This window comes from Pseudomonas sp. 1912-s (assembly GCF_029269205.1).
Lineage (GTDB): Bacteria > Pseudomonadota > Gammaproteobacteria > Pseudomonadales > Pseudomonadaceae > Aquipseudomonas.
The window spans coordinates 114,961-297,307 of record NZ_JARIXR010000006.1 but is presented as its reverse complement, the minus strand read 5'-3'; the positions used below and the strand labels follow the sequence as shown (position 1 = coordinate 297,307).

The 182,347-nt window shown below is 59.0% G+C and carries 202 protein-coding genes, 1 tRNA gene, 6 pseudogenes and 1 riboswitch (1 of these 210 cut by a window edge); of the genes and pseudogenes, 99 read left to right on the top strand and 110 right to left on the bottom strand.

Annotated features, from left to right (window positions below):
* On the bottom strand, window positions 1–1,800 hold a 1,800-nt coding region (locus tag P3C29_RS10780), incomplete at its 3' end, for a pertactin-like passenger domain-containing protein (protein WP_275964534.1).
* 299 nt (window positions 1,801–2,099) lie between these two features.
* Between P3C29_RS10780 and P3C29_RS10775 the strand changes: the two are divergent.
* From P3C29_RS10775 to P3C29_RS10695, 16 genes and pseudogenes are all read left to right on the top strand, one after another.
* Window positions 2,100–3,247 (top strand): annotated as a pseudogene (locus P3C29_RS10775) (IS3 family transposase).
* 143 nt (window positions 3,248–3,390) lie between these two features.
* The gene (locus P3C29_RS10770; RefSeq protein WP_275964533.1) at window positions 3,391–3,942 is read left to right on the top strand and encodes a fimbrial protein; all 552 of its coding nucleotides are present in this window, start codon (window positions 3,391–3,393) and stop codon (window positions 3,940–3,942) included.
* A 77-nt stretch (window positions 3,943–4,019) separates the two neighbouring features.
* Entirely contained in the window at window positions 4,020–4,769 is a 750-nt protein-coding gene (locus tag P3C29_RS10765; RefSeq protein WP_275964532.1) for a molecular chaperone, read from the top strand.
* 4 nt (window positions 4,770–4,773) lie between these two features.
* A complete protein-coding gene (locus P3C29_RS10760; protein WP_275964531.1) occupies window positions 4,774–7,215 on the top strand; it encodes a fimbria/pilus outer membrane usher protein in 2,442 nt (813 codons plus the stop codon).
* Between the two features lie 309 nt (window positions 7,216–7,524).
* Window positions 7,525–8,583 (top strand): fimbrial protein, encoded by a 1,059-nt coding sequence (locus P3C29_RS10755; protein ID WP_275964530.1) that lies wholly within the window; start codon window positions 7,525–7,527, stop codon window positions 8,581–8,583.
* Window positions 8,584–8,721: 138 nt separating this feature from the next.
* Window positions 8,722–8,981, top strand: a pseudogene (locus P3C29_RS10750) (IS5/IS1182 family transposase); the annotation flags it as partial.
* Window positions 8,982–9,236: 255 nt separating this feature from the next.
* Window positions 9,237–9,446 (top strand): annotated as a pseudogene (locus P3C29_RS10745) (hypothetical protein).
* A 93-nt stretch (window positions 9,447–9,539) separates the two neighbouring features.
* Window positions 9,540–9,734 (top strand): hypothetical protein, encoded by a 195-nt coding sequence (locus P3C29_RS10740; RefSeq protein ID WP_275964538.1) that lies wholly within the window; start codon window positions 9,540–9,542, stop codon window positions 9,732–9,734.
* Window positions 9,700–10,209: pseudogene (locus P3C29_RS10735) on the top strand (cytosine methyltransferase); the annotation flags it as partial. The gene P3C29_RS10740 and the pseudogene P3C29_RS10735, both read left to right, overlap by 35 nt.
* 119 nt (window positions 10,210–10,328) lie before the next feature.
* Window positions 10,329–10,490 (top strand): hypothetical protein, encoded by a 162-nt coding sequence (locus tag P3C29_RS10730; RefSeq protein ID WP_275964529.1) that lies wholly within the window; start codon window positions 10,329–10,331, stop codon window positions 10,488–10,490.
* A gap of 699 nt (window positions 10,491–11,189) precedes the next feature.
* Window positions 11,190–11,408, top strand: a complete 219-nt coding sequence (locus P3C29_RS10725; protein ID WP_275964528.1) for a hypothetical protein — start codon at window positions 11,190–11,192, stop codon at window positions 11,406–11,408.
* 251 nt (window positions 11,409–11,659) lie between these two features.
* On the top strand, window positions 11,660–12,130 hold the full coding sequence (locus tag P3C29_RS10715) for a hypothetical protein (protein ID WP_345952307.1): 471 nt from the start codon (window positions 11,660–11,662) through the stop codon (window positions 12,128–12,130).
* A 189-nt stretch (window positions 12,131–12,319) separates the two neighbouring features.
* Window positions 12,320–12,742, top strand: a pseudogene (locus tag P3C29_RS10710) (U32 family peptidase C-terminal domain-containing protein); the annotation flags it as partial.
* Window positions 12,743–13,000: 258 nt separating this feature from the next.
* Window positions 13,001–14,242, top strand: coding sequence for an exonuclease SbcCD subunit D C-terminal domain-containing protein (locus tag P3C29_RS10705; protein ID WP_275964526.1), 1,242 nt, complete (start codon window positions 13,001–13,003; stop codon window positions 14,240–14,242).
* Window positions 14,239–17,877 carry an AAA family ATPase gene (locus tag P3C29_RS10700; protein WP_275964525.1) on the top strand — a complete coding sequence of 1,213 codons (3,639 nt, stop codon included), beginning with the start codon at window positions 14,239–14,241 and terminating at the stop codon, window positions 17,875–17,877. The genes P3C29_RS10705 and P3C29_RS10700 overlap by 4 nt, the downstream gene beginning before the upstream one ends.
* On the top strand, window positions 17,874–18,473 hold the full coding sequence (locus P3C29_RS10695; RefSeq protein WP_275964524.1) for a glutathione S-transferase: 600 nt from the start codon (window positions 17,874–17,876) through the stop codon (window positions 18,471–18,473). The genes P3C29_RS10700 and P3C29_RS10695 overlap by 4 nt, the downstream gene beginning before the upstream one ends.
* A gap of 129 nt (window positions 18,474–18,602) precedes the next feature.
* On the opposite strand, the gene P3C29_RS10690 is transcribed toward P3C29_RS10695, so the two are convergent.
* The 5 genes from P3C29_RS10690 to P3C29_RS10670 form a co-directional block, all read right to left on the bottom strand.
* Window positions 18,603–18,782 carry a hypothetical protein gene (locus tag P3C29_RS10690; RefSeq protein WP_275964523.1) on the bottom strand — a complete coding sequence of 60 codons (180 nt, stop codon included), beginning with the start codon at window positions 18,780–18,782 and terminating at the stop codon, window positions 18,603–18,605.
* Window positions 18,783–18,938: 156 nt separating this feature from the next.
* On the bottom strand, window positions 18,939–20,114 hold the full coding sequence (locus P3C29_RS10685) for a lactonase family protein (RefSeq protein WP_010172340.1): 1,176 nt from the start codon (window positions 20,112–20,114) through the stop codon (window positions 18,939–18,941).
* Entirely contained in the window at window positions 20,101–20,397 is a 297-nt protein-coding gene (locus P3C29_RS10680; RefSeq protein ID WP_275964522.1) for a DUF5629 family protein, read from the bottom strand. The genes P3C29_RS10685 and P3C29_RS10680 overlap by 14 nt, the downstream gene beginning before the upstream one ends.
* 118 nt (window positions 20,398–20,515) lie before the next feature.
* Window positions 20,516–22,891 carry an RND family transporter gene (locus P3C29_RS10675; RefSeq protein ID WP_010172344.1) on the bottom strand — a complete coding sequence of 792 codons (2,376 nt, stop codon included), beginning with the start codon at window positions 22,889–22,891 and terminating at the stop codon, window positions 20,516–20,518.
* A gap of 15 nt (window positions 22,892–22,906) precedes the next feature.
* Window positions 22,907–23,947 (bottom strand): YCF48-related protein, encoded by a 1,041-nt coding sequence (locus P3C29_RS10670; protein ID WP_010172346.1) that lies wholly within the window; start codon window positions 23,945–23,947, stop codon window positions 22,907–22,909.
* Between the two features lie 308 nt (window positions 23,948–24,255).
* On the opposite strand from P3C29_RS10670, the gene P3C29_RS10665 reads away from it, so the two are divergent.
* A complete protein-coding gene (locus tag P3C29_RS10665) occupies window positions 24,256–25,371 on the top strand; it encodes a Gfo/Idh/MocA family oxidoreductase (RefSeq protein WP_275964521.1) in 1,116 nt (371 codons plus the stop codon).
* 145 nt (window positions 25,372–25,516) lie between these two features.
* Here P3C29_RS10665 and P3C29_RS10660 read toward each other — a convergent pair whose 3' ends face one another.
* From P3C29_RS10660 to P3C29_RS10640, 5 genes are all read right to left on the bottom strand, one after another.
* Window positions 25,517–28,630 (bottom strand): efflux RND transporter permease subunit, encoded by a 3,114-nt coding sequence (locus P3C29_RS10660; RefSeq protein WP_275964520.1) that lies wholly within the window; start codon window positions 28,628–28,630, stop codon window positions 25,517–25,519.
* Window positions 28,627–29,895: an efflux RND transporter periplasmic adaptor subunit gene (locus P3C29_RS10655; protein ID WP_201124659.1), complete on the bottom strand. Its 1,269-nt coding sequence runs from the start codon at window positions 29,893–29,895 to the stop codon at window positions 28,627–28,629. Before P3C29_RS10655 ends, P3C29_RS10660 begins: the two co-directional genes overlap by 4 nt.
* Window positions 29,888–31,126 carry a TolC family protein gene (locus tag P3C29_RS10650; RefSeq protein WP_275964519.1) on the bottom strand — a complete coding sequence of 413 codons (1,239 nt, stop codon included), beginning with the start codon at window positions 31,124–31,126 and terminating at the stop codon, window positions 29,888–29,890. Before P3C29_RS10650 ends, P3C29_RS10655 begins: the two co-directional genes overlap by 8 nt.
* A gap of 96 nt (window positions 31,127–31,222) precedes the next feature.
* Window positions 31,223–31,570: a hypothetical protein gene (locus P3C29_RS10645; protein ID WP_275964518.1), complete on the bottom strand. Its 348-nt coding sequence runs from the start codon at window positions 31,568–31,570 to the stop codon at window positions 31,223–31,225.
* A 192-nt stretch (window positions 31,571–31,762) separates the two neighbouring features.
* Window positions 31,763–32,683 (bottom strand): hypothetical protein, encoded by a 921-nt coding sequence (locus P3C29_RS10640; protein ID WP_275964517.1) that lies wholly within the window; start codon window positions 32,681–32,683, stop codon window positions 31,763–31,765.
* Window positions 32,684–33,051: 368 nt separating this feature from the next.
* Between P3C29_RS10640 and P3C29_RS10635 the strand changes: the two genes are divergently transcribed.
* Both P3C29_RS10635 and P3C29_RS10630 read left to right on the top strand, forming a co-directional pair.
* Window positions 33,052–33,735, top strand: a complete 684-nt coding sequence (locus P3C29_RS10635) for a response regulator transcription factor (protein WP_003219726.1) — start codon at window positions 33,052–33,054, stop codon at window positions 33,733–33,735.
* Window positions 33,713–35,110 (top strand): HAMP domain-containing sensor histidine kinase, encoded by a 1,398-nt coding sequence (locus tag P3C29_RS10630; protein WP_010172362.1) that lies wholly within the window; start codon window positions 33,713–33,715, stop codon window positions 35,108–35,110. Before P3C29_RS10635 ends, P3C29_RS10630 begins: the two co-directional genes overlap by 23 nt.
* Window positions 35,111–35,342: 232 nt before the next feature.
* On the opposite strand, the gene P3C29_RS10625 is transcribed toward P3C29_RS10630, so the two are convergent.
* The 3 genes from P3C29_RS10625 to P3C29_RS10615 are packed head-to-tail and all read right to left on the bottom strand — an operon-like array spanning window position 35,343 to window position 37,608.
* Complete coding sequence (locus P3C29_RS10625) at window positions 35,343–35,759, bottom strand: SRPBCC family protein (RefSeq protein WP_169388989.1); 417 nt, start codon at window positions 35,757–35,759, stop codon at window positions 35,343–35,345.
* A gap of 29 nt (window positions 35,760–35,788) precedes the next feature.
* A complete protein-coding gene (locus tag P3C29_RS10620) occupies window positions 35,789–36,586 on the bottom strand; it encodes an SDR family oxidoreductase (protein WP_275964516.1) in 798 nt (265 codons plus the stop codon).
* Between the two features lie 17 nt (window positions 36,587–36,603).
* On the bottom strand, window positions 36,604–37,608 hold the full coding sequence (locus tag P3C29_RS10615; RefSeq protein WP_010172369.1) for an aldo/keto reductase: 1,005 nt from the start codon (window positions 37,606–37,608) through the stop codon (window positions 36,604–36,606).
* A gap of 118 nt (window positions 37,609–37,726) precedes the next feature.
* On the opposite strand from P3C29_RS10615, the gene P3C29_RS10610 reads away from it, so the two are divergent.
* Entirely contained in the window at window positions 37,727–38,686 is a 960-nt protein-coding gene (locus P3C29_RS10610; RefSeq protein ID WP_275964514.1) for a LysR substrate-binding domain-containing protein, read from the top strand.
* Here the strand turns inward: P3C29_RS10610 and P3C29_RS10605 are convergent.
* The 5 genes from P3C29_RS10605 to P3C29_RS10585 form a co-directional block, all read right to left on the bottom strand.
* Entirely contained in the window at window positions 38,657–38,866 is a 210-nt protein-coding gene (locus P3C29_RS10605; RefSeq protein ID WP_201124675.1) for a YXWGXW repeat-containing protein, read from the bottom strand. The two genes, P3C29_RS10610 and P3C29_RS10605, sit on opposite strands and share 30 nt — an antisense overlap.
* An 89-nt stretch (window positions 38,867–38,955) precedes the next feature.
* Window positions 38,956–39,432 carry a periplasmic heavy metal sensor gene (locus P3C29_RS10600; RefSeq protein WP_169388991.1) on the bottom strand — a complete coding sequence of 159 codons (477 nt, stop codon included), beginning with the start codon at window positions 39,430–39,432 and terminating at the stop codon, window positions 38,956–38,958.
* Window positions 39,429–39,860, bottom strand: coding sequence for a hypothetical protein (locus P3C29_RS10595; protein WP_201124676.1), 432 nt, complete (start codon window positions 39,858–39,860; stop codon window positions 39,429–39,431). Before P3C29_RS10595 ends, P3C29_RS10600 begins: the two co-directional genes overlap by 4 nt.
* Complete coding sequence (locus P3C29_RS10590; protein ID WP_010172377.1) at window positions 39,857–40,438, bottom strand: RNA polymerase sigma factor; 582 nt, start codon at window positions 40,436–40,438, stop codon at window positions 39,857–39,859. The genes P3C29_RS10595 and P3C29_RS10590 overlap by 4 nt, the downstream gene beginning before the upstream one ends.
* A gap of 47 nt (window positions 40,439–40,485) precedes the next feature.
* Window positions 40,486–40,806: a YXWGXW repeat-containing protein gene (locus tag P3C29_RS10585; protein WP_010172379.1), complete on the bottom strand. Its 321-nt coding sequence runs from the start codon at window positions 40,804–40,806 to the stop codon at window positions 40,486–40,488.
* 269 nt (window positions 40,807–41,075) lie between these two features.
* On the opposite strand from P3C29_RS10585, the gene P3C29_RS10580 reads away from it, so the two are divergent.
* Entirely contained in the window at window positions 41,076–41,219 is a 144-nt protein-coding gene (locus tag P3C29_RS10580) for a hypothetical protein (protein ID WP_166742173.1), read from the top strand.
* Between the two features lie 4 nt (window positions 41,220–41,223).
* Here P3C29_RS10580 and P3C29_RS10575 read toward each other — a convergent pair whose 3' ends face one another.
* Window positions 41,224–41,472, bottom strand: a complete 249-nt coding sequence (locus P3C29_RS10575) for a DUF1652 domain-containing protein (RefSeq protein WP_010172381.1) — start codon at window positions 41,470–41,472, stop codon at window positions 41,224–41,226.
* A 243-nt stretch (window positions 41,473–41,715) separates the two neighbouring features.
* Here P3C29_RS10575 and P3C29_RS10570 point away from each other — a divergent pair, with 243 nt between their 5' ends.
* On the top strand, window positions 41,716–42,660 hold the full coding sequence (locus tag P3C29_RS10570) for a sensor domain-containing diguanylate cyclase (protein ID WP_010172383.1): 945 nt from the start codon (window positions 41,716–41,718) through the stop codon (window positions 42,658–42,660).
* A gap of 287 nt (window positions 42,661–42,947) precedes the next feature.
* Here P3C29_RS10570 and P3C29_RS10565 read toward each other — a convergent pair whose 3' ends face one another.
* From P3C29_RS10565 to P3C29_RS10550, 4 genes are all read right to left on the bottom strand, one after another.
* The gene (locus P3C29_RS10565) at window positions 42,948–43,208 is read right to left on the bottom strand and encodes a hypothetical protein (RefSeq protein ID WP_169388995.1); all 261 of its coding nucleotides are present in this window, start codon (window positions 43,206–43,208) and stop codon (window positions 42,948–42,950) included.
* Window positions 43,209–43,212: 4 nt separating this feature from the next.
* Window positions 43,213–43,659, bottom strand: coding sequence for a GNAT family N-acetyltransferase (locus P3C29_RS10560; RefSeq protein ID WP_201124678.1), 447 nt, complete (start codon window positions 43,657–43,659; stop codon window positions 43,213–43,215).
* 91 nt (window positions 43,660–43,750) lie between these two features.
* Window positions 43,751–44,650 (bottom strand): AraC family transcriptional regulator, encoded by a 900-nt coding sequence (locus P3C29_RS10555; RefSeq protein WP_010172387.1) that lies wholly within the window; start codon window positions 44,648–44,650, stop codon window positions 43,751–43,753.
* A 36-nt stretch (window positions 44,651–44,686) separates the two neighbouring features.
* On the bottom strand, window positions 44,687–45,382 hold the full coding sequence (locus P3C29_RS10550; protein WP_275964513.1) for a fumarylacetoacetate hydrolase family protein: 696 nt from the start codon (window positions 45,380–45,382) through the stop codon (window positions 44,687–44,689).
* A 172-nt stretch (window positions 45,383–45,554) separates the two neighbouring features.
* Here P3C29_RS10550 and P3C29_RS10545 point away from each other — a divergent pair, with 172 nt between their 5' ends.
* Window positions 45,555–46,106: a DUF4262 domain-containing protein gene (locus tag P3C29_RS10545; protein WP_275964512.1), complete on the top strand. Its 552-nt coding sequence runs from the start codon at window positions 45,555–45,557 to the stop codon at window positions 46,104–46,106.
* 3 nt (window positions 46,107–46,109) lie between these two features.
* On the opposite strand, the gene P3C29_RS10540 is transcribed toward P3C29_RS10545, so the two are convergent.
* Complete coding sequence (locus P3C29_RS10540) at window positions 46,110–46,439, bottom strand: hypothetical protein (RefSeq protein ID WP_029615983.1); 330 nt, start codon at window positions 46,437–46,439, stop codon at window positions 46,110–46,112.
* A 213-nt stretch (window positions 46,440–46,652) separates the two neighbouring features.
* On the opposite strand from P3C29_RS10540, the gene P3C29_RS10535 reads away from it, so the two are divergent.
* Entirely contained in the window at window positions 46,653–47,198 is a 546-nt protein-coding gene (locus tag P3C29_RS10535) for a hypothetical protein (protein ID WP_275964511.1), read from the top strand.
* Window positions 47,199–47,263: 65 nt separating this feature from the next.
* On the opposite strand, the gene P3C29_RS10530 is transcribed toward P3C29_RS10535, so the two are convergent.
* The 3 genes from P3C29_RS10530 to P3C29_RS10520 form a co-directional block, all read right to left on the bottom strand.
* Window positions 47,264–47,902, bottom strand: coding sequence for a hypothetical protein (locus P3C29_RS10530; RefSeq protein WP_010172397.1), 639 nt, complete (start codon window positions 47,900–47,902; stop codon window positions 47,264–47,266).
* 114 nt (window positions 47,903–48,016) lie between these two features.
* Window positions 48,017–48,337, bottom strand: coding sequence for a multidrug efflux SMR transporter (locus P3C29_RS10525; protein WP_169388998.1), 321 nt, complete (start codon window positions 48,335–48,337; stop codon window positions 48,017–48,019).
* Between the two features lie 76 nt (window positions 48,338–48,413).
* Window positions 48,414–48,860, bottom strand: coding sequence for a carboxymuconolactone decarboxylase family protein (locus P3C29_RS10520; protein ID WP_029615984.1), 447 nt, complete (start codon window positions 48,858–48,860; stop codon window positions 48,414–48,416).
* A 195-nt stretch (window positions 48,861–49,055) separates the two neighbouring features.
* On the opposite strand from P3C29_RS10520, the gene P3C29_RS10515 reads away from it, so the two are divergent.
* Both P3C29_RS10515 and P3C29_RS10510 read left to right on the top strand, forming a co-directional pair.
* On the top strand, window positions 49,056–49,658 hold the full coding sequence (locus tag P3C29_RS10515; protein ID WP_275964510.1) for an NAD(P)H-dependent oxidoreductase: 603 nt from the start codon (window positions 49,056–49,058) through the stop codon (window positions 49,656–49,658).
* Window positions 49,659–49,675: 17 nt separating this feature from the next.
* A complete protein-coding gene (locus tag P3C29_RS10510; protein WP_275964509.1) occupies window positions 49,676–51,088 on the top strand; it encodes a PLP-dependent aminotransferase family protein in 1,413 nt (470 codons plus the stop codon).
* A gap of 69 nt (window positions 51,089–51,157) precedes the next feature.
* Here the strand turns inward: P3C29_RS10510 and P3C29_RS10505 are convergent, their stop codons facing one another.
* From P3C29_RS10505 to P3C29_RS10490, 4 genes are all read right to left on the bottom strand, one after another.
* Window positions 51,158–53,647 carry a TonB-dependent siderophore receptor gene (locus P3C29_RS10505; RefSeq protein WP_275964508.1) on the bottom strand — a complete coding sequence of 830 codons (2,490 nt, stop codon included), beginning with the start codon at window positions 53,645–53,647 and terminating at the stop codon, window positions 51,158–51,160.
* An 89-nt stretch (window positions 53,648–53,736) separates the two neighbouring features.
* Entirely contained in the window at window positions 53,737–54,681 is a 945-nt protein-coding gene (locus P3C29_RS10500; RefSeq protein ID WP_275964507.1) for a FecR family protein, read from the bottom strand.
* Window positions 54,678–55,223, bottom strand: a complete 546-nt coding sequence (locus P3C29_RS10495) for a sigma-70 family RNA polymerase sigma factor (RefSeq protein ID WP_201124683.1) — start codon at window positions 55,221–55,223, stop codon at window positions 54,678–54,680. The genes P3C29_RS10500 and P3C29_RS10495 overlap by 4 nt, the downstream gene beginning before the upstream one ends.
* 246 nt (window positions 55,224–55,469) lie before the next feature.
* A complete protein-coding gene (locus P3C29_RS10490; protein WP_010172413.1) occupies window positions 55,470–56,315 on the bottom strand; it encodes a DNA/RNA non-specific endonuclease in 846 nt (281 codons plus the stop codon).
* A gap of 375 nt (window positions 56,316–56,690) precedes the next feature.
* Here P3C29_RS10490 and P3C29_RS10485 point away from each other — a divergent pair, with 375 nt between their 5' ends.
* Window positions 56,691–56,990, top strand: a complete 300-nt coding sequence (locus tag P3C29_RS10485; RefSeq protein WP_169389003.1) for a hypothetical protein — start codon at window positions 56,691–56,693, stop codon at window positions 56,988–56,990.
* On the opposite strand, the gene P3C29_RS10480 is transcribed toward P3C29_RS10485, so the two are convergent.
* Window positions 56,987–59,134: a TonB-dependent receptor gene (locus tag P3C29_RS10480; protein WP_275964506.1), complete on the bottom strand. Its 2,148-nt coding sequence runs from the start codon at window positions 59,132–59,134 to the stop codon at window positions 56,987–56,989. The genes P3C29_RS10485 and P3C29_RS10480 overlap by 4 nt on opposite strands.
* Before the next feature lie 216 nt (window positions 59,135–59,350).
* Between P3C29_RS10480 and P3C29_RS10475 the strand changes: the two genes are divergently transcribed.
* Genes P3C29_RS10475 through P3C29_RS10465 form a run of 3 tightly spaced genes read left to right on the top strand, consistent with a single transcriptional unit; the run spans window position 59,351 to window position 60,734 of the window.
* Window positions 59,351–59,509, top strand: coding sequence for a hypothetical protein (locus P3C29_RS10475; protein WP_201124685.1), 159 nt, complete (start codon window positions 59,351–59,353; stop codon window positions 59,507–59,509).
* Between the two features lie 4 nt (window positions 59,510–59,513).
* Entirely contained in the window at window positions 59,514–60,152 is a 639-nt protein-coding gene (locus tag P3C29_RS10470; RefSeq protein WP_010172420.1) for an XRE family transcriptional regulator, read from the top strand.
* 60 nt (window positions 60,153–60,212) lie between these two features.
* Complete coding sequence (locus P3C29_RS10465) at window positions 60,213–60,734, top strand: hypothetical protein (RefSeq protein ID WP_176438686.1); 522 nt, start codon at window positions 60,213–60,215, stop codon at window positions 60,732–60,734.
* A 262-nt stretch (window positions 60,735–60,996) separates the two neighbouring features.
* Here the strand turns inward: P3C29_RS10465 and P3C29_RS10460 are convergent, their stop codons facing one another.
* Both P3C29_RS10460 and P3C29_RS10455 read right to left on the bottom strand, forming a co-directional pair.
* Window positions 60,997–62,325, bottom strand: a complete 1,329-nt coding sequence (locus P3C29_RS10460; RefSeq protein WP_275964505.1) for an LLM class flavin-dependent oxidoreductase — start codon at window positions 62,323–62,325, stop codon at window positions 60,997–60,999.
* A gap of 74 nt (window positions 62,326–62,399) precedes the next feature.
* Entirely contained in the window at window positions 62,400–62,924 is a 525-nt protein-coding gene (locus P3C29_RS10455) for a MarR family winged helix-turn-helix transcriptional regulator (RefSeq protein WP_275964504.1), read from the bottom strand.
* A gap of 120 nt (window positions 62,925–63,044) precedes the next feature.
* On the opposite strand from P3C29_RS10455, the gene P3C29_RS10450 reads away from it, so the two are divergent.
* Entirely contained in the window at window positions 63,045–63,845 is an 801-nt protein-coding gene (locus P3C29_RS10450; protein WP_275964503.1) for an SDR family oxidoreductase, read from the top strand.
* Window positions 63,846–63,859: 14 nt separating this feature from the next.
* On the opposite strand, the gene P3C29_RS10445 is transcribed toward P3C29_RS10450, so the two are convergent.
* Entirely contained in the window at window positions 63,860–64,114 is a 255-nt protein-coding gene (locus P3C29_RS10445; protein WP_010172429.1) for a hypothetical protein, read from the bottom strand.
* Between the two features lie 86 nt (window positions 64,115–64,200).
* Window positions 64,201–64,506: a putative quinol monooxygenase gene (locus tag P3C29_RS10440; protein ID WP_275964502.1), complete on the bottom strand. Its 306-nt coding sequence runs from the start codon at window positions 64,504–64,506 to the stop codon at window positions 64,201–64,203.
* A gap of 151 nt (window positions 64,507–64,657) precedes the next feature.
* On the opposite strand from P3C29_RS10440, the gene P3C29_RS10435 reads away from it, so the two are divergent.
* A complete protein-coding gene (locus tag P3C29_RS10435) occupies window positions 64,658–66,373 on the top strand; it encodes an amidase (RefSeq protein WP_201124690.1) in 1,716 nt (571 codons plus the stop codon).
* Between the two features lie 22 nt (window positions 66,374–66,395).
* On the opposite strand, the gene P3C29_RS10430 is transcribed toward P3C29_RS10435, so the two are convergent.
* From P3C29_RS10430 to P3C29_RS10420, 3 genes are all read right to left on the bottom strand, one after another.
* Window positions 66,396–66,683 carry a hypothetical protein gene (locus tag P3C29_RS10430; RefSeq protein ID WP_275964501.1) on the bottom strand — a complete coding sequence of 96 codons (288 nt, stop codon included), beginning with the start codon at window positions 66,681–66,683 and terminating at the stop codon, window positions 66,396–66,398.
* A gap of 121 nt (window positions 66,684–66,804) precedes the next feature.
* Complete coding sequence (locus P3C29_RS10425; RefSeq protein WP_275964500.1) at window positions 66,805–68,955, bottom strand: phospholipase C, phosphocholine-specific; 2,151 nt, start codon at window positions 68,953–68,955, stop codon at window positions 66,805–66,807.
* Between the two features lie 54 nt (window positions 68,956–69,009).
* Window positions 69,010–70,221 (bottom strand): DNA-binding transcriptional regulator, encoded by a 1,212-nt coding sequence (locus P3C29_RS10420; protein WP_275964499.1) that lies wholly within the window; start codon window positions 70,219–70,221, stop codon window positions 69,010–69,012.
* Between the two features lie 153 nt (window positions 70,222–70,374).
* Between P3C29_RS10420 and xylA the strand changes: the two genes are divergently transcribed.
* From xylA to P3C29_RS10400, 4 genes are all read left to right on the top strand, one after another.
* On the top strand, window positions 70,375–71,691 hold the full coding sequence (xylA, locus tag P3C29_RS10415) for a xylose isomerase (RefSeq protein ID WP_010172440.1): 1,317 nt from the start codon (window positions 70,375–70,377) through the stop codon (window positions 71,689–71,691).
* Between the two features lie 81 nt (window positions 71,692–71,772).
* Window positions 71,773–72,774 carry a D-xylose ABC transporter substrate-binding protein gene (xylF, locus tag P3C29_RS10410; RefSeq protein ID WP_169389012.1) on the top strand — a complete coding sequence of 334 codons (1,002 nt, stop codon included), beginning with the start codon at window positions 71,773–71,775 and terminating at the stop codon, window positions 72,772–72,774.
* Between the two features lie 80 nt (window positions 72,775–72,854).
* Window positions 72,855–74,414, top strand: a complete 1,560-nt coding sequence (gene xylG, locus P3C29_RS10405) for a D-xylose ABC transporter ATP-binding protein (RefSeq protein ID WP_010172444.1) — start codon at window positions 72,855–72,857, stop codon at window positions 74,412–74,414.
* Window positions 74,415–75,551, top strand: a complete 1,137-nt coding sequence (locus P3C29_RS10400; RefSeq protein WP_275964498.1) for a sugar ABC transporter permease — start codon at window positions 74,415–74,417, stop codon at window positions 75,549–75,551.
* A gap of 12 nt (window positions 75,552–75,563) precedes the next feature.
* On the opposite strand, the gene P3C29_RS10395 is transcribed toward P3C29_RS10400, so the two are convergent.
* Window positions 75,564–76,313, bottom strand: coding sequence for a hypothetical protein (locus tag P3C29_RS10395; protein ID WP_275964497.1), 750 nt, complete (start codon window positions 76,311–76,313; stop codon window positions 75,564–75,566).
* Between the two features lie 190 nt (window positions 76,314–76,503).
* Here P3C29_RS10395 and P3C29_RS10390 point away from each other — a divergent pair, with 190 nt between their 5' ends.
* Window positions 76,504–77,064 carry a fasciclin domain-containing protein gene (locus P3C29_RS10390; protein ID WP_275964496.1) on the top strand — a complete coding sequence of 187 codons (561 nt, stop codon included), beginning with the start codon at window positions 76,504–76,506 and terminating at the stop codon, window positions 77,062–77,064.
* A 53-nt stretch (window positions 77,065–77,117) separates the two neighbouring features.
* On the opposite strand, the gene P3C29_RS10385 is transcribed toward P3C29_RS10390, so the two are convergent.
* Both P3C29_RS10385 and P3C29_RS10380 read right to left on the bottom strand, forming a co-directional pair.
* A complete protein-coding gene (locus tag P3C29_RS10385) occupies window positions 77,118–77,315 on the bottom strand; it encodes a hypothetical protein (RefSeq protein ID WP_063031373.1) in 198 nt (65 codons plus the stop codon).
* A 101-nt stretch (window positions 77,316–77,416) separates the two neighbouring features.
* On the bottom strand, window positions 77,417–77,743 hold the full coding sequence (locus tag P3C29_RS10380) for a hypothetical protein (RefSeq protein WP_275964495.1): 327 nt from the start codon (window positions 77,741–77,743) through the stop codon (window positions 77,417–77,419).
* Window positions 77,744–77,917: 174 nt separating this feature from the next.
* Between P3C29_RS10380 and P3C29_RS10375 the strand changes: the two genes are divergently transcribed.
* The 4 genes from P3C29_RS10375 (at window position 77,918) to P3C29_RS10360 (ending at window position 81,026) form a co-directional block, all read left to right on the top strand.
* Complete coding sequence (locus P3C29_RS10375; protein WP_169389015.1) at window positions 77,918–78,220, top strand: metalloregulator ArsR/SmtB family transcription factor; 303 nt, start codon at window positions 77,918–77,920, stop codon at window positions 78,218–78,220.
* 61 nt (window positions 78,221–78,281) lie between these two features.
* A complete protein-coding gene (locus P3C29_RS10370; protein ID WP_275964494.1) occupies window positions 78,282–79,274 on the top strand; it encodes a zinc-dependent alcohol dehydrogenase family protein in 993 nt (330 codons plus the stop codon).
* Window positions 79,275–79,303: 29 nt separating this feature from the next.
* Window positions 79,304–79,549, top strand: coding sequence for a hypothetical protein (locus tag P3C29_RS10365; protein ID WP_275964493.1), 246 nt, complete (start codon window positions 79,304–79,306; stop codon window positions 79,547–79,549).
* Between the two features lie 148 nt (window positions 79,550–79,697).
* A complete protein-coding gene (locus P3C29_RS10360; protein WP_169389018.1) occupies window positions 79,698–81,026 on the top strand; it encodes an OprD family porin in 1,329 nt (442 codons plus the stop codon).
* A gap of 216 nt (window positions 81,027–81,242) precedes the next feature.
* Here the strand turns inward: P3C29_RS10360 and P3C29_RS10355 are convergent, their stop codons facing one another.
* From P3C29_RS10355 to P3C29_RS10345, 3 genes are all read right to left on the bottom strand, one after another.
* A complete protein-coding gene (locus tag P3C29_RS10355) occupies window positions 81,243–81,557 on the bottom strand; it encodes a hypothetical protein (protein ID WP_201124698.1) in 315 nt (104 codons plus the stop codon).
* 97 nt (window positions 81,558–81,654) lie between these two features.
* The gene (locus P3C29_RS10350) at window positions 81,655–81,861 is read right to left on the bottom strand and encodes a hypothetical protein (protein WP_275964492.1); all 207 of its coding nucleotides are present in this window, start codon (window positions 81,859–81,861) and stop codon (window positions 81,655–81,657) included.
* Between the two features lie 615 nt (window positions 81,862–82,476).
* On the bottom strand, window positions 82,477–84,012 hold the full coding sequence (locus P3C29_RS10345; RefSeq protein ID WP_275964491.1) for a diguanylate cyclase: 1,536 nt from the start codon (window positions 84,010–84,012) through the stop codon (window positions 82,477–82,479).
* Window positions 84,013–84,751: 739 nt separating this feature from the next.
* Between P3C29_RS10345 and P3C29_RS10340 the strand changes: the two genes are divergently transcribed.
* The 6 genes from P3C29_RS10340 to P3C29_RS10315 all read left to right on the top strand — a co-directional run bounded on the left by P3C29_RS10340 (window position 84,752) and on the right by P3C29_RS10315 (window position 89,039).
* On the top strand, window positions 84,752–85,468 hold the full coding sequence (locus tag P3C29_RS10340; RefSeq protein ID WP_177078697.1) for an HAD family hydrolase: 717 nt from the start codon (window positions 84,752–84,754) through the stop codon (window positions 85,466–85,468).
* Between the two features lie 753 nt (window positions 85,469–86,221).
* On the top strand, window positions 86,222–86,674 hold the full coding sequence (locus tag P3C29_RS10335; protein ID WP_177078696.1) for a GNAT family N-acetyltransferase: 453 nt from the start codon (window positions 86,222–86,224) through the stop codon (window positions 86,672–86,674).
* A gap of 1 nt (window position 86,675) precedes the next feature.
* Window positions 86,676–87,290, top strand: a complete 615-nt coding sequence (locus P3C29_RS10330; RefSeq protein ID WP_177078695.1) for a GNAT family N-acetyltransferase — start codon at window positions 86,676–86,678, stop codon at window positions 87,288–87,290.
* 366 nt (window positions 87,291–87,656) lie between these two features.
* A complete protein-coding gene (locus P3C29_RS10325) occupies window positions 87,657–87,866 on the top strand; it encodes a hypothetical protein (protein ID WP_046383000.1) in 210 nt (69 codons plus the stop codon).
* A 92-nt stretch (window positions 87,867–87,958) separates the two neighbouring features.
* Window positions 87,959–88,321 carry a hypothetical protein gene (locus P3C29_RS10320; protein ID WP_275964490.1) on the top strand — a complete coding sequence of 121 codons (363 nt, stop codon included), beginning with the start codon at window positions 87,959–87,961 and terminating at the stop codon, window positions 88,319–88,321.
* A 28-nt stretch (window positions 88,322–88,349) separates the two neighbouring features.
* Window positions 88,350–89,039: an SOS response-associated peptidase family protein gene (locus tag P3C29_RS10315; protein WP_275964489.1), complete on the top strand. Its 690-nt coding sequence runs from the start codon at window positions 88,350–88,352 to the stop codon at window positions 89,037–89,039.
* On the opposite strand, the gene P3C29_RS10310 is transcribed toward P3C29_RS10315, so the two are convergent.
* The 10 genes from P3C29_RS10310 to P3C29_RS10265 form a co-directional block, all read right to left on the bottom strand.
* Window positions 89,036–89,494 carry a hypothetical protein gene (locus tag P3C29_RS10310; protein ID WP_275964488.1) on the bottom strand — a complete coding sequence of 153 codons (459 nt, stop codon included), beginning with the start codon at window positions 89,492–89,494 and terminating at the stop codon, window positions 89,036–89,038. The genes P3C29_RS10315 and P3C29_RS10310 overlap by 4 nt on opposite strands.
* A gap of 100 nt (window positions 89,495–89,594) precedes the next feature.
* Window positions 89,595–90,113: a lysis system i-spanin subunit Rz gene (locus P3C29_RS10305; RefSeq protein WP_275964487.1), complete on the bottom strand. Its 519-nt coding sequence runs from the start codon at window positions 90,111–90,113 to the stop codon at window positions 89,595–89,597.
* Window positions 90,110–90,535, bottom strand: a complete 426-nt coding sequence (locus P3C29_RS10300; protein WP_275964486.1) for a structural protein — start codon at window positions 90,533–90,535, stop codon at window positions 90,110–90,112. Before P3C29_RS10300 ends, P3C29_RS10305 begins: the two co-directional genes overlap by 4 nt.
* Window positions 90,536–90,789: 254 nt before the next feature.
* Window positions 90,790–91,122, bottom strand: coding sequence for a hypothetical protein (locus P3C29_RS10295; protein WP_275964485.1), 333 nt, complete (start codon window positions 91,120–91,122; stop codon window positions 90,790–90,792).
* On the bottom strand, window positions 91,119–92,177 hold the full coding sequence (locus P3C29_RS10290; protein WP_275964484.1) for a hypothetical protein: 1,059 nt from the start codon (window positions 92,175–92,177) through the stop codon (window positions 91,119–91,121). Before P3C29_RS10290 ends, P3C29_RS10295 begins: the two co-directional genes overlap by 4 nt.
* A 1,051-nt stretch (window positions 92,178–93,228) precedes the next feature.
* Window positions 93,229–96,801: a phage tail protein gene (locus P3C29_RS10285; protein WP_275964483.1), complete on the bottom strand. Its 3,573-nt coding sequence runs from the start codon at window positions 96,799–96,801 to the stop codon at window positions 93,229–93,231.
* Window positions 96,802–96,860: 59 nt separating this feature from the next.
* Window positions 96,861–97,472, bottom strand: a complete 612-nt coding sequence (locus P3C29_RS10280) for a tail assembly protein (protein WP_275964482.1) — start codon at window positions 97,470–97,472, stop codon at window positions 96,861–96,863.
* A 63-nt stretch (window positions 97,473–97,535) separates the two neighbouring features.
* Window positions 97,536–97,886: a hypothetical protein gene (locus P3C29_RS10275; RefSeq protein WP_275964481.1), complete on the bottom strand. Its 351-nt coding sequence runs from the start codon at window positions 97,884–97,886 to the stop codon at window positions 97,536–97,538.
* A gap of 336 nt (window positions 97,887–98,222) precedes the next feature.
* Window positions 98,223–98,459: a hypothetical protein gene (locus P3C29_RS10270; protein ID WP_275964480.1), complete on the bottom strand. Its 237-nt coding sequence runs from the start codon at window positions 98,457–98,459 to the stop codon at window positions 98,223–98,225.
* 93 nt (window positions 98,460–98,552) lie between these two features.
* Entirely contained in the window at window positions 98,553–99,050 is a 498-nt protein-coding gene (locus P3C29_RS10265) for a hypothetical protein (protein WP_275964479.1), read from the bottom strand.
* A gap of 524 nt (window positions 99,051–99,574) precedes the next feature.
* Between P3C29_RS10265 and P3C29_RS10260 the strand changes: the two genes are divergently transcribed.
* A complete protein-coding gene (locus P3C29_RS10260) occupies window positions 99,575–99,820 on the top strand; it encodes a hypothetical protein (protein ID WP_177054255.1) in 246 nt (81 codons plus the stop codon).
* Between the two features lie 105 nt (window positions 99,821–99,925).
* Here the strand turns inward: P3C29_RS10260 and P3C29_RS10255 are convergent, their stop codons facing one another.
* The 38 genes and pseudogenes from P3C29_RS10255 to P3C29_RS10070 all read right to left on the bottom strand — a co-directional run bounded on the left by P3C29_RS10255 (window position 99,926) and on the right by P3C29_RS10070 (window position 125,496).
* Complete coding sequence (locus P3C29_RS10255) at window positions 99,926–100,690, bottom strand: C40 family peptidase (RefSeq protein ID WP_275964478.1); 765 nt, start codon at window positions 100,688–100,690, stop codon at window positions 99,926–99,928.
* 2 nt (window positions 100,691–100,692) lie between these two features.
* Window positions 100,693–101,445, bottom strand: coding sequence for a phage minor tail protein L (locus tag P3C29_RS10250; RefSeq protein WP_275964477.1), 753 nt, complete (start codon window positions 101,443–101,445; stop codon window positions 100,693–100,695).
* An 11-nt stretch (window positions 101,446–101,456) separates the two neighbouring features.
* Window positions 101,457–101,795, bottom strand: a complete 339-nt coding sequence (locus tag P3C29_RS10245) for a phage tail protein (protein ID WP_102368966.1) — start codon at window positions 101,793–101,795, stop codon at window positions 101,457–101,459.
* 3 nt (window positions 101,796–101,798) lie between these two features.
* Complete coding sequence (locus P3C29_RS10240; RefSeq protein ID WP_275964476.1) at window positions 101,799–105,122, bottom strand: phage tail tape measure protein; 3,324 nt, start codon at window positions 105,120–105,122, stop codon at window positions 101,799–101,801.
* The gene (locus tag P3C29_RS10235) at window positions 105,119–105,388 is read right to left on the bottom strand and encodes a DUF1799 domain-containing protein (protein ID WP_275964475.1); all 270 of its coding nucleotides are present in this window, start codon (window positions 105,386–105,388) and stop codon (window positions 105,119–105,121) included. The genes P3C29_RS10240 and P3C29_RS10235 overlap by 4 nt, the downstream gene beginning before the upstream one ends.
* Window positions 105,389–105,435: 47 nt before the next feature.
* Window positions 105,436–105,816, bottom strand: coding sequence for a phage tail assembly chaperone (locus P3C29_RS10230; RefSeq protein WP_275964474.1), 381 nt, complete (start codon window positions 105,814–105,816; stop codon window positions 105,436–105,438).
* A gap of 3 nt (window positions 105,817–105,819) precedes the next feature.
* On the bottom strand, window positions 105,820–106,476 hold the full coding sequence (locus P3C29_RS10225; protein ID WP_275964473.1) for a phage tail protein: 657 nt from the start codon (window positions 106,474–106,476) through the stop codon (window positions 105,820–105,822).
* Between the two features lie 71 nt (window positions 106,477–106,547).
* Entirely contained in the window at window positions 106,548–106,967 is a 420-nt protein-coding gene (locus P3C29_RS10220) for a phage tail terminator-like protein (RefSeq protein ID WP_275964472.1), read from the bottom strand.
* Complete coding sequence (locus P3C29_RS10215) at window positions 106,964–107,599, bottom strand: hypothetical protein (RefSeq protein WP_275964471.1); 636 nt, start codon at window positions 107,597–107,599, stop codon at window positions 106,964–106,966. Before P3C29_RS10215 ends, P3C29_RS10220 begins: the two co-directional genes overlap by 4 nt.
* Window positions 107,596–107,985, bottom strand: a complete 390-nt coding sequence (locus tag P3C29_RS10210) for a hypothetical protein (protein ID WP_275964470.1) — start codon at window positions 107,983–107,985, stop codon at window positions 107,596–107,598. The genes P3C29_RS10215 and P3C29_RS10210 overlap by 4 nt, the downstream gene beginning before the upstream one ends.
* A complete protein-coding gene (locus P3C29_RS10205; protein ID WP_275964469.1) occupies window positions 107,985–108,479 on the bottom strand; it encodes a DnaT-like ssDNA-binding protein in 495 nt (164 codons plus the stop codon). Before P3C29_RS10205 ends, P3C29_RS10210 begins: the two co-directional genes overlap by 1 nt.
* Before the next feature lies 1 nt (window position 108,480).
* Window positions 108,481–108,816, bottom strand: coding sequence for a hypothetical protein (locus P3C29_RS10200; RefSeq protein WP_200625314.1), 336 nt, complete (start codon window positions 108,814–108,816; stop codon window positions 108,481–108,483).
* 57 nt (window positions 108,817–108,873) lie between these two features.
* Entirely contained in the window at window positions 108,874–110,022 is a 1,149-nt protein-coding gene (locus tag P3C29_RS10195) for a P22 phage major capsid protein family protein (protein WP_275964468.1), read from the bottom strand.
* Between the two features lie 75 nt (window positions 110,023–110,097).
* Entirely contained in the window at window positions 110,098–110,886 is a 789-nt protein-coding gene (locus tag P3C29_RS10190) for a DUF6651 domain-containing protein (protein ID WP_275964467.1), read from the bottom strand.
* 148 nt (window positions 110,887–111,034) lie between these two features.
* Complete coding sequence (locus tag P3C29_RS10185) at window positions 111,035–111,460, bottom strand: SLATT domain-containing protein (RefSeq protein ID WP_275964466.1); 426 nt, start codon at window positions 111,458–111,460, stop codon at window positions 111,035–111,037.
* Between the two features lie 49 nt (window positions 111,461–111,509).
* Window positions 111,510–111,761, bottom strand: coding sequence for a hypothetical protein (locus tag P3C29_RS10180; protein WP_275964465.1), 252 nt, complete (start codon window positions 111,759–111,761; stop codon window positions 111,510–111,512).
* Complete coding sequence (locus P3C29_RS10175) at window positions 111,758–112,870, bottom strand: hypothetical protein (protein WP_275964464.1); 1,113 nt, start codon at window positions 112,868–112,870, stop codon at window positions 111,758–111,760. The genes P3C29_RS10180 and P3C29_RS10175 overlap by 4 nt, the downstream gene beginning before the upstream one ends.
* On the bottom strand, window positions 112,871–114,265 hold the full coding sequence (locus tag P3C29_RS10170) for a DUF4055 domain-containing protein (protein WP_275964463.1): 1,395 nt from the start codon (window positions 114,263–114,265) through the stop codon (window positions 112,871–112,873).
* A 4-nt stretch (window positions 114,266–114,269) separates the two neighbouring features.
* Entirely contained in the window at window positions 114,270–115,568 is a 1,299-nt protein-coding gene (locus P3C29_RS10165) for a terminase family protein (protein ID WP_275964462.1), read from the bottom strand.
* Window positions 115,555–116,016 (bottom strand): DUF2280 domain-containing protein, encoded by a 462-nt coding sequence (locus tag P3C29_RS10160; RefSeq protein ID WP_275964461.1) that lies wholly within the window; start codon window positions 116,014–116,016, stop codon window positions 115,555–115,557. Before P3C29_RS10160 ends, P3C29_RS10165 begins: the two co-directional genes overlap by 14 nt.
* Before the next feature lie 30 nt (window positions 116,017–116,046).
* Entirely contained in the window at window positions 116,047–116,670 is a 624-nt protein-coding gene (locus tag P3C29_RS10155) for a putative metallopeptidase (protein ID WP_275964460.1), read from the bottom strand.
* A gap of 42 nt (window positions 116,671–116,712) precedes the next feature.
* Entirely contained in the window at window positions 116,713–117,090 is a 378-nt protein-coding gene (crcB, locus tag P3C29_RS10150) for a fluoride efflux transporter CrcB (RefSeq protein ID WP_275964459.1), read from the bottom strand.
* Between the two features lie 69 nt (window positions 117,091–117,159).
* Window positions 117,160–117,222: riboswitch (Fluoride riboswitch) on the bottom strand.
* A gap of 67 nt (window positions 117,223–117,289) precedes the next feature.
* Window positions 117,290–117,487 carry a hypothetical protein gene (locus P3C29_RS10145; RefSeq protein WP_275964458.1) on the bottom strand — a complete coding sequence of 66 codons (198 nt, stop codon included), beginning with the start codon at window positions 117,485–117,487 and terminating at the stop codon, window positions 117,290–117,292.
* The gene (locus tag P3C29_RS10140; RefSeq protein WP_275964457.1) at window positions 117,484–117,693 is read right to left on the bottom strand and encodes a hypothetical protein; all 210 of its coding nucleotides are present in this window, start codon (window positions 117,691–117,693) and stop codon (window positions 117,484–117,486) included. Before P3C29_RS10140 ends, P3C29_RS10145 begins: the two co-directional genes overlap by 4 nt.
* Window positions 117,694–117,856: 163 nt before the next feature.
* Window positions 117,857–118,174, bottom strand: coding sequence for a hypothetical protein (locus tag P3C29_RS10135; protein ID WP_275964456.1), 318 nt, complete (start codon window positions 118,172–118,174; stop codon window positions 117,857–117,859).
* Window positions 118,174–118,545, bottom strand: coding sequence for a chemotaxis protein (locus P3C29_RS10130; protein ID WP_025856073.1), 372 nt, complete (start codon window positions 118,543–118,545; stop codon window positions 118,174–118,176). The genes P3C29_RS10135 and P3C29_RS10130 overlap by 1 nt, the downstream gene beginning before the upstream one ends.
* Before the next feature lie 204 nt (window positions 118,546–118,749).
* Complete coding sequence (locus P3C29_RS10125) at window positions 118,750–119,064, bottom strand: hypothetical protein (RefSeq protein ID WP_143495474.1); 315 nt, start codon at window positions 119,062–119,064, stop codon at window positions 118,750–118,752.
* 9 nt (window positions 119,065–119,073) lie between these two features.
* Entirely contained in the window at window positions 119,074–119,259 is a 186-nt protein-coding gene (locus tag P3C29_RS10120; RefSeq protein ID WP_177141827.1) for a Com family DNA-binding transcriptional regulator, read from the bottom strand.
* 472 nt (window positions 119,260–119,731) lie between these two features.
* Window positions 119,732–120,277, bottom strand: coding sequence for a hypothetical protein (locus P3C29_RS10115; protein ID WP_177020048.1), 546 nt, complete (start codon window positions 120,275–120,277; stop codon window positions 119,732–119,734).
* The gene (locus P3C29_RS10110; protein WP_275964455.1) at window positions 120,274–120,864 is read right to left on the bottom strand and encodes a recombination protein NinG; all 591 of its coding nucleotides are present in this window, start codon (window positions 120,862–120,864) and stop codon (window positions 120,274–120,276) included. Before P3C29_RS10110 ends, P3C29_RS10115 begins: the two co-directional genes overlap by 4 nt.
* A complete protein-coding gene (locus P3C29_RS10105; RefSeq protein WP_275964454.1) occupies window positions 120,861–121,331 on the bottom strand; it encodes a hypothetical protein in 471 nt (156 codons plus the stop codon). Before P3C29_RS10105 ends, P3C29_RS10110 begins: the two co-directional genes overlap by 4 nt.
* Window positions 121,328–122,125, bottom strand: coding sequence for a hypothetical protein (locus tag P3C29_RS10100; RefSeq protein WP_275964453.1), 798 nt, complete (start codon window positions 122,123–122,125; stop codon window positions 121,328–121,330). The genes P3C29_RS10105 and P3C29_RS10100 overlap by 4 nt, the downstream gene beginning before the upstream one ends.
* Complete coding sequence (locus P3C29_RS10095; RefSeq protein WP_275964452.1) at window positions 122,112–123,044, bottom strand: helix-turn-helix domain-containing protein; 933 nt, start codon at window positions 123,042–123,044, stop codon at window positions 122,112–122,114. Before P3C29_RS10095 ends, P3C29_RS10100 begins: the two co-directional genes overlap by 14 nt.
* The gene (locus P3C29_RS10090) at window positions 123,041–123,328 is read right to left on the bottom strand and encodes an HNH endonuclease (protein ID WP_275964537.1); all 288 of its coding nucleotides are present in this window, start codon (window positions 123,326–123,328) and stop codon (window positions 123,041–123,043) included. Before P3C29_RS10090 ends, P3C29_RS10095 begins: the two co-directional genes overlap by 4 nt.
* A gap of 9 nt (window positions 123,329–123,337) precedes the next feature.
* A pseudogene (locus P3C29_RS10085) lies at window positions 123,338–123,628 on the bottom strand (phage replication protein); the annotation flags it as partial.
* Between the two features lies 1 nt (window position 123,629).
* Window positions 123,630–124,478, bottom strand: coding sequence for a BRO family protein (locus P3C29_RS10080; RefSeq protein ID WP_275964451.1), 849 nt, complete (start codon window positions 124,476–124,478; stop codon window positions 123,630–123,632).
* A 130-nt stretch (window positions 124,479–124,608) separates the two neighbouring features.
* The gene (locus P3C29_RS10075; protein WP_063030609.1) at window positions 124,609–125,226 is read right to left on the bottom strand and encodes a hypothetical protein; all 618 of its coding nucleotides are present in this window, start codon (window positions 125,224–125,226) and stop codon (window positions 124,609–124,611) included.
* A gap of 54 nt (window positions 125,227–125,280) precedes the next feature.
* Window positions 125,281–125,496: a YdaS family helix-turn-helix protein gene (locus tag P3C29_RS10070; protein ID WP_003218319.1), complete on the bottom strand. Its 216-nt coding sequence runs from the start codon at window positions 125,494–125,496 to the stop codon at window positions 125,281–125,283.
* 87 nt (window positions 125,497–125,583) lie between these two features.
* Between P3C29_RS10070 and P3C29_RS10065 the strand changes: the two genes are divergently transcribed.
* From P3C29_RS10065 to P3C29_RS10030, 8 genes are all read left to right on the top strand, one after another.
* On the top strand, window positions 125,584–126,252 hold the full coding sequence (locus P3C29_RS10065) for an XRE family transcriptional regulator (protein WP_275964450.1): 669 nt from the start codon (window positions 125,584–125,586) through the stop codon (window positions 126,250–126,252).
* A 54-nt stretch (window positions 126,253–126,306) separates the two neighbouring features.
* Entirely contained in the window at window positions 126,307–126,819 is a 513-nt protein-coding gene (locus P3C29_RS10060) for a DUF4823 domain-containing protein (RefSeq protein WP_275964449.1), read from the top strand.
* A 39-nt stretch (window positions 126,820–126,858) separates the two neighbouring features.
* Complete coding sequence (locus P3C29_RS10055) at window positions 126,859–127,098, top strand: hypothetical protein (RefSeq protein WP_275964448.1); 240 nt, start codon at window positions 126,859–126,861, stop codon at window positions 127,096–127,098.
* A 77-nt stretch (window positions 127,099–127,175) separates the two neighbouring features.
* Window positions 127,176–127,484 carry a hypothetical protein gene (locus tag P3C29_RS10050; RefSeq protein WP_275964447.1) on the top strand — a complete coding sequence of 103 codons (309 nt, stop codon included), beginning with the start codon at window positions 127,176–127,178 and terminating at the stop codon, window positions 127,482–127,484.
* A 22-nt stretch (window positions 127,485–127,506) separates the two neighbouring features.
* Complete coding sequence (locus P3C29_RS10045) at window positions 127,507–127,728, top strand: hypothetical protein (protein WP_242487082.1); 222 nt, start codon at window positions 127,507–127,509, stop codon at window positions 127,726–127,728.
* 165 nt (window positions 127,729–127,893) lie between these two features.
* Window positions 127,894–129,027 (top strand): ImmA/IrrE family metallo-endopeptidase, encoded by a 1,134-nt coding sequence (locus P3C29_RS10040; RefSeq protein ID WP_275964446.1) that lies wholly within the window; start codon window positions 127,894–127,896, stop codon window positions 129,025–129,027.
* The gene (locus P3C29_RS10035; protein WP_275964445.1) at window positions 129,024–129,521 is read left to right on the top strand and encodes a DUF4411 family protein; all 498 of its coding nucleotides are present in this window, start codon (window positions 129,024–129,026) and stop codon (window positions 129,519–129,521) included. The genes P3C29_RS10040 and P3C29_RS10035 overlap by 4 nt, the downstream gene beginning before the upstream one ends.
* Window positions 129,522–129,619: 98 nt before the next feature.
* On the top strand, window positions 129,620–129,856 hold the full coding sequence (locus P3C29_RS10030) for a hypothetical protein (RefSeq protein ID WP_275964444.1): 237 nt from the start codon (window positions 129,620–129,622) through the stop codon (window positions 129,854–129,856).
* Window positions 129,857–130,033: 177 nt separating this feature from the next.
* Here P3C29_RS10030 and P3C29_RS10025 read toward each other — a convergent pair whose 3' ends face one another.
* Window positions 130,034–130,222, bottom strand: coding sequence for a hypothetical protein (locus tag P3C29_RS10025; protein WP_275964443.1), 189 nt, complete (start codon window positions 130,220–130,222; stop codon window positions 130,034–130,036).
* A 448-nt stretch (window positions 130,223–130,670) separates the two neighbouring features.
* Here P3C29_RS10025 and P3C29_RS10020 point away from each other — a divergent pair, with 448 nt between their 5' ends.
* The gene (locus P3C29_RS10020; RefSeq protein WP_275964442.1) at window positions 130,671–130,922 is read left to right on the top strand and encodes a DUF1654 domain-containing protein; all 252 of its coding nucleotides are present in this window, start codon (window positions 130,671–130,673) and stop codon (window positions 130,920–130,922) included.
* A gap of 414 nt (window positions 130,923–131,336) precedes the next feature.
* Here the strand turns inward: P3C29_RS10020 and P3C29_RS10015 are convergent, their stop codons facing one another.
* Window positions 131,337–131,969, bottom strand: coding sequence for a hypothetical protein (locus P3C29_RS10015; protein ID WP_275964441.1), 633 nt, complete (start codon window positions 131,967–131,969; stop codon window positions 131,337–131,339).
* Between the two features lie 276 nt (window positions 131,970–132,245).
* Here P3C29_RS10015 and P3C29_RS10010 point away from each other — a divergent pair, with 276 nt between their 5' ends.
* The 8 genes from P3C29_RS10010 (at window position 132,246) to P3C29_RS09975 (ending at window position 138,844) form a co-directional block, all read left to right on the top strand.
* A complete protein-coding gene (locus P3C29_RS10010) occupies window positions 132,246–132,452 on the top strand; it encodes a hypothetical protein (RefSeq protein ID WP_275964536.1) in 207 nt (68 codons plus the stop codon).
* Window positions 132,453–132,656: 204 nt separating this feature from the next.
* The gene (locus P3C29_RS10005; RefSeq protein WP_275964440.1) at window positions 132,657–132,884 is read left to right on the top strand and encodes a hypothetical protein; all 228 of its coding nucleotides are present in this window, start codon (window positions 132,657–132,659) and stop codon (window positions 132,882–132,884) included.
* 102 nt (window positions 132,885–132,986) lie between these two features.
* On the top strand, window positions 132,987–134,105 hold the full coding sequence (locus P3C29_RS10000) for a hypothetical protein (RefSeq protein ID WP_275964439.1): 1,119 nt from the start codon (window positions 132,987–132,989) through the stop codon (window positions 134,103–134,105).
* A gap of 55 nt (window positions 134,106–134,160) precedes the next feature.
* Window positions 134,161–135,141, top strand: a complete 981-nt coding sequence (locus P3C29_RS09995; RefSeq protein ID WP_275964438.1) for a RecT family recombinase — start codon at window positions 134,161–134,163, stop codon at window positions 135,139–135,141.
* Window positions 135,138–135,806, top strand: coding sequence for a lambda exonuclease family protein (locus P3C29_RS09990; RefSeq protein WP_010568110.1), 669 nt, complete (start codon window positions 135,138–135,140; stop codon window positions 135,804–135,806). The genes P3C29_RS09995 and P3C29_RS09990 overlap by 4 nt, the downstream gene beginning before the upstream one ends.
* Before the next feature lie 2 nt (window positions 135,807–135,808).
* Window positions 135,809–136,378 (top strand): hypothetical protein, encoded by a 570-nt coding sequence (locus P3C29_RS09985; protein ID WP_275964437.1) that lies wholly within the window; start codon window positions 135,809–135,811, stop codon window positions 136,376–136,378.
* On the top strand, window positions 136,350–138,209 hold the full coding sequence (locus tag P3C29_RS09980; protein WP_275964436.1) for a hypothetical protein: 1,860 nt from the start codon (window positions 136,350–136,352) through the stop codon (window positions 138,207–138,209). The genes P3C29_RS09985 and P3C29_RS09980 overlap by 29 nt, the downstream gene beginning before the upstream one ends.
* Window positions 138,210–138,532: 323 nt before the next feature.
* The gene (locus P3C29_RS09975) at window positions 138,533–138,844 is read left to right on the top strand and encodes a hypothetical protein (protein WP_275964435.1); all 312 of its coding nucleotides are present in this window, start codon (window positions 138,533–138,535) and stop codon (window positions 138,842–138,844) included.
* A 71-nt stretch (window positions 138,845–138,915) separates the two neighbouring features.
* On the opposite strand, the gene P3C29_RS09970 is transcribed toward P3C29_RS09975, so the two are convergent.
* Both P3C29_RS09970 and P3C29_RS09965 read right to left on the bottom strand, forming a co-directional pair.
* Entirely contained in the window at window positions 138,916–139,449 is a 534-nt protein-coding gene (locus P3C29_RS09970) for a hypothetical protein (RefSeq protein ID WP_275964434.1), read from the bottom strand.
* 73 nt (window positions 139,450–139,522) lie between these two features.
* On the bottom strand, window positions 139,523–139,708 hold the full coding sequence (locus P3C29_RS09965) for a hypothetical protein (protein ID WP_275964433.1): 186 nt from the start codon (window positions 139,706–139,708) through the stop codon (window positions 139,523–139,525).
* Window positions 139,709–140,128: 420 nt separating this feature from the next.
* Here P3C29_RS09965 and P3C29_RS09960 point away from each other — a divergent pair, with 420 nt between their 5' ends.
* Window positions 140,129–140,521 carry a hypothetical protein gene (locus P3C29_RS09960; RefSeq protein WP_275964432.1) on the top strand — a complete coding sequence of 131 codons (393 nt, stop codon included), beginning with the start codon at window positions 140,129–140,131 and terminating at the stop codon, window positions 140,519–140,521.
* 21 nt (window positions 140,522–140,542) lie between these two features.
* Here the strand turns inward: P3C29_RS09960 and P3C29_RS09955 are convergent, their stop codons facing one another.
* A complete protein-coding gene (locus P3C29_RS09955) occupies window positions 140,543–140,788 on the bottom strand; it encodes a hypothetical protein (protein WP_275964431.1) in 246 nt (81 codons plus the stop codon).
* 94 nt (window positions 140,789–140,882) lie between these two features.
* Here P3C29_RS09955 and P3C29_RS09950 point away from each other — a divergent pair, with 94 nt between their 5' ends.
* Window positions 140,883–141,491, top strand: coding sequence for an HNH endonuclease (locus P3C29_RS09950; RefSeq protein ID WP_275964430.1), 609 nt, complete (start codon window positions 140,883–140,885; stop codon window positions 141,489–141,491).
* On the opposite strand, the gene P3C29_RS09945 is transcribed toward P3C29_RS09950, so the two are convergent.
* Window positions 141,488–141,694, bottom strand: coding sequence for a hypothetical protein (locus P3C29_RS09945; RefSeq protein ID WP_275964429.1), 207 nt, complete (start codon window positions 141,692–141,694; stop codon window positions 141,488–141,490). The genes P3C29_RS09950 and P3C29_RS09945 overlap by 4 nt on opposite strands.
* Before the next feature lie 191 nt (window positions 141,695–141,885).
* Here P3C29_RS09945 and P3C29_RS09940 point away from each other — a divergent pair, with 191 nt between their 5' ends.
* The 6 genes from P3C29_RS09940 (at window position 141,886) to P3C29_RS09915 (ending at window position 145,440) form a co-directional block, all read left to right on the top strand.
* Complete coding sequence (locus P3C29_RS09940; protein WP_275964428.1) at window positions 141,886–142,383, top strand: HNH endonuclease; 498 nt, start codon at window positions 141,886–141,888, stop codon at window positions 142,381–142,383.
* Window positions 142,384–142,429: 46 nt separating this feature from the next.
* Complete coding sequence (locus P3C29_RS09935; RefSeq protein ID WP_275964427.1) at window positions 142,430–142,753, top strand: hypothetical protein; 324 nt, start codon at window positions 142,430–142,432, stop codon at window positions 142,751–142,753.
* Entirely contained in the window at window positions 142,750–142,980 is a 231-nt protein-coding gene (locus P3C29_RS09930) for a hypothetical protein (RefSeq protein ID WP_275964426.1), read from the top strand. Before P3C29_RS09935 ends, P3C29_RS09930 begins: the two co-directional genes overlap by 4 nt.
* A gap of 58 nt (window positions 142,981–143,038) precedes the next feature.
* Window positions 143,039–143,359, top strand: a complete 321-nt coding sequence (locus tag P3C29_RS09925) for a hypothetical protein (RefSeq protein ID WP_275964425.1) — start codon at window positions 143,039–143,041, stop codon at window positions 143,357–143,359.
* 787 nt (window positions 143,360–144,146) lie between these two features.
* Window positions 144,147–144,389: a DUF4224 domain-containing protein gene (locus P3C29_RS09920; RefSeq protein WP_275964424.1), complete on the top strand. Its 243-nt coding sequence runs from the start codon at window positions 144,147–144,149 to the stop codon at window positions 144,387–144,389.
* Window position 144,390: 1 nt separating this feature from the next.
* A complete protein-coding gene (locus P3C29_RS09915; RefSeq protein WP_275964423.1) occupies window positions 144,391–145,440 on the top strand; it encodes a tyrosine-type recombinase/integrase in 1,050 nt (349 codons plus the stop codon).
* 116 nt (window positions 145,441–145,556) lie between these two features.
* Here P3C29_RS09915 and P3C29_RS09910 read toward each other — a convergent pair.
* A tRNA-Ser gene (locus P3C29_RS09910) sits at window positions 145,557–145,647 on the bottom strand.
* 152 nt (window positions 145,648–145,799) lie between these two features.
* Between P3C29_RS09910 and P3C29_RS09905 the strand changes: the two genes are divergently transcribed.
* The 7 genes from P3C29_RS09905 to P3C29_RS09875 all read left to right on the top strand — a co-directional run bounded on the left by P3C29_RS09905 (window position 145,800) and on the right by P3C29_RS09875 (window position 150,012).
* Window positions 145,800–146,471 carry a Bax inhibitor-1/YccA family protein gene (locus P3C29_RS09905; RefSeq protein WP_003219636.1) on the top strand — a complete coding sequence of 224 codons (672 nt, stop codon included), beginning with the start codon at window positions 145,800–145,802 and terminating at the stop codon, window positions 146,469–146,471.
* 89 nt (window positions 146,472–146,560) lie between these two features.
* Window positions 146,561–146,953 (top strand): sulfurtransferase complex subunit TusD, encoded by a 393-nt coding sequence (gene tusD, locus P3C29_RS09900; protein WP_201124699.1) that lies wholly within the window; start codon window positions 146,561–146,563, stop codon window positions 146,951–146,953.
* A 1-nt stretch (window position 146,954) separates the two neighbouring features.
* A complete protein-coding gene (tusC, locus tag P3C29_RS09895) occupies window positions 146,955–147,305 on the top strand; it encodes a sulfurtransferase complex subunit TusC (RefSeq protein WP_275964422.1) in 351 nt (116 codons plus the stop codon).
* Window positions 147,305–147,598, top strand: a complete 294-nt coding sequence (gene tusB, locus P3C29_RS09890) for a sulfurtransferase complex subunit TusB (protein ID WP_010172468.1) — start codon at window positions 147,305–147,307, stop codon at window positions 147,596–147,598. Before tusC ends, tusB begins: the two co-directional genes overlap by 1 nt.
* Complete coding sequence (locus P3C29_RS09885) at window positions 147,595–147,930, top strand: TusE/DsrC/DsvC family sulfur relay protein (protein ID WP_275964421.1); 336 nt, start codon at window positions 147,595–147,597, stop codon at window positions 147,928–147,930. Before tusB ends, P3C29_RS09885 begins: the two co-directional genes overlap by 4 nt.
* Complete coding sequence (locus tag P3C29_RS09880; protein ID WP_010172471.1) at window positions 147,927–148,928, top strand: glycosyl transferase family protein; 1,002 nt, start codon at window positions 147,927–147,929, stop codon at window positions 148,926–148,928. Before P3C29_RS09885 ends, P3C29_RS09880 begins: the two co-directional genes overlap by 4 nt.
* 88 nt (window positions 148,929–149,016) lie before the next feature.
* The gene (locus P3C29_RS09875; RefSeq protein ID WP_275964420.1) at window positions 149,017–150,012 is read left to right on the top strand and encodes a glutathione S-transferase family protein; all 996 of its coding nucleotides are present in this window, start codon (window positions 149,017–149,019) and stop codon (window positions 150,010–150,012) included.
* Between the two features lie 110 nt (window positions 150,013–150,122).
* Here the strand turns inward: P3C29_RS09875 and cysG are convergent, their stop codons facing one another.
* From cysG to P3C29_RS09845, 6 genes are read right to left on the bottom strand one after another with little or no spacing between them, the layout of a single operon-like run.
* On the bottom strand, window positions 150,123–151,517 hold the full coding sequence (gene cysG / locus P3C29_RS09870; RefSeq protein WP_275964419.1) for a siroheme synthase CysG: 1,395 nt from the start codon (window positions 151,515–151,517) through the stop codon (window positions 150,123–150,125).
* Window positions 151,518–152,798, bottom strand: a complete 1,281-nt coding sequence (gene serS / locus P3C29_RS09865) for a serine--tRNA ligase (RefSeq protein WP_010172477.1) — start codon at window positions 152,796–152,798, stop codon at window positions 151,518–151,520.
* A 16-nt stretch (window positions 152,799–152,814) separates the two neighbouring features.
* Window positions 152,815–153,189, bottom strand: coding sequence for a fluoride efflux transporter CrcB (crcB, locus tag P3C29_RS09860; RefSeq protein WP_275964418.1), 375 nt, complete (start codon window positions 153,187–153,189; stop codon window positions 152,815–152,817).
* Window positions 153,189–154,511: a replication-associated recombination protein A gene (locus tag P3C29_RS09855; protein WP_275964417.1), complete on the bottom strand. Its 1,323-nt coding sequence runs from the start codon at window positions 154,509–154,511 to the stop codon at window positions 153,189–153,191. The genes crcB (P3C29_RS09860) and P3C29_RS09855 overlap by 1 nt, the downstream gene beginning before the upstream one ends.
* 27 nt (window positions 154,512–154,538) lie before the next feature.
* The gene (gene lolA, locus P3C29_RS09850; protein WP_275964416.1) at window positions 154,539–155,162 is read right to left on the bottom strand and encodes an outer membrane lipoprotein chaperone LolA; all 624 of its coding nucleotides are present in this window, start codon (window positions 155,160–155,162) and stop codon (window positions 154,539–154,541) included.
* A gap of 57 nt (window positions 155,163–155,219) precedes the next feature.
* The gene (locus P3C29_RS09845) at window positions 155,220–157,628 is read right to left on the bottom strand and encodes a DNA translocase FtsK (RefSeq protein ID WP_169389026.1); all 2,409 of its coding nucleotides are present in this window, start codon (window positions 157,626–157,628) and stop codon (window positions 155,220–155,222) included.
* Window positions 157,629–158,115: 487 nt separating this feature from the next.
* On the opposite strand from P3C29_RS09845, the gene aat reads away from it, so the two are divergent.
* The 3 genes from aat to infA all read left to right on the top strand — a co-directional run bounded on the left by aat (window position 158,116) and on the right by infA (window position 159,878).
* Entirely contained in the window at window positions 158,116–158,796 is a 681-nt protein-coding gene (aat, locus tag P3C29_RS09840) for a leucyl/phenylalanyl-tRNA--protein transferase (RefSeq protein ID WP_275964415.1), read from the top strand.
* A gap of 55 nt (window positions 158,797–158,851) precedes the next feature.
* Window positions 158,852–159,559: an arginyltransferase gene (locus tag P3C29_RS09835; protein WP_275964414.1), complete on the top strand. Its 708-nt coding sequence runs from the start codon at window positions 158,852–158,854 to the stop codon at window positions 159,557–159,559.
* 100 nt (window positions 159,560–159,659) lie between these two features.
* Window positions 159,660–159,878 carry a translation initiation factor IF-1 gene (gene infA, locus P3C29_RS09830; protein WP_002553999.1) on the top strand — a complete coding sequence of 73 codons (219 nt, stop codon included), beginning with the start codon at window positions 159,660–159,662 and terminating at the stop codon, window positions 159,876–159,878.
* 258 nt (window positions 159,879–160,136) lie between these two features.
* On the opposite strand, the gene clpA is transcribed toward infA, so the two are convergent.
* Both clpA and clpS read right to left on the bottom strand, forming a co-directional pair.
* Window positions 160,137–162,407: an ATP-dependent Clp protease ATP-binding subunit ClpA gene (gene clpA / locus P3C29_RS09825; RefSeq protein ID WP_010172706.1), complete on the bottom strand. Its 2,271-nt coding sequence runs from the start codon at window positions 162,405–162,407 to the stop codon at window positions 160,137–160,139.
* A 29-nt stretch (window positions 162,408–162,436) separates the two neighbouring features.
* On the bottom strand, window positions 162,437–162,805 hold the full coding sequence (gene clpS / locus P3C29_RS09820) for an ATP-dependent Clp protease adapter ClpS (protein WP_003219604.1): 369 nt from the start codon (window positions 162,803–162,805) through the stop codon (window positions 162,437–162,439).
* A 218-nt stretch (window positions 162,806–163,023) separates the two neighbouring features.
* Between clpS and cspD the strand changes: the two genes are divergently transcribed.
* Window positions 163,024–163,314, top strand: coding sequence for a cold shock domain-containing protein CspD (gene cspD / locus P3C29_RS09815; protein WP_274610279.1), 291 nt, complete (start codon window positions 163,024–163,026; stop codon window positions 163,312–163,314).
* Window positions 163,315–163,359: 45 nt separating this feature from the next.
* On the opposite strand, the gene icd is transcribed toward cspD, so the two are convergent.
* Window positions 163,360–164,616 carry an NADP-dependent isocitrate dehydrogenase gene (icd, locus tag P3C29_RS09810; protein ID WP_010172708.1) on the bottom strand — a complete coding sequence of 419 codons (1,257 nt, stop codon included), beginning with the start codon at window positions 164,614–164,616 and terminating at the stop codon, window positions 163,360–163,362.
* Between the two features lie 494 nt (window positions 164,617–165,110).
* On the opposite strand from icd, the gene P3C29_RS09805 reads away from it, so the two are divergent.
* The 15 genes from P3C29_RS09805 to nuoF all read left to right on the top strand — a co-directional run.
* On the top strand, window positions 165,111–167,336 hold the full coding sequence (locus tag P3C29_RS09805; RefSeq protein ID WP_201124708.1) for an NADP-dependent isocitrate dehydrogenase: 2,226 nt from the start codon (window positions 165,111–165,113) through the stop codon (window positions 167,334–167,336).
* 172 nt (window positions 167,337–167,508) lie between these two features.
* Window positions 167,509–168,726, top strand: a complete 1,218-nt coding sequence (locus P3C29_RS09800; protein WP_275964413.1) for a serine hydrolase domain-containing protein — start codon at window positions 167,509–167,511, stop codon at window positions 168,724–168,726.
* A gap of 69 nt (window positions 168,727–168,795) precedes the next feature.
* Complete coding sequence (locus P3C29_RS09795; protein ID WP_169389031.1) at window positions 168,796–169,242, top strand: NUDIX hydrolase; 447 nt, start codon at window positions 168,796–168,798, stop codon at window positions 169,240–169,242.
* 59 nt (window positions 169,243–169,301) lie between these two features.
* Complete coding sequence (mnmA, locus tag P3C29_RS09790) at window positions 169,302–170,426, top strand: tRNA 2-thiouridine(34) synthase MnmA (RefSeq protein WP_003219588.1); 1,125 nt, start codon at window positions 169,302–169,304, stop codon at window positions 170,424–170,426.
* Window positions 170,423–171,046: a high frequency lysogenization protein HflD gene (hflD, locus tag P3C29_RS09785; RefSeq protein ID WP_010172715.1), complete on the top strand. Its 624-nt coding sequence runs from the start codon at window positions 170,423–170,425 to the stop codon at window positions 171,044–171,046. The genes mnmA and hflD overlap by 4 nt, the downstream gene beginning before the upstream one ends.
* Window positions 171,047–171,170: 124 nt before the next feature.
* Window positions 171,171–172,541, top strand: a complete 1,371-nt coding sequence (purB, locus tag P3C29_RS09780) for an adenylosuccinate lyase (RefSeq protein ID WP_010172717.1) — start codon at window positions 171,171–171,173, stop codon at window positions 172,539–172,541.
* 84 nt (window positions 172,542–172,625) lie between these two features.
* A complete protein-coding gene (locus tag P3C29_RS09775; RefSeq protein WP_003219582.1) occupies window positions 172,626–173,792 on the top strand; it encodes a cupin domain-containing protein in 1,167 nt (388 codons plus the stop codon).
* Entirely contained in the window at window positions 173,785–174,207 is a 423-nt protein-coding gene (locus P3C29_RS09770) for a GNAT family N-acetyltransferase (protein ID WP_010172719.1), read from the top strand. Before P3C29_RS09775 ends, P3C29_RS09770 begins: the two co-directional genes overlap by 8 nt.
* A 222-nt stretch (window positions 174,208–174,429) precedes the next feature.
* Entirely contained in the window at window positions 174,430–175,167 is a 738-nt protein-coding gene (locus P3C29_RS09765) for a secretin N-terminal domain-containing protein (protein ID WP_201124712.1), read from the top strand.
* Between the two features lie 493 nt (window positions 175,168–175,660).
* Window positions 175,661–176,986 (top strand): isocitrate lyase, encoded by a 1,326-nt coding sequence (aceA, locus tag P3C29_RS09760; protein ID WP_003219577.1) that lies wholly within the window; start codon window positions 175,661–175,663, stop codon window positions 176,984–176,986.
* 1,360 nt (window positions 176,987–178,346) lie between these two features.
* Window positions 178,347–178,760, top strand: coding sequence for an NADH-quinone oxidoreductase subunit A (locus tag P3C29_RS09755; RefSeq protein ID WP_003219575.1), 414 nt, complete (start codon window positions 178,347–178,349; stop codon window positions 178,758–178,760).
* 10 nt (window positions 178,761–178,770) lie between these two features.
* Window positions 178,771–179,445 carry an NADH-quinone oxidoreductase subunit B gene (locus P3C29_RS09750; protein ID WP_003219572.1) on the top strand — a complete coding sequence of 225 codons (675 nt, stop codon included), beginning with the start codon at window positions 178,771–178,773 and terminating at the stop codon, window positions 179,443–179,445.
* Between the two features lie 72 nt (window positions 179,446–179,517).
* A complete protein-coding gene (gene nuoC, locus P3C29_RS09745; protein ID WP_003219570.1) occupies window positions 179,518–181,302 on the top strand; it encodes an NADH-quinone oxidoreductase subunit C/D in 1,785 nt (594 codons plus the stop codon).
* 2 nt (window positions 181,303–181,304) lie between these two features.
* On the top strand, window positions 181,305–181,802 hold the full coding sequence (nuoE, locus tag P3C29_RS09740) for an NADH-quinone oxidoreductase subunit NuoE (RefSeq protein ID WP_003219568.1): 498 nt from the start codon (window positions 181,305–181,307) through the stop codon (window positions 181,800–181,802).
* Window positions 181,799–182,347: the beginning of an NADH-quinone oxidoreductase subunit NuoF gene (nuoF, locus tag P3C29_RS09735; RefSeq protein WP_010172750.1), read on the top strand. It continues 807 nt past the right edge of the window; only the first 549 of its 1,356 coding nucleotides appear in the window; its start codon is at window positions 181,799–181,801; its stop codon lies beyond the right edge, outside the window. The genes nuoE and nuoF overlap by 4 nt, the downstream gene beginning before the upstream one ends.

The window sequence follows — 182,347 nt, the reverse complement described above, 5'->3', positions numbered from 1 at the left end:
AGTGGTGGGCGCAGGCGCGGTTGGCAGATTTTCAACGGCCGATGTGGTTGCCTGCGCAGTGGTGGGCGCAGGCGCGGTTGGCAGATTTTCAACGGCCGATGTGGTTGCCTGCGCAGTGGTGGGCGCAGGCGCGGTTGGCAGATTTTCAACGGCCGATGTGGTTGCCTGCGCAGTGGTGGGCGCAGGCGCGGTTGGCAGATTTTCAACGGCCGGAGTGGCCGCCGCACTGCTCAGGAACCAGTCATTACCCTCAGGATTGAGTGTGTAGCGAAACGCGCCAGCATCGACATAGCCTCCGTGCAAGACGACCGTTCCGTTGCCGCCGTTAGTTCCGACCACACGTAATTTCCCCTCGCTCTTAGGTGACAAGCCCGTATCTTCTATGACTAGCGTATGACTACCAGTAAAACCGTTAACGTTAGTGACCAGCAATAAGTCACCTTTAAGTTTGGATAGATCTGTGTTCATCACGAACTCTCCACTACCGGTCAGCGAACCGGTAGTCAATATCTTAAACATGGCATCGCCGAGCTTAAACTCTACTTTGCTGTCGCCTTGCAGGGAAAGAGACTTAACGGAAGAGTTTCCGGCCATAAACCATTCACTATCATTTAGCGAAAGTTTATTAATTCCGTTACCAGCCCCCACCCAATGCGTCTCCCCTACTAACTCGAAACTGGCATCGTATTTTTGGCCAGCGGCTATATCTATATCCCCTGCCAAATAGGCGTAGTCACCGACTAGAACACTAGTACCAGTACTAGCGCTATCAGACAGGCTAAACAATTTTCCACTATCGGACTTCACATTGGAAGTGTTGACCAAGATATTGCTCAAGCCATTTCCACCGACTACAATTGCACTGCCCGTTTTATTGACAAGCTCGCTGTCACTGATGTTAACATTGGTTCTATATGCTTTATCGCTATATGCCTTCAGCGCAGCACCAGAGGACTTAATATCAGTTGTATAAATTGATACATCGCCGTCGGCGACATCGATACCAACAGCGTTAAGGCCTTCAGTTTTTAAAGTACTGCCGGTAACGGAAAGTATAGACGATTCTTCTGGCCCCTCTACATCAGGCTTACCTGCTCCGACTAAAAGAATAGCTGAGGCATTATCGCCCACTGCTTCAAGATTGGTGTTCACCAAGACCGCTGTTGAGCCGTTGCTGATTTGAACGGCTTGGGAGCCGATACCTTCCGTAGCAATACGGCGTCCGTTTTCAATGTCTAGGTTGTTAATTTTTAGAGTGCTATTTCTTTTGGCTACGGCGGCAGCTCCCCGGCCTGTTTTAAGGATAGAAGTATTTTCCAAAACTATCGATGACGAGCTCGTAGCACGTACGCCATAACTGTCAAGATCGGAGAATTCGCTTTTGCTGGTAATATTTGAATTTGAAAGATTTATGGCACTCTTGTCGCCAGCGTATAAACCATCATGTGGGCTGCCGGAAAATTCAATATCAAGTTCCGATGCTGTTATCTGACCGCCCATTCTCGCTGAAAGCCCCGTTGCATCGTAGCCACCACCAGTAATTTTGCCACCGATGTAAGTGATAAAGCTGTTGTCACCAACAGCAAAAGCGCCAGCAGCCGCCTCTTCGCCTGAGACCATAATATTGTAATCCGTGACCGTCCGAGTACCGTTGACAACTTTAAACATACCGCCGTCCGCATTGTTTTCGACTTTTATTTCCCGGCTGCCAATATCTTCTTTCTGTTTCGCGAAAGCGGCACTACCGACCAGGGAAAGTGTTGACAGCGCGATGCTAATCGCGAGGTAAGATCTGTTCATTACTATTTCCAAAATTAAATATCAGAAGAGCTAATAATTCGTTAATTGTCAGAAATTAATTTACTGAAATTAATACGGCAAAGCCGTAGGCAAGTGCCTACCTGATCGTATGAAAAATCCTACGGAAAGAACTTTCCTGGAAACCGCCTGAGCTTGTCATGGGTGCATCAGTTGTCGTGGCTCTTACTGCGCAATCAGTGAACTGAAAGAGAGATTTTCCGAGCGTGCAATCCTGAGCTGAATCGCCCTAGTTTCGTAGACACCTCTTTGCCTTAAACTGAGGCCAATTAGGAGGTGCGATGAGCAACCGGCGTTCCCCCGAAGAATTCAAAATCCAAGCGGTCAATCACGTGACCGAAAAGAAGCTGCCTGTCGCTGATGTGGCTGCGCGTCTTGGCGTGTCGACGCATAGCCTCTATGCCGGGATAAAGCGCTACAGCAAACCTCAGGCAGAACGGCAACAAGACGATGATCAGTACGCTGAACTGCGGCTTCTGCGAGCTAAACTCAAGCGGGTCACGGAAGAGCGAGACATCTTAAAAAAGGCCGCCGCGTACTTTGCCAAGGAGTGCGGTCAAAGTACGCCTTTATCAAGCAGCAAGCGGGCGACTATTCCATTCGACGGCTTTGCCTGACGCTGAAAGTCCATCCCAGTGGTTATTACGCCTGGTAGTCTAAGCCGCAATCTGCTCGCGCTAAAGACGACCAGCGACTGCTGGGTTTGATCAAACATTATGGCTGGAGAGCGGCGGCGTTTATGGCTATCGCAAAATCCATGACGATCTGCGCGAGGTCAGTGAGGATTGTGGTCGGCATCGTGTGGCGAGGCTGATGCGCCTTGAAGGTCTTCGCTCTCAGACAGGGTATCGACGCCGCCCCGGGAAGTACGGCGGTAAGCCAGCGGTCGCCTCACCCAATTTGCTCAAGCGCCAGTTCGATGTCGTAGAACCCAGCAAGGTCTGGCTCACCGACATCACCTACATTCGCACGTATGAAGGCTGGCTATATTTGGCTGTGGTGGTGGATCTGTTTTCTCGCCAGGTCGTTGGCCGGTCCATGAAGTCGCAGATAACCTGTGATTTAGCCGTTGATGCTTTATTGATGGCGGTTTGGAGGCGTAAACCCAAGCAAGAGGTGGTGGTTCGTTCCGACCAAGGCTGCCAGTACAGCAGCTCCGACTGCCGCAGTTTTTTTTAAGGCGAACAATTTGGTTGGCAGCATGAGTCGCCGAGGCAACTGTCATAACAATGCCGTGGCCGAGAGCTTTTTCCAGCTTGTAAAGCGGGAACGGTGGTTTTAGACAATTAAAACTGCCGCGGAAGGCGCCCGCATTTTGCGGCCTAAAGCCTCTGGAGAGGAATCGCAAAACTGTCGCGCCCATAAACGAAGAGGCTTTCACGCACGTTTACCACAACCAGTACAAGGTAAGGGGCGAAGCAGAGGTTGACTCATGAGCTCTTGACTGCACCTATTCCAGAATACTCCCAAGTCATTTCAAGAAAGCTCTCGTACCGAAATCCCTGTCTTTTTCTTAATCTGCGGCCGCCCTTAAAACCGGGTGAATCTCAATTCGAAAACAGGAATAAAACAATGAACCCATTCAAGTCGACGTTGGCCGCAGGCCTATGCTGCGTGGCCGCTCACTCCATGGCGGCCGATGGTGAAATCAATTTCGTCGGGACTATCAATGCCAGCACTTGTTCGGTCAGCGTCGGAGACATGAACAACAATGCGAACTCTAATGTTTCCTTGGGCAATGTATCGTCACAATCGTTAAAAAAACTTAATGATACTGCCGGGGCCGCAGCCTTCGAAATCCGACTGCAAAGCTCAGGCGCCGGAGACGAAGACTGTAGCCTCTCCGGCAAAACCGCCACGGTGCGGTTTCTCAGCATGAATGGCGCCGCAGGACCGAATGGTGAATGGTTGGCTCTTGACGGTGCAGGAAGCGAAGGAGTCGCTAGCAACGTAGCGATTCAGATTCGCGATGCCAAGGGCAATGACATTCAATTGGGTCGCTCCTCCAGTGAGTACGCGGATCTCAGCGTTCCGCTTCGTTTCACAGCGAACTACATCGCCACCGGCTTAGCCACACCTGGAACAGCCAACGCAAAAGCCTCTTTCAGCGTTGACTACAAGTAGGCCACTCCTCAGTCGGAGACCGCTCGCTCTTTCTTGTGGAGCGGCTCCGGTGTTTTTTTGCGTAGGTTTAAATTTTCATGAAAGCTTATTTCCGATCGTGCGCAGTTAAGACCTGCCTGCACTGGATGTGCTGCGCGGTAATTTTGGCAACCTGGCCAATGACGTCTGCAAATGCCGGTGTCATGCTCAACGGCACGCGGATAATTCTAGGGGCGAACGAGCGCAGTGTATCAACCATAGTCTCCAACACAGGCGTTAGCGATTACGCGGTGCAGGCGTGGATCAACGATGCTGCCGACAGCCGAGATCGACTCAGCCCATTTATAGCTATGCCTGCCTTGTTCAAAGTACGTGCTGGAGAAGAGCAAGTTGTCCGGATAATTAAGACACCTGGCGAGTTACCAAAAGATAGAGAGTCAGTTTTCTATTTCAACGCCCAGGAAATACCTGTGAAAGATGCAAAGCAGGTTAACTCACTCAAAGTGGCAGTACGCACTCGCATCAAATTATTCTACAGACCGAGTGATTTACTAGGAACAGCGCTCGAAGCACCTAAGCAATTATCTTGGAAGCTGATTGAACAACCAACAGGCACGCTACTGCGTATTTCCAACCCCAGTGCTTACCACGTTACGTTTATAGGTATACGAGCGCTCGACGGTAACGTACCAGTCGAGCTAAGTGACATAGATATGCTACCGCCGATGTCCAGTTTAGATTACCCGCTCAAGCGACACATAGGGCCAAAAGGCGCAACCGTTGAGTTCTCCACCATCAACGATCAAGGTGGATATCAGGATCCCATAAAAGCCCAAATAGGATTCTGAGGGCATGAAACTTAGAGGGATAACCGGTGCGTGGCTAGGAATATTTCTGATAGCGCTGCCTAAAGTTGAGGCGGCAACACAGTTTGATACCGATTTCGTAGCAGGCTTCGATGGCGCTAACGGTGAACAGAGTGATCTGCAGACCATGTTACAGGAGCAGGAGTTAGGCTCTGGGCGCTATCTGGTTAACGTCCAACTCAACCAAGAGTTCTTAGGCCAGCGTGAGATAAGCTTCGTTGAAAAGGGCGATAAGCTCAACGCTTGTATGCCTAGCGAAATGCTAGAAGGAATGGGTATTCGATTGCCGACAATTGCTGGCGACGCAAGCTGCCCAAATCTTTCTGAATTACTGGAAGGAGCCGCGGTGCACTTCAATAGCCGTCAGCTCAAACTCGATATCAGCGTCCCTCAGATTTATCTCAAACGCGATGTCTTGGGTTATGTGAAACCGGAGGTTTGGGACGAAGGTGTAAACGCTGGCTTTCTCAATTATCAATTCTCTGGCTCACAAAACCAGCACCAAGACCAACGCACCAACCAATACAATCTTTATCTCAATGGCGGACTCAATCTTGGTACTTGGCGCTTACGCTCTAGCTCCTCCTACCGCAAAGACGGTACTTGGGAACGCGCCGCAAGCTATGTGCAGCGCGATCTTTCCGGAACCGCCGGCCAATTGGTCATAGGAGAAAGCATCACACCGGGCGACACCTTGCAAAGTATTCCATTCCGTGGCGTACAGCTGGCTAGCGACATGGATATGTTGCCCGATTCACTGCAAGGATATGCTCCAGTCATCAGGGGGGTCGCGCGTACTCAAGCCAAAGTCGAAGTTCGCCAGCACGGATATTCGCTCTACAGTACTTTCGTGCCTCCAGGCGCATTCGAGATTCGCGACTTAAACGCTGCATCCGGAAGTGGAGATCTTGAAGTAATCATCACCGAAGCGGACGGTACGGAACAGCGATTCATACAGCCTTATGCGACGCTGGGTAACCTATTGCGCCAGGGAATATGGCGATACAATGTGACTGTTGGCCAGTACCATTCACCCAGCACGCCTGATGAACAGCCAAATTTTTTATTTGGTTCTTACGCCCGCGGCTTAGCCAATGACTACACTATGTCACTCGCCGGACTTGTGGCTGAAGATTACAGCGCCTATCAAGTAGGTGTTGGCAAGGGATTGGGTAACCTAGGGGCGATATCTCTGGACGTAACACAAGCCCAATCCACAGTTTCAGCCGGTTCTATCAAGGGCCAGAGTTATGGTCTACGCTACGGTAAGATGTTCACCACCGGGACAAATCTACGTTTTGCCGGATATCGCTACTCCACGCCGGGATACCGTGACTTCAGCGAGGTAGTAAATGAAAGATCTTGGCAGCGCGGCCTGTCCATAGATGGCAACTACCAACCGGCAAGCCGGCGCAGCAGGCTCGAAGCAAGCCTCTCCCAAAGCCTTTCTGGAGGTACTTCAATGTACCTAAATCTATCTCAGCAAGACTATTGGAATACAAATCGATTGCAACGCCAATTACAGTTCGGATTAAGTGGCCAAGTGGGGCAGTCCAATGTTTCACTCTATGCCAGTAAAAGTCTGAGTGATGATGATCGAGAAGGCTTGCAAGTTGGATTAACCCTTAGTTTTGCAATGGGTAGCCAGAACGCTAGGGTAAGTATGGAACGGAACGCCTATGGGACCCATGATCAACACATTGGGTTAAGTGGGATTGCTGGTCCCTACAGCGACCTCAATTATAATCTCGATTTGCAACGCAGTGAGGTTTCGTCCAATACTGGCTCGGCCTCAGTGAACTATCGCGCGCCGTGGGCCGATCTTAATGCGGGCTTCAGCAGCAGCAGCGACTACAGCTCTGAAAACATCGGCATTTCAGGATCGATCCTAGCTCACGCTGGAGGTGTACAGTTGAGTCAGCACCTAGGAGAGACAATGGCCTTGGTAGAAGTCAAGGACACCCCTAATGTCGGTTTATTAAACGCGCCCGGCGTCCTTACCGACTCCAAGGGTTACAGCCTTGTACCCTATGTTCAGCCCTATCGGCGCAATCGACTAAGCCTAGACACCCGCGAGCTTGATGCCGATACCGATATCGATAATGGGGTTAGTACCGTAGTACCAAGGCGAGGCTCTGTAGTGCTTGCGAAGTTTAAGGCGCACCGAAGTGAAAAGGTTTTGGCTACAGTCTCTTTTTCAGGTGGTGGAGTGGTGCCTTTTGGTGCCGCCGTACTGAATGGCGCAGGACAGCGAGTAAGTGCGGTGGGGCCAATGGGACAGGTTTTATTGTCCGTGAGTGAAGACCGCCATTTTCATTTAGTCTGGGGTCATGCAGCGAATCAACAGTGTAGATTTACTCTGGATCTAGAGCAGACACGGAAACAGGAGGGATTTACGCTAGCCAATGTGTATTGCGTTGCTGGATGATTAATCATGAGGGACGACGATATGACCGGTATGCTCCAAAAAAGCTCTGATGGCATTGGAGAAGATTGGATGATCGTCCACGATCAGTACGCTTTTTCTCATATCACCTTCTTCACTATGCAAGTCCAGGGCAGCTGTAGGGATTTCCACTGTGTTCGATTATAACCCGATTGAGCACATATTTTGACCTAACGCAATATTTTTTATGTTCCAGAAGACTCTTGGTACAAAACGAGATTCCTCTGGGAGGAATGGAGCCTAAGCCCCTTTAAAATCCTCGCGGTGCAGATGTTCGGCTAGAGGTGGTGGATGAGTATGTTGAGTCGGATTTGTATTCTACTTTTCTTTTTTCAGGCCAGTACTTCCGCATATGCGGATTGCTCCACAGGCGATAGAGAGGTGTACCAAACGTTCGATATGGGGATTCAATACGTACCGCGCGACGCTCCTATTGGATCAATAATAGGAACGGCAAACATAAAGTATGTGTACAACACAAATACTTCGTATACATGCGGCTGGAGTGATGAATGGGAAATAAGGGTTAGCAGCAATTTTACCGTAGTACCGAACATTACATTGCCGCAGATGGAGGGAGGCATAAGCAAGGCGACCGTACTAAAAACCAACGTGCCGGGCGTAGGCTTGATTGTAAGCTCTGAGCCACTTCAAAGCTATAGTGCTATCAGCGGCTCCCCCCCCTATGTTCCGTACAAGGTTCGTCTTGCAGCGTTTCCCGGCGTCTACAAAAGCGTACCTGCTAAATTTACGCTAGTAAAAATAAGCAATGACATACCAGTTGGTAGTTCGAGGATTGAAAGTCCCAACTCCACAATTAGCTATTGGTCTACAAATAGACTGCATAGTATTTTTCTTAAAGGAACAGTTATTCGCTCTGAGTGTTCTGTCACCGGCGGGGGGCATGCCTACATTGAGGTGCCAATGGGGGCGGTATCACGCCGCGAGTTCAAAGGCAAGGATAGTTATTCTAAAAGTAATGGATTCGTTATCCCACTGACTAACTGCACCCCTGGAAGTTATCCATCTAATCAATCTTGGAATTATTACAACAACTCGAATGCACACATACGTCTTGACGGATTGCAAGGATCTACTCTTATAGATGCGACCAGAGGCGTAATTGGACTTTCTCAAGAGTCGACGGCAAAAGGCGTAGCTGTTCAGATTCTGCGCAAGGATGGTGTTACCCCACTATCACTTGGAAAGGATGTTTCTATTGATCAGCTGAAAGGGAATAGTATGGACATTGAGCTCAAGGCACGCTATATCCAGACTTCAAATATCACCGAGGGACCAGAGCCTGGATCGGCAAATGCGCGTGCGGCATTCACAATTACTTACAAATGATATCAGTTCGATACTTCACCACTAGGAGTTAGTAAATGTCGACCTTGGGCGTACTACTACTTTGTTCAAATATCTACAGAGTAGAGCGATTCACTAAAATCATTAGCAACCTAACTTTCATTAAGCTAAACGTGGTAAGTGAAGCGCTGGGAACATGAGGCTATAGTCGATGCGATGCAGGTTCGGCTAGAACATGATCCGTCGATGATGTGGGTTCGTCGACAGACTGTTGAACATCCTTTTGGAACGCTCATGTACTGGATGGTAGTACCCACTTTCTGACCAAAATACTGCCGAGGGTGAGCACTGAGATGAGCCTTCATTTGCTCGCCTACAACCTCAAACGAATGTTGAGCATCTTCGGCATCGCAGGGCTGCTTGAGGCGATCAGGACGTGAACCAAGCCGCTTGGCCGTTCGTGAGCGACTGTTTGGGTCGCTGACGCGGTCCAAACGGCAATACGAACGCCTATGCAACTGATCAAGGAAATTCGCGCTTCCGTCCGCTGATTCCACTGGCACCATCGCGACTTTCAGTTTGCGACGTATTTAGTGCGTTTTCACACAGCCTGGGTCGAGAGCGGACATTCATGTCCTCGGGAAGGGCTCCCAATCGCTAACTACTACGCTATTCACTCCACCAGAGAAACGCCGATGCCCAACTCAGACCTGCTCCCCTCTCTGCTCTCCAAGCAGTACGAAAACCAACTGGCCCTTGAGGCATCCATCATGGAGCTATCGAACTGGGTCGAGCAACGCGGCTGCGCTGATGTGGCTTAGAACATACGCGGCGCCCTGCACACCATCGATGAGAACGAAGAGTTCATCAAGCTGACCCTTACCGTCCTCATGGCGCCTGGCTGATCGTCGGGTAAACGTGCAGTTCGTCGGCGAACGACTACCGCATTACCGCATCTCGATTACTACATGCACATACAGTATTTAGAGCCGCTCCCCATGAACATCGATGAAGACACCTGCGGGTGGCTTGGCATTACCACGCCTCTCGAAATGCACAAGCAGCCTGCCCGCCTCCTTGAGAACGAGATCCAGGAACTGAACCTGCAACTGCGTAAGGCCAGAGCGGACATCTTCGGTCTGATCGCGATGCTGACGATTAGGCCAGTACGGCTGCCCGTACTGCGAAGGTGATGAGGGGCCAGCAGTGGATATGTTCGGCAGCATTCCAGCATTCGATGGTCACGGCCTGGGCGTCTCTATAGAACGCCCAGCAACGCTCACCGCCATGGACAGCCATCTGGACATTGAAAGCGAAACCTTCTTTATCACACCGACGCTCGCCAGCGGTGGCCGCAAGTCCGGAGGGTATTCGCTCGACGACATCCCCATCACCGCACCTGCGCTTCGAGCTCAAGCGCAGAGCAGTCATCGTGCCGACTCGGAGGCTTTCATTGTGGCAGGCACACTTCAAGCCAATGCCAAAGCGGCCGGTAGCGCCACTCAGCAAGATGCAGAGTCTGGCCTGCTGGTAGTGCATGGCAAGCAGGACCCTGGTGTCAGCTACAGGCTTGCCTTTGCTTTAGGCCGAAACAACGGAGCGGAAAATGCGGCGCTGGCATTCTCCTGCACGGATCATGGCGCAGATTCCGGCGAGATCGCCCCTACAAGCGCGACCTGTGCGATTCGATTGTCGGCGCCCTGGCCCATGGGCGCCCAGAACACGAACCCGCCACCAGCGGATCACTGGGGCAGCGGTTCTGGGATATCAGCCTAGAGGAACGCGCCATGATCGAAGAGCTCGTTGCTGCCCTGAAGATCACCCGCGAGAACCTGCGCGCCTGCCAGGGAACGATTCATCTCGCCGGCGGCTTTGATCCTGCCTACGTAGAAGACGCCCAGGCTGCGATGAAGCTCGCGGGTGCAGCCATGGCCAAGGTCACCCGATAACCCATTCGTCCAAGTACCTGTTGATCATACGCTTCGACCACAGTAGGGCAATCGTCGATTACCAGCACGCTGGCCAGGGAGTGAAGGATTAAAAAAGGCTTTCCGGGCAGAACAGCCAGAAAAATCCTACATCTTTTATGCTGAATTCATGCAATTAATCCCATGGATATAAGGTGCTAATCAGAAGGGATACTCATTGCTAGTCGTAGCCAGAACGCCAAATAAACGCCTATACATTGGCGACGAAATCCAAATCAAAGTGATCAAGGTCGAAGGCGAAATAGTTTCTCTAGGAGTCAACGCGCCTAAGAACATCCGGATTGCTCGATCAGAGCAAGACAGAAGATCCTTCGATGACGGTTCTATAGCCTTCGTAACGGAGGCTTTGAAGTAAGTCAGTCGGGTGGCCCTTCCAGCTCAAAGCGATAGCTGTGGTGGGACCGAAAACGAAAAAGCCCAGCTCGATGGCTAGGCCTTGAATGAGTGCGCGATCTTAGCCGCGCGGTGTTGCTTGGAAGCCCTACTCTTACGCAGTCGGTGGAAGCCATTACCGAACTGAACCAGGCGATCAAGGATTCGCTGCTCATCACGCCAGACTCGTCGCCTGAGTAATACAACTACGTGGCAGTGGCCCGCGCCGCCCTTGAGCGCCACGGCCAATAACCCACCTTCTGCCGCCCAACTCGACAAGGACACTACATGTTCGCAATCAAACTCACCCTGATCCTGCTGGGCCTAGCCGTGTACCTGTTCTGCACTGCCGTTGGGTTCGCAATCGGTATCCCAGCCCTGCTCAGCTCAGGAGGAACATTAGAAATCATCACTGCCTTTGTCGGCTCCATCACCTGGCTGCTAATCACTTTCGGTTTAGTTATCCACATCATCAAGACGGCCGGCGGTAAGCAGGTAGGCAGGTAGGCAGGTAGGCAGAAATCCTGTTGGACTATGCCCTCCCCTCAATCGTTTCCTTGATGGCCCGGTAAGCGCTACGGCGCTGCTCATCACTGCCGCCAGCAGTCATGTCATCAGCCACCCTGGCGAGTGTGTCGTCATGCTTGACTACACCCGTACATGACTCAATCGCGCTCTGGGTTGGGCGGGAGAAATAAAGCGTCCTTTTACATCGGAACTGCGAAGACTGGCTGTGCGGCTACATAAATGAGCCGGCGATGTACCCCAGCGGTCGCCATTCTGTTTACCGGGCACTGGCAAACTCTCATCTTCGTAGTGGCGATGCTGGTGGGTATGTATGTGTTTTCCAGTCTGGAAGGCCGGCGCATGTCTTGATGGGGTTTGACCCCGATTTTTACCGCTGTCACCTATCACGCACCTCCAAGGCCACCATGTCCATAAATCTTGATGAGCTACTGAAAACCGTAGACGACGAACAATCATTCATCGGCTTCGTTAAAGCGCTAGGTATGGATTTCGCCGAGGAGCGTTTGCTAGAGGAGACCTCTCCGTCGTCTCCCTATGGACCGGGGGCCTTGGGGCGGGAAAACGGTTCTATTGATACCTTTCTTGATGCCGCCGCAGCGTGGGCGACTGCCAGCTCACGCAGTTCCCCTGTGAGTGCCAGTAGATCAAACGTATGGCAACGCTGTGCTGCCATTTTGCTGGCTGGTAAATTTTATGAGTGAGCCCAGCTATTGCTGTTCGAAGGAACACGACCGAACGAAGACTCCCGGTCGTGAAGGTCCACTATCGACTCATACAGTTTTAAACCGCAGGTCTTGAGCTGCTCGGCGGTGTTTTCACACTGCCTGGACCCAAAGCTGCCGTTGGCCAAAAGCAGCCAATCAGATGCGTCTAGGAAACCGGGGGCGATTCAGGTGTATCGCCAGGCCATCGACGATGCGGTGGCCGGGCGCGACTTCGACCGGGGCTTGATGACCAACCTCGAGTCCCTGGCCCAGCGCGGCTACACCGAAGGTTTCCTGCGCCGGCACGTGCACGATGAATACCAGAACTACCAGAACGGCAGCTCGGTGTCCGAACGCCAACAGTTCGTCGGCGAGCTGACCGGTGAGCGACGCGGCGAGCTGGCCGAGGTCAAGGTGAAGAACCGGTTTGCCGTGGGCAATCACCTGGAACTGATGACCCCGGCCGGGAATTTCCACTTTGACCTGGCCACGCTGCACAACGCCAAGGGCGAGGCCATCGAAGTCGCGCCGGGCGACGGGCATACGGTGTATCTGCCGATCCCGGCGGAAATGGACCTGAGATTCGGGCTTTTGATGCGCGACGTTTAACTTCGCCAGACACCTTAATTGTGGCGAGGGAGCTTGCTCCCGCTGGGCTGCGAAGCAGCCCCAAAACAGCCAAATGCGCTTCTTCCTGGAAAACCGCATCAGCCGGATAAGGGCCGCTTCGCGCCCCAGCGGGAGCAAGCTCCCTCGCCACAAAAAGCAGGGCGTACGCGCAATAGGTTCATTAGCACAGTAGAATTAGCGGTTCTGCGTACCGCCATCCTGTCTTGAGCGGTCACCCTCTTTTTTACGGAGATCGCCTTGCGTCTGTTTCACACCTCCGACTGGCACCTTGGGCAAAACCTGCACGGCCAGGAACGCGACTTCGAACACGCCTGCTTCCTCGACTGGCTGCTGGGCCAGCTGGGCCTGCACCGCCCTGATGTGCTGCTGATCGCCGGCGATATCTTCGACACGGTCAACCCGCCGCTCAAGGCCCAGGAGCGCCTGTATGACTTCATCATCAGCGCCCACGAGCAAAACCCCGCGCTGACCATCGTGATGATCGCCGGCAACCACGACTCCGGCTCGCGTATCGAATTGCCGGCGCCGTTGATGCGTCGCCTGCGCACTCACGCCCTGGGCCGGGTGTTGTGGCTGGATGACGGGCAACTGGATGTCGAGCGGCTGCTGATTCCATTGCCCGGCGCCGACGGTGAAATCGCCGGCTGGTGCCTGGCCCTGCCCTTCCTGCGCCCCGCCGAAGTGACCGGCGCACAACTGGGGGACGATTACCTGCGGGGCATCGGCCAGGTGCATGAATGGCTGATCGCTGCCGCCAACGCCAAGCGCCAGCCGGGCCAGGCGCTGGTTGCCATCAGCCACGCGCACATGGCCGGCGGTTCGGTGTCGGAAGACTCGGAGCGCAGCCTGATCATCGGCAATGCCGAAGCACTGCCCGCCAGCCTGTTCGACGCCAGCGTCAGCTACGTGGCCCTCGGTCATTTGCACAAGCCCCAGCGGGTAAATGGCGAGGAGCGGATTCGCTACTGCGGCTCACCGATTCCGCTGTCATTCTCGGAAATCGGCTACCAGCACCAGGTCCTCGACGTGCAGCTGGACGGCGAGACCCTGGTCAGCGTCGAATCCCGGCTGATCCCCCGTTCGGTCAACCTGCAACGCCTGGAAGCCGCGCCCCTGGCCGACATCCTCAAGCAACTGGCCGACTTGCCCGACATCGACCTGCTGGCCGAAACCCAGCGCCAACCCTGGCTCGAAGTGCGGGTGCGCCTCGACGAGCCGCAACCCGACCTGCGCCAGCAAGTGGAAAATGCCCTGCAAGGCAAGGCCGTGCGCCTGGTGCGCATCGCCGCTGAATATGCAGGCGCGGGCAGCCGCGAAGACAGCCAGGAGGACCGCCTGATCGAACTCGACCAGCTCACCCCCCAGGAATTGTTCAGCCGCGCCTGGCAGGAAAGCTACGGCAGTGAGGTGGACGAACAGACCCTGAAGGACTTCGCCGTGCTGCTCCAGGAAGTGCAACAGGAGGGCGAACAGCCATGAAGATCCTCGCCATTCGCCTGAAAAACCTCGCCTCCCTGGCGGGGCCGTTTGAAATCGACTTTACCGCCGAGCCCCTGGCCAGCGCCGGGCTGTTCGCGATTACCGGGCCCACCGGCGCCGGCAAAAGTACCCTGCTCGATGCGCTGTGCCTGGCGCTGTTTGGCGCCGTGCCGCGCCTGGGCGATACCGGCCAGGCAAAAATGCCGGATGCCGACACCGATATTTCCATCGGTGACCCACGCACCCTGATTCGTCGGGGCACCGGTGGTGGTTACGCCGAAGTGGATTTTGTCGGCGTCAGTGGCCGTCGCTACCGCGCCCGCTGGGAAGCCAACCGCGCCCGGGACAAGGCCAGCGGCAAGCTGCAAGCCAGCCGGCAAAGCCTGATTGACCTGGACAGCGAGCAACTGCTGGCCAGTCAGAAAACCGAATACAAGACCCAGCTGGAACTGGCCCTGGGCCTGAACTTCGAGCAGTTCACCCGCGCCGTGTTGCTCGCGCAAAGTGAGTTCAGCGCGTTCCTCAAGGCCAACGACAACGAGCGCAGCGAACTGCTGGAAAAGCTCACCGATACCGCGCTCTACACCCAACTCGGCCGCCGCGCCTTCGACAAGGCCAAGGACGCCCGGGACGCTCACAAACACCTGCAAGACCAGGCCACCGGCGTGACCCCGCTGGCCCCTGAAGCCCGCGCCGAGCTGGACGAACAACTGGCCGCCGCCCAGCAGCAGCTCAAGACCCGGCAGGCGCAACTCAAGCAACTTGAGCTGCAGCACACCTGGCTCAAGGAACTGCGGGAATGGCAGGAACGCCAGCAAGGCGCCGTCGAGCAACTGCAACAGGCCCAGCAACACTGGGAAAGCCAGGGCCCGCAACGCCTGGACCTCAGCCGCCTGGAACAACTTGCGCCGCAACGTCACCACTTCGCCCGTCAGGCTGAACTGACGACGCAACTGCAGCCGCTCGCCGCACAGATCCAGCAGCACCTTGAGCAACAAGCCGCGCTGCACACTCGCCAGACTCAGTTGCAACAGCAACAGACGGACGTGCACGCCGCCCTCGCTCAGGCGCTGAAGCAACAAACCGACGCAGTGCCCCTGCTGCGCCAGGCTTTCGAGGAGCAAACCACCCTCGCCCACCTGACCCGTGAGCTGGCCCGGCGCAGTGAAGAAAAACAGCTGGGCGAAGCCGCCTGCGTGGAAGGCCAGGCGACGTTGACCGGCCTGCTCGACAAGCAAAAAGTCGTCGCCGAACGCCTGAACCGGCTGGCCGCAGAACTTGAACGCAGCGACGCCCTCGCGCCCTTGAGTGACGCCTGGAGCGCCTACCGCGACCGCTTGCAACAGCTGATGCTGATCGGCAATCGCCTGAATAAAGGCCAGGCTGAACTGCCGCAACTGGAAGAACGCGCCACCCGTCTCGGTGAAAAATGGACCGAGCAACGTGAAGCCCTCGACCTGCTGTACCACGAAGCCGGCGCCGAGCCCCATGCGGTGGCCGAGCAGATCCAGCTATTGGGCAGCCTGCTACAGGATAATCGCAAGCAACATCGGGCGTTTGAAGACCTGGCGCGGCTGTGGGACAACCATCAACAACTGGATAAGCAGCTACAGGCATTGGGCGAGAGGCTAAGTGCTGCCCAACAGCATCGGGAAGCGCTGATACAGTCCGGCTTTCAAACCAAGACAGAGCTAACAACCGCCGAACAGACCCTGACCGTTACCAAGCAGCTGCTGGATCGCCAACGCCACGCACGTAGTGAAAGTATCGAAGAGTTACGTGCAAAGCTACAGGACGACCAGCCTTGCCCCGTTTGTGGCAGCCACGAACATCCATACCATCAACCTGAAGCCCTGCTGCAAAGCATGGATCGGCATGATGAAAATGAAGAGGCCGTCGCTCAGAAGGCAGTCGACGCCCTCAACAGCAAACTCATTGAGTTGCGGGGCGACTTGGGAGGAGTGAACGGCCAGATAAAGGAGTTCCTGAGCCAGCAGGAACAACTTGCCGCTCAACAAAAAATCTCTTCCTCGAATCTTGAAGCCCACCCGCTGTCCGCCTCGCTGTTCAACCAGGACGCGGCCAAGCGCGATGCCTGGCTCGCCCAGCAACTGAGCCAGCTCAGCCAAAGCCTGGCTCAGGATGAGCAACGCCAGGGCGCCCTGCTCAACCTGCAACAAAACGCCGGGCGCATGCAGCAGCAACTGCAAGCCGCCCAGGACGCCAGCCAGCAGGCCCGCCAATTGCTGATCGACCAGCAGCGGGAACTGTCCAACGACCGCGAACGCCTGGACGAAGAACTCCAAGCCTTCGCCAGCCTGTTGCCGGCCGAGACCCTCGATGGCCTGCGCAGCGAGCCGGCGGCGACCTTCATGTTGCTCGACCAACAGGTCAGCCAGCGCCTGGAGCAACTGGATAACCAGAAAGAAGAACTGGCCGAGCAGCTACAGCGCCAGCAGGCCATCGACAAGGAACAGGACCGCCAGCAACATCGCCAACAGCAGTTGGAGGCCTTGCAAAAACAGCTCGCCGAACAAAGCACCCTGCAACAGGCTGCCGAGGAAAAACTCGCCGCCCTGCTGGGGAAAAACTCCAGCGCCGAACACTGGCAGCAGCACCTGGACCAGGCCGTCGAGCAGGCGCGCCAGCATGAGACCGAGGCCAACCAGCAGTTGCAGGACACCCGCAACCAACTGATCCAGCTGGCCGCCGACCTCAAGTCGTTGCAAGAACGCCAACAGTCCCTGGACGCCGAGCATCTGGCCCTCAGCACGCGCCTGAGCGAATGGCGCGCCCTGAACCCGGAACTCGATGACGCCGGCCTGGCACGCCTGGTGGCCTTCGACGAACCGCAGGTGGCCGAGCTGCGCCAGCAACTGCAACACAGCGAAAAAGCCATCGAGCAGGCCAAGGTGTTGCTGCAGGAGCGCGAACAGCGGCTCAAGGATCACCAGGCGCTGCACAACGGCAACCTTGAAGCCGGGCAACTGGACAGCGCATTGGCCGAGCTCAACGCCGCGCTGGCCATTGGTGAAAAACACTGCGCCGAACTGCGCGCCCAACAAGCCGATGACCAGCGTCGCCAGGATGCCAACCAGGCGTTGGCAGCCGAGATCGCCAAGGCTTACGAAGAATGGCAACGCTGGGCGCGCCTGAATGCGCTGATTGGTTCGGCCACCGGCGATACCTTCCGCAAGATCGCCCAGGCCTACAACCTCGACCTGCTGGTGCACCACGCCAACGTGCAACTGCGCCAACTGGTGCGCCGCTACCGCCTGAAACGCGGCGGCAGCATGCTGGGTTTGCTGGTGCTCGACACGGAGATGGGCGACGAACTGCGCTCGGTGCACTCGTTGTCCGGCGGCGAGACGTTCCTGGTGTCGCTGGCCCTGGCCTTGGGCCTGGCGTCGATGGCGTCCAGCACGTTGAAGATCGAATCGCTGTTTATCGACGAAGGCTTTGGCAGCCTCGACCCCGAATCCCTGCAACTGGCGATGGACGCCCTCGACGGCTTGCAGGCCCAGGGCCGCAAGGTAGCGGTGATCTCCCATGTGCAGGAAATGCACGAGCGGATTCCGGTGCAGATTCAGGTCAAGCGCCAGGGCAACGGCTTGAGCACTCTGGAGGTCAAGTGAGCGACGTGGTGTTGTATTCGTTCCGCCGCTGCCCGTATGCCATGCGGGCGCGAATGGCCCTGCGGTACTCGGGGGTGGCGGTACAGATCATCGAGGTCAGCCTCAAGGCCAAGCCGGCTGAGATGCTCGCGTTGTCACCCAAGGGCACGGTGCCGGTGCTGAGTGTGGAGGGCCGGGTGATCGATGAGAGTCTGGCGATTATGCGTTGGGCGCTGGCGCAGCATGATCCTGAGGGGTGGTTGCTTGAGGAGGATGGGGCGACGCAGGCGCTGATTGACGAGAACGATCAGGGCTTCAAGTATCAATTGAATCGATACAAGTATGCCGAGCGTTATCCGGAGCAGCCGATGGAGGTTTATCGGGCCGAGGGTGAGGTGTTTTTGTTGAAGCTGGAGGGGTTGCTGGCCGGGCGGGAGTATTTGCTGGCCGGGCACTTGAGCCTGGCGGATGTGGCACTGGCGCCGTTTGTGCGGCAGTTTGCCCATGTGGATCGGGAGTGGTTTGCCCGGGCGCCGTACCCGCGGTTGCAGGCGTGGTTGCAGCGGTTTCTGGAGTCGTCGTTGTTTGTCGCGGTGATGGCAAAACCCCAGACTTAACACGACTAATGTGGGAGCTGGCTTGCCTGCGATAGCGGTGCATCAGTCGACCAATCTGTTACTGATAAACCGCTATCGCAGGCAAGCCAGCTCCCACATTTGATCTTAAGCGTTTGATGAAACTAACGCTCAGCTCTGGATTTTGTGGTCCAGCGCTGCGTAGAAGTTGGCGCTTTGTTGCAGGTATTTCTGGGTGTAGGCGCTGGTGCTGGTTTTTTTGCTGCTGATCTCGACGCTGGCGCTGGCAGGCAACGCAACAGTGGCGGAAACAGCAGAAGCGGCGATGATCGAGAAGAGATTGAAGTTCATGTCGGTAACCCTTGTGTTCGGTTGGCTGGGTGGCCTGTGCTGGCCTTGGAACCAAACTTACGCCCGAGGGGTTAGCCTTAGAAATTCATTGAACCACTAGCCGCTATTAATACGATTAATACAAGGAGTCAGGCCCCGCATGGCGGGGCCTGTGGCTTAGTGTCGCACCAGGAACTTGAGGTCGCTGGGGGCATCAATCGCCAGTTTCTGCACGGTTTTGCCCAACAGGCCGGTCTTGGGGTCGCGCTCGACGACCACAATCTCGTTGCTCTTCTGGTTGGCAATCAGCAGGAACTTGCCGCTGGGGTCCAGGGCGAATTCCCGGGGATGATCACCTTCCACCGAGCGTCGCTGGATCTCCTTCAACTGCGCGGTGGCGGGGTCGATGGCAAATACCAGCATCTGGTTGGCGGTGCCACGATTGCTCACGTAGAGGAACTTGCCGTCGCTTGAGGTGTGCAACGCGGCGCCGGCCTTGTCGGACACAGGCTGGCCGTCAGCGAAGTTGACCAGTTGCTTCTGGGTCAGCTTGCCCTCGTTGTAGTCGAACACCGCAACCTGCGCGCTCATCTCGGTGGTCAGCCAGGCGTGCTTGCCATCCGCGGTGAACAGCAGGTGCCGCGGACCGCTGCCCGGAGGCAGTTGCACAAACGCAGGGTCGGCCGGGGTCAGCGGTAGTTCATGGTTGGCCTTCGGGTCGTAGTGGTAGGCAAAGATCTTGTCCGCACCCAGGTCCTGGACAAACACGTATTTGCCGTCCGGCGAAGACACCACCGAATGCACATGGTTGGACGCCTGGCGTTCAGGGTTGACCCGGCTGGCCGGGTGCCCGCTCAGTTGCACCGGCGGCGACAGCTTGCCTTCGGCGTCCACCGGCAATACCGCCAGGCTTCCGCCCGGGTCTTCCAGCACCGAATAGTTGGCCACGAACAAGTAGCGCCCGTCACTCGCGAGGCTGGAATGGGTCGGCTCGTTACCGAGGCTCTGCACCTGGTTGATCAGGGTCAGTTGATGGTTTTTCGGGTCGATGCTGTAGCTGCTCACGCGCCCTACCGGGTCTTTTTGCCCCGGGCCGTTTTCATTCACCACAAACAGGTGCTTCTGGTCTTTGGACAGGGTCAGCCACGACGGGTTGGCCGCCTTGGCGGCGAGCACCGGCTGGCCGCTGAACTGCCCGGTGCGGCTGTCGAACTGCAGGCGGTAGATGCCTTCGCTGGTGCCGGCGGTGTAGCTGCCCACCAGCAATTCAAAGGTGTCTACCGGCGCGGCCTGGACCGACATCGCGCCTACGCTGCCGGCCATCAGCAGGGGCCAGAATTTACGCATCATCATCCGCTTCATCCTCGTCATTATTGTTGCCGGTAACGCCGCTCATGCAGACCAGGCGGTGTTCGCCCGAGTCACCGGTAAGGGTCCAGCTTTGCAAGGTTTGATCAAAGGTCGCCGCCTTGACCTGCTCCAGGCTGAAACTCCAGCGCTTCTCGGCACGACCGTCCAGGCAGATGATCAGTAACTTCTGGTCATCCAGGCTGAAATCGAAGGTATGCAGGCCATCGATTTCGACCATCTGGCAGTCTTCAAACGCGTTGAGCAAGGTAGGGGTGTCGGCAGTCATAACCATCAATCATCAAGAGGAAAGACCTCATGATAGGTCAAATCGTTGCATCGGCCTAAGCCCGCGCAATGCAAAACGCCGTGGCACAGGCCACGGCGTTTTGGCAAACAGCGATGGATCAGTGGGCAAACAACGAATTGCCCTTCTGCCCCGCCAGCTTCTCGGGTTTGATCAGGAAGCGTGCCAGCGCCGGCAGCAGCCACAGCGCGCCGAACATGTTCCACAGCAGCATGAAGGTCAGCATCAGGCCCATGTCGGCCTGGAACTTGATGGCCGAGAAGATCCAGGTGCACACGCCGATGGCCAGGCACAGGCCGGTGAACAGCACGGCTTTACCGGTGGACTTGAGGGTCTGGTAATACGCTTCCTGCAACGGCAGGCCGGCCCGCAGGAAACTCTCCAGGCGGCTGTAGATGTAGATGCCGTAGTCCACGCCAATCCCCACGCCCAGCGCCACCACCGGCAAGGTCGCGACCTTGACGCCGATGCCCATGAACGCCATCAGTGCGTTGCCCAGCACCGAGGTCAGCACCAGCGGCAGCACGATGCACAGGGTCGCCGCCCAGGAACGGAAGGTGATCATGCACATGGTGGCCACGCACAGGTACACCAGGATCAGGATGGTCAGCTCGGATTCCTTGATCACCTCGTTGGTGGCCGCCTCGATCCCGGCGTTACCGGCGGCGAGGATGAATTCCAGGCCGTCCTTGTTGTTCTCCCTGGCGAAGTCCTGCACCGCATGCACCGCGCGGTCGAGGGTCTCGGCCTTGTGGTCGTTGAGGAACACCAGCACCGGCGCCAGGGAACAGTTGTTGTTGTACAGGCCATCGGCGCGGGCGATGGAGTTGTTCAGCACGTCAGGGTTGCGCGACAGGGTTTCCCATTTCAGGTTGCCCTCGTTCATGCCCTTGATCATCTGCTTGGACACGGTCACCAACGAGATGGCCGACTGCACGCCCTCGGTGTTCTGCATCTTCCACATCAACTGGTCGATGGGCGCCATGGCTTCATAGCGCGAGCAGCCTTCCGGCGGTGTCTTGACCATCACCACCAGTACGTCGGAGCTGGTGGAGTAGTTGCTGATGATGAAGTTGTTGTCTTTGTTGTAGCGCGAGTCCGGGCGCAGCTCCGGGGCGCCCTGGTCGAGGTCGCCGATTTTCAGGTTCTGGCTGTACCAGAGGCCGCCACCGAAGGCGACCAGTGCCAGGGCGATCGACACCGGGGCAACTTTGGGGCTGGCGAACTTCGACAGCAGGCGCCAGAACGGGTGTTCGCGGTGCGCATCCTTCTTGCTCTTGGCGATGGCGCGCTTGCTGATGCCCACATAGGAGATCGCCACCGGCAGCAGGATCAGGTTGGTGAAGACGATCACCGCCACCCCCACCGAGGCGCCGATGGCCAGTTCGCGGATCACGCCGATGTCGATGATCAGCAGGGTGATAAAGCCTACCGCATCGGCGAGGATCGCGATCATGCCCGGCAGGAACAGCTGGCGGAAGGTACGCCGGGCCGCGGTCAGGGCATTGTCGGCATCGCTGGATTGCAGGGCGATGCCGTTGATCTTCTGCACGCCGTGGGAAATGCCGATGGCGAAGATCAGGAACGGCACCAGCATCGAGTAGGGATCCAGCCCGAACCCCAGGGCATGCATCAACCCAAGCTGCCAGATAACCGCCACCAGCGTGGTGCTCAACACCGCGACGGTACTGCGCAGGCAGTTGGTAAACCACAGCAGCAGCACCAGGGTGATGACGAAGGCAATACCGAAGAACATCACCACCATCACCAGGCCGTCGATCAGGTCGCCCACCTTCTTGGCAAACCCGACGATGTGGATCTTGACGTTGGGGTTCTGCGCTTCGAACTTGTCGCGGATCTTGTCTTCGAGTTCATGGGAGAACTTGCGGTAGTCCAGGGCCAGCAACTTGCCCTGGTCTTGCGGGTCCGGGTAGGACTCCAGCAGCGGAATGTCGACGATGCTCGACTTGAAATCGTTGGCCACCAGGCGCCCGACCTGCCCGGACTTGAGCACGTTGTTGCGCAGCTGATCGAGGCTTTCCGGCGAGCCGTTGTAGCTCTGCGGGATCACTTCACCGCCGGCAAAGCCTTCTTCGGTGACTTCAGTCCAGCGCACGCTGGGACTCCACAGGGACTTGAGCCCGGAGCGGTCGACGCCGGAGATGTAGAACACCTCGTCGTTGATCTGGCGCAGGGTCTCCATGTACTCCTTCGTGAAGATGTCACCGTCCTTGGCTTCCACCGAAATGCGCACCGTGTTGCCCAGGTTCGCCAGGTCGTTGCGGTGTTCCATCATCTTCTCGATGAAGGGGTGCTTCAGCGGGATCATTTTTTCGAAGCTGGTGGACGGGCGAATCAACGTCGCCTGCCAGAACAGGAAAATGCTCACCAACAGGCAGAGCGTGATCACTGCCGGGCGGTTATTGAAAATCAGGCGCTCGAGAAACGTGGCCTTGTCGTTGTGATGACTGCTCATGCTGTCCCCGCCTTCTTATTGTTTTATCAGCTCGGCACCGGTCGGCGTTGCGACGCGAACGCCACCCTGCCCCACCAGAATCAAGTTGCCGTTGCCCGCCGCCGTGACCGCCGACAGCGAAATGCGGTCCGGGCGATTGAATACGCTGAAGGTCAGGCCGTCGTCGTGGCTGACCACCACGCTGCCGCCGTTGCCCACTACCACGATGGAGCCGTCGTCCAGCAGGGTCGCCCCCGACAGGCCGAACTCCAGCGCGCCACGGGTGGCGTTCAACTCCACCGGCTCCCAGGTGCTGCCAAAATCCGTGGAGCGAAACAGGTTGCCGCGCAGGCCGTAGGCCAACAGGGTTTGCGCCTGGGCGGTGCCGATCACGCCGAACAGCGAACCCTCGTAGGGGCCTTCGAGTTTTTCCCAGGTTTGCCCCTCGTCAGGGGAGCGGAACATGCTGCCCTGCTCGCCGACGATAAACAGCCCGGCGTCTTTGACGTGGGCGATGGCGTTGAGGTGGTATTGGTCTTCGTTGTCGAGGCGGTCGCTGACGTCGTCCCAGGTTTTGCCGCCGTCGGTGGTTTCGATCAGCGCACCATAGGCGCCCACGGCAAAGCCGTTGCTGGCGTCCTTGAACCAGACGTCGAGCAGCGGCGCTTCGCGCTTGAGGTCCTGGAATTGCTGGGTCCAGGTCAGGCCGCCATCGGTGCTGGCGAGGATCTGTGCGTCATGGCCCACCGCCCAGCCGTGTTGGTCGTCGGCGAAAAACACCGCCGTCAGCAGTTGCCGGGTGGGCACTTTGGCTTGGGTCCAGGTGGCGCCCTGGTCGTCGGAATAGAGAATGTGCCCGCGATCACCGACCGCCACCAGGCGTTTGCCTGCGTGCACCACGTCGATCATCAGGCTTTTGGCAGCCTTGGGGGAATCAATGGCAAACACCGCGGCGGCGGTGGTTTCGGTGGCGGCGTGGGCGGGTGTCGACAACGCGACAGCCCCCAGCAACGAGAGCGCTGTGGCCAGCAATGCGACCCTGCGCGTGGCCTTCGGGCGGAAAAACACCACACCCATGACAGGCTCACTCATAGACCTTTCTCCCATTTATTATTGTTAGGTCGTCTTGCCGTTCGGAGCCCTGAAACCTGCAATCTAGAGCGCCTTGGGGAAGCTGGGCCATCCTAGCGGGCTTTGGAATCGTCTGACAATCGGCGCTACGTTATGTTTTGTTAACTGGAGGGGATTTGGGGGTGAGGTGAATATAACTGCATCAGCCGGAGTGATTGGCCAAAATAAATGAATTTTTATTCTATCTATTGAATATTGGGAATATTTATTCCATAAATAGGCTTCTGACAACAATAATTCGAAGGAACCTGGCGATGCGCGAACTCGGAATCGGCCTGATTGGCACAGGCTTTATGGGGCGTGCCCACGCCCTGGCGTTCAATAACGCGCGGGCGGTGTTCGAGCTGCCGGTGAAGCTCACCCTGGCCGCCCTGGCCGATGCCGACACCGAACGCGCGACCCGCTGCGCCGCGGACTGGGGGTTTGCCCGGGCCCATGGCGACTGGCAGCAATTGATCGACGACCCCAAGGTGGATGTGGTCGCCATCACCACCCCCAATCATCTGCACTACCCGATGGCCATGGCGGCGCTGGCGGCGGGCAAGGCGGTGTATTGCGAGAAACCGTTGGCGGTCAGCCTGGAGCAGGCGAGCGCCATGCGTGATGCCGCAAGCAAAGCCGGGGTGGTGACGCGGGTGGGTTACAACTATCAGCACAACCCGATGATTGGTTTGGCCCGGCAGTTGATCGACAGCGGCGAGTTGGGGGAGATCATCAGTTTCCAGGGGGAATTCAGCGAGGATTTCATGGCGGATGCAGCGTCGCCCTGGTCGTGGCGCTGTGAGGTCGGGCATGCCGGCGGTGCGTTGGCGGATTTGGGCAGCCACTTGCTGTCCATGGCGCGCTATTTGGTGGGGGATGTGCTGAGTGTGTGTGCCGATACGCAGACGGTGCATGGGCAGCGACCTGCCACCGCCGGGAGCGAGACGCTGCGGGAAATTGTGGTGGATGATCAGGTGCATGCGTTGTTGCGCTTTGCCAATGGCGCGCGGGGGACGGTGAGCAGTAGTTGGCTCAAGCATGGGTATAAGAACCACCTGAGCTTTGAGATCAGTGGCACGCGGGGCACGTTGTTGTTTGATCAGGAACGGTTGAATGAGTTGCAGCTGTTCCGGGTTGGGCAGGAGGGGTTTCAGCGCTTGCTGGCGGGGCCTTCGTTGCCGGGGTACGCGGCGTTCAGTCCGGCGCCGGGGCATCAGCTGGGGTACAACGAGTTGAAGACCCTGGAGGTGCATGAGTTGTTGATGGCCTTGGCTGGCAAGGGCAGCGACGGGACGGATTTTGCGGCGGCGTGGGAGGTGGAGCGGCTGGCGACGGCGATTCGGGTGGCGGCTCGGGAGGAACGCTGGGTCAGGATTGAGGAGGTCTGAATTTGTAGAGGATTAAATGTGGTGAGGGAGCTTGCTCCCGCTGGGGCGCGAAGCGGCCCCAAAAAATGGGCCTGCTGCGCAGTCCAACGGGAGCAAGCTCCCTCGCCACAGGTTATGTGTAAGCCATCAGGTTATGTGTAAGCCATCAGGTTCGGGGGCGGCGCATCAGGCGGTACGCCGCCGGGATGACGAACAGCGATAGCAGCGGCGCGGTGAGCATGCCGCCGATCATGGGCGCGGCAATCCGGCTCATGACTTCGCTGCCGGTGCCGCTGCCCAACAGGATCGGCAGCAAGCCGGCGATGATCACGGCCACGGTCATCGCCTTGGGGCGCACGCGCAGTACGGCGCCTTCGGTGATGGCGTCCAGCAACGCCTGGTCCCCTCCTCCCTGGCGTTCAGCCCAGGCGTTTTTCAGGTACAGCAGCATGATCACGCCGAACTCCGCCGACACCCCCGCCAACGCAATAAATCCGACACCGGTGGCCACCGACAAATTGAAGCCCAGCCAGTACAACAACCACACCCCACCGGTCAGCGCAAACGGCAACGTGGCGAGGATCAGCAACGCCTCATCCACCCGGCGGAACGTCAGGTACAGCAATACGAAGATGATCAGCAAAGTCGCCGGCACCACCAGTTTCAGGCGTTCATTGGCCCGCTCCAGGAACTCGAACTGCCCCGAATAGCTGAGGCTCATGCCCGGTTGCAACTGCACCTGCCGGTTGATCGCCTCACGCAAGTCCTTCACCACAGACGCCAGGTCGCGGTCGCGCACGTCGATGTACACCCAGCCGGAAGGCCGGGCGTTTTCGCTCTTGAGCATGGGCGGGCCTTCGGTGACCTTGATCCTCGCCACGGTGCCCAGGGTGATCTGGCTGCCTGACGGCGTATAGATCGGCAGGTTGCCCAGGGCGCTCACCGAGTCGCGCCACTCCTTCGGGTAACGCAGGTTGATGGGAAACCGCGCCAGCCCTTCGACCGTCTCGCCGATGTTTTCACCGCCAATCGCCCCGGAGACGATGGACTGCACGTCGGTGATGTTCAGGCCATAACGGGCGGCGGCCGGGCGGTCGATATCCACGTCGATGTAGCGCCCGCCCGTCAGGCGTTCAGCCAGGGCCGAGCTGACGCCGGGCACCGTCTTGGCGACCTTTTCCACGGCCTGGGTCACGGCGTCGATCTGCATCAGGCTGGTACCTGCGACCTTCACGCCAATCGGGCTCTTGACCCCGGTGGCGAGCATGTCGATGCGGTTGCGGATCGGCGGAATCCAGATGTTGGTCAGCCCCGGCACCTGCACCACACGGTCAAGTTCCTTCACCAGTTTTTCCGGGGTCATGCCCGGGCGCCATTGGTCTCGCGGCTTGAACTCGATGGTGGTTTCGAACATTTCCAGCGGCGCCGGGTCGGTGGCGGTTTCCGCGCGACCGGCCTTGCCGAACACATGGGCAACTTCCGGCACGCTCTTGATCAGGCGGTCGGTACGTTGCAACAAGGCACCGGCTGTTTGCGTCGACAACCCCGGCAGCGCCGAAGGCATGTACAGCAAGTCGCCTTCATCCAGCGGCGGCAGGAATTCACCGCCCAGGTGCGACACCGGCCACAGCGCACTGACGACCATTAACAACGCCACCAGCAAGGTCATGCGCGGCCAGCGCAGCACAGCGTCGAGGGCCGGCTGATAGAGTTTGATCAGGCCACGATTGAGCGGGTTGCGTTGCTCATCAGGGATGCGCCCGCGAATCCAGTAACCCATCAGCACCGGAATCAGGGTCACCGACAACCCCGCCGCTGCGGCCATGGCGTAGGTCTTGGTGTAGGCCAGCGGCCCGAACAACCGGCCTTCCTGGGCTTGCAGGGTGAACACCGGGATAAACGACAAGGTGATGATCAGCAGGCAGAAAAACAGCGCCGGCCCCACTTCCACCGCTGCATCGGTGATGACTTTCCAGTGTTCTTCACCCTTCAATTCCTGGTTCGGATGCGCGTGGTGCCAGGCCTCGATCTTCTTGTGGGCGTTCTCGATCATCACCACCGCGCCATCGACCATCGCGCCGATGGCAATCGCAATCCCGCCCAGGGACATGATGTTGGCGTTGATCCCCTGGAAACGCATCACGATAAAGGCCATCAACACCCCCACCGGCAACGAGATGATCGCCACCAGGGAGGAGCGCAGGTGCCACAGGAAGATCCCGCACACCAGCGCCACCACCAGGAACTCCTCCAGCAGCTTGTGGCTGAGGTTGTCCACGGCGCGGTCGATGAGTTTGCTGCGATCGTAAGTGGTGACGATTTCCACGCCGGGCGGCAGGCTGGTTTTCAGTTGCTCCAGCTTGCTCTTGACCGCCGCGATGGCCTCGCGAGCGTTCTTGCCACTGCGCAGGATCACCACGCCGCCCACCGCCTCGCCTTCACCGTCCAGCTCGCTGATGCCCCGGCGCATGTCCGGGCCCAGCTGGATCGTCGCCACGTCCCCGAGGGTCACCGGCACGTTGTTGGCGTCGAGCCGCAGGGGAATGGCGCGGAAGTCCTCCAGGGTTTTCAGGTACCCGGAGGCGCGCACCATGTATTCCGACTCGCCCATGTTCAGTACCGAGCCGCCGGTTTCCTGATTCGCCTTGCCGATGGCCTCCACCACTTGCGCCTGGGTGATACCGCGACTGGCCAGGGCCAACGGGTCGATCTGCACCTGGTATTGCTTGACCTGGCCGCCGATGGTTGCCACTTCGGCGACGTTGGGCAGGGTCTTGAGTTCGAACTTGAGGAACCAGTCCTGCAACGAGCGCAACTGCGCCAGGTCATGTTTTCCGGTGCGGTCCACCAGGGCGTACTGGTAGATCCAGCCGACACCGGTGGCATCCGGGCCCAGCGCCGGCTTGGCCGACGCCGGCAAGCGCGCCTGCAACTGGCTCAGGTATTCCAGCACCCGCGAGCGCGCCCAATACAGGTCGGTGCCTTCGTCAAACAGCACGTAGACGTAGCTGTCGCCGAAGAACGAAAAGCCGCGCACGGTCTTCGCCCCCGGCACCGAGAGCATGGTGGTGGTCATCGGGTAGGTGACCTGGTTCTCGACAATCTGCGGCGCCTGGCCCGGGTACGGCGTGCGGATGATCACCTGCACATCCGACAGGTCCGGCAAGGCGTCCACCGGGGTGTTCTGGATCGACCACAGACCCCAGGCCGTGACAAACAGCGTGGCCAGCAACACCAGAAAACGGTTGGCCACCGACCAGCGAATCAACAGGGCGATCATGGCCGGGCTCCCGGTTGCAGGCTCATGCCGTCCATGGAGGCATCGTTTTTAAAACCGTCGGACGCCGGAGCGGTAATTCCCTTCAAACTTGCTTCAGAATCCAGCAGGAATTGACCCGAGGCGACCACCTGCTGGCCTTCCTGCAAGCCGGCGACGATCACGCTCTGGTCCTGGTTTTCCGCGCCCACCTGGACCTCCACCGGGCGATAACGTCCGCCCTCCTCGGCCACCATCACCAGCACGCGTTTGCCGGTGCGAATCAATGCCTCGCTCGGCAGCAACAGCACCGATTGGCCGGTGGATTGAGCGAGGCGCACCTGGGCGGTCATGCCAGGCCGCAACCGGCCGTCAGGGTTGGGCAACTCGACCCGAACCTGCACGGTACGGCTGTCCAGGGCGGTGGCCGGCAGAATCGCCGCGACGGTGCCTTTAACGACTTGCCCCGGCAACCCGACAAAACGGCTCTCGACGGTTTGCCCAACGGCCAGCTCAGCACCCTGGGCTTCAGGCACGGCGACTTGCAGCCACACGGTGCCCAGGCCATTGACCCGCGCCAGGGTTTGGCCGGCCGCGACGGTCATGCCTTCGCGCACGTCCAGGGTTTGCAACGCGCCGCCCAACGGGCTGGTAATGGTCATCACCGATTGCACGCGGCCGCTGCGCTCCATTTGCGCGATCAACCCGGCGGGCATGCCGCTCAGGCGCAGGCGTTGGCGGGCGGCGGCCAACAGGCCGGGATCGCTGTGGCGCAGGGCCAGGAACTCTTCCTGAGCGGCGGCCCACTCCGGTACCAGAATGTCGGCGAGGGGCGCGTGAGCCTTAAGCACATCACCCGGCGCCCGGGCGTAAACCCGCTCGACAAATCCTGCAGCGCGCGCCTGCACCACCGCCACATCGCGGTCGTTGAAGGCAACAATCCCCGACAGCTCAAGGCTCGACGCCAACACGCCACGACTGACACTCGCCAGCCGTACGCCGATGTTCTGGGTCAGGCTCGGATCGATACTGATCGCCGCCGTATCCGCAGCCGCGCCCTGCTCACCGCCATAACGCGGCACCAACTGCATGTCCATAAAGGGCGACTTGCCCGGCTTGTCGAACTTTTGCTGCGGGTACATCGGGTCGTACCAGTACAGCGCCTTTTTCTCGTCCGGCGCCTGCATCGCGCCCGTCATGGCCGGTTTCTGTGCCAGCCAGTAGCCGCCACCCAGCCCCAACAGCAACACACCACCCAGCAGCGCCGCGTTCACGATTCGGTTATTCATTGGCGGGTTCCCCGTAAGCGAAATACAGCTGGGCGCCGGTCAGGGCGCGCTGCTCAATGGCATCAATCTGTTTGAAGCGCGCCTCGACCCACTCGCGGCGGGCGCTGACCACGCTCATCAGGTCGCCCTTGCCCGCGCGGTAACCCGCCAGGCTCAGGGCTACCTTCTCCTCGGCCAGCGGCACCAGGCTGTCCTGGCTGCGCTGCACGGCGCGGTCCAGGCGCTGATAGTTGGCCAGGTCGTCTTCGAGTTCCTGAGTGTGTTCACGGGTCTTGGCTTCGCGCTCGGCGTCCAGTTGGTCGAGTTGAGCCTGCTTGGCGGCAATACCGGGGTTCTGCCGGCGACCGGGGAAGATCGGTAGATCGAAGGTGAATTGCAGGCTGACCATGTCGCCGTATTCGCGGCCACGGTGCTGGTAGTCCACCTCCCAACTCCAGTCCGAAGTCTTCTGCGCCTTGGCCTCGTTCAGCCGGGCTTCGGCCTCGCGGGTACGCGGCACAAAGGCTTGCAGCTCCGGGTGCTGGTGCAGGTTGTGGGTGAAGCCGTGGGTGTCGATTGTCCAGTTCGGTAACTGGCCGCTGGGGGCTTCGCTGGCGGCGGGTCCGATCCAGCGCTTGAGGGCGGCGCGGGCCTGGGCCCGTTGCTGGGTCAGCTCATCTTCGCGCTCGGCAAGGTCAGCGGCTTCCTGCCGGGGGATCACGGCGTCGGACGGCTGGCCACGGCCACCGGCCAATTGCGCCCGCACGGTGTCTTGCAGCAGGCGATTCTGCTGATAGAAGTCCTTGAAAAGCGCTTCCTTGCGCTCCACCGCATAGGCGCGAATCCACGCCTGGGCGGTGGCCTGGCGCACGTTCAGGCGTTCGATCCGGCCTTCGGCGGCCGCCGTGTCCACGCTGGCCGAGGCCAACGCCACCCGCGCCTTGCGCTTGTCGCGGCTGGGCACTTGTTGCTGGATACCGACCATTTGCTCGGTCATGTCATCGCCATACAGCGTGCCGCGATTGGGCCCGCCAATGGGGAAGTTTTGCAGGCCCACCACCAGTTTCGGGTCCGGCAGCTCGCCTGCCGGAATCGCCGCCTGGGTGGCAGCCTGCAATTTTGCGGATTCAGCCGCCAGCGACGGCGCGTTGTTCTGCGCTAGGCGCAGGGCTTCATCCAGGGTCAGCGCAGACGCCAGCGTCGGCCACGCCAGCACGCCCACCACCAGGGCACGCACGCATAGGGAATTCATCTTGAAGGTTCCTGTTCTGTTGCGCTGCGCACCGCTTTACGCGGCCCACAGCAAGGCCATCCCGGGTCAGGGACGAGTCTTCAGGTGCAACAGGATTCAGGTACGGGGCGGGCGCCAGACGCCGGACAGCGTGCGGTCGGGGATGAAATCAGAACCCAGGCTGGCAACCACGGGACTGGACACAGCAACGGGTGACTTGAGCACTGGCATGGACAGCTGCAGCATGCCGCCGGTCTTGCATTCCTGGCCGGGCTTGCAGCTTTTGCCGTGGTCGGCGTGGCCCGCACCGTCCGCGCAACAGTCCGGGGACATATCGCTCATCATCTGCATGTCGGACATCTGCATCGGGCACGGCTCGGTGCTCGAAGGCACGCCCGCCATCCCGGTCAGGGGAAGCGCGAGACTCAACAGCAGGACCAGGAAAAAACGCAGATAGCGGCTCATGGGACGGGAGCTTAGCCAAAAGGCGGTTAAGCAACAATTAACAAACAAAAAAAAGCCGCACCTGCTGGAGCAGGCGCGGCTTGGGTCAAACAGACAGCAGGATCAGTGCATGAAGATCGCGATCAGGATAATGACCGGGATAGGCACACCGAGGAAAAACAGCAGTAATGAGCGCATGACGTTCTCCTTGAATTAACGAACAGGTGGCAGCGAAGAGGAAGTGGTGTAGGCATCGGTTTCCAGATACACCACCGCGTCCCGGCGACGACCACCAAAGGTCGCAGCGAGGCTGGCAAAAAACGCACCGATCAGCAGCGCCACGAAGGTCCACAGCGACGTATAGGCAGCGACTTTCGCAGCAGTGTCAGCGGCTTGCTTGGCTTTCAACTTGGCGTCTTCCAGTGTTTTCTGAGCCTGGCCGTAGACCTGGTCGACACGCGCCTCGGCATCAGCCTGGCTGAGGTTGGTGCGCTGGCTGATCAACTGCGCAAGGTACGCACGGTCTTCCGGTGCCAACTGGCCGTTGTTGCTCACGGTACGGGCAAAGATGCGGGCGACCACACCGTGCACCGCGTCATCACTGACGGCTGCCGGGCGATCATCGCGGAACAGGCTGTCGACGTAATAGCCGAAGTCCTCACCCTTGGTCGCCGCACCCGCCACCTGGCTCATGCCGCTGGCAGCACCCGAGGCCACACTGGCTCCGGCCTTTACACCACCGCTGACCACACTGCTGACCGAACCGACGATCAGCACCGCCGTCACCAGTGTCGCCACGGCCCAGGCCAGGAAGCCATGGGCGGTGTCGCGAAAGTACACCTCATCGCCGTGCATGTTGGCCCATTTCACCCGCAGGCGACCGGCGAGGTAACCGCCCATCCCCGACGCAATGATTTGCGTAACCGCCAGCCAGACAATGGTGGAAATGCCAAGCCCCTTGGCGCTGATGCCACTGTCGGCCCACGGCGACACCGCCGAAAAGCCCAGGCCGAAGCCCAGCAGTACCAATATCAAGGACAGCGCAGCCGCAGCAGCGGCCCCGGCAAATATCGCCCCCCAGGAAACCCCGGAGAGCGCGCTCGACTCTTGCAGCGTGGATGAGGATGTGATCATTGTTGTTTTGCTCCAGGCATGAAAAATAGTGTTACAAGTCTCAAAAGGGACAGTGCAGGCGACGTGCCAGGAGCAATGAAATTAAAACTTCATATATTTCAACAAGTTAAGTAATTTGAACTAATCTGAACCATGCAACTTGCAAGAAACGCCCCGGCGCGGCGGGCGTTATGCATTCCTCGTAGGAAACAACCCGTGCGTCAGCGATGAAGCGCAAAAAATCCTGCGCGCACAGCATTCGTTCAGATTCACCGGGGTAAGGTGAATTGTGTCGTTTATGCCTACATAAATTTTTATTTAGGAAGCGGGCTATCATTTCTTGGCAAAATGCCCGTACTTCAGTGTGAATCGCTCACCAGGTAATCCTTATGACCCGCATTTTGACCATCGAGGACGACGCCGTAACGGCCCGCGAGATCGTTGCCGAGCTGAGTAGCCATGGACTGGACGTAGACTGGGTAGACAATGGCCGCGAAGGCCTGGTCCGTGCCGTCAGCGGTGATTACGACCTGATCACCCTCGACCGCATGCTCCCGGAACTGGATGGCCTGGCCATCGTCACCACCCTGCGCACCATTGGCGTGTCGACACCGATCCTGATGATCAGCGCCCTCTCCGACGTGGATGAACGGGTACGCGGCCTGCGGGCCGGTGGCGATGACTACCTGACCAAACCGTTCGCCTCCGACGAAATGGCCGCCCGCGTCGAAGTGCTGTTGCGCCGCAAAAGCACGGTCAAGGAGTTCGAAACCGCACTGCGTGTGGCCGATCTGGAACTGAACCTGATCAGCCGTGAAGCCAGCCGCGCCGAACAGCCCCTGAGCCTGTTGCCGACGGAATACAAACTGCTGGAATTCCTGATGCGCAACACCGGGCAAATCCTGTCGCGGATGATGATCTTCGAGGAAGTCTGGGGGTATCACTTCGACCCGGGCACTAACCTGATCGATGTGCACATCGGTCGCCTGCGCAAAAAAATCGACCCGCCGGGCCTCACGCCGCTGATCCGCACGGTACGAGGTTCCGGGTATGTCATTGCTGAACCCCTCTAAAGGCTGGCGTTCCTCCAGCAGCCGGCTGCTGGCGCTCTACAGTTCGTTGTTCGTGGCCTGGAGCTGCATCCTCATGGGCGTGCTGTACTACGAGGTGTCCGGTTACCTGGGCGACCTCTCGCGCCACTCGTTGATGCAGCGCCAACACTTGTTCCAGCGTTTTGACGGCGAAGAACTGGTGGAAGCCCTGACCACCAGCATGACCTTCGACATGAAGGGCGTGGACGCCTACGGGCTGTTCGACGATCAGTTCAACCCGATCAGCGGCCCGATCCGCGTGATACCGCCGGACCTGCCGATGGACGGGCACATCCATGCCCTGGCCAACTGCATCAACTCCGACGACCCGAAACTGCCCCGCGACAGCTGCGACGCCGTGGCCACCCACACCGAAGACGGGCGCTGGCTGATCCTGGTGCGGGCCAACGGCTCGCTGTTTGGCGTGACGCGGATCATCCTGCATGCCTTGTTGTGGGGGATCACCCTGACGATCATTCCCGGCGCGGCCGGCTGGCACCTGCTCCGGCGACGCCCGTTACGGCGGATTCGCGGGATCCAGGCCAGCGCCGAAGCCATCGTGGCCGGCGACCTGACTCATCGCCTGCCGCTGTCGGACCGACGCGATGAACTGGACATGCTGGCGGCCATCGTCAACGCGATGCTCGATCGCATCGAGAAGCTGATGAACGAGGTCAAGGGCGTGTGCGACAACATCGCCCACGACCTGCGCACCCCGCTCACCCGCCTGCGGGCCCAGTTGTACCGGATCCAGCAGCAGGCCGATGAAGACGCGCCCCACGCCCTGCAACTGGACGCGGCCATTGCCGAGACCGACACCTTGATGGCGCGCTTTCGCGGTTTGCTGCGGATTTCCGAACTGGAAGACCACCAGCGCCGCTCCGGCTTCCTGGTGCTCGACCCCCTGCCCTTGCTGCAGGAACTCCACGACTTCTACCTGCCGCTGGCAGAAGAAGGCGAGATGGAATTGCTGCTGGAAGTACCGGCCTCGCTACCGTGGATCACCGGCGACCGTGCCTTGCTGTTCGAAGCCCTGGCCAACCTGCTGAGCAACTCAATCAAATTCACCCCACCGGGCGGTGAAGTGATCCTGCGGGGCGTGAACGATGCCGGCAGCACCCGCATAGAAGTGCTTGACTCCGGGCCCGGGATTCCTGCAGCGGAACGTGCCGCAGTGTTCCAGCGTTTCTACCGGGTGGACGAAGGTAATCAACAACAAGGCGGGTTTGGGTTGGGGCTGTCGATTGTGGCCGCGATCATCAACCTGCACGGCTTCAAACTGGAAGTGGGCAGCAGCGAAAGTGGCGGCGCGAAATTGATCCTCGAATGCCGCCAACAACTGATGCCAGAAGCCTGAAGAACACCACAAACCCAATGTAGGAGCTGGCCAGCTGTGGTGAGCGGGCTTGTCCTGTGGTGAGCGGGCTTGCCCCGCGCTGGGCTGCGAAGCAGCCCCATCAATCGGTGGTGAACCCGACGGGGGACAAGCCCCCTCACCACAGGACAAGCCCCCTCACCTCAGGACAAGCCCCCTCACCACAGCAAGCCCGCTCCCACATTTTGATCTTCATTAACCCCAAGCAACTATTTCAGCCCGGGAAATTGCCCCGCAGCGCCTCAAGCCCACCGCTGTAGACCCCGGCAAACAACTCCTCCACCGCCGCGTCCGTCACACCGGCCACCGGGGTAAACACGCCCGACCAGGTCACCTTGGCAGAACGGGCAGTCAGCCCTTCTACCTTCAAGGTCGCCAGGTATTCACTCACTGGAAACGGCGACTCGCTGATCGAGTAGCTGTAGGTGCGTGCGACGTTATCAAAGCTTTGCAACCGCTCCACCACCACACCGCCATCCGCCGTTTGCAGATGACGCACACGCCCGCCTTCGCTCGGCTCGCTCTTGACGATAAAGGGCAGCCAATCCGGCAGCGAATTGAAACCGCCCACCAATTGCCAAACCTGTTCGGCCGAAACCGGAATTTCAATAACAGCAGATGCTTTTGCCACGATTCACACTCCAAACCATTCAAGAAAAATCAGATTGCCATGCTGTCGACAACGCCGCCGTCGACCCGCAACGCGGCACCGGTGGTTGCAGAGGACAACGGTGAAGCAATGTACGCCACCAGATTCGCCACTTCATCCACATTCGCTGCGCGCTGGATGATCGACGTCGGCCGCGCATTGCGCACAAACACATCGGCCTCGTCCCGCGCACTGCGGCCGGACTTGGCCACCGCGTCCTTGAGCATGTGCTCCAGCCCATCGGTAAAGGTCGGGCCCGGCAGGATCGCGTTGACCGTCACCCCGGTGCCCGCCAGCCGTTTGGCCAGCCCGTGGGACACCGCCAGGTTGGCGCTTTTGGTGACGCCGTAGTTGATCATGTCGGCGGGGGTTGCCACGCCGGATTCAGACGATACGAAGATCACCCGGCCCCAGCCCTGCTTGACCATGCCCGGCGTGTAATGCCGCGACAACCGCACGCCGGAGATCACGTTGACCTCGTAGAAACGCGTCCACTCGCTGTCGGGTGCGTCGAAGAAATCGACGTCGTTGAAGATCCCGAGGTTGTTCACCAGGATGTCGGCCCGCGGTTCGGCGGCGAACAGCTTTTCAGCGCCCTCCAGCGTGCCGAGGTCTGCCACCAACCCGTGCAACTCGGCGCCGGGTACGGCCTGGCGAATCGTCGCCAGCGCCTCGTCGACCTTGCCCGATTCACGCCCGATCACCACCACCGTGGCGCCGGATTGGGCCAGGGCCTGGCTGATGCCCAGACCGATCCCGGCGGTGCTGCCACTGACGATTGCGACTTTGCCACTGATATCAATTTTCATCGTTCGCGTTCCTGTGGTTAGAGCGGCAGCGGTGCACGGGCCGAAATCAATCGGGCCTCGCGCAGGGCCTGCCAAAAGGCTGCGGGAATCTTCTCTGACAACGCCGCGACGTCTTCGGCAATTCGACCCGGACGACTGGCACCCGGAATCACTGCCGCCACCGCCGGGTGGGCCAGGGAGAATTGCAGGGCCGCGGCTTTCACGCTGACGCCATGGGCAGCGGCAATCGCCTTGATCTGCTCGACCTTGCTGATGATCGCCGGGCTGGCTTTCTGGTATTCAAAATGCGCACCGCCGGCCAGGATCCCCGAGCTGTACGGGCCGCCGACCACGATCTCGACGTTCTGCGCCAGGGCCGCGTCCATCAGGCGCTGCAAGGCACGTTCGTGGTCGAGCAAGGTGTAGCGACCCGCGAGCAGGAAGCCATCGGGCTGGGCTTCGGTGAGGTCCAGGGTCAATTCGCACGGCTCGACACGGTTGACGCCCAGGCCCCAGGCCTTGATCACGCCTTCTTCACGCAGGCGGGTCAGCACTTTGAAAGCCCCGGTGCGCGCCTGATTGAAGTAGTCCAGCCATTGGTCGCCGTAGAAGTCCTGGGCGATGTCGTGAATCCACACGATGTCGAGGCGATCGGTTTGCAGACGGTTGAGGCTGTCTTCGATGGAACGCAGGGTGGCGTCGGCGCTGTAGTCGTTGACCATCTTGTTCGGCCGGCCATGTTCGAACACGCCGCTTTTCTCGCCGAGGTCGCGGGCGCTTTCTTCCACTTCATCCAGGATCACCCGGCCGACCTTGGTGCTGAGCACATAGTCGTCGCGGTTGTACTTCGACAGGGCCTGGCCCAGGCGAATTTCCGAGAGGCCCGAACCGTAGAACGGCGCGGTGTCGAAGTAACGCACGCCCTGGTTCCAGGCCGCTTCGACAGTGGCTTGCGCCTCGTCTTCAGGAATTGCACGGAACATGTTGCCCAACGGGGCGGTGCCAAAACCCAGCACGCCGGGCAGTTTGTCTTTCAAGCTCATGGGGTAAATCCTCAAGACTGTTCAAGGTCGCTGTGTTGACCGTTGAGCAGATCGTAGATTGCAGAGATCGGACCGTCCAAGACATACTGCGACCAACTTGAGTCCTTACAGGTCTGACATGATCGATTTTCGCCAACTGCGCTACTTCGTTGTAGTCGCTGAAGAAGAACACGTGGGGCGTGCTGCCGAACGGTTGCACATTTCCCAATCGCCCCTGAGCCGGCAAATCGCCCAACTGGAAGAGCGCCTGGGTTTGACCCTGTTCGAGCGCAGCCAACAGCGCATCCGCCTGACCCGCGATGGCCAGACGTTCCTTGCCGAAACCAAGGCGCTGCTGACCCACGCCAACCGCCTGGAATCGTTGGGTCGGCGCCTGGGCAAAGGCGAAGAAGGCGGGTTGTGCATCGGCTACATCGAAAATGCCATGCACGCGGGCGTACTGCCCAACGCCCTGAAGGTACTGCGTGACGCGCGGCCCAACGTGCATATCGCCCTGTACAACCTGCCCTCCATTGAGCAACTGGAAGGCTTGCGCCAGCGCAGCCTCGACATCGCCCTGGTAGGTGAACCGCCGGCAGCAGATGACCCGGACCTGATTGCCTTGCAAGTGCTGGACGATCCGATGTTGCTGGCGCTGCCCGAGCAGCATCCGCTGGCCAGCCTCAGCGAACTGCTGCCCGAACACCTCGCCGAGCAACAATGGATCGGCGTACAACGCAAACCCGGGGCGAACCCGGCGGATGACTTCGTCGCGGCGTGCATTCGGGCAGGTTTCACCCCGCAGATTCCGATGGAAGCCAGCGAGCCGTTTACCGCGTTGGGACTGGTGGCGTCGGGGTTGGGTGTGGCGATGGTGCAAAAGGGTTTGAGCCGCAATGCACCACCGGGCGTGGTGCTGCGGGAACTGCCGTGGCTGACCTATACCACACCGCTGTGGGCGGCGTGGCACCGGATCAATTTGCGGCCGTTGGTGGAGACGTTCAGGAAAGTCCTGACGGAGCCCCTATCACATGTGGGAGCCGGTGTTGTTGCTGACAGTGGTGAAGGATCAATACCGCCAATGCCCCGGCACCCATAACCACTGCCCATTCCCCCAGCGATAGTGCCCCCGCACCCACTGATACCCCGGCGCCGGTGCCACCGGCACCACTTCAACCAAGGGGGGCGGACGACGCGGGTGAACAGGTTCGACAATACAACCGGATAACGCAGCCGCCATCAACGTGGCGGCGAGCGTGGCTTTTAATAGGCGGGACATGGCAGGATTCCCCAATGAGACTGGCCAGCGCCTGAGTGGCGGGCTTACCCGGGTTAAACGCTGCCACCCGGGAAAATCCGTCGCCCGTCTCAGTTCTTTTTGGCGACCTGGCCCTTCGCCTGCCCCTTCAAATACAACGCTTCCACCAACCGCTGGCGCTCATCCCGGGGCAAGGTGCTGGCGAACTGCGCAAGGGTGTTGTCCACCAACGCCCGGAGCGCCATGTCGGCTTCCCGGGCTTTGCCCAGGTCGGTCACCAATGCCTCGCGGTCCAGGGTCGGCGCTTCCAGTTGCTTGATCACATCCAGCCGCGCCTCGCGCCCGGCCAGCACCAGCGGTTGACTGTCCGAGCGATTCTGACGCAGCAGTTGGCGCAATTCCTTGCGCCGTTCCGGCGGCAGCTTGACCATCGCCTGGCGCAAGCCATGCTGGTTCACCACGGCCTCGGCGGGTTTGGTATTCGCCAGCCAGTGGTACAGGCCACCGCCGACCCCGCCGATCAAAAACACGTTGAACAACACCGACACAACCAGCAGCGGCTTCAGGTATTTGGGTGACGGGGTCATTGCTCGCTTTCCTCGGCGTTGACGGTGAAGACGACTTCGGCGTCGCCCTGGTCGAAGACACTCGGCAGGACTTCAGGGCCGAGCATGGGCAGCGGCACGCTCAAGGACGCCACCAGGATTCCGGCGGCGATCCCGGCAATGCCCACGCCGACGAAACCGGCGGGCGACAGCCAGCCGGCGTAGCGCGCCCAGAAGGACGGGCGCCGGGGAAACGACTGGCGGATCTGCCGGGCCAGCGCCGGGTCGACCGGCGCCAGTTGATAGCCATCCAGCTGGCCATCGAGCCAGCGTGCCTGGTGCAACACCTCCAGTGCGCCGTCATCGCCTGCGTCCAGCAGTGCCTGGGCCTCGGCCTGTTCGGCCCGGGGCCAACGGTGCAAGTGGCCGCCGTAAGCCTCGGCCAATTGGGCAAATCGTTCGGGCGTCATGGTTTTCCCCTTCCTGGGCGGGCGGGCCCGGGTGTGTCGTCAAGGTAACTGCGCAAGTTGCGCCGGGCCCGTGACAGCAGGCTCTCCAGTGCCTCGACGCTGATGTTCATCAGCGCCGCGGCGTCGATATTCGACAGCTCTTGATAGTACTGCAGCACGATCGCCTCGCGCTGGCGATCAGGCAGCGACGCCAACGCCCGCGCCATATGCTCGCTGCGGGCAACCGCTTCGAGTTGCTCATCGGGCGCAGGCGCGCTGTCGACCACGTCGTTCATGGCCTCCTCGTCGTTCAACGGGCGCTCCTTGCGCCGACGCAAATGGTCATGGCACAGGTTGAGCACCACACGGTGCAACCAGGTGTCGAAGCGCGCTTCGCCACTGCGCCAGTTCGCAGCCTGGCGCCAGATACGCAGGAAGCTTTCCTGGGCCACATCCCTGGCCTCGTCGGCATCCCCGAGGATCCGACTGGCGAGCGCCAACAAACGTGGAAGTTTGCGCGTCACCATTTCGTTGATGGCCGCCGGTTCGTTGTTACCGATGCGGGCCAACAGCTCAACGTCCGGATCAGTGTCTTTCAATAGGGCAAGTCTCGGTCCGGTGGCTAAGGGTCAGGTTGACGGGCTGGTCAGCGAATCCAGTGCCCTTCGATCCAGAACCAGTTGGGGCCGCGCGACTCCCAGTGGCCAGGTTCCCAACGGGCGTTGCGCATCACTGGCTGCCAATGGCCCGGCACCCACACGTAGCCACGCCCTTCGTAGCGCCAGTGCCCGCGGTCCCACACGTAGCCAGGACGCTCGACGGGAACCGCCTCGACGCGCATCGGCGGCGGCGCATCGCGGATGATCACTTCGGTCTGGGCAAAGGTCGGCGTGCTGACCAGGGCGGCCAGGGCCAGCGGTAGCAACAAGGCATAACGTAATGTGGCCAGCGGTCGTGCAACTCTCATGACAACTCCTTCATCGGCGATCGCCAGTGATCGCAGCTGTAGGGTTGAACGGCGGGTGCCGGGAAAATCCGTCGCGTCAAAAATGATTTTTTTCGCGACGCGCGAGCACGCCAGACAGGGCCAGTATTGCCCAGGGTTTGCGGGGGTTTGATGAAATATGCAAAAAGCCGCGACGGATTTGGCCAGGCGGTCGCGTTCAAGGGTTAACCGTTGGCAATCCGCAGGCCTGCCTGTTGAGCGGCAACGTTCACTACCTTGAGGAAATCACCATGTCTCGTCGAATTTCACTGCTGGTTGCCGCCGTCCTGCTCATGAACCTTGGCGGCTGCGTGTTCCTGCCGGGGCACCGCGAGCATTGCTGCTGGCGCGGTTACGGGGTAGTCACGACCCCGACGGCACAAGCGATCTCCTGATCGACTAACTGACCGCCGCAAACCCCCTGCGCCCGGCCTTGATCTCGGTGCGCAGTTCGCCAATCAGGTTTGAGATGGAACGGATGCTGTCCAGACCCTGGGGCGAGACACGGGTCAACAGCAGGTCGACGCGGCCGGAGACCGGGTCGAAGATATTGATGCGCAGCGAACCGTCGCTGTTCAACGAGCAGTCACAGGCAAGGGGCAGGAAGCCCGACTCCATGATGTGGCGAAACTCGGCTATCGAGACCATGCGGGCACCCTTCGCTGGACCAGACTCGGTGGACGTGATCCGTCTAGGGTAGATGAGCTTTTTCAACCTGCCGGGGAATTAAGTCAAAAGTGATACTCAGTGCTCATTTTGGCTAAAAGCGCTGGCCGGCTGACGCCAGAAAAACCACACCACGACCTCTCATCCGATGCCGCGCGAAGCACTTGATTCCTGCCGATGATGGCCAGATGCTCTGGGTTTTTGCCGCCATCAAGAGCGTCCCTTATGAGCATCGAACCGCCGAGCGAACCCGACAGTGCCGTGTACAAGACCTTGCTGGAATCGACCAAGGCCATTCCCTGGCGCATCGACTGGGCAACCATGACCTTCAGCTACATCGGCCCGCAAATCGAGACATTGCTGGGCTGGACCCCGCAGAGCTGGGCCACCGTCGATGACTGGGTGGAACGCATGCACCCGGACGACCGCGAATACGTGGTCAACTTCTGCGTCTCGCAGTCCCGCGCCGGGGTCGACCACGAAGCCGATTACCGGGCCTTGACCGCCAGCGGCGAGTACGTATGGATTCGCGACGTGGTGCACGTGGAGCGCAAGGACGGCGAGGTGCAAGCGCTGATCGGCTTCATGTTCGATATCAGCGAGCGCAAGAAGACCGAAGAGCACTTGATCCGCCTGCAGAAACAGCTGGAGGAGTATTCCTTCCAGGACGGCCTGACCGGCATCGCCAACCGGCGCATGTTCGACACCGTGCTGGCGCGCGAATGGACCAGTGCCCAGCGCAGCCAATTGCCGCTGTCGTTGATCCTGCTGGATATCGATTATTTCAAGCAGTACAACGACCTCTACGGCCATATCAAGGGCGACGAATGCCTGCGCCAGGTGGCACGCACGCTGTCGCAGGCGGCCAACCGGCCGCGGGACTTCATTGCGCGCATCGGCGGTGAAGAGTTTGTGTGGTTGCTGCCGGAAACCGATGCCGAATCCGCCCGGCGCGTGGCCGAACGCTGCCTGCACCTCATACGCCAGCAACAGATCGGGCATGGGCATTCGGCGGTGTCCGACCTGCTGACGCTGAGTCTTGGGGTAGGCACCTGCACGGTAAAACCGGGCAGCGCGGCGCTGGAGTTTGTCGAAGCGGTAGACAAGCTGCTGTACCAGGCCAAGCGCAATGGCCGGATGCGCGCGGAGTTTGCCGACGTGGCGAATTGATACAAAGGTCAAATCGCGGGCAAAAAAAATCCCAAGTAGCTGATGGAAACTTGGGATTTAAAAATGCATAAACCGTGGGAGGTGAACGCCCGGCTATATTACCCAGCGGGAAAACTTGTAACAAGATGATTTTCAACCTTTCGTCGGATTAAAACAGCGCTAAGTCATTCAATAACCACACATTTTTAATGGATCCGATTATTAAAAATGCCACTTTTTGGTGCAATAACTCCCTAAATTAAACAAACTTGCGCTGTTTAATTCCGCGATAAAAATAAGGTTATTAATTAAAAGTGTGTGGGCTTCTTCAGGTAATGCTCACTCAAGTGTCTGCACGGATCCACCAGCACCAATTCGTCCTGAGGAGAGGCACGCGAAACGGCGGCCGCCTGACGACACAACGCCAGGCGCTCAGCCGCTTCTTCCCGCTGCCGATCAACCTGGGCATTGAGCCGAACGAAATAGGCCCCCAGCATCACCGCCACACACAGAACCCCGACAACAAAATAGCGGAAGGCGTTGGATGGAGGGGGTTCCAGCTCACTCATACACTCATTGCACCTTGTGTTTCTGATAACGAACGTCGTCGCCCTCGGCTGTGTCGACCACTGACCAGCCAAGCCGTTGGTAAAAGCCATTGGCCCGGACCTGATCGCGCCCGTCGGTGATCAGGAATAGCGTGTCGTGGCGTTCGAACAACGCCGCCTCGGCCACTGCCATCAACTGGCGGCCTAACCCGAGGTTCTCGTGGGACGGCAACACAAACAGCGCAAACACCTCGCCTTCGGCAAGATCGACCATCGAGAACGCGACGGGCGTACCCTTCACTTCGGCAAGCCACACACAGGGAGCCTCGCGCATGCTGTCGGCGACGACCTGCGGAGTAATACCCAGCTCGGCCATCTGCTCGCGGCTCAGATGGTTCTGCACCACCGCCGTGCGAATCTCGAAAATGGCCTCGATATCGTCCGGGGTTGCCACCCGTATAACCGTACCCATGTGCACCGCCTCCCAATGAGACGCTCAATTGTATGTAAATTGAAACACATGGGTTGTGTTGGATTTGTAAAACAGTCAGCTGAATGACGCGTTAATCCTGCTCACGCCGCCTGAACTGCCCCGGCGCCAGCCCGTGGGCCTTGCGAAAACACCGGGAAAAATACGCTTCATCGGTAAACCCGCAACGGTCGGCGATCGCGCCGATCCTCTGCGGGCTGTTGAGCAGCAGCGTGCGCGCCAGTTGCATGCGCCGGTCGAGCACCAGTTGGGAAAAGGGCTTGCCGGTTTCCTTGCGCAGCAGGTGGGTCAGGTAGTTGGGCGACAGAAAGGCGGCCGCCGCCGCTTCGGTGAGATTCAGCGACGGTTCGTGCAGATGCTCGCGGATGTAGCCTTGCACCCGCGCCAGGGCATCCTTGCGGCCACGGCGGGTGGCGTTGTTGGCGGCGAAGGCCTGGAGCGGTTCGGCGTACTGTTGGCACACCAGCCCGATCAACTGGAACAGGTAACCCTTGAGCCGCTCCCGGGCGCCGAAGCTGCGGTGGGCGTCGAGGGTGCGCATGTGTTCCAGCCAGGTTTTGACTTCCTCGAATGCCGCGTCTTCAAGGATGAAATCCAGTTGTTCCTGGAAACGGAACGGCGACAGCTCAGGGGCCTGGCCGATGGGAATGTCTTCCAGGTCCAGCGGGTCGCAGGTCAGTTGCGGCAGGAAAAACCCCTGGCTGAAATTGATCAGCATGAAGTCGCCGTCTTCGGGATGGGGGATCACGTGCAGGCGATGAGGCAGGATAAAGGCCAGGGCCTTTTTCGGGAACGGGCGCACCGCACCGCCGATGTGCTGCACGGTGTCGCCGCCGAGGTTGATCTGGATCTGGAAATATTCGTGGCGATGGGGACTGGTCAGCGCCGCCCTGCCCCGCTTGTCGCGGATGTAGAAGTCAGAGCGGTCGCTGCGCTGTTCCATGCCATAGGTGGTGATGCGGGTGCCGGGCATACGTCATTCTCGGGAAGCCTGGGCACCACTGTAGCGTCAACCCTGGCCGAGGGTGAAGCCCAGCTCGGTCAGGCCGTCGATTCCGGCGGTCACGACATCGCCCGGTTGCAAGGTGCCGACGCCCGCCGGAGTGCCGGTGAAGATCAGGTCGCCAGCCTTCAGCGCCACGGATTTGGACGCATGGCTGATCACCTCGGCCACCGACCAGATCTGGTCCGCCAGGTCGCCCACCTGGCGTTGTTCGCCATTGACCTTCAGCCAGATTCGCCCAGTGCCCGGGTGGCCGACGGCGCTCACCGGCTGCAACGCCGTGCAAGGTGCCGACTCATCGAAGGCCTTGGCCCATTCCCAGGGACGCGACTGTTTTTTCGCCTGGGCCTGGAGGTCGCGGCGGGTCAGGTCGATGCCCAGGCCGTAACCCCAGACATGCGCGAGGGCATCTTCCGGGGCAATGTCCACCCCGCCCTCGCCGATGGCTACCACCAACTCGACTTCATGGTGCAGGTCGGCGGTCAGCGGCGGATAGGCGATCACGCCCTCGGCAGGCACCACGGCATCGGCCGGTTTCATGAAAAAGAACGGCGGCTCGCGGTCGGGGTCGTGGCCCATTTCACGGGTATGTTCGCCGTAGTTGCGCCCCACACAGAACACCCGGCGCAGCGGGAAGCGAGCGTCGTCGTCCTGGATGGCGAGGGACGGGATTTCGTTGGGAGTGATGACGTAGCGGGTCATGGCAGGTGCCTCTTCGTTTACCTGGGGCCAGTATGCGCACTGGCGCCAGGGCGAAGTTGGACAGCCTTACGCAGATTTTGCACTGAGCGGTGCATCGATCACTTTGCCGACCGAACCCAACGCTGCTAGCCTCATCGCGCTTTCACCCAACGATCCCGCAGAAAGGACTCTGATGAACATCATTCGCGCCGTCGCCCTCTTCGCCGCCTCATTGTTCTCGATGAACACGTCGGCCAAGGCCCCGCTCCCGGGATTCCAGTTGCCCAAGGCAGATACGGAGTACGACGAACAGGTATTGGCGGATATCAAGAAAATCGGCTGGCATCATGTACATGTGCGTGCCGAAGACGGGGAGCCGTCGTTTGCCTACTCGCTGGGGTTCTACGCAAATTTCGGCCAGCCGGAAATCATCGTATTCGGGCTGCCGCCGCAGATTGCACAGCAGTTGCTGAACATCACCGCGATCCGCTTTGCCGGCGCGAAAGCCGCCTATGAAACCTACACGCCCTATGACGATATTGCCGAAGGCATGCGCATCGCGTTCATTCCTGTCGCCCGCCAGCACTACCGCGAATACCTCGGTTATGCCGGCTGGTTCTACGGTTCGGTCCAGGCGGATTTCCCCGCGCTGCAAATGGTCTGGCCGGACAAGCAAGGGCGCTTTCCGTGGGAGCCGACCTACGACCAGTCGTTCTCACGGTTTCAGGTGCTGCTGGACAAGTAGGGGTTACTTGCGCGCCAGCTTGTAGCGCACACAATCCTGGTAAAAACTCTGGCGAATCACCTCGGGCTTGACCCGCGAACGGCTGTCGTAGGTCTGCTCGGTGATGCCCATGGCCATCATGTGCATCCAGGGTTTCTTGAACTGGTAGGTCTTCAGTTTCTGGCGCGCGGCATACAGCGACACCCCCGACAGCTTCAATTCCTGCGCCCGGGCCGCCGTGCCCGCGCCCCAGCTGCACATGTATTTGTCGTTGTCCCGCAGCTCCCGTGCCTGAACCGATACTGCCCCACCCGCCAGGGAACAGGCGATCAGCATGATTCCAACCTTGCGCATTTGCATCCCGCCTAACCACCTGAAAATAAAAGTGATTTTGGCGAGGATTTTGTTACAAAGGGGCCAGCAAATTGCCTTCTTGATGATTTTTCCGGCAGGACACCGGGTCAAGCGCCTACACAAGTTTTAAGGCCTTTTGCCACTATTTGTTGCCGCCCGGCCATTGCCTGACGATAATCGCGGCGCTCTCCCACACTCACGCAAGGAAACGCCGTGAAAAAGCTTCTACTGTTGACCCCATTGCTCGCGCTGCTGTTGCAAGGTTGCGGCGTCACCATGACGCAATACGAGCCGAACTTCGACAACGTCCAGATCCTCAAGCAAAAAGCCCCGCTGCAACCCGTCAGCAATGCCCAGGTCACTGCTGCGTCGGGCGAAGGTTCGCTGACGGTACGTGCCAATCCAATCCGCTCACCCAGCGGCAGTATCCCGGCGCATATCCAGGCCGCAATCACTCAGGAACTGCAATTGGCAGGCCTGCTGAACCCGCAAGCCGAACGTCATCTGCAAGTGTTGGTGGTGAAGAATTCGCTGACGGCAGGCATGGGCTCCGGCAACGGCACGCTGGCCGCACGGTTTACGCTGCTCAAGGGGACTGACGTGGCGTACGACGCGACCAAGGAAGTGAATCACACCTGGTCCAGTTCGTTCTTCGGGTTCATTGCGATCCCGAATGCTGCCAATGCCTACAACCCGATGGTGCGGGATTTGCTCAAGTCGCTGTACAGCGACCCGCTGTTTATCCAGGCGCTGAAGTAAGGCCTGGGCTGCGAGGGCCGGTCACCCTGCCCTCGCAGCTGTTTCAGCTTATTGCTTGCAACATGTCACGCCCGTGGCACGCCGGCATCCAGTGCCGAGTACTTCAGGTTATTGCCGTCGACCATTTGCTTGAGCAAGGCATTGACCTGGCGGGTAAAGGTGTCGGTCACCGCGTCTTTTGGCGTGTTGGCCATCAGCGGGATAAACCAGATACCCATCCAGGTATTGATCGCGTCATGGTTGGTGCCGGTGCTCAGCGTCTGGCCTTGTGCGTCCACCGATTCCAGCTTCATGGTGTACTGATCAGTCCCCAGCGCCGGGATGATGGTGAAGGTAAAGCCGCTGATAAACGCCAGGGCCAGTTGGCCGCCACCCGGTGGATGGTTGTAGACCTTCAGGCGCAGGTTGTAATCGCCCGGCTGCTTCTGGAATTCATCCAGGGTAACGCGACCAAACAGGCCGGAGTCGGTCAAGACTTTCTGCAACTGAGGCTTGAGCATTTCCCGCGCTTGCGGAACCTCGGCGGCGGCGGCGTTGGTCGGCTCGCCCTGGTAGAACTTGAAGTCTACGTAGACGTTAGGTTTGTTGGCGTAGCTGGCCTTCGACGGCAGCGTGACCGGTGCTACTTCGTCCTTCGTGAAACTGGCGCAGCCGCTCATCGACAACGTGATCAGGGCCAACCCCAGCATTTTTCCAATGTGCATTACGACTTCCTTAGTGAATGGAGCGTCTCCATGGCCGGAGTGCTGGGGCGGATGATAAAGAGTGAGATGCAATGTTAAAAGGCCATCTCTGATAAATACCTGCTCATAGCGGTACTAATTGGCCGAGACTAGCTTGAGGCCGATCACGCCTGCCAGGATCAGCACGATGCACAGCACCCGCAACGGCGCGGTGGAATCGCCCAGCAACGCCATGCCGAGGATCGCGGTGCCGGCGGCGCCGATTCCCGTCCAGACCGCATAGGCGCTGCCCACCGGAAGGGTGCGCAGCGACATCGAAAGCAGGATCACGCTGGAAACGCCGGTCACCACGGTGAGCAGTCCGGGGGTGAATCGGGTGAAGCCATCCGAGGCCTTCATCGCGAACGCGAAGGCGATTTCAAGGATGCCGGCCAAGCCGAGGAGTAGCCATGCCATAGGGTGAACCCTCAGGAAACTCAATGGGTGTGTGGCGAGGGGCCCAGCCGCCTCGCCACCGCGAATCCGCTTCGGCTTAGGCCTTGGCGGCAGCCGCTGGCGTGGTGCGGAAAGTGATGCCCAGCCGGTTAAAGGCATTCATCAAGGCGATGCCGTAGGTAAGATCGGCCAGCTCTTTGTCACTGAACTCGGCGGCCGCCGCCGCGTAGTCCGCGTCGGACACATCACTGGCGGTAACGGCTTCGGCAAAGGCCAGCGCCACGCGCTCACGCTGGGTGAAGACAGCGCCGGCGTCGTGCCACACCGGCACCAGCACCAGCTTGTCCACGGCCAGGCCTTGCTTGAGCAGGTCCCGCGAGTGCATGTCGATGCAAAAGGCGCAGCCGTTGACCTGGGAAACCCGCAGGTAGACCAGGTCGATCAGCTCCTTGGACAGGCCACTGTTCTGCAGGTAGACGTAAACCCCGCCGAACGCTTTGTAACCTTCAGGGGAAGCTTTGGAGTAGTCGAGACGCGTTGTCATGGTGAAATCCTGTAGCAGTGGGATGAAGCCGCCATCTTGCGGCGCCATGGCCTACTCCAAAAGATCCATGATCTGGCTTGAACACCAGGCCATGAATGCGCCGGCATGGCCTACTCTGAATCTTGATTCTTGGCCCTTTGGCATGGGTCATGGGGTTCGTAGACTGAGGGCCATCCATCCAGGAAGCACCGCCCCATGAATATTCTGCATGTCAGTGCCAGCCCTCGCGGGCAAGCGTCGGAGAGCACCGCGCTCTCCCACAGGATCATTGAATGCCTGCGCCAGCGGCACCCGGCTGCCGAGGTGACCCGGCGCCTTATCGCCGGCAATGCCCTGGCGCCGGTGGACGAGGCTTATGCAACGTCCCAGCAGTCGCCGGTGGATGTCTCATCAGAGGGTTCGATGGCCCAGTCCGAGCAGCTTGTTCGCGAAGTGGAACTGGCCGATATCGTGGTGATTGCCACCCCCATGCATAACTACTCGGTGCCCGCAGCCCTCAAGCTATGGCTCGATCACATTGCGCGGGTGCGCCGCACTTTCGATATCTCGGCCCAGGGCAAGGTTGGCTTGTTGCAGGACCGGCCCGTGTTCGTCGCCGTGGCCTCGGGCGGGCGATTTTCCGGGGAGCGTGCGCACCAGCCGGACTTCCTGACGCCGTACCTGAAAACCATCCTGGGCATGATCGGCCTGCATGACGTGACCTTCTTCACCGTCGAAGGCACCGCTTCACGCCCGGAAACCCTGGCCCAGACCCGCCTCCAGACCGACCAGGCGCTGCACGACTACTTCGCCACCTGAACAGGACCCGCCGCCGGATGAGCACTTCGATCAAGGCCTTTTCACCGCTGGACGCCGGCTCTGCCGAGCCGATCTACCGGCAACTTTACTGGCGGTTCCGCAGCGCGATTGCCGACGGTCTGCTCAAGCCGGGGGAACGCATACCAGCGGCCCGGGCCCTGGCCAAGGAGCTGGGTCTGGCCCGGGGCACCATCGACACGGCGTATTCGCTGCTGGCAGCCGAAGGTTATATCCAGGCCCGTGGCCAGGCCGGCACCGTGGTGGCTGAAGGGATCAAGTCCAGCCTGCCGGAGCGCCCCGCCACCGCCAGCGATCACAACGCCGTGAGGCAAAAGGCCGCCGTGCTGCCGTTTCAAATGGGCCTGCCGGCACTCGATGCGTTCCCGCGCAAGATCTGGTCGAAAATCGCCGCCCGCTGCGTGCGTGCCACCCAGGTCGCAGACATGGCCAACCCCTGCGTCTACGGCCTGAACTCCCTGCGCACGGCGATTGCCAGCTACCTGCAGGTCGCCCGGGGTATCCATTGCTCGCCTGCGCAAGTCTTCGTCACCTCGGGCTACCGCAACACCCTGGGCCTGATCGCCCATGCGCTGCTGGAACCGGGCGACCGGGTGCTGGTGGAAGACCCGGGCTACCTGTTCACCCGACCGTTGCTGGATTACTTGAATATCAACGCCATACCGGTACCGGTGGACCAGGACGGCATGCAGGTGTCCCAGGCCGTGCAACCGGGCAAAGGCGCCCGCGCCGTAGTGGTCACGCCGGCCCATCAAAGCCCGCTGTGCGTCTCGCTGGCGTTGCCCCGGCGCCTGGAACTGCTGGATTGGGCCAGCCGCCAGCAGGCCTGGATCATCGAGGACGACTACGACGGCGAATACCGCTACGTGAGCCGCCCGCTGCCGGCCCTCAAGAGCCTGGACCGCGAAGGCCGGGTGCTTTACGCCGGGACATTCAGCAAGGTGTTGTTTCCCGGTATCCGCCTCGCCTACCTGGTGGTGCCGGCGGCGCAGGTGGAACGCTTCGAGCACGTCAGCCAGACCTTCCTCGGCGGTTGCCCGGAATTGACCCAGGCGATCGTCGCGACGTTTATGGCCGAAGGGCATTTTGCGCGGCATATCCAGCGTATGCGCAAACTCTACGGTGAGCGGCGGGAAGCCACCGCCAGGGGCCTGCGCAAGGCCTTGGGCGCGCATATTTCGATTGATGCCCAACCGGGCGGAATGCACCTGATCCTGCGCCTGAACGCGCAACAGTCAGACCGCCTGTGCGTGGCGCGCCTGGCGCAGGCCGGGATTTATGCAGAAGCCTTGAGCGACTGGAATATTCAAGGCCAGACCGGCTCCGGCTTGCTGCTGGGCTTTGCCAATATCGAATCCGAGGCCGTCGCCGAGGCCCTTGGGAAACGCATCCTGGATACGCTCATGGCCTGATCGGCGAACGCTCTGTTTTTTGGCCTTGGCGCTGCTGCTCCCGAATCCTTTCGCCAAGGCCTTTTTTATTTACCACTGATATGTGGCACTCGCCTGCACGGTGCGCTGTGAGCCATACCAGCACCACGAGTAGGAATAGCACGATGCGACGTACTCTTTGTTCGCCAGGTTGGTGGCGTTCACCGCCAGGCGCAGGTTGTCACCCTGGCGGTTGATGTGCGGAATGTCGTAGTGCACCGTCGCATCAAACAAGGTGTAGCCCGGCACTTTCAGGGTGTTGGCGGTATCGCCCCACGACGAACCGACATACCGCGCACCCGCCCCGACACCGAAGCCTTTCAGCGTGCCGTCGTGCAGGGTGTAGTCCGCCCAGGCCGAGGCGGTATGGCGCGGTACGGCGTAGGTGGTGGTGCCTTCGGCCGCGATGGCCGGGCCGACGCCGATGTCGCTGATGGGCGCATAACGCACGGTGTTGTTGGACTTGCTGATGCGGTTATCCAGGTAGGCATAGGCCGCGGTAATGTCCAGGTTGTCGTTCAGGCTGGCCTTGCCTTCCAGTTCGAAGCCACGGGACTGCACCTCACCGTCCTGCACCTGGCAGCGCGAGCCGTTGCACAGGTGGGAAGCGTCCGGGTCCAGTGTCGGCACGTTGGTCTGGCGCAGGTCGAAAATGGCCGCCGTGATGAAGCTGTTGCTGCCCGGCGGCTGGTACTTGATGCCGATTTCCGTCTGTTTGCCTTCGGTAGGCTGGAACGTCGAACCGCCGTAGCCCGTGCCGGATTGCGGCTGGAAGGATTCCGAGTAGCTGACATACGGCGCCAGGCCGTTATCGAACAGGTAAACCAGGCCCAGGCGGCCGGTGAAGGCTTTGCTGTCCTGGGACGACTTGGTCTTTTTCTGGGTGGTCATGGCCAGCGTGCTGTTGTCGGTGGTAGCCCAGTCATAGCGCCCGCCCATCAACAACACCCACTTGTCCCACTTCATCTGTTCCTGCAGGTACACGCCGGTTTGCTCACTGCGCGAGGTGGCGTCGCTGGTGTAGGCCGGCACCGGCACTGCCGCACCGTAGACCGGGTCGAAAATATCCAGCGTAGGCCCGGCGGTGTACACGCCGCTGCCCGACTTGGTGTCGGTGCTGGTGTTCTGGTAATCGGCGCCCATCAGCACGGTGTGCTGCAACGGACCGGTGTCGAATTTGGCCTGCAACTGGTTGTCGAGGGCGTAGGCGTCGATGTTCACGTCGCTCGCAGTGGTCGAGCGCCGAATGGTGCGGTAGTCGCTCTCCAGGTAGTTGCTGTAGAGGCTGCGGTACTGCCCTTCGCTGCGCAGGTAACGGGCGTTCTGGCGCACGGTCCAGACATCGTTGAAATGATGTTCGAAGGCGTAGCCGATGGAGTAATACTCGCGGTCACTCTTCTCGAAGCTTTTCTCGCCGTCGTAGAAATCCACGTCGATCTTGCGTCCGGTCGGGCTGTGCAGCACCGAGCCCCAGGCCGGCATCGAACCGTAGGACGCGCCCTTGGGGTCCTTCTGGAAATGCCCGAGCAAGGTCAGCGAGGTGTTGTCGTCCGGGCGCCAGGTAAAGGCGGTGGACAGGGACTGGCGACGGGTTTCGGTGTGGTCGATCTGCCCGTCGGCATCGTCGAACAAGCCGGCGACGCGGTAGGAATACACGCCTTGATCGTCCAGCGGGCCACTCAAGTCGAAGGTGGTGCGCTTCTTGTTGAAGGTGCCGTACTCCACGCCGACCTCATGGAACGGTGTGTCCAGGGGGCGCTTGCTGACCATGTTGATCACACCGCTGGGCGTGCCCTGCCCGTACAGCACCGACGCCGGCCCGCGCAGCACTTCGACGCGCTCCAGGTCAAAGGCGTCTTTTTGCGGCAAGGCGTCCCGGCTCGACGGCATGCGCAGGCCGTCGAGGTAGGTGGCCGGGGCGAAGCCACGGATGGTCAACTGGTCGAGGCGCGAGGCGGTGGAGCCCCGGGTTTCCGGGATCACGGCGGCGCTGTAGCGCAAAATCTGGTTGAGGCTTTCGGCGTTCTGCGCGCGCATCTGGTCTTTGGTGACCACGGAGATCGACTGCGGGGTTTCGATCAGCGCGGTGTCGGTCTTGGTGCCCGACAGGCTGCGGGTGGCCACGTAGCCGGACACCGGGCCGGTGGGGCTTTCCGACTGATAGGCGCCGCTGATGGTGGTGGCCTGCAATTCCATGGCGCCATCGCTGGGCGGGATGGCTTCGAGGCGGTAGCGGTTGTCGGCAATCTTCAGGGCTTGCAAGCCGCTGCCGGCCAACAGTTGGGCCAGGGCGGCGTCGGTGCTGTACTGCCCGTTCAGGCCATTGCTGTGCTTGCCACGGGTCAGGCTGGAATCAAACGCCAACACCAGGCCTGCCTGTTCGGCGAGGCTGTTGAGGGCCCGGCTCAGGTCGCCGGCGGGAATGGAGAACGCAGCGCTTTGCGCCGCGTAGGACGCTTGAGGGATCAGCAGGGGTACGGTGGCAAATGCCATCGCCACTGAAAGGGCCAGTGGCGGTAAGGGACGAGCAAGGCGCGACATGAGAAGTCCTGGGAAATGGGGGTTCTATTAGTCATGACGGTCATGTCGGAAAATCGGGTATGAATGAGAGCGGTTTTTATTCAGATTTTTTACAGCGGCTTGATCACCACCACCAAATCGGTGAAGTACTCCACCTTGATTGGCAGGTTATCCGCCAGTGACGCCAGCGCTGCGCCGGTGTCGTCGAGCTTGAATACCCCCGACACGCGCAGCCCTTGCAGGGCCTGCGGGTCAAAGCGCATCAGGCCATGGCGGTAACCGGCGAGGGTTTGCAGCACCTCGCTCAGGGGTTGGTCATCGACCTTGAGCAGGCCGCGGGTCCAGGCATCCGGGTCGGCATTGCCGATGGCGTGCGGCTCGCCGGCCTGTCCGTCACGGAGCGTGGACGCCTGCCCCGCCGGCACTTTCACCTCGCCTGCACGGTTGCCTTTGACGGCCACGGTGGAGTCGATCACGGTGACCACGGTCGATCCGTCTTCGGCCTTGCGCACCAGGAATCGCGTGCCCAACGCCGTGGCCGTGCCCTGGTCGGTGTGCACCACGAACGGCCGTTGCGCGTCCTTGGCCACCTCGACCCACATCTCGCCCTGCAACAGGTCGATCACCCGTTGATGCCCATCAAACTTCACGTCCAGCGCCGAGTTGCTGTTGAGTTGCACCTGGCTGCCGTCCGTCAATGCCACCTGGCGCCGCTCCCCCACGCTGGTGCGCTGGTCGGCCATCCACACCGGCATCCGCTCAAAGCCGGCCCAGCCGCACAACAACACACCCAGCAGCGCGACGGCCTGGGTGCCCCGGGCGGCAAACCTGGTTTTCTGCGGCGCAAATGCGCGGTTCAGGGCGATGCGCGCCGGCGCGGCGGGCAGTTCGTCGAGGCTGCCCCACAGGCTGCGCATACGCTCGATGGCGACGGCATGCCGTGGGTCGGCCTGGCGCCAACGCTCGAACGCCGCGCGGTCGGCCTCGGTCACGGGGTCGTCGTGCAACAACGTCAGCCAGCGGGCGGCTTCACTGATGATCTGCTCGGAACTCACGACAGCGGGTCCGCCCCGTGCAGGGTGTGATAGCAGTGCACCAGCGCGCTGGAAATGTAGTTCTTCACGGTGCTGGGTGACACCTGCAGTTGTGCGGCGATTTCGCTGTAGGTCAGCCCGTCGAGACGGCTGAGCAAGAAGGCTTCGCGGGCCTTGGCGGGCAAGCCGGTGAGCATCTCGGCGATGCGCTCCAGGGCCTGGAGCGCCACATGAATCGCCGCCGGATCGGGCATGCCGGCGTCTTCACTCTGAATCGCCAGGGCTTCCATATAGGCCTTCTCGATCCGCCGCCGCCGCGCGCCATCAATCATCAGGCGCCCCGCCGTCGTTGCCAGAAACGCCCGAGGTTCCTTGATGGTGTGCGGTTCGGCCAGCAGCAGAATGCGGATAAAAGCGTCGTGGGCCAGGTCTGCCGCATGTTGCGAACAGCCAAGTTTCTTGCGCAGCCAACCGTGCAACCAGGAATGGTGGTCGCTGTAGAGGGTGGCGATGGTCTGCTGGCGACGGGCTGTATCACCCTGAGCTACAGGAAAGTCATGCATGCGCAAAAATTTCTCAAACAAGAAAGATTACCAATTGCGCGAACGATGACAGTAAAACGAAGGGGGAGCAAGAGGCCCGGCGACCGAAGCCACCGTGCGTGAGGTGCAGCGAGCCGGATGCAGGTAGGTAATGACTGCGGGTTAAAATCTTACTGAGTGATAACGACCCTTAGTTGGCACGCACTCCCGCGCCTGCCAACTTAATGGGTGAATGATAACTAACGACTAACGTTTAGAACATGGCGCTTACTTGCAGCCAATTCTCTGAGGCAGTTGCCCCTGCTTTGACTTAAGTGCAGTTTGCACCGCTTGCGGCAACGCGCTCCAGAATGTCAGCCCGGAACGTTGCTCAATCTGTTCGACCGTTGCGCGATAGTCACAGAAGTTGGCGCCCTTGGGTGTTTCCTGATTCATGATGAACGAGGCATAAAGTCCGTCTTGCGGCGACTTGCCCACAGAAACAATCTTCCAGTAACCACTGGGAATCGTGTGGACCTTATTAGTCCCCGGCAAGCTGCCAATGAATTTCTCATACAGCGGGCCGGTCATCACATACACCTCATCCACTGCGGCGTCCTGGCTCAGGTTGCGCTCCTGATCCTCCAGGCGTGCCCACGGTCCCTGGTTCAGATCGGACTTTTGCGGGGTGATGTTGGACAGGTAATTGAGGGTCTGCCAATCGGCGACGCCGGCCATCGACGCCAGGTTTGCCTGGTGCCCGCGGTCGACCTTCAGTGCCACGTTGGCGCCGTTATAGTCAACCGGGTCAAGGGTTTCGCCCGCAGGAATGTCCGGATCGGTCTGCCAATTGCGCGGTTTTCCGCTGGCTGGTGTGGACTTGGTAATCCGGTAGGCCACCCAGTTGGCGAACTTGGTCGAGGCATTGTTATTGAGGGTGTAGGCCTGGCGATTCAACGTCAGCGGCCCACCGCCGGAAGGGCAGCCCTGGGAGCAGTTATCGACTGCGGCGGCCTGCTCCACAGGCGCCTGGATAGCGCGCTCCGGCACCCGTGAAGGCTGGGTGCTGATACAGCCCGCCATCAGCGGCACCCACAACAACGCGACGTATTTGAACAGTGCTTTCCTTTGCATGGTAATACTCCATTTACAACCGATTAATTAAGTTTAAAGCGATAAAACGGGCGCAATTGATCCCGGCAGTGCGAAAGCCACTTCGTGATGAAATGACAACACTATCAAGTTGATTGCTGACAGTTGGATAACTGTGTTTGCGCGTACGGCGACATTCCATGTGCGTACCCGCTTAAGTACCCACGCCGGTGGCGCAAGGAACTAACTGCTCCTGAAGAAGTATCTTTCAGTGGAGCAGGCTTTATCTTATACAGGTAATTGTTACAAAAAAACCAGCACTAAAAGCAAAAAAACCGGCTCGTGGACGGGGGCCCTGAACTTGAAACACCCTCGCGGGAACGCGACACTGCACGCCCCCGAAAAAGGCTGATTTTCATGACTCCATCCCCCTCGACCGTCTCTGCGCGGGAGGCTTACCAGTTGCTCAAGGACATCGCCCTTGGCACCCGCACCGTGCAGGTTGCAGCGTCCCCGATCGAGATCGAGGGAACACTGTTTCGCGCCGATGGCTGGCAGATCACCCTGCTGGCGCACGATGGCGTACTTCGCGGCTGTCTCTCCTGCGAATCCCCCGACGGCAGGACCGGCAGCCCCGAGAACTGGCAGCGTTTCGGCACCGATCCGGTCAGCTTGCTGAGTGCCTGGGAGCAGGCGCAAATCGAGGCCCTGCTTTAACGCCAGCTCCAGGAAACGCCGGTGTACACGCCCATGCCATCCCCCGGCGTCGACCGCGCCACGTCCATCCCTTTGTCGTCATAACCCGGCGTGACCGTATTCGCGTAGCGCCGGTTGGTCAGGTTGCGCAGGTCGACCCAGGCTTGCCAGTCGTGCTTCGGCGCGTCATACCCGAGCGTCGCACCGAGTAGGGTGTAGGCCGCCGCGTAGTAGGAATTGGCGTAGTCCACGGCCACCCGCGATGAATGCTCGCCGTTGAGGCTGGTGTAGAAACCGCTCGGGTGGCTGTAGCGCAGTTGCGCCTGGTAGTAGTGCTTGGGGATGCCGGGCAAGGTGTTGTCGCCGAAGCGGTCGTCGTTGCGGTAGTGGAAGTCGCTGTAAGTGTAGGCCTGACGCAAGTCAAACCGGCCGGTGCGGCCACCGTCCCACAGCGGGCTGATCAGGCTCAGTTCCACGCCTTGGTGCACGGTAGGGCTGGCGTTGGATTCAGCGGTGATCGCGGACGTGGTGGACGTTGCGGCCTGGGTTTCAACGCTGAGCAGTTCGTGGCGCACCTCGGAACGGTACAGCGCCAGGTCCCACTGGCCGAACCACGCTTCACCGCGCCCGCCGACTTCCAGGGTGGTGGCGGTCTGGTTTTTCAGTTTCACGCCTTCACGTTGCAGGTCGCTCGCCGGGCCGCTGCCCTTGGGGAAATACAGATTGGAACCCCAGATCATCGACCACGCATGGGGCGGCTCAACCGAACGGCTCAGGTTGCCGTACACCTGCAATTGCGGGCTGAAGTCATAACGCAGGCCCACCCGTGGCGCGTAATCCCAATCGTGCTGGCTGACCGGTGTGTGGGTCTCTGGGTAGCTGACTTCGGTTTCGCGACGGGTGTAGATCGCCGCCAGGCCGGTGGTCAGCCAAAGGTCCGGCACCAGCTCAAGGTCATTGCCGATATGCAGCACACTGTCGGAACCCAGGTAGCTGTAGTCGCGGGTCTTGGTGCCGGGCGCGTAGCCAGCCGTATTGCCGGTCGGGATCCGTACGAATTCCGAGCCACCGTTATTCGGCATCGCCTGGGTGGTGCGCAGGCCGAGGGTGGTCTTGCTGTCGCGCCCGAACAGCGTGTCCTGGCGGATGTAATTCACGGTGCCACTGACGTCGGTGTACGCGACCTTGAGGCGGTTGGTGCCCTCGCGCAGGTCCATCGGGTAGTCGTGATACGCCAGCCCGACCTCGACCCGGGCGTTGTCGTCCAGGTGCAAGGTGGTTTTGTTGGCGATCCAGGTCGAGCCCGGTTGCGTGCGTTTCGAGTCCCGCACCACGTTGAGGGCGGCGGCGGCGCGTGGATCGTGGCTGATCTGGTCGCGGGTCAGCTTGCCGGGGGAATCGTTGTCGGTTTCGCGGTAGCGGAAGTAGAAGCGGGTTTCCAGATCGGGGTTGAAGCGGTAGCCAAAATTGGCCGCCATGCCTTTGCCGCTGCCGGCGCTGTGGTTCTGAAAGCCGTCGTAGTGCGAGTCGGTAAGGCTGATGTAGTAGTCGGCGTCCCCCAGCACCTGCCCCGAGCTGATTTCCCGCTGGGCGTAGCCATGGCTGCCGGCTTCGTAGCGCACCTGCAACGTGGGGGCGTCGTAGCCGGTATGGGTCACGTAGTTGACCGCCCCGCCCAGGGCCAGGGCGCCCTGGTCAAACCCGTTGGCGCCGCGCAGCACTTCAACGCGGCTGAGCCACAACGGGTCCTTGAGCTCGTACGGCGTGCCACCCGGGCCGGTCAGCGGCAGGCCGTCGAAGGTCTCGTACAGGCCGGAAGCGTGGGCACCCGGGCCACGGTTGATGCCCGAGCCACGGATCGAAAGCTTCACCCCTTCGTTGTTCGCCGCCTTGGCGTACACGCCAGCCTGGTATTTGAACACGTCCTCGTTGGTGCTCACCCGCCCCTGGTCGACGCTGCCCATGTCGATGTAGTTGGTGGCGCCGGGCACGCTTTTAAGTTGAGCCTGAGCCAGTTCATCGGCGCTGAGTTCGGCGCTGCTGACTTCGACGGGTGCCAGTTGCAGCGTGTCGTCGGCCTGGGAGACCGGGCTGAAGCTCAGGGCAGCGCCAAAGCCGAGCAAGGGCCAGGCTTTTCGGGCGGGGAACAGAAACGCGGGGGGCATGGGGGTAAATCCTTGGAATTCGTTTTTGCGACGGGCTTGGTCCGGCGCAAGGTCTGTGGTGGGAAGCCTGCAAGGCTCCACGGGTCACCTCTTATGGACGGACAGCCGTGATTCGGCGTTAAGTCCAAAATCGAATTACCAAATGCAAACTCAGTATTTATGGAAATAAGTAGTACGGATTACTGTAGGGCCATTGAGTCCCCAGAGATTTTCGTCATGCAAGCATCTGCCACCGTCATCGATTTCACCCTCCACCGCAAACGCCGCCAGGCTCGCGCAGCGGCTGAGTTGATGTGGGCGATGTACGCGGCACGGGCCGGGGTCGCGGTGTTTACCGCACACGTCACCACTTCCAGCGATACCCGCCGGGCGTGAGGCGATGAATTTCCTGCATGCGATTCCCGAAGTGCCCGACCTCCCCTCCAAATCCAAAGACTGCAACAGCGGCGATGACGACGCCATCGGCCAGTGCGTCGCCCATAACCTGCAACGCCTGCGCAGTAAACGCTACCTGTCGCTGGATGCCCTGGCACGCAACTGCGGCGTGAGCCGGGCGATGCTGGCGCAGATTGAATCCGGGCGCAGCGTGCCGTCGATCAAAGTGCTGTGCAAGATTGCCAAGGGTTTGAAAGTGTCGGTGGCGGCCTTCCTGGAAAACCGTGCGTTCGAAGGGGTTGAACTGCTGCCGGCGCAACAGAGCAAACGCCTGGTGAGTGCCGACGGCACCTTCATCAGCCGCGCGCTGTTTCCCTACGATATGGCGCGCCAGTCGGAGTTCTACGAGATACGCCTGAAGGCCCTCGGCGAGGAGATTTCAGAGGGCCATGGGCCGGGCATCCAGGAGAACCTGGTGGTGGCCCAGGGCGTGCTGGAAGTCAGCGTCAACGAAGAACGCTACCTGCTGTCCACCGGTGACTCGATTCTGTTCTACGCCGACCAGCCCCACCGCTACCGAAACCCCGCAGACAGTGAGGCGGTGGCGTTCCTGGTGATCACCTACCCGGAACGCCTGGACTGAAACGCAGAAAGCCCCGGCACTCGCCGGGGCTTTCTGGTTTCACACCAAACGAATCAGCAGGTGCAGCACATCATCGGCATGCCGTTGCAGCTCATCATCATCGGCATGGCGCAGTCGTTCATCATCTTCATCATCAGCATGCAGCAGTTGTTCATCATGTCCATGCTCATGCCTGGCATCGGCATCATCTTGCAGGTCATGCAGTCTGCTTCCATCTTGCATTCCATGACGCACTTCATCATCGGCATAGGCATGCCCATCGGCATCATCATCGGCATGTTCATGGCAGACATGCTGTTCATCATCGCCATGCCGTCTTCAGACATGCACATCATCGACATGTTGGCGCACTGCATCATCATCGGCATGCCGCAGTTCATCATCATCGCCATCATTTCGGCGTTGTTCTTGAACATCGCCATGTCCATGCCCGCGGCCGGCTTCATGGTGCACATCATGGCCTCGTCGGTCATCTTGCAGGTCATGGTGGCCATCATCATCGGCATGCCCATCATCGGCATCATTGGCATCGCGTTGTTCATTGGCATCTGCATGGCGTTCATCATGTTCGAAACTCCGTAATCGACAGGAAATGAGTAAGTTCTGGGGCCGATTCTAGAGATGCCGTACAACGGCGCAAGGCGCTGGCCCAGCAGCAAGAATAGATGCTGGATGGGGATTTATCGGAGCGAGGCAGCCGATAATTCCGTGATAACAGACCCTATGGCGCGATCACGCCGGACAGCTCCGTTATCAGGGCTGAACCGGCGCGATGGATATGCGATTGGGGAATGGCCTCCAATCAGAAGGAAATAAACGATCTAACCACGGTAAAAATACCCGTTCACCCGGCGAAGAATCGGTTCGCCGGTCGTGGCAACCCGAGGTTTTCCCGCAGGGTAGAGCCTTCGTACTCCCGCCGGAAGATCCCGCGCCCTTGCAATTCGGGCACTACCTTGGCGACAAAATCATCGAGGCCGCCCGGCAGCCACGGGAACATGATGTTGAAGCCATCGCTGCCCTCTTCCTCCAGCCACTGCTGCATCTCATCGGCAATGCTGTGGGCCGTGCCGACAAACGACAAGCCGGCATACCCGCCGAGGCGCTGGGCCAGTTGGCGCACCGTCAGTTGCTCCCGATCAGCCAGCGCCAGCACCCGCTCCCGAGAGCTTTGGCTACCGTTGGTTTCGGGAATCGCCGGCAGGTAATGGTCAGGATCAAACTGGGTTGCGTCGGTGCCCAGCGCTATCGACAGCGAGGCGATTGCACTTTCGTAATGCACCAGGCTGTCGAGGTGCGCACGAATTCGGCGGGCCTCTTCCTGTGTATCGCCGACCACCACAAACGCCCCGGGCAGAATCTTCAGGTGGTCGGGATGCCGCCCCACCGCCAGCATCCGGCGTTTGATATCGGCATAGAACCTGCGCCCCTCCTCGAGCGTGCCCGGCGCGACAAAAATCACCTCGGCGGTTTCTGCCGCCAGTTGCCGCCCGGGCTCCGAGGCACCGGCCTGCACGATCACCGGCCAGCCCTGCACCGGCCGGGCAATGTGCAGCGGGCCGCGCACGTTGAGGTAGCGGCCCTGGTGATTGAGGGTGTGCAGCTTGTCGGGGTCGAAGTACACGCCGCTGTCGGCATCGCGGATGAAGGCGTCATCGGCCCAACTGTCCCAGAGGCCGGTCACCACATCGTAGAACTCCCGCGCCCGGGCGTAGCGTTCGTCGTGGGCGTAGGCCTGTTCCAGGCCAAAATTCTGCGCGGCATCCGGGTTGGCGGTGGTGACGATGTTCCAGCCGGCGCGACCGTTGCTCAAATGGTCCAGGGACGCGAAGCGCCGGGCGATGTGGAACGGTTCGTCGTACGTGGTCGAGGCCGTGGCCACCAGGCCGATGTGCTCGGTGGCCTGGCTCAGGGCCGACAACAGGGTGAACGGCTCAAACGAGGTGGCCGTGTGGCTGCGCTTCAACGCCTCGATGGGCATGTTGAGCAGGGCCAGGTGGTCGGCCATGAAGAAGGCATCGAAACGCGCCTTCTCCAGGGTCTGCGCAAACTGCTTGAGGTGCGTGAAGTTGAAGTTGGCGTCGCGGTAAGCGCCGGGATAGCGCCAGGCGCCGGTGTGGATGCTGACCGGGCGCATGAACGCACCCAGTTTCAGTTGGCGTGGAGTGGTCATGGAAAGCCCCTGGTCGAGAGGGGCTCAGCATCGGATGGGCGAATGGCGTCTGTCTAATAACGAAAGGATCTGGCTTATGCCGGGACTGACCGGCTGTGGTAGTCCGCCAGAAACTCTTCGGAGGCAACATGATCCGCCATGCCCCGCAGTTGCGCCGCCGAATCATGTCCCAGGACTTGCTCCACCCGGTTATTGGCTGAGGCCCAGTACACCAGCGCCTCACTGAACAGTGCCTGGCCCTTGGGTGTGAGCACGCAACGTTTGGTGCGCTTGTCCAGGGCGTCCGGGCGCAGCTCGACAATCCCGTCGCGCACCAGCGGCTTCATGGCATGGGTCAGCGCCGACATCAGGATCGCCAGGCGTCCGGCCAGTTCCTGCAACGTCGGCCCACCCTGCTCATCCACCGCCGCCAACCGCGTGATTTCACCCAGCAAGCCGACCTGTGTGGCCTTCAGGCCAATCGGTGCCAGCGCTTCGTCATACAGCTGACCCAAGCGCCTGGCAGCACGGCGCAGCGCGTTGTTGGTGCACGCCACGTCGCCCAGTAAATCCAAAAGGTCGGCGCGTGCTTTATCGGTGTTGATCTTCTCTGTTCGCATTTTCAGCTCCTCCATGGCGCTAGAATGATTGAGTACTAAACCATTGACAAGGACAAATCCCAAGCTTATAACTTGAGCCCTCAACAATATTGGTTGAGTACTCATCTATTGGAGCCGTTCATGTCGACCCCCGCTTCCACAAAAATTGCCCTCATCACGGGCGCGTCCTCCGGTATTGGTGCGGTGTATGCCGACCGATTGGCGGCTCGCGGCTACGATTTGATCCTGGTCGCTCGTCGTGAAGACCGTTTGAAAGCCCTGGCGGCGAAGATCACCCAGGCCCACGGACGTCAGGTGCAGACGATCGGCGCCGACCTGGTCAACCCTGCGGACCTGGCTCGCGTAGAAAGCCTGCTCGCCGGCAACCCGGCGATCCAGGTGCTGGTGAACAACGCCGGCCTGGCCCGCCTGCACCCGCTGGCACAGTCCTCGGTCGAGGACTCCATGACCCAGATCGCCCTGAACATCACCGCCCTCACCCGCCTGACCCACGCAGCGCTGCCCGGCATGCTGGTGCGTAATGAAGGTGTGATCATCAACGTGGCGTCGGTATTGGGCGTGCACTCGCTGCCGGTCAGTTCCGTATACAGCGGCACCAAGAGCTATGTCCTGGCGTTCAGCCGTGGCTTGCAGGCAGAGCTGGCAGAAACCGGGGTGAAGGTGCAGATCGTGTTGCCGGCGTCCACCGCTACCGAGATTTGGGACGAGTCGGGCATTCCGCTTTCCGCACTGCAAAAAGAGTCGGTCATGACCACTGAAAATCTGGTGGACGCGGCATTGGCCGGGCTTGACCAGGGCGAGTCGATCACCTGGCCGTCGGTAGCCGATGGCGGGTTGTGGGATACCTACGATGCCGCGCGCGGCGCGTTGTTCGCGGCCACGCAGACGGGTAAACCGGCACCTCGGTACGGGATTGTCTGAGGCGCCCGCAGGTCTTACTGAATACCGATGGAAATGCGCCGCACGGTCTGCTCCTCACGGGGCAGGCTGATGTCGCCTTCGTAGGTGCACTCGCGGCCGGTGCAGCTGTTTTCCACGGTCACCGGCGCAAGGCTTTTGACCGGGAAACGCGGCTTGGGCTCAGCCTGCGGCGTGAGGGGTACAGCGCTGAGGACGGGTGCCTCGTAGGTCAGGTCCAGGTTGGACGCGTGGGCCTGGGTGGCCAGAACGGCGAGCAGTGCGCTCGCCATGACAGTCCTTGTAAACAACATCGAAATCTTTCCGGGCAGCAAAAAATGAAGGGGCCATGATAAACCCTTGAGCCACCGGATTGAAGTCAGAGCGTCTGGACGGCGGGTTCCAGCACCAGAACGTTGGAGGGGCCGGCACGAAATGTCGGGTTGTGCTTCGCGGCTTCCAGCATGTGGGGCGCTGCGTGGTGATCCTTGAGCGCTGCCTTTGACGCCCACGTCTCGATCAACACAAAACTGTCGCTGTTGCCTTCCACCGGATGCAGGTCGTACTGGATGCAACCCGCTTCGGCCCGCACCAGCGGTGCGAGCCTGGCAAACGCGGTCAACTGGTCCGCGCCTCGCCCAGGCTGGGTATTGATGATGACGACAAGCCGCACTTCATCAGACATAAACAGCACCGTTATCGATAAGGGAATTGAGGGGCCACAGTAAGGGATGCCATGCTCTGGCGCTACGAAAAATCTATCAGTAAGCTACTTTCACTGAATGGATTGAGTCAGCACTCAAGCCCTCCCCTTTTCTGCACCCGGCGATAACCACGTGATCGAAGTAACCGAAGTTTCCATTGCCCAACTGCGCGCCGCGCTCGAGTCCGGCCAGACCACGGCGGTGGAGCTGGTAGAGGCCTATCTCGCCAGGATCGACGCCTACGACGTACCCAACACGCCCACCGCCCTCAACGCAGTAGTGGTGCGCAACCCGCAAGCGCTGGAGGAAGCCCGGGCAGCCGATGCTCGCCGGGCCAGCGGCACAACCCTGGGACCGCTCGACGGCATTCCCTATACAGCCAAGGACAGTTACCTGGTCAAGGGCCTCACCGCCGCTTCCGGCAGCCCGGCGTTCGCGAACCTGACCGCTTGCCGCGATGCGTTCACCATCGAGCGGCTGCGCGCAGCGGGCGCCATTTGCCTGGGCAAGACCAACATGCCGCCCATGGCCAACGGCGGCATGCAGCGCGGCGTGTATGGTCGGGCCGAGAGCCCGTACAACGCCGACTACCTCACCGCACCGTTCGCCTCGGGCTCCTCCAACGGCGCCGGCACTGCCACCGCGGCGAGCTTCGCGGCATTTGGCCTGGCGGAAGAAACCTGGTCCAGCGGACGCGGCCCGGCCTCCAACAATGGCCTGTGTGCCTACACCCCGTCCCGTGGCGTGATCTCGGTGCGCGGCAACTGGCCGCTGACCCCGACCATGGACGTCGTCGTGCCCTACGCCCGGACGATGGCCGACCTGCTTGAAGTGCTCGACATCGTAGTCGCAGAAGACCCCGACACACGCGGCGACCTGTGGCGGATGCAACCCTGGGTGCCGATCCCCGGCGTGGCGTCGGTACGCCCCGAGTCCTATGGCGCCCTGGCCGCGACCGGCGATGCACTTGCTGGCAAACGCTTCGGCGTGCCGCGCATGTACATCAACGCCGACCCCGAAGCAGGCACCAGCGACGACCCGGGAATCGGCGGCCCCACCGGCCAGCAAATCAAAACCCGGGCCTCGGTGATTGACCTCTGGGAAGCCGCGCGCAAAGCCCTCGAAGCGGCAGGCGCTCAAGTGATCGAAGTGGATTTCCCGCTGGTCTCCAATTGCGAAGGCGACCGCCCCGGCGCGCCGAAAGTGTTTACCCGTGGCCTGGTGTCCAAGGAATTCCTCCACGATGAATTGTGGGAACTGTCGGCCTGGGCGTTCGATGATTTCCTGCGCGCCAACAACGACCCCACGCTGAACCGCCTGGCCGATGTCGACGGCCCGAAAATCTTCCCCCACGACCCCGGCACCCTGCCCAACCGCGAAGACGACCTGGCCGCCGGCATGGACGAGTACGTGCGCATGGCCGAGCGCGGCATCACGCCGTGGGACAAGATCAGCACCGTGCCCGACGGCCTGCGCGGCCTGGAACAGACACGACGCATCGACCTTGAAGACTGGATGGACACGCTGGGGCTGGACGCCGTGATCTTCCCGACCGTCGCCGACGTGGGCCCGGCGGATGCGGACGTGAATCCGGCCTCGGCGGATATCGCCTGGAGCAACGGTGTGTGGGTGGCCAACGGCAACCTCGCCATCCGCCACCTCGGTGTGCCGACCGTGACGGTGCCCATGGGCGTTATGGCGGATATCGGCATGCCGGTGGGGCTGACCTTTGCCGGCCGTGCGTATGACGATTCGGCGCTGCTGCAATTGGCGTCGGCGTATGAGTCGACAGGGAGCAAGCGTCTAGTGCCGCCGCGCACGCCGAAGTTGGTGGCGGGCAAGCCGTAAACCAAAAAGGGATTGGAACCGTTCAGGCTCCAATCCCTTTCATAGCAACATCGTCGCCCAGTTTGCGCATCAACTGATCGGCTTCCGACCCAGGCTCAAAGCGAAAGCCGCGCATCTCGTCGAGCAGCAACGTGTCGCTGATTGCCCCCCACAACTGCTCCGGGCTCGGCTTGTTGCGCAGCAGGATGTAAGAAAGCAACAGCCGCTCGATGGGAACGCCTCGATGGCAGGCGGTTTCAATGATTGCCAGCAGGATAAAGCGCAGTCGAACTTCCCGCTCCGTGGGCCAAACCGTTTTTCGCTTACCCACTGCAGGGCCTCAGTTTCAGGAAAAGCGTGAGGCTATGGCCGGGTGGTTTTTGTTTCAAGCGCTGCTGGGGGGGAAAGCCCTGCTCCTACGAGAAACAGAGAAAGGGCTTACGAAATCGCCCTTACCCACGCTTCCCCATCAACGGATCGCTGATGCTGTGCGCGCCGGTTTCAATCCGCCCCGCCACCCGCCGCACCCAACCGTGTTCGTCACGCAACTTGAAGTCGTACCAACCACCGTTCGGCTGGCACGAGAACGTGCGCTGCACGGTGCTGCCGCCGGCAATCTCCAGCAACCAGGGCCCTTGTTTGGTGTAGGGGCAGCGCTCGATGGTCACCGACGCGGTGCGCTTACCAGGATTGACCAGGGTCAGCAGCAACGTATCGCCGTGATAGGCCAGGGATAACTCGGGCTCACGTCGCAGCAGATTTCCCTTGAATGCACGGTGGAAGCCATTCGGCCCCAACAGCCAGAGTTTGTAGGCCCCTGCGACTTGCCAGGTGTCGCTGAGGTGCTTGCCGGCTTCCACGGTGTAGCGGCGGGGTATGTCATCCAGGTGCAGGCGGTCGTAGACGTGGAACACCACGCCTTGTTCGCCATGGTTGAAGAAGTCCAGGCTCACGGAACCGGCGCGACGGTCAACTGAACCCTCGACATTCAACTGGTACGGCAGCGCCCGGGAGGGCCGCGCCATGCGGGCCTGGAACGGTGCCTGTTGCTGGCCCACGGTTGGCACGACGACCTGGGGCAGTTGTTCCTGGCGTTGGCGCAGGGTGTCGGCGGCCTGGCGACTGATGGTGTGCAGCGGCGGCAGGGTTTCGGTGTTGGGGTTGACGAAGTTGAAGGCTGACGTGAGGTCGCCGCATACGGCCCGGCGCCAGGCGCTGATATTGGGTTCGCGCACGTGGAAGCGCTTTTCCAGAAATTGCAGCACAGAGGTGTGGTCGAACGCCTGGGAGTTGACCCAACCGCCCCGGCTCCACGGCGACAGCACCAGCATCGGCACCCGTGGACCTGGCCCGTACACCCCGCCGTCGGGCGCGGGTTGCTCGGTTGAACCGGGTGGCGCCGGATGGGTGAAGATCTCGCTGTCGAACTTCACCGTGGACTTGCCGGCAAAGCTGCCGTCCAGCCGTTTGGACGGGGCCGATGGTGACGGCACGTGGTCGAAGAAACCGTCGTTTTCATCGTAGTTGACCAGCAACACGGTCTTGCTCCAGACCTCCGGGTTGGCGGTCAACGCCTTGAGGATTTCCTGGGTGAACCAGCCACCCTGCACCGGGCTGGAAGGCCCGGGGTGTTCGGAGTAATCGGCCGGGGCCACCAGCCAGCTCACCTGCGGCAGGCGACCGTCGTTCACGTCCTTGCGAAAGCCCTGGATGATCGCTTCCAGGTCGCTGCCGCTGACCGCCGGCAGTGTGTTGCCGTTGCCCTTGTACAGCGGCACGCGGGCATTCAATGGGTCGCTGTAGGGCACGAAGTCCTTGAAGTCCTTCGGTGGCACCGCGGGGTTGCCAGCCGCAACGCTGGCCGCACGAAATTGCCGAAAACCGGCCAGGGGATTGTCGCCAAAGTTATCCGGCAAGTACTGATAAACCTTCCAGCTCACGCCGGCTTCTTCAAGGCGTTCGGGGTAGGTTTTCCAGGTGTAGCCCACGCTCACCGCACCGGGTCCGTCCCACTCGTTGACCACCGCCGCGACGTTCGCACCGGTCGGGCCGTTGGTGCCGGTCCAGTGGAACAGCCGGTTGGGATTAGTGCCGGCGTGCACCGAACAATGGTAGGCATCGCACAGGGTAAAGGTGTTGGCCAAGGCGAACTGGAACGGCACTTCCTGCTCGCGGTAGTAGCCCATCGACGTGGGCGTCTTGAACGTCGGCCAGGCATGCATCCGGCCACTGCCCCAGGCGGCGTGCTCGTCCACCCAGGAATGAGGCGTGCCGCTGACCCGCTGGGCGTTGCCACGGGAACTGTCCAGGTGATAGGGCAAAATCCGCCGCCCCACGCCCTGCTGCTCCCACACCCGGTGCCCGCCCGGCAGTGGAATGGTGAAACGGTCACTGAACCCGCGCACGCCGGGCAAGGTGCCGAAGTAGTGATCGAATGAGCGGTTTTCCTGCATCAGGATCACCACATGCTCGACGTCCATGAGGGTGCCGGTGCGGTTGTTGGCGGGGATCGCCAGGGCCTGGCGAATGGAGTCGGGCAACAGGGTGTAGGCGGATCCGATAGCGGCGGCTTGCAGCAGTGTCCTGCGTGTAAGAGTCGGCATAAGACGATTCAATCCCTTGAAGTTCTGGAGCGAGGCTCAGGACAAAATAGGGACTCAAGGCGACAAAGAAATGACATCGCTCGAATCGCGTTCAACCTGCCCCACTTGATACTCCCTCGGCGTACACCCGAACTCGCGCTTGAACACCGTGTGCAGGTACTGCGCCGATTTGAACCCGCAGTCGTAGGCGATATCCGCGATGCCCGCCCCGGTATTTTCCAGGCTGGCCACCGCCGCCGCGAGTTTGAAGCGCAGGATTTCGTCGTGGACGCTGCGGTTCAGTTCGCTGCGAAAATGCGCTTCCAGGGATGAGCGCGACACGCCGACGTAGTTGGCGACCTGGGCGGTCTTGATGCCCTGGCAGGCGTACTGGCGAATGAAGTGCAACGCCTGCATCACGTAGGGATGACCGAGGGGTTGGTGCAGGCTTGAGGTCTGCACGTTGACGGCTTCCGGCGGCACCAGGATCTGGCTGCCTGCCGAGGGCATGCCGTGCAACATCTGGTGCAACAGCCGCGCGGCAGTACGGCCCATTTTTTCGGTGCCCTGGATCACCGAGCTCAGCGGCACGCGGGTCAGGGTGCGGGTCAGCGGGTCGTTGTCGATGCCGATCAGTGCCACTTGCTCCGGCACCGGGATGCCCGCCGTGAGGCAGGCTTGCAGCAACTGCCGGGCGCGGGCGTCGCTGACCGCGATGATGCCGATGGGCTTGGGCAGGCTGTGCAGCCAGGCGATCTGTTGCTCCACCGCCGAGTCCCACAGCGGCGCGCTGGTACCCAACCCGCGATACACCTCCACGGGCAAACCATCGCGCTCCAGCAGGCGGCCGAAGGCTTTTTCGCGCTCCTGGGCCCAGCGGTTGATATCCGCTTCCGGCAGGCTGAAGCAGGCGAAGCGCGTCAGCCCGGCTTCGATCAGGTGTTCATAGGCCAGCCTGATCAGGGCGAAATTGTCGGTGGCCACGTACGGGATATGCCGGGGGTATGCCCGTTCATCCTCATAAGACCCGCCCACCGCCACCACCGGTAAATGCACGCCCGCCAGCGCCGGGCCCATCGCCGGGTCGTCGAAGTCGGCAATGATGCCGTCGCCGTGCCAACGCTCGATGCCCTTGAGCCGGCACACAAAATCCTCCTCCAGAAACAGATCCCACGACACCCGCGTGCTGCTCAGGTAGTTGCCGATCCCGGTGATGATGCCGCGATCGTAGATCTTGTTGCCATTGAACAGCAGGGCGATCCGGTGCACAGGCGGGACAGTTTTCACAGGGGCGGCTCCTCGCGAGGTATCGCCCAACTATGCGCCCAAAGCCACTCAAAATCGAACCCCGCTCTGGTGATTTTCATAATCGATTGGCCGGGGGCCGTTGCTAGTATCGAGGCAAGGTTAACGTGTACTCATAACAACAAGGATCTGGCGATGCCCTACTTTCCCGCTGTCGAAAAAATCCTCTACGAAGGCCCTGATAGCACCTCTCCCCTGGCCTTCCGGCACTACGATGCGAACAAGCTGATCCTCGGCAAACCGATGCGCGAGCACCTGCGGATGGCCGCGTGTTATTGGCACACGTTCGTCTGGCCCGGCAGTGACATGTTCGGCTCCGGCACCTTCCAGCGGCCCTGGCAGCAACCGGGGGAAGCGCTGCAGGTGGCGCGCGGCAAGGCCGAGGCGGCGTTCGAGTTTTTTTCCAAGCTGGGCATCGATTACTACAGCTTCCACGACACCGACGTTGCCCCCGAAGGCGCGAGCCTGGCGGAATACCGCGACAACTTTGCACGGATGGTCGACCAGCTCGAACACCATCAGGAACAGACCGGCATCCAGCTGCTGTGGGGCACCGCCAACTGCTTCAGCAACCCGCGCTTTGCCGCCGGTGCCGCCAGCAATCCGAACCCGGAAGTGTTCGCCTATGCGGCAGCCCAGGTGTTCAGCGCGATGAACGCCACTCACCGCCTCAAGGGCTCCAGCTATGTACTGTGGGGCGGCCGCGAAGGCTACGAGACGCTGCTCAACACCGACCTCAAGCGCGAGCGCGAGCAACTCGGACGCTTCATGCGCATGGTGGTCGAGCACAAATACAAAATCGGCTTCACCGGCGAGCTGTTTATCGAGCCCAAGCCGCAGGAACCGACCAAACACCAGTACGACTACGACACCGCCACCGTGTTTGGCTTCCTGCACCAGTTCGGCCTGGAGAAAGAGATCAAGGTCAACATCGAGGCCAACCACGCCACCCTCGCCGGCCACAGCTTCCACCATGAAATCGCCACCGCCGCTTCGCTGGGCATTTTCGGCAGCATCGACGCCAACCGTGGCGACCCGCAGAACGGCTGGGACACCGACCAGTTTCCCAACAGCGTCGAGGAACTGACCCTGGTGACCTACGAGGTGCTCAAGGCCGGTGGCTTCAAAGGCGGCGGCTACAACTTCGACTCCAAGGTGCGTCGCCAAAGCCTCGACGAAGTTGACCTGTTCCATGGCCACGTGGCCGCGATGGATGTGCTGGCGCTGTCCCTGGAACGCGCAGCCGCCATGGTGCAGAACGATGCCCTTGAGCAGTTCAAGGCCCAGCGTTATGCCGGCTGGGACAAGTCGTTCGGCCGCGCCGTGCTCGGCGGCGACTTCAGCCTGGAGTCGCTGGCCGAGCATGCCTTCAGCCACCAACTCAACCCGCAAGCGGTCAGCGGCCGCCAGGAGATGCTCGAAGGCGTGGTGAATCGCTTTATCTACCCATGACCGCTACGCTCTAGCGTTTCGTGTGCAACACGCTCCAGGTCCAGAAGTGCGTCTAAACAACAATAAAAGGGACTCACCATCATGAAACACCTGAAAACTGTCTTATTCACCAGCGTTCTGGCACTGCTCTCCCATTCGGTCATGGCCGATCCTGCCCATCCGAAAATCGGCTTTTCCATCGACGACCTGCGCCTTGAGCGCTGGGCCCGCGACCGTGATTACTTCACCGCCGCCGCCGAGCAACTGGGGGCCAAGGTCTATGTGCAGTCGGCGGATGCCAACGAGCAGCGGCAGATCTCGCAGATCGAAAACCTGATCTCCCGGGGCGTCGATGTGATTGTGATCGTGCCGTTCAACGCCACGGTGCTGAACAACGTGGTGGCCGAAGCGAAGAAAGCCGGGGTGAAAGTGCTGTCCTATGACCGGCTGATTTTGAATGCCGATATCGACGCCTACATCTCCTTCGATAACGAAAAAGTCGGCGAGATGCAGGCCCAGGGCGTATTGAACGCGCAGCCTAAAGGCAATTACTTCCTGCTCGGCGGCGCCCCTACCGACAACAACGCGAAGATCCTGCGCCAGGGTCAGATGAAAGTGCTGCAGCCCGCCATCGACAAGGGCGACATCAAGATCGTCGGCCAGCAATGGGTCAAGGAATGGAACCCCACCGAAGCCCTGAGCATTGTCGAAAACGCCCTGACCGCCAACAGCAACAAGATCGACGGCATCGTCGCCTCCAACGACGCCACCGCCGGCGGCGCGATCCAGGCCCTGGCCGCACAAAAACTGGCGGGCAAGGTGCCGGTCTCCGGCCAGGACGCCGACCTCGCCGCGATCAAGCGCGTGATCGCCGGCACCCAGACCATGACCGTCTACAAGCCCCTGAAGCTGCTGGCGTCCGAGGCGGCCAAGCTCTCGGTGCAACTGGTGCGGGACGAGAAACCGGCCTACAACTCGCAGTACGACAACGGCAGCAAACAGGTCTCGAGCATCCTGCTCAAGCCGACCGCGTTGACCAAAGACAACGTCAACGTGCTGGAAGAAGACGGGTTCTACACCAAAGCGCAAATCGCCGGGCAGTAAGCGTACGGCTCACTGCAGGAGCAGCTTGAGGCCGCTCCTGCACGCCACCCTGCCTTTTCGCTGTGGAATGAGTGCCCGCCATGTCCGACTACTTGCTGGAAATGAACAACATCGTCAAAACCTTCGGTGGCGTCAAAGCCCTGAATGGTATCGACATCAAGGTAAAACCCGGGGAATGCGTGGGGTTGTGCGGCGAGAATGGCGCCGGCAAATCGACCCTGATGAAAGTGCTGTCGGCGGTGTATCCCCATGGCACCTGGGACGGCGAAATTCTCTGGGATGGCCAACCGTTGCGCGCGCATTCCATCGCCGAAACGGAAGCCTGCGGCATCGTGATCATCCACCAGGAACTGACCCTGGTGCCCGACCTCTCGGTGGCCGAAAACATCTTCATGGGCCACGAGCTGACACTGCCCGGCGGGCGCATGAACTACCCCGCCATGATGCACCGCGCCGAAGCCTTGATGCGCGAACTGAAAGTGCCGGACATGAACGTCGCCCTGCCCGTCTCGCAATACGGCGGCGGCTATCAGCAACTGGTGGAAATCGCCAAGGCGCTGAACAAGCAGGCGCGCCTGCTGATCCTGGATGAACCCTCCTCGGCCCTCACCCGCTCGGAAATCGAGGTGCTGCTGGACATCATCCGTGGCCTCAAGGCCAAGGGCGTTGCCTGCGTGTACATCTCCCACAAGCTCGATGAAGTCTCGGCCATCTGCGACACCATCGCGGTGATCCGCGACGGCAAACACATCGCGACCACCCCCATGGCCGACATGGACGTGTCGCGCATCATCACCCAGATGGTCGGCCGCGAGATGAGCAACCTCTACCCCACCGAACCTCACACGGTGGGCGAGGTGCTGTTCGAGGCGCGCAACATCACCTGCTATGACGTCGACAACCCGGGCCGCAAGCGCGTGGACGATGTCTCGTTCAGCCTGCGCCGGGGCGAGATCCTCGGTATCGCCGGGCTGGTGGGCGCGGGCCGCACGGAGTTGGTGTCGGCGCTGTTCGGCAGTTATCCCGGGCGCTACGAAGGCGAGGTGTGGCTGGAGGGCAAACCCATCGATACCCGCACGCCGCTGAAGTCGATTCGCGCGGGGTTGTGCATGGTCCCGGAAGACCGCAAGCGCCAGGGCATCGTCCCGGATTTGGGCGTGGGGCAAAACATTACCCTGGCGGTGCTGGACAGCTTCTCGCACCTGACGCGTATCGACGCCGAGGCAGAACTGGGCAGCGTCGAACAGGAAATCAAACGCATGCACCTGAAGACCGCCAACCCGTTCCTGCCGATCACCAGCCTCTCCGGCGGCAACCAGCAGAAAGCCGTATTGGCGAAAATGCTCCTGACCCAACCCCGGGTGCTGATTCTCGACGAACCCACCCGTGGCGTGGACGTGGGCGCCAAATATGAGATCTACAAACTGATGGGCGCGCTGGCGGCCGAAGGCGTGTCGATCATCATGGTGTCCTCGGAACTGGCCGAGGTGCTGGGCGTATCCGACCGGGTGCTGGTGATCGGCGAAGGCCAGTTGCGCGGCGACTTCATCAACCAGGGCCTGACCCAGGAACAGGTGCTCGCCGCTGCCCTCAGCCAACCGAACGGGCATGACAATAATAATGATCGGAAGTCCGCGTAAATGAATCAGGTCAAACAGCTTTTCACCCGCTACAAAATGCTCGCCCTGTTGATCGCCGTGGTGCTGATCTGGGTGTTTTTCAGCTGGCAGACCGAAGGCGGTTTCCTGACCCCACGCAACCTGTCGAACCTGCTGCGGCAGATGTCCATCACCGGCATCCTGGCCTGCGGCATGGTGCTGGTGATCATCAGTGGCGAGATCGACCTGTCGGTGGGCTCGATGCTCGGTTTGCTCGGTGGCGTCGCGGCGATCCTGGATGTGGTCTATCACATTCCGCTGCCGCTCAACCTGGCCATCGTCGCCCTCTGCGGCTTGCTGATTGGCTTGGGTAACGGCTACATGACCGCGTACCTGCGCATCCCCTCGTTCATCGTCGGGCTGGGCGGCATGCTCGCGTTTCGCGGGGTGCTGCTGGGCATTACCGGCGGCACCACGATTGCACCGGTATCGCCCGAGTTGGTGTACATCGGCCAGGGCTATCTGCCGACGGTGGTGGGGGTGATTCTTGGCGTGTTGCTGTTCGGGCTGGCGGTATTCCTGACCTGGCGCCAACGCCACAACCGCGCCCTGCACGGGCTGGCGCTGCCGTCGATGCTGCGCGACAGCGTGCGCGTGGTGCTGATCGGTTTCGTGCTGGCGGGCTTCGTCTACACCCTCAACAGCTACGACGGGATTCCCGTGCCGGTGCTGCTCCTGCTGGTGCTGCTGGGGGTGTTCAGCTACGTCACCAGCCAGACCGTGTTCGGCCGCCGCATCTACTCGGTGGGCAGCAACATGGAAGCCACGCGCCTGTCGGGGATCAACGTGCAGGCGGTCAAGCTGTGGATCTTCGCAATCATGGGCGTGATGTGCGCCCTCGCCGGGCTGGTCAACACTGCACGCCTGGCCGCCGGCTCACCGTCGGCGGGCAACATGGGCGAACTGGACGCCATCGCGGCCTGCTTCATCGGCGGCACGTCGATGCGCGGCGGCTCGGGCACCGTGTACGGCGCCCTGCTCGGTGCACTGGTGATCAGCAGCCTGGACAACGGCATGTCGATGCTCGACGTGGACAGTTATTGGCAGATGATCGTCAAGGGCAGCATCCTGGTGCTGGCGGTGTGGGTGGATGTGAGCACGCGGACCGGGCGTCGCTGAGTACGCGGCGCGTTACTGCACCGGCAGGAAATTCATCAGCAACAGGCTCTGCGCGTAGTTGAGGCCAATGCGTCGATAGCGTTCGTCGAGCATCTGGGTCAACAGGTCGAGACGCGCGACGATCTTGCCGAACTCGACCGCGAAACTGAGGTTGCTGCCCGCCTCCGAGATCTCGTTGGAGAACAGCAACAGCGAGCCATTGGCATCCTGGCGCTGGCTGAGCAGCCAGGTTGCCTTCTCGATGTTACGCGCGGCATTGCTGACGAACTGTGGGTTAATCGAGTCCGTTATATAGAACTCGGTGCGCCCGCCGTGTGCAGTCACGAGCATGCTGCCGATCGCGTAGATAAAGGCACCCACCCGATCGCCGCGAAACTCCGGGCTCAAGGAGTAACTCAGCGCCACCAGGTCACGGCGATCCCCAAGGGCGGGCAGCGGCTGGCGAAGTTCGATGGCCTGACGGATTTGCCGGGCGGCGGTCACTGCATCCAGGTAACCCGATTGACGCCATTGGTTGGGGTTGCGCAGGTAGAGCTTGCTCATCAGCAAATACAGGCTTTGCAGATTGTCGCGCATGCTCAGTGTTGCCATGCGATCGACGCTGGTCTGGAAGAATTCATCGGGCTTGCCGTTGCTGAACTGCTTGGCAATATCACGCCCCTGTTGCTGGCTGCAACCGTTGGCGCACAGCATCAAAACCGCCGCCAGCACCAGCGGCTGGCGCATCCATCGAGTGATAAAAACAAATAACGTGCGATCCATCGGCACCAGGTCTGGGTCTGCTGTCCACGCGGGAATTAGTGTGGTCGGGACAGAGATAGATCGGAAGAATGGGAAAAAGTGCGGTGGGGGCGGCAAACGAATAGTTTTTCGAAAGGTGCATCCACTTTGATCCCTGGTACGTAGATTCAATACCCTCAACCGGAGGGCACAAGAATCCAGGAGATACATCATGCACGCCATCTACAGAAAACTTGCTGCCGTCGCCTGCTTCACCGTCCTCTGCCTCACGACTACCCTCAGCTTTGCCGCCGACACCGTGATGGTGGGCGGTGCGGCAATGTATCCGACGAAAACCATTGTCGAAAACGCCGTCAACTCTAAGGACCACACCACCCTGGTGGCGGCAGTGAAGGCCGCCGGGCTGGTGGATACCCTTAACAGCAAAGGCCCGTTTACCGTATTCGCCCCCACCAACGAGGCCTTTGCCAAGCTGCCGGCAGGCACTGTCGATACGCTGGTAAAACCTGAGCACAAAGCCGACCTGACGAAAATCCTGACCTACCACGTGGTGCCTGGTACCCATACCTCTGCACAACTGATGGCCGACGCCAAGAAGAACGGCGGTACCGTGATGTTGAAAACCGTGCAGGGCGAATCGCTGACGATCAAGCTGCATGACGGCAAGTTGTGGGTAGTGGATGCCAAGGGCGGCAAGGCCAGCATCAGCATTGCGGATGTGCTGCAGTCCAATGGCGTGATTCATGTGGTTGATTCGGTGTTGATGCCGTAATCGTCACCCGACACGGAAAAGCCCGACTCAGTGGTCGGGCTTGTTCAGTCCCATCAGTTGTCGGGGTGTTCACTCGCGACAGAATCGGCGGCGTCTACGTCCGACATGTCCTCTTCCAGAGGCGCGTCGTCGTCCGGTGGTAGAGGCACCTCGGGCTGATCGCGCCGGGGGTCATGGCCGGTTTCATTGTCTGTACCACGCGTTACGCCTTGCTGGGATACGTTCCCAGGGGCCTTCTCGTCAATCTCCATACTGGCTCTCCGTTCTGGCGCGCGGGATGTCCGTGCTTGAACATGAGAAACGGTGCGGGGCTGGGAAGTGCCGGGTGGTGGACGAACGGTGGGGGTCAATTTCATAACGGCCCTAACGATCCCAGAGTCTCCATCAAGCGCAATATCCGTGGTTTTTCGGTAGGCTTTTCGCCGATACAGCACACGCCCGGGTCGGTGAGAGAGCACCAGACCGACACGCGGTCGCCTACCTGCAGGCCGTCGGTGGCTTTACGAAGCGTTGCTGTTGACCAAGCGTCAACCGTCTCATTGAGAGACTTGTGAAAATGCTGACCATTGACGCTATAGCTGAAGCTCATGAACTGCCCTGTGGCCCACGATGCCTCACTCCCGACAAAGGTGACGTAGCCCTGGACCACTTGCCCTTCAGGTATGTCCTTGGCACTCATGGGTTCTCTCCTGAGATACAGCGCTGCATGGACGATCCTCGCGGTGAAATCTTCAGAAAGATTAGCAAGGGTTCGAGAAAACGCTTTTACACCCGCGGGACTGAGAGTGGACACCCATGACAACGGTAAGCAACTGCGCATTGACATATCGGTAAATCTCGATATCCTCGCCTCATGGACTTACTCGAAATATTCAAAGCCCTCTCAAACCAGACACGCCTCGAAATCCTGAAAGGTTTGAAAGACCCCGAAAAGAACTTCCCTCCACAAGATGAAGGTGATGTTCACACGGTGGGCGTGTGCGTCAGCAGTATTCAGGAAGGCATCGGACTGTCGCAGTCGACGGTGTCCGGTTATCTCGCAACCCTGCAACGAGTGGGTCTAGTGGAAGTCAGGCGTATCGGCCAGTGGACCTACTACAAGCGCAATGAAGCAACCATCAGCAAGCTTGCCGAGATCCTCGGGAAAGAGCTGTAATTTTTTATCCCATAATATCGAGATTTCGCGATATCCCTTTTTGTCGAAACGAGGAGATACAATGAAAGCGTTGATACTCAATTCATTTGGCGGCCCCGAATCGTTCGAACTTTGCGACGTTCCCAAGCCGGTGCCACACGCAGCACAAGTGCTGGTGCGCGTCCACGCAACCTCCATCAACCCGCTGGATTATCAGGTCCGACGTGGCGACTACCCTGACCTGGTCCCCCTACCCGCCATTACCGGGCATGACGTATCGGGTGTTGTTGAAGCAGTCGGCCCGGGTGTGACGTCTTTCGCACCAGGAGACGAAGTCTGGTACACCCCGCAGATATTTGAAGGGCCAGGCAGCTACGCCGAGTACCACGTGGCTGCCGAAAGCATAATCGGCAGGAAGCCCCCTTCACTGAGTCACCTTGAGGCGGCCAGCCTGAGCCTGGTCGGCGGAACAGCCTGGGAAGCACTGGTGGTGCGCGCGGCACTCAGAGTGGGAGAAAGCGTTCTGGTGCATGGCGGCGCGGGAGGCGTCGGCCACGTGGCGATCCAGCTGGCAAAAGCCATGGGAGCCAAGGTGATCACAACCGTGCGCAACGTAAACGTTGAGTTCGCACGAAGCCTGGGCGCCGATGTGATCATCGACTACGAAAAAGAGGATTACGTCGACGCCATCCTGCGAGAAACCGGTGGCCGTGGGGTCGATGTCGTGTTCGATACCATCGGCGGCAATACATTGTCCCGTAGCCCGGATGCGCTGGCGCAACTGGGTCGTATTGTCACGATTGTGGACATTGCACAACCACAGAACCTCGTTCAGGCCTGGGGCAAGAACGCGAGTTACCACTTCGTTTTCACCCGGCAGAATCGCGGCAAGCTGGATGAAATGAGTGCACTGATCGCGAACGGTCAACTGCGGCCACACATTGGCGCGGTCTACTCCCTTGCCGACATCCCGCTCGCCCATTCCCGCCTGGAAAGCCCTAACAATGGTATTCAAGGGAAAACCGCGATTGCCGTGTCTTCCGGCTTGCAGGAGGATTGGCCCGACGATGTTTAAGCTGACGGCACTGAAGGGAGCACGGGTAAATGGCAACACTGATAGAAAAGCTCGACGGCCCAAGGACCGCACAGCAGGACCTGTTCTACGACCTCGAGGACGCAATGGCCGTGATCGCCTGGTCGGTGAATGAGCTGGCCACTATCGCCGGGGTCGCCAATTCACCAGATGAAGCGATCACCCTGATGAAGATGGGCGCATTGCTCGCAGCCCAGCAGGAAAAGCTCAGCGGCTATGCGGATGAGGTGAAGGCGGGAAAGATTGTACGAGCGTGAATACCTTTAAGCCCGCTCCCATCGCGGGCTTTTATTTGCCCGGGATTCAGCAAAAGGGATATCAAAACATTCATCCAGTTTCATTTGTTGATGGCCTGGGCTGTCGCCTTAATGCTCCAACACGAACTCGTGCACAGGAGCAAAAATAATGAAAAAACGTCAACCGCTACTTCAGCTCAATACCTTGGCAGTGGCACTGGCATTTGCCTTGCCGGCCATGAGCTATGCAAGCGATCAGTCCGACTCGAAGGGTTTTGTCGCCGACAGCAGTTTGAATATCCTCAACCGCAACCTGTTCTGGAACCAGAACGGCAACGGCAGCCATACCCGTGACTGGAGCCAGGCGCTGATGGCGACCTACAGCTCGGGCTTTACCCAAGGCACCGTCGGCATCGGCATCGATGCGTTTGCCGACCTGGCGCTGCGCATCGACGGGAACACCGACCGTGCCGGCGGCCCGAACATTCCATCCGACGCCAATGGCAACCCGGACCATGGCCTCGCCAAGGCCGGCGGAGACATCAAGTTGCGTATTTCCAACACCACCCTCAAGGTCGGCGACTTGCAGCCCACCTCGCCCGTGTTCGCCACCGCCGATAACTACCTGATGCCACAGACCGCATCGGGCTTCCAGATCGACAGTCATGAAATCACCGGCCTGAACCTGGAAGCCGGCCATTACACCTCGGGCACGGGTACCACCACCACGTCGCGCAGCGGCGACATTCTCGCCAGCTATGCAGGTGTGAGTGCGCCGTCGGCCAGCTTCGCGGGGGGCAAGTACCAGTTCAGCAAGGAATTCACTGCGTCGCTGTACGGGGCGCACCTGGAAGACGTCTGGAATCAGTACTACGTCAACTTGAACCTTGTTCATCCACTGACCGCTGACCAATCCGTCGCGGTGGACTTCAACCTCTATCGCACACTGGACGACGGCAGCGCCAAGGCCGGGACCATCGACACCACCGCAGCCTCGCTGGCGGCGGCCTACACCCTGGGTGCACAGACCTTCACCCTGGCCGGACAGAAGGTGCATGGTGACGAGCCGTTCGACTATGTCGGCTTTGGGGAGACCAATGCCGGTGTCGGCGCGGGCCGCTATGGCAACTCGATCAACCTGGCTGACTCGGTGCAGTACTCCGACTTCAACGGCCCGGGCGAGAAGTCCTGGCAGATGCGCTACGACCTGGACATGAGCACCTTTGGCGCCCCCGGCCTGAGCTTCATGGCCCGTCATATCCGCGGTTCCGGCATCGACGGAACGCATACGCCCGGCAATTCGGCCTACACCGGGTTCTATGGTGCCAACGACCAGGAACACGAAACCGACGCCGAAGTGAAATACGTCGTACAGAGTGGTCCGGCCAAGAAACTGTCCTTCCGCCTGCGGGAAGCCTGGCACGATGGCGATGCATCCACCGGGGGGCATTTGGTACAGACGCGGCTGATTACCGAGTATCCGTTGAATATCTTCTAAAAAGACGGGCTTGCGCAGTCCATTCATTACCCAAACCTAAGAAACGCAAAAGCCCCGCAATAGCGGGGCTTTTGAGTAAGTCTTGGCGGGAATGCAGGGATTCGAACCCTCGGAACGCTATTAACGTTCGCCGGTTTTCAAGAGTTCCTAGCTACCCACCAAGCTACAGGTCTTATTCTGCAAGGGGTGCGGTTTTACGTGAAAATCTTCGAGAGACTAAGCGTCTGAAACTTCTTTCTCGAGGGTAAGCTTTGGATCAGCCACTTCTACCCAGCCCTTCTTCAAATACTCATCTGCCACGATTTTACGGATCAAAAAACAGTAGGTGATGGGCAGCCCAGCAATAGGTATGGCTGCCCAAGGTGGGCCTGCAAGCATCCCCACACCTATAGCAATCGCCCAGATTAACAAATGGCGCCAAAGGCCGGCGAAGCAAAGATAGAGGGGGCCCAGGAACAATATTGCCAGAACCTGGAACGCATCGACCTCTTCAACCTGGTCACTGTCTGGACTTTTGAAGTATCGGGTCATTGCACTCTCCATGTGTGTGTCGGGGGGTAACTCGGCAAATTAGCACTGGAAAATCCAGATCTGGCGAATCAGTGAAGCTGAAAAGCGTGATTCGAGACTACTTATCGGGCTCGAATTTCGCGAACATCATGCCGAAGAAAAAACCTCCGACCATGGCCAGATAGACAGATTTATAGCCGGAGACGTTATAGGCCAGCCAGTAGTGGACTGCGGTGACTACGACGAAAGCCAAGAAAAACTGCCTACGAGAAAATCGACTGAAAAAGCGATTTGCGGCCGCATTTATGGCCTTGAGTTTGTTCATTGCGCCTCATCCTTGAAAAACGCGGAGATCCTAACTCAAACACCTTTCGCCCGCCACGCCGTACGGTGCATGTCGCTGCTTTCAGCCATGATTTCCGGGCTCCAGTTTTGCGCAGTTGCGGAAACTGCCTGAAATGATGCGGAAACGATTAGATGTTTCACTATCACCATTCCTGAACCCCAGAAACGCAAAAGCCCCGCAATAGCGGGGCTCTTGAGTCAATCTTGGCGGGAAACCAGGGATTCGAACCCTGGGAACGCTATTAACGTTCGCCGGTTTTCAAGACCGCTATGCAAACTCAAGTGGGCTGGTACCTTGGAGGCCTTCGGCGTTCCTTTACTCGCAGCTACCAACCAAGCTACAGGCCGCATTCTGCAAGGGGTGCGGTTTTGGTTTGGGAACTGTTTTTGCCCCTCCCCCGGCGTTCTGCCGAATGAAAACAAATTACCAAAAAAGCCAAAGATTTATGAGACACATCATGACTGCTTTCGGCCAAAAGCGGTCGCTCACTATTCAAGAAATCCGGGGCGAGTCAGTAGCACACCGATGATCTGAGGAATTCTGCGCTATTGATTTAAAAGGATCTGCAGGAAGTCAAGCTACACCCGCGACGCTTTATGTTTCGAGGACTTCCCGCGACTGATGCTCAACTCGATTGCGCCCCAGACTTTTTGCGCGATACAGAAGACTGTCGGCCTTTTCCAGTAAATCCGACGCTACAATTACGCCATCTTGGTGGATGGAAGCGACACCTGCGCTGATAGTGACAATGCCTGCTTTACTGCCTCTGTGTTCAATTTTTGCAGCCTCTATTGCCGACCGCACATCCTCCGCAATCTTTACTGCACCTGCCAGTTCCGTCTCTGGAAGCAGGATTACAAATTCTTCCCCACCATACCGGGCAGCGAGGTCGGCTGGACGATTTGTATTTTTGCCTATTAACCGTGCGATTTGCCTTAAACATTCGTCACCGAGAACATGTCCATAATGGTCGTTGTACTGCTTGAACCAATCTATATCGATAAGTATTATCGCTACGCTATTTCCAGTGCGGCATGCTCTCGACCACTCTTGCGCCAGTGTGGCGTCGAAACACCTACGGTTAGGTAACTCCGTAAGGCTATCTGTTTTAGCAATATGCTCTAAATTGCGATGTGCAAGATGCAGCTCTTCTTCTGCCACCAACAAACGTTGAATTTGTCGGTAAAAGAGAAAACCCAGACTCGTGAGCATAAAAATTATAAGCACCACTATAATCGATACCTGATAGACATACGTCCACCATGTTGAGAATACTGAATCTAACGACAATCCTGCTGCTGCGACGATTGGAAGACCCCGTATGCGGCTGTAGGCATAGACTCGTTCTACCCCGTCCACGACCGACGTCATGCTCGCTGTTCCGTCGTCGCTGTTTATTAGGTATCGACTAAACAGCTCTCCCTTTGCGATATTAGTCGTCATTAGCGCGTCAATCATTGGTCGGCGGGCCAGCAAATCCCCGTTATTCAACGCAAGTAGTATTACCCCTTGGTTGTCTAAGTCTAGACGATCAAAAAAACGTTGAAAGTATGCGACGGGCAGCGTCGCCAAAACCACACCGCTGAAGCTGCCATCTGAGTGTTGAGTACGACGGCTGACCGGGATAATCATGTCGCCGGTGGTGCGGCTCAAAATGACCTGTCCTATATGGATGGCCGAATCAGCATGGTACTTATGGTAGATAAAATAAGATCGATCGCTATTGTTCTTTGAGATCGTCTCTGACGAGAAAGAATTCACTACCCAGTCGCCATTCTTGTCGTAAATGAATAACCCTTGAATTCCGTCGGTTGCCTCAACGTTGTCGGCCATTACTTTGGATAAACGAACTTTCTGTTCGGGGCCAAGTTTGTCATTTTCAACTCGCTCTGCAAGGTTGTTGAGAATGTTTTCAGCCTGACGTAAGGTGTCTTGAGCCTGCTGATCGGAAGCCCGAACAATGTTATGAACAGTTATTTTGGCGTTCGTCAATCGTTCGTCCGCCGATTGCTTTAACTGCCAGGCAATTACGGAAACTAGCGTGACACAGACGAGGAAGATGAAAGCTATCAGGGCCACAGAGAGAGCTTTAGGTGTTAATCGGCCAGACACGAGCGTTATGGTTTTCATGGGCCTCGTCAAAGTGTTGGAGTACTGAACCTTCTCGTGAATTTCTATAATTCATCAAAATCTAGGTCTAGCGTACCAACAGCGATCTGAATACAGATTCAATATGGGCTTTATAGGCCCAACATGCACGCTATGAATCTATGCAAGATCAACGTTACGCAGCCGGTGTGATGAGAGCAGCCGGGGCGAGGACACCGGAGCTGGCAAACCATGACGTACCGTAGCTAATCCAGGCCGCGCCGGCGTCCTCGTTCCCCGCTGCGATTGCCAGATATCGATGAATGCTTGAAGAACGCCCTCAAGCGTTGCAGCCGTTCACTAAATTACGTCTGAGCGCTAACGACCTCATATTTCAGGCCTTTGTGTTCAGGTCATCGTGACAACCTACCAATGCTTCGTGGCAGGTGGGACAAAGGTCTGCTTTTGGCTGGGGGCTGTCCATCGCCAACGACTGCTTTTGGCCGTTAGCAGGCCCTCAGGAAGGCAGCTTTGGGTCGCTTTCTGACTCTCGCGACGTGCAGAAAACGGCCAGAAGCGGTCGGTCGCGGTAGTCGGATTATGACGGGTGGCCGCTGGATGGCAGAGGCAACAATATTTGGCATAGCTGTTGATCCGCGAACACTTGGCCATGAACGCAGAGTACCGTTTTCACTGATTCTCTGTGTTTCATGGGTCTTAGCCAAAGCGGCAGTTTTCTTGCTATGGGAGAAGGAATCTATGGCCTTCATGAGGGAAAACCATGTCGCCACAAGCCGTTCTTTTCGACCTTGACAATACCTTGACCCATCGAGCGCTCAGCATTGAACAATATGCCCAGCGTTTTCTTTCGGATTACGCTCATGCATTGACGCGAAGTGTAAGCATTGCTGAAGTCGCGAAACTGATCGTGACTGCGGACAATGGCGGTTACCTACCAGCAGGCTCGCCTTACCCAACAATTCGTGAGGCCGTTGGCCGAACATTGGCGGAGTCGTTGCGCTGGACTGCACCAATGGCTATGAACCTGTTGGTAGACCACTGGACAACTCACTTCGCAGCCTCTGCGGTTGCTATGCCTGACGCTGAGGTGCTGCTGCAAGAGCTTGGGCGCAGAGGGATTGCCTGCGGTGTGATTTCCAATGGCGCCGAACGCTCTCGACGAAGAACCATTGAGGCTCTGCCGTTTAGCAACTTGATTCAAGTGGTCATTAGTTCGGAAGCGTTCGGGTACAGCAAGCCGTCACCTGAAATTTTCAAGGCGGGTGCTGAAGCACTTGGCTACCTACCCGAGCAATGTGTTTTTGTCGGGGATCACCCTCACAACGACTATCAGGGCGCGAGATCGAGTGGGATGCAAGCCGTTTGGCTCAAGGGGTTTCACGATTGGCCCAAAATCTTACTAGAGCCCACTTGCAGCATTTACTCGCTGAGTGAACTACTACCACTGTTGAAGCACATGACGCCTAGCCCAGAGTAGATACTTCTATCCTAGGTGTCCACTTCTGGCCGGTTGATGCCTGTCGTCACCGGCTACAATCGGCAAAAGGCTACGCTACCATCAAGCCCTGGGTACTAGCTTTCGCAAGCGGGTTAAGCTTTGTCTTTTTCGCATAACCCCAAAGCCGAGCACATTACACGCTACTTTTTGCAGTAGTACGACTTTAAATTTCTTCATAGTAGTATTTTTGAGCTACTGGAGCTGATCCGGAAAATCAATAATAGATCCCACGTAAATTTTTCAACTGCAGCGCTTAGAATCGATATATATCCATATACCAACATTTGGTGCAGTGTTGACTTACTGCTTGATTACAAACATTTCTGCTCAAAACCGAACAGCTAGGTAAGCCTCGAAGATCGGTCATTACGACCGATCTCCGTTGCAAACATCTAGGGTGGTTGTCTGCACACCCTAGTTCCGCCTGAGTCTCCAGATCGCTGCAAAGCTCTGCATAATTCAGCAGTTAGGTCGTGTGACCTGATTGCGGCGACCCCGCCAAATTTCATGAGGTACGTCCGGGTCGCTGGAGTGCTGGGCTTTGAACCTGAACTCGGGGGAGCGTTCACAACCTGGCCAAAATCTTGCTTATTCATTCGGCAGCGCTGGATACTCAAAACTCAATTAGACAATCTGTTATCCAAATCAAGAAAAACAGCTTTTGGATGGATTTGCCATCCACATGTAATCAAGGGTGCAATGACCCTATTTCGGTGATAAGGAATGTGAGACATGGACATTTGCAGCGTGCAGCTAAATGATTTACCCAAACTTCTACAACTCTATCTACATCTGACCCCCGGCGATAATACAGCTAACCTGGAAACCGCAGCCCACAATATCGCGACCCTCCAGAAGCTGCCTGGAAGCACAATTCTCGCGGGTTGGTTAGACCGCCAACTGATCGCCACTTGCACGCTGGTGGTAATTCCCAACCTGACCCGCAACGGCATGCCATATGCGCTGATTGAGAACGTGGTGACTCATCCAGACTATCGAAATGAGGGGTGTGGAAAAGCTATTCTGGCCGAAGCGGTGAAGCTTGCCTGGGAAGCTGACTGCTATAAGGTCATGCTGCTGACCGGCTCTGAACGGCCGGCCGTACATAGTTTTTATCTAAGCGCAGGTTTTGAACAGAACAAAACTGGCTTTCAGATCCGGCGCATTCCGATCAATAGGGTTTAAGATGGAACTCAACGGAAAGATAATTAGCTTCAATCCCATACCCGAGGGCATCAGCCATCGGCATGATCTATTCGCGCTTTATAAGCTGACGCTTCACACCCACATCGCCAAGGCCTTCGGCTGGGATGAAAGCTTTCAGCGACAGCTGTTTACAGCATCTTACGCTGACAAGGATTGCTACTTCATCGCCGTGGATGATGTGACTATCGGCTATCTCGTGCTCAAGCATCAGCTTGAGAACACCCACCTTTCGCTGCTACTTATACGGCCTGAGTATCAACGGCAAGGTATTGGCCGGCAAGTGATGAAAGCACTGATGTCTCGAGCCGCCGGTGTCGGCCAGGGTGTCACCCTGTCTTGTTTTCAGGATAATCAAAGCGCGACGGCTTTTTATCAAATGCTAGGGTTTGAAATCGTCAGTAAAGATGATCATTTTGTGACCTTGCGTTACTCGGTAAGTCGCTTGGATACGGTCGTACCATCTGAGGCGCTCAACCTGCATGGCGGGTCCCTTCCGACTGCCGCACGTGCAAGCGACACCAATGCCAAGCTTAACGTGTCGAGCACCGTAGGCGCCTTCAGTGCGCCAGCATCACACATGGGCACCTTGAGATAGATAACAGCCCTCAGCCTGATGCCCAAAAGCCGCTCAATGCGGGCAAACGGTTTTGCCAAGCCTGATGGTTCAGTACCGCTTATGTGGAATGGCCAGTTGCGTAAAGGATGATGCATTACACCAAGGCTGGTTCGCTGTGATGTTCATGGCAAGTCCCTCAGGATAGATGCACAAATATGGCTAGCCAGAAGCAGCCTTCTCGACAGAGGAAAAGGGGACATATTTGTTTATGAGGCTGCCGTCCGCTCCTGGCCGATTGCTGCCTTTCGCGAAGGGCAGCTATGGGTCGAGAGCGAACACTCATGACTTTGGGATGGGCGTCCGATCGCCAGCTGCTACGCTGTTCACTCCACCAGAGGAACGCCGATGCCCAACTCAGACCTGCTCCCTTCCCTGCTCTCAAAGTTGTACGAAAACCAGCTGGCCCTTGAGGCGTCCATCATGGAGATCTCGAACTGGGTCGAGCAGCGTGGCTCCGCTGATGTGGCGGAAAACGTGCGCGGCGCCCTGCACACCATCGACGAGAACGAAGAGTTCATAAAGTTGACCCTGGCGGTCCTCATGGCGCCTGACTGATCGTCGGGTAAACCTGCAGTTCGTCGCCTCAAGTATTCCTCTTCACAGAATCTCGAATACTGTATGCGCATACAGCATTCGGAATACCCACCATGAACATCGACGAAGACACCGACTGGTGGCTTGGCAGCCCCACGCCTCTGGAAATGTGCAGGCAGCACGCGCTCATGCTGGAAAACGAGTACAAGGAGCAGAGCCTGCAACTGCGAAAGGCCAGGCAGGACATTCAGGGGCTGATCCAGATGCAAGCTGATGCTCTACGCGATAAGGCCACGGCTGAGCTCAAGCTCAAGAAAGCACAAGCCGAGATTGCCGAGCTAAAAAGCAAAGCGTCAGAGCTTGATGGCCAAATTCGAAGCCTGATGATCGTCAAAAACCAGCGGGATATCGTTCTCCACCAGAACCAGGAGCTACTGCGGCAGATCCGTATGGGGCAAACCACGATCAGCAACTAACCTGAGTTGAACCTCGGAGGTTATGACCATGTGCGGAAGACTTTCCCAGTACAGCGGCATCCACGACTTCGTTGCAGCGCTGAGCATGCCCAATGCCTTGGCGAACTCCGCGGGTGAATGGCCGCTCGAGCGGTACAACGTTGCCCCGACAACTCAGGTCGCCCTGCTCCACCTGCAGGGCGACCTTCTACACGCCGACCTGGTGCGTTGGGGATGGCGGCCGCACTGGGCAAAGGACCGGGCCGCGCCGATCAATGCCCGCGTCGAGAAGGTGGCCCACGGCCCGTTCTTCCGGGCGATCTGGCCACACCGGGCAATCACGCCCGTAAACAACTGGTTTGAGTGGGTCGATGAAGGCGGGCCGAAGAAGCAGCCGTACCTGATCCGCCGGCGGGATGGCGCGCCGGTGCTGTGCGCCGCCATAGGCCACCTGCCCGATGCCGACGAAGGCCCGGGCGAGCATGACGGATTCGTGATCATCACCGCCGACAGCGCCGGCGGCATGGTGGACATCCACGACCGGCGGCCCGTGGTGCTGACGCCGGACCTGGCCCGGGAATGGTTGGACCCGGCCACGCCGAAGGAGCGCGCCGAGCAGATGGTGCTGCACCAGGGCGAGCCGGCTGAGGCCTTCGAGTGGTTCAAGGTAGACACCGCCGTTGGCAATGTGCGGAACAAAGGGCCTGAAGTGATCGCCCACTTATCTGAAATTGATTAGGGCTCCTGGGAATTCTTGGGTTCGCCGGCCTTTCGCTTGGCCTCTTGGGTGAAAAATATAATCAAATTTGGATCTATTGGGTCTCCATCGAGAAGGAGATTTCTTACGTCCGAAAGAAACTTTCTTGGTGATGGAGCGTTGTCTTCAATACTGAGAATGTCAGAGAGATCTTTGGCAAGGCCAGATGGAAGCCACAAGAAAGCTTCAGCACTTAATCTATTGAGCTCCCTTTGCTCCTCTGGATGGGAAGCCCACTCTGCTATCAGCTCCGCCACTAGCGCTGCCTTTTGGCGCGCCTGTTCCTTCTCTTTGTATTTCTCAAATTTCAAGTTGTATTCATGACCTACAGAGCCTTTAAGGCGAGTATCAATCAACTTTGAAAGAAGCCAGCCCACTACAAATATCAGTGGATATGCAACCCCGTAGGTCACTGCAATCGAACACGCTGCGTCCATACTCTTTTTTCCGCCTATTCAAGGATCCATTTAGATGCTGAAGTTCCATATTGCCCACTCATTCGAGGCTCAGAGCCATTATATAGCCATCACAAAGATTTCAGCGAGTAATTGCTCTTATGTACGCTTGGCACGCCCGCAGCTCGATCACGGCGTTATCTCCGTCGTCGGTGATGGCGATAATTCTTTGAGCATGCGTTGGGTCAAGTTGGGCTCTACGGGCTGCATGAACCACGCTGACGGCGCCGGGGGTGGAAGGCACGTCGCAGCCACCGGCTGAATCCGTGGCGTCGAGAAGGACTGACAGCCGCACATCAGCAGTAGCAAGGCGGTCACGCAGCAGAGCTTGGGCGCGCTGGGCATCGGATAATTCCTTGGTGTGTTGTTGATCGGAGGCGGCCAGTTGCTGCTCGGTGGCCAAGCGCTTGTCCTGCTCGGCGCGGGCCTGGGCGGTAGCGGCGTTGCCGATCGTGTCGAGGTCCGTCTGAAATTGCCCCGCCTGCTTTGCCAGCTTCCCGTCATACCGCCAGTCCTGCACCTGCCAGGCCGCACCGAAGCTCACGGCCATGACCAGCAGGATCAGTACCGCCAGCCCGGCCAGTTTCTGCACCGGCGTCATGCCAGTGCCCGCCGCACGCCTTCGGCCAACACCGCGTCAGGGTAGGCATAGCCAGCGTTCTCGTGATGAATGATCGCTTTAACGAAGCCAGCCATTACCGGCGCTCGGCCCAGATCAATCTCGGCGCCGGGCTGGGTGCCAGTGTTCGCCTCGACGGCGCGCACGTAGGCAGCAGTGTCGTTTTCCACAGAAGGCGCCCAGCGACTGATGATCGCCTTCACCGTCTTCAAGCCGTGCTTTCGCTGATAGGTCAGCAGCAGCTTGCCCAGGGCGCGGATGCCGTTCTCTGGCGTATCGAACCGGGCGAAGCGTTTCTCGATGGCCGGGTCGGGCTTGAGCTGGCCCTGCCATTGGTTGGCCGGGACATAATCGATGTTGCCGGGGTTGCGGTTGCGCACCCCGCGCGTTTCAGTGGTCGGCATACTTTTCTCCTGGCGAAAAAAAACCGCTCAAGGCGGCAGCGGTCTTCAGGTGTTATTGGGGTCAGGCGTCAGCGGCTACCGCGCTGAGGGTGTCTCTGGCGGCGTTGCGGGCCGCTTTGATATCGTCAGGGACAGCCTGCCCCGTCTCTACCTGTCGAAGGACAAGCCAGTCGGTATCCTGCAGATAACGGCGCGCCGCGCCCTTTGCCGCAGCAAGCTCAGGAGATTCCGGGACTTGAATCGGCTTTAGCTGACTAAGGTCCATTTGCGCCTACCTCTTCTGATTGGGTGTCTGGCAAGGTAACGAAGCCTTTTTCCACAATGACAAACATTGGGGTGCCGGGGCTGCGCACGTCCTCAGCTGTCCGCTCGCTAACCGGAAGCTTGATTGTGACCGTCAACTCACCATTGATTCGTGTGATCGGCAGGTTTGGAAACCAGCGGCTACCGACGGCCTCACCGGGAAGTTGCATGCCTTCTGATATGGGGGAGAAATCGAATTCATCCCCGTTTATTTTCAAGATTTCACCGGACACTGACGCGGATAGCGCGGGCATATCAAGTGCAGGCCAAAACACTATTTTCATTTCCACTTACCTGTAATTACGCCTTTAATCTGAAACCTCTGCGCGGTTGCGCCGGTCCTAATCCCCACCTGAACAATTGTGGTTGAAGCGAACTGATTGGTAACCAGCCCATAGTGGTCGTGAACCAGCAGCGCCACGGCGTTAAGATCCGGGTTCGAAAAGGTATAATCCACGCCCACGCCAGCGCTTGCCGGAAGGGTTATGTTGAAGGTTGTCAGGGTGTTTGCGGGCAACACATCCGACTGAGCCAGAAAGATCCCGCTCATCAGCAGAAGGCCATTTGCGAACTTGTAAATGGCAACCGTGCCAACAGTTGTCATTGACAGGACGCCACCATTTGCTGGATCGGTAATCGCCGTAGCTTCGTCAATAATTAGACGCCAGGGGCCCCAGCGCGTAGAACTGGTGCCGTAACCTGTTCTGCGGAAACTTGGGGTAGTAACACCGGGCGCCGCCGATACCGCCGTAAACTTTTGCTGAGCCTGGTCACCCGAAACCAGCAAGGTCTCAAGTACGCCGAAGGTCCACCCGGGCGGCCGAGTACCGACAGTGGCGTTATTGACGTACCCGCTGCCTGCAATCTGAGAGGTCACTGCTACGTCATCGATGTCAATGACGTAAGTAGTTGGCTCGAAAAGCTTCATCCGCTTCCTTTCAGCCTGCCCCGCGGCGATAGTCAGCGCCGAGTTGTCGCGCATTGCAATGAATGGCGCGGACAGAACTGCAACCCCGGTCCCGCCCTTCTCCGGCGGCAGCACATCATAGTTACCCGTGGTTCCTAGCGCTGCGAGTTTCGCCCCGAACTGGTTGTTCAGGTTGTTGAAGGCATCGGACAGCATCTTGTCGTAGCCCTGCACAGGCATGATGGCGTAGGCAGCGCCGCTGGCAGTTGGGCCTTTGTACGCAGGCAGGATCGAAATCACCGTAGCGCTGGCAACGTTCGCCACCTCGTAGTTCACGCCATCCGGGCCTATGAACGAGTCCCCCACGCGCGAGCTTGCAGCGAAGTCGACGTTGGCCCCCACGACAGTTGTGCTGCCCGCTTGAACGGACACTGTTCCGGCTCTTTGCCAAACCATACTTTTCTCCAGGCAATAAAAAACCGCTCAAGGCGGCATAGGTGGTTGGCACTAATTCAAGTTATTGGTTTTGCAAATACAACTGGAACGAAGAAAGACGTGGAGTTGGCTACCCCGACCACCCACATCAATATGCTGTTTGTCCCATAGTCCCAAGTGCAATACAGTTTTGCAGCTCGTGTGCTTGCCCCTGCCACATCCATGCCTATGTTATTGATGAGCATGAAGTCCCCTGTATCCAAAGGGCTAGCTGCCGTCCAATTGCTACGCGTGGTCCCCTGGCCGGTAGAGCTAGAGCCGAGATAGGTCCATGCTGAAATAGTCCGAGTGAACTGGGCGCAGGGGGTGCCGCTGTCAAAAAGCAACTTGGCCGAGCCATCCCATATCCTGATCCCATAAGTTGCGGTAGGGGTTGAACTGTAGGCAGCAACAAAAAAGTTTCCTGCTCCTCCACCAAGAAACGAAAACCCCGTCCAGTTTCCCGGGCTTCCGGCGATCGTGGCGTAGCTGAACGTAGTGGTGGCGTCCGGCCTTACGAATACCAGTGGCGGCTCCGCGCTGGTTATAGGGGCGCTAAATGACGCGCCCCCTTGATACCTGCCTCTTTGCAAAACCACTAACCGCGAGAACTCGGAGTCAAGCGTCACAACATCATTGTTATTAGTGAACTGTACGCCATAGCTCATCTATCGATACCTCATAACCAAAAGTCTCTGAGGTCCAAGCCCAAGTGTTCCGCTCGGTTGCGCGCGGTTTGCGAACCAAACAACGACACCCCCCTCGTAAACCTGGAGCTCATATTGAATGGCATACAAGTTTTGCGCGCTTGGATCTTGAGGGTAAGCACCGATAGGGACGCAAACAGCCGAATGGGTTGAAGGAGAGACTCCAGGTATGGCGATAGTTCTGCTGCGGCCGGGAGCAGGAACTCCAGCCTCAACCACAGCCGAATACACCACCCTCACAGTAAACGAAGTCTCATCCAGCTCAAGGGCACCAGTGGCGCTCCAAATTCTTATCCCGAAACTCATGCGGAAAGATCTCCCCACTGGTAGCGTTTCACACCGTTCTCATCGAAGACTTTGCCACCCCTGTTATTGATCACCTGGCGCGCCTGCCCACCGAATGCACCGTTGACTTCAAAGGTTCCGTCGAAGAACAACTTCCAGCCGCTGATGCCGGCCACGTAGTTATTCGACTGGATGTAGTTGCCGATCTTGGCGTTGGTGATCGTGCCGTCCTGGATGAAAGCTGAACTGATGAACGTCTGCCCACCAGTAACCGAGAACGGCGACACCGGCGTGCCATTAGCAAGGTTGAGCAGCATGAACGTGTCAGCCCTGACCACGAACTGCGACGACACGCCAGACGGATCGACCTGAAGGCCAAGACCGAACGAGGCCGCGTACTTCTGGCCACCGGCGGTGGTTTCCATCTTCACCGACCAGAGCGTCGACAACTTGCCGTTGGTATCAGCAAGGGCCGAAGACGTTTGCTGGATTGCCGACTTGTTGCTGGCTACTTCCGCACTGACCTGAGCGACTTGCTGTGCGGAAGCCTCCTTATTGTTCGCCACGGTGCGCTCTAGGAACGTCACATTCGCGGCGTTCTGGTTGACCTTGGCGTCAATGGTCGTGGTGCGCTGTGCCGAAGCCTCCGTTTCAGTAGCTCGAACCTTGCTCTCCTGAACAATGGCGGCCGTGCTGGCCCACCCTTTCAGCGCGTCAGCCTTCGCCCCGTTGCCGCTGTCATCACGCGCCGCGGCGCGCAGCGCGTTGGTGGAGCTGGCCTGAGCCGTGACCACCCCGTCGAGATTGCTGATGTCAGCGGTATTTGTGGTGACCTGCTGAGCCAGACCGTTCGCAGTCTCGACCGATTGGCCCACATCCAGCCAGTAGGTAACGTTCGGCGGTGGGCTGTTCAGCGGGACGTCCCTGGCAGCCTGATAGATGCGCCCACCCTCTACGACCATCTGGCCTTTCAGGTAGGTCGCATCCTTGTCATAACCCTTCAACCCATCCAGCGCGTCGATCTGATCCTGAAGGCCTGGGATCTTCTCGATGTCACTGAGCAGGTCCTGCCCGAGCTCGGTCTTGCTGATCTTGCCCGCGAGCATGCCAAGGATTGGCCCAGCGTCCGAACTGGCCTGGCCTATCACGCCACCTGCTACTGGATAGAACGGCCCAACATTGCCGGTCCGGTCCACCAGGCGCGCCCAGAAGAATAGGGTTGCACCCGCCAATAACTGCTGCATGCGGTAATCGGCCTGCGGATAAGCCAGGTCGGCCAGCTTTGTAGCCACTGACAAATCATTGGCCGGGCCATACCAGATTTCTGTCCGTTGGGTGTCTTCGGCACCTGGCGGGAAGCCCCACTTGATGCTGATGCCGAACAGTTCGCTGGTGGTGGTCAGGAACGCCACCGCCGGCGGCAGGCCGACCTTCCCTTCCAGGTTCGTCAGGCTGGAGCTTTTCCAGATCGACGAAATTTCGAACGCGCTCACCGAGCGGACCCGGGCCACGTAGGCGCCCGAGTAGATGCCGGTGACGTCGACGCTCGTCGATCCAGTGCGCTGCAGCTTGATCCAGTTGCCGCTGTCCTTGCGCCACTCCACGTCATAGGCGGTCGCGCCATTCACGGCAGGCCACGAGATGTTCATGGTGCTGATTGCGATGCCCTGGTTCACGGCGTAGCTGGATGTCAGCGTGACACTGGCCGGAGCCGGTACCACGGTGATCGGGACAACACTGATCGGCCGCTCCTCCAGCCGAGCGCCGGTATCGATGTGCGCGAACTTGCTCGGGTCGTACTGCACGGCCGAGATTTCAAACACGCCAGGCTCTGGCCGGGAAACGCTGGTCACCCGGTACAGCGGGATGGCCAGGTCGTCAGCGTCGAGCGCCCACACCAGTTCACGCTCAGGCACCACGGAGTACGCCGTGGTGACCGTGAGCTGCCGCCCACTAACCAAATGCACGGTGCGCCCCTCGCACTTGCCGTCGGGCAAGTTGAGGATCAGCCGGTCACCGGGCTTGGCCTGGGTGTCGCGGTCCAGGGTGATGACCTTGCCATTCACCGCAGAGATGCGCCCGCCCACCGGCCGTCCAGCCAACAGCTCGTCAGCGATCGGGACTACGTAGCCAGGCAGCGGGATACGCCCGTCCAGGCCGACACGAAACGTAACCGCCCGGTCCTTGGAGTTGGTGAGCAAGGCCCACTTGCCGCGGCGCTGGGCCTCCGACTCACGCGTGCAGCCGATCGCGCTGATCTCCAGCGGGTTGTCGCCGTAGCGCCGCTGCAGCTTCTGATCGGTCACCGCAGTGACGTCGGTGTCGTAGTTGTTCGCCGGATTGTCGTAGCTGATCAGAGCCCGGCTGTAGCGAGTACGTTCTGATGCGCTCGAATAGGTGAACGGCTGACGCCCCTCAGTGATCACGTTCGCGCCGGTATAGGCGAAGTCGTAGTCGGTAGCACGCGGCATATCCGACAGGGTGAACACCTGGCCCTGGGCCCAGTAGGTCATCCCCCGGTAGATCGCCGATATATCGCGCAGCAACGACCAAGCATCAGCCTTACTCTGCAGGTTCAGGTTGCAGATGAAGCGCGGCTCCTGGCCGCCCTTCCCATCCGGCACCAATTGGTCGCAGTACTGCGAGATCCGGTAGATCTCCCATTTATCGACCATCCACGGCTTGATGCGGCGGCCAAGGCCGAAGCGGTCGACGGTAGTGATTCCGTAAGTCGCCCAGACTGGGTTATTGGTGTATGCCTCTTTGAGAGTTCCGTCCCAGATGCCGCTGTAAGTGCGCGATACCGGATCATAGTTACTCGGTACCTGCCATTTGCGAGCCTTGCAGCCGACAGTTACCGCCGGAATGCTGCGGAACTGCTCGGCCGAAAACTCGATATAGAGCAGCGCGGTGTTCGGGTACCGCAACTTGGCGTCGATCACCTCTGTGAAGCCGGCGATCTGCATTGTGTCGGAGATTTTGTTGTTGTTCTGGTTGATCGTCAGGCGCGTGATGCGCATCAGCCAGCCAGAAGTAGCCTTCGGCAAATCGATGCGGCGGGTGCGCTCGTACACGCTAGTGGTCTTGCCGTCGACAGCCTCGCTCAGCACCTGCTGGTACGCGCCGCCGTCGGTTGCCAGTTCAACCTTGTACTCAATCCGGTACCCGTTGATGTTGCCGCCGGCGTCTACCGACTGGAGCGCTGGCCAGGCGAAGCGCACACGAACGGCGGAAAGCTGGGTGTTGCTGATGGACTTAACCCATGGCGTGCCGCTGCGCAACTCAGTGCCAATCGTGGTTTCGTTCTCAATCGACGGGATACCCTGGATATAGGTCTGGTCCACCGCACCGGTGCGCCACTCCCACTTGACGTTCGGGAAGTTCATGTTGCCCTGGGGGTCTTGTAGCGGGGTGTTGTCGAGATAAATGTCCTGGGCAGTTGGAGTGCCTTCGAACTCACCCTCGCCTATGGCGATCAACATTTTGGCGATGGCAACGGAGCGCAGGCTGTCCGGGGCCTCAGTTGGCGTTTTTGGTTTCTCTTCGCCGCCCTTGGCGCCGTGGATATCAATCTTGCGTGCTGCGCCCATACTTTTCTCCAGGCAATAAAAAACCGCCTCATGGGCGGCTACTGTGCTTCAGGTATTGGCTACATCTGGTCTTCTGCGTAAATGGCGGCACTGATGATTGCTCCACCCCAGCGGCGCTCGCCAATGCAGAGCGGTACCGGGTTACCGGATGCCGTGGTGTTCTTGGCGCTACCGAAGGCATAGCCCGGGGTGTTCTCTGGCGCAGCGCTGGTCTTAAGTCCGCCGGCCTGGGGGCTGAGCATTTGAATTACGCCACCCAACACCATTGATCCCCCCATCATGATCAAGGCCGAACCAAACGGAGCGCCTGCGCCGAAGGTGCCTCCGGTAATCACCGCGCCGACAACGATCAGCACAGCCCCGATGATGGTTTGGAGTGCCCCTGCGCGTTTGCTGCCAGTGATGACAGGTGCAATTCGGATATCCCCTTCGCCGACAAACCCCAGTTCCTTTTCTGCCAGGTTCGTAGCCCCGCGAAATACGGCGAACTCGATACCCCGGGATTTGGCATTGGACAGGAAGCGCTCGAAACCAGGTATTTGCACACACAAGGCCTTGACGGCCTCGGCCGGTGTCCTCACTGCCATCCGGAAGGACCGACCAAACTGCCGGAGCTGGCCATAGAGCAGGATCGTGGTCATAGGCTGATAATTGATGGCAAGTGCCGCCATGTGCTTTTTCTCCAGGCAATAAAAAAGCCCGCCGAAGCGAGCCTTGAACAATTTGATGCGCAGCTACAGACAGCCTTGCAGCGCGGTAAGCCTTTTATTGGCGATCCAGTTACCGACCACCACATAGTATTTCGCCTCGGAACCCGACCCCTTGGGCTGAATATCAACGAAGTACTGGGAGCCCTCAGTGAACACCGTATATCCGGTGTCGCGCCCTGGCTGAAGTGTGGCCCCCGGCGCGCCGCCGAAGATTGGCTGGTTCTGCCATTCGTACTGAACGCATTTGGCCAGCGCGGCGTCGGACTTCTGCGAGGTCAGCACCTTGTAAGGACCTTCCTGGCGAGCCTCGTTCATCGTCGGAGCCATGCACCCCGCCAACATCGCCACAGCTACCGTCGCTATCAAAATTCGCATGCCGTTCCCTCGTTGGTTTGGCTGGATCCGGGTCACTTGACAGGTACCTCGACCATTTCAACGACGGCCTCGGGCCAGTGAGCGGCGATAAAAGCTTTCCGCTCCTCCTTTGTCTTGAAGGTAACCCCATCCATATCTGTTCCATCAGGGGCAACAGTGAACGGCCGACCGGTGAATGGGTTCGTGATTACGAGCTCATCATGTTTATTCACGCGCCACCTCGATTCCTGAGTTTTGGTCGCTGATAGTGCCCGTAAAACAAAAAAATACAAAATGTCCACATGCGGACCTGGCCGTGCATCCAGCGTGGATGGAATGCGATCGACTGAGCTTTTCTCACTCCCAGCCAAGATCCTTATATGAGGTCTTGTCATGCTCAGGAAATTCGGTCGTGTAATCTCCCCAGTCCATGTACGAATAGTATTTGCTCATTGCTTCAAAATAACTGGAGGCTTCGACCTGCCAAATGAGTTTTGACATTGGTTCCAGCAGCCCGCGCGCATCTTCTCCGTGAGGGCCAGCAAGACAAAATGTTTGACACCCGTCGGGCTCAAGCCAGAGTTCATGATTCATTGAACGCTTGTTTCCCTCGTTGGTTTGGCGGGACTGTAGCACTGAGGTGACAGATGCAAAAAGCCCAGCAGGGCTGGGCTCGACAACTTTTCATTAGCCTTCGATAACAGGAACTCTGCCAGCGTTACAGTAAGGCAGTTGAATTGTTGGTTTAGACTTATCGGCAGATTTCACCGTCCCATAGGCGGTTGCGAGCGTGGACACCGCGTCCACTGCCATCTTCAACCCGGGCGTCGAATCGGCGCCAACCTTTGCCAAGCTACCGTTATCCTTGAGGTCTACCGAAAATTTAGAGGTTTCGAGCCAGCCGGCCTCGTAACGGATATAGCTTTCTTTTGCCGCCGGTATTAGCTTCGTTTCAGTGACTCGGACCGCAAAGCAGCCAGTGCTTTCGTCGCCGCCGGCGTAACGCAGCATTTCACCTTCTTTATTCAGGATTTTGTCCTGAATGTATTGCTCCTTTACCTGAACTAGTCGAAAAAAAGGAACACCCTCGCAACCACTCTTACAGTCAGCTTGCTCATAGGTGACAATTTTCCCTGAGCACCCTGCCAAAACTACTATCACCGATAAAATCATTACCCGTTTCATACCCTCTCCCTCCCCTGTATGGCTTATTGCCACAACAGGATCGTAGCGGGCGGGAGAGAAATCGCCATGTTTTCCCTTTCTCACCGCTGACCTGTCCAGGCATCCAGCGTGGATGGAATGCCAGTAACTGGCCAAAGTCCTACCGTAGTAGCTTTGTGCCTCATTTCTAACCAAGGCAGGATGGACATGGCGCGCTATACCTCGGAAACAGAGCAATATCTCAAGAAAGCTCCGGTAGGCCTTCTTGGCGCGGTAGTTTGGAATACAGTGCACTCCATTGGAGACAACGTTCCCGTATCGGGAATTTACCGATGCGAGACGTGCGGCGATGAAATCACATCCAATAAAGGCACGCCATTCCCTCCGCAAAACACGCACCAGCACCCCGGGTCAGCGAAGACAATTGGTTGGCGTCTGATCGTGGAAACCCAAACAAAAGGCTAAAGGATTCCCCAGTCCTTCGCCTGCAAACCCAAGGACTGGGGTTGCGCCAATTTCGGCGCTTTTATGACCTGGAGGTCAGCATGGCAACACCAGTAAGCTCCACCGAGGCAGGGATCATCGCCGCATTCGGTGCAATATCGCTTTATTTGCGCTCGCGGCCCGACTACGACGCAGCCGAACTGCAGAAGTACGTCAATTTTTTCAAAAATACCCGGCAGCCTACGGCTGATTCGGGTGCGTTCAACCTTGCTCTCGACGCTGTCGGTGGTGACCTGAGCAATGTTCAGGAGGCCATTAAAAAAGGCGTAGGGTCCAAACCCCTTTAATTCGCCAGCGCATTGTCGCGGATTACTGCGCCGGCAATGCGCACTTTCCCATCTTCAGTTACTTCAAAAGGCTGAGTCATATCCTGCTCCTGCGGCCATGCCGCGTCATGTTGGTTGTTTTGCGTCTTTGTGCCTGAGGATCAGGCGCGTTCTGTCATGCCAGGGTCCGCCGTAGACGATGATTTCGGATGGTCTGCCGTACAGGTGGTGCAGCAGGAATGGGCCGGGCCCGAAGGTGCCCGACTCTTCACCAGGTAGAGTTGGATCAGTGCCCAGGTAGATCCCGGCGTGATTCGGGTGAACCGTCCGTCCGACATGCATGACGATCAGGTCACCGCGCTGCGGCCGGTCGACGCGAACAAAGCCGGCGGCCTCGTAGTGCTGCTCGTACAGGCTGGCGCTCTCTGCACGCTCCCACCAGCCATCAGTGCGCTGGAAGGCCTCAAATTCAAGCCCCCATTCCCGCTGGAACCAGTCAGCGCAGACCTGCCAGCAGTCCCAGGCACCGTGCACGAACGGACGCTTGAGCAGCGGTGTGCTGCCGGTCGGCGCGATCGTGCGCAAATCAGCCTCGGGCCACGACAGGATGTGCCAGGGCAAGGCCGTGGCCTCGCACATGGCCAGGTCATGCGGTGACGGCCGGCTGGTGGCGTCCGGGTGCGAGTGGACAATGCCGATCACCTCGCCCAGGTCCTCCGCTGCAGCGTAGTCCTCAGGATCAAGTCGAAACTCTTCGTTCGGCTCCGTGGCGATGTTCCGGCATGGGAAGTACTTCTGCGCCCGCCCTACAGCCAGCAGCAGCCCGCAGCACTCTTTCGGATACTCCTCTGCCGCATGCGCCTGGATCGCCGCAATGATGTGCTTGCGCATGGTCAGCTCCGGGCGATCAGGGACACAGCGGGGAATCCGCCGAAGGAAAGTTCGTTGTTCTCGCCGAAGCGCAATTTGCAAGACGACAGACAGCCCTTGCACTGATCCTTGGCCGGGTCATCCGTGGGGTTGTCCTCGTCGTCGAACATGGCCGCACCGGTGTAGCCGCAATCCGGGCCGCGATAACCATTGGTCATCGCCCAGTGGCAGAAAGTCGTCATCTGGCGCCCGGGCAATCCATGGTTATCGATCTCGCCCGGGGACGACAGCTCCCAGACCACTGCCTCGCCGTCCTCACTGGTTTTCTGGTCGATGTACCAGATCTCCAGCCCTTCCTGAGTCGGGTCAGCAGTTGGATTGCCATCGGGGAAGTTGGCCGCGTCCAGGTACTGGGCTAGGGTCTCGCGAACAGTCAGCTTGAACTTCAGCATGTCCTCGAAGGCCAGGCACAGCGCAGTGACGCGCCCATTGATGTTGCCGGCGGCGAACGTCGGCCTGGTGGCCGTGCCGTCGCTATTGGAGGCGATGCCCTCGATCTGCACCGGCCATGCCGCGTACTCGGCGCCCTGCCACCAAATCGACTTGGCGGGCAGATCCTCCTCCGAATGCTCGTAGGCCAGCAGCTCCTCCGGCGTGTGCGGGATGGCATGACCGTGGAAGCGCAAGTAATCGGCGCCGTATTCGGTCCCGTCAATTTCGAACAGGCGAATTTCGGCGCCGGGCTCCAGCTTCTGGATGTCCGTGATCAGTGCCATGGGTGGTTATCTCAGGGGTGAAAGGTTTGTTCGAAGGTCGCGGTGATCGCGTAGACCTGGCCGCCGCGGTGCACTGGTTTGTAGCCGTTGCACTTGTAGAGCCCCAGGTCGCCCAGGGGCGGTTCCCAGAGGAAGCCCTTTGCGCCCTTGTGCCGATCTATGAAGTCCATGATGTCCTTGATCCGGCCCTTCATGCCGGTGAAGGTGACTGGCCAGGACTGGGATTTGTTGTTGATCCCGTCCTCGGTCGACTGCGCGTAGCCGTCGGCAAACTGCTTCGTACGTACGCGCTGCTTGATGTCCCCCTCGACGCCCTTTTCAGTGGCCCAGGTGAATCGCTCGATTGCCATAAATCATCCTTTTACGTTTCGGCTGCTCACGCCGCCTTGGCGCCACGACTTGGCGATCTCTTCTGTTGCGATTTGCCGGGTGCGCGACTCCATGTTGCGCTGGAACAGCTCGGCGTCGAACTCGGCCCCTTCTGGGCGCCCGGCCTCTTGGTCCGTCAGGATGATCGGCATACTTAGGCTGAGGTTTACCCCGCCACCGCCGCCTCCAACCGCAGAAACACCCAGCTTGCCGTTGGCTGTACGAGTGAGCGGCATGATTGCCTCTTCGCCCGCCTCGCCCATGACCCCTGTCTTGCCCCCGGCCATGCCGAACGCAGTTGGTTTGCTGACGATTGTGTTGGTGAAGGCACCGCCGTCGGCGAACATCTGCACACCGCCCGACCAGGCGCCACCCTTGGCCTGAATGCTGCCCGGGGTGAAGTTTGAAAGGTCGGTACCGGTGTACCCGGCCTGACTTGCGCCGCCAGAACCACCGCCGCCACCGAAGTAGCGGGCCGTTGCGCCAACCAGGCTGCTCAGCAATGCCGAACTCGCCTGGCGGGTAGCAATGCGCGCCATGTCCGCAAGGATCGACTTGGCGAAGTCCGAGAACGATGCCTTACCGGTCATTGCGAAGTTGACGACCGCGTCTTCCATACTGCTGAAGGCGTTGCCGAACAGGCTTTTGGTCTGGCCGGCAATGTTCCTCGCCGAATCCAGATAGTTGGCCCAGGCCGATGTCGCGCCCTTCGTCCAATCACCTTGGGCTGCCTCCACATCCGCATAGTTCTGTCGGATCTGGTCCGTCGCGGCCTTGTTCGCATCAGCAAGAGCCTGCGACTTCCGCTTGAACTCTTCCTCGGACATGTTGCGCGACGGGTCGGATTTCTGGTTGGCCAACTCCAGCGACTGCTGAGCAAAACGGTCTTGCTGGCTGTTCAGTTCGCCGTTGAGTGCGTTCTGGCGGTCCCCCTGGCCAACGCCGAGTACTGCACGTTGGCCGGCAAGCTCCAAGGCTCGTTGCTGCTGAGCCAGGGCCTGCACGTAGGTGGTGATTGACCGCTCCTGCTTGGCCAGACGCCCGGTCTCGTTGGTGGCCAACACCTCAAGTTGGCTGTCGGCCTCCTTCTGCGCCTTGACCATCCCTGCGCGCGCGTCAGCGATCTTCTGGTCCAACTGGATGCTCTGGGCAGCAGTCGTGGACTTCTTGCCTTTGACGGCCTCCAGCGCGGCAATCTCGGCCTCATAGGCTGCGGTCACCTCGTCGCGCTGGTTGCCGATCAGGGCTTCACGCTTCAGCGCGTAATCGGCCTGAGAAATGAGTCCGGCCTTCTCCGCGGCGTCCAGTCGCTTCTGGGTGTTTTTGTACTCGTCAAAGATCGCTGCAAGGTTGTTCTTGGCGTTGTTGAAGCTGGTGAGGTCGACCTGAGTGCCGGCTGCTTTCGGGTCTTTATTCTTGTCCTGGAGCCCCTTCAGAAGCGTGTCATAGGCGCCGCCGGCGAACTTGTTACCATCGAAGCTGACACCATCAAGAAGCGGCGATTTCTGTCCGGTTTTCTCGGCATTCTCATATAGCGCACGAAACTGATCGTTGAGCTTTTTCAGGCCCGCCTGACGCTTGGCCAAAGGGTTGACGTTATCGAGCTGCGCATCCAGCGCCCGCTGAGCCTCAATGGCCTTCTGGTTCGCGTCGGTGCTTTCACCGGTGGTAACCGCCAGGTTGGAACTGGCCGCCTGCCTGGCTTTAAGTCCAGCAAGTTTTGCCTCAAGCGCAGCCGTGGAATCGTCGTGCTCGCCAGTGCCAAGGCCAAGCGCCGTATTCAGCGAGCTCAGCCCATTGGAAATTGCGCCAGCGACGCCGCCGCCCCTGCGCGTGTCCAGCACGCGCTGGGTGATCTCGATCTGCTTGGCCAGGTCGGGAAAGATCTCCGACCGGACTTCCGCGTACGCGCCCTTGATGGCGTTCTTGATGTTGTCCCAGTCGCGCTCAACGTCAGAGAGCGACTCGCGGTAGGTCTTCAGTCGCGTTAAGGCGGCCTGATTCAAATCTTCGCCGAGAACATCCAAAGCGCGCTGACTTTCACCTTGATCATCCAGCCCTTTGATCACCTGGTACTGCTCAAGTGTCAGCAGCCCGTACTGACTGCTGATCTTGCCTGCCGCTTCGGTGGCCGTCTCGCCGGCAGTGGCAAAGGACTTGGCAAGTTCGCCGGCGCCCTGCCCTGTTACTTCACTCACGGCCGCTGCAGCTTCAGCCAGATTACGCATCTGCGTACCGCTGGTAGCTGCTCCGGATGCAAGCGAAACGACAGCCTCGCGCGCCCCGGACAGGTTGCCGGTGACGCGCCCGGCGCCGTCGGCCATGTCCTTCAGGCTGGCGATGGTCTGCCCTGCACCATTCGTACCGCCATTGATCGCGGCATTGAACTCGCGTGCCTGCTTCATCGCATCGAAGTAGGCGTAGCCCAGCGACCCAATTACAGCGACCAAAAGGCCGGCTGGGATCAGCATCCCTGCGAGGCTTTTCGCCGATTCACCGGCGCCAGCGCCCAGCTGAGCTATCGCGCGCGCACCACTGCCCAGGTCACCCGCCTGAATGGCATTGGCGAGCTGCATTACGTTTTCCTGAGCTTGGCGTGTGCCGAGCTTCAGCTTGTCGAATGCGCCCGCGGCCTCAGTCAGTCCCGCTCGGTCCTTGCCGATCTTTGCCAGGGCTTCGTTGTAACGCTCGGCGTCGATCTGACCAGACTTGTGCAGATCATTGAGCGCCTTCTCCTGAGCCTCCAACTTCGCCAGCTTGGCGGTCACTGGATCAATACCGTTGACGGTGCGCTTCAGTGCCTCAATCTGACGATTCTCTGCCTCGATCAGCTTTTGCTTCTGCGCCAGCTCTTTGGCTTCCGCCTTTTCAATCTTGTCGTAGGCCTTTCCCAGTTGATCCTGGTACTTCGCCTGCTCCTCAATGGTGACCAAGCCTCCCTTGCGGGCACGCTCTAGCAAGCCCTCAGCCTGAACCAGCGACTCCATGCTCGAGATGTTGCCTGTCATCGCCTTGTCGAGCTGACTGATGACGGAGATTTCCGCTACTGCGCTGTCAGTTGCTTTACGACTCGCACCGGCTTGCCGGTCCCTGGCTGCTGTCGACTTATCGATGCTTTGCGCTACGTCCGCTTCTGCCTGGGAAACCTTTTTGCCGGTGTTGGCCAGCCCTTCGCCTGTTTTGCCGAGGTCATCAATGGCCTTTTGGGCGTCTTCAGCCGAATCGACCAGCTTATCAAGATCATCAGCAGCCTTTGCGGCCTGCGACGACTCGACAGCAATACCCAGGGAAGCGAAATTGGTGCTCATTTGTTTTCTCTCTGTTCCGCCATCACCTGCAGGGCTTCAGCCTCCATCCGCCGGAAGTCGCTGAAAATGGTTTGTCGCTGGCTGATCGGTAGGCCACACATCCGAATCACCCCGGAGAGAACGCCGTAGTCCATGCCGGTGGCGCCGCACGCGCCTGTACGCCACTGGGTGCTCATGGCCTCGAAGACTCTGAAAACATCCCAATTGTCGGGCCAGATACCGACTTCCTTGTCGGGTATGTCCTGACGTGACAAACCAAAGGCCATCAGATCAGCGTCTGAGGGCCCTGGCTCATACAGCGCGCGCGAGGCGCTTAGGAGTTTCCCAGGCGGGCCTCGCTAAAAGCTTCGGCGTACGCGTTCAGTACTGCCTTCGGCGCCGAGTTGATCGAATTCACGAGGATGCGCACGTTCTCAGGTGTGAATTCCTCTTCGATATCCCAGCCCACCACCACATCCAGCAGTTGGTCAGCTTGCAGGGCGATCTGGGCGGCGGTGAAAGCTTTGAGGTCCATATCCCCGACCTGCTTGCCCAGCTCGTCGTGCCGCTCGTTCCAACCGGAGTACAGCTCAGCGAGCGCGGTACGGTCCAAGTACTTGAACTCGAACTCCACCTTTTCGGCGTTGTAGCCAGCCCGCTGGATCAACACCGTTGCCTTGAACGTCGGCTTTTGGATCAGCTTGAACTTGGCCATTGGTTACACCGTGGCCGCGTAGCGAGTTGGAAGGCCAGTCAGGGCAACGCTGATAACGCGGGTCATCAGGTTGTTGCGCGACATGGTCGGCGTGGCGGTGATCGACACGTAGCCGTTGTAGATAATGCTGCTACCGCCTGGGAGGTTCAGTCGGAGCAAACGGGGCTGTTTGTCGTCGTCCGCCGCTTCGCAGACCGCCACATAGGGCTTGGACGGATCGTCAGCGACGGTGTAAGTCAGCGTGATCGGGTTCTTGGTGGTCGGCATCTGGCGGTCGTTGTCGTCGGCCACGAAACCAAAGGTAAGGAACTGCTGATCGCCACCGGCCGAGTTCATTTCGGTGACCTGCGAGATCTCGGTGAAGGCGGTCACCTCGCGGACGGAGCCGATACCGGAGCCCGCTGGGTACTGCTGAGCGTTGGTGGTGTTCACGCCTGCTAGGGCGAAAGTGCCGCTGGCAATTACCCCCACACGGACACCACGACCGTCGAGGCGAGTCCAGCCGGAATTGACGGCGACTACATCGCCCTCGGCCAGGCCATGGGCTGCAGCAGTTGCGATTGCCGGATTGGCATTGGTCAGCTCAGTGAACGGGATTGCAACGCCGTAAGTCGATGCAATCTCAAGGGTGGCGCCGTTGGGCATTTGGATGCCGGCCATGGGTGTTTCCTCTTTTCAGAAATGACAAAACCCGCGCAGAGGCGGGTTTCGGGGTGTGCCCAACGGGCGGATTAGAAGGTATCGGCTCGATACTGAAACGACAGAGGCAAAGTGCTCGTAGTCTCGCCCTGGATGGATGCGGCCGTGGCCATGGGCGATCGGACGTAAACCGTGAAGTCCGCTTTCGTCAGCGGCAGGTTATTCGGGTACAGCCGTGCGACCTCTTCGGCAATCGCGCCGGCAGCACCAGTGCCCGAACCCGATGCGGTAACCACGCTGACCTGAAATACGCCCCGATACGAGACGTGCTTACCTGCCAAATCCTCGCTATCAGTCTTCCCAGGCATCAGGTATACCTTTAGGTAAGTGGCTCCACTGGCCGGCGGCGTGAATGTCACACCTTCATAAGCGATCGCCAGCTTGGGTGTGCGTGCGTCAGCCCAGGCTTTCAGACGCGCCTCAAACAGACTTCGGATAATCCGGTCGCTCATTTTGAAAGCTCCGAGACGGCTTTGTTGATGTACATCTGAAACTCAGTGACTGTGATCTGCACCATCCCGGCAGGCGCCTGGTTAGACCAGCCTTCGTACTCAAGCCGGGGGCCATATGGGAGATTGTTCATGATCCAGATTTTGCCGACGCCGATTTGGTAATGCTCAAGAACACCTTTGCCAATTGCTTTGGCGGCGGAACCCGTTGGATCAACAAGGTCCAGCATGCCGGTGGCGCCAACCTCAAACGAAACCTGCCAGTTACCCCGGAAGCGCCCGCCGACATAACCCTTGCCCGCGACCAAACCGTTCACATTGAAGTTCTGGTCGCGCTCGGTCTTTGTCAGGGGCTTCGCGTACTTCACGTTGCGCTTGAGCTTGCCGGACTTGGTGAAGTTGCTATCGGTCAGGTTGATGACCGTGTTTCGCGCTGCGACTTTGAAGTCGTAGTCGTCCGCCGCCCGGGTATTGGCTGCACGGTGCTCTATGTTCGCCGCCCATAATTCAGGGTTACCAACTGGGGAGCGGTCGACGACAGAAGTAAGCAGGTCAATCGAGACCTTTTTAACGATCTCCTCGATGTCCCCCTTGGCCTTTTCAGCGAACTCCCTGATGTCCAGGCTGAAGCTCATTTTCTGGCCTGCACACTGAAGCCAACAGCAATGCCAGCGTAATCCCAAGGATCAACGTGCTGAACCGTGTAGGTGTCGCCGTCGAACGCGACCTTGTCCAAAGTCACCGGCAGCGGCGTGTCTACGCCATCCAGCAGCACCGGAGAGATCAGGATCTTGACGTCTCCCTGCTTGATCAGTGAGCCGTCGATGTCTTGCTGGCGATAGTTCTGGCGAAGCCCTGATCCGTCGAACTGCTCAGTGGTGACAGGACTGCCGCCGGCCTCAGGGTCGTACTCGCCGGTCGTCACCCGAATCAGTGAGAGCTCCAGGCCCTTGCCACCCCTGGATCGCGGGGCGAGCATCCTTGCTGCACTTGCTTTTGCCCGATCATAGATATCTGCCATCAGCTGCGTACCAGGTTGACCTGACTTGAGGATTCCAGCAGCCCGGCGAACTGCGCATACGACTGCCGGGTTGCCGCAGGTTTGCTCACCGCCTTGCTGGCGACAGCAAACGTGGTGCTGATCGGCCCAACCGTCTCGGAAACAACTGCGCCCGTTTTGGTTTCAGGTGCGATCAGGTCGTCAGCATGAATCTCGGCAGCCAGTGCCATTTGACCAGCCTTGACCTGTGGCGGGATCTCGTCGAACCGCAACACCCAACCTTGACGCTTGACCTCGGCCCGAGGCCAGGCCAGCGCCTGATCACGGTTCACCGCCTTGCCCTTCCATGGCATCGCATCCATTTGCAGGGCGGCGCGGCGTAGCAGGGATTCCTGCGCCACCTCATCAGCGGGGATTGTTTTGCCGAAGTTCGTGGCATAGGTGACCAGTTCGGCGGCCGTTGCGAAGCTATCGGCGCCTGGCACCACCTTGCCGTTCTCGATCACCAGAGCCATATCAGACCTCTTTCCAGCCGAGTCGCTTGTGGTCGTCCAGGCAGGAGGGATGAACGTGCAGTTCTTCGCCGCCGTGCTCAACCTTCACCAGGCCGGTGTAGTCCGGTTCATCGTCCTCCACGATAGGCTTGCTTTGCGATTTAGCCGCCGCTGCCTCATCCGCAAGACGCTGAGCATCTGCCGCAGCCAAATCAATCGCATCCTGTGCGCTTTTGCTCCAGTCGGCACGCTCTTGCTCACCCAGGGCCTCAAAGGCTTCCGCGCTCAAACCACTGAGTTCGATAGCCTTGGCCAGCAGCGCCTTTGCCGCCTTCTGTTCTTTCGTCAGTCCAGCCATTGTCATTCTCCAGAAACAACGCAGGGGCCGAAGCTCCTGGTTGTCGTTGTGGTTGAGTTAGCCGAGCAGCAGGCTGATGTGCTCATCCTTGATCGCGCGGCAGCCCCAGGCCAGACGCACGTGATAGGCCGTTTGCAGGAACTGGCGGTAGACCGCGATCTCGAACGACAGACCGGTCAGCGGGTCGGTGATGGTGATCACGTCGTCCGCCGAGTCACCGCCCTCAGGCATTGCCGGGGCACGGGTAGCCAGTACGATCGCCGAGCGGGCAAACGCCACGTTCGCAGTGTACGAGTTACCCAGGGTCAGGGCGTTGCCAGTCGGGATGACAATCTGCGAGCCGGGTTTGTTGAGGGTGATGGTCCCCGGGGCCGCAACACCAGAGCCAACGACGTATTTGTTGTCACCGTCAGCCGCGAAGGTCGCGATGTCGCCAGCCAGAACAGTACCGGTGCCGGTCGCCAGAGCGATGTTGGTCGCGCCGATCGCGGTGGAGCCGTTGGTGACGTACGCAGCACCAGTGCCTTTGACGTGTCGGCCCACCTGGTGGGAGTGACGAATCGCCATGTTCATGATGCGGTCGGTCATACCGTTGCGCAGCATGTCGCTGGAGCCCGCCTCGTTGACCTTGAACAGGCCAGACTGCTTGCCACGCATGTTGCCGATGGCCGAGTGACCCAAAACCAGCTGCAGGTCATTCGTTGGTGCGCCATTCTGTTCCAGCACACCCAGGACGCCTGCGAAGTCGGACAGGTCCGCCGCGGTACCGAATGGGGTGCTGCCGGCGGTGCCGAAGGCGCGGGAAGCGTTCCGATAAGCCTCAAACCACAAGTCCTTCTCGATCTCGTTCACCAGTGTCCGCATGGCTTGGTAGAAACGATCGGCCTGGATGGTCGAGAAGGTGCCAGCATTCTGCAGGCCCCGGGTCTGCTCGCCGTTCCAACGAACCGGAACGTGCTTGCTTTTGGTGATGGCTACGGCGACGTTGTCGACTGCGGTATCACCAGTGTCTGGAGCGGTTACGCCGGGGATGTTGTCAGCAGCAGCTTCTGCGCTGGTGATCGGGACGAGTACGTCCTGACCGATAGCGGCCCGTGCAACGGACGAGTCGCGGGATACCGCAGGAATGAAGCCGGTCAGCTCTCGCGAGATAACATCCAGCGCTTCGTACAGGTCCGGCACCAGGCCGTTAAGGGTGTTCGCCATTTTGGCTTTCTCCACAAAAAAGCCCGCTCAGTGGCGGGCATTGATTACTTGCCGGGCAAACCCCGGCGGCTTTGGTCAGTCAGTTACCAAGCCGCCATTGCGTGCGTGATCAGCCTTGGCGGCAGGATCAAGCGCATCAAATGCGGCTCGCGGAAGGGTTTTCTTGTCACCGCCCTTGCCGCCATTATTCGGAGCGCCGCCACCATTTGCGCCGGAGCCCTTGAGAATGTTGTCGCGGTACGGGTAGCGCTCGACCAGGGCTTCCAGCGCCTCGTCGAAGTCAGCCAGCTCGCCAGGGCGCGCGCGGCTGTAGATCTTATTGCCATCGTCGCCGTAAGCCACGACCTTGCCTTCCTCGACCTTGAAGGCCTTGCCGAAGGTGTTTTGCAGCATGTCGGGCGGAACGGCAATCTTGTCGGTGACGAACTTGGAGCGGCCGAAGGCGCCACCGATCTTCTCTTGGTAGAGAATATTGGTGGTGTTGTCGCGCTCAGTGGTGACGGTCTTGATCTGCTCTGTGAGGGTGGACACCTGGGCCTTGAACTTCTCCTCGGTGGCAGCTATGGCTGCTTGCTTGATCTCATCCACCTTGCCAGCCTGGACAAGTTGCCCAGCGTCGAGGTTCGCGACAGTTGCCAGTGCGGCGCGGGCCTTTTCAGGGTCTTCGATGCCTTCGAATGCCTTGGCGCGAGCCTCGGCGGTTTCTTTGGCTTCGCGGTGCCCTTTGGCTTCGGCGTTCAGCGCGGTGATTTTGGATACGGCCGACGGCGCGTCAAACGCCACGTCCTTCCCATCGTCATGCGTGTAGACCGGCTTGCCATCCTGCACGACCACATGGCCTTGTTCGTCGAGTTTCAGTTTCATCGGTTCGTCTCCGGGCATCCGCCCATCTGGTGGGCCATCCGGCCCGGTGCGGCGCTATCCATCCGGAATCGCGCCCATAAAAAAGCCCCGGCGGATGCCAGGGCTTTAGTGGTTTAAAACAGCAATCAGGTATCGTTTAATTTCGAGTTCATGACCCTTGGCTAGCAACAGATACACCCTTGCCTTTCGGTGCTAGCTGCGCAGATTTAATCCGCAGAGCCTGATAATCCTCGAACGCCTTTTCGAATGCATCTCCATCGTCAACGAGATAACGTAAGCGATCTCGTAGTGCTTTGGCTTCTGCATGAATACCAGCATAAAAGCTGGATTTTTCAGAAAAATTGAACGCGTCCTGCAACCCTATTAAAGAAGTCAAAGCAATACCGAGCATCCCCGCGAGCTTTGACTGGTCAAGGAATCCTGCAAGGGTGACCGAAGCCCCTAGCGCAACACTGGCCAACACCATCGCAACCGAAAATGTCGAAGCATTCCTGTGTTTCTTCCAATGGTTCGACTGAAAGGAATCAACTTGTTTACGCAGATCCTCCGCTGACGTTGCAACGTCCTGTCTCATTCTTAATTGACCGTAATGATGTTGGGATAGTGATATTGAACAGCCATCATCAATTTAGCAATACGCGCTCGCCCAGTAGAAGACACCCAACACAGATCAACGTCTTGGTCCCGCCAGTCGGCTTGCCATTCTTCATTAGCACACCGATCTTCGTTTCAATCACCTCGCGCCCGCCGCAGCGATGGCACTGGACCATGGTTGCCGGCTTGGGCATCGCACGAACGCGCTTGCGCACCTGTTCCGCCGGAGTGTCCGGGGCTGGCGTGCCTTGAATAAGGTGAAGCTTGGGTTTGTCGGTCATGCAGCCATTTTAGCGAATGCCTGTGCGTCATGCTGCTTGATCTGCTCCAGGGTCAGCCACTCACCGGTTGGCGAGTAAAAATCATCAAGGCTCTTGCCGTCCTTGTAGAGCTGATACCGCATTGGCCCAAGCACCTGAACCTTTCTCGCATCCGACTGCCGGTCAAGCCATGTTCCGTAAGTCGTATCCCCTGGCACTTGGCCGTCCATGCTTGCCCGCTGACCTGGTGTCATCTCATCAATGGGAATGCCCAGCTCTCGCCATGACTTGGTTCGCGGCGTTGAGGTGCTGCGACAGCAGAAGTGAATCCGCCCTGGGCCTTGCAGCCACGGCACCTTGTGCCCTATCGGCTTATGCGTACCAACCTCATACGAAAGCTTGTCCCGGATGATGCAGTCGGTGGAAGTCTTCGTATCCAGGGTGCTGAGCCAGTCTTCGGCCTTCAGGATTTCGCTGTTTGCCACGTTGAACTGTTCGCGTGCCGTAGCCGCTGTGTGGCTCACGGCCGTCTGCACGACCGCAGCCAGGTCCTTCCTGGGCCGCTCAAGGAAACCATCGGCGTAGCCAGCCGCCCTGGTTCCGCGAATGCTGCGGATGATCTGGTCGGTGGTTCTACCCTCCAGGTATCCAGATCGAATCGCATTGCGAACCTTGACCATACGCTCAGCGCCAACCTGCTTGCCCCAGTCGCGCAACAGGCGCCCCTGGAACGGCCGAGACATCGCGGCGGCATAGGCCTGCTCAGAGCTGATGCTCACCAGCGGGAAGCGCACGAGGACGGGTTCAGGTAGCGCCTGCTGAAACAATGTCTGCTGCCAGTTGGTCTCGTAGCCCGCAAGCTCCTTCAGGTCAGCCTCAAGCGCTTTGAACACTTGGTCATAGGCCTGAGCGTTGACTGCCCTCACCTCGTCCAGTAACAGTTCAAGGCGCTCTACAGTGAAGGATTCGGCGGGCATCCGCTCAAGCGCCTCGGTCAGCGCTGCCGACAGGCTGGCATCCGACCGATTCAAGAGAGCGATGATGCGCCGCACCACGCCAATCTTGTACTTCTCCAGCGATACCGCATGGGCGATATGCTCGTCCTGAAGGATCTCGTTGACCGTTGCCATTTAGAGAGCTCCGAGCGCTGGCCCCTGGTCGGCGATCTTCTGCTTCTCGACTTCCCACTCAATGTCATCAGAGACCACGCCGCGGCGCTTGTACTCATTAAACAGGGTTTCGTCAGAGAGCCGACCTTGGGTTGCCATGTTGAGCAGCAGTGGAAGAGTGGTTTCCGGTGCGAAGTCTACGTCGAAGTTGCCGTTCACCTTCACGTGGCCGCCCTCCTTCTCACCCTTCCAGAGCGCGAAGTACTGAAGCACCTGGTCAAGCGTGTCCTCAAGCTGCCCGGCCATGGTTTGCAATGGGCTCATTTCCTGAGCTGCCTCTTCCTCAGCCTGGGTTGCAGTCTTCGTGGACTGTTTGTCCTTCTGAAGCAGCTTGGCACCGGCGATGCGCATTTGATCTTCAAGGTCTTCCAGAGACTTGCGGCCTGCCTCGATAGCGGCCCCCGTATGCTCGACCCACTTCATGTCGCCACCGGCGGGAAGCTTGGTCGCTGAACTGGTACCGACCTTGAGTTCAAAAGCGTCGTCGTCGATACCGGAGATCATCAGCATTGGTACCCGTGCAACGTGCAGAATGTTGTCCTGATCGCTTTGGGACTGCCAGTGCTTCTTGTTGAGGTGCGCCAATTCCAGCAGCGGTGGTGTTGCAGTCATGAATCCCGTGCGTTTGGTGTAAAACGTAGCGAGCGGGATTACGGAGAGCGTGTTCGTTCCTTCATCGGTCTTGGTCCATTCCTTCTTCCCGTTGGCGTCATCGGTCTTGCGGTACACCCTCCAGCCGCCAGGAATCAACACCCTGATCTGCGGGATGATGGTCACACCGAAATCGCCTTCGCGTTCTTCGACTGCCTCCGCATACCAGAACTGGGACAGCGAGCATTCGCCGCCCTTCTCTTCGGTGAGCCAGCCAATCACCTGCTGAGGGTGAATCATCACCGCGTACGGTCGAACGCCGGCGGCCTTCTCGTCCGCAGCAGTGCGCACAATAGAGTTGCCTTGCTCATCTTTCGTTTTCGGGTAATCGGCCAACACATGACAAAGGCCATGCGAAAGCCCGACGGTGAACAGTTGCTGAGCCCAGACCTGCAGGTTGTTGCCCTGGCGGTCGAAGTTCTGCACGTAGGCCTTGATCGACTCAGGTACATCATCGCCGAGCGCGATATGTTCTGCGAACACCCTACCCTTCATGTTCTGCACCGTCTCGCTGAACGCAGGGAGCAGCGTGGACAGCCCCAAACGCTCCTTGTAGGCGTCGTCGTCCTCCTTTGGCCACTTTGGCAGGTAGATCTTACCCGCCAGTTGCATCGCCTTCGTGCCACCCATCAGCGCGTCAACAAGAGCCCAGTCTTCGCGCATGGCGTCTACTGCCGGTAGCGTTTTGCTTGGGTCATTGCTCATGAGGTCACATTCTCAGGGAGTTGGTGAAAGCAGTCCGCTTAACGATCGGGTACTCGCGGTGAATGAAGTAGCCGCCGGCGTCGTTCGCGTGATCGATGCCGGCGGTTTTATCTGGCTCCCCGTTCGTGCCCCACACCTGCTGTTCCAGGCCATCGGCGTAGGTCGGACAGGTGAGCGAATTGACCAGGTAGCGACGCTCGCCCTGCGCATTGCAGAAGACGGCGTTCATTGCGTTGATTCGGTCCTTCACCGGCGGGTTTGCCGCTGGAGCGATGACCGAGAATCCGGCCTGTTTCAGCATGGCCAGGTCGGTGATACTGGCATTCACAGACTTGCGCGAATCGCCCGAGGCATCCGGGTAGATCCTGATCTCACACGTCTTCTTGAAGTCGTTGCCGTCGTGCTGCCAGTAGCGCTCTTTGATGCGGCGGATCATGTCGGGCGTGTCATAGCCGTCGATCAGCTCATCCACGGCCCTAGGCAACCCCTGTTCGCGCTTAACGTGGGTAATCGCCGCCATCTTGCCGACGTTGAAGTCCATCCCGATGAACAGTGGCTCACCGGGCTGCACGGTATCGAAGCATCCGTTGAGCTTGCGGTCATAGGCGGTGTATATCGTGCCGGACGTGAGGTTGACGAACTGGCCTTTGAGGTACGCCATGATCAGCTGAGGTGGATACGACTCCATCAGCGAGGCGATGTAGTCATCCGGCAAGTTCAGCTCGTTGTCGAACGTGCTGGCCTGCACCAGGCCGTACATTTCTTTCAGTGAAGGCTTGTCACGCAACTGCTTCACGAACTGCAGGAAGACGAACTTGAAGCCTTCCGGTGTCGTGGTGACATCCACCCCGTTCTTCAGCCCGGGCAGGTTGTAGCGCATCCGGGCAATGATCTTGCGCCAAGCCTGCTGCGCCTTGACAGCAGTCAGCACGTCCAGCTCATCCACCAGGGCATGACCGATCTTGAAGCCGACAATGGTCTGCGGCTTCTCCATCGACCGACAGATCACAGTGCCGCGATACTGCCGGCCGCTGTAGATGTGAACTTCGTGGTTCGCCTGGTTGATCTTGGTCTTCAGCCCCCAGTCGTAGGCCACCTCATCCATGGTCGGATAGAAGATGTCCCGGATCTGCGGGTAAGTAGGTGCAAAGTAGCCAGCGTTAACGCCGGGCCACTCCATGAAGTGCTTGCTCAGTGCCGAGCATCCAACCCAGGTCTTGCCTGAGCCGAACCCGGCAACGAACGCACGGAATTTGTGGGGCAGCGTGAGGAACTGAGCCTGCGGAACATTAAGGCTCGGCATTCGGCTTCCTCGCATCCACCACGTCGACCTGGATGCGGGTCGGGATCACAGGTTCGTCGCCACCCTCTTCCTTCCGCGCGCGGTTGACATAGATGTCGCCGGTTTCTTTCGCGGCCTGCTCGAGGATCAGCATGGCCAAGCCGATGTTCTTCATCGACTCGGCCTTCTCCACAAAGCGGTTCATGGCGCGGAGGCGAAAGGCGCGGTTGGCAATGGGTATGTCTTCAGTCTCTTCGCGGAAACGCTTTCTGGTCTGCTCAAAAAGGGTCTTCCATCTGTCCGCAAGTTTCTTACCTGAAACCTTTGTCGGGTCGTGTGATTCGACCTGCTGGCGGGTGATGCTCAAACTGAATTCTTTCTGGACCGCCTCAACCACCTGAGAAGGCGTATCGAAGCAAGCGAGAGCCTGTACTACAAAGGTCTTCACCTCACTGCTTAGAGCTGCCATAGGCGTTCATCCGTCCAAACCTGTCCAAAATCAGGCCGACTTGAGCAGACAGGTTCCGCAGGCCCTCGCAATGTTCAATTTCCCCACCTCAGCAGGACTGTTTGCAGCATCCACCAACGCCTGAACGTCAGGGCTTGCACCGTAGCGGCGGACCACACCGACGAACTCTTCGACGTCGTGTCCCTGAAGCTTGATCTTCGGTGCACCGTCTTGGGTGAATGCTGGTTGACCGTACTTGTCGGTCGCGTGAGCCAGGTGATACAGCTCATGTTCGATCAAGGCGCAGAACTCAAGGTCGCTGCACTGGGCGCAGTAGTCGGCAGCCAAGGTGATGATGAAGTCCGGCACCTCACCGAACCAGTCACGCATCTGTTGCTCCATCCGGGCTTTCTGCCAACCGCCGGCACGGAACACCACCTGTTCGGCCTGGCCCAGAACCGTCCTACCCTGCTTCTGGAAGCTCGACGACGCCCACATGATCCGGATGTCTGCATCCAGCAGGTGGGCATGGTCTTCGTTGTGAATGGTGCCGGTGTCGGCAAGGATCTCGGCTTGGAGCCATTCCCATACTTCGGGCGCAGGCGTCAGGCGGATACCGAAATCGGAAAGGTCGGACAGGTCAAGTAGTGACGAGGGAGGGTATGGCCTTTCCATCGAATGCTCCTTGCAGACTTCCAGGCCTAGCGGCTATAGGGGTTAATCCAGCGCCGTCACTAGCCCGAAGCCGATGAAGGTCATCAACAACGACCCCAGGACATGCGTGAGCACCGTAGCAGCAGCCCAGCCGAATCTACCTTCTTGCAGCATGAATACGATCTCAGCGGAGAACGTTGAAAAGGTAGTCAGCCCGCCACAGAAACCCGTGGTCACTAGCAATCGCCACGCAGGATCGAGATCTGGCATCTTGATAAAGAAGGCCATGGCGCACCCTATGATGAGTCCGCCAATCAGGTTAACGAGGAGCGTACCCAGCGGCATGTTTGGAAACGCACCATTGAATTTCAAGGCAAGCGCCCACCGAAGCACACAGCCGAAGCTGCCACCAATGATTACCGCTAAGAGAGACTTGTACATTCGAGACTTCCAAAGAGATCTGAGAATCCCTATGGAAAGACAGGCGACAGCCTACGCACCCTCCATAGGGTTTGCGTAGGCATCATCAGCCAAAAGGCGGTTATGAGGAGGAATGCCATCTCCTGGAGGAATCATATGACAGCCAGCATAAAGGCTCAATACTGCTAACCCCCCGGCTCCCAGCCGGGTTGCTTGGTTGTCATGGAAACTCCGAAACCATCTGGTGCGTTTGTGCATGTGTGTGACCGTGGAGCAATGCAACGATCAGCCCCTGGGGCAGCCCGGCAGCCTTGGCAGCGTCCACTGCATCGGCAATAGCCTTGTCGAGTGCGCCGACCGCAGCGTTGATGTCCGGGCTCATTGGCAGCGCATGCCGCAGGCGAGTTACTTTGCTCACGGTGCAACCTCGTACTGGAATGCTCGATCAGCAGGCATGGCCGTCACAAACCGGCACCGGTGGGCGTCGAACTCTTCCCGGGTCGCAATGGTGCGCTCATGCCGGGAGTTGGTTTTGCCGGTGAACCGTCCACGGTGAACGACAACACCCTCACGCGGGAACTCGACTTCAGCCGACCCCAGGAGCTTGGTTACGATTACTTTCATGGGGTCACACGAAGCTGAAGGCCGCAACTGCCAGGACGATGATCACAAGCGCGATCCCGCCCAACAGGGTGACAGTCTTGGAGGAATTGGTATTCGAAGCCATGGCGATGCCCTCGGCGCATTCCGCGCCACAATTTTGCGAATTGAGAAAACGTGGCGCGGATTACTGGGCTGCCCGGTTTAGAGCTTCGTCCACCTTGTCAACTGCCTGAGCCGCAGACGTTGCTGCCTTGGTGGCCTTCTCTGCGGCGGTACCAGTCTGGCGAGTGAGCTCTTCCAGGCGCTTGTCACGCTCACCCATGGCAGTGTCGTAGGCCTTGCGGATATCGGTCACTTGATTGCTCTGGCTCTCAGCGAGAGACCAGTAGGCAGCCTGGTAGCCCAAGACAGCACCACCACCCACCAACACGACAGCAATGGCCCAGACCTCGGCCCGGCGCCACCACCGGCGTGCGATAAATTCCAATGCGCATCTGTCCATCAGGCGATTCCTCCCAGCTTGGTGCGCAGGCGAGTGATCTCGTCGCTCTGCTGCGTCACGCGGTCAGTGAGTTGAGCGACCTGGCTGGTGAGCGCCTCGATCTTGCCTTCCATACGCCCAACGGCGGCTGCCAGGTCATTCCGCTCTTTCGCGAACTGATCGGCACGGGCCTCGGCTTCTTTGCGGGCGGCTCGCTCCTGGTTCAGTAGTTCGTTCAGGCGCTTCAGTGTGCCGATATCGGCGCTGTCCATCGCGCGGTCAGTCGCATCCTTGGAAAGGAACCGGCGCAGCCATAGCAGGCCACCCAGCACAACGGTGGCGCTACCGCCCAGCCAGGTAGCTGTGCCTGGGCCGAGGTCAGTAGGATCCATCGACACTCCATGAAGAAAATGGCCTTGGCCAGAAATAGGTCAGCCCCAGCAGCACTCCCAGCTCAGTGCGAAGGGTGTGGCGGGACCGAAAACGAAAAGGCCCCAGCAAATGCTGAGGCAGCAAAGCAACAATCGCGCATCGCTAAACTTAGAAATGCGCGCTTTTGAAATGCGGAACGCCTTTACGGGGTGTCCCGCAGAGGCTTAGGGCAAATAATCGAAAGAAACTCGCGCCACACCACTGTTACCGCCATGAACCCAAAGCCCATAACCTGCGGGGAGCAGAACCGGATACGGGAATGCCACCAGCAAAGAAGCCCCCGCAGGCCCCTCAGCAAGTAGCGGGATATTGACCTCAGTGATAAATGTGGGTTTAACGGTGCCGGTATACAACTTGGCCCCGTTAAGGCTGATAGTGCTGAGTACTACGCCGTTAGTGTTGAGAGCAGGATCGACGATTTGGTCATATTGAGCGCCGGATGTGCGCGAGTAACGTGATCCATATTTTACTGGTTCCATTTTTTTCACCTATTGAGTCGAATGATTTGTCGCGGAGGATTCCGCTTTTATGTCGCTCAAAGGCGATTGCTCGAGGCTCGTGGCCTTCACATGATTCAGCGTCCCGCAGCGGGAACACTTGATCTGGAGCTCTGTAAACCCACCCGTACGGGCGAGAAGTCTTTTGCAGTTACCGCATCTGAATTCTTTCAACATCTGCAAATTCCTTTTGCTGAATCGCCCTTTCCGTGGGCAATAAAAAGCCCCGCACTGGGCGAGGCTTGGAGAAATGCGTAGCGGCTATGTCGATCGGGCGAACGAGTTCCACTCTTCAATGGCGTCATCAGCCGCAGACTTATGCTTCCGAATAGCGTCTTGCTGCTCCTCTACGAAGTCAGTGATGCAGGATTTGTACTCCTCCACCTCGGCGTTGAATTGATCACGCTCGTCCTGGTCTTCAAATTCGTAAGGAACACTCGGCTGGCTGCAGTCATGTGAAGGCTCGATTGTGTCGGCAAACGCCAAAGGCGAGATCAACATTCCGAGAAGTAAGAGAGCTCGCATCGTCCTTTGCCTCACATGAAAAAGCCCGACTTCATGCCGGGCTTTACTGTGCAACCTCAACGCGCAAGATCGACAGGATGGGTAAATACTCTCTCACTTTCTCACTCGTTGCAATGGCTTTCTGCTACGCAGCACAACTTTCGATTAATCCTTCCGCATCAAGCAGTTCCTGAGCAGCCGTCAGCGCTTCGTTCACCTGGTCATCCAGCGTCTTTCGGATCCCTGAGCGCCACCGGTACCGCGTCGACTCTGGCTTGCCGTCGTTATCCCAATTTGTGATGTCGTACCAGGCGGCCGGCAGCACAGCGGCAGAACGCTTGCCGTCGGCACCGGCAACTTGCGGAATGGCCCAGGTCAGCACCGCGCATTCCCGGAAGCGCTTCGGCGCCGGGGTCTTCACCGAATTCAGGAGCTCCAAAATGGCGCCATGCTTTCGTTCCTGGTGCGTCGAGTATTTCGCCACCAGCGCGCGCCAGTGTGCCGGGGTGAGCGCCTTGTGCAGCCGACCGAACACCCAGCAGTCCTGGAGAAACGCCGCCTCCTTTCCGACTATCTCCCCCTTCTGTTTGGCGCACTGCACCTTCGGCTCAAAGTCGCAGCCGCCGGCGGAACTGATGGTCTCGGCCGCGAGCGCCCGAACTACTGCTGAAACAACGTTGCGATAGGTCATGCTGCAGCCCTCTTCAGTTCTCTGGTCTTTGCCCTGTAGTAGGCCTTGATGCCCTTGATCTGCTCCACGGAGTACTTGCGCACGCTCTGGTCAGCTTCCAGGGCGTCGACGGCCTCCTGGCCGATGCGCGCGATCAGACCGATCCGGTAGTCCACGGCGTTGCCGGAAAGGAACCGGTTGTCCTGCTTACTCTGGGCGTGGCAGTTACGCTCATCAAAGCGCAGGTGCGGCGCGGATCCAACGCTGCGGTAGTGGCCGGCATCGACTGCGTTGCCGCTCCAGTCCAACGGCTTGCCGCTGGAGATGCAGAGGTGCCCGGCGGCCTGGTCCCGGGTGCGGACGTACTCGTTGAACGCCTGCTGAGCCTCACGCATGTGTTCGCCGCGGCTCTTCAGCTTCTCCTTGCGGATCTTGATCTCGCGGCGCTCAACCTGGGCCAGCGACTTGCGCGCCTTTGCCTGGTTTATGTCCTTGATGGCCAGGCCACACTTCGGGCTGCATACGGCCTGACCCAGGCGCTGCGGCGGGAAGCTGATGCCGCATGCCGGGTTCTTGCACTTCTTCGGTTTGGGTTGCTTGGCGATCATGCAGCCTCCTTGCTGAGTAGATCAGTGAAAACCACACCTTGGCCTGTGAAATAGGCGGCGATGCGGTCGGTGTAATTGATGCCCTGGGAGCGATTGAACAGGCTGGTCACCGGGAAGCCGTCCGGCCCAAACAAGTGACACTCGCCCATCATGGCCAGCTTCGTTTCGTAGGGCAGATGTCGCATGACCCTGTACCACTCAGCCTGGAACCCGGCATCCTCGTTCAGCAGGATCTGCACGCCGAAGTGCAGCTTGCAGTAACGGCGAGCGTCGGCCGCGTCGCCGATCTGGGTCATCTCGGCGATGCGCTTGTACATCCCGAACCACAGCCGGTTCTGATCGAGCGTGCGGTCCTTGCCCGGGCGCAGGGTCACCACCACAAACTTCTTGTCTTTGTACATGGCGCTGATTTTGGTGATGACTTCAGAGAGCCTGGCCTGGCAGTTGACGCTGATCTTGTCGGTCATTGCGCTGCCCTCTTCGCTTCCAATTCCTGGGCCTGCTTGACCAGCAGCGCCCGGCGATCCGCCAACTCATTGGCCGCTTCAATCCGCATTTCCGTTTTCCGTTCGGCACTGGCCTTCCGCATTTCCAGCATCGAGCTCTTCACAATCTCGAGCCTTGCGCGCAGCAGCGGCTTTGGCTGGGTGACGGTGCCTGTGAGCAAACCGGCAATGGCGCGGCCATCCTCGGTGACTGGAACAATGCTCAGGTCAGCCAAGTACTTCTGGCCGTGCTCTTGTGGAATGCGCTTCAGCTCCACAGCCTTGGTAACGGCCTGGATGCGGCGATTGGAGTCGAAGCCCACGGACACGTGCCAGTTGACCGGTTTCGCATCCTCGCGGGCCTGGCCCACGAACCTTTGGTAGGCGTCGATGAACGCCATGCGTGCACCGATCTTGTCGCCGCCATCCAAGATGGGTTTCGCAGCAGCCAGGGCCAGCTGGATCTCGTCGGTCAGCACCACGGTTTCGAATTCGTCGTTGGTAGTCATGGCGATGGCCCAGGCCTCGTCCTTGCCCGGCCGGCCATCGGAGGATTGGACTCGTTGCAGGATGTCGGCCATCGCCAGCTTCCCCTTCACTTCGAAGCGACACGCCTTCAGCGCCGCCTTCACGACGGGCACCGGGTAGGCACAGAGGTCTTCGGCCATCATCGCGGCAGTGCCCGGGTTCATTTCCTGGCCCATGGCCTCGGCTGTGGCGCAGATGGCGGCGGCCAGCCCAGCGACCTGCTGGTCGTTCATTTCAGAGGTATTCATTGCGGTCACCTGCTTGGCGTTTGGCCAGAACCATCTGGGCGGCCTGCTCCGCTGCGGAGTGGTTCGCCTCAGTTCGCTCCATCTGGCGGGCGGTGGTGCCGTTGATGCGCTGCCCGGTCACCCACTGGGTGTGGTAGCTCTCGGCGTTGGCCAGCAGCTCGTTGAGGCTGTGGCACTTGCGCAGCACAGCGGCATCGTTGGATTTCAGGTAATGCGCGGCAACGTGGTGAGCAACGTCAGCGCCGAGGCGGTCGACCAATTGGCCGAGTTGACCGCCAACCTTGGCGTTCCAAACAGGCCATGCACCGAGGTAACGTTTGCGGTAGGCCATGGCGTAATTCGCCCAGACCTTGAAGGTTTTGCAGGTCTGGTCTTTGGGGCCCGGCATGTCGGCGGGGATCTCGACACGGGGAGTATCGGCGCGGTCAACCACCAGCACCAAGCCGCGGGACTGAACCGGCACAACCTCGGCGGGAGCCGGGGGTGCAATTGGTTCAATGACCGGTTCCATGACTGGTTCAAGAGAGTTACTGATTCTGGGTGCAACTGCTGCACTACCCCCTAGTGCAGGAGATTCACTAGGGGGTGAACCTGCTGCACTACCCGGGTGAATCTTCTGCACTACCCCTGGTGCAGGAGGTGCACCACCACCGTCGAGGGTGAGGAAGTAAACGTTCGACGAATTCCCCTTTGGTCCACCCTTCCGGATCTCCTTGCGCAACAGTCCCGCCTCACACAGAGCGGTGATGTGGTTCATGACAGAACGCTTGCTGATCTCGCACTGGTCGGCAATGTGCTGATAGGAGGGCCAGCACTCGCCTACGTCGCTGGCGTTGTCGGCCAACTTGATCAGCACCAGCTTGCGCAGCGGATTACCAACACGAAGCTTCATTGCGGCAACCATAAGGCCCATGCTCATGCTGCACCTCCGGCGAACGCGCGGAAATCAATCGTCCGCACGCCCTTCCAACTATTGCAGGACATGCAAAGGGTCTGGAGGTTGCCCAAAGAAGCCTCTCCACCTTGGCTTTCAGGTACGACGTGATCAGCCCTCAAGCGCATCAGCACCGAGCAGCCACAGCGCAAGCAGGCGTGACCATCGCGAGCGAATATTTGTGCGCGCAATCCAGAAGGAATGGGTTTCTTTTTCGTCCGGCGCCGAGGCGAGAAAACGGGAGGCTGGAGGGCGGTGACGTGGCCCATGCGGTTTGGATTCCACTCACAGCCTTTTTCGGTGATTCGAAATACCTCTGTTCGCAGCTCAATCAAACCCGCCTCTTCCAGGGCCTTCAACATGCGGTAAGCAGTGTCCGGCTTGTCAGTGAGCAGCGGTAGCTCCTCGATGATCTTCGCCTTGCTCAGCGCGAAGAAGATCCCGTCATCAGTCTTGATTGGCTTGGTCCAGCTCGGGCAGCCGTAGACGAAGGCGAACAGCAGGGCCTGCTGAGAATTCAGCCCCCACTCCAGCGCCTTCACCTGGTTAATCGTGACGGTGTATTGCATGTCAGGCCTTCCCGACCTTAGCGGCCAATTCAAGGAAGCGATCCACGTACCAATGAGGCTGCGTCTCGCGGGGGCATTGAGGGCTGGTGAGGTTTTTGCCGTAGGCCATGCCCTTCTCGGTCACGGACCAGAAGTCGACCATTTCCTGCCTGGAGTTTTTGCGCTGCAGGATCTTGAGGAAGCCGTGGGCCTCAAGTGCAAGGTTGAAGGCGCGGGCGGTGCTGGCGATGGCGTGATCTTTGATCAGGGCGGTAATTGCCTTGGTCGGCATGGAAGAGCCACCAGCGGCATCAGGGGCGGCGTCCACCGCATAGCCTGGAAGGAACTTGGCGTCCAGGCCGTTGTTGGCGGCGATCTTGGCCAGCATCAGCATCTTGCTGGAGTTGGCAGGCTTCAACAGGCGGTCGAAGCATTCCAAAATGGCAAGCTCGCCGACGATCTTGGAGTTGTTCGGGCCCTGGGCAGAAAAGGTGCCGGTCTTACGGATACTCGGCAGCACCTGCCCGACCACCCACTCTTCGAACTTCTCGGCGGCCGGCAGCTTGGACTTCATCACCAGCCGGTACAGGTCCCGCTCAGGAATGATGGTCATGAAACCACCACCCTGTTTCGGGGTAGTGGTCGCAGCCTTGCAGTGACGGGCCACCGCGTTCTCCGGTTTGGAGTAGCCGAGGGCGTCAGCGACGTCGCGCGCAACAAACCACGGATCGCCGAGCTTGTCGGTGATGACCCGGATTGCGGCGCCGTCGAAGTCGAACGGAATCACTACTGAATTGCGCGCCACGTTTTCAGATTGCGAAAAACGTGGCGCGAGATTGGTAGAGCTATTGATATGTGGCGGGGTTTGCATATAATCGGCCTCACAAAGTGTTATCGAATTAGCCGACCTCGACCGTCGGCTTTTTTGTGCCTGGGCTTCAGGTCCGCTCAATTCATAGTGCGAACCCGATGGGCACCGATTTCCGCGCATGCGCGGAAAATCAGGAAACAGATTTCAAATTTCGCTGGACCGAAGCGAGCAACTGCTCGGCACGGCGCCCCAACTCCCCCGCCTTCGCTTCAACCTGGCGGCACTGCTTGGCGAATGCCGGTAGGTGCGGCAGATCCAGTTCGCACATCACCTGATCGTCAAAAACTTCGCTGCCGGTGTCGATCACATCACCCAGGGCGCGGATCAGCGCGCCGAAGCTCTTGTTTGCGCATTGGTCGCTGGTCATCTGGCGGGCGCCGGTCAAGCCGTGACGGCTCGCCAGTTCGTTTACGCAGTGGTCACGGAATTCAGGTTCAAGGGCGTTGACCCACGACTCTTCCAGCCAGGACGGCATTTCCTGATCGCCGGACAGCCAGCGCTGAACACGCTTGAGCCAGCGGCCGGTCGCCTTAACAAAGTCACCGACGTCGTTCTGCAACGTCAGCGCGGCGAAGTCCGGGACCTCTTTAGCGACGGCCTTCTCCGGGCACGACAGATGCAGCTCGCGGCTCAGTGCCTGGGCGAAGTCGTCCTGGCTCAGGCTGGTACGTGCGATCTGGTTTGCAGCGTGGGCGACCAGCACCTGATCACGGGTTTGTACGGTGTGTCTGGAACTGGACGTTTGCATGGGAACTGCTCTCTTCTAATCTGGCTTCAATGGAACGGCGGACAGGGATGTCGGTTAGGCGGCCATCTCGGCCCATGGAAACGACGGACAAAGGGATTCTTTTTTGAAAGCACCTCCGGTCAACGCCTCCGCTCGCTTGGCAACCACTGGAGACATGCCATGCTTCTCGCGAACCCAACCGGAAACGGTACTTTGATCAACCTTGAGCTTTTCAGCCGTGACCTCCTGAGTGCCGAAGAAGGCAACGAGGTCCTTATAAATAGTGTTCATGCTGCCCCTCCATACGGGAATACCCATATGGTAGTTTATGGGAATACCGATTTGCAAGGATATGGGAGCACCCGTAATACTTGCCGGATGGAATTCAAAGATCGTTTAAAGGCCGCGCGCCGGCACGCCAAGCTCAATCAGGGCGAATTGGCCGCTAAAGCTGGTATCACGCAGACGTCGATTTCTGACCTTGAGCGTGGAAAATCGAAAGCCACCGCACACGTCGTGAAGATCGCCGACGCATGTGGGGTGAGCGCCAAATGGCTCTCAGACGAGATCGGGCCAATGCTGGCTCCTGGGTTAACGTCCGGCTCTGGTGAATCGAACGTTTCCCCTGCCACTCAACCCTCCAAATCATTCCGCTACCCGGTTGTGAGCTGGGTTGCCGCCGGCGCCTGGGCGGAAGCAGTGGAGCCCTACCCGGCTGGAATCTCGGACACCTACGAGTTTTCGGAGTATGACTCCAAAGGACCGGCGTTCTGGCTGACGGTCAAAGGTGACTCGATGACAGCGCCCGCCGGCCAGAGCATCACTGAAGGCACTCTGATCCTAGTGGACACTGAGGCTGAAGTCGCACCAGGTAAGCTGGTGGTGGCCAAGCTGCCGGACAGCAACGAAGCCACATTCAAGAAGCTGGTCAGCGACGGCGGACGGCTGTTCCTGAAACCTCTGAACCCGAGCTACCCCATCGAGGCAGTCGACGAGAACTGCCGGATCGTGGGCGTGGTTGTGCAGGCGTTGCAGAAGTTTTACTGATCAAGGGATTTGATTCAATTTTGCAGGACATCTGAAAAGGAAATCGAGATGCGAATGCCCGCAGTTCTGATCTTGGTCGCAGCACTTGCTGGCTGCGCCGACTCCCATCAATGGCTACCAAATCAGTTTGGCACTACTCAGCAGCTCAATCGAACGGACAAGATTTACATCGCTACTCCGGTAGATGGCGAATACGGCGACCACGTTTATAAGGGCTCCGGTCGTAATACAGCGCAAATCCTCTACGCGGCGTTTGCGCGGCGATCGGCAGCGGTATCGGTGGATTCAGATGCCTCGAGCTATGATCTGGCCTTAGAAAAAGCGAAGCGCAGCGGGCAAGACATCTTGGTTCTTCCGGCCATCCTGCATTGGGAAGATCGCGCAACTGAATGGTCGATGATCCCTGACCAGGTAGAGGTCAAAATAAGCGTAATTCAAGTTTCTTCCGGTGCTGTAATCAGCTCCGGAATCGCATCAGGTGAAAGCGGTATTGCAACATTTGGCGGTGATCACCCGCAGGATCTGCTGCCTGAGCCCATCGAGGCCTTCGTCTCATCTTTATACTGAGCCGGCGCCAATAACGCCTATCGATTCGGAGAAAGCCCCGTGCCCCTCACCAAGCCAAACCAAGACCTTAAGCGCGACCTGCAAGGCGTCGCCTCCGACCTCAAGTGGTCGGCCGTAGAGCTGATGAGGATTGCGGAGCGGCTGAGCCTTGCGGGGAATGAGGCGGACGCCCAAGCTGTGCTGAAGATGTGCACGGTGCTTCATGCGGACGAGGATCGGCTGACCGGGTATGCGGATGAGGTGAAGGCCGGGCAAATAATCCGAAGCAAGCCCGAGTAGGCGCATGGTCTCACGCGGCAACCCAAATCGAACTACTGCGAGCTGAGTAGCGCTCGTATGCACAAGGGAATGTGGTAATGAATGCCTTTCGGATCGCGACTCTAATAGTCGCCCCGCTTTTTATCTCCGGATGCTACAGCACGCCAAAAGAAAAAACCGAGTACGAAAAACAGATCGACGCAGTACCGATGCCTGTAACGGAAGCTGAACGGGTTGAGCAGTGTCGTAACTTCAAGCAAAGCGCAGATTACCAGCATATTGTGGACCTTTTGCAGTACTCACAGCGATCCAAGCTCGGCGTCTCGGATTATGAATTTACAGAGTCTCGAGCGCTTTTGCGTCGCCTCAGAGCCATGAAGTGCCCTGGGTATGGCTGGTTTTCCTGATGCTGCTGCCCAGAGTGAGCCAATGACTGCATGGCGAGAGCAGAGCTTCTGGAGCAAGGTTGGAGTCATTGCTTGCCTGGCTTTCCTAATGATGCTCCCCGGCTATTCCGACGTCGCTGGACTGGGCGGAGGCTCATCCGGCCGCAAGCGGGTGTTCAGCCCTAATTTCATTGCTCTGTGCGTTTTCGTGGCTGTGTTTGAGTTGATCGCGCTTAACCACTTCTATGGAGTGCGGATGAGGTGAGGACGGGGCGAATCACGAGAGCTAAGCGTTAGCAGCTTCGGCGCGCGAGCTGCGTGATGAACGGGCTTGCTCATCAGTGACGAATAGCTTTTAGAGTCCGTCTATGTCGCGTAGAGTCAGGCCCATGCTAGGTGTTTGTGTAATGTCTAATGAAAGGTTTCGCACATGGAAGCGCTAATCAACCCAGAAATACTGAGATGGGCCCGTTCCAGGGCGAGAATCAGCGCGGGCACGCTTGCGAAAAGTATCGGGACAGCTGAGGACAACGTGCTTGCTTGGGAAGACGGAGCGAAACGGCCTTCTTTTAACCAAGCCATGAACTACGCGCATCATACCCACATCCCTTTTGGCTATTTGTATCTAGCAAAACCGCCTGTTGAAGACCTGCCTCTACCCGACCTTAGAACCGTTAACGGTCGAGAGCCAAGCTATAGTCTCGCTCTCAGAGACACAATCCGTTGGGCGATGGAACGACAAGATTGGTACCGTAGCTGGTTAACTTCCCAGGGATATGAGAAAAACGAAGTAGTTGGCATCCTAAGTATTAACGATGGAATTCCCGCAGTTGTGGTTAGCATGCGGGAGAAGTTGGGAATACCTGAAATGCCAAAACGTGGAAATTTCGATGATTATTTTACTAAGCTGGTTCAAAGCATAGAAAATATCGGAATTCTGGTTATGCGTAATAGTATTGTAAACAACAATACGAGTAGACCTCTTTCGGTTGATGAGTTTCGCGGTTTTGCGATGAGCGACGCTCTAGCTCCTGTAATATTCGTCAATACTGCCGACTGCCCCGAGGCCCGACTCTTCACTCTCATCCACGAGCTTACGCATATCTGGATTGGGAAGTCTGGCGTATCTGACGCAGAGCCACAGACGCACAATAGAGAAGAGATATTCTGCAATGCCGTTGCCGCTGAACTGCTGGCGCCAGAACGTGAGTTTCGTATTGCATGGAAGCATTTTGAGGACTGGAAAGATAACCTCCCTTTCATCACACGGACATTCCATGTCAGTGAGTGGGTGATTGCTAGGCGCGCATTGACGCTGGGGTTCATCAGCCAAGCTGATTACAGTAATTTCATTGGTAACAAAATAGCAGCGCACAAAGCCAGAAATAAAGATGGAGCTCCTCCCTACTCGCGACTACAGACTGGACGAATCAGTAAGACTCTGGCCAAAGCCGTGGCGAGTGAGGCATTAAGTGGCCGTATGCTATTCAGGGATGCCTCTAGGCTGATGGGAATAAAGCCACACAAGATTTCTGAATATTCTAAGAAGGAACTTGGATTTTGAGCTACCTGCTAGATGCCAACTCTTATATACAAGCTAAAAACGCACACTATCGAATGAATTTCTGTCCTGGCTTTTGGGATTGGCTCGATACGGCTTTTCAGCTAGGACAACTATCGAGCATAACCATGGTGTACAAGGAATTGTCCGATTATGGTGATGAGCTATCGGATTGGGTAAAGATACGTCAAGCGCAGTTCGATACAATTGACGACAAGGATACTCAGGAGTTTTTCGGGCGAATTGCTGAGCATGTAATGAGTATGAAACTCCCTACAGATCCTGAAAAGATTCGTTTCTTAGGTGGTGCAGATCCTTGGTTAATTGCGAAAGCAGCCACGACCGGTAAAACCATTGTGACTCATGAGGTTTTAGCCCCCGACAATAGCAAAAAAATTAAAATCCCAAATATTTGCAAGGATTTTGATGTCAACTACATCACATCATTCGACCTACTAGACGTACTCCAGGCCAAGCTTGTTATCGAGAGGCCATAGGTTTAATTTAGTTTCCCCGAGCCCGGCCCAGCGCCGGGCTTCTAGTTTCTGCCCTTACCAGTTAGGATCGGTACTCGCATCCGTATGGAGGGGGCTGCATGAAACCCACTGCAACCATGCTCTTCAAAATCACCGCCTTCATGAGTGCGTGTGCCTGCGTGACATATGTGGCCAATGTCGCGAGCCGAGAAGTGGCTTACGTCCATGCGAAGGTCAACAGATCGGCAATCGCTGACATCCCCCACCAAGAACTACGATGGCCTAAAGCCGTAGCATTGCCAGAGTTGCGCGTCTCTGCCCCGAAGACGGGCGGCACGATTGGTGCTGATGACTGAATGTAGCGCGAGAGTATTACGATCGACATTTCACAAACCTTTCACAGAGGAGCGCCTATGGTGTACCCCAGCTCCTCGTGAACACCCTTTAAGCCCGCTACCCCCCATCGCGGGCTTTTCTTTGTCTGCAATTTGATCCTGTGAAGGAAGCCCACCCGTCGGGCTTTTTGCAGTTGCTTATAGGCGCAGCTCCTGGAAAGCACCGTTTGCGCTCTGCACGCGCACTGCGACTTGGGAGCCGGCCAGGATCTGAGCCGCCATTTTGATCAGTTCCTCCTTCGCCTCCGCCTCGGCAACCGGGCGAAATTTACGGGCCCTGAACATCGCCCATCCCTTGCTGGTTTTCTCGATTCGATAAGTAACCATCGGCGTCCATACTGACAACTTTGTACTGATAGTAGATTGTAGACGTAGTCAGCATGATCCACGCCCAGCCCGGACCTTTTTCTGCCTGCTGCTTAGCGCCCTGGCGCCTCGCGAAACCTCAGCTACGCTTTTGAGTGCCGGCAACTTATTACACCTGCGCTCGGCATTTTTGCCCGCACACGCGGGTTTTTCTTTGCCTGAGAAAGACCTGTCGTCAGATCGGTCCGCACGCGTCTTGCTGCGCCATGTTCCGGGTCTACACTTCCAAGGTCGAGCTACCACTCCCCCTTCTGCTCGACTTCGGCCCGCGCACGCGGGCCTTTTCTTGCCCGCGAGAAAAATCGCGCAAGCACTTATGCATTTATGCATGAAACTTCTGGTCGCCCTATTGCCAAGATATGCCAGTGCAAATACTGTGTATGCATACAGCATTCGCAAGGAGCGAGGCATGAACCAGGCACCCTACCCCACATCCAAACCGAGAAATTCCTACGAGCTTGTTGGCCGCCGCCTGCAAGGCTTGATCGCCTCTCCCCGAGTACAGCGAATTCAGTTGGTCGAGGTTTCCAGACGCGACGACGAAAGCCCTGAAGCCTGGCGCCAGGTCATCCAAGACATCGGCGACACCGCCGGGATAAGGATCGAGCATTTGGATGACGGCACCGTCAGGATCGGCTGGCGCGAGTACTGCGACTCCTAAATGAGCCCTCCACTGAGCGGGCTTTTTATCGCCACCCATAAAATATATGGGAATACCCATTGACGATAAATATGGGATTGCCTATATTCGTATCCATCGAGACGCCACAGCGAATCGCCAGCAGCTAAACCTGCGCCGCTCTTTAGAGCGACACCCCTTGCCGGATCACCACCGGCCCAGATTCAAAGGCAGCGATGAACCGGCCTCAACGGTTCAGAGGGTTGGCAACTGACCCAGGCGTGCAGCGTAAAGCGCCAAGAACAGTTATCCAGCGGGAGAACAAGCCGAAAGGCCCGCGGCTGGAGTGACATTTGATTCAGGCCGGCGACTGACGCCAGTAGCGAGAAGCCGGCCAACAGAAGATTTCACGTCAGCGCCTGAATCAGGCGCTTTCGGAAGCCAACTGCAGAGCAGCTACCGGCGCTTCCCTAAACCAGGGGCGCCACCATTAACAATGCGGACCCAGCCGACGGGACTTGATCGTTCTGGCGCAGAAGGGAGATAAGTTTCGTTGATGTCCTTCGAACATGCCGGACAAAGGCTCGGAGGCCTTTCCCAGTCAGCATGAATCGAAAAATTTGAATTACAGCGCCAGCAGGTCTTTCGAGTCCACTTTGATTCAGCCTCCTTTGTAGAAGGTTTCGTGCGCTTTGATGGCTGGACTTTTTTCGGCTTTTTGGCGGCGCTGGTCTCTTTCGCCTGTTTTATCGCGTCCCTTGAAGCCTTGCGACTCAGTTTTTTACTGCTGCGGTCCCGGGCCATCTCCCGAAGTTCGAAGATCCTGTTCAGCAGTGCGAATTCTCTTCTGAGCTGCAGCGTCACCCTATCCAACTCGTGATCAGGTCTGGCTGCATTAGATGGCTCAGGCGTTTCGTCTTGCGAAAATTGCTTTTGAATATCTTCGCGCTTCTTGGCTCCGACACCGGCAAAGAACCGTTCTGATTCCTCGCTGAAGCCTCGTCCAGCGACATGAGCGTCTGCGACGGCATCCGAGTCAGGAGCCCCCTTTAACAACCGCTGATGCTTCTTGTGGATCTTAGCGTCCATATGGAAAAGCCCGTTCCCTGGCTGCATCGCGAAATTTGCAATTACTCGAGATTACCAGCGGCAAAGCGCTACCACCAGACCGGGCCGTCGCCAGTAGCGGGCCTGGGCACCCTTCCTCACCTCTATTACGTCAGCACTCCTCCCCCGCGCCCATCGGCAACCAGCGGGAGGCATGAGTGTTGACGAATACAGGTGAACCAACGAATGGAGTTGACCATGAATCAAAGTCAGCACGCTTACTGCGACGTAGCGCTCGCAATGAATCAGCGCCGCAACATGGCCTTGGCGCTTTGCCTAGGCCTGGTCGGCTCCAGCGCACCGAAGACGTCGCCGTTGTTTCGGGTGATCCCGGCCGGCAATGAGTTCTTCCACGTCGTCGATTCCACCACCGGCAAGGTGAAAGGGTTTCGCCGCAACCACAACGAAGCCTGCGCCCTCGCCCGGAGCTTGGAGGCTCGCCATGCCAACCAGCTACGCGGATAGCGCCCAGGCCCGGGAATCAGATAGGCGCTGGGACTTCCCGGAGCGAACCCCACAAAGCCGTGCAGCCCTCTTTCACGCGTACACCGAGAAAGATTTGGCAGAGCGTGAAGTCCGCCGGCTCGCAGAGCGTGCAAGTCTCAAACGCCGCATTGGACTGGCTATGGCTCAAATGGAAAACATTTGTCCGCCGATTGGTGGAGAAACATGAACACCGCCCAGCGAGACCACCAGAACGCCGTCAGCTGGATCGAGGCAGAGATCGAAAACCTGATCCGCAACCTTGGCCAGCCCAACGCCAGTTCGGCGGCGACATCCTGCGTCACCCTGGCCTTCATGCTGCGGGCCATTGACGAGGCCGAACATCGATACTTCCGGGCGCGCATCGACAAGATTTACGCCAACTACAACGCCTCTATCGTTTCCGCCGCTTAACGGCCCCACCCCACCACTAAACTTTCAATGCTGCGCCAGGCGCGGCGAGGGATCGTCATGTCCACAAGTACTAAAAAAGCACCCGCACAAGAATCGCTCGAAATGAGCGAAACCGAAGAATCCAAGAAGTCCATTGCCCCTGCTGTCGCCGTCACCGACATCGCGGAGTATCGGCCGCACGAGGAGCAAATCGTTCGGCTAGAGACAACCTACGGGAAGCTGGTGGTTGACTGCTCGACCAGCGAAGGCTTGGCGAATGCAAAGGAAGTTCGCGTCGATATCCGCGACGTGCGTTATGCCCTAGCCAACACCACCAAAACGGCACTGGTTCCCTACCAGCAGGCGGTTAAAGACGCCCAGGCTCGCGTCAACCAAGTAAAGGAGTTCGGTGAGACGCTGAAAGATCGAGTCTTGGCAATCGAGACTCCTGTTGACGAAGCAATCAAGGCCGAAGAAAAGCGCATTGCTGATGCCAAGGCAGAGCGCGAGCGTGTCGAGGCTGAGCGTGTCGACGCCATCCGGGCCAAGATTACCCGCTTCAGCTCTGTCGCTGCCGCATACGCAAGCCGCAGCGCTGCCGACGTCGCCGGAATTCTGAAAGGCGTTAAGGAGTCGGTGATCCTCCCCGAAGAATACGGTGAATTTGAAGCCGAAGGCACCATCGCTCGCGACAACGCCATTGAGCAATTGGAAGCGCTACACAAGGCTGCCATTGATCGAGAGGAAGCTGCTGCCAAGCTGCTGGCCCAGCAGAAAGAACTGGACGAGCTGCGCGAGAAGCAACGACTCGCCGACGCAGAGGCTGAAGAGCTGCGCAAGCAGCGCGCCGAGGAAGACCGTCTGCGCTTGAAGAAGCAGCAGGACGAGCTGGACCAGCAGCGCCGCGACATGGAAGAACAACAACGCAAGCACCGTGAACAGCAAGAAGAGCAACAGCGCCAGCAGCGAGAACGTGATGCGCAGTATCAGCGTGATCAGGAAGAGCTGGCCCGTCTGCGTGCCCAGGCTGCTGCGCCCGCCCCAGCAGCGGCTGTTGTTGCTGCTCCAGTGATTGCTGACCCAGCACAATCGGTTGTAGCGGCAGTTGATCCGGCCCCAGCGGTGGACGAATTCGCTGACTCGAGCATTCCAAGCGCCAGCGAAGTGATCGAGGTCGTAGCCATGGCCTTCTGCGTCACCAATGACGAGGCCTCTGCCTGGCTGCGCGCCTTGTCGTTCTAAAGAACCCTGAAGCCACCCCGGAGGCCGGCCAAAGTCGTCGGCTATGGAGTTAGCAATGAACGCCCCAACCCAGATTTCTACCGTACCAATGGACACCAGCCCGACAGGGCTGATCCTCAATCGCGACAGCATGCAGTCGATGACTGAGCTCGCGGGCATCATGGCGGGTGGCAAAACCACCCTGCCGAGGCACTTTCACGGCAACACCGCCGACTGCATGGCAGTGATCATGCAGTCCATGCAATGGGGAATGAACCCATTCCAGGTGGCGCAAAAGACCTTCATCGTCAACGGAGGCCAACTGAGCTATGAAGCCCAGCTGGTCAACGCGGTCATCACCACTCGAGCCCCGACCATTGATCGAATCCACTACGAGTGGTTTGGCGACTGGGACAAAATCATTGGCAATTTCCGCGAGATCGAGAGCAAAAAACAAACGGATGACCACGGGTTGCCGAAAAAGTATCGCGTCCCAAACTGGAACATAAATGACGAGAAAGGGTTGGGCGTCCGCGTTTGGGCTACGTTCGTGGGCGAGGATACCCCGCGCGAACTGACCACCTTGATGACTCAGGCACGAACTCGGAACTCCACGCTGTGGGCAGACGATCCGAAGCAGCAGATCGCCTACCTGGCCCTCAAAAAATGGGCTCGCCTGTACTGCCCTGACGTGATCCTGGGCGTGTACACCCGCGAAGAGCTGGACGACGGCTATACGCTTCCGGAAACAGACGTTACCCCGAGATCTACCAGCGAAAAGCCTGCTGACTTAGGTGCCGCCTCAGTACCCCAGGGCGACACAACAGATGCGACCTCCGACCTTTTTGAACAGCTGAAAAAAATCGCTCAAGAGCAGGGCATTGAAGGGTATGAAAAAGCTTGGAAAGCCCTGAAACCACAGCAGCGCGGCGCCATTGGCGTGACCCGTCACGGAGAACTGAAGGCCATTGCACAAACCATCGACGCCGAGTTCACAACTGTCAGCGATAGCGCCGACGCTGCTGCCGGCGTCGATAGTCAGGACGATGCTCAATGAACGCCTCTGTAGACCTTCAGCGCACGGAGCAGTGGCACCAGGACCGCAGCGGGCGACTCACCGCCAGCCGATTCAAGGATGTTATTGCATGGGGCGACCGTGACAAACACGGCAAACGTAAGCCGCTTGCGGCCCGTACCACCTACATGCGCGAGCTGGCTTTTGAGCGCCTGGCCAACCGATCGAAACATTCGGTCAGCAGCAAGTCGATGGCCTGGGGAACCGAGGTTGAGCAGTCGAGCCACGACTTCTACGAAATCCTGACTGGTAATAGCGTCATCAAGTCGGGTTTCGTAGTTCATCCAAAATACGACTGGCTGGGCTGTTCGCCGGACGGATTGATTGGCGAGGACGGGGGTATTGAGTCGAAATGCCCATTCAATGAGGCCGTCCATGTTCGCACCTGGCTCGAAGGCATGCCCGAGGAACATAAGCCGCAGGTTCAGGGCTGCATGTTCGTCACGGGCCGGGAGTGGTGGGATTTCCTGTCATTCGATCCACGCCAGGATGAAGACTGCCGGCTGTATATCGAGACCATTGAGCGCGACGAGGAGTACATCGCGATGCTTCATCAAGAGCTGGTCCAGTTCAATCTGGAGCTTGGCAGGATGGTTGATGAAGTCGCGGACAAAGCCCGGGCGCAAGCCCATCGCCTAGGAGCCTGATTATGATCAGCAACCACCGCAGCCTGGTCGAGGCGCTGCGCCCAGCCTCGGATGAACTGGCGGCCCAGGTCGCCCAGTTCCTTGCCAGCGGCGGCCAGATCGAAGAAGCGGCGCCCATCGGATACAAGCCAAAACCAATCACCTACAGCAACCAGATGCCGCCGGCACCGAAGCCGTTTGTTCGCCGGCGAGTTGAGGCGACTCCACTGCCCCTGCACTCAAAAGATATACGCCAGCAGGAACGCGACGAGCTTGCCGAGCGTATTCGGGAACTGGGAACCACGCACACGCAAACGGAGGCATCGGTTGCCCTGGGCTTGAGCCGGCGCACCCTCTACAGCTTTGCAAAGGAGTACGGCATCACCTTCAACAAGCCGACCCGGGGCGGCGCCAACGACGCAGTTCGAAGCGAACAGGTTCAGGCCCGCGACGCGAAGTACGCCGAGCGGATTCGGGCCTTCCTGGAGCTGGGCATCACCCGACGCCAATGCTGCGGCAAGCTGGCGATCGGCAACAAGGCCTTCGAGCGGATCATCGCCGCCCATGGTATCGATTACCCAAAACGATCGTAGAAATATGCCGGAAACGCTAGATTTCGAACATCGTAAACAAGCAAAACCCCATCATCAAGGAGCAAAGGAAATGCTAGAAAACATTAACGAAGCGGGTATCACCAGTCAGGTCGTCGACAATATCTCAGCACTTAAGGCACTCGTTACAACGGCGAGTGATGCGGTTTATGTGCTTGGATATTACGTGCCTGGAGATGGCGGTGGAGGTGTCTATCGCAGGGATCCTAACGATGTCACTACACCGGACAACAAAGGAAGCGTGATCGTTGGTGACAACGGCACTTACCGTTGGAAGCTTTGCCAAACTGCGCCTTATACCCTTAAACAGTTCGGCTGCAAGGGCGACGGAATCACTGACGATACCCCCGGGTACCTGGCTTGCTTCAGCACTGGACTACCTGTGCATATTCCGTCTGGCCGATACAAGGTAGCGCCGATTGGACCGGCAGCTGTCTACCCGGAAGCGCGGGAGCCGAATCGGACCTCCGCCGTGACACTAAGCACCGGTCAGAACGTTACAGGAGAAGGTGCGGGCTCGGAATTAATCTGGGGCAACACTACCAAGCAGGCCTTTTTCAGAGTAGTTAACGCCAAGAATATTGTGATCTCAGGCATCAAATTCACGGGCGGCTACTCTGCGATTATCATCGATCCAATTTCTGATGGGTCGGTTGACGATGTTGGGCTTAAAAACTGCACCCTAGATGGGCAGTTGATCGGTTTGCTCGGCGGTCGACAGTACGCATTGGACCCCACTGGATCCAAGTATTGCTCGAATATCTGGATAGAAACCTGTGACCTTCGAAATATTGTCGTTCACGGCATGGTCGCTACCAACTGTTATCGCCCAAGAGCCACGAGTAATAACTTTGAGTCCTTCACTGGCGGCTTTTGCATAGATTTCTCCCAGGGGACTCGCGGGGGAACTATCAGCAACAACACTGGTAACAATGTTCTGCACTTCTGCAAAGTAGAGTCGTCAAACATAGGCTTGAACGGGCAACCATTACTTCCAGATGCGACAATCGTCGCAAGCCGCGACTGTATTATTACTGGAAACAACATTACGGGAATACAGCAACTAGGCATTTTCTTTAACAGCGGCACTGACAGACTGATTGCATCTTCCAATAGCTTGCAAGGCTCGTTCACTGTCGCGATAAGCATCGGCTCGGTCACGGGCTTTACACACGACGGCCAAATTATCATTTCGGATAACGTCCTGAAGTTGCTGTCCATAAATGCCATCGGCATTAGGTCCCAGCTCAATACAGCGACACAGCCTCCCCTGATTGAAGGAAATAGCATCAGCGGAGGCTCAATTGGTATTGACTGGCAAACACCACAGGCAAGGTTTGTCGGCAACAACATTACGTCTATCAATACCGGAATCCAGATAAGCGCGGCCGTTAAAAACATCGACTTGCTTAACAACCACATTACTGCCTCCTCCGCGGTAGCGGGCACCGGGACCGCTGCATGGAAGGGGCTCAGGGCGAGAGGCAACACGATCAATGTCACGGAATGGTCGTTTTACCTGGGGACTATTGGAAGCCTTGGATTTTCTGAGTTTTTCGACAATAGCGTAATCAATCAAACCACGCGGGCCAACGGGTCGTTGCTGATCAACAATCCAAGCTCAACACGTTTCGCCATGAACACATTTAATCTTCCGCCTGCATCAGGAGGGTCAATTGTCACCATCGGCAGTGCAACAAAGTGTTCGTTGTTAGGCAACATTTCTACAGTGGGTTTTAAAGTGGCGGGTCCAGATGCCACAACCACAGCCCAAACGTTGAATAACATCACGGATGCAAGCTACATCGCCTGACACTCGGACACCATCGAGGAGTGGCATCCCGACATTCAAAAGCACTGAGAAGGCCCATGCCACTACCTCGATATGGTCGATACGGTAACTGGCTGCAATCGCTCATAGCGGTAACCGTTCCTCATATCCGAGTACCGAAAAGACTGGATCCGGGCCGGCCAAATAGCAGATTGGTCAGCCAGGATCCAAGTCGATGACACAAGGTAGCCATATAGAAAAATTCAAACCTGTTGCCCACGTGAAGCGCATCAACAACCAGGTGCGACAACGCCGGCGGCAGGCATGGCTTGATTTGCCAGCACACGAAATCGAAGAGGTAGGCCATGGCCAAGGACAACGCGCAGATCCAGCGGGACAAGCGCTCGAAAGAGAAGGCGCTGCTCGAGCGGATCGGCGCCGAGAAGCGAACGCTGATTGTCTCGAAAGCGCTCGATGATGCGCTTCAAGTGCTGGGCGAACGTCACGACTTTGAAGAGTGGCAGGAGACGGTCTCGACGCTACTGATCAACCTGGCAGCAGCGCCCGCCGAAGAATCTGCCCGCTTCACCACCATGTCGCGACCTGTTTTCGAGGTTACTGAAAAGCAGTCGCGACAGCTTGAAGAGTTTCGCAAGACCGGCATCGAGCCTGCGTAATCAACGCCAATCTCCGCATCCGGTAGCAGACGAGGCGCATGACTTGATAAATATTGTTGGCTCGGTGTGATTTAGTTCTGGGTCGATGGATTAATAGGTCTTGGATGATGCCCTAGTTTAATGTTTTCAAGAAGCCCTTCAATCTCTGCTCGAAAAAGAGGTTCTTTGTACATTTCAGTAAGAACCGTAATTGTGTTTCCTGCTGCTCCTTCTAGTGTGAATACATGCCGATGGAAGTCGCATCCTTCAAACCCTCCCGCGTCACGCCCATCGTAAACCAACTCTGTCCCCTGAAACTTGCACCGAACAAATTTCTTGCCAGAAATCAAGAGTCTCTCAACGCCAAATGCCTCGCCAGAAACCGTCACTACAGGGGGGTCGAGGTTCGGCTTTTTTCGAGTGCCCCAAAAAACCCAACCAAAAAATATCAATATAACAATCAAAAATAGCAACCAGACAGGGATCGTTAGTGATTTTGAAAAATAATCCAAATACAGATCTTTCCAACTTAAAACTAGCCCAGCTAAAGAACTTATTAAGGTAAAAAAAAACATCAAGACTATTACTGTCGGATTTTTTGTTAGAAAACTTGCAAGTCTTTTCATTTGCTCCTCCTTGATCCGGCTCCATGCCGGCCACCCGTAATACCCCATATCAACGAATCACGCCAGCCGCGCACTATCCCGCCAACGGCTCGGGATACTCGTCGATTTGTTTTCTGTAGGCCGCAAGGTCGATTATCTGTCGCAAGCAGATCAATACTTCAAGCTTCTGCCTGTCGTCGGGTATGCCTATCCGCTTCAGCATCGCGCGTGCGTCTTCTTCGATTGCCGCGAGTGCATCGATATCGCTTTGCAGCCTCATGTCGGTCTCCGTCCTGGATGAGATGAGTCAATACCAATAGCCAACAAATCTAAATCAAGCCAACCGGTCGGGCAGGCAGGCACACGCTCGGAGTTAACGCTTGAGCCACCGAGATCTCTACAGCCTCAAGCTGATAGCCATCCAAAGCTCTCATAAATCGGAAGTAATAGAAGGTTGCTTCTGCGTCTTGCTTTGTCTTAAAGGCTTCCGCTTGGGCCGGAGTGGCGCAACGATATCGAATGCCATCGCGATCGATAGCCTCACCATAAAACCTGTCGCCGCCGGGACTCGTAAGCATAACTACCCAGGACATATCAGTTCCCCTTACCGGGCCGAATGTCTGAATGCCCTAAGACACCAATACTCCCTATCAACGAATCACGCCAGCCGGCGAGGCAGGCGCACGCTTGGAGATAACCCATGAGCACCTTTGCAGTGTTTGGAATGACCCTCGATGTCGCCAAGACCGAGGCCCGCAAGAAAACGGCCGGCACCCGGAAGAACCCGAAGGCTCCTGGCGGCGTCGAGCCGATCCCGGAAGCCGAATGGCTGGAGCTGGTCGCTAAGCGCACCGAAAAGATTATGGGGGGGAGTACGGTTCGCCAGCTCTCGCCCATGTTCGACGCGCCGCAGTACGCCGAGCAGTTCATTGAGCTGGCCCGCAAAACGCTGAGATGCCGCGATATGCAAATCAGGGCCAAGGCCGTGCTGGTAGACGCTAAGGGGAAGCCGATCATCAATCCGAAGACGAAAGCTCCTCGCGTGGGGTTTTCGGAGTGGCCGCCGAAGCAGGAAGCTCAAGCGGCGGCCTGATGCGATCGAACACCAGAGTGCCTAAGCATCGAGCAGGTTGTATTCACTGATGTCGATTGGAGTTATCCATGGGTTTTCTCCGCTTTCGAGGCGCATCATTAAGTACGCACGAGTGCGGTCGACATGAAGCTTTTGGCTTCGATCTTTCATCTGCTTAATCAGTTCACCCTGCATTCCGTAGCGACCGCACTTCGTACAGATTCTTTCCACAAACGTCCCGCCAAAACCAACAGCTTTGTCCTCAGACTTGCAGATCAAGCACGTCATGTGTCAGCCCTCCTTGTGAGTGACCAACCAACTGTAGCCGTTCTCTCTAATCCCACCACTCCACCGCCCGGGCATGGCCCGGCAAAGACTACCCATGCCTACAGAAAACATAGAGCCCACAAGCCGAGACCGAGAACGATTTTGGTCAAAGGTCGATAAGTCGGGCGATTGCTGGATATGGACCGGCGGAAAGGACCGGAAGGGTTACGGCAAGTTCTCGATGGGCAGCCAGTTCAAACCGGATGGCAGTCGCCGCAACTCAATGGTGTCGGCGCACCGCTTCTCCTATGAGCTGGTACATGGCCCGATCCCAGACCACGAATCGTTCCACGGGCTGTGCGTGCTGCACAGCTGCGATACCCCTGGTTGCGTGAATCCAAATCACCTGTCGCTCGGTACCAACAAGGATAACGTCCGCGACATGGACAGAAAGGGCCGGCGTGTAAACGCACACGCCAACGGTGAAGCTCATCACAACGCCATCCTCACCGAGCGGCAGGTACGGGAAATAGTCTCAGCACACCGGGAGCGCGGTATCTCGCAACTACAGCTGAGCAAGGATTATGGCGTTTCGCACTCAACCATTAACCACATATTCACCGGCAGGCTCTGGGCACACCTTGGCCTTTCGAACAAATCACAACGCCTCGGCATGACGGTTGTGAATGCCCATGATCTGGTAGCGAGGAAAGACCCTGGTTAACTTGGGTCGTTCGGCGGGGTATTCGGAGAGTTTAGGAACGAATTCCAAGCTTCGAAGGCGTCGTGGTGTTTTTTGACGGCCTCGTCCCATTCCAGCCCAGAGACTTTCTTCGAAACCACCATCATCATCATTTTGGTAGTGGCGGAATCAAGCTCAACCAATAACTCGTGGGATCTAAATCTGAAATCATCTAAGTCGGCCATACACTCACCTTGCGACAGGTCTAGCCGGAGTTCCCGGGTTGTGCCCATTTCACTAATGACAAGCCCTAAAAGGCGAAGGTTCATCGAGCAACCGTGTTTCTTTTCGGCCTACTTTGAACACGAGTTGTAATTAGCCTCCTACCCCTCCCCCTTCAAAGTCAGCCGCTATAGCGGCAAGGATGCGCTCGCTCATGAAAACGCGAATGCTCACCCATGCTCGTCTTCTGGAAAAGGTGGTCTATGACCCAGAGGCCGGGACATTCACTCACCTCGGCCGGCGCCGGCCAAAGGTTGGTCAGCTCGACAAAGACGGCTACATCAAGATCTCGATAGACGGGATCAAGCATCAAGCCCATCGGCTGGCCTGGCTGTATATGACCGGCAGCCATCCGCCAGCGGACATGCATGTCGACCACATAAACGCTGTGCGTGACGACAACCGCTGGCAGAACCTACGCCTCGCAACTTACACGGAGAACCAGGCTTATCGCCTTGCCTCATCTCGCGAAGGCCCAGGCCGGGGCGCAAGTGGTATTCGCAGCGTCTACTGGGACGGTAGGAAGCAAAGATGGTTCGTCCAGGTTAGATCGAACAACAAGGTCCACTACGGCGGTTACCACAAAGACATTGACGCCGCAGCAGCAGACGCCAAGGCATTGCGCGAAAGACTGACCGCCACTGCAGCTTAATCCCCCCCTACAAATCCATGGCGCTTAATGCGCTGGAGCATAAGTCATGCCTGAAGAAACTGTTTTGATCCAGCCGCTGCCAGTTGAGCGTGACGAACATGGCTACTGGACCCACCCGGCCTGGCCATCCACTGATGACGAGTTGATCCCATACACCTGGTTTGACTCGCGCGGCCTGGAAGTGCGCGAACTGGAATTCGAATACGACGCGTCAGAAGAAGTCCAGGCGTCTTGGCTTGCTGAAGGTATCGCCGACTGTGCAGCCTGGAACCCCTCCAATCCTCCTGGCGAAGGCTGGTTCATCTTCTCGATTCACGATACCGACGACGGCCCCATGTGCGTTTGGGTGCGCAAGCGGGTGACGCCATGACCCTACGCCAGCGCATCACCACATACATGAGCGGCGTGGGCGGCTCCCGGGATAACTGGTTCTGCACCTGGTGGTTCCGCTTCCACATCGAGCCGTTCACCACCAAGCAGGTCCGCCGCGAACTGGAGTTGATGAAGCGCGATGGCCTGGTCGAGTCGGATCACAGCCAGAGCAACAACACCAAGTGGCGTCTGACCAAATACAAACCTGACGGGGTGACGCCATGATCGCCACCCTCTGGTTCGCCTACGTCTTCATATACAAGGGGCCGAGGCCATGAGCCATATGGTCAGCGTTAGAACCGAAGATCTGGCCGGCCCCGCACTTGGCTGGGCCGTAGAGTCAATCGAAGGTTCCCCGTCATCGGCGGCCGGCCAACTGCAACTGGCCTTCTGTGCGCCACCGGTGGACGACACTCAGTGCGAGCGCTTGATCGCCAAGTACGCCGTCTGGGTCGAGCCCGGGCACCACGTCAACTGGGTGGCCGATACAAACCGCGATCCGTTCCAGCGCGCGCACGGAGAGACCCGGGCTATCGCGGTGTGCCGGGCCGTACTGACGGAAGCCATCGGCAAGACCTGCAGCGTCCCCGCCGAACTCGTTTAACCCCAATCCCCCTACACGCCTTCAGCTATCTGAGGCGGTGCCAGGGGCCTATCTAACGCTGAATCAGGCGAGTTCAGGAAGGACTCCCACGCTTCAAAAGCTTGACGATGACGCAACGTTGCCGCTTCCCAATTGACGCCGCGAACTTCTCTTGAAGAAACCAGCATCATCATTTTGGTGGTCGAGGCATCAAGCTCAATAAGTAGTTGATGAGACCTAAGCCTGAAATCGTCAATTCCGCACATGTGTTGGACCTTTGAGGGGCCTCAACGGAAATGCCGTGTGTTGTACCCGCCTATTCAGATGACAACCACACACATAGAAAGATCCACCCATATGAGTGCTATTTGAGTTGACTGTCTACCCAGCGTTCAGCCGCTGACATTGCTTCGTCCAGGGCGGCGGGGTAATCGGCCCACGGCCCTGCCAGCTCAGCTGCGACTTCACCCATTCCGTGTATGTCCACGGGTTCGATGATTGTCGCGGATGCAGGCACCGGGTCGTTCGGCCTTTTCCAGACGAACTTCAGGAATACCGTGTGACCTCGGTACTCATGAGCGATCGGCACATCGAGGTTGTGTGACACGCGTCCTCCCACAGTCGCAACGAATTGAACACCTGTTTTACACCCATCGCCAAGGTTCAGAAATCCGGGCGAACGGCCATTACTCCATCCCCCTATGGCCGCCGCAGCGGGGTGCGCTGACATCAGCCGCCCCTCGCTACGAGGACACCACATAAACATCGTCAAGAAAGCGCGGCCCAATGCGGGCCGCGGGAGGTAGGTATGCAAGCAGAGATATTGTCGGACGAGGAACTCGCCGACCTTACCGGCTACAAGCGTCGAGCTGATCAGCGGAAATGGCTCAAAGACCGAAACTGGGTATTCGTCGAGAGCCGCGGCGGCCGGCCGCTGGTGGGCCGGATGTTCGCCCGCATGAAGCTCGGCATGGTCAATGCCGCAATCGCAGATCCAAACCCGCCGCCGGCCCGTCCGGCTTGGACGCCCGACTTCTCCAGAGTGAACTGATATGCGCCCCCGGAACACGGAAAACAGGGACTTGCCGCCAGGAATGGTGCGCCGTAAGCGCCCAAGGAAAAATGGCAAGGTCTGGATCGGATACTACTACCGGGACTCTGCAGGCAAAGAGATCCCGCTGGGCACGGACCTGAGCAAAGCGCGCTTGAAATGGGCAGAACTCGAGACCAAAGACAAACCGGCCGACCTGACAGTGATGAAGGGAATCTTCGACCGGTATGTGCGCGACGTTATCCCGAAAAAGGGAGAGCGCACCCAAAAGGACAACATGGCCGAGCTGAAACAGCTTCGCCCTACGTTTGATGAGGCGCCCATCGATTCAATTACGCCGTTCAATATTGCCGGGTACCGTGATGCCCGCTCAGCGAAGGTTCGTGCCAACCGCGAGATCGCGCTCCTGTCCCACGTTTTCAACATGGCCAGGGAATGGGGGCTCACGGAACGGGAGAACCCATGCCAAGGCATCAGGAAGAACAAGGAGGCGCCGCGCGACTACTACGCCAATGCGGCTGTCTGGGATGCCGTCTACGCGGTTGCCGAACAAGAACTCAAGGAAGCCATGGACCTGGGCTATTTGACCGGGCAGCGGCCAGCTGACGTGTTGATCATGCGCAGCGACGATACCGAGGGTGACTACTTCCTGGTGACACAGGGCAAGACCGGGCAGAAGCTGCGAATCCTGATGCGTACCGATGCAGGGGAAAACAGCCTGGGGAGATTGGTCAGGGAGATCGGTGAAAGGAATGTCGGGCATCCGTCCAAGTACTTGTTGATCAACAGGCATGGAAAGCGGATGACGAAGGGGATGCTGCGCCTGCGCTGGGACAAGGCGCGGGAAAAAGCCCAGCAGAACGCCATCGAACAAGGCGACCCGCTGCTCGCGGCCAAGATTGGAGGGTTTCAGTTCCGCGACATCCGGCCGAAGGCCGCGTCGGAAATCATCGATATCGGGGATGCCAGCCTGCTGCTGGGACACAGCAAACAGGAGATCACAAAGCGGGTTTACAGGAGGATTGGCGCCACTGCGAAACCGTCCAAATAGGCAAAGTTTCGGAACTCCTACCCGAAAGTTTCGGAACTCCTGCCAAAAGCGAAAGAAACCTTCTCAAACCCCAGATACGAAAAAGCCCCGACTAATCGAGGCCTTATCGTTTAATTTGGCGGGAAACCAGGGATTCGAACCCTGGGAACGCTATTAACGTTCGCCGGTTTTCAAGACCGGTGCATTCAACCACTCTGCCAATTTCCCTTGTGCAACACAGGATTAGCGTAGCCCATCCTGTCTCAGCGGGCGCCATAATACCCGAATGAAACACACTGTCAAACTCTCGCCATAGCTTGTTACAGAGCGTCTGTTATGATCCTTGCGACTGAATGTTTCAAAACTGAAGGAGTGTCGCCATGCGCGAACAGAATTACGCAGTGAATGGAAACGCGCAGGCTGAGCAGCTAGAGGTTAGCCGCGTCCTGCGCAATACGTACGGCTTGCTCGCTCTCACCCTCGCGTTCAGCGGCGTGATGGCCTTCGTCGCCCAGCAGATGCGCGTCGGCTACCCGAACATCTTTGTGGTGCTGATCGGCTTCTACGGTCTTTTCTTCCTGACCAACAAGCTGCGCGACTCGGCCTGGGGCCTGGTGTCGGCGTTTGCCTTGACCGGTTTCATGGGTTTTATCCTCGGCCCGATCCTTAACCGTTACCTCGGCATGGCCGGCGGCGCGGAAGTGGTCAGCTCGGCATTTGCCATGACCGCCCTGGTATTTGGCGGCCTGTCGGCTTACGTGCTGATCTCCCGCAAGGACATGAGCTTCCTGGGTGGCTTCATCACCGCCGGTTTCTTCGTGTTGCTGGCCGCCGTACTGGCAGGCATGTTCTTCCAGATCAGCGGCCTGCAACTGGCGATCAGCGCCGGTTTCGTGCTGTTCTCCTCGGCCTGCATCCTGTTCCAGACCAGCGCGATCATCCAGGGTGGCGAGCGTAACTACATCATGGCTACCATCAGCCTGTATGTATCGATCTACAACCTGTTTATCAGCCTGTTGCAGATCTTCGGCATCATGGGCCGCGACGACTGATCGCAGCCACATGCAAAAAGCCCGCTTCGGCGGGCTTTTTGTTGCCTGCGGCTTTATCATTGCCACAGGTTTTGCCTTCAGAGTGTTCCATGAAGTTTGCGATTGCGCTTTTCGAAGCCCCCCATGCGCCCTCCTCGCGCCGTGCCTTGCTGTTCGCCCAGGCAGCGCTGGCGGGCGGGCATGAGATTGTGCGGCTGTTTTTCTATCAGGATGGCGTCTACAGCGCGTCCAATAACATTGTTGCGCCGCAGGACGAGCAGGACATCGCCCGCCAGTGGCGCGAGTTTGTCAGCGAGCATCAGCTCGATGGCGTGGTGTGCATTGCTGCGGCCCTGCGCCGTGGGGTATTGAATGCCGAAGAGGCCACCCGCTATCAACGCAGCGCGGTGAACCTGGAGGCGCCCTGGGCGCTGTCCGGGCTTGGGCAACTGCATGATGCCACCCAGGCCGCTGACCGCTTGATCTGCTTCGGAGGCCCGTGACATGTCGAAATCCTTGCTGGTGATCAGCCGACAGGCACCGTGGTCCGGCCCCAGCGCCCGCGAAGCGCTGGATATCGTGCTGGCCGGCGGCGCGTTTGATTTGCCGATTGGCCTGTTGTTTCTGGATGACGGCGTGTTTCAACTGGCCGCGAGCCAGGACGCCAAGGCCGTGCAACAGAAAGACCTCAGTGCCAACCTCCAGGCCCTGGAGTTGTTCGGGGTTGAGGATGTGTTTGCCTGCAGCCATAGCCTCTCGGCACGCGGCCTGACCTCCTCCGGTAGCGCACAGCCGCTGAGCAGCGAACAGATCTCACAGATGATTGACCGTTACGACCAGGTGATTACCCTCTGATGTCGACTTTGCATGTGGTGTCCCACTCTCCTTTTACCGATAGCCGGCTGGACAGCTGCCTGCGCCTCTGTGGCACCCGGGACGCAATCCTGCTGTGCGGCGACGGCGCCTATGCCCTGCAACCCGCCAGCGCCCCCTGCCAGGCCCTGCAAGCCAAGGGCCTGAAGGTGTTTGTGCTGGCCGAAGACAGCCAGGCGCGTAATCTTGCGGTACCTGACTGGGCCGCCAGCGTCGATTACCCGGCCTTCGTCCAGCTGTCGATCGATTACGACAAGGTCAACACCTGGCTATGAACACCCTGACCGTAGGCGAACGCACCCTGGAACTGGACAAGGACGGCTACCTCGCCGACCTGAGCGACTGGTCAAGCGACGTGGCCAACGCCCTCGCCACCGCCGAAGAGCTGGAGCTGACCCCGGAACACTGGGAAATCCTCGAGCTACTGCGGGGCTTCTACACCGAATTCCAGCTGTCGCCGGCCACCCGTCCGCTGATCAAGTACACCGCCCTGAAGCTGGGCCCGGAAAAGGGCAACAGCCTGCACCTCAACCGACTGTTCAAAGGCACTCCCGCCAAACTCGCCGCTAAGCTGGCGGGCCTGCCCAGGCCGACGAATTGCTTATGACTGATTTTGCCCCGTTGATCACTGAAACACCCGCCGAACACCCCTTTGCGCCGTTCGTGCGGATCCTCGGCAAAGGCAAGCGCGGCGCCCGCAACCTCACTCGTGAGGAAGCTCGTGAGGCGATGGGCATGCTGCTGGATGAGAAGGTCGAAGATACCCAGCTCGGCGCCTTCCTGATGCTGTTGCGGCACAAGGAAGAAAGCCCGGAAGAGCTGGCGGGTTTCACCGAAGCCGTGCGCGAGCGCTTGAATGCGCCGTCGCTCAACGTGGACGTCGACTGGCCTACCTACGCCGGTAAGAAACGCCACCTGCCGTGGTACCTGCTGGCAGCCAAGTGCCTCGCGCAGAACGGCGTGCGCATCCTGATGCACGGCGGCGGCGCGCATACCGCGGGCCGGCTCTATACCGAGCAGTTGCTGGAAGGCTTGCAGATTCCGCTGTGCCGCAATTGGCAACAGGTCGAGGCAGCCCTTGAACAGGGCAACCTGGCGTTTATCCCCCTGGGAGATTGGGCGCCGCAACTGCAGCGCATGATCGACCTGCGTAACACCCTGGGCCTGCGTTCGCCGATCCACTCACTGGCGCGCATCCTCAACCCGTTGAGCGCCCGCTGCGGCCTGCAAAGCATCTTCCATCCGGGCTACCAGGGCGTGCATCGCGATGCCAGCGGCCTGCTCGGCGACAACACCATTGTGGTCAAGGGCGATGGCGGCGAGATCGAGATCAACCCGGACACCATCAGCCACCTGTACGGCACCACCGGCGGCGAAAGCTGGGATGAGGAGTGGCCTGCCCTCTCCGCCCAGCGCCACGTCAAGCCTGCCGCCCTGGAGCCCGAGCACCTGAAGGCGCTGTGGCGCGGCGACGTGCAGGACAGCTACCCGCAACTGGCACTGATCGCCACTATGGCGTTGGCCTTGCGTGGCCTTGGACACCCGCGGGAGCAGGCGTTCGAACTGGCCCAGCAGTACTGGGACGCCCGGGACAGATCGATTTAGTCGATCATTAACCCCCAGCCTTTGCGCTTTTTGTTCGAACCCAGACCTTTAGACTGCACTCCAACGCTTATTAGCCAAGGAGTCAGTCATGGGTTTGCTGATCGAAGGACGCTGGCATGACCAGTGGTACGAAAGTAGCGCAGACGGCGCCTTCCAACGGGAACAGGCGCAACGCCGCAACTGGGTAACCGCCGATGGCGAGCCCGGCCCAACCGGTGAAGGCGGCTTCAAAGCCGAAGCCGGCCGCTATCACCTGTACGTTTCCCTCGCCTGCCCCTGGGCACACCGCACACTGATCCTGCGCAAGCTCAAAGGCCTGGAAAGCCTGATCGATGTGTCCGTGGTCAGTTGGCTGATGCTGGAAAACGGCTGGACCTTCGACAAGACCCATGGCTCCAGCGGCGACAAGCTCGACGACTTCACCTACATGCACCAGCGCTACACGGCTGACACCGCCAGCTACACCGGGCGCGTGACGGTGCCGGTGTTGTGGGACAAGAAGCTCAAACGGATTGTCAGCAATGAATCGGCGGAGATTATTCGCATGTTCAACAGTGCGTTTAATGAACTGACGGGCAATCAGCTGGATTTCTATCCCGAGGCCCTGCGCTCAACCATCGACGCACTGAACGAGCGGATTTATCCCGCCGTGAACAACGGCGTGTACCGCGCAGGTTTCGCCACGTCACAAAAGGCGTATGAAGCGGCGTTTGATGATGTGTTTGCCGAGCTGGATCACCTTGAACAGCATCTGGGAGAGCATCGTTACCTGGCGGGGGAATACCTGACCGAAGCCGATGTAAGGCTTTTCACCACGGCGATCCGGTTTGATGCGGTGTACTACAGCCACTTCAAATGCAACCTGCGGCGGATTGCGGATTATCCGAACCTGTCGAATTGGCTACGGGAACTGTATCAATGGCCGGGGATCGCCGAGACGGTGGATTTTGCCCACATCAAGGGGCACTACTACGCCAGTCACCGCACGATTAATCCGACGGGGATTGTGCCGAAGGGGCCGTTGCAGAGGTTTGAGGCGGAACATGATCGGGCGAGGTTGAGCGGGAAAGGCATCTTGAGCTGAAAACACCCTGTGGCGAGGGAGCTTGCTCCCGTTGGGTTGCGAAGCGACCCCAAAAGAGCGGACTGCTGCGCAGTCCAGCGGGAGCAAGCTCCCTCGCCACAGGATTGGTGTCAGACCTCGGACTGAGCGCCTTCAAACCACTTCAGCTTCTCACGCAACTGCACCACTTCTCCCACAATCACCAGGGTCGGCGCATGAACCTCATGCTCCGCCACCATGCGCGGCAGGTCAGCCAGGGTGCCGGTAAACACTCGCTGGTTGGACGTTGTGCCCTGCTGGATCAACGCCGCCGGCGTATCCGCCGAACGGCCATGCTGGATCAGCTGTTCGCAGATGATCGGCAACCCAATCAACCCCATGTAGAACACCAGGGTCTGCGAAGGTCCTACCAGATCACTCCACGGCAGGTCCGAAGTCCCGTCCTTCAAGTGCCCCGTAATGAAGCGAACCGATTGCGCATAGTCGCGATGAGTCAGCGGAATACCGGCATACGCGGCACAACCACTGGCCGCAGTAATGCCCGGCACCACCTGGAACGGGATGCCATGGGCCGCCAGCTCTTCGATCTCTTCACCACCACGACCAAAGATAAACGGATCGCCACCTTTCAGACGCAGCACGCGCTTGCCCTGCTTGGCCAGGTCAACCAGTTGCTGGTTGATCTGGTCTTGCGGCACCGCGTGGTCGGCACGACGCTTGCCGACATATATCCGCTCGGCATCGCGACGGCACAGCTCAAGAATCGCCGGCGCCACCAAACGGTCGTATAGCACCACATCGGCCTGTTGCATCAAGCGCAAGGCGCGAAAGGTCAGCAGGTCGGGATCACCCGGGCCAGCGCCCACCAGGTAGACTTCGCCCGGCGCATGCGGCGGCGCGCCATTGATTTTCTCTACCAGCAGTCGCTCGGCTTCATCGCCCTGCCCGGCCAGTTGCCGATCAGCGATAGGGCCCTGGAACACGTCTTCCCAGAACGCGCGACGTTGCTGCACATCCGGAAACAAGCCTTTGACCTGGCTACGAAACCGCGCCGCCAACCCGGCCAATTGGCCGTAAGTCGATGGAATCCAGGTTTCCAGCTTGGCGCGAATCAAGCGGGCCAGCACCGGCGCATCGCCACCGCTGGACACGGCGATCACCAATGGTGAACGGTCGACAATCGCCGGGAAGATCACGCTGCACAGCGCCGGCGCGTCCACCACATTCACCGGTACGCAACGACGCCGGGCATCGCTGGACACTTGCGCGTTCAGCGGCTCGTCGTCGGTCGCGGCGATGATCAGGGTGCAGCCATCAAGGTCAGCCTCCTGATAACCGCGCAAAATCAGTTCACCGCCACTGCCCTGCACCAGTTCACGCAACTGGTCTTCAATCTGGGGAGCAACCACCCGCAACAACGCGCCGGCGTCGGCCAGCAGCCGGGATTTGCGCAAGGCAATCTCCCCGCCACCGACGACCAACACACGACTGCCGCGCAGGTTATGAAACAGCGGCAGAAATTCCATTTAGCCGATGACCTCAACGCCCGCCATGTACGGCTTGAGCACCTCAGGTACGCGAATCGAACCGTCGGCCTGCTGGTAGTTTTCCAGCACGGCCACCAGGGTACGGCCTACCGCCAGGCCCGAACCGTTGAGGGTGTGCACCAGCTCAGGCTTGCCGGTTTCCGGGTTGCGGAAACGCGCCTGCATGCGACGGGCCTGGAAATCACCGCAGTTGGAGCACGACGAAATCTCGCGGTATTTGTCCTGGCTCGGCACCCACACCTCCAAGTCGTAGGTTTTCACGGCGCTGAAACCCATGTCGCCGGTGCACAGCGCGAGAACGCGGTACGGCAGCTCCAGCAGTTGCAGGACGCGTTCGGCGTTGGCGGTCAGGCCTTCCAGTGCTTCCATGGAGGTCGACGGCTCGACCACCTGTACCATCTCGACCTTGTCGAACTGGTGCTGGCGGATCATGCCGCGGGTGTCGCGGCCCGAGGCACCGGCTTCACTGCGGAAGCAGGGCGAGTGGGCAACAAACTTGATCGGCAGTTGCTTGGCGTCGAGAATTTCCCCGGCCACGATGTTGGTCAGCGACACTTCGGCGGTCGGGATCAGGTACAGATCGGCTTCGCCATCGCGGCTGATCTTGAACAGGTCTTCCTCGAACTTCGGCAACTGGCTGGTGCCCATCAACGCCGGCGCCTGAACCAGGTACGGGGTGTAGGCCTCTTCGTAGCCATGTTCGCCGGTGTGCAGGTTGATCATGAACTGCGCCAGGGCACGGTGCATGCGCGCGATCGGGCCGCGCAGCAAGGCAAAGCGTGCGCCGGACATTTTGGCGGCCGTTTCAAAATCCAGGCCACCGGTCAATTCGCCCAGGGCGACGTGGTCCTTGATCTCGAAATCGAACGCCTTTGGTGTGCCCCAGCGACGGACCTCGACGTTGCCGTCTTCGTCTTCGCCGATCGGCACGGATTCGTGCGGCAGGTTCGGGATGCCCAACAGGATCGAATCCAGCTCGGTCTGGATCGCGTCCAGCTCGACTTTGCCGGAAGCCAACTCGCCAGCCATACGCTCGACATCCGCCATCAACGGCGCGATGTCTTCGCCGCGCTGCTTGGCCTGACCGATGGATTTGGAACGCGCATTACGCTCAGCCTGCAGTGCTTCGGTGCGGGTCTGGACGGTCTTGCGCTGTTCTTCCAGCGCTTCGATGCGCGCAACATCCAGGCTGAAGCCACGGGATGCCAGGCGGTCCGCTACGTCCTGAAGGTTGCTACGTAACAGTTTGGAATCGAGCATGTCGGTCTCTCGTTTATCAAAGTTTGGTCAAGGACAGGCCAGCCCAGGTGGCGAGCAGCCCGCCGAACACGCTGATGGCCAGGTACCCGAAGGCGACCGGTGCCTGCCCGCTTTCCAGCAGGCGTAGCGTGTCCAGTGAAAAGGATGAAAAGGTCGTCAGACCGCCTACAAAGCCGACAATCAAGCCGGCACGAATCTCGATCGGCACTTCCGGGCGAATCAGAAACCACCCGTACAACAAGCCGATGATCAAACAGCCCACCAGGTTGACCGCCAGGGTCGCCGCATAAAAATGCCGCGGCCAGTTGGCGCTGACCCACGTGCTGGTGGCGAAACGCAATAATGTACCAGCGATGCCGGCCACGGACACGGCAAGAATCGTTCTAAGCACTACTTTCTCCGCTGTTTCGGACTGAGCCGGTCAAGTTGGGCGAGGTGATTGAGCTTTTCGCCGATCTTCAGCTCCAGGCCACGGGGCACCGGCTGGTAGAACGGCTGCGGCTCAAGGTCATCCGGGAAGTAATCTTCGCCAGCCGCGTAGGCGTCCGGCTCATCGTGGGCATAACGGTATTCATCGCCGTAGCCGAGCTGCTTCATCAGCTTGGTCGGCGCGTTGCGCAGGTGCAGCGGCACTTCCAGGGAACCATGCTCGGCGGCGGCACGCAGGGCGGACTTGAAGCCCATGTACACCGCGTTGCTTTTCGGCGCGCAGGCGAGGTACGTGATGGCCTGGGCCACCGCCAGCTCACCTTCCGGGCTGCCCAGGCGTTCCTGCACTTCCCAGGCGGCCAGGCACAGGCTCAGGGCGCGCGGGTCGGCGTTGCCGATGTCTTCGCTGGCCATGCGCACCACACGCCGGGCGAGGTACAACGGGTCGCAACCACCGTCGATCATCCGTGCAAACCAATACAGTGCGCCGTCGGGATTGGAGCCGCGCACCGACTTGTGCAACGCGGAAATCTGGTCGTAGAACGCCTCGCCGCCCTTGTCGAAACGCCGGCGGGTGTCGCCCAGCAGGCTTTGCAGAAGGTCGACGCCGATTTCGCTGCCGTCCTCGGCCAGGTCGGAAGCGTTCTCCAGCAGGTTGAGGAAGCGTCGACCATCGCCATCAGCAGCGGTCAGCAGAATCTTGAAGCCTTCCTCGCTGACACTCAGCTGCCGCTTGCCCAAGCCCTTGTCTTCGCTCAGCGCGCGCTGCAACAGCTTTTGCATCGCTGCTTCATCGAGGCTTTTGAGCACATAGACACGCGCCCGGGACAGCAAGGCGTTGTTCAGTTCAAAGGACGGATTTTCGGTGGTGGCGCCAATAAAGATCAGCGTGCCGTCTTCGACGTACGGCAAAAATGCATCCTGTTGCGACTTGTTGAAGCGATGCACTTCGTCGACAAACAGGATGGTGCGCTTGCCGTATTGCCCAGCCTGCTGCTTGGCGACTTCCACCGCCTGGCGAATTTCCTTGACCCCTGCCAGCACCGCCGAAACCGTTTCGAAGTGCGCATCCGAGACTTTCGCCAGGAGCCGCGCCAGGGTGGTTTTACCCACCCCCGGCGGCCCCCAGAAAATCATCGAGTGCAGCGCACCCTGCTCCAGGGCTTCGCGCAAAGGCTTGCCGCGAGCGAGCAGGTGTTCCTGCCCGAAGTACTCGTCCAGGTTGGTCGAGCGCAGGCGCGCCGCCAGAGGCTGAGCAATCGGGTCACTTCGAAACAGGTCCATGGGCAGCGTTTGAAACCTCTAGGCAGTTTATTCCTGGATCACGTCGGCACCCTTCGGGATGTCGAACTTGAACTTGGACGCGGCCACCGGCTCGTTGGCCTTGACCCCGGTGAACAGGATATTGGTGCGCTGGCCGACACTGTCAACCAACTGCATGTCGTTGATCACGCCGTTGCGGAACGACAGGCGCAGGCTGTCGAACAGCGTGTCCTTGGATTTCGGCTTCAGCGTGAAGTCGATGACGTTGCTGGCCTGCTTGGAGGTGATGTCAAAGCTCTGGCTGATCTGCGACACATCGCCCGACAGCAGCAACGCTGGAGTCTGGCTCAGGCGCGGGTCCAGCTTCTTGATGGTGGCCTGTTCAAGGTCCGGGTCCCACAGGGTGACTTTCTGGCCGTCGGACACGATGGTCTGGTCGTTAGGCGCGTCGGTCTTCCAGTAGAACAGCCCTGGACGCTGCACGGCCATTTCGCCGGCAGTTTCCTGCAACTGGGTGCCGCCACCGTCCAGGGTCAACTGGGAGAAGCGCGCGGTCAGGGTCTTGGATTTGTCCAGCAGGTTGGTCAGGCTCGCAACGGAAGCCGGATCAGCGTGAGCCGAAGCAGCAGTCAGGGCCAGTGCCGGCAACAACAGCATGCGGATAAGACGCATGGGAGTCCTCATAGATTCGTTTGCAAGGCGTGCCGCGTGTTGCCACGCGGCACGTAATCAGTCACGCATCTGCGCTGGCGCTATGACTTCGCGCGAGCCGTTGGTGTTCATCGAGGTGACCACGCCAGCCATTTCCATGGCTTCAATCATGCGGGCTGCGCGGTTGTAGCCAATCTTCAGCTTGCGCTGTACAGCGGAGATCGAGGCGCGGCGGCTCTCAAGGACGAACTGCACCGCTTCGTCGTAGAGCGCATCGGTCTCGGCATCATCGTCGCCACCGCCGCTGCCACCGTCAAAGCCGCTGCCGGCCTCTTCGACGCCCGCGAGGATGTCGTCGTTGTATTCCGGGGCGCCACGCAGTTTCCAGGCTTCCACCACACGGTGCACTTCATCGTCGGAGACGAAGGCGCCGTGAACACGGATCGGCAGGCTGGTGCCCGGCGGCATGTAGAGCATGTCACCGTGGCCCAGCAGCTGTTCGGCGCCGCCCTGATCGATGATGGTCCGGGAGTCGATCTTGCTCGACACCTGGAACGCCATGCGGGTCGGGATGTTGGCCTTGATCAGACCGGTAATGACGTCCACCGACGGACGCTGGGTAGCGAGGATCAGGTGAATACCGGCAGCCCGTGCTTTCTGGGCGATACGGGCGATCAGCTCTTCGACCTTCTTGCCGACGATCATCATCATGTCGGCAAATTCGTCCACCACCACGACTATGGTCGGCAGCTTGGTCAACAGCGGCGCTTCGTCGTGAATGCTTTCGCGCTTGTACAGCGGGTCGGTCAGAGGTGTGCCGGCGTCCTGGGCTTCCTTGACCTTGGCGTTGAAGCCCGACAGGTTACGCACGCCCATCTTCGCCATCAGCTTGTAGCGCCGCTCCATCTCGGCGACGCTCCAGCGCAGGGCGTTGGCGGCGTCCTTCATGTCGGTCACCACCGGGCACAACAGGTGCGGAATGCCTTCGTAGATCGACAGCTCAAGCATTTTCGGGTCGATCATGATCAGCTTGGCGTCATCCGGGCCAGACTTGAACAGGATCGACAGGATCATCGCGTTCACACCCACCGACTTACCGGAACCGGTGGTACCGGCCACCAGCAAGTGGGGCATTTTCGCCAGGTCGGTGATCACCGGCTTGCCGCCAATGTCATGGCCCAGGGCCAGGGTGACCGGCGATTTGAAGTTGTCGTATTCCGGGGTCGACAGCACTTCGGAGAAACGCACGATCTGCCGGTCTTCGTTGGGAATCTCGATACCGACGGTGGTCTTGCCCGGAATCACTTCCACCACCCGCACGCTGGTCACGGCCAGCGAACGCGCCAAATCCTTGGCCAGGTTGGAAATACGGCTGACCTTCACGCCTGCAGCCGGCTGGATTTCGTAACGGGTAATCACCGGGCCCGGGTGGATCGAATCCACCGAGACTTCGACGCCGAATTCCTTGAGTTTGATTTCCAGCAGATGGCCGACGGCCGCCAGGGACTCAGGGGAGTAGTTGAGCTGTTTCTTTTCCGCAGGATCAAGAATCGAGATCGGCGGCAAGGTGCCTTCCACGGCACTGTCGACAAACAAGGGTGCCTGCTTCTCTTTCTGCACGCGGTGGCTCGGCTCGGGCACCTTGGTCGGCGCCGGGGCGATCACCGGCGGCACCTGCTTCTCGCGGTCCGACATGTGCTTGGTCAGGGCCTGTTCGCGTTCGATCAGGCGTTCCTTGACCTTGGCCTGTTCACGCCGGTCCGGCGTGCTCGGGGCCACGACTTCGTTGACACGGGTATCCACCTCACGCAGTTGGGCAACCATGCGTTTGCGATCCACCCGGGCCGACCACCAGCGATTGGCCGCGCCCTGGAACAGTTCGAGCAGGTCGAGGGTGATCTTGCCGGTCACGTCCATGACCTTGAACCAGGACAGGTCGGTAAACACGGTGAGGCCGAACAGGAACAGCGCAATGAACATCAGGGTGCTGCCCTGGATGTTCAGGGTCCGGCGGGCCAAGTCGCCCAGGCTTTCGCCCAATGCGCCGCCGGCACCGGCCGGCAAACCGGTCGGTGCGTGGAAATGGATATGGGCCAGCGCCGCGCCCGACAGCACCAGGAACACCAGGCCGATCAGGCGCCAGGAGAACAGCCAGCCGCTCCACTGCCACGGCTCATGGCGCTGGCGGAAGATCTGCCAGGTCTTGATGGCCAGCAGCAACGGGAAGATATACGCGAAGTAACCCAGCACCATGAACAGGATATCGGCGCTGTAGGAGCCGGCCGGGCCGCCGAAGTTCTGCACGTCTTCGATCTTGCTGTTGTGGCTCCAGCCCGGATCGTCCTTGCCATAGGTGAGCAAGGCCATCATCAGGAACAGGCACAGGGCGCCGATGGCGATCAGTGCACCTTCCTTGAGTCGGTAGTGCAGGTGCTGGCGCCAGGCGGGCACGACTGCGGCTTTAGGTGTTGCGGCGGATTTCTTCAAAACGGGTCTTTTCCTGCGCCTTTAGCGCGTCCATCTATTGAATGACTGCAAAACACTGCCCAATCCGGGCAGGTAAAAAATGAACGAGTGCCGATGAAGCTACTTTTAACACTCTGCAACTGATTCATGAAACGGCGATAACGCCTGAATGGCCGCATTGTACGGGTTTGTGTGCGCGATGCCACGCACTTGGCCCCACGTTACACAGCATAGCCAATGTTCGGTTTCATAACGTTCAATTTGAGCATGCATTGTCTTTACTGACAAAGGCTTATGAGCTGTTTTTGCCAATCCAGGCTAGCTTGCCGACCGGCGTACGCGATTACGACCACGGCCCCGGCATAGAGTTGCAGAAACACCCCTTCATGCTTATCTGGCCCGATCCCATGTTCGGGGTAGCCCCAGAGCGTTTCGTCGACAATAATCACAGCTCTTGCAACGGGCAACATCGCCGTTTCCGCCCTCCCCTTCCGTAAGCCTGGATGCCATGCTGACCTGGTTACAACGCAACACCCTGACATTCCCACCGCTGGCCAAGGCCATGCGCGAACCCAATGGCCTGCTCGCCGCCGGTGGCGACCTTTCGGCAGACCGCTTGATCCAGGCCTATCGCCATGGCTGCTTTCCCTGGTTCTCGGAAGGCCAGCCTATTCTCTGGTGGTCGCCCGACCCGCGCACCGTGCTGTTCCCCGACGAACTGCATGTTTCCCGCAGCCTCGGCAAGCTGTTGCGCCAGCAGCGCTACACCGTGACCTTCGACCAGGACTTCGCCACCGTCATCCAGGCCTGTGCGGCGCCTCGCAGTTATGCCGAAGGCACCTGGATCACCGAAGCCATGCAGAGCGCCTACCTGCAACTGCACCAGCGCGGTTATGCGCACTCGGTGGAGGTCTGGGACGAGGGCGAACTGGTGGGCGGACTGTACGGCCTGGCGATGGGCCAGTTGTTTTTTGGCGAATCGATGTTCAGCCGCGCCGACAACGCCTCGAAATTCGGCTTCGCCACCCTGGTCAGGCAATTGCAGGCATGGGGCTTTGTGCTGATCGACTGCCAGATGCCCACCGACCACCTGCACAGCCTCGGCGCCCGCGCCATTCCCCGCAGCGCCTTTGCCGGTTACCTGCGCGACCATTTGGACCAAACCAGCTCTGCTCCGTGGGTTTCCTAGGCGACTTCCCCGCACCTGGCTTACACTTATTTCAAAGCTTATCCGAGGGTTGATCATGACCGAGCTGGCGCGTTTGAAGTTTTATGCCACTCAACCCCACTCTTGCAGCTATCTGCCCGATGAGCAGGCCACCACGCTGTTCCTCGACCCCAGCCAGCCGATGGACGTGCATGTGTATGCCGATTTGTCGGAGATGGGCTTCCGGCGCAGCGGCGACCACCTTTACCGGCCCCACTGCCAGAACTGCAACGCCTGCGTACCGGCGCGGATCCCGGTGACGCAGTTCCTGCCCGACCGCAATCAGAAACGCATTCTCAAGCGCAATGCCGACTTGACCGTCACCGCCGCCAAACCAGGCTTCAGTGAAGAATACTTCGACCTTTACCAACGCTACATCGAACAGCGCCACGCCGACGGCGACATGTTCCCGCCCAGCCGTGACCAGTTTTCCACGTTCCTGGTGCGCGACCTGCCCTTCTCGCGTTTCTACGAGTTTCGGCTCGACGGGCGGCTGGTCGCGGTCGCCGTCACCGACCTGCTGCCCAATGGCCTGTCGGCGGTCTACACCTTTTACGAGCCTCGTGAGGAGCGTCGCAGCCTGGGGCGCTTTGCGATCCTGTGGCAAATCGGCGAGGCCTTGCGCATGGAATTGGAGGCGGTGTACCTCGGATACTGGATCAAAAACTGCAAAAAGATGAACTACAAGACCCAATATCGGCCCATAGAACTGCTAATTAACCAAAGATGGGTCACCTTGAACTAGAACCTCTTGGCTTAAACACCCTTTTTCGGGCACAATGCACGCCGCTTTTGCCTGGCGCAGTTGCACCGGGCCATTCACTGGATACCGAGGGCTTTACTGCATGTCGAAAGAAGACAGCTTCGAAATGGAAGGCACTGTCGTCGACACCCTGCCCAACACCATGTTTCGTGTGGAGTTGGAAAATGGGCACGTCGTAACCGCGCATATCTCCGGCAAGATGCGCAAGAACTACATTCGTATTCTTACCGGTGACAAAGTGCGCGTCGAACTGACGCCCTATGACTTGAGCAAAGGGCGCATCACTTACCGCGCCCGTTAATCAAGTCAATACAAGACGCCCGGTTATGCCGGGCGTTTTTGTGTGCGCGCCATTTAACAGTCGCCACATGACCCTGTGGAAGCTGGCTTGCCTGCGATAGCGGTCTGTCAGTTACTGCATGCTTGACTGGCCCACTGCCATCGCAGGCAAGCCAGCTCCTACAGTTGATCTTCACCGGTCGATAGGTTTCGACCCACCCATTTATCCAGATAGCAAAAAGGCGCCTCTCGGCGCCTTTTGCTTTGTTGCAGTCAGCTATCAGGCCATTTCAGCCGTGGTTTCGAAATCGAAGGTCAGCTCGCCGTCCTTCAGATCGATATGCACCACGCCACCATGGTCTGCCAGTTCGCCGAACAGGATCTCTTCCGCCAGTGGGCGCTTGATCTTGTCCTGGATCAGGCGAGCCATTGGCCGAGCGCCCATTGCCGCGTCGTAGCCACCTTCCGCCAGCCAGTTGCGCGCCGCATCCGTAACCTCCAGCTGCACGCGCTTGTCTTCCAACTGCGCCTGAAGCTCGGTGAGGAACTTGTCCACCACGCTTTTGATGACCTCATGGCTGAGGCGACCAAACTGGATAATGGTGTCCAGGCGGTTGCGGAATTCCGGCGTGAAGCTCTTCTTGATCACTTCCATGGCGTCGGAAGAGTGATCCTGATGAGTAAAGCCAATGGAAGCCCGCGCGGCCGTTTCGGCACCGGCGTTGGTGGTCATGATCACGATCACGTTGCGGAAGTCCGCTTTGCGCCCGTTGTTGTCGGTCAGGGTACCGTGGTCCATCACCTGCAACAGCAGGTTGAAGACTTCCGGGTGCGCCTTCTCGATTTCATCGAGCAACAGCACGCAATGTGGCTGCTTGGTAATCGCCTCGGTCAACAGGCCACCCTGGTCGAAGCCGACATAGCCCGGAGGCGCACCGATCAGGCGCGACACGGTGTGACGCTCCATGTACTCGGACATGTCGAAACGCACCAGCTCGATGCCCATGGCCTTCGCCAGTTGCCGCGCGGCTTCGGTCTTGCCGACACCGGTAGGGCCGGCGAACAGGAACGAACCGACCGGCTTGTCCGGCGACTTGAGGCCCGCACGGGACAACTTGATCGCGGTGGACAGCGAGTCGATGGCCGCATCCTGACCAAACACGGTCAGCTTGAGGTCGCGCTCCAGGTTACGCAGCAGCTCCCTGTCGGAAGTGTTGACGTGTTTTGGCGGAATCCGCGCAATCTTCGCCACGATGTCCTCGACCTGTGGCACGTCGATGCGCTTCACACGCTTCTCGACCGGTTGCAGGCGCTGGTAGGCACCCGCTTCGTCGATTACGTCGATGGCCTTGTCCGGCATGTGCCGGTCATTGATGTAGCGCGACGCCAGCTCGGCGGCTGCGCGCAGCGCTTCATCGGTGTACTCGATACCGTGGTGCGCTTCGAAACGCCCCTTGAGCCCGCGCAGGATGCCGATGGTGTCTTCAACCGAAGGCTCGGACACGTCGACTTTCTGGAAGCGGCGCGCCAGGGCACGGTCTTTTTCGAAGATCCCGCGGAACTCCTGGAACGTGGTCGAACCGATGCAACGGATATCACCCGAAGACAGCAGCGGCTTGAGCAGGTTCGAAGCATCCATCACGCCACCGGAAGCAGCACCGGCACCGATAATGGTGTGGATTTCGTCAATGAACAGGATTGCCTGCGGGCGTTTTTTCAGCTCGCCGAGCAACGCCTTGAAGCGCTTCTCGAAGTCGCCACGGTACTTGGTCCCGGCGAGCAACGCACCCAGGTCAAGGGAGTAGACGACGCTGTTGGCCAGCAGGTCTGGCACCTGATTATCAACGATGCGTTTGGCCAGGCCTTCGGCAATCGCGGTTTTACCCACGCCTGCCTCACCGACCAACAGCGGGTTGTTTTTGCGACGACGCGCCAGGATCTGCGCCACGCGCTCAACTTCCAGCTCACGCCCTACCAGCGGATCGATCCGCCCCTGGCGCGCCAGTTCGTTGAGGTTGCTGGCATAAGCATCCAGCGGGTTGCTCGAAGAAGAAGACTCACCGCCCTCGTCATCCTGCATATCCTGCTCACCTTCTGAGTGATCGCCATGCCCTGGCACTTTGGAAATGCCATGGGCGATGTAGTTGACGACATCAATACGGGCAACGCTTTGCTGCTTGAGCAGGAACACAGCCTGGCTTTCCTGCTCGCTGAAGATCGCCACGAGCACGTTGGCCCCTGTGACTTCGCGCTTGCCGGAGCTCTGTACGTGGAAAACGGCACGCTGCAGTACCCGCTGGAAGCCCAGGGTTGGCTGGGTCTCGCGGTCCTCGTCATGAACGGGGATCAACGGCGTGGTGGAGTCGATAAACTCCTGCAGGTCATGCTTGAGTTTGTCGAGATTGGCACCACACGCACGCAGTACGGTGGCGGCAGCTTCGTTATCCAAAAGTGCCAGCAGCAGGTGCTCGACGGTCATGAATTCATGACGCTTCGAACGGGCCTCCTTGAAGGCAAGATTGAGGGTGACTTCGAGCTCGCGGTTTAACATAGCTTCACCTCATACCCAAGTGGTCGGAGTTAACCGTCCTTCTCGATTTCACAGAGTAGCGGATGCTGGCTTTCCCTGGCGTACTGGTTGACCTGCATGGCCTTTGTCTCGGCGATGTCGCGGGTAAACACTCCACATACTGCCCGTCCTTCTGTGTGAACGGCCAGCATTACCTTGGTCGCCAACTCGCGGTTCAGGTTAAAAAACACCTCGAGCACTTCGACGACGAAATCCATCGGTGTGTAGTCATCATTGAACAAAACCACCTTGTACATCGGCGGCGCCTGTAAAGCAGGCTTGGCCTCCTGAACAGCAATGCCTGCAGAACCGTCGTCGTCCTCTTGATGATCCGGGCGATCCTGATTGAATGTTAGTCGAATCTGGCTGATTGCATGCATGGAAAGAAAGGTTCGTCAGTGGTTCAAATACAGTGGTGGGGGCGGCCTGTCAGATTTTCAACTCTGACCGACTGGTCGCCTTGACTATCGGCAAATCAGTGTTACAACCAATAGAACCCACAGTGGGTAAAAAAGGTCCGCGCAGTCAACCTTATTTATTCGGGTTAGGACGGATAAACTGGATGATACTCCAGTGATGGAGTCTGGTGCAGAGGGATATGGGCATGGCAAGCGGTAAGGTCAAGTGGTTCAACAATGCCAAGGGTTACGGCTTCGTGGTTGAAGACGGCAAGGAAGAAGACCTTTTTGCGCATTACTCGGCTATCCAGATGGATGGCTACAAGACACTGAAAGCAGGGCAAGCGGTTTCCTTCGAGATCATTCAGGGACCCAAAGGCCTGCATGCAGTGAATATCGGTGCTCCCGTCAGCGCCAGCACACCTAAAGAAGACGTCGCTCAAAAACCAAAAAAACAGCCGGCCCGATCAGCCGCTGAGCAAACGCTCTAAAAAAAACCGGCCTCAGGGCCGGTTTTTTTGTGCCCGCGTATCAGCCTACATGTGCGAAATCAGCGCATCCCCGAACGCCGACGAAGACAGCAGCTTCGCGCCGTCCATCAGGCGATGGAAGTCATAGGTCACGGTCTTGGCAGAAATCGCACCATTGGTGCCCTTGATGATCAGGTCGGCCGCTTCGGTCCAGCCCATGTGACGCAACATCATTTCCGCTGACAGGATCAGCGAACCCGGGTTGACCTGGTCCTTGCCGGCATACTTCGGCGCGGTACCGTGGGTGGCTTCGAACATTGCCACGGTGTCGGACAGGTTGGCGCCCGGTGCGATACCGATACCGCCCACTTCCGCCGCCAGGGCGTCAGACAGGTAGTCACCATTAAGGTTAAGGGTGGCGATCACGTCATATTCGGCCGGACGCAGCAGGATCTGCTGGAGCATGGCGTCCGCAATCGCGTCCTTGACCACCACGTTCTTGCCGGTACGCGGGTTCTTGAATTGCATCCACGGCCCGCCGTCCAGCAGGGTCGCGCCGAATTCTTCGGCCGCCACTTCATAGGCCCATTCCTTGAAGGCACCTTCGGTGAACTTCATGATGTTGCCTTTGTGCACGATGGTCAGCGAGTCGCGGTCGTTATCCACGACATACTGCAAGGCCTTGCGTGCCAGGCGCTTGGTGCCTTCCAGGGACACCGGCTTGACGCCGATCCCGCAGTTCTGGTCGAAACGAATCTTGGTGACGCCCATCTCTTCCTTCAGGAACTTGATGACCTTGATCGCTTCCGGGGAGCCCGCCTTCCACTCGATGCCGGCGTAGATGTCCTCGGAGTTCTCCCGGAAGATGGTCATGTCCACATCGCCAGGCTTCTTGACCGGGCTTGGCACGCCTTCAAACCAGCGCACCGGGCGCAGGCACACATAAAGGTCGAGTTGTTGGCGCAGGGCCACGTTCAGCGAACGGATGCCGCCACCGACAGGGGTGGTCAGCGGGCCCTTGATGGACACCACGTAATCCTTGACCGCATCCAGGGTTTCCTGGGGCAGCCAGGTGTCCTGGTCGTAAACCTGAGTGGCCTTTTCGCCGGCATAAACCTCCATCCAGGAGATTTTGCGCTTGCCGCCATAAGCCTTGTTAACAGCTGCATCGACCACCTTGATCATCACCGGGCTGATGTCGACGCCAATACCGTCACCTTCAATGAAGGGGATGATCGGGTTGTCAGGAACATTGAGAGAATGGTCTGCATTGACGGTGATTTTGTCGCCGACTGCCGGAACCTGAATCTTCTTGTATCCCATGCTGAACTCCATCTATGGATTGAACATCTGGCTGCGTTCGAGCCTACTCCAGATAAATGAGGACTGAAACCTCAGGCCCTGCACATTTGCGTCGAAAACAGCACATTTAGCGGCCTACAAGCTTGAAAGCAAAGGGAAAAGCGCCAATCTTGAGCACATCATGCGACTTTCGGCGTAACCCGCTGCCTGCGACCTTTAGACCAATGGACGACACACCTTTTGTATGAAGGCTCGGCGTAAGCATAGCGACCTATGTATAATGCCGCCGCTGACCAAAGAGTCACGACGGCCGACCGCTCTAGACAGACGCCCTCCGCCAGAAAAGCCGAGCTACTACAGTAGTTCACCCGCTTGACGCTCGACTGATGCAACCCAACATCACCGCGAAGAAACTTCGACATTTCGCTCATGGATGACTTTGAACGAACGCGCTTTACCCGGCGCATCTCGAGTTTCTGCGCATGCTTTCAGCAAAGAAGAGAGTTAATCCGAATATGCCCACCCGCTCGAAGATCATCTACACCTTCACCGACGAAGCCCCAGCCCTCGCCACCTATTCACTGCTGCCTATCGTAGAGGCCTTCACCGCTTCCGCTGATATTGCCGTGGAAACCCGCGACATTTCCCTGGCCGCGCGCATCCTCGCAAGCTTCCCCGAGCAACTGGGCCCCAAGGCTATCCCGGACCACCTCGCCGAACTGGGCGACCTGGCCGTTACGCCTGAAGCCAACATCATCAAGCTGCCGAACATCAGTGCCTCGACCCCTCAGCTGCAAGCTGCGATCAAGGAACTGCAGGCCCAGGGCTACGCCCTGCCGGACTACCCGGAAACCGTAACCACCGACGCGGAAAAAGAAACCCGTGCACGTTACGACAAGGTCAAGGGCAGCGCCGTGAACCCGGTACTGCGCGAAGGCAACTCCGACCGCCGCGCACCGCTGTCGGTCAAGAACTACGCACGCAAGCACCCGCACAAGATGGGCGCCTGGGCTGCGGACTCCAAGTCCCACGTGGCCCACATGAGCAATGGCGACTTCTACGGCAGCGAGAAAGCCGTACAGATCGAAACCGCTGATGCCGTGAAAATCGAACTGATCGCCAAGGACGGTACCGCTACCGTCCTGAAAGAAAAAACCAGCGTACAAGCTGGCGAGATCATCGACAGCGCCGTACTGAGCAAGAAAGCCCTGCGCAGCTTCATCGCCGCTGAAATCGAAGACGCCAAGAAACAAGGCGTACTGCTGTCGGTTCACCTGAAAGCCACCATGATGAAGGTCTCCGACCCGATCATGTTCGGCCAGATCGTTGCCGAGTTCTATAAAGACGCACTGGCCAAGCACGCTGTCGTGCTGGAACAGATCGGCTTCAACCTGAACAACGGCATCGGCGACCTGTACGCTCGCATCAAGGCGCTGCCGGCCGATCAGCAAGCGCAGATCGAAGCCGACATCCAGGCGGTGTACGCCGCTCGTCCGTCCCTGGCCATGGTCAACTCGGACAAAGGCATCACCAACCTGCACGTACCGAGCGACGTCATCGTCGACGCATCGATGCCTGCGATGATCCGTGACTCCGGCAAAATGTGGGGCACCGACGGCCAGTTGCACGACACCAAGGCCGTGATCCCGGATCGCTGCTACGCCACCATCTACCAGGCAGTGATCGAAGACTGCAAGGCCAATGGCGCCTTCGACCCAACCACCATGGGCAGCGTGCCAAACGTTGGCCTGATGGCGAAGAAAGCCGAAGAGTACGGCTCCCACGACAAGACCTTCCAGATCAAGGCTGACGGCGTAGTCCGCGTCACCGACAGCAAGGGCAACCTGCTGATGGAACAGGCTGTTGAAGCCGGCGACATCTTCCGCATGTGCCAGACCAAAGACGCGCCGATCCAGGACTGGGTCAAACTGGCCGTCAACCGCGCCCGCGCCAGCAACACCCCGGCCATCTTCTGGCTGGACCCACAGCGCGCTCACGACGGCGTCGTGGTCGAGAAAGTTCAGGCTTACCTGAAAGACCACAACACCGAAGGCCTGGACATCCGCATCATGTCGCCAGTCGACGCGATGAAGTTCACCCTGGAGCGCACCCGCAAGGGCCTGGACACCATCTCGGTGACCGGCAACGTACTGCGCGACTACCTGACCGACCTGTTCCCGATCATGGAGCTGGGCACCAGCGCCAAGATGCTGTCGATCGTGCCGCTGATGAACGGTGGCGGCCTGTTCGAAACCGGCGCCGGCGGTTCGGCTCCGAAGCACGTGCAGCAACTGGTTGAAGAGAACTTCCTGCGCTGGGATTCCCTGGGCGAGTTCCTGGCCCTGGCAGCCTCCCTCGAGCATTTGGGTGTGACTTACAACAACCCGAAAGCCCTGGTGCTGTCCAAGACCCTGGACCAGGCCACCGGCCAGTTCCTCGACAACAACAAGTCGCCATCGCGCAAAGTCGGCAACATCGACAACCGCGGCAGCCACTTCTACCTGGCGCTGTACTGGGCTCAAGCCCTGGCTGCCCAGACCGAAGACACTGCACTGCAAGCGCAGTTTGGCGAACTGGCCAAAACCCTGACCGCGAACGAGGCGACCATCGTTGCCGAACTCAACGCCGTCCAGGGCAAGCCAGTGGACATCGGCGGCTACTACGCGCCGAACCCGGAGCTGACCAGCAAAGCCATGCGCCCAAGCAACACCCTCAACGCGGCAATTGCTGCGCTGGTTTGATGCTTTACGGTGCCGCCGCATGAGGATCGCTAGCTAATCCTTGTGCGACAGGAAAATCCGGAATTCGAAAGGATTCCGGATTTTTTTTGCCTGCTTTTCAGGAACGGGCGCAGTCCTTGCTTTGTCTTCTTATTGTTCCACCCCTCGAAAAACAATAAATAAGGACGTTCCCATGCCAAGAAACCTCCTACAGGTACTGACCTGCTCCTCGGCACTGGCCTTGCTGACGGCCTGCGCAGGCACTTCAAGCCCCTACCCGCACGCTCAGGAACCGATCGGCGACGTACAAACCATGTACGACGGCAAGCTCAGCGAACAAGCCGCCGTCAGCACCTTCCGCAATATCGATCGACTGTTCCCGGTACGCACCATCAAGGCCGGTGGTCACCCGTTTCCACTGCCACGCAGCAGCCAGCCGCTGGGCCCGGTGGCATTCGACTATGAAGGCAAACGCTATAGCCTTGACGATTACGTCACCCTCAACCGGGTAACAGGCCTGCTGGTGATCAAGAACGGCCAGGTCGTTACTGAACGCTACGAAAAGGGCAACACGCCAGACACCCGATGGATGTCGATGTCAGTGGCCAAGTCGATTACCTCGACCCTCGTGGGCGCCGCACTGCAGGACGGCTCGATCAAAAGCCTTGATGACAAAGTCACCCACTACTTGCCCGCACTCGCCGGCAGCGGTTACGACCAGGCCACCGTTCGCCAGGTGCTGGCGATGCGCTCCGGGGTCAAATGGAGTGAGAAATACGCTGACCCGACGTCAGACCGGCGCATGATGCTCAAGCTGCAAACCGAACAAGTGCCCGGTTCCGCCCTCAAGTTCATGGCTAGCCTGCCCAGCGCCGCGCCGCCCGGCACCCGCACCAACTACAGCACCGGAGAGACACAAGTGCTGGGCCAACTGGTGAGCGCCGCCGTGGGCAAGCCACTGGCGAACTACCTGAGCGAGAAAATCTGGGCGCCGTACGGCATGCAAACCGACGCCAACTGGTGGCTCGACGGCCCCAATGGCAACGAGGTGGGCGGCAGCGGCATCAGCGCAACGCTCGAAGATTACGGACGCTTCGGGCAATTCGTACTCAGTGGCGGCAAAGCCGGCGACAAACAGGTGCTACCCAAAGGCTGGATGAGCTTCGCCAGCGCCACCACCGGCACCGACCCGGCGTACGGCGACTTCGCCTCCATGTGGTGGCCCGCCTGGACCGCCGCCTCCAAGGCAGACAAAGCCTTCACGGCTGCCGGGATTTTCGGCCAGTTTGTCTACATCAATCCCACGCAAAACGTGGTGATCGTCGTATGGCAAGCGCAAACCAAGGCCACCGGCGGCGAAGTGATTGACGACATGGTCGCCTTCGACGCCATTACCAAAGCCGCTAAGTAACCGGCAGGGGCGCCCTCGGCGGGCGCCCCTGTATGATGCCCCTCTGTTATCAGCTCTGCGAGACGCCCCATGACCTGGCTACCCCACATCACCGTCGCCACCATCGTCGAAGACAACGGCCGCTTCCTGATGGTCGAAGAACTCAAGGGCGGCCGCGCCGTGCTCAACCAGCCCGCCGGGCACCTCGACCCGAACGAAACCCTGACCGAGGCCGCCGTGCGCGAAACCCTCGAAGAAACCGGCTGGGACGTCGAAGCCACCGGGATCGTCGGGATTTACCTGTACACCGCCCCCAGCAACGGCGTGACGTATCAGCGGGTGTGCTTCACCGCCAAGGCCCTGAAACACCACCCGGACTATCAATTGGACGACGGCATCGTGCGCGCCCGCTGGCTGACCCGCGACGAATTGATGGCCCTGCGCGAGGACTGGCGCAGCGAGCTGATTATCCGCTGCATCGACGATTATCTGGCCGGCCAACGCCACAGCCTCGAATTGATCCGCCCTTCTCTTTAGCCTTGCAGACGCGAGCCTGCTAGAATCGCGTCCTTTTTAAAGACACCCGTTGAAATCCTATGCGTGATCCAGCCCCTTCTGACACACAAAAGAAGCGCGTCATCGTCGGCATGTCCGGCGGCGTGGATTCTTCCGTTTCCGCCGTTCTGCTCATGGAGCAGGGTTATGAGGTGGAAGGCCTGTTCATGAAGAACTGGGAAGAAGACGATGGAACGGAATATTGCACCGCCATGGACGACCTGGCGGATGCCCAGGCCGTCTGTGACAAAATCGGCATCAAGCTGCACACCGCCAACTTCGCCGCCGAGTACTGGGACAACGTGTTCGAGCACTTCCTGGCCGAATACAAGGCCGGTCGCACGCCGAACCCGGACATCCTGTGTAACCGCGAGATCAAGTTCAAGGCGTTCCTCGACTACGCAATGATCCTCGGTGCCGACCTGATTGCCACTGGCCACTACGTGCGCCGTCGCGATATCGATGGCCGTACCGAATTGCTCAAGGGCCTGGACGCCAACAAGGACCAGAGCTATTTCCTGCACGCCGTTGGCGGCGAACAGATCGCCAAGACCCTGTTCCCGGTGGGCGAGCTGGAAAAACCCGAAGTGCGCGCGATTGCCGAGAAACACGGCCTGGCCACCGCCAAGAAGAAGGATTCCACCGGGATCTGCTTTATCGGCGAGCGCCGTTTCAGCGACTTCCTCAAGCAATACCTGCCGGCGCAACCGGGTGAGATCAAGACCACCGAAGGCGAAATCATCGGCCGTCACCACGGCTTGATGTACCACACCATCGGCCAGCGTCAGGGCCTGGGCATCGGCGGCTTGAAAGACGCCGGCGAAGAGCCGTGGTACGTGCTGGTCAAGGACCTGGAGCACAACGAGTTGATCGTCGGCCAGGGCAATGACCACCCATGGTTGTTCTCCCGCGCCCTGCTCGCCTCGGACATCTACTGGGTCAACCCGGTCGACCTGAGCAGCCCGCGCCGCCTCACGGCCAAAGTGCGCTATCGCCAGAGCGACCAGCCCTGCACCCTGGAAAAAACCGCCACCGGCTATCGCGCCACCTTCGACGACCCGCAGCGCGCCGTAACGCCCGGCCAATCGGTAGTGTTCTATGACGGAGAGATTTGCCTGGGGGGCGGCGTGATCGAAGTTGCCGAACCCTGGAGCAGCCAGGCATGAGCCCTACCCAGGAGCAACTGACGGCACTGGGCGGCGTGTTTCTCGCCGCGGTGCTGGTGGACAAGATCGCCAAGACCGGCCAGGTCACCGAAGCCGGCCTGACCTGCATGCTCGGCAGCCTGCTGATCCGCGACCCCAAGGACACCCTGGAAGTCTACGGCGGCGACGACCTGGCCCTGCGTGAAGGTTATCGCGCGCTGGTCGGCGCCCTGGAGCGCGACCCAAGCACCTTGCAGCGCGAGCCACTGCGCTACGCCCTGTCGATGCTCGGCCTGGAGCGTCAATTGGCCAAGCGCGACGATTTGCTGGAAACCATCGGCAAGCGCCTGCCGCAGATCCAGTCCCAGGTCGAGCATTTCGGCCCGGCCCACGAAAACGTGATCGCGGCCTGTGGCGCCCTGTACCAGGACACCCTGAGCACTTTGCGCCAGCGGATCCAGGTGCACGGCGACATGCGCAACCTGCAACAACCGAACAACGCCTCGAAAATCCGCGCCTTGCTCCTGGCCGGTATTCGTTCGGCGCGGTTGTGGCGCCAGTTGGGCGGTCATCGCTGGCAGCTGGTGATCAGCCGTCGCAAATTGCTTAAAGAGCTTTACCCGTTGATGCGCAACGAATAAGTCGCCGCAACCGATTTTTTTATAGCCTCACGCGTAATACGCCGGTCAGTTGGCAACGGACCGGCGGATTTTTTCATGTATGATACGCGCCCCATTTCGTTGCCCGACTGTCCGAGAACACCCCATGCAGCTTTCTTCGCTCACTGCGGTTTCCCCTGTTGACGGCCGCTACGCCGGCAAAACCCAGGCCCTGCGCCCTATTTTCAGCGAATACGGCCTGATCCGTGCTCGTGTTCTGGTTGAAGTGCGCTGGCTCCAGCGCTTGGCCGCTCACCCCGCCATCAGCGAAGTGCCGGCGTTCTCCGCCGAAGCCAACGCTGTGCTGAATACCCTGGCGGAAAACTTCTCTCTGGAGCACGCCGAGCGTGTCAAAGAGATCGAGCGCACCACCAACCACGACGTAAAAGCCATCGAATACCTGCTCAAAGAGCAAGCGGCCAAGCTGCCGGAACTGGCCAAGGTCAGCGAGTTCATCCACTTTGCCTGCACCAGCGAGGACATCAACAACCTGTCCCACGCCCTGATGCTGCGCGAAGGCCGTGATGACGTGATGCTGCCACTGATGCGCCAGACCGCCGACGCCATCCGCGAACTGGCGATCCGTTTCGCCGACGTGCCGATGCTGTCGCGCACCCACGGCCAGCCGGCTTCGCCGACCACCCTGGGTAAAGAACTGGCCAACGTGGTGTACCGCCTGGAGCGTCAGATCGCTCAAGTCGCGGCCGTACCGCTGCTGGGCAAGATCAACGGCGCCGTAGGCAACTACAACGCTCACCTGTCGGCCTACCCGGAAATCGACTGGGAAGAAAACGCCCGCGCCTTCATCGAAGACGAGCTGGGCCTGGGCTTCAACCCCTACACCACGCAGATCGAACCGCACGACTACATCGCCGAGCTGTTCGACGCGATTGCGCGCTTCAACACCATCCTGATCGACTTCGATCGCGATATCTGGGGCTACATCTCCCTGGGCTACTTCAAGCAGCGCACCATTGCCGGTGAAATCGGTTCGTCGACCATGCCGCACAAGGTCAACCCGATCGACTTCGAAAACTCCGAAGGCAACCTCGGCATCGCCAACGCCCTGTTCCAGCACCTGGCGAGCAAGTTGCCGATCTCCCGCTGGCAGCGCGACCTGACCGACTCCACCGTACTGCGCAACCTCGGTGTGGGCTTCGCTCATAGCGTGATCGCGTACGAAGCCAGCCTCAAAGGCATCAGCAAACTGGAGCTCAACGCGCAGAAAATTGCCGCTGACCTGGACGCTTGCTGGGAAGTCCTGGCCGAGCCGATCCAGACCGTGATGCGCCGCTACAACATTGAAAACCCGTACGAGAAGCTCAAAGAGCTGACCCGCGGCAAGGGCATCACCTCCGAAGCCCTGCAAACGTTCATCGACGGCCTGGACATGCCAGCCGCCGCCAAGGCTGAGCTGAAACAGCTCACCCCGGCTAACTACATCGGCAACGCTGTGGCCCAAGCCAAACGCATCTGATAGCTGCTTGACCCTTTGAGACGCCCGGCAGCGCCGGGCGTTTTTATTCCCGTCTGAAAAGTGCTTTTTTTCAATAGGTTACACATGAATCCTGACATTCCTCTTCAACTTCTGGGCGGCATCACGGCACGCGAGTTCCTGCGCGACTACTGGCAGAAAAAACCGTTGCTGATCCGCCAGGCCATTCCTGATTTCGAAAGCCCGATCGACGCCGACGAGCTGGCCGGCCTGGCGCTGGAAGAAGAAGTCGAGTCGCGCCTGATCATTGAACACGGCGAACGCCCGTGGGAGTTGCGTCGCGGCCCGTTCGCCGAAGATGCCTTTAGCACCCTGCCCGAGCGCGAGTGGACCCTGCTGGTGCAGGCCGTCGACCAGTTCGTGCCGGAAGTGGCCGAACTGCTGGAAAACTTCCGTTTCCTGCCAAGCTGGCGCATCGACGACGTGATGATCAGCTACGCCGCCCCCGGTGGCAGCGTCGGTCCGCACTTCGACAACTACGACGTGTTCCTGCTGCAGGGTTCCGGCAAGCGCAACTGGAAGATCGGCCAGATGTGCAACTCCGAAAGCCCGCTGCTGCAACACGCGGACCTGCGCATCCTCGCCGAATTCGAAGAGACCGCCGAATGGGTGCTGGAACCGGGCGACATGCTCTACCTGCCGCCACGCCTGGCCCACTGCGGTGTCGCCGTCGATGACTGCATGACCTACTCCGTAGGCTTCCGCGCCCCGAGCGCGGCTGAAGTGCTGACCCACTTCACCGACTTCCTCAGCCAGTACCTGACGGACGAAGAGCGCTACACCGACGCCGATGCCCAGCCGGTCAGCGACCCGCACCAGATCCAGGGCGACGCCCTCGACCGCCTGAAGAGCCTGCTGGCCGAGCACATGAGCGACGAGCGCATGCTGCTGACCTGGTTCGGCCAGTTCATGACCGAGCCGCGCTACCCGGAACTGGTCGCCGGCCCGGAAGTGGAAGAAGAAGACCTGCTGGGCAGCCTGGAAAACGGCGCCGTGCTGATCCGCAACCCGAGCGCCCGCCTGGCCTGGTCCGAAGTGGACGACGACCTGCTGCTGTTCGCCAGCGGCCAGAGCCGCCTGTTGCCGGGCAAGCTGCGGGAACTGCTGAAGCTGGTGTGCGCCGCCGACGCCCTGCACATCGACAACCTCGGCCCATGGCTGGCGGATGAAGATGGCTGCGCCCTGCTGTGGGAACTGGTCAAGCAAGGGAGCCTGGGGTTTGCCGATGAATAAGATTCACGTAAGTGTCGCGGACTGGCAAAAGGATATCGCCGAGATACGGCGCATTCGTGAAGCGGTATTTATCGCTGAACAATCGGTTCCACCGGAGCTGGAATGGGATGCAGATGACGCAGGGGCTGTGCATTTCCTCGCGTTCGAAGGCGATTTTCCCATCGGCACCGCCCGCCTGTTGCCCACCGGCGAGATCGGGCGCGTGTCGGTCCTCAAGGACTGGCGCGGCCTGAAGGTGGGCGACAAGCTGATGGAAGCGGTGATCGGCGTGGCCGAGAAACGCGGCCAGACCCGGCAGATCCTCAGTGCACAAGTCCATGCAGCGCCGTTTTACGAGCGCCTGGGCTTCAAGATTGTCAGCGATGAGTTCCTGGAAGTCGGGATTCCTCACGTTGATATGGTGCGCGAGGGCTGACTTTAGACCGAGTCGCTCCCATCGCAGGCAAGCCAGCTCCCACAGGAGAATGCATTCCAAATGTGGGAGCTGGCTTGCCTGCGATAGCGGTATCAGCAACACCCCAAAAGGCCCTGCCATCCACCGATGCCAGGGCCTTTTGCCGTCCAGGATTCAACTTGCGGGCTACAAAGCCGACAAACTGGCACTATCTAGCCTAAATGACTCGCAGAGATAACGGACATGTCCCTACGCACCCTGCTCACCACTGTGCTCCTGGCCACCAGCTTCTCGGTGATGGCCGCCACCGAAGTCGTGCCCCTGAGCAACCGTACCAGCGCCGACCTGCTGCCCGTGGCACAGAACTTCATCGGCAAGGACGGCACCGTCAGCGCCTACGGCAACCAACTGATCGTGAATGCCGAGCCGGACAAGATCCAGGGCCTGCGCGCCCTGCTCTCGCAACTGGACACGCCGTCCAAACGCCTGCTGATCACGGTCGACACCAACGAGAACAACCAGCAAAGCAACGGCAACAATCAAACCCAGGTGATCACCTACAGCACTGAAAGCCGCGACGGCGGGATCCAGCAGATCCAGGCCAGCGAAGGTGTGCCCGCGCTGATCCAGGTCGGCCAGAGCGTGCCGCTCACCACCACCCAGCCCGATGCCTACGGTCGCCCGCAAAACCAGACCCAGTATCGCAACGTGACGCAGGGCTTCTACGTCACCGCCAGCGTCACCGGAGAGACCGTGCACCTGAGCATCAGTACCAATCGTGACCGCATGAGCCAGGAACGTCCCGATGTAGTGAACGTGCAAAGTACCGACACAACCGTCAGCGGACGCCTGGGCGAGTGGATCACCCTGGCCGGAATCAACCGCCAGACTCAGGCCGACAAAAGCACTACAACCCGCAGCTACTCTACTCAGGGGCGTGATGACCTGACCTTGCGGGTCAAAGTCGACACCCTGAACTGAAGCACCAAAAACTGACTGGCGAGTCGTATTAGACTAAAGATGTAGTGCTTTAAAAAAAGCACTACAAAACATTTGACGATCCAAAAAAGCATGGGCATGATGGCCTCGCTCCCGCTAATCAGGGGCCCTGGCAAGGGCCTTCGGATCGTCGCTCAAAGCCACCCACCTGAGCCGATTCGTGTCTGTACCGCCCACAAGGTGTGTTTGACGAGGTTGCGACTGGAACGAAGTTGTCCCGAGGGACGGAAGCTAACCAGGTAACCCGGCAACACACTGATGGATCGTACAAAGGCCCACGACGCCCGAAGACCGTTCGCAGTTCGCCCTTACCTGCTCAACTCCCCCTTGAGCCAATCGTTCATCCCGTCGCCTTCCCCGCCGAGCCTGACTTGACCGCCTAAGCTTCTGGTCAGCGAGCAGCCATAACCACGCACCGATACGTGGCTGGCAAATGGAATTTTCCACCTAGACCTATGCGACGAGGTTTTTCCCCATGGCACTGACACGCGAACAGCAAATTGCAGCCCTTGAAAAAGACTGGGCTGAAAACCCACGCTGGAAAGGCGTGACCCGCGCTTATTCCGCTGCTGACGTCGTCCGCCTGCGTGGCTCGGTTCAACCTGAGCACACTTTTGCAAAACTCGGCGCCGAGAAGCTGTGGAAGCTGGTCACCCAGGGTGCCAAGCCGTCCTTCCGTCCCGAAAAAGATTTCGTCAACTGCATGGGCGCCCTTACTGGCGGCCAAGCGGTTCAGCAGGTAAAAGCCGGTATCCAGGCGATCTACCTGTCCGGCTGGCAAGTGGCAGCGGACAACAACTCCGCTGAATCCATGTACCCCGACCAATCGCTGTACCCGGTGGACTCCGTACCAACCGTGGTCAAGCGCATCAACAACTCGTTCCGCCGCGCTGACCAGATCCAGTGGAAAGCCGGTAAAGGCCCGGGCGACGAAGGCTACATCGACTACTTCGCACCGATCGTTGCAGACGCTGAAGCCGGTTTCGGCGGCGTACTGAACGCCTACGAGCTGATGAAGAGCATGATCGAGGCAGGCGCTGCCGGCGTTCACTTCGAAGACCAACTGGCTTCGGTGAAGAAATGCGGCCACATGGGCGGCAAGGTTCTGGTGCCTACCCAGGAAGCTGTTCAAAAGTTGACTGCTGCTCGTCTGGCGGCTGACGTGGCCGGGACTCCGACCATCATCCTGGCCCGTACCGACGCCAACGCGGCTGACTTGCTGACCTCGGATTGCGACCCGTACGACCAGCCGTTCGTGACGGGCGAACGTACTCAGGAAGGCTTCTACAAAGTGCGCGCCGGTCTCGACCAGGCGATCGCTCGCGGCCTGGCCTACGCGCCGTACGCCGACCTGATCTGGTGCGAAACCGCCAAGCCGGACCTGGACGAAGCTCGCCGCTTTGCTGAAGCAATCAAGAAGGAATACCCGGACCAACTGCTGTCCTACAACTGCTCGCCTTCCTTCAACTGGAAGAAGAACCTGGACGACGCGACCATCGCCAAGTTCCAGCGCGAACTGTCTGCCATGGGCTACAAGCACCAGTTCATCACGCTGGCCGGCATTCACAACATGTGGCACAGCATGTTCAACCTGGCGCACGACTACGCCCGCAACGACATGACTGCCTACGTGAAGCTGCAGGAGCAGGAGTTCGCTGACGCGGCCAAGGGTTACACCTTTGTGGCGCACCAGCAGGAAGTGGGCACTGGCTACTTCGACGACATGACCACCGTGATCCAGGGCGGTACCTCGTCTGTGACTGCACTGACTGGGTCGACTGAAGAAGAGCAGTTCCACTGAGTCACTGAGTACACGGCCATTGCGGCCCCAAGGAAGACCTAACCGCAATGCCGCACGATCTGACGCCCCGACTGGTTCGGGGCGTTTTTTTTGCGCCGTTTTTAACGTGCAGGTGGATTGTGTACATATCCGTTTTTGCGGTTAAGGCTGCTATTGGTTCCGCTCTTACAGCGGGTCACTTTTGAAAGGAGCCCAAAAGTAACCAAAAGGCTCTTGCCCCACCACTCGGCACCTCGCTCAGGCTCGGTGTGCCCTCCGGCACTACTCCGCGGGCCGCCGCGACGGGGCGTCCCTGCCCCGTCGCGGCTAAACCGGCGTCCTGCCGGTTTACCCGCTCCGTACTACCTGCGTTCGGCCAGCGTGGTTTAACGGGGCGCCTAAGATCAAGATCAAAAGCAGATCAAGAACACAGCGGCCTACAGGCCGGCTTGAGTGGTGTGGAGCAAAAGCAAAATCAAAATCTAAAGCGGGCGCGGTCCCCTGTAGGAGCTGGCTTGCCGGCGATGGTCGTTAACGATGACGTTGGCGTCCTGAATGAACGCGGCGTTCTCAGGTTTTTCGCCGGCAAGCCGGCTCCTACAGAAAAGCAGCTCTGCTTTGGCTTTTGCTCTGGCTTCTACCACTCAAGCCGGCCTGTAGGCCGCTGTGCTCTTGCTTTTGATTTTGATCTGACTGCCCCAATAAGCCCGAGGCCGAACGCAGGTGGTGCGGAGCGGGTAAACCGGCAGGACGCCGGTTTAGCCGCGCTGGGCCAAGGATGGCCCATCGCGGCGGCCCGCGGAGCAGCGCCGGAGTGAGGGAACACCGAGCCTTAGCGAGGTGCCGACAGGCGGGGCAGAGCCCTTTGCTTACTTTGGGGCTTTTCCAAAGTGAGCCGCTGTAAGAGCGGAACCATAAGCCGCCGTTACCGCAACAACGGATATGTACACCCACCCCCACCCCCAATTTTCGATCAAAACATTGATCCAGAGCGGTACCCCCACCTACAAAACCAGTTAAAAGATCCGCTTTACCAACTAGCATCCCCCACACAAGTAACAGCAACTTCCCCCGTTAAACCCCGAACAGCTGTTTAAAACCCACGCAAACAATATTCATTATCATTTAGAGCATGAAAACTTCTTTACAGCTTAAACAAAACATAATTGGTGAAATGCCCGCTAATGCCCGCCCCGCAAGGGCTACAGCCCCAAGAAGGTGCACTATGTCCTTATTCCATCGAATAATTTCGCTATAGGAATTTTACTTGCCCGGTGTTTAGCCATAAAATCACCGCGATTGATTGCGCTGCGACATATCGTCACTGCATCGTTACTTTTTCGAGCTCAGAGACCTTTGCTCTCTGTTAAGGATTTCCAGCATGACCGAAGCGACAGGACTCATGGCCCACAACTGGGGCTTTGCCATTTTCCTCCTCGGTGTTGTCGGCCTTTGCGCCTTCATGCTCGGTGTCTCCAGCCTCCTCGGGTCAAAAGCCTGGGGCCGCAGCAAAAACGAACCGTTCGAGTCCGGCATGCTACCTACAGGTGGCGCCCGCTTGCGGCTCTCAGCCAAATTCTATCTGGTCGCGATGCTCTTCGTGATCTTCGACATCGAAGCCCTTTTTCTCTTTGCCTGGTCTGTGTCCGTCCGCGAAAGCGGCTGGACCGGATTCGTCGAAGCCCTCGTTTTCATAGCAATTCTGTTGGCAGGCCTTGTCTACCTATTTCGAGTGGGCGCCCTTGATTGGGCTCCGGAAGCTCGTCGCAAGCGGCAAGCGAAGCTGAAACAATGAGGCTTTGGCGATGCAATACAATCTCACCAGGATCGACCCGGATGCTCCTAACGAGCAGTACCCCATCGGCGAACGGGAAACCGTTTCCGACCCGTTAGAAGACCAAGTCCACAAAAACATCTACATGGGCAAGCTGGAAGACGTGCTGAGTGGCGCGGTCAACTGGGGGCGTAAAAACTCCCTGTGGCCGTACAACTTCGGTCTGTCCTGCTGCTATGTGGAAATGACCACCGCCTTCACGGCGCCCCACGACATCGCGCGCTTTGGCGCCGAAGTTATCCGGGCCTCGCCGCGTCAGGCGGATTTCATGGTTATCGCCGGTACCTGCTTTATCAAGATGGCGCCGATCATTCAGCGTCTCTACGAGCAAATGCTCGAGCCAAAGTGGGTTATCTCCATGGGTTCGTGCGCCAACTCCGGTGGCATGTACGACATCTACTCCGTGGTTCAGGGGGTGGACAAGTTCCTGCCCGTGGACGTCTACGTGCCTGGCTGCCCGCCCCGCCCTGAAGCATTTCTGCAAGGCTTGATGCTGTTGCAGGAATCGATTGGCAAGGAGCGTCGCCCACTTTCCTGGGTTGTCGGAGATCAAGGCGTATACCGCGCCGAGATGCCGTCACAAAAGGAACAGCGCCGCGAACAGCGTATTCAGGTCACCAACCTGCGCAGCCCCGACGAAGTCTGATCCAGCACCGCTTCTTTTATAGAACGAAAACCTGGCTTCATTCTTTACGTTGACCGAAAGCGATAAAAAACCATGACTACAGGCAGTGCTCTGTACATCCCGCCTTATAAGGCAGACGACCAGGATGTGGTCGTCGAACTCAATAACCGTTTTGGCCCTGACGCCTTCACCGCCCAGGCCACACGCACCGGTATGCCGGTGCTGTGGGTGGCGCGTGCCAGGCTCGTCGAAGTCCTGAGCTTCCTGCGCAACCTGCCCAAGCCGTACGTCATGCTCTATGACCTGCATGGCGTGGACGAGCGCCTGCGCACCAAGCGCCAGGGACTGCCGAGCGGCGCCGACTTCACCGTGTTCTACCACCTGATGTCGCTGGAACGTAACAGCGACGTGATGATCAAGGTTGCCCTCTCCGAGAGCGACCTGAGCGTTCCGACCGTGACCGGTATCTGGCCTAACGCCAACTGGTACGAGCGTGAAGTATGGGACATGTTCGGCATCGACTTCCCGGGCCACCCGCACCTGTCGCGCATCATGATGCCGCCAACGTGGGAAGGTCACCCGCTGCGCAAGGACTTCCCTGCCCGCGCCACCGAATTCGATCCATTCAGCCTGACCCTCGCCAAGCAGCAGCTTGAAGAAGAGGCTGCACGCTTCCGTCCGGAAGACTGGGGCATGAAGCGCTCCGGCACCAACGAGGACTACATGTTCCTCAACCTGGGCCCGAACCACCCTTCGGCTCACGGTGCCTTCCGTATCATCCTGCAGCTGGACGGCGAAGAAATCGTCGACTGCGTACCGGACATCGGCTACCACCACCGTGGCGCCGAGAAGATGGCCGAGCGTCAGTCGTGGCACAGCTTCATCCCGTACACCGACCGTATCGACTACCTCGGCGGCGTGATGAACAACCTGCCGTACGTGCTCTCGGTCGAGAAGCTGGCGGGCATCAAGGTGCCGGACAAGGTCGACACCATCCGCATCATGATGGCCGAGTTCTTCCGGATCACCAGCCACCTGCTGTTCCTGGGTACCTATATCCAGGACGTCGGCGCCATGACCCCGGTGTTCTTCACCTTCACCGACCGTCAGCGCGCCTACAAGGTCATCGAAGCCATCACCGGTTTCCGCCTGCACCCGGCCTGGTACCGCATCGGCGGTGTGGCGCACGACCTGCCGCGTGGCTGGGAGCGCCTGGTCAAGGAATTCATCGACTGGATGCCCAAGCGTCTGGACGAGTACCAGAAAGCCGCCCTGGACAACAGCATCCTCAAGGGCCGGACCATCGGCGTCGCCCAGTACAACACCAAAGAGGCCCTGGAATGGGGCGTCACCGGTGCTGGCCTGCGTTCCACCGGTTGCGACTTCGACCTGCGCAAGGCGCGCCCGTACTCCGGCTACCAGAACTTCGAATTCGAAGTCCCGCTGGCGGCCAACGGCGACGCCTACGACCGCTGCATCGTGCGCGTCGAAGAAATGCGCCAGAGCCTGAAGATCATCGAACAGTGCATGCGCAACATGCCGGAAGGCCCGTACAAGGCGGATCACCCGCTGACCACGCCGCCGCCGAAAGAGCGCACGCTGCAACACATCGAAACCCTGATCACGCACTTCCTGCAAGTTTCGTGGGGCCCGGTCATGCCGGCCAACGAATCCTTCCAGATGATCGAAGCGACCAAGGGTATCAACAGTTATTACCTGACGAGCGATGGCGGCACCATGAGCTACCGCACCCGGATTCGTACTCCAAGCTTCCCGCACCTGCAGCAGATCCCTTCGGTGATCAAAGGTGAAATGGTCGCGGACTTGATTGCGTACCTGGGTAGTATCGATTTCGTTATGGCCGACGTGGACCGCTAAGCATGAACAGCACGCTTATCCAGACAGACCGTTTCACCTTGAGTGAAACCGAGCGCTCGGCCATCGAGCACGAGCTGCATCACTACGAAGACCCGCGCGCGGCGTCGATCGAAGCCTTGAAGATCGTCCAGAAGGAACGTGGCTGGGTGCCGGACGGCGCCCTCTACGCCATCGGCGAGATCCTGGGCATCCCTGCCAGCGACGTTGAAGGCGTGGCGACGTTCTACAGCCAGATCTTCCGCCAGCCGGTTGGCCGCCACATCATTCGCGTGTGCGACAGCATGGTCTGCTACATCGGTGGCCACGAGTCCGTGGTCAGCGAGATCCAGAGCAAGCTGGGCATCGGCCTGGGCCAAACCACTCCGGACGGCCGCTTCACGCTGCTGCCGGTGTGCTGCCTGGGCAACTGTGACAAGGCGCCGGCGTTGATGATCGACGACGACACATTCGGTGACGTGCAGCCTGCTGGCGTCACCCAATTGCTCGAGGGCTACCCATGACCCTGACTTCCTTCGGTCCTGCCAACCGCATCAAGCGGTCGGCCGAGACTCACCCGCTGACCTGGCGCCTGCGTGATGACGGCGAGCCTGTATGGCTCGACGAGTACCAGGCCAAGAACGGTTACGCAGCCGCGCGCAAAGCCTTTGCCGACATGGCCCAGGACGACATCGTCCAGACCGTGAAGGACGCCGGCCTCAAAGGCCGCGGCGGTGCAGGCTTCCCCACGGGCGTTAAGTGGGGCCTGATGCCGAAAGACGAATCCATCAACATCCGCTACCTGCTGTGCAACGCGGATGAAATGGAGCCGAACACCTGGAAAGACCGCATGCTGATGGAGCAACTGCCCCATCTGTTGATCGAAGGCATGCTGATCAGTGCCCGCGCGCTGAAAACCTACCGTGGCTATATCTTCCTGCGTGGCGAATACACCACCGCCGCCAAGCACCTGAACCGTGCCGTGGAAGAAGCCAAGGCCGCAGGCCTGTTGGGCAAGAACATCCTCGGTTCGGGTTTCGACTTCGAACTGTTCGTGCACACCGGCGCC

Coding starts and splice junctions, on each gene's coding strand:
- P3C29_RS10205 (WP_275964469.1), bottom strand. CDS start 108,479: ATGGCTCTGGTGATCGAGAACGGCAAGGTGGTGCCAGGCGCCGATAGC.
- P3C29_RS10685 (WP_010172340.1), bottom strand. CDS start 20,114: ATGATGATGCGTAAATTCTGGCCCCTGCTGATGGCCGGCAGCGTAGGC.
- P3C29_RS10110 (WP_275964455.1), bottom strand. CDS start 120,864: ATGATCGCCAAGCAACCCAAACCGAAGAAGTGCAAGAACCCGGCATGC.
- P3C29_RS09795 (WP_169389031.1), top strand. CDS start 168,796: ATGACCTGGCTACCCCACATCACCGTCGCCACCATCGTCGAAGACAAC.
- P3C29_RS10460 (WP_275964505.1), bottom strand. CDS start 62,325: ATGACCACTCCACGCCAACTGAAACTGGGTGCGTTCATGCGCCCGGTC.
- P3C29_RS10425 (WP_275964500.1), bottom strand. CDS start 68,955: ATGCCGACTCTTACACGCAGGACACTGCTGCAAGCCGCCGCTATCGGA.
- P3C29_RS09925 (WP_275964425.1), top strand. CDS start 143,039: ATGGTCAGCGTTAGAACCGAAGATCTGGCCGGCCCCGCACTTGGCTGG.
- P3C29_RS10650 (WP_275964519.1), bottom strand. CDS start 31,126: ATGAATTCCCTATGCGTGCGTGCCCTGGTGGTGGGCGTGCTGGCGTGG.
- P3C29_RS10235 (WP_275964475.1), bottom strand. CDS start 105,388: ATGGCCTTTGGTTTGTCACGTCAGGACATACCCGACAAGGAAGTCGGT.
- P3C29_RS10335 (WP_177078696.1), top strand. CDS start 86,222: ATGGACATTTGCAGCGTGCAGCTAAATGATTTACCCAAACTTCTACAA.
- P3C29_RS10170 (WP_275964463.1), bottom strand. CDS start 114,265: ATGAGCAATGACCCAAGCAAAACGCTACCGGCAGTAGACGCCATGCGC.
- P3C29_RS09935 (WP_275964427.1), top strand. CDS start 142,430: ATGCCTGAAGAAACTGTTTTGATCCAGCCGCTGCCAGTTGAGCGTGAC.
- P3C29_RS10755 (WP_275964530.1), top strand. CDS start 7,525: ATGAGTATGTTGAGTCGGATTTGTATTCTACTTTTCTTTTTTCAGGCC.
- P3C29_RS10575 (WP_010172381.1), bottom strand. CDS start 41,472: ATGGTCTCGATAGCCGAGTTTCGCCACATCATGGAGTCGGGCTTCCTG.
- P3C29_RS10140 (WP_275964457.1), bottom strand. CDS start 117,693: ATGAAAGTAATCGTAACCAAGCTCCTGGGGTCGGCTGAAGTCGAGTTC.
- P3C29_RS10060 (WP_275964449.1), top strand. CDS start 126,307: ATGCCCGCAGTTCTGATCTTGGTCGCAGCACTTGCTGGCTGCGCCGAC.
- P3C29_RS10605 (WP_201124675.1), bottom strand. CDS start 38,866: ATGTCCCGCCTATTAAAAGCCACGCTCGCCGCCACGTTGATGGCGGCT.
- P3C29_RS10330 (WP_177078695.1), top strand. CDS start 86,676: ATGGAACTCAACGGAAAGATAATTAGCTTCAATCCCATACCCGAGGGC.
- P3C29_RS10180 (WP_275964465.1), bottom strand. CDS start 111,761: ATGACCGACAAACCCAAGCTTCACCTTATTCAAGGCACGCCAGCCCCG.
- P3C29_RS10030 (WP_275964444.1), top strand. CDS start 129,620: ATGAAACCCACTGCAACCATGCTCTTCAAAATCACCGCCTTCATGAGT.
- P3C29_RS10480 (WP_275964506.1), bottom strand. CDS start 59,134: ATGCCCCCCGCGTTTCTGTTCCCCGCCCGAAAAGCCTGGCCCTTGCTC.
- P3C29_RS10690 (WP_275964523.1), bottom strand. CDS start 18,782: ATGAACTTCAATCTCTTCTCGATCATCGCCGCTTCTGCTGTTTCCGCC.
- mnmA (WP_003219588.1), top strand. CDS start 169,302: ATGCGTGATCCAGCCCCTTCTGACACACAAAAGAAGCGCGTCATCGTC.
- P3C29_RS10295 (WP_275964485.1), bottom strand. CDS start 91,122: ATGAAAATAGTGTTTTGGCCTGCACTTGATATGCCCGCGCTATCCGCG.
- P3C29_RS10515 (WP_275964510.1), top strand. CDS start 49,056: ATGAATATTCTGCATGTCAGTGCCAGCCCTCGCGGGCAAGCGTCGGAG.
- P3C29_RS10160 (WP_275964461.1), bottom strand. CDS start 116,016: ATGGCAGCTCTAAGCAGTGAGGTGAAGACCTTTGTAGTACAGGCTCTC.
- P3C29_RS10675 (WP_010172344.1), bottom strand. CDS start 22,891: ATGAGCAGTCATCACAACGACAAGGCCACGTTTCTCGAGCGCCTGATT.
- P3C29_RS10385 (WP_063031373.1), bottom strand. CDS start 77,315: ATGGAGATTGACGAGAAGGCCCCTGGGAACGTATCCCAGCAAGGCGTA.
- P3C29_RS09800 (WP_275964413.1), top strand. CDS start 167,509: ATGCCAAGAAACCTCCTACAGGTACTGACCTGCTCCTCGGCACTGGCC.
- P3C29_RS09950 (WP_275964430.1), top strand. CDS start 140,883: ATGCCTACAGAAAACATAGAGCCCACAAGCCGAGACCGAGAACGATTT.
- purB (WP_010172717.1), top strand. CDS start 171,171: ATGCAGCTTTCTTCGCTCACTGCGGTTTCCCCTGTTGACGGCCGCTAC.
- P3C29_RS10530 (WP_010172397.1), bottom strand. CDS start 47,902: ATGCACATTGGAAAAATGCTGGGGTTGGCCCTGATCACGTTGTCGATG.
- P3C29_RS10485 (WP_169389003.1), top strand. CDS start 56,691: ATGACTCCATCCCCCTCGACCGTCTCTGCGCGGGAGGCTTACCAGTTG.
- P3C29_RS10365 (WP_275964493.1), top strand. CDS start 79,304: ATGGCAACACTGATAGAAAAGCTCGACGGCCCAAGGACCGCACAGCAG.
- P3C29_RS10450 (WP_275964503.1), top strand. CDS start 63,045: ATGTCGACCCCCGCTTCCACAAAAATTGCCCTCATCACGGGCGCGTCC.
- P3C29_RS09835 (WP_275964414.1), top strand. CDS start 158,852: ATGACCGAGCTGGCGCGTTTGAAGTTTTATGCCACTCAACCCCACTCT.
- P3C29_RS10765 (WP_275964532.1), top strand. CDS start 4,020: ATGAAAGCTTATTTCCGATCGTGCGCAGTTAAGACCTGCCTGCACTGG.
- P3C29_RS10620 (WP_275964516.1), bottom strand. CDS start 36,586: ATGAAAATTGATATCAGTGGCAAAGTCGCAATCGTCAGTGGCAGCACC.
- P3C29_RS10560 (WP_201124678.1), bottom strand. CDS start 43,659: ATGGGTACGGTTATACGGGTGGCAACCCCGGACGATATCGAGGCCATT.
- P3C29_RS09880 (WP_010172471.1), top strand. CDS start 147,927: ATGACTGATTTTGCCCCGTTGATCACTGAAACACCCGCCGAACACCCC.
- infA (WP_002553999.1), top strand. CDS start 159,660: ATGTCGAAAGAAGACAGCTTCGAAATGGAAGGCACTGTCGTCGACACC.
- P3C29_RS10165 (WP_275964462.1), bottom strand. CDS start 115,568: ATGCCGAGCCTTAATGTTCCGCAGGCTCAGTTCCTCACGCTGCCCCAC.
- P3C29_RS09920 (WP_275964424.1), top strand. CDS start 144,147: ATGCAAGCAGAGATATTGTCGGACGAGGAACTCGCCGACCTTACCGGC.
- P3C29_RS10725 (WP_275964528.1), top strand. CDS start 11,190: ATGTTCGCAATCAAACTCACCCTGATCCTGCTGGGCCTAGCCGTGTAC.
- P3C29_RS09990 (WP_010568110.1), top strand. CDS start 135,138: ATGAACGCCTCTGTAGACCTTCAGCGCACGGAGCAGTGGCACCAGGAC.
- P3C29_RS10310 (WP_275964488.1), bottom strand. CDS start 89,494: ATGGACGCAGCGTGTTCGATTGCAGTGACCTACGGGGTTGCATATCCA.
- P3C29_RS10070 (WP_003218319.1), bottom strand. CDS start 125,496: ATGAACACTATTTATAAGGACCTCGTTGCCTTCTTCGGCACTCAGGAG.
- P3C29_RS10280 (WP_275964482.1), bottom strand. CDS start 97,472: ATGGCGGCACTTGCCATCAATTATCAGCCTATGACCACGATCCTGCTC.
- P3C29_RS10275 (WP_275964481.1), bottom strand. CDS start 97,886: ATGCGAATTTTGATAGCGACGGTAGCTGTGGCGATGTTGGCGGGGTGC.
- P3C29_RS09965 (WP_275964433.1), bottom strand. CDS start 139,708: ATGAGGCTGCAAAGCGATATCGATGCACTCGCGGCAATCGAAGAAGAC.
- P3C29_RS10135 (WP_275964456.1), bottom strand. CDS start 118,174: ATGGACAGATGCGCATTGGAATTTATCGCACGCCGGTGGTGGCGCCGG.
- P3C29_RS09945 (WP_275964429.1), bottom strand. CDS start 141,694: ATGGCCGACTTAGATGATTTCAGATTTAGATCCCACGAGTTATTGGTT.
- P3C29_RS10475 (WP_201124685.1), top strand. CDS start 59,351: ATGCAAGCATCTGCCACCGTCATCGATTTCACCCTCCACCGCAAACGC.
- P3C29_RS09765 (WP_201124712.1), top strand. CDS start 174,430: ATGTCCCTACGCACCCTGCTCACCACTGTGCTCCTGGCCACCAGCTTC.
- P3C29_RS10730 (WP_275964529.1), top strand. CDS start 10,329: ATGATCGAAGAGCTCGTTGCTGCCCTGAAGATCACCCGCGAGAACCTG.
- P3C29_RS09995 (WP_275964438.1), top strand. CDS start 134,161: ATGAACGCCCCAACCCAGATTTCTACCGTACCAATGGACACCAGCCCG.
- P3C29_RS09940 (WP_275964428.1), top strand. CDS start 141,886: ATGAAAACGCGAATGCTCACCCATGCTCGTCTTCTGGAAAAGGTGGTC.
- xylF (WP_169389012.1), top strand. CDS start 71,773: ATGAAACACCTGAAAACTGTCTTATTCACCAGCGTTCTGGCACTGCTC.
- P3C29_RS10100 (WP_275964453.1), bottom strand. CDS start 122,125: ATGAATACCTCTGAAATGAACGACCAGCAGGTCGCTGGGCTGGCCGCC.
- P3C29_RS10490 (WP_010172413.1), bottom strand. CDS start 56,315: ATGCAAAGGAAAGCACTGTTCAAATACGTCGCGTTGTTGTGGGTGCCG.
- P3C29_RS09750 (WP_003219572.1), top strand. CDS start 178,771: ATGCAATACAATCTCACCAGGATCGACCCGGATGCTCCTAACGAGCAG.
- P3C29_RS10125 (WP_143495474.1), bottom strand. CDS start 119,064: ATGGAACCAGTAAAATATGGATCACGTTACTCGCGCACATCCGGCGCT.
- xylA (WP_010172440.1), top strand. CDS start 70,375: ATGCCCTACTTTCCCGCTGTCGAAAAAATCCTCTACGAAGGCCCTGAT.
- P3C29_RS10660 (WP_275964520.1), bottom strand. CDS start 28,630: ATGATCGCCCTGTTGATTCGCTGGTCGGTGGCCAACCGTTTTCTGGTG.
- P3C29_RS10220 (WP_275964472.1), bottom strand. CDS start 106,967: ATGAGCGACCGGATTATCCGAAGTCTGTTTGAGGCGCGTCTGAAAGCC.
- P3C29_RS09885 (WP_275964421.1), top strand. CDS start 147,595: ATGAACACCCTGACCGTAGGCGAACGCACCCTGGAACTGGACAAGGAC.
- P3C29_RS10390 (WP_275964496.1), top strand. CDS start 76,504: ATGCACGCCATCTACAGAAAACTTGCTGCCGTCGCCTGCTTCACCGTC.
- P3C29_RS09970 (WP_275964434.1), bottom strand. CDS start 139,449: ATGAAAAGACTTGCAAGTTTTCTAACAAAAAATCCGACAGTAATAGTC.
- hflD (WP_010172715.1), top strand. CDS start 170,423: ATGAGCCCTACCCAGGAGCAACTGACGGCACTGGGCGGCGTGTTTCTC.
- P3C29_RS10265 (WP_275964479.1), bottom strand. CDS start 99,050: ATGAAACGGGTAATGATTTTATCGGTGATAGTAGTTTTGGCAGGGTGC.
- P3C29_RS10555 (WP_010172387.1), bottom strand. CDS start 44,650: ATGCCCGGCACCCGCATCACCACCTATGGCATGGAACAGCGCAGCGAC.
- P3C29_RS10600 (WP_169388991.1), bottom strand. CDS start 39,432: ATGACCCCGTCACCCAAATACCTGAAGCCGCTGCTGGTTGTGTCGGTG.
- P3C29_RS10670 (WP_010172346.1), bottom strand. CDS start 23,947: ATGGGTGTGGTGTTTTTCCGCCCGAAGGCCACGCGCAGGGTCGCATTG.
- P3C29_RS09960 (WP_275964432.1), top strand. CDS start 140,129: ATGAGCACCTTTGCAGTGTTTGGAATGACCCTCGATGTCGCCAAGACC.
- P3C29_RS10045 (WP_242487082.1), top strand. CDS start 127,507: ATGACTGCATGGCGAGAGCAGAGCTTCTGGAGCAAGGTTGGAGTCATT.
- P3C29_RS10580 (WP_166742173.1), top strand. CDS start 41,076: ATGTCTCGTCGAATTTCACTGCTGGTTGCCGCCGTCCTGCTCATGAAC.
- P3C29_RS10065 (WP_275964450.1), top strand. CDS start 125,584: ATGGAATTCAAAGATCGTTTAAAGGCCGCGCGCCGGCACGCCAAGCTC.
- P3C29_RS10210 (WP_275964470.1), bottom strand. CDS start 107,985: ATGGCAGATATCTATGATCGGGCAAAAGCAAGTGCAGCAAGGATGCTC.
- P3C29_RS10565 (WP_169388995.1), bottom strand. CDS start 43,208: ATGAGTGAGCTGGAACCCCCTCCATCCAACGCCTTCCGCTATTTTGTT.
- aceA (WP_003219577.1), top strand. CDS start 175,661: ATGGCACTGACACGCGAACAGCAAATTGCAGCCCTTGAAAAAGACTGG.
- tusC (WP_275964422.1), top strand. CDS start 146,955: ATGTCGAAATCCTTGCTGGTGATCAGCCGACAGGCACCGTGGTCCGGC.
- P3C29_RS10010 (WP_275964536.1), top strand. CDS start 132,246: ATGGCCTTGGCGCTTTGCCTAGGCCTGGTCGGCTCCAGCGCACCGAAG.
- P3C29_RS10585 (WP_010172379.1), bottom strand. CDS start 40,806: ATGAGAGTTGCACGACCGCTGGCCACATTACGTTATGCCTTGTTGCTA.
- icd (WP_010172708.1), bottom strand. CDS start 164,616: ATGGGATACAAGAAGATTCAGGTTCCGGCAGTCGGCGACAAAATCACC.
- P3C29_RS10230 (WP_275964474.1), bottom strand. CDS start 105,816: ATGGCCAAGTTCAAGCTGATCCAAAAGCCGACGTTCAAGGCAACGGTG.
- P3C29_RS10185 (WP_275964466.1), bottom strand. CDS start 111,460: ATGAGACAGGACGTTGCAACGTCAGCGGAGGATCTGCGTAAACAAGTT.
- P3C29_RS10050 (WP_275964447.1), top strand. CDS start 127,176: ATGAATGCCTTTCGGATCGCGACTCTAATAGTCGCCCCGCTTTTTATC.
- P3C29_RS10665 (WP_275964521.1), top strand. CDS start 24,256: ATGCGCGAACTCGGAATCGGCCTGATTGGCACAGGCTTTATGGGGCGT.
- P3C29_RS10545 (WP_275964512.1), top strand. CDS start 45,555: ATGAACATCATTCGCGCCGTCGCCCTCTTCGCCGCCTCATTGTTCTCG.
- P3C29_RS10245 (WP_102368966.1), bottom strand. CDS start 101,795: ATGGCAATCGAGCGATTCACCTGGGCCACTGAAAAGGGCGTCGAGGGG.
- P3C29_RS10105 (WP_275964454.1), bottom strand. CDS start 121,331: ATGACCGACAAGATCAGCGTCAACTGCCAGGCCAGGCTCTCTGAAGTC.
- P3C29_RS10155 (WP_275964460.1), bottom strand. CDS start 116,670: ATGGAAAGGCCATACCCTCCCTCGTCACTACTTGACCTGTCCGACCTT.
- nuoC (WP_003219570.1), top strand. CDS start 179,518: ATGACTACAGGCAGTGCTCTGTACATCCCGCCTTATAAGGCAGACGAC.
- cysG (WP_275964419.1), bottom strand. CDS start 151,517: ATGGAATTTCTGCCGCTGTTTCATAACCTGCGCGGCAGTCGTGTGTTG.
- P3C29_RS10395 (WP_275964497.1), bottom strand. CDS start 76,313: ATGGATCGCACGTTATTTGTTTTTATCACTCGATGGATGCGCCAGCCG.
- xylG (WP_010172444.1), top strand. CDS start 72,855: ATGTCCGACTACTTGCTGGAAATGAACAACATCGTCAAAACCTTCGGT.
- P3C29_RS10505 (WP_275964508.1), bottom strand. CDS start 53,647: ATGTCGCGCCTTGCTCGTCCCTTACCGCCACTGGCCCTTTCAGTGGCG.
- P3C29_RS10225 (WP_275964473.1), bottom strand. CDS start 106,476: ATGGCCGGCATCCAAATGCCCAACGGCGCCACCCTTGAGATTGCATCG.
- P3C29_RS10000 (WP_275964439.1), top strand. CDS start 132,987: ATGAGCGAAACCGAAGAATCCAAGAAGTCCATTGCCCCTGCTGTCGCC.
- crcB (WP_275964459.1), bottom strand. CDS start 117,090: ATGTACAAGTCTCTCTTAGCGGTAATCATTGGTGGCAGCTTCGGCTGT.
- P3C29_RS10015 (WP_275964441.1), bottom strand. CDS start 131,969: ATGGACGCTAAGATCCACAAGAAGCATCAGCGGTTGTTAAAGGGGGCT.
- P3C29_RS10025 (WP_275964443.1), bottom strand. CDS start 130,222: ATGGTTACTTATCGAATCGAGAAAACCAGCAAGGGATGGGCGATGTTC.
- P3C29_RS10080 (WP_275964451.1), bottom strand. CDS start 124,478: ATGCAAACCCCGCCACATATCAATAGCTCTACCAATCTCGCGCCACGT.
- P3C29_RS10610 (WP_275964514.1), top strand. CDS start 37,727: ATGATCGATTTTCGCCAACTGCGCTACTTCGTTGTAGTCGCTGAAGAA.
- P3C29_RS09915 (WP_275964423.1), top strand. CDS start 144,391: ATGCGCCCCCGGAACACGGAAAACAGGGACTTGCCGCCAGGAATGGTG.
- P3C29_RS10655 (WP_201124659.1), bottom strand. CDS start 29,895: ATGAATAACCGAATCGTGAACGCGGCGCTGCTGGGTGGTGTGTTGCTG.
- nuoE (WP_003219568.1), top strand. CDS start 181,305: ATGAACAGCACGCTTATCCAGACAGACCGTTTCACCTTGAGTGAAACC.
- P3C29_RS10470 (WP_010172420.1), top strand. CDS start 59,514: ATGAATTTCCTGCATGCGATTCCCGAAGTGCCCGACCTCCCCTCCAAA.
- clpS (WP_003219604.1), bottom strand. CDS start 162,805: ATGCATGCAATCAGCCAGATTCGACTAACATTCAATCAGGATCGCCCG.
- P3C29_RS09975 (WP_275964435.1), top strand. CDS start 138,533: ATGGCCAAGGACAACGCGCAGATCCAGCGGGACAAGCGCTCGAAAGAG.
- P3C29_RS10305 (WP_275964487.1), bottom strand. CDS start 90,113: ATGACGCCGGTGCAGAAACTGGCCGGGCTGGCGGTACTGATCCTGCTG.
- P3C29_RS10340 (WP_177078697.1), top strand. CDS start 84,752: ATGTCGCCACAAGCCGTTCTTTTCGACCTTGACAATACCTTGACCCAT.
- lolA (WP_275964416.1), bottom strand. CDS start 155,162: ATGCGTCTTATCCGCATGCTGTTGTTGCCGGCACTGGCCCTGACTGCT.
- P3C29_RS10540 (WP_029615983.1), bottom strand. CDS start 46,439: ATGCGCAAGGTTGGAATCATGCTGATCGCCTGTTCCCTGGCGGGTGGG.
- P3C29_RS10075 (WP_063030609.1), bottom strand. CDS start 125,226: ATGCAAACGTCCAGTTCCAGACACACCGTACAAACCCGTGATCAGGTG.
- P3C29_RS10255 (WP_275964478.1), bottom strand. CDS start 100,690: ATGCGCAAGCACATCATTGCGGCGATCCAGGCGCATGCGGCAGAGGAG.
- P3C29_RS10115 (WP_177020048.1), bottom strand. CDS start 120,277: ATGACCTATCGCAACGTTGTTTCAGCAGTAGTTCGGGCGCTCGCGGCC.
- P3C29_RS10700 (WP_275964525.1), top strand. CDS start 14,239: ATGAAGATCCTCGCCATTCGCCTGAAAAACCTCGCCTCCCTGGCGGGG.
- P3C29_RS09930 (WP_275964426.1), top strand. CDS start 142,750: ATGACCCTACGCCAGCGCATCACCACATACATGAGCGGCGTGGGCGGC.
- P3C29_RS10175 (WP_275964464.1), bottom strand. CDS start 112,870: ATGGCAACGGTCAACGAGATCCTTCAGGACGAGCATATCGCCCATGCG.
- P3C29_RS10375 (WP_169389015.1), top strand. CDS start 77,918: ATGGACTTACTCGAAATATTCAAAGCCCTCTCAAACCAGACACGCCTC.
- aat (WP_275964415.1), top strand. CDS start 158,116: ATGCTGACCTGGTTACAACGCAACACCCTGACATTCCCACCGCTGGCC.
- P3C29_RS09905 (WP_003219636.1), top strand. CDS start 145,800: ATGCGCGAACAGAATTACGCAGTGAATGGAAACGCGCAGGCTGAGCAG.
- P3C29_RS10680 (WP_275964522.1), bottom strand. CDS start 20,397: ATGACTGCCGACACCCCTACCTTGCTCAACGCGTTTGAAGACTGCCAG.
- P3C29_RS09980 (WP_275964436.1), top strand. CDS start 136,350: ATGGTATCGATTACCCAAAACGATCGTAGAAATATGCCGGAAACGCTA.
- P3C29_RS10630 (WP_010172362.1), top strand. CDS start 33,713: ATGTCATTGCTGAACCCCTCTAAAGGCTGGCGTTCCTCCAGCAGCCGG.
- P3C29_RS10020 (WP_275964442.1), top strand. CDS start 130,671: ATGAACCAGGCACCCTACCCCACATCCAAACCGAGAAATTCCTACGAG.
- P3C29_RS10520 (WP_029615984.1), bottom strand. CDS start 48,860: ATGACAACGCGTCTCGACTACTCCAAAGCTTCCCCTGAAGGTTACAAA.
- P3C29_RS10635 (WP_003219726.1), top strand. CDS start 33,052: ATGACCCGCATTTTGACCATCGAGGACGACGCCGTAACGGCCCGCGAG.
- P3C29_RS10195 (WP_275964468.1), bottom strand. CDS start 110,022: ATGGCGAACACCCTTAACGGCCTGGTGCCGGACCTGTACGAAGCGCTG.
- P3C29_RS10315 (WP_275964489.1), top strand. CDS start 88,350: ATGTGCGGAAGACTTTCCCAGTACAGCGGCATCCACGACTTCGTTGCA.
- P3C29_RS10570 (WP_010172383.1), top strand. CDS start 41,716: ATGAGCATCGAACCGCCGAGCGAACCCGACAGTGCCGTGTACAAGACC.
- P3C29_RS09805 (WP_201124708.1), top strand. CDS start 165,111: ATGCCCACCCGCTCGAAGATCATCTACACCTTCACCGACGAAGCCCCA.
- P3C29_RS10615 (WP_010172369.1), bottom strand. CDS start 37,608: ATGAGCTTGAAAGACAAACTGCCCGGCGTGCTGGGTTTTGGCACCGCC.
- P3C29_RS09775 (WP_003219582.1), top strand. CDS start 172,626: ATGAATCCTGACATTCCTCTTCAACTTCTGGGCGGCATCACGGCACGC.
- P3C29_RS09855 (WP_275964417.1), bottom strand. CDS start 154,511: ATGGACCTGTTTCGAAGTGACCCGATTGCTCAGCCTCTGGCGGCGCGC.
- P3C29_RS10595 (WP_201124676.1), bottom strand. CDS start 39,860: ATGACGCCCGAACGATTTGCCCAATTGGCCGAGGCTTACGGCGGCCAC.
- P3C29_RS10445 (WP_010172429.1), bottom strand. CDS start 64,114: ATGGCGAGCGCACTGCTCGCCGTTCTGGCCACCCAGGCCCACGCGTCC.
- P3C29_RS10090 (WP_275964537.1), bottom strand. CDS start 123,328: ATGGGCCACGTCACCGCCCTCCAGCCTCCCGTTTTCTCGCCTCGGCGC.
- P3C29_RS10270 (WP_275964480.1), bottom strand. CDS start 98,459: ATGAATCATGAACTCTGGCTTGAGCCCGACGGGTGTCAAACATTTTGT.
- P3C29_RS10640 (WP_275964517.1), bottom strand. CDS start 32,683: ATGATCACATCCTCATCCACGCTGCAAGAGTCGAGCGCGCTCTCCGGG.
- P3C29_RS10320 (WP_275964490.1), top strand. CDS start 87,959: ATGAACATCGACGAAGACACCGACTGGTGGCTTGGCAGCCCCACGCCT.
- P3C29_RS10360 (WP_169389018.1), top strand. CDS start 79,698: ATGAAAAAACGTCAACCGCTACTTCAGCTCAATACCTTGGCAGTGGCA.
- P3C29_RS10250 (WP_275964477.1), bottom strand. CDS start 101,445: ATGGCACTGATCACGGACATCCAGAAGCTGGAGCCCGGCGCCGAAATT.
- P3C29_RS10525 (WP_169388998.1), bottom strand. CDS start 48,337: ATGGCATGGCTACTCCTCGGCTTGGCCGGCATCCTTGAAATCGCCTTC.
- P3C29_RS10190 (WP_275964467.1), bottom strand. CDS start 110,886: ATGAAACTGAAACTCGACGAACAAGGCCATGTGGTCGTGCAGGATGGC.
- P3C29_RS10095 (WP_275964452.1), bottom strand. CDS start 123,044: ATGAGCATGGGCCTTATGGTTGCCGCAATGAAGCTTCGTGTTGGTAAT.
- P3C29_RS10645 (WP_275964518.1), bottom strand. CDS start 31,570: ATGAGCCGCTATCTGCGTTTTTTCCTGGTCCTGCTGTTGAGTCTCGCG.
- tusB (WP_010172468.1), top strand. CDS start 147,305: ATGTCGACTTTGCATGTGGTGTCCCACTCTCCTTTTACCGATAGCCGG.
- P3C29_RS09955 (WP_275964431.1), bottom strand. CDS start 140,788: ATGACGTGCTTGATCTGCAAGTCTGAGGACAAAGCTGTTGGTTTTGGC.
- P3C29_RS09755 (WP_003219575.1), top strand. CDS start 178,347: ATGACCGAAGCGACAGGACTCATGGCCCACAACTGGGGCTTTGCCATT.
- P3C29_RS10550 (WP_275964513.1), bottom strand. CDS start 45,382: ATGACCCGCTACGTCATCACTCCCAACGAAATCCCGTCCCTCGCCATC.
- P3C29_RS10350 (WP_275964492.1), bottom strand. CDS start 81,861: ATGAACAAACTCAAGGCCATAAATGCGGCCGCAAATCGCTTTTTCAGT.
- P3C29_RS10760 (WP_275964531.1), top strand. CDS start 4,774: ATGAAACTTAGAGGGATAACCGGTGCGTGGCTAGGAATATTTCTGATA.
- cspD (WP_274610279.1), top strand. CDS start 163,024: ATGGGCATGGCAAGCGGTAAGGTCAAGTGGTTCAACAATGCCAAGGGT.
- P3C29_RS10715 (WP_345952307.1), top strand. CDS start 11,660: ATGTACCCCAGCGGTCGCCATTCTGTTTACCGGGCACTGGCAAACTCT.
- P3C29_RS10345 (WP_275964491.1), bottom strand. CDS start 84,012: ATGAAAACCATAACGCTCGTGTCTGGCCGATTAACACCTAAAGCTCTC.
- P3C29_RS10215 (WP_275964471.1), bottom strand. CDS start 107,599: ATGAGCTTCAGCCTGGACATCAGGGAGTTCGCTGAAAAGGCCAAGGGG.
- P3C29_RS10240 (WP_275964476.1), bottom strand. CDS start 105,122: ATGAGCACCAATTTCGCTTCCCTGGGTATTGCTGTCGAGTCGTCGCAG.
- P3C29_RS09985 (WP_275964437.1), top strand. CDS start 135,809: ATGATCAGCAACCACCGCAGCCTGGTCGAGGCGCTGCGCCCAGCCTCG.
- P3C29_RS10130 (WP_025856073.1), bottom strand. CDS start 118,545: ATGGATCCTACTGACCTCGGCCCAGGCACAGCTACCTGGCTGGGCGGT.
- P3C29_RS10380 (WP_275964495.1), bottom strand. CDS start 77,743: ATGAGTGCCAAGGACATACCTGAAGGGCAAGTGGTCCAGGGCTACGTC.
- P3C29_RS10325 (WP_046383000.1), top strand. CDS start 87,657: ATGCCCAACTCAGACCTGCTCCCTTCCCTGCTCTCAAAGTTGTACGAA.
- P3C29_RS10040 (WP_275964446.1), top strand. CDS start 127,894: ATGGAAGCGCTAATCAACCCAGAAATACTGAGATGGGCCCGTTCCAGG.
- P3C29_RS10370 (WP_275964494.1), top strand. CDS start 78,282: ATGAAAGCGTTGATACTCAATTCATTTGGCGGCCCCGAATCGTTCGAA.
- P3C29_RS09770 (WP_010172719.1), top strand. CDS start 173,785: ATGAATAAGATTCACGTAAGTGTCGCGGACTGGCAAAAGGATATCGCC.
- P3C29_RS10740 (WP_275964538.1), top strand. CDS start 9,540: ATGAACATCGATGAAGACACCTGCGGGTGGCTTGGCATTACCACGCCT.
- P3C29_RS09875 (WP_275964420.1), top strand. CDS start 149,017: ATGGGTTTGCTGATCGAAGGACGCTGGCATGACCAGTGGTACGAAAGT.
- P3C29_RS10440 (WP_275964502.1), bottom strand. CDS start 64,506: ATGTCTGATGAAGTGCGGCTTGTCGTCATCATCAATACCCAGCCTGGG.
- P3C29_RS10455 (WP_275964504.1), bottom strand. CDS start 62,924: ATGCGAACAGAGAAGATCAACACCGATAAAGCACGCGCCGACCTTTTG.
- tusD (WP_201124699.1), top strand. CDS start 146,561: ATGAAGTTTGCGATTGCGCTTTTCGAAGCCCCCCATGCGCCCTCCTCG.
- P3C29_RS10260 (WP_177054255.1), top strand. CDS start 99,575: ATGGCAACACCAGTAAGCTCCACCGAGGCAGGGATCATCGCCGCATTC.
- P3C29_RS10120 (WP_177141827.1), bottom strand. CDS start 119,259: ATGTTGAAAGAATTCAGATGCGGTAACTGCAAAAGACTTCTCGCCCGT.
- P3C29_RS10510 (WP_275964509.1), top strand. CDS start 49,676: ATGAGCACTTCGATCAAGGCCTTTTCACCGCTGGACGCCGGCTCTGCC.
- serS (WP_010172477.1), bottom strand. CDS start 152,798: ATGCTCGATTCCAAACTGTTACGTAGCAACCTTCAGGACGTAGCGGAC.
- P3C29_RS10770 (WP_275964533.1), top strand. CDS start 3,391: ATGAACCCATTCAAGTCGACGTTGGCCGCAGGCCTATGCTGCGTGGCC.
- P3C29_RS10300 (WP_275964486.1), bottom strand. CDS start 90,535: ATGCCGACCACTGAAACGCGCGGGGTGCGCAACCGCAACCCCGGCAAC.
- P3C29_RS10005 (WP_275964440.1), top strand. CDS start 132,657: ATGAACACCGCCCAGCGAGACCACCAGAACGCCGTCAGCTGGATCGAG.
- P3C29_RS10400 (WP_275964498.1), top strand. CDS start 74,415: ATGAATCAGGTCAAACAGCTTTTCACCCGCTACAAAATGCTCGCCCTG.
- P3C29_RS10285 (WP_275964483.1), bottom strand. CDS start 96,801: ATGGGCGCAGCACGCAAGATTGATATCCACGGCGCCAAGGGCGGCGAA.
- P3C29_RS10495 (WP_201124683.1), bottom strand. CDS start 55,223: ATGCATGACTTTCCTGTAGCTCAGGGTGATACAGCCCGTCGCCAGCAG.
- P3C29_RS10355 (WP_201124698.1), bottom strand. CDS start 81,557: ATGACCCGATACTTCAAAAGTCCAGACAGTGACCAGGTTGAAGAGGTC.
- P3C29_RS10200 (WP_200625314.1), bottom strand. CDS start 108,816: ATGGCTGGACTGACGAAAGAACAGAAGGCGGCAAAGGCGCTGCTGGCC.
- clpA (WP_010172706.1), bottom strand. CDS start 162,407: ATGTTAAACCGCGAGCTCGAAGTCACCCTCAATCTTGCCTTCAAGGAG.